The sequence below is a fragment of the Polynucleobacter necessarius genome (genome assembly GCF_900096755.1).
Classification (GTDB): Bacteria; Pseudomonadota; Gammaproteobacteria; order Burkholderiales; family Burkholderiaceae; genus Polynucleobacter; species Polynucleobacter necessarius_K.
Genome location: NZ_LT615227.1, coordinates 851,001 through 1,078,191, shown reverse-complemented (window position 1 = coordinate 1,078,191; position 227,191 = coordinate 851,001). Strand labels below are relative to the sequence as shown.

The 227,191-nt window shown below is 45.2% G+C and carries 242 protein-coding genes, 2 tRNA genes and 25 pseudogenes (2 of these 269 only partly in view); 87 read left to right on the top strand and 182 right to left on the bottom strand.

Annotated elements, in window-relative coordinates:
- The 5 genes from DXE27_RS05700 to clpB form a co-directional block, all read right to left on the bottom strand.
- Positions 1–392, bottom strand: the 5' portion of a protein-coding gene (locus DXE27_RS05700; protein ID WP_128113249.1) for an HIT family protein. The gene continues 49 nt to the left of window position 1, outside the view; only the first 392 of its 441 coding nucleotides appear in the window; the start codon lies at positions 390–392; its stop codon lies beyond the left edge, outside the window.
- 115 nt (positions 393–507) lie between these two features.
- On the bottom strand, positions 508–1,800 hold the full coding sequence (gene aceA, locus DXE27_RS05695; protein ID WP_128113248.1) for an isocitrate lyase: 1,293 nt from the start codon (positions 1,798–1,800) through the stop codon (positions 508–510).
- Positions 1,801–2,099: 299 nt separating this feature from the next.
- Entirely contained in the window at positions 2,100–2,522 is a 423-nt protein-coding gene (locus DXE27_RS09180; protein ID WP_197712324.1) for an MFS transporter, read from the bottom strand.
- A 108-nt stretch (positions 2,523–2,630) separates the two neighbouring features.
- Complete coding sequence (locus tag DXE27_RS09175; RefSeq protein ID WP_231969681.1) at positions 2,631–3,188, bottom strand: MFS transporter; 558 nt, start codon at positions 3,186–3,188, stop codon at positions 2,631–2,633.
- Positions 3,189–3,389: 201 nt separating this feature from the next.
- On the bottom strand, positions 3,390–5,993 hold the full coding sequence (clpB, locus tag DXE27_RS05685; RefSeq protein ID WP_128113247.1) for an ATP-dependent chaperone ClpB: 2,604 nt from the start codon (positions 5,991–5,993) through the stop codon (positions 3,390–3,392).
- A gap of 141 nt (positions 5,994–6,134) precedes the next feature.
- On the opposite strand from clpB, the gene DXE27_RS09685 reads away from it, so the two are divergent.
- A complete protein-coding gene (locus DXE27_RS09685; RefSeq protein ID WP_231969680.1) occupies positions 6,135–6,251 on the top strand; it encodes a GIY-YIG nuclease family protein in 117 nt (38 codons plus the stop codon).
- Between the two features lie 96 nt (positions 6,252–6,347).
- On the opposite strand, the gene moaE is transcribed toward DXE27_RS09685, so the two are convergent.
- From moaE to DXE27_RS05650, 6 genes and pseudogenes are all read right to left on the bottom strand, one after another.
- Positions 6,348–6,803, bottom strand: coding sequence for a molybdopterin synthase catalytic subunit MoaE (gene moaE / locus DXE27_RS05675; RefSeq protein ID WP_128113246.1), 456 nt, complete (start codon positions 6,801–6,803; stop codon positions 6,348–6,350).
- 4 nt (positions 6,804–6,807) lie between these two features.
- Positions 6,808–7,069, bottom strand: a pseudogene (moaD, locus tag DXE27_RS05670) (molybdopterin converting factor subunit 1).
- A gap of 18 nt (positions 7,070–7,087) precedes the next feature.
- Positions 7,088–8,313: pseudogene (locus tag DXE27_RS05665) on the bottom strand (molybdopterin molybdotransferase MoeA).
- Positions 8,314–8,366: 53 nt separating this feature from the next.
- Positions 8,367–9,809, bottom strand: coding sequence for a threonine synthase (gene thrC, locus DXE27_RS05660; RefSeq protein WP_128113245.1), 1,443 nt, complete (start codon positions 9,807–9,809; stop codon positions 8,367–8,369).
- A gap of 19 nt (positions 9,810–9,828) precedes the next feature.
- Positions 9,829–11,139: a homoserine dehydrogenase gene (locus tag DXE27_RS05655; protein WP_128113244.1), complete on the bottom strand. Its 1,311-nt coding sequence runs from the start codon at positions 11,137–11,139 to the stop codon at positions 9,829–9,831.
- Positions 11,136–12,392 (bottom strand): pyridoxal phosphate-dependent aminotransferase, encoded by a 1,257-nt coding sequence (locus tag DXE27_RS05650; RefSeq protein WP_128113243.1) that lies wholly within the window; start codon positions 12,390–12,392, stop codon positions 11,136–11,138. The genes DXE27_RS05655 and DXE27_RS05650 overlap by 4 nt, the downstream gene beginning before the upstream one ends.
- 78 nt (positions 12,393–12,470) lie before the next feature.
- Here DXE27_RS05650 and DXE27_RS05645 point away from each other — a divergent pair, with 78 nt between their 5' ends.
- From DXE27_RS05645 to DXE27_RS05600, 10 genes and pseudogenes are all read left to right on the top strand, one after another.
- The gene (locus DXE27_RS05645) at positions 12,471–12,848 is read left to right on the top strand and encodes an Mth938-like domain-containing protein (RefSeq protein WP_128113242.1); all 378 of its coding nucleotides are present in this window, start codon (positions 12,471–12,473) and stop codon (positions 12,846–12,848) included.
- The gene (locus tag DXE27_RS05640) at positions 12,848–14,539 is read left to right on the top strand and encodes an ArnT family glycosyltransferase (RefSeq protein WP_128113241.1); all 1,692 of its coding nucleotides are present in this window, start codon (positions 12,848–12,850) and stop codon (positions 14,537–14,539) included. The genes DXE27_RS05645 and DXE27_RS05640 overlap by 1 nt, the downstream gene beginning before the upstream one ends.
- An 11-nt stretch (positions 14,540–14,550) precedes the next feature.
- Positions 14,551–15,717, top strand: coding sequence for a DegT/DnrJ/EryC1/StrS family aminotransferase (locus tag DXE27_RS05635; protein ID WP_128113240.1), 1,167 nt, complete (start codon positions 14,551–14,553; stop codon positions 15,715–15,717).
- Positions 15,718–15,758: 41 nt separating this feature from the next.
- On the top strand, positions 15,759–16,721 hold the full coding sequence (locus DXE27_RS05630; RefSeq protein ID WP_128113239.1) for a glycosyltransferase: 963 nt from the start codon (positions 15,759–15,761) through the stop codon (positions 16,719–16,721).
- Positions 16,722–17,591 carry a formyltransferase gene (locus DXE27_RS05625; RefSeq protein ID WP_128113238.1) on the top strand — a complete coding sequence of 290 codons (870 nt, stop codon included), beginning with the start codon at positions 16,722–16,724 and terminating at the stop codon, positions 17,589–17,591.
- 25 nt (positions 17,592–17,616) lie between these two features.
- Positions 17,617–18,663, top strand: coding sequence for a bifunctional UDP-4-keto-pentose/UDP-xylose synthase (locus DXE27_RS05620; protein WP_128113237.1), 1,047 nt, complete (start codon positions 17,617–17,619; stop codon positions 18,661–18,663).
- Positions 18,664–18,685: 22 nt separating this feature from the next.
- Complete coding sequence (locus DXE27_RS05615; protein ID WP_128113236.1) at positions 18,686–19,606, top strand: polysaccharide deacetylase family protein; 921 nt, start codon at positions 18,686–18,688, stop codon at positions 19,604–19,606.
- Positions 19,607–19,647: 41 nt separating this feature from the next.
- Positions 19,648–20,115: a peroxiredoxin gene (locus DXE27_RS05610; RefSeq protein ID WP_128113235.1), complete on the top strand. Its 468-nt coding sequence runs from the start codon at positions 19,648–19,650 to the stop codon at positions 20,113–20,115.
- A 232-nt stretch (positions 20,116–20,347) separates the two neighbouring features.
- A pseudogene (locus DXE27_RS05605) lies at positions 20,348–22,001 on the top strand (PhoH family protein).
- A gap of 90 nt (positions 22,002–22,091) precedes the next feature.
- Positions 22,092–22,508 (top strand): annotated as a pseudogene (locus DXE27_RS05600) (C40 family peptidase); the annotation flags it as partial.
- An 11-nt stretch (positions 22,509–22,519) separates the two neighbouring features.
- Here DXE27_RS05600 and DXE27_RS05595 read toward each other — a convergent pair.
- Positions 22,520–24,412: an autotransporter domain-containing protein gene (locus DXE27_RS05595; RefSeq protein ID WP_128113233.1), complete on the bottom strand. Its 1,893-nt coding sequence runs from the start codon at positions 24,410–24,412 to the stop codon at positions 22,520–22,522.
- Between the two features lie 427 nt (positions 24,413–24,839).
- On the opposite strand from DXE27_RS05595, the gene DXE27_RS08935 reads away from it, so the two are divergent.
- Positions 24,840–25,004 carry a hypothetical protein gene (locus tag DXE27_RS08935; RefSeq protein WP_172457113.1) on the top strand — a complete coding sequence of 55 codons (165 nt, stop codon included), beginning with the start codon at positions 24,840–24,842 and terminating at the stop codon, positions 25,002–25,004.
- Between the two features lie 80 nt (positions 25,005–25,084).
- Here the strand turns inward: DXE27_RS08935 and dnaB are convergent, their stop codons facing one another.
- From dnaB to DXE27_RS10050, 8 genes are all read right to left on the bottom strand, one after another.
- The gene (gene dnaB / locus DXE27_RS05590) at positions 25,085–26,482 is read right to left on the bottom strand and encodes a replicative DNA helicase (protein ID WP_128113719.1); all 1,398 of its coding nucleotides are present in this window, start codon (positions 26,480–26,482) and stop codon (positions 25,085–25,087) included.
- A 66-nt stretch (positions 26,483–26,548) separates the two neighbouring features.
- Positions 26,549–27,001, bottom strand: a complete 453-nt coding sequence (rplI, locus tag DXE27_RS05585) for a 50S ribosomal protein L9 (RefSeq protein ID WP_128113232.1) — start codon at positions 26,999–27,001, stop codon at positions 26,549–26,551.
- A 13-nt stretch (positions 27,002–27,014) separates the two neighbouring features.
- A complete protein-coding gene (rpsR, locus tag DXE27_RS05580) occupies positions 27,015–27,287 on the bottom strand; it encodes a 30S ribosomal protein S18 (RefSeq protein WP_011902267.1) in 273 nt (90 codons plus the stop codon).
- Positions 27,288–27,300: 13 nt separating this feature from the next.
- Complete coding sequence (gene priB / locus DXE27_RS05575) at positions 27,301–27,594, bottom strand: primosomal replication protein N (protein ID WP_128113231.1); 294 nt, start codon at positions 27,592–27,594, stop codon at positions 27,301–27,303.
- A gap of 61 nt (positions 27,595–27,655) precedes the next feature.
- Complete coding sequence (gene rpsF / locus DXE27_RS05570; RefSeq protein ID WP_128113230.1) at positions 27,656–28,030, bottom strand: 30S ribosomal protein S6; 375 nt, start codon at positions 28,028–28,030, stop codon at positions 27,656–27,658.
- 128 nt (positions 28,031–28,158) lie between these two features.
- Positions 28,159–28,527: an L-asparaginase family protein gene (locus DXE27_RS09170; protein WP_197712322.1), complete on the bottom strand. Its 369-nt coding sequence runs from the start codon at positions 28,525–28,527 to the stop codon at positions 28,159–28,161.
- The gene (locus DXE27_RS09165) at positions 28,524–28,940 is read right to left on the bottom strand and encodes an asparaginase domain-containing protein (RefSeq protein ID WP_197712321.1); all 417 of its coding nucleotides are present in this window, start codon (positions 28,938–28,940) and stop codon (positions 28,524–28,526) included. The genes DXE27_RS09170 and DXE27_RS09165 overlap by 4 nt, the downstream gene beginning before the upstream one ends.
- On the bottom strand, positions 28,940–29,158 hold the full coding sequence (locus DXE27_RS10050; RefSeq protein ID WP_197712320.1) for a hypothetical protein: 219 nt from the start codon (positions 29,156–29,158) through the stop codon (positions 28,940–28,942). Before DXE27_RS10050 ends, DXE27_RS09165 begins: the two co-directional genes overlap by 1 nt.
- Positions 29,159–29,293: 135 nt before the next feature.
- Here DXE27_RS10050 and lexA point away from each other — a divergent pair, with 135 nt between their 5' ends.
- Positions 29,294–29,974 carry a transcriptional repressor LexA gene (lexA, locus tag DXE27_RS05560; protein ID WP_128113229.1) on the top strand — a complete coding sequence of 227 codons (681 nt, stop codon included), beginning with the start codon at positions 29,294–29,296 and terminating at the stop codon, positions 29,972–29,974.
- Between the two features lie 69 nt (positions 29,975–30,043).
- Here lexA and DXE27_RS05555 read toward each other — a convergent pair whose 3' ends face one another.
- The 5 genes from DXE27_RS05555 to uvrC form a co-directional block, all read right to left on the bottom strand.
- A complete protein-coding gene (locus tag DXE27_RS05555) occupies positions 30,044–30,505 on the bottom strand; it encodes a hypothetical protein (protein ID WP_128113228.1) in 462 nt (153 codons plus the stop codon).
- Positions 30,506–30,590: 85 nt separating this feature from the next.
- Positions 30,591–30,664: transfer RNA gene (locus DXE27_RS05550), tRNA-Cys, on the bottom strand.
- Positions 30,665–30,713: 49 nt separating this feature from the next.
- A tRNA-Gly gene (locus tag DXE27_RS05545) sits at positions 30,714–30,789 on the bottom strand.
- A 118-nt stretch (positions 30,790–30,907) separates the two neighbouring features.
- Entirely contained in the window at positions 30,908–31,483 is a 576-nt protein-coding gene (gene pgsA, locus DXE27_RS05540; RefSeq protein WP_128113227.1) for a CDP-diacylglycerol--glycerol-3-phosphate 3-phosphatidyltransferase, read from the bottom strand.
- A 34-nt stretch (positions 31,484–31,517) separates the two neighbouring features.
- The gene (gene uvrC, locus DXE27_RS05535) at positions 31,518–33,428 is read right to left on the bottom strand and encodes an excinuclease ABC subunit UvrC (protein ID WP_128113226.1); all 1,911 of its coding nucleotides are present in this window, start codon (positions 33,426–33,428) and stop codon (positions 31,518–31,520) included.
- On the opposite strand from uvrC, the gene earP reads away from it, so the two are divergent.
- Positions 33,427–34,497 (top strand): elongation factor P maturation arginine rhamnosyltransferase EarP, encoded by a 1,071-nt coding sequence (gene earP / locus DXE27_RS05530; protein WP_128113225.1) that lies wholly within the window; start codon positions 33,427–33,429, stop codon positions 34,495–34,497. The two genes, uvrC and earP, sit on opposite strands and share 2 nt — an antisense overlap.
- 87 nt (positions 34,498–34,584) lie before the next feature.
- Complete coding sequence (efp, locus tag DXE27_RS05525) at positions 34,585–35,145, top strand: elongation factor P (RefSeq protein ID WP_128113224.1); 561 nt, start codon at positions 34,585–34,587, stop codon at positions 35,143–35,145.
- A 64-nt stretch (positions 35,146–35,209) separates the two neighbouring features.
- On the opposite strand, the gene nagZ is transcribed toward efp, so the two are convergent.
- From nagZ to DXE27_RS05440, 17 genes are all read right to left on the bottom strand, one after another.
- Positions 35,210–36,286, bottom strand: coding sequence for a beta-N-acetylhexosaminidase (gene nagZ / locus DXE27_RS05520; RefSeq protein ID WP_128113223.1), 1,077 nt, complete (start codon positions 36,284–36,286; stop codon positions 35,210–35,212).
- Between the two features lie 9 nt (positions 36,287–36,295).
- A complete protein-coding gene (gene acpS / locus DXE27_RS05515; RefSeq protein WP_128113222.1) occupies positions 36,296–36,688 on the bottom strand; it encodes a holo-ACP synthase in 393 nt (130 codons plus the stop codon).
- 22 nt (positions 36,689–36,710) lie between these two features.
- Entirely contained in the window at positions 36,711–37,454 is a 744-nt protein-coding gene (gene pdxJ / locus DXE27_RS05510; RefSeq protein ID WP_128113221.1) for a pyridoxine 5'-phosphate synthase, read from the bottom strand.
- Positions 37,455–37,466: 12 nt separating this feature from the next.
- Positions 37,467–38,180 carry a DNA repair protein RecO gene (gene recO / locus DXE27_RS05505; RefSeq protein WP_128113220.1) on the bottom strand — a complete coding sequence of 238 codons (714 nt, stop codon included), beginning with the start codon at positions 38,178–38,180 and terminating at the stop codon, positions 37,467–37,469.
- A gap of 5 nt (positions 38,181–38,185) precedes the next feature.
- Positions 38,186–39,079 carry a GTPase Era gene (gene era, locus DXE27_RS05500; protein ID WP_231969794.1) on the bottom strand — a complete coding sequence of 298 codons (894 nt, stop codon included), beginning with the start codon at positions 39,077–39,079 and terminating at the stop codon, positions 38,186–38,188.
- A 44-nt stretch (positions 39,080–39,123) separates the two neighbouring features.
- Positions 39,124–39,915 carry a ribonuclease III gene (gene rnc, locus DXE27_RS05495; protein ID WP_128113218.1) on the bottom strand — a complete coding sequence of 264 codons (792 nt, stop codon included), beginning with the start codon at positions 39,913–39,915 and terminating at the stop codon, positions 39,124–39,126.
- 5 nt (positions 39,916–39,920) lie between these two features.
- Positions 39,921–40,727, bottom strand: coding sequence for a signal peptidase I (gene lepB, locus DXE27_RS05490; protein ID WP_128113217.1), 807 nt, complete (start codon positions 40,725–40,727; stop codon positions 39,921–39,923).
- Positions 40,727–42,532: a translation elongation factor 4 gene (gene lepA / locus DXE27_RS05485; RefSeq protein WP_128113216.1), complete on the bottom strand. Its 1,806-nt coding sequence runs from the start codon at positions 42,530–42,532 to the stop codon at positions 40,727–40,729. The genes lepB and lepA overlap by 1 nt, the downstream gene beginning before the upstream one ends.
- A gap of 136 nt (positions 42,533–42,668) precedes the next feature.
- Complete coding sequence (locus DXE27_RS05480; RefSeq protein WP_128113215.1) at positions 42,669–44,117, bottom strand: DegQ family serine endoprotease; 1,449 nt, start codon at positions 44,115–44,117, stop codon at positions 42,669–42,671.
- 50 nt (positions 44,118–44,167) lie between these two features.
- Positions 44,168–45,415: a beta-ketoacyl-ACP synthase II gene (fabF, locus tag DXE27_RS05475; protein WP_128113214.1), complete on the bottom strand. Its 1,248-nt coding sequence runs from the start codon at positions 45,413–45,415 to the stop codon at positions 44,168–44,170.
- 21 nt (positions 45,416–45,436) lie between these two features.
- Entirely contained in the window at positions 45,437–45,676 is a 240-nt protein-coding gene (acpP, locus tag DXE27_RS05470; protein WP_128113213.1) for an acyl carrier protein, read from the bottom strand.
- A gap of 102 nt (positions 45,677–45,778) precedes the next feature.
- Positions 45,779–46,522, bottom strand: coding sequence for a 3-oxoacyl-ACP reductase FabG (fabG, locus tag DXE27_RS05465; protein ID WP_128113212.1), 744 nt, complete (start codon positions 46,520–46,522; stop codon positions 45,779–45,781).
- 50 nt (positions 46,523–46,572) lie between these two features.
- Positions 46,573–47,508 (bottom strand): ACP S-malonyltransferase, encoded by a 936-nt coding sequence (gene fabD / locus DXE27_RS05460; RefSeq protein WP_128113211.1) that lies wholly within the window; start codon positions 47,506–47,508, stop codon positions 46,573–46,575.
- 56 nt (positions 47,509–47,564) lie between these two features.
- Positions 47,565–48,551 (bottom strand): beta-ketoacyl-ACP synthase III, encoded by a 987-nt coding sequence (locus tag DXE27_RS05455; protein WP_128113210.1) that lies wholly within the window; start codon positions 48,549–48,551, stop codon positions 47,565–47,567.
- A complete protein-coding gene (gene plsX / locus DXE27_RS05450) occupies positions 48,548–49,564 on the bottom strand; it encodes a phosphate acyltransferase PlsX (protein WP_128113718.1) in 1,017 nt (338 codons plus the stop codon). The genes DXE27_RS05455 and plsX overlap by 4 nt, the downstream gene beginning before the upstream one ends.
- An 83-nt stretch (positions 49,565–49,647) precedes the next feature.
- Positions 49,648–49,827 carry a 50S ribosomal protein L32 gene (gene rpmF, locus DXE27_RS05445; protein WP_011902241.1) on the bottom strand — a complete coding sequence of 60 codons (180 nt, stop codon included), beginning with the start codon at positions 49,825–49,827 and terminating at the stop codon, positions 49,648–49,650.
- A gap of 105 nt (positions 49,828–49,932) precedes the next feature.
- On the bottom strand, positions 49,933–50,508 hold the full coding sequence (locus DXE27_RS05440; RefSeq protein ID WP_128113209.1) for a YceD family protein: 576 nt from the start codon (positions 50,506–50,508) through the stop codon (positions 49,933–49,935).
- Between the two features lie 43 nt (positions 50,509–50,551).
- Here DXE27_RS05440 and DXE27_RS05435 point away from each other — a divergent pair, with 43 nt between their 5' ends.
- Both DXE27_RS05435 and DXE27_RS05430 read left to right on the top strand, forming a co-directional pair.
- The gene (locus tag DXE27_RS05435) at positions 50,552–51,169 is read left to right on the top strand and encodes a Maf family nucleotide pyrophosphatase (RefSeq protein ID WP_128113208.1); all 618 of its coding nucleotides are present in this window, start codon (positions 50,552–50,554) and stop codon (positions 51,167–51,169) included.
- Between the two features lie 29 nt (positions 51,170–51,198).
- Positions 51,199–51,486: an SAM-dependent methyltransferase gene (locus DXE27_RS05430; RefSeq protein WP_231969679.1), complete on the top strand. Its 288-nt coding sequence runs from the start codon at positions 51,199–51,201 to the stop codon at positions 51,484–51,486.
- Between the two features lie 97 nt (positions 51,487–51,583).
- Here the strand turns inward: DXE27_RS05430 and DXE27_RS05425 are convergent, their stop codons facing one another.
- The 3 genes from DXE27_RS05425 to DXE27_RS05415 are packed head-to-tail and all read right to left on the bottom strand — an operon-like array spanning position 51,584 to position 54,311.
- Positions 51,584–52,573: a S49 family peptidase gene (locus DXE27_RS05425; RefSeq protein WP_128113717.1), complete on the bottom strand. Its 990-nt coding sequence runs from the start codon at positions 52,571–52,573 to the stop codon at positions 51,584–51,586.
- A 48-nt stretch (positions 52,574–52,621) separates the two neighbouring features.
- Complete coding sequence (locus DXE27_RS05420) at positions 52,622–53,287, bottom strand: HAD-IA family hydrolase (protein ID WP_415064445.1); 666 nt, start codon at positions 53,285–53,287, stop codon at positions 52,622–52,624.
- Complete coding sequence (locus tag DXE27_RS05415) at positions 53,280–54,311, bottom strand: RluA family pseudouridine synthase (RefSeq protein WP_128113206.1); 1,032 nt, start codon at positions 54,309–54,311, stop codon at positions 53,280–53,282. Before DXE27_RS05415 ends, DXE27_RS05420 begins: the two co-directional genes overlap by 8 nt.
- A 708-nt stretch (positions 54,312–55,019) precedes the next feature.
- Here DXE27_RS05415 and DXE27_RS09680 point away from each other — a divergent pair.
- From DXE27_RS09680 to DXE27_RS05390, 5 pseudogenes are all read left to right on the top strand, one after another.
- A pseudogene (locus DXE27_RS09680) lies at positions 55,020–55,481 on the top strand (S1 RNA-binding domain-containing protein); the annotation flags it as partial.
- Positions 55,481–56,119: pseudogene (locus tag DXE27_RS05405) on the top strand (ribonuclease E/G); the annotation flags it as partial. The pseudogenes DXE27_RS09680 and DXE27_RS05405, both read left to right, overlap by 1 nt.
- A 1-nt stretch (position 56,120) precedes the next feature.
- Positions 56,121–56,693, top strand: a pseudogene (locus tag DXE27_RS05400) (ribonuclease E/G); the annotation flags it as partial.
- Between the two features lie 8 nt (positions 56,694–56,701).
- A pseudogene (locus tag DXE27_RS10495) lies at positions 56,702–57,811 on the top strand (ribonuclease E/G); the annotation flags it as partial.
- A gap of 900 nt (positions 57,812–58,711) precedes the next feature.
- Positions 58,712–59,170: pseudogene (locus DXE27_RS05390) on the top strand (radical SAM protein); the annotation flags it as partial.
- A gap of 74 nt (positions 59,171–59,244) precedes the next feature.
- Here the strand turns inward: DXE27_RS05390 and DXE27_RS05380 are convergent.
- A pseudogene (locus DXE27_RS05380) lies at positions 59,245–59,924 on the bottom strand (GTP 3',8-cyclase MoaA); the annotation flags it as partial.
- A 24-nt stretch (positions 59,925–59,948) separates the two neighbouring features.
- On the opposite strand from DXE27_RS05380, the gene DXE27_RS05375 reads away from it, so the two are divergent.
- From DXE27_RS05375 to DXE27_RS05365, 3 genes are all read left to right on the top strand, one after another.
- Entirely contained in the window at positions 59,949–60,380 is a 432-nt protein-coding gene (locus tag DXE27_RS05375) for an NTP transferase domain-containing protein (protein ID WP_128113204.1), read from the top strand.
- 101 nt (positions 60,381–60,481) lie between these two features.
- Positions 60,482–61,747: a molybdopterin molybdotransferase MoeA gene (moeA, locus tag DXE27_RS05370; RefSeq protein WP_128113203.1), complete on the top strand. Its 1,266-nt coding sequence runs from the start codon at positions 60,482–60,484 to the stop codon at positions 61,745–61,747.
- Positions 61,748–61,759: 12 nt separating this feature from the next.
- Positions 61,760–62,053, top strand: coding sequence for a hypothetical protein (locus DXE27_RS05365; RefSeq protein ID WP_128113202.1), 294 nt, complete (start codon positions 61,760–61,762; stop codon positions 62,051–62,053).
- Positions 62,054–62,122: 69 nt separating this feature from the next.
- Here DXE27_RS05365 and DXE27_RS05360 read toward each other — a convergent pair.
- A pseudogene (locus tag DXE27_RS05360) lies at positions 62,123–62,949 on the bottom strand (2-hydroxyacid dehydrogenase).
- A 119-nt stretch (positions 62,950–63,068) separates the two neighbouring features.
- On the opposite strand from DXE27_RS05360, the gene fdxA reads away from it, so the two are divergent.
- The 3 genes from fdxA (at position 63,069) to DXE27_RS05345 (ending at position 64,789) form a co-directional block, all read left to right on the top strand.
- The gene (gene fdxA / locus DXE27_RS05355; RefSeq protein ID WP_128113201.1) at positions 63,069–63,392 is read left to right on the top strand and encodes a ferredoxin FdxA; all 324 of its coding nucleotides are present in this window, start codon (positions 63,069–63,071) and stop codon (positions 63,390–63,392) included.
- A 100-nt stretch (positions 63,393–63,492) separates the two neighbouring features.
- Positions 63,493–64,287 carry a thymidylate synthase gene (locus DXE27_RS05350; protein ID WP_128113200.1) on the top strand — a complete coding sequence of 265 codons (795 nt, stop codon included), beginning with the start codon at positions 63,493–63,495 and terminating at the stop codon, positions 64,285–64,287.
- Positions 64,288–64,297: 10 nt separating this feature from the next.
- Positions 64,298–64,789 carry a dihydrofolate reductase gene (locus DXE27_RS05345; protein ID WP_128113199.1) on the top strand — a complete coding sequence of 164 codons (492 nt, stop codon included), beginning with the start codon at positions 64,298–64,300 and terminating at the stop codon, positions 64,787–64,789.
- A gap of 66 nt (positions 64,790–64,855) precedes the next feature.
- Here the strand turns inward: DXE27_RS05345 and DXE27_RS05340 are convergent, their stop codons facing one another.
- Both DXE27_RS05340 and DXE27_RS10045 read right to left on the bottom strand, forming a co-directional pair.
- Positions 64,856–65,521, bottom strand: coding sequence for a peptidylprolyl isomerase (locus tag DXE27_RS05340; RefSeq protein ID WP_231969678.1), 666 nt, complete (start codon positions 65,519–65,521; stop codon positions 64,856–64,858).
- A 44-nt stretch (positions 65,522–65,565) separates the two neighbouring features.
- Positions 65,566–65,700, bottom strand: a complete 135-nt coding sequence (locus tag DXE27_RS10045) for a hypothetical protein (protein ID WP_269459803.1) — start codon at positions 65,698–65,700, stop codon at positions 65,566–65,568.
- 81 nt (positions 65,701–65,781) lie between these two features.
- Here DXE27_RS10045 and DXE27_RS10435 point away from each other — a divergent pair.
- Positions 65,782–66,283 (top strand): annotated as a pseudogene (locus DXE27_RS10435) (SOS response-associated peptidase family protein).
- Positions 66,284–66,395: 112 nt separating this feature from the next.
- Here DXE27_RS10435 and DXE27_RS05325 read toward each other — a convergent pair.
- On the bottom strand, positions 66,396–66,719 hold the full coding sequence (locus DXE27_RS05325; RefSeq protein ID WP_231969677.1) for a hypothetical protein: 324 nt from the start codon (positions 66,717–66,719) through the stop codon (positions 66,396–66,398).
- A gap of 208 nt (positions 66,720–66,927) precedes the next feature.
- Here DXE27_RS05325 and DXE27_RS05320 point away from each other — a divergent pair, with 208 nt between their 5' ends.
- Positions 66,928–67,773 (top strand): transporter, encoded by an 846-nt coding sequence (locus tag DXE27_RS05320; RefSeq protein ID WP_172457112.1) that lies wholly within the window; start codon positions 66,928–66,930, stop codon positions 67,771–67,773.
- On the opposite strand, the gene DXE27_RS09675 is transcribed toward DXE27_RS05320, so the two are convergent.
- The 4 genes from DXE27_RS09675 to DXE27_RS05305 form a co-directional block, all read right to left on the bottom strand.
- Positions 67,730–68,050 (bottom strand): ferric reductase-like transmembrane domain-containing protein, encoded by a 321-nt coding sequence (locus DXE27_RS09675; RefSeq protein ID WP_231969676.1) that lies wholly within the window; start codon positions 68,048–68,050, stop codon positions 67,730–67,732. The two genes, DXE27_RS05320 and DXE27_RS09675, sit on opposite strands and share 44 nt — an antisense overlap.
- A 363-nt stretch (positions 68,051–68,413) precedes the next feature.
- Positions 68,414–68,896, bottom strand: a complete 483-nt coding sequence (locus DXE27_RS09155) for a molybdopterin cofactor-binding domain-containing protein (protein WP_197712319.1) — start codon at positions 68,894–68,896, stop codon at positions 68,414–68,416.
- On the bottom strand, positions 68,854–70,233 hold the full coding sequence (locus DXE27_RS05310) for a molybdopterin cofactor-binding domain-containing protein (RefSeq protein ID WP_197712318.1): 1,380 nt from the start codon (positions 70,231–70,233) through the stop codon (positions 68,854–68,856). Before DXE27_RS05310 ends, DXE27_RS09155 begins: the two co-directional genes overlap by 43 nt.
- Before the next feature lie 62 nt (positions 70,234–70,295).
- A complete protein-coding gene (locus tag DXE27_RS05305) occupies positions 70,296–70,793 on the bottom strand; it encodes a (2Fe-2S)-binding protein (protein WP_128113195.1) in 498 nt (165 codons plus the stop codon).
- Between the two features lie 196 nt (positions 70,794–70,989).
- Between DXE27_RS05305 and DXE27_RS05300 the strand changes: the two genes are divergently transcribed.
- Positions 70,990–71,205 carry a hypothetical protein gene (locus DXE27_RS05300; protein WP_128113194.1) on the top strand — a complete coding sequence of 72 codons (216 nt, stop codon included), beginning with the start codon at positions 70,990–70,992 and terminating at the stop codon, positions 71,203–71,205.
- A 3-nt stretch (positions 71,206–71,208) separates the two neighbouring features.
- On the opposite strand, the gene DXE27_RS05295 is transcribed toward DXE27_RS05300, so the two are convergent.
- Positions 71,209–71,508, bottom strand: a complete 300-nt coding sequence (locus tag DXE27_RS05295) for a 4a-hydroxytetrahydrobiopterin dehydratase (RefSeq protein ID WP_128113193.1) — start codon at positions 71,506–71,508, stop codon at positions 71,209–71,211.
- Positions 71,509–72,234, bottom strand: coding sequence for a pseudouridine synthase (locus tag DXE27_RS05290; protein WP_128113192.1), 726 nt, complete (start codon positions 72,232–72,234; stop codon positions 71,509–71,511).
- Between the two features lie 59 nt (positions 72,235–72,293).
- Between DXE27_RS05290 and DXE27_RS10240 the strand changes: the two genes are divergently transcribed.
- Positions 72,294–72,623, top strand: coding sequence for a DUF2889 domain-containing protein (locus DXE27_RS10240; protein ID WP_331852058.1), 330 nt, complete (start codon positions 72,294–72,296; stop codon positions 72,621–72,623).
- Positions 72,604–72,864, top strand: a complete 261-nt coding sequence (locus DXE27_RS10235; protein WP_331852057.1) for a DUF2889 domain-containing protein — start codon at positions 72,604–72,606, stop codon at positions 72,862–72,864. Before DXE27_RS10240 ends, DXE27_RS10235 begins: the two co-directional genes overlap by 20 nt.
- Here DXE27_RS10235 and DXE27_RS05280 read toward each other — a convergent pair.
- The 6 genes and pseudogenes from DXE27_RS05280 to DXE27_RS05255 form a co-directional block, all read right to left on the bottom strand.
- On the bottom strand, positions 72,861–73,607 hold the full coding sequence (locus DXE27_RS05280) for an SDR family NAD(P)-dependent oxidoreductase (protein ID WP_128113191.1): 747 nt from the start codon (positions 73,605–73,607) through the stop codon (positions 72,861–72,863). The genes DXE27_RS10235 and DXE27_RS05280 overlap by 4 nt on opposite strands.
- Positions 73,523–74,458 carry an MBL fold metallo-hydrolase gene (locus DXE27_RS05275; RefSeq protein ID WP_231969675.1) on the bottom strand — a complete coding sequence of 312 codons (936 nt, stop codon included), beginning with the start codon at positions 74,456–74,458 and terminating at the stop codon, positions 73,523–73,525. The genes DXE27_RS05280 and DXE27_RS05275 overlap by 85 nt, the downstream gene beginning before the upstream one ends.
- Before the next feature lie 16 nt (positions 74,459–74,474).
- A pseudogene (locus DXE27_RS05270) lies at positions 74,475–75,032 on the bottom strand (lipocalin family protein).
- A gap of 13 nt (positions 75,033–75,045) precedes the next feature.
- The gene (gene msrP, locus DXE27_RS05265) at positions 75,046–76,008 is read right to left on the bottom strand and encodes a protein-methionine-sulfoxide reductase catalytic subunit MsrP (RefSeq protein WP_128113189.1); all 963 of its coding nucleotides are present in this window, start codon (positions 76,006–76,008) and stop codon (positions 75,046–75,048) included.
- 104 nt (positions 76,009–76,112) lie between these two features.
- Positions 76,113–76,490, bottom strand: coding sequence for a BLUF domain-containing protein (locus tag DXE27_RS05260; RefSeq protein WP_231969674.1), 378 nt, complete (start codon positions 76,488–76,490; stop codon positions 76,113–76,115).
- A gap of 122 nt (positions 76,491–76,612) precedes the next feature.
- A complete protein-coding gene (locus tag DXE27_RS05255) occupies positions 76,613–78,847 on the bottom strand; it encodes an NADP-dependent isocitrate dehydrogenase (RefSeq protein ID WP_128113188.1) in 2,235 nt (744 codons plus the stop codon).
- A gap of 248 nt (positions 78,848–79,095) precedes the next feature.
- On the opposite strand from DXE27_RS05255, the pseudogene DXE27_RS05250 reads away from it, so the two are divergent.
- Positions 79,096–80,293: pseudogene (locus DXE27_RS05250) on the top strand (MFS transporter).
- A 14-nt stretch (positions 80,294–80,307) separates the two neighbouring features.
- Here the strand turns inward: DXE27_RS05250 and DXE27_RS09150 are convergent.
- Positions 80,308–81,176 (bottom strand): annotated as a pseudogene (locus DXE27_RS09150) (DUF6352 family protein).
- Between the two features lie 235 nt (positions 81,177–81,411).
- Here DXE27_RS09150 and DXE27_RS05240 point away from each other — a divergent pair.
- Positions 81,412–81,763, top strand: a pseudogene (locus DXE27_RS05240) (FKBP-type peptidyl-prolyl cis-trans isomerase).
- Positions 81,764–81,845: 82 nt separating this feature from the next.
- Here DXE27_RS05240 and DXE27_RS05235 read toward each other — a convergent pair.
- Positions 81,846–82,838: a transglycosylase SLT domain-containing protein gene (locus tag DXE27_RS05235; protein ID WP_128113187.1), complete on the bottom strand. Its 993-nt coding sequence runs from the start codon at positions 82,836–82,838 to the stop codon at positions 81,846–81,848.
- A 509-nt stretch (positions 82,839–83,347) separates the two neighbouring features.
- On the opposite strand from DXE27_RS05235, the gene DXE27_RS05230 reads away from it, so the two are divergent.
- Positions 83,348–84,145 carry a DNA/RNA non-specific endonuclease gene (locus DXE27_RS05230; protein WP_231969673.1) on the top strand — a complete coding sequence of 266 codons (798 nt, stop codon included), beginning with the start codon at positions 83,348–83,350 and terminating at the stop codon, positions 84,143–84,145.
- Positions 84,114–84,374 (top strand): hypothetical protein, encoded by a 261-nt coding sequence (locus DXE27_RS09670; RefSeq protein ID WP_231969672.1) that lies wholly within the window; start codon positions 84,114–84,116, stop codon positions 84,372–84,374. Before DXE27_RS05230 ends, DXE27_RS09670 begins: the two co-directional genes overlap by 32 nt.
- A 3-nt stretch (positions 84,375–84,377) precedes the next feature.
- On the opposite strand, the gene DXE27_RS05225 is transcribed toward DXE27_RS09670, so the two are convergent.
- Complete coding sequence (locus DXE27_RS05225; protein WP_128113186.1) at positions 84,378–84,620, bottom strand: DUF3820 family protein; 243 nt, start codon at positions 84,618–84,620, stop codon at positions 84,378–84,380.
- 306 nt (positions 84,621–84,926) lie between these two features.
- Here DXE27_RS05225 and DXE27_RS09665 point away from each other — a divergent pair, with 306 nt between their 5' ends.
- Genes DXE27_RS09665 through DXE27_RS05210 form a run of 4 tightly spaced genes read left to right on the top strand, consistent with a single transcriptional unit; the run spans position 84,927 to position 86,246 of the window.
- A complete protein-coding gene (locus DXE27_RS09665; RefSeq protein WP_231969671.1) occupies positions 84,927–85,316 on the top strand; it encodes a hypothetical protein in 390 nt (129 codons plus the stop codon).
- A complete protein-coding gene (locus tag DXE27_RS09660) occupies positions 85,313–85,564 on the top strand; it encodes a hypothetical protein (RefSeq protein WP_231969670.1) in 252 nt (83 codons plus the stop codon). The genes DXE27_RS09665 and DXE27_RS09660 overlap by 4 nt, the downstream gene beginning before the upstream one ends.
- A complete protein-coding gene (locus DXE27_RS05215) occupies positions 85,510–85,809 on the top strand; it encodes an FAD:protein FMN transferase (protein ID WP_128113185.1) in 300 nt (99 codons plus the stop codon). Before DXE27_RS09660 ends, DXE27_RS05215 begins: the two co-directional genes overlap by 55 nt.
- Positions 85,806–86,246: a hypothetical protein gene (locus DXE27_RS05210; protein WP_128113184.1), complete on the top strand. Its 441-nt coding sequence runs from the start codon at positions 85,806–85,808 to the stop codon at positions 86,244–86,246. The genes DXE27_RS05215 and DXE27_RS05210 overlap by 4 nt, the downstream gene beginning before the upstream one ends.
- Here the strand turns inward: DXE27_RS05210 and DXE27_RS05205 are convergent.
- The 4 genes from DXE27_RS05205 to DXE27_RS05190 all read right to left on the bottom strand — a co-directional run bounded on the left by DXE27_RS05205 (position 86,243) and on the right by DXE27_RS05190 (position 88,277).
- Positions 86,243–86,761 (bottom strand): DUF6803 family protein, encoded by a 519-nt coding sequence (locus DXE27_RS05205; protein ID WP_128113183.1) that lies wholly within the window; start codon positions 86,759–86,761, stop codon positions 86,243–86,245. The two genes, DXE27_RS05210 and DXE27_RS05205, sit on opposite strands and share 4 nt — an antisense overlap.
- 72 nt (positions 86,762–86,833) lie before the next feature.
- Positions 86,834–87,046, bottom strand: a complete 213-nt coding sequence (locus tag DXE27_RS05200) for a YgaP family membrane protein (protein ID WP_128113715.1) — start codon at positions 87,044–87,046, stop codon at positions 86,834–86,836.
- Positions 87,047–87,091: 45 nt separating this feature from the next.
- Entirely contained in the window at positions 87,092–87,373 is a 282-nt protein-coding gene (locus DXE27_RS05195; protein ID WP_231969669.1) for an ArsR/SmtB family transcription factor, read from the bottom strand.
- 31 nt (positions 87,374–87,404) lie between these two features.
- Positions 87,405–88,277, bottom strand: a complete 873-nt coding sequence (locus tag DXE27_RS05190; RefSeq protein ID WP_128113181.1) for an MBL fold metallo-hydrolase — start codon at positions 88,275–88,277, stop codon at positions 87,405–87,407.
- A 91-nt stretch (positions 88,278–88,368) separates the two neighbouring features.
- Here DXE27_RS05190 and DXE27_RS05185 point away from each other — a divergent pair.
- A pseudogene (locus tag DXE27_RS05185) lies at positions 88,369–89,191 on the top strand (sulfite exporter TauE/SafE family protein).
- A gap of 153 nt (positions 89,192–89,344) precedes the next feature.
- The gene (locus DXE27_RS05180; protein ID WP_231969668.1) at positions 89,345–89,752 is read left to right on the top strand and encodes a hypothetical protein; all 408 of its coding nucleotides are present in this window, start codon (positions 89,345–89,347) and stop codon (positions 89,750–89,752) included.
- Between the two features lie 70 nt (positions 89,753–89,822).
- Here the strand turns inward: DXE27_RS05180 and DXE27_RS05175 are convergent.
- The 5 genes and pseudogenes from DXE27_RS05175 to DXE27_RS05155 all read right to left on the bottom strand — a co-directional run.
- Positions 89,823–90,416: pseudogene (locus DXE27_RS05175) on the bottom strand (ABC transporter ATP-binding protein); the annotation flags it as partial.
- A 31-nt stretch (positions 90,417–90,447) separates the two neighbouring features.
- Entirely contained in the window at positions 90,448–92,376 is a 1,929-nt protein-coding gene (locus DXE27_RS05170; RefSeq protein ID WP_128113179.1) for a branched-chain amino acid ABC transporter ATP-binding protein/permease, read from the bottom strand.
- Positions 92,376–93,255, bottom strand: a pseudogene (locus DXE27_RS05165) (branched-chain amino acid ABC transporter permease). The gene DXE27_RS05170 and the pseudogene DXE27_RS05165 overlap by 1 nt, the downstream one beginning before the upstream one ends.
- Positions 93,256–93,398: 143 nt before the next feature.
- A pseudogene (locus DXE27_RS05160) lies at positions 93,399–93,692 on the bottom strand (ABC transporter substrate-binding protein); the annotation flags it as partial.
- Between the two features lie 51 nt (positions 93,693–93,743).
- Positions 93,744–95,369 (bottom strand): annotated as a pseudogene (locus tag DXE27_RS05155) (GMC family oxidoreductase).
- Between the two features lie 115 nt (positions 95,370–95,484).
- On the opposite strand from DXE27_RS05155, the gene yjgA reads away from it, so the two are divergent.
- Complete coding sequence (gene yjgA, locus DXE27_RS10040; RefSeq protein ID WP_269459802.1) at positions 95,485–95,883, top strand: ribosome biogenesis factor YjgA; 399 nt, start codon at positions 95,485–95,487, stop codon at positions 95,881–95,883.
- Positions 95,880–96,017, top strand: a complete 138-nt coding sequence (locus DXE27_RS10035) for a dual-action ribosomal maturation protein DarP (RefSeq protein WP_269459801.1) — start codon at positions 95,880–95,882, stop codon at positions 96,015–96,017. The genes yjgA and DXE27_RS10035 overlap by 4 nt, the downstream gene beginning before the upstream one ends.
- A gap of 54 nt (positions 96,018–96,071) precedes the next feature.
- On the opposite strand, the gene DXE27_RS09140 is transcribed toward DXE27_RS10035, so the two are convergent.
- From DXE27_RS09140 to DXE27_RS09130, 5 genes are all read right to left on the bottom strand, one after another.
- Positions 96,072–96,419 carry a hypothetical protein gene (locus DXE27_RS09140; protein ID WP_231969667.1) on the bottom strand — a complete coding sequence of 116 codons (348 nt, stop codon included), beginning with the start codon at positions 96,417–96,419 and terminating at the stop codon, positions 96,072–96,074.
- Positions 96,383–97,102 carry an acyltransferase family protein gene (locus DXE27_RS05145; protein ID WP_197712314.1) on the bottom strand — a complete coding sequence of 240 codons (720 nt, stop codon included), beginning with the start codon at positions 97,100–97,102 and terminating at the stop codon, positions 96,383–96,385. The genes DXE27_RS09140 and DXE27_RS05145 overlap by 37 nt, the downstream gene beginning before the upstream one ends.
- Before the next feature lie 15 nt (positions 97,103–97,117).
- A complete protein-coding gene (locus tag DXE27_RS05140; protein ID WP_128113178.1) occupies positions 97,118–97,297 on the bottom strand; it encodes a hypothetical protein in 180 nt (59 codons plus the stop codon).
- A 62-nt stretch (positions 97,298–97,359) separates the two neighbouring features.
- Complete coding sequence (locus tag DXE27_RS09135; protein WP_415064464.1) at positions 97,360–97,734, bottom strand: HdeD family acid-resistance protein; 375 nt, start codon at positions 97,732–97,734, stop codon at positions 97,360–97,362.
- Complete coding sequence (locus DXE27_RS09130; protein WP_197712312.1) at positions 97,686–97,919, bottom strand: hypothetical protein; 234 nt, start codon at positions 97,917–97,919, stop codon at positions 97,686–97,688. Before DXE27_RS09130 ends, DXE27_RS09135 begins: the two co-directional genes overlap by 49 nt.
- Positions 97,920–98,098: 179 nt before the next feature.
- Here DXE27_RS09130 and DXE27_RS05130 point away from each other — a divergent pair, with 179 nt between their 5' ends.
- The 5 genes from DXE27_RS05130 (at position 98,099) to cobA (ending at position 102,092) form a co-directional block, all read left to right on the top strand.
- Entirely contained in the window at positions 98,099–98,323 is a 225-nt protein-coding gene (locus tag DXE27_RS05130; RefSeq protein ID WP_128113177.1) for a hypothetical protein, read from the top strand.
- 14 nt (positions 98,324–98,337) lie between these two features.
- Positions 98,338–98,709, top strand: coding sequence for a hypothetical protein (locus tag DXE27_RS05125; RefSeq protein WP_128113176.1), 372 nt, complete (start codon positions 98,338–98,340; stop codon positions 98,707–98,709).
- A gap of 173 nt (positions 98,710–98,882) precedes the next feature.
- Entirely contained in the window at positions 98,883–100,601 is a 1,719-nt protein-coding gene (locus DXE27_RS05120; protein WP_128113175.1) for a nitrite/sulfite reductase, read from the top strand.
- Complete coding sequence (locus tag DXE27_RS05115) at positions 100,598–101,212, top strand: DUF934 domain-containing protein (RefSeq protein ID WP_128113174.1); 615 nt, start codon at positions 100,598–100,600, stop codon at positions 101,210–101,212. The genes DXE27_RS05120 and DXE27_RS05115 overlap by 4 nt, the downstream gene beginning before the upstream one ends.
- A gap of 13 nt (positions 101,213–101,225) precedes the next feature.
- Positions 101,226–102,092 (top strand): uroporphyrinogen-III C-methyltransferase, encoded by an 867-nt coding sequence (cobA, locus tag DXE27_RS05110; protein ID WP_128113173.1) that lies wholly within the window; start codon positions 101,226–101,228, stop codon positions 102,090–102,092.
- On the opposite strand, the gene DXE27_RS05105 is transcribed toward cobA, so the two are convergent.
- Entirely contained in the window at positions 102,015–102,377 is a 363-nt protein-coding gene (locus DXE27_RS05105) for a sirohydrochlorin chelatase (RefSeq protein WP_128113172.1), read from the bottom strand. The genes cobA and DXE27_RS05105 overlap by 78 nt on opposite strands.
- A gap of 130 nt (positions 102,378–102,507) precedes the next feature.
- Between DXE27_RS05105 and DXE27_RS10030 the strand changes: the two genes are divergently transcribed.
- The 4 genes from DXE27_RS10030 to DXE27_RS10430 are packed head-to-tail and all read left to right on the top strand — an operon-like array spanning position 102,508 to position 103,547.
- Positions 102,508–102,765, top strand: a complete 258-nt coding sequence (locus tag DXE27_RS10030) for a calcium:cation antiporter (RefSeq protein ID WP_197712311.1) — start codon at positions 102,508–102,510, stop codon at positions 102,763–102,765.
- Complete coding sequence (locus tag DXE27_RS10025) at positions 102,762–103,082, top strand: calcium:cation antiporter (RefSeq protein WP_197712310.1); 321 nt, start codon at positions 102,762–102,764, stop codon at positions 103,080–103,082. The genes DXE27_RS10030 and DXE27_RS10025 overlap by 4 nt, the downstream gene beginning before the upstream one ends.
- On the top strand, positions 103,069–103,308 hold the full coding sequence (locus DXE27_RS09115; RefSeq protein ID WP_197712309.1) for a hypothetical protein: 240 nt from the start codon (positions 103,069–103,071) through the stop codon (positions 103,306–103,308). The genes DXE27_RS10025 and DXE27_RS09115 overlap by 14 nt, the downstream gene beginning before the upstream one ends.
- Entirely contained in the window at positions 103,245–103,547 is a 303-nt protein-coding gene (locus DXE27_RS10430; protein WP_197712308.1) for a calcium:cation antiporter, read from the top strand. Before DXE27_RS09115 ends, DXE27_RS10430 begins: the two co-directional genes overlap by 64 nt.
- A gap of 18 nt (positions 103,548–103,565) precedes the next feature.
- Here DXE27_RS10430 and DXE27_RS05095 read toward each other — a convergent pair whose 3' ends face one another.
- From DXE27_RS05095 to DXE27_RS04950, 32 genes are all read right to left on the bottom strand, one after another.
- A complete protein-coding gene (locus tag DXE27_RS05095; protein ID WP_128113171.1) occupies positions 103,566–105,479 on the bottom strand; it encodes a polysaccharide biosynthesis protein in 1,914 nt (637 codons plus the stop codon).
- A gap of 490 nt (positions 105,480–105,969) precedes the next feature.
- Entirely contained in the window at positions 105,970–106,716 is a 747-nt protein-coding gene (locus tag DXE27_RS05090; RefSeq protein ID WP_128113170.1) for a sugar transferase, read from the bottom strand.
- Between the two features lie 2 nt (positions 106,717–106,718).
- A complete protein-coding gene (locus DXE27_RS05085; RefSeq protein ID WP_128113169.1) occupies positions 106,719–107,705 on the bottom strand; it encodes an alpha-ketoacid dehydrogenase subunit beta in 987 nt (328 codons plus the stop codon).
- Positions 107,702–108,754: a thiamine pyrophosphate-dependent dehydrogenase E1 component subunit alpha gene (locus DXE27_RS05080; RefSeq protein WP_128113168.1), complete on the bottom strand. Its 1,053-nt coding sequence runs from the start codon at positions 108,752–108,754 to the stop codon at positions 107,702–107,704. The genes DXE27_RS05085 and DXE27_RS05080 overlap by 4 nt, the downstream gene beginning before the upstream one ends.
- A 3-nt stretch (positions 108,755–108,757) precedes the next feature.
- The gene (locus tag DXE27_RS05075; RefSeq protein ID WP_231969666.1) at positions 108,758–109,864 is read right to left on the bottom strand and encodes a DegT/DnrJ/EryC1/StrS family aminotransferase; all 1,107 of its coding nucleotides are present in this window, start codon (positions 109,862–109,864) and stop codon (positions 108,758–108,760) included.
- Positions 109,865–109,932: 68 nt separating this feature from the next.
- A complete protein-coding gene (locus DXE27_RS05070; RefSeq protein ID WP_231969792.1) occupies positions 109,933–110,712 on the bottom strand; it encodes a class I SAM-dependent methyltransferase in 780 nt (259 codons plus the stop codon).
- Between the two features lie 74 nt (positions 110,713–110,786).
- Positions 110,787–112,097, bottom strand: coding sequence for a nucleotide sugar dehydrogenase (locus tag DXE27_RS05065; RefSeq protein ID WP_128113165.1), 1,311 nt, complete (start codon positions 112,095–112,097; stop codon positions 110,787–110,789).
- A gap of 91 nt (positions 112,098–112,188) precedes the next feature.
- Positions 112,189–113,475 carry a glycosyltransferase family 4 protein gene (locus DXE27_RS05060; RefSeq protein WP_128113164.1) on the bottom strand — a complete coding sequence of 429 codons (1,287 nt, stop codon included), beginning with the start codon at positions 113,473–113,475 and terminating at the stop codon, positions 112,189–112,191.
- A gap of 80 nt (positions 113,476–113,555) precedes the next feature.
- Positions 113,556–114,392, bottom strand: coding sequence for a hypothetical protein (locus DXE27_RS05055; RefSeq protein WP_128113163.1), 837 nt, complete (start codon positions 114,390–114,392; stop codon positions 113,556–113,558).
- A gap of 489 nt (positions 114,393–114,881) precedes the next feature.
- Positions 114,882–115,112 carry an SGNH hydrolase domain-containing protein gene (locus tag DXE27_RS10425; protein WP_415064463.1) on the bottom strand — a complete coding sequence of 77 codons (231 nt, stop codon included), beginning with the start codon at positions 115,110–115,112 and terminating at the stop codon, positions 114,882–114,884.
- A complete protein-coding gene (locus DXE27_RS05050; RefSeq protein WP_145980546.1) occupies positions 115,103–115,441 on the bottom strand; it encodes an SGNH hydrolase domain-containing protein in 339 nt (112 codons plus the stop codon). The genes DXE27_RS10425 and DXE27_RS05050 overlap by 10 nt, the downstream gene beginning before the upstream one ends.
- Positions 115,410–116,072 carry an acyltransferase family protein gene (locus DXE27_RS05045; RefSeq protein ID WP_145980545.1) on the bottom strand — a complete coding sequence of 221 codons (663 nt, stop codon included), beginning with the start codon at positions 116,070–116,072 and terminating at the stop codon, positions 115,410–115,412. The genes DXE27_RS05050 and DXE27_RS05045 overlap by 32 nt, the downstream gene beginning before the upstream one ends.
- A gap of 14 nt (positions 116,073–116,086) precedes the next feature.
- Entirely contained in the window at positions 116,087–116,578 is a 492-nt protein-coding gene (locus tag DXE27_RS05040) for an acyltransferase family protein (protein WP_331852075.1), read from the bottom strand.
- Complete coding sequence (locus DXE27_RS10420) at positions 116,530–116,721, bottom strand: hypothetical protein (RefSeq protein ID WP_415064462.1); 192 nt, start codon at positions 116,719–116,721, stop codon at positions 116,530–116,532. Before DXE27_RS10420 ends, DXE27_RS05040 begins: the two co-directional genes overlap by 49 nt.
- Positions 116,722–117,062: 341 nt before the next feature.
- The gene (locus DXE27_RS05035; protein WP_128113159.1) at positions 117,063–117,971 is read right to left on the bottom strand and encodes an FkbM family methyltransferase; all 909 of its coding nucleotides are present in this window, start codon (positions 117,969–117,971) and stop codon (positions 117,063–117,065) included.
- Between the two features lie 2 nt (positions 117,972–117,973).
- Complete coding sequence (locus DXE27_RS05030) at positions 117,974–118,897, bottom strand: NAD-dependent epimerase/dehydratase family protein (RefSeq protein WP_128113158.1); 924 nt, start codon at positions 118,895–118,897, stop codon at positions 117,974–117,976.
- The gene (locus DXE27_RS05025; protein ID WP_128113157.1) at positions 118,894–120,015 is read right to left on the bottom strand and encodes a glycosyltransferase; all 1,122 of its coding nucleotides are present in this window, start codon (positions 120,013–120,015) and stop codon (positions 118,894–118,896) included. The genes DXE27_RS05030 and DXE27_RS05025 overlap by 4 nt, the downstream gene beginning before the upstream one ends.
- Positions 120,012–121,229, bottom strand: coding sequence for a lipopolysaccharide biosynthesis protein (locus tag DXE27_RS05020; protein ID WP_128113156.1), 1,218 nt, complete (start codon positions 121,227–121,229; stop codon positions 120,012–120,014). The genes DXE27_RS05025 and DXE27_RS05020 overlap by 4 nt, the downstream gene beginning before the upstream one ends.
- Positions 121,226–122,302 (bottom strand): polysialyltransferase family glycosyltransferase, encoded by a 1,077-nt coding sequence (locus tag DXE27_RS05015; protein ID WP_128113155.1) that lies wholly within the window; start codon positions 122,300–122,302, stop codon positions 121,226–121,228. Before DXE27_RS05015 ends, DXE27_RS05020 begins: the two co-directional genes overlap by 4 nt.
- On the bottom strand, positions 122,281–123,225 hold the full coding sequence (locus DXE27_RS05010) for a Gfo/Idh/MocA family oxidoreductase (RefSeq protein ID WP_197712307.1): 945 nt from the start codon (positions 123,223–123,225) through the stop codon (positions 122,281–122,283). Before DXE27_RS05010 ends, DXE27_RS05015 begins: the two co-directional genes overlap by 22 nt.
- Before the next feature lie 21 nt (positions 123,226–123,246).
- Positions 123,247–124,224, bottom strand: coding sequence for a Gfo/Idh/MocA family oxidoreductase (locus DXE27_RS05005; RefSeq protein WP_128113154.1), 978 nt, complete (start codon positions 124,222–124,224; stop codon positions 123,247–123,249).
- Positions 124,225–124,285: 61 nt separating this feature from the next.
- Entirely contained in the window at positions 124,286–125,053 is a 768-nt protein-coding gene (locus DXE27_RS05000; RefSeq protein ID WP_128113153.1) for an oxidoreductase, read from the bottom strand.
- Positions 125,054–125,086: 33 nt separating this feature from the next.
- Complete coding sequence (locus DXE27_RS04995; protein ID WP_128113152.1) at positions 125,087–126,445, bottom strand: glutamate-1-semialdehyde 2,1-aminomutase; 1,359 nt, start codon at positions 126,443–126,445, stop codon at positions 125,087–125,089.
- 2 nt (positions 126,446–126,447) lie between these two features.
- The gene (locus DXE27_RS04990) at positions 126,448–127,443 is read right to left on the bottom strand and encodes a Gfo/Idh/MocA family protein (protein WP_172457154.1); all 996 of its coding nucleotides are present in this window, start codon (positions 127,441–127,443) and stop codon (positions 126,448–126,450) included.
- Complete coding sequence (locus DXE27_RS04985) at positions 127,440–128,156, bottom strand: acylneuraminate cytidylyltransferase family protein (RefSeq protein WP_128113713.1); 717 nt, start codon at positions 128,154–128,156, stop codon at positions 127,440–127,442. Before DXE27_RS04985 ends, DXE27_RS04990 begins: the two co-directional genes overlap by 4 nt.
- Positions 128,156–129,214, bottom strand: coding sequence for a nucleotidyltransferase family protein (locus tag DXE27_RS04980; RefSeq protein ID WP_128113150.1), 1,059 nt, complete (start codon positions 129,212–129,214; stop codon positions 128,156–128,158). The genes DXE27_RS04985 and DXE27_RS04980 overlap by 1 nt, the downstream gene beginning before the upstream one ends.
- Before the next feature lie 133 nt (positions 129,215–129,347).
- Complete coding sequence (gene neuC, locus DXE27_RS04975; protein ID WP_197712306.1) at positions 129,348–130,508, bottom strand: UDP-N-acetylglucosamine 2-epimerase; 1,161 nt, start codon at positions 130,506–130,508, stop codon at positions 129,348–129,350.
- Positions 130,505–131,509, bottom strand: coding sequence for an N-acetylneuraminate synthase (neuB, locus tag DXE27_RS04970; RefSeq protein ID WP_128113148.1), 1,005 nt, complete (start codon positions 131,507–131,509; stop codon positions 130,505–130,507). Before neuB ends, neuC begins: the two co-directional genes overlap by 4 nt.
- A complete protein-coding gene (locus DXE27_RS04965) occupies positions 131,502–132,095 on the bottom strand; it encodes a NeuD/PglB/VioB family sugar acetyltransferase (RefSeq protein ID WP_128113147.1) in 594 nt (197 codons plus the stop codon). The genes neuB and DXE27_RS04965 overlap by 8 nt, the downstream gene beginning before the upstream one ends.
- A complete protein-coding gene (locus DXE27_RS04960; RefSeq protein WP_128113146.1) occupies positions 132,092–133,264 on the bottom strand; it encodes a LegC family aminotransferase in 1,173 nt (390 codons plus the stop codon). The genes DXE27_RS04965 and DXE27_RS04960 overlap by 4 nt, the downstream gene beginning before the upstream one ends.
- Positions 133,251–134,441, bottom strand: coding sequence for a UDP-N-acetylglucosamine 4,6-dehydratase (locus DXE27_RS04955; protein WP_128113145.1), 1,191 nt, complete (start codon positions 134,439–134,441; stop codon positions 133,251–133,253). The genes DXE27_RS04960 and DXE27_RS04955 overlap by 14 nt, the downstream gene beginning before the upstream one ends.
- A gap of 39 nt (positions 134,442–134,480) precedes the next feature.
- On the bottom strand, positions 134,481–135,332 hold the full coding sequence (locus tag DXE27_RS04950) for a Wzz/FepE/Etk N-terminal domain-containing protein (protein WP_128113144.1): 852 nt from the start codon (positions 135,330–135,332) through the stop codon (positions 134,481–134,483).
- A 189-nt stretch (positions 135,333–135,521) separates the two neighbouring features.
- On the opposite strand from DXE27_RS04950, the gene DXE27_RS04945 reads away from it, so the two are divergent.
- Together DXE27_RS04945 and DXE27_RS04940 are read left to right on the top strand one after the other, a co-directional pair.
- Positions 135,522–136,796, top strand: coding sequence for a hypothetical protein (locus DXE27_RS04945; RefSeq protein ID WP_128113143.1), 1,275 nt, complete (start codon positions 135,522–135,524; stop codon positions 136,794–136,796).
- 63 nt (positions 136,797–136,859) lie between these two features.
- Positions 136,860–138,227, top strand: a complete 1,368-nt coding sequence (locus DXE27_RS04940; protein WP_128113142.1) for an undecaprenyl-phosphate glucose phosphotransferase — start codon at positions 136,860–136,862, stop codon at positions 138,225–138,227.
- Between the two features lie 15 nt (positions 138,228–138,242).
- Here the strand turns inward: DXE27_RS04940 and DXE27_RS04935 are convergent, their stop codons facing one another.
- Positions 138,243–139,124, bottom strand: coding sequence for a hypothetical protein (locus DXE27_RS04935; protein ID WP_128113141.1), 882 nt, complete (start codon positions 139,122–139,124; stop codon positions 138,243–138,245).
- Positions 139,125–139,317: 193 nt separating this feature from the next.
- Between DXE27_RS04935 and DXE27_RS04930 the strand changes: the two genes are divergently transcribed.
- Positions 139,318–140,094, top strand: a complete 777-nt coding sequence (locus tag DXE27_RS04930; protein ID WP_128113140.1) for a WecB/TagA/CpsF family glycosyltransferase — start codon at positions 139,318–139,320, stop codon at positions 140,092–140,094.
- Positions 140,095–140,181: 87 nt separating this feature from the next.
- Here the strand turns inward: DXE27_RS04930 and DXE27_RS04925 are convergent, their stop codons facing one another.
- From DXE27_RS04925 to DXE27_RS04890, 8 genes are all read right to left on the bottom strand, one after another.
- Positions 140,182–141,090, bottom strand: coding sequence for a glycosyltransferase family 2 protein (locus DXE27_RS04925; RefSeq protein WP_128113139.1), 909 nt, complete (start codon positions 141,088–141,090; stop codon positions 140,182–140,184).
- A 2-nt stretch (positions 141,091–141,092) separates the two neighbouring features.
- Positions 141,093–142,433 (bottom strand): flippase, encoded by a 1,341-nt coding sequence (locus tag DXE27_RS04920; protein ID WP_128113138.1) that lies wholly within the window; start codon positions 142,431–142,433, stop codon positions 141,093–141,095.
- A gap of 32 nt (positions 142,434–142,465) precedes the next feature.
- Complete coding sequence (locus DXE27_RS04915; RefSeq protein WP_128113137.1) at positions 142,466–143,848, bottom strand: hypothetical protein; 1,383 nt, start codon at positions 143,846–143,848, stop codon at positions 142,466–142,468.
- 12 nt (positions 143,849–143,860) lie between these two features.
- Positions 143,861–144,175: a hypothetical protein gene (locus DXE27_RS04910; protein WP_128113136.1), complete on the bottom strand. Its 315-nt coding sequence runs from the start codon at positions 144,173–144,175 to the stop codon at positions 143,861–143,863.
- 20 nt (positions 144,176–144,195) lie between these two features.
- A complete protein-coding gene (locus DXE27_RS04905; protein ID WP_172457110.1) occupies positions 144,196–144,777 on the bottom strand; it encodes a hypothetical protein in 582 nt (193 codons plus the stop codon).
- A gap of 159 nt (positions 144,778–144,936) precedes the next feature.
- Positions 144,937–145,917 carry a GDP-L-fucose synthase gene (fcl, locus tag DXE27_RS04900; RefSeq protein WP_128113134.1) on the bottom strand — a complete coding sequence of 327 codons (981 nt, stop codon included), beginning with the start codon at positions 145,915–145,917 and terminating at the stop codon, positions 144,937–144,939.
- A gap of 30 nt (positions 145,918–145,947) precedes the next feature.
- Complete coding sequence (gmd, locus tag DXE27_RS04895; RefSeq protein WP_128113133.1) at positions 145,948–147,075, bottom strand: GDP-mannose 4,6-dehydratase; 1,128 nt, start codon at positions 147,073–147,075, stop codon at positions 145,948–145,950.
- A 53-nt stretch (positions 147,076–147,128) separates the two neighbouring features.
- Positions 147,129–148,598, bottom strand: coding sequence for a mannose-1-phosphate guanylyltransferase/mannose-6-phosphate isomerase (locus DXE27_RS04890; protein WP_128113132.1), 1,470 nt, complete (start codon positions 148,596–148,598; stop codon positions 147,129–147,131).
- Between the two features lie 174 nt (positions 148,599–148,772).
- On the opposite strand from DXE27_RS04890, the gene DXE27_RS08930 reads away from it, so the two are divergent.
- Entirely contained in the window at positions 148,773–148,919 is a 147-nt protein-coding gene (locus DXE27_RS08930) for a hypothetical protein (RefSeq protein ID WP_172457109.1), read from the top strand.
- Positions 148,920–149,013: 94 nt separating this feature from the next.
- Here DXE27_RS08930 and DXE27_RS09105 read toward each other — a convergent pair whose 3' ends face one another.
- The 9 genes and pseudogenes from DXE27_RS09105 to DXE27_RS04850 form a co-directional block, all read right to left on the bottom strand.
- A complete protein-coding gene (locus tag DXE27_RS09105; RefSeq protein WP_197712305.1) occupies positions 149,014–149,322 on the bottom strand; it encodes an HPP family protein in 309 nt (102 codons plus the stop codon).
- A gap of 4 nt (positions 149,323–149,326) precedes the next feature.
- Positions 149,327–149,554: an HPP family protein gene (locus DXE27_RS09100; RefSeq protein ID WP_197712304.1), complete on the bottom strand. Its 228-nt coding sequence runs from the start codon at positions 149,552–149,554 to the stop codon at positions 149,327–149,329.
- A gap of 222 nt (positions 149,555–149,776) precedes the next feature.
- On the bottom strand, positions 149,777–150,097 hold the full coding sequence (locus DXE27_RS04880) for a high-potential iron-sulfur protein (RefSeq protein WP_128113131.1): 321 nt from the start codon (positions 150,095–150,097) through the stop codon (positions 149,777–149,779).
- Positions 150,098–150,267: 170 nt separating this feature from the next.
- The gene (locus DXE27_RS04875; protein ID WP_128113130.1) at positions 150,268–150,474 is read right to left on the bottom strand and encodes a hypothetical protein; all 207 of its coding nucleotides are present in this window, start codon (positions 150,472–150,474) and stop codon (positions 150,268–150,270) included.
- 119 nt (positions 150,475–150,593) lie between these two features.
- Positions 150,594–151,271: pseudogene (folE, locus tag DXE27_RS04870) on the bottom strand (GTP cyclohydrolase I).
- Between the two features lie 172 nt (positions 151,272–151,443).
- Positions 151,444–151,815 (bottom strand): MAPEG family protein, encoded by a 372-nt coding sequence (locus tag DXE27_RS04865; RefSeq protein ID WP_128113129.1) that lies wholly within the window; start codon positions 151,813–151,815, stop codon positions 151,444–151,446.
- Between the two features lie 27 nt (positions 151,816–151,842).
- Complete coding sequence (gene plsY / locus DXE27_RS04860) at positions 151,843–152,475, bottom strand: glycerol-3-phosphate 1-O-acyltransferase PlsY (RefSeq protein WP_128113128.1); 633 nt, start codon at positions 152,473–152,475, stop codon at positions 151,843–151,845.
- 49 nt (positions 152,476–152,524) lie between these two features.
- Positions 152,525–153,460 carry a site-specific tyrosine recombinase XerD gene (gene xerD, locus DXE27_RS04855; RefSeq protein WP_128113127.1) on the bottom strand — a complete coding sequence of 312 codons (936 nt, stop codon included), beginning with the start codon at positions 153,458–153,460 and terminating at the stop codon, positions 152,525–152,527.
- Entirely contained in the window at positions 153,453–153,938 is a 486-nt protein-coding gene (locus tag DXE27_RS04850) for a YajQ family cyclic di-GMP-binding protein (protein WP_128113126.1), read from the bottom strand. The genes xerD and DXE27_RS04850 overlap by 8 nt, the downstream gene beginning before the upstream one ends.
- A 77-nt stretch (positions 153,939–154,015) precedes the next feature.
- On the opposite strand from DXE27_RS04850, the gene murB reads away from it, so the two are divergent.
- Positions 154,016–155,053 carry a UDP-N-acetylmuramate dehydrogenase gene (gene murB, locus DXE27_RS04845; protein WP_128113125.1) on the top strand — a complete coding sequence of 346 codons (1,038 nt, stop codon included), beginning with the start codon at positions 154,016–154,018 and terminating at the stop codon, positions 155,051–155,053.
- A gap of 28 nt (positions 155,054–155,081) precedes the next feature.
- Here the strand turns inward: murB and xseA are convergent.
- A pseudogene (gene xseA, locus DXE27_RS04840) lies at positions 155,082–156,298 on the bottom strand (exodeoxyribonuclease VII large subunit).
- A 314-nt stretch (positions 156,299–156,612) separates the two neighbouring features.
- Between xseA and DXE27_RS04835 the strand changes: the two are divergent.
- From DXE27_RS04835 to DXE27_RS04805, 7 genes are all read left to right on the top strand, one after another.
- Positions 156,613–157,254 (top strand): MotA/TolQ/ExbB proton channel family protein, encoded by a 642-nt coding sequence (locus tag DXE27_RS04835; protein WP_128113124.1) that lies wholly within the window; start codon positions 156,613–156,615, stop codon positions 157,252–157,254.
- Positions 157,251–157,718: an ExbD/TolR family protein gene (locus DXE27_RS04830; RefSeq protein ID WP_128113123.1), complete on the top strand. Its 468-nt coding sequence runs from the start codon at positions 157,251–157,253 to the stop codon at positions 157,716–157,718. The genes DXE27_RS04835 and DXE27_RS04830 overlap by 4 nt, the downstream gene beginning before the upstream one ends.
- An 11-nt stretch (positions 157,719–157,729) precedes the next feature.
- Positions 157,730–158,827, top strand: coding sequence for a tetraacyldisaccharide 4'-kinase (lpxK, locus tag DXE27_RS04825; protein WP_128113122.1), 1,098 nt, complete (start codon positions 157,730–157,732; stop codon positions 158,825–158,827).
- 86 nt (positions 158,828–158,913) lie between these two features.
- On the top strand, positions 158,914–159,093 hold the full coding sequence (locus DXE27_RS04820) for a Trm112 family protein (RefSeq protein ID WP_128113121.1): 180 nt from the start codon (positions 158,914–158,916) through the stop codon (positions 159,091–159,093).
- 11 nt (positions 159,094–159,104) lie between these two features.
- On the top strand, positions 159,105–159,869 hold the full coding sequence (gene kdsB / locus DXE27_RS04815) for a 3-deoxy-manno-octulosonate cytidylyltransferase (protein ID WP_128113120.1): 765 nt from the start codon (positions 159,105–159,107) through the stop codon (positions 159,867–159,869).
- A gap of 113 nt (positions 159,870–159,982) precedes the next feature.
- Positions 159,983–160,648 carry an adenylate kinase gene (gene adk / locus DXE27_RS04810; protein ID WP_128113119.1) on the top strand — a complete coding sequence of 222 codons (666 nt, stop codon included), beginning with the start codon at positions 159,983–159,985 and terminating at the stop codon, positions 160,646–160,648.
- 10 nt (positions 160,649–160,658) lie between these two features.
- Complete coding sequence (locus tag DXE27_RS04805; protein ID WP_128113118.1) at positions 160,659–161,633, top strand: GDP-mannose 4,6-dehydratase; 975 nt, start codon at positions 160,659–160,661, stop codon at positions 161,631–161,633.
- 51 nt (positions 161,634–161,684) lie between these two features.
- On the opposite strand, the gene nrdR is transcribed toward DXE27_RS04805, so the two are convergent.
- Together nrdR and glyA are read right to left on the bottom strand one after the other, a co-directional pair.
- On the bottom strand, positions 161,685–162,131 hold the full coding sequence (gene nrdR / locus DXE27_RS04800; protein ID WP_128113117.1) for a transcriptional regulator NrdR: 447 nt from the start codon (positions 162,129–162,131) through the stop codon (positions 161,685–161,687).
- A gap of 25 nt (positions 162,132–162,156) precedes the next feature.
- Positions 162,157–163,401, bottom strand: coding sequence for a serine hydroxymethyltransferase (gene glyA, locus DXE27_RS04795; RefSeq protein WP_128113116.1), 1,245 nt, complete (start codon positions 163,399–163,401; stop codon positions 162,157–162,159).
- Between the two features lie 78 nt (positions 163,402–163,479).
- On the opposite strand from glyA, the gene tolQ reads away from it, so the two are divergent.
- The 7 genes and pseudogenes from tolQ (at position 163,480) to queC (ending at position 168,897) form a co-directional block, all read left to right on the top strand.
- The gene (gene tolQ / locus DXE27_RS04790; protein WP_128113115.1) at positions 163,480–164,136 is read left to right on the top strand and encodes a protein TolQ; all 657 of its coding nucleotides are present in this window, start codon (positions 163,480–163,482) and stop codon (positions 164,134–164,136) included.
- A gap of 11 nt (positions 164,137–164,147) precedes the next feature.
- Positions 164,148–164,567, top strand: coding sequence for an ExbD/TolR family protein (locus DXE27_RS04785; RefSeq protein WP_128113114.1), 420 nt, complete (start codon positions 164,148–164,150; stop codon positions 164,565–164,567).
- Positions 164,568–164,603: 36 nt separating this feature from the next.
- The gene (gene tolA / locus DXE27_RS04780; protein ID WP_128113113.1) at positions 164,604–165,428 is read left to right on the top strand and encodes a cell envelope integrity protein TolA; all 825 of its coding nucleotides are present in this window, start codon (positions 164,604–164,606) and stop codon (positions 165,426–165,428) included.
- 3 nt (positions 165,429–165,431) lie between these two features.
- Positions 165,432–166,754, top strand: a complete 1,323-nt coding sequence (gene tolB / locus DXE27_RS04775; protein WP_128113112.1) for a Tol-Pal system beta propeller repeat protein TolB — start codon at positions 165,432–165,434, stop codon at positions 166,752–166,754.
- Between the two features lie 165 nt (positions 166,755–166,919).
- The gene (pal, locus tag DXE27_RS04770) at positions 166,920–167,420 is read left to right on the top strand and encodes a peptidoglycan-associated lipoprotein Pal (RefSeq protein WP_128113111.1); all 501 of its coding nucleotides are present in this window, start codon (positions 166,920–166,922) and stop codon (positions 167,418–167,420) included.
- Between the two features lie 6 nt (positions 167,421–167,426).
- Positions 167,427–168,152: a tol-pal system protein YbgF gene (gene ybgF / locus DXE27_RS04765; RefSeq protein ID WP_231969664.1), complete on the top strand. Its 726-nt coding sequence runs from the start codon at positions 167,427–167,429 to the stop codon at positions 168,150–168,152.
- A gap of 2 nt (positions 168,153–168,154) precedes the next feature.
- Positions 168,155–168,897, top strand: a pseudogene (gene queC, locus DXE27_RS04760) (7-cyano-7-deazaguanine synthase QueC).
- A 73-nt stretch (positions 168,898–168,970) separates the two neighbouring features.
- Here the strand turns inward: queC and DXE27_RS04755 are convergent.
- Genes DXE27_RS04755 through DXE27_RS04735 form a run of 5 tightly spaced genes read right to left on the bottom strand, consistent with a single transcriptional unit; the run spans position 168,971 to position 172,259 of the window.
- Positions 168,971–169,573, bottom strand: coding sequence for a riboflavin synthase (locus DXE27_RS04755; RefSeq protein WP_128113109.1), 603 nt, complete (start codon positions 169,571–169,573; stop codon positions 168,971–168,973).
- Positions 169,574–169,582: 9 nt separating this feature from the next.
- On the bottom strand, positions 169,583–170,698 hold the full coding sequence (gene ribD, locus DXE27_RS04750) for a bifunctional diaminohydroxyphosphoribosylaminopyrimidine deaminase/5-amino-6-(5-phosphoribosylamino)uracil reductase RibD (protein WP_128113108.1): 1,116 nt from the start codon (positions 170,696–170,698) through the stop codon (positions 169,583–169,585).
- A 16-nt stretch (positions 170,699–170,714) separates the two neighbouring features.
- Entirely contained in the window at positions 170,715–171,287 is a 573-nt protein-coding gene (locus DXE27_RS04745; RefSeq protein WP_128113107.1) for a pilus assembly FimT family protein, read from the bottom strand.
- Positions 171,280–171,609 carry a hypothetical protein gene (locus DXE27_RS04740; protein ID WP_128113106.1) on the bottom strand — a complete coding sequence of 110 codons (330 nt, stop codon included), beginning with the start codon at positions 171,607–171,609 and terminating at the stop codon, positions 171,280–171,282. Before DXE27_RS04740 ends, DXE27_RS04745 begins: the two co-directional genes overlap by 8 nt.
- Positions 171,606–172,259, bottom strand: a complete 654-nt coding sequence (locus DXE27_RS04735; protein WP_128113105.1) for a hypothetical protein — start codon at positions 172,257–172,259, stop codon at positions 171,606–171,608. The genes DXE27_RS04740 and DXE27_RS04735 overlap by 4 nt, the downstream gene beginning before the upstream one ends.
- A 352-nt stretch (positions 172,260–172,611) precedes the next feature.
- Between DXE27_RS04735 and ribBA the strand changes: the two genes are divergently transcribed.
- From ribBA to DXE27_RS04715, 4 genes are all read left to right on the top strand, one after another.
- Complete coding sequence (gene ribBA / locus DXE27_RS04730; protein WP_128113104.1) at positions 172,612–173,745, top strand: bifunctional 3,4-dihydroxy-2-butanone-4-phosphate synthase/GTP cyclohydrolase II; 1,134 nt, start codon at positions 172,612–172,614, stop codon at positions 173,743–173,745.
- A gap of 16 nt (positions 173,746–173,761) precedes the next feature.
- A complete protein-coding gene (ribH, locus tag DXE27_RS04725) occupies positions 173,762–174,274 on the top strand; it encodes a 6,7-dimethyl-8-ribityllumazine synthase (protein WP_128113103.1) in 513 nt (170 codons plus the stop codon).
- Positions 174,275–174,282: 8 nt separating this feature from the next.
- Positions 174,283–174,795: a transcription antitermination factor NusB gene (gene nusB / locus DXE27_RS04720; protein ID WP_415064461.1), complete on the top strand. Its 513-nt coding sequence runs from the start codon at positions 174,283–174,285 to the stop codon at positions 174,793–174,795.
- Between the two features lie 136 nt (positions 174,796–174,931).
- Positions 174,932–176,401: an NAD-dependent succinate-semialdehyde dehydrogenase gene (locus DXE27_RS04715; protein WP_128113101.1), complete on the top strand. Its 1,470-nt coding sequence runs from the start codon at positions 174,932–174,934 to the stop codon at positions 176,399–176,401.
- Positions 176,402–176,435: 34 nt separating this feature from the next.
- On the opposite strand, the gene trmB is transcribed toward DXE27_RS04715, so the two are convergent.
- The 4 genes from trmB to DXE27_RS04695 form a co-directional block, all read right to left on the bottom strand.
- The gene (gene trmB / locus DXE27_RS04710) at positions 176,436–177,251 is read right to left on the bottom strand and encodes a tRNA (guanosine(46)-N7)-methyltransferase TrmB (protein WP_415064444.1); all 816 of its coding nucleotides are present in this window, start codon (positions 177,249–177,251) and stop codon (positions 176,436–176,438) included.
- Positions 177,244–178,179, bottom strand: coding sequence for a UDP-glucuronic acid decarboxylase family protein (locus DXE27_RS04705; RefSeq protein WP_128113100.1), 936 nt, complete (start codon positions 178,177–178,179; stop codon positions 177,244–177,246). The genes trmB and DXE27_RS04705 overlap by 8 nt, the downstream gene beginning before the upstream one ends.
- Before the next feature lie 48 nt (positions 178,180–178,227).
- A complete protein-coding gene (locus tag DXE27_RS04700) occupies positions 178,228–178,605 on the bottom strand; it encodes a DUF2721 domain-containing protein (protein ID WP_231969663.1) in 378 nt (125 codons plus the stop codon).
- A gap of 113 nt (positions 178,606–178,718) precedes the next feature.
- Positions 178,719–179,564 (bottom strand): undecaprenyl-diphosphate phosphatase, encoded by an 846-nt coding sequence (locus tag DXE27_RS04695; protein WP_128113099.1) that lies wholly within the window; start codon positions 179,562–179,564, stop codon positions 178,719–178,721.
- A 119-nt stretch (positions 179,565–179,683) separates the two neighbouring features.
- Here DXE27_RS04695 and DXE27_RS09095 point away from each other — a divergent pair, with 119 nt between their 5' ends.
- Both DXE27_RS09095 and DXE27_RS09090 read left to right on the top strand, forming a co-directional pair.
- Positions 179,684–180,232 (top strand): hypothetical protein, encoded by a 549-nt coding sequence (locus DXE27_RS09095; RefSeq protein ID WP_197712303.1) that lies wholly within the window; start codon positions 179,684–179,686, stop codon positions 180,230–180,232.
- Between the two features lie 41 nt (positions 180,233–180,273).
- Complete coding sequence (locus DXE27_RS09090; RefSeq protein WP_197712302.1) at positions 180,274–181,311, top strand: TolC family protein; 1,038 nt, start codon at positions 180,274–180,276, stop codon at positions 181,309–181,311.
- 13 nt (positions 181,312–181,324) lie between these two features.
- Here the strand turns inward: DXE27_RS09090 and waaC are convergent, their stop codons facing one another.
- From waaC to DXE27_RS04655, 7 genes are all read right to left on the bottom strand, one after another.
- Complete coding sequence (gene waaC, locus DXE27_RS04685) at positions 181,325–182,359, bottom strand: lipopolysaccharide heptosyltransferase I (protein WP_128113098.1); 1,035 nt, start codon at positions 182,357–182,359, stop codon at positions 181,325–181,327.
- On the bottom strand, positions 182,359–182,937 hold the full coding sequence (gene rfbC / locus DXE27_RS04680) for a dTDP-4-dehydrorhamnose 3,5-epimerase (RefSeq protein WP_415064443.1): 579 nt from the start codon (positions 182,935–182,937) through the stop codon (positions 182,359–182,361). The genes waaC and rfbC overlap by 1 nt, the downstream gene beginning before the upstream one ends.
- Positions 182,934–183,860, bottom strand: coding sequence for a glucose-1-phosphate thymidylyltransferase RfbA (gene rfbA / locus DXE27_RS04675; protein WP_128113097.1), 927 nt, complete (start codon positions 183,858–183,860; stop codon positions 182,934–182,936). Before rfbA ends, rfbC begins: the two co-directional genes overlap by 4 nt.
- A 35-nt stretch (positions 183,861–183,895) precedes the next feature.
- Complete coding sequence (rfbD, locus tag DXE27_RS04670) at positions 183,896–184,828, bottom strand: dTDP-4-dehydrorhamnose reductase (RefSeq protein ID WP_128113096.1); 933 nt, start codon at positions 184,826–184,828, stop codon at positions 183,896–183,898.
- A gap of 13 nt (positions 184,829–184,841) precedes the next feature.
- Positions 184,842–185,903 carry a dTDP-glucose 4,6-dehydratase gene (rfbB, locus tag DXE27_RS04665; protein ID WP_128113095.1) on the bottom strand — a complete coding sequence of 354 codons (1,062 nt, stop codon included), beginning with the start codon at positions 185,901–185,903 and terminating at the stop codon, positions 184,842–184,844.
- Between the two features lie 29 nt (positions 185,904–185,932).
- Entirely contained in the window at positions 185,933–186,754 is an 822-nt protein-coding gene (locus DXE27_RS04660) for a hypothetical protein (RefSeq protein WP_145980542.1), read from the bottom strand.
- Between the two features lie 164 nt (positions 186,755–186,918).
- Positions 186,919–187,989, bottom strand: a complete 1,071-nt coding sequence (locus tag DXE27_RS04655; RefSeq protein ID WP_128113093.1) for a glycosyltransferase family 10 domain-containing protein — start codon at positions 187,987–187,989, stop codon at positions 186,919–186,921.
- Between the two features lie 75 nt (positions 187,990–188,064).
- Between DXE27_RS04655 and DXE27_RS04650 the strand changes: the two genes are divergently transcribed.
- Positions 188,065–188,946 carry an alpha-1,2-fucosyltransferase gene (locus DXE27_RS04650; protein ID WP_128113092.1) on the top strand — a complete coding sequence of 294 codons (882 nt, stop codon included), beginning with the start codon at positions 188,065–188,067 and terminating at the stop codon, positions 188,944–188,946.
- Here DXE27_RS04650 and DXE27_RS04645 read toward each other — a convergent pair.
- The 9 genes from DXE27_RS04645 to DXE27_RS09085 all read right to left on the bottom strand — a co-directional run bounded on the left by DXE27_RS04645 (position 188,943) and on the right by DXE27_RS09085 (position 195,412).
- Complete coding sequence (locus DXE27_RS04645; protein WP_128113091.1) at positions 188,943–189,884, bottom strand: glycosyltransferase family 2 protein; 942 nt, start codon at positions 189,882–189,884, stop codon at positions 188,943–188,945. The genes DXE27_RS04650 and DXE27_RS04645 overlap by 4 nt on opposite strands.
- 8 nt (positions 189,885–189,892) lie before the next feature.
- Positions 189,893–190,795 carry a DUF6492 family protein gene (locus tag DXE27_RS04640; protein ID WP_128113090.1) on the bottom strand — a complete coding sequence of 301 codons (903 nt, stop codon included), beginning with the start codon at positions 190,793–190,795 and terminating at the stop codon, positions 189,893–189,895.
- Positions 190,796–190,810: 15 nt separating this feature from the next.
- Complete coding sequence (locus DXE27_RS04635) at positions 190,811–192,166, bottom strand: glycosyltransferase family protein (RefSeq protein WP_231969662.1); 1,356 nt, start codon at positions 192,164–192,166, stop codon at positions 190,811–190,813.
- A gap of 20 nt (positions 192,167–192,186) precedes the next feature.
- Entirely contained in the window at positions 192,187–193,134 is a 948-nt protein-coding gene (locus DXE27_RS04630; RefSeq protein WP_128113089.1) for an aspartate carbamoyltransferase catalytic subunit, read from the bottom strand.
- Positions 193,134–193,634 (bottom strand): bifunctional pyr operon transcriptional regulator/uracil phosphoribosyltransferase PyrR, encoded by a 501-nt coding sequence (pyrR, locus tag DXE27_RS04625; protein ID WP_128113088.1) that lies wholly within the window; start codon positions 193,632–193,634, stop codon positions 193,134–193,136. The genes DXE27_RS04630 and pyrR overlap by 1 nt, the downstream gene beginning before the upstream one ends.
- A 47-nt stretch (positions 193,635–193,681) precedes the next feature.
- Positions 193,682–194,074 carry a Holliday junction resolvase RuvX gene (gene ruvX, locus DXE27_RS04620; RefSeq protein WP_128113087.1) on the bottom strand — a complete coding sequence of 131 codons (393 nt, stop codon included), beginning with the start codon at positions 194,072–194,074 and terminating at the stop codon, positions 193,682–193,684.
- Between the two features lie 15 nt (positions 194,075–194,089).
- Positions 194,090–194,629, bottom strand: coding sequence for a YqgE/AlgH family protein (locus DXE27_RS04615; RefSeq protein ID WP_231969791.1), 540 nt, complete (start codon positions 194,627–194,629; stop codon positions 194,090–194,092).
- A gap of 127 nt (positions 194,630–194,756) precedes the next feature.
- A complete protein-coding gene (locus DXE27_RS04610; RefSeq protein ID WP_231969661.1) occupies positions 194,757–195,182 on the bottom strand; it encodes a YdcF family protein in 426 nt (141 codons plus the stop codon).
- Positions 195,183–195,259: 77 nt separating this feature from the next.
- Complete coding sequence (locus tag DXE27_RS09085; RefSeq protein WP_197712301.1) at positions 195,260–195,412, bottom strand: hypothetical protein; 153 nt, start codon at positions 195,410–195,412, stop codon at positions 195,260–195,262.
- Between the two features lie 231 nt (positions 195,413–195,643).
- On the opposite strand from DXE27_RS09085, the gene DXE27_RS04605 reads away from it, so the two are divergent.
- On the top strand, positions 195,644–197,119 hold the full coding sequence (locus tag DXE27_RS04605) for a cryptochrome/photolyase family protein (RefSeq protein ID WP_128113085.1): 1,476 nt from the start codon (positions 195,644–195,646) through the stop codon (positions 197,117–197,119).
- A gap of 51 nt (positions 197,120–197,170) precedes the next feature.
- Positions 197,171–198,010: a symmetrical bis(5'-nucleosyl)-tetraphosphatase gene (locus DXE27_RS04600; protein WP_128113084.1), complete on the top strand. Its 840-nt coding sequence runs from the start codon at positions 197,171–197,173 to the stop codon at positions 198,008–198,010.
- Between the two features lie 12 nt (positions 198,011–198,022).
- Here the strand turns inward: DXE27_RS04600 and hemL are convergent, their stop codons facing one another.
- From hemL to DXE27_RS04550, 10 genes are all read right to left on the bottom strand, one after another.
- Positions 198,023–199,324 carry a glutamate-1-semialdehyde 2,1-aminomutase gene (hemL, locus tag DXE27_RS04595; RefSeq protein ID WP_128113083.1) on the bottom strand — a complete coding sequence of 434 codons (1,302 nt, stop codon included), beginning with the start codon at positions 199,322–199,324 and terminating at the stop codon, positions 198,023–198,025.
- Positions 199,325–199,337: 13 nt separating this feature from the next.
- A complete protein-coding gene (locus DXE27_RS04590) occupies positions 199,338–199,508 on the bottom strand; it encodes a rubredoxin (protein WP_128113082.1) in 171 nt (56 codons plus the stop codon).
- Positions 199,509–199,585: 77 nt separating this feature from the next.
- Entirely contained in the window at positions 199,586–201,058 is a 1,473-nt protein-coding gene (locus DXE27_RS04585) for a THUMP domain-containing class I SAM-dependent RNA methyltransferase (RefSeq protein WP_128113081.1), read from the bottom strand.
- Positions 201,059–201,118: 60 nt separating this feature from the next.
- A complete protein-coding gene (locus tag DXE27_RS04580) occupies positions 201,119–201,544 on the bottom strand; it encodes a CopD family protein (protein WP_128113080.1) in 426 nt (141 codons plus the stop codon).
- Positions 201,545–201,570: 26 nt separating this feature from the next.
- On the bottom strand, positions 201,571–202,848 hold the full coding sequence (locus DXE27_RS04575) for a glutamate-5-semialdehyde dehydrogenase (RefSeq protein WP_128113079.1): 1,278 nt from the start codon (positions 202,846–202,848) through the stop codon (positions 201,571–201,573).
- Between the two features lie 42 nt (positions 202,849–202,890).
- Positions 202,891–203,952, bottom strand: a complete 1,062-nt coding sequence (holA, locus tag DXE27_RS04570) for a DNA polymerase III subunit delta (protein WP_128113078.1) — start codon at positions 203,950–203,952, stop codon at positions 202,891–202,893.
- Between the two features lie 13 nt (positions 203,953–203,965).
- Positions 203,966–204,493 carry an LPS-assembly lipoprotein LptE gene (locus DXE27_RS04565; RefSeq protein ID WP_128113077.1) on the bottom strand — a complete coding sequence of 176 codons (528 nt, stop codon included), beginning with the start codon at positions 204,491–204,493 and terminating at the stop codon, positions 203,966–203,968.
- A gap of 20 nt (positions 204,494–204,513) precedes the next feature.
- Positions 204,514–207,186, bottom strand: coding sequence for a leucine--tRNA ligase (leuS, locus tag DXE27_RS04560; RefSeq protein WP_128113076.1), 2,673 nt, complete (start codon positions 207,184–207,186; stop codon positions 204,514–204,516).
- Between the two features lie 46 nt (positions 207,187–207,232).
- Positions 207,233–208,033, bottom strand: coding sequence for a 4-hydroxy-tetrahydrodipicolinate reductase (gene dapB, locus DXE27_RS04555; RefSeq protein WP_128113709.1), 801 nt, complete (start codon positions 208,031–208,033; stop codon positions 207,233–207,235).
- A 73-nt stretch (positions 208,034–208,106) separates the two neighbouring features.
- A complete protein-coding gene (locus DXE27_RS04550) occupies positions 208,107–208,772 on the bottom strand; it encodes an outer membrane protein assembly factor BamE (RefSeq protein WP_231969660.1) in 666 nt (221 codons plus the stop codon).
- 121 nt (positions 208,773–208,893) lie between these two features.
- Between DXE27_RS04550 and fur the strand changes: the two genes are divergently transcribed.
- The gene (gene fur, locus DXE27_RS04545) at positions 208,894–209,346 is read left to right on the top strand and encodes a ferric iron uptake transcriptional regulator (protein ID WP_128113074.1); all 453 of its coding nucleotides are present in this window, start codon (positions 208,894–208,896) and stop codon (positions 209,344–209,346) included.
- A gap of 165 nt (positions 209,347–209,511) precedes the next feature.
- Here fur and gap read toward each other — a convergent pair whose 3' ends face one another.
- Both gap and tkt read right to left on the bottom strand, forming a co-directional pair.
- On the bottom strand, positions 209,512–210,540 hold the full coding sequence (gap, locus tag DXE27_RS04540) for a type I glyceraldehyde-3-phosphate dehydrogenase (protein WP_128113073.1): 1,029 nt from the start codon (positions 210,538–210,540) through the stop codon (positions 209,512–209,514).
- An 84-nt stretch (positions 210,541–210,624) separates the two neighbouring features.
- A complete protein-coding gene (gene tkt, locus DXE27_RS04535; protein WP_128113708.1) occupies positions 210,625–212,619 on the bottom strand; it encodes a transketolase in 1,995 nt (664 codons plus the stop codon).
- A 44-nt stretch (positions 212,620–212,663) separates the two neighbouring features.
- On the opposite strand from tkt, the gene DXE27_RS04530 reads away from it, so the two are divergent.
- Positions 212,664–213,425, top strand: coding sequence for a 16S rRNA (uracil(1498)-N(3))-methyltransferase (locus DXE27_RS04530; protein WP_128113072.1), 762 nt, complete (start codon positions 212,664–212,666; stop codon positions 213,423–213,425).
- Between the two features lie 35 nt (positions 213,426–213,460).
- Here DXE27_RS04530 and DXE27_RS04525 read toward each other — a convergent pair whose 3' ends face one another.
- Entirely contained in the window at positions 213,461–214,081 is a 621-nt protein-coding gene (locus tag DXE27_RS04525; protein ID WP_128113071.1) for a barstar family protein, read from the bottom strand.
- Between the two features lie 92 nt (positions 214,082–214,173).
- A pseudogene (locus tag DXE27_RS04520) lies at positions 214,174–216,481 on the bottom strand (NADP-dependent malic enzyme).
- An 80-nt stretch (positions 216,482–216,561) separates the two neighbouring features.
- On the opposite strand from DXE27_RS04520, the gene thiL reads away from it, so the two are divergent.
- Together thiL and DXE27_RS04505 are read left to right on the top strand one after the other, a co-directional pair.
- The gene (thiL, locus tag DXE27_RS09650) at positions 216,562–218,142 is read left to right on the top strand and encodes a thiamine-phosphate kinase (protein ID WP_231969659.1); all 1,581 of its coding nucleotides are present in this window, start codon (positions 216,562–216,564) and stop codon (positions 218,140–218,142) included.
- Between the two features lie 14 nt (positions 218,143–218,156).
- A complete protein-coding gene (locus tag DXE27_RS04505; protein ID WP_128113070.1) occupies positions 218,157–218,651 on the top strand; it encodes a CinA family protein in 495 nt (164 codons plus the stop codon).
- Positions 218,652–218,666: 15 nt separating this feature from the next.
- Here DXE27_RS04505 and corA read toward each other — a convergent pair whose 3' ends face one another.
- On the bottom strand, positions 218,667–219,632 hold the full coding sequence (corA, locus tag DXE27_RS04500) for a magnesium/cobalt transporter CorA (RefSeq protein ID WP_128113069.1): 966 nt from the start codon (positions 219,630–219,632) through the stop codon (positions 218,667–218,669).
- A 73-nt stretch (positions 219,633–219,705) separates the two neighbouring features.
- On the opposite strand from corA, the gene pyrF reads away from it, so the two are divergent.
- Complete coding sequence (pyrF, locus tag DXE27_RS04495) at positions 219,706–220,551, top strand: orotidine-5'-phosphate decarboxylase (RefSeq protein ID WP_128113068.1); 846 nt, start codon at positions 219,706–219,708, stop codon at positions 220,549–220,551.
- Between the two features lie 20 nt (positions 220,552–220,571).
- Here pyrF and mtgA read toward each other — a convergent pair whose 3' ends face one another.
- The 9 genes from mtgA to mpl all read right to left on the bottom strand — a co-directional run.
- A complete protein-coding gene (mtgA, locus tag DXE27_RS04490; protein WP_128113067.1) occupies positions 220,572–221,327 on the bottom strand; it encodes a monofunctional biosynthetic peptidoglycan transglycosylase in 756 nt (251 codons plus the stop codon).
- Positions 221,328–221,336: 9 nt separating this feature from the next.
- Positions 221,337–222,242 (bottom strand): shikimate dehydrogenase, encoded by a 906-nt coding sequence (aroE, locus tag DXE27_RS04485; protein ID WP_128113066.1) that lies wholly within the window; start codon positions 222,240–222,242, stop codon positions 221,337–221,339.
- A gap of 27 nt (positions 222,243–222,269) precedes the next feature.
- Positions 222,270–222,572: an energy transducer TonB gene (locus tag DXE27_RS09645; protein ID WP_231969658.1), complete on the bottom strand. Its 303-nt coding sequence runs from the start codon at positions 222,570–222,572 to the stop codon at positions 222,270–222,272.
- Between the two features lie 79 nt (positions 222,573–222,651).
- Entirely contained in the window at positions 222,652–223,203 is a 552-nt protein-coding gene (locus DXE27_RS09640; RefSeq protein ID WP_231969657.1) for a hypothetical protein, read from the bottom strand.
- Positions 223,145–224,647: a ribonuclease catalytic domain-containing protein gene (locus DXE27_RS04475; RefSeq protein WP_231969656.1), complete on the bottom strand. Its 1,503-nt coding sequence runs from the start codon at positions 224,645–224,647 to the stop codon at positions 223,145–223,147. The genes DXE27_RS09640 and DXE27_RS04475 overlap by 59 nt, the downstream gene beginning before the upstream one ends.
- Positions 224,648–224,711: 64 nt before the next feature.
- Positions 224,712–225,032, bottom strand: coding sequence for a hypothetical protein (locus tag DXE27_RS09635; RefSeq protein ID WP_231969655.1), 321 nt, complete (start codon positions 225,030–225,032; stop codon positions 224,712–224,714).
- The gene (locus DXE27_RS09630) at positions 225,032–225,202 is read right to left on the bottom strand and encodes a hypothetical protein (RefSeq protein WP_231969654.1); all 171 of its coding nucleotides are present in this window, start codon (positions 225,200–225,202) and stop codon (positions 225,032–225,034) included. Before DXE27_RS09630 ends, DXE27_RS09635 begins: the two co-directional genes overlap by 1 nt.
- Positions 225,203–225,204: 2 nt before the next feature.
- A complete protein-coding gene (gene fabG, locus DXE27_RS04470; RefSeq protein WP_128113065.1) occupies positions 225,205–225,942 on the bottom strand; it encodes a 3-oxoacyl-ACP reductase FabG in 738 nt (245 codons plus the stop codon).
- A gap of 48 nt (positions 225,943–225,990) precedes the next feature.
- On the bottom strand, positions 225,991–227,191 hold the 3' portion of the coding sequence (gene mpl, locus DXE27_RS04465; protein ID WP_128113064.1) for a UDP-N-acetylmuramate:L-alanyl-gamma-D-glutamyl-meso-diaminopimelate ligase. Its footprint extends 197 nt past the window's final position; the window shows 1,201 of its 1,398 coding nt (coding positions 198–1,398); its start codon lies beyond the right edge, outside the window — the gene reads right to left on this strand; the stop codon is at positions 225,991–225,993.

Below are 227,191 nucleotides of genomic sequence, written 5' to 3'. Positions count from 1 at the left end.
GCTTTTTGTTTTCTAGACTCCAGAATTGATTTGGAAGTTTCTTGAGTCTTGTTGGACCAGGCCGATCCAGGAAAGAAAGCATCATCTTTAAATCTTGGAATGACATGCCAATGGATATGAGGAACCATATTACCCAAGGCGGCAATGTTGACCTTGTCTGGATGCATTACGTGGCGCACAGCCTCTTCAACCGCGAACACTAAGGTCATTAAGTGATCGCGCTCACCATAAGTGAGATCGGTCATCTCAGCCACATGACGATTCCAAATCACCCTACAAAAGCCAGGCAGATCCGGGTCGTTGATAAGGGTAACGCGGCAGTCATCTCCGCGCCAGATGATTTGCCCCCCTTCGGGCTTGAGTTCGTCTTTACAGAGTACGCAATTGGTCATGGCAAGAATGTAAACGAAAACGGCACCTAAGTCACCCTTGTGGGGTCATTTAGGTGCCGCGGCAGTATTGGCGCATTATTACTGCGCTGCTTACTACGTACTACTTAGGGATTTCTTAGTGGAACTGCTCTTCTTCAGTAGAACCAGTCAACGCTGTTACGGAAGACTTACCACCTTGAATAACAGTAGTTACATCATCGAAGTAACCTGTGCCAACCTCTTGTTGATGTGAAACGAATGTGTAACCACGGTCACGAGCAGCAAATTCTGGCTCTTGTACTTTCTCGATGTACGCAGCCATACCGCGCTGCATGTAGTCTTGCGCCAAGTCAAACATGTTGTACCACATAGAGTGAATACCAGCCAATGTGATGAATTGATACTTGTAACCCATTGCACCCAATTCACGTTGGAACTTAGCAATTGTTGCGTCATCCAAGTTTTTCTTCCAGTTGAAAGATGGTGAGCAGTTGTAAGCCAACATCTTGCCTGGGAACTTCGCACGAATTGCTTCAGCAAACTGACGAGCAAACTCAAGGTCAGGAGTACCCGTTTCACACCAAACCATGTCAGCGTATGCCAAACCACGTGAAATCGCTTGATCCAAGCCTTTACGTGTTTTGTAGAAGCCTTCCGCTGTACGCTCACCAGTCAAGAATGGCTTATCATTTGCGTCGTAGTCAGAAGTCAACAAGTCAGCAACTTCAGCGTCAGTACGTGCCAAGATGATAGTTGGAACACCCATAACGTCAGCAACTAAACGCGCAGAGATCAGTTTTTGTACAGATTCAGTTGTAGGCAACAATACCTTGCCACCCAAGTGACCACACTTCTTAACAGAAGACAATTGGTCTTCAAAGTGAACGCCAGCAGCACCTTGCTTGATCAATGCTTTGCTCAATTCAAATGCATTCAATACACCACCAAAACCAGCTTCAGCGTCAGCAACGATTGGAGCGAAGTACTCAATGTAACCTGCATCACCCTTGTTGATACCTTTAGCAGTTTGGATTTCGTCAGCACGTTGGAATGAGTTGTTGATACGCTCAACCATCTTAGGAACTGAATCTACTGGATATAAAGATTGGTCTGGATACATTGCTGCGTATGAGTTTCCGTCAGCAGCAACCTGCCAACCTGACAAGTAAATTGCTTGAACACCAGCTTTAACCTGTTGTATAGCCTGACCACCAGTCAAAGCACCTAAACAGTTAACGTAAGCTTCGTTATTAACCAAGTCCCAGAGACGCTCTGCGCCATGCTTAGCCAATGTGTGCTCAATCTTCTTCAATGAACCACGGAGACGGATTACGTCCTCAGCCGTGTAGCCACGTGTAATACCTTTCCAGCGTGGATTGGTATCCCAGTCTTTTTGTAGTGCTGCGATTTCTGCTTTGCGATCTGCCATGTTTTTCTCCCTAAGTTAAACAAGTAATTCAAAAATTTTGAGGACCTTTAAGACCACTTCAAGTCTTATATCTTATATCTTATATCTTATATCTTATATAAGAGTTTAGACAGTTCAAAAAAGCAATCAAGCAAAATATGTATGGGTGATTTATAAAAATATTTAGTTATTTAAATTCAATAACTTAAGTTTATATTTTTACTATGTGGAATGTATAACCACTGCTTGGAATGAAATGAGGCGCTACTTTTTGCACCGCATTTTACGCAGTGTAATGACATTTCACATTATGAAAATATTTACCCGCTCTTTGCAGCAGTCAGAGTGGAAACCTTAAAGCCAGTCAAAATGATCATCAACTGAAGCAAGGCGACACCTACGAACAACAGCTTTGGAAAACCGCCATCCAAGAAGATGCCAAAGATCAATGGGCTCAGTGCGGCACCTAGATCTATTCCCGAGCAAACAATCCCATACACGCGGCCAGATGACCCTGAAGGTGTAGCAGAGCGAACCATTAAATCGCGCGAAGGCGCTGCAATTCCTAGACCAAGTCCAATCACAATAAAAGCCAGCACGATAATCTCTTTGGGGACAAGTCCTGTAGCCAGAAGAAGACCCATCACGATATTGATAGTGAAACACATCGTGATAATTCTTTCGGGCACCTTTAAGCGTGTTGCAAGGTAGCCGCCTAATAACATTCCACCAGCACCACCCATTGCATTGAAAGAAGTGTGAGGTAATAATTTCCTGAGCTAACGGATATTTCATAGATTTGAAATAGTGCGGTAGGTGCAAATGATTGCAAGCCAGTAGTGGCCGCCATACTAAAGAAAAAGAAAATCCAGCACAGCCAAACAGCAGGCAGCTTTAGAAAGCCAAAAGTACTTAAGGGTGCAGCCTGCAGCCCCAGGATTGCTTGCAGCATGGCTGGCTTGAGATTCATCTCTTCTTGCTTGCACATCATCTACCAAACGTTCACGACTTAGCCACAAGACTAATAAGATCAAGGCCTCGAGCGTTGCTGCCGTTAGAAACGCAATACGCCAATCAAATAATGTGGTCATGCCAACCATCAATGCTGGTGCTGCAGCCCATCCCAAATATCCAGTGACTCCATGAACTGAATAAGCATAAGGAAGATTTGGTGGGGAAACTTTATGGTTAATTAGCGTGTAATCAACCGGGTGAAATACGCCATTGCCACATCCCGCAATTACTACACCAAGAACCAACATCGCACAACCATTACTCTGCGAGTAAGTTAGTGCTGCGAGTGATAACAAGCCCACCCCAGCAAATAAAACAGGGCGAGCCCCTATACGATCAACTAAAAAACCTGAGCTTGCTTGAACAATGCAAGAAACCACACAAAAGATGGTCATCAGCAAACCCAGTTCGGCATAGTTAAAGCCAAACTCCTCCTTCAACCATGGAAGGAAGAATTAAGTGAAAAAAGTGGGAGCTGCCGTGAGCTAGGCTAATGAGACCAATAACCCGGACATCACTGGCACGCCTACTAAGCGCAACAGTCATGTACCGAGTTTACTGGCGCAGGGAAAATCCTGCAGAACTACATTTTGTTACTAGTGAACCTGACGGCTAAAACTAAAGTCGCCGGCCTTATCGACATCCACTGGCACTACATCTTTAGGACCGAACTTACCCTCCAAGATCATCTTGGAAACCGGGTTCTCAATATGCTGCTGGATAGCACGCTTCAATGGTCTTGCTCCAAAGACTGGATCAAAGCCCACTTCAGCAATCTTATTCAGAGCAGCATCACTGACCTCAAGCTGCATATCGACTTTTGCCAAACGATCCGACAAGTTCTTTAACAAGATCTTCGCGATATTGGCAATATTGCCCTTGTCTAATCCATGGAATACCACGATCTCATCAATACGATTCAGGAACTCGGGGCGGAAATGGTTCTTCAGCTCTTCAAATACCGCGTCCTTAATTTCAGATTGCTTCTTATCAGCCATTGACTGAATCAAATGCGAGCCAATATTACTGGTCATCACAATCACTGTGTTCTTAAAGTCTACGGTGCGGCCCTGCCCATCAGTCAAGCGGCCATCGTCCAATACCTGCAGAAGCACATTAAAGACATCGGGGTGAGCCTTCTCGATTTCATCAAACAAGATCACGCTGTAAGGATGGCGACGAACTTGCTCGGTTAAATAACCACCCTCTTCGTAGCCGACATAGCCTGGAGGCGCGCCGATTAAACGCGCAACACTGTGCTTCTCCATGAACTCACTCATATCGATACGAATGAGGTGATCTTCGCTATCAAATAAGAAGCCAGCCAGCGCTTTACAAAGCTCTGTCTTACCAACACCAGTTGGTCCGAGGAACAAGAATGATCCATACGGACGATTCTCTTCAGCCAAACCAGCACGGGAACGACGGATGGCATCCGATACCGCACGAATAGCCTCTTCTTGACCAACCACGCGCTTATGTAACAACTCTTCCATCTTCAGCAACTTATCGCGCTCACCCTGCATCATCTTCGACACAGGAATGCCAGTGGCTCGAGAAACTACTTCCGCAATCTCTTCTGCGCCAACTTGAGTGCGTAATAACTTATTCTTAACTACGCCATCTTTTTCGCCCTTTGCTTCAGCAGCGGCGGCAGATTTGAGCTTAGCCTCTAGCTCTGGTAGCTTGCCGTATTGCAACTCGGCAACCTGCTCCAACTTGCCATCGCGTTGTAACTTAGCAATATCAGCTTTGACCTTCTCAATTTCTTCCTTCAAATTAGCGGCGCCAAGCACAGCGCCCTTTTCTGCTTTCCAGATTTCTTCTAAATCAGCATACTCAGCTCCAAGACGCTGAATCTCTTCTTCGATGAGGCCCAATCGTTTTTGAGAGGCCTCGTCTTTCTCTTTCTTAACTGCCTCACGCTCAATCTTGAGCTGAATGAGTCGGCGTTCAAGCTTATCCATGACCTCAGGCTTAGAGTCGATCTCCATACGAATGCGCGAACCAGCCTCATCAATCAAATCGATAGCCTTATCCGGCAAGAATCGATCGGTAATGTAGCGATGTGATAACTCTGCAGCAGCAACAATTGCTGGGTCGGTAATCTCGATACCATGGTGAAGCTCATAGCGCTCTTGCAAACCGCGCAAAATCGCAATAGTTGCTGCAACACTAGGCTCTTCGACCATCACCTTTTGGAAACGACGCTCAAGCGCAGGGTCTTTCTCAATGTACTTGCGATACTCATCTAAAGTTGTTGCACCGATGCAATGCAATTCGCCACGCGCTAAGGCAGGCTTAAGCATATTGCCAGCATCCATCGCGCCATCACCCTTGCCAGCACCAACCATCGTATGAATCTCATCGATAAAGATAATGGTTTGACCTTCATCTTTAGCAACGTCGCTAAGCACAGCCTTTAAACGCTCTTCGAACTCGCCGCGATACTTTGCGCCAGCCAACAACAAAGCCATATCCAATACCAATACGCGCTTATTCTTTAGCGTCTCAGGCACTTCGCCATTGACGATGCGCTGCGCCAAACCCTCAACGATGGCAGTTTTACCTACGCCAGGCTCACCAATGAGCACAGGGTTGTTCTTACCGCGACGTTGCAAAATCTGAATGGTGCGACGAATCTCATCATCGCGACCAATCACTGGATCAAGCTTACCCATACGAGCACGCTCGGTTAAATCTACCGTGTATTTTTTGAGGGCTTCACGTTGACCTTCAGCATCTGCACTATTCACTGATTCTCCTCCGCGTACTAAATCAATAGCTGCTTCTAACGATTTACGGTTTAAGCCATTTTCACGAGCGACTTTTCCAAGCTCACCCTTGTCATCAGCCACTACTAGCAAGAACAACTCGCCAGCAATAAATTGATCATTGCGCTTATTGGCTTCCTTTTCACACAAGTTCAACCAATTACTTAAATCACGACCAACCTGTACTTCGCCGCTGGTGCCCTGAACTTCCGGTAAATTACCAATAATCTTTTCCAAGCCCTTTTCGAGACCGGGCACATTGACGCCAGCTCGAGTCAATAGACTTTTTGCACCACCATCAGAATCACGCAGCATTGCTAGCAATACGTGTGCTGGTTCGATGTATTGGTTATCCTTGGCTAAAGCGATACCCTGGGCCTCACTCAAGGCCTCTTGAAATTTGGTTGTTAATTTATCTATTCTCATTTTTATATCCCATCAACTCCATGTATATCTATCTATAGAATATAAGGGTATTACAGCCCTTTTTGAACCTAATTTCCTCTTATTTTGACCTGGCTTGTTTACCTTCTTGAATGCGCTGACGGCACCTACTATGCTGGTATTATGAACCGTCTTGAACATCGCTTAGAAGCCCGTAATTCAGGGCAAGGCGCTCGGTATACAAGGTCTCGTCGAACCGGTCATCCTTTTGGCTACTCAAGAGCACCGGGATCGATCTGAGGCATCTAAGGCAGAGATTAAATTAAAACAACCCCCCCCCAGAAGCGGGAAATTGGCATTTTTTAAGGCGGGGTAAAACTGGGGTGATTGCTTAGATTACTTCTTTTGCCAACGAGCCATTGCAGCTTCGTCAGTTACGCGGGCATCTACCCAACGCGCACCCTCAGGAGTGTCTTCTTTTTTCCAAAACGGGGCGGCTGTTTTCAAGTAATCCATGATGAACTCACAAGCAGAGAAGGCTTCACCACGATGCGCACTGGTCACGGCCACCAACACAATTTGATCTTCGGGTAACAAGGGGCCAACGCGATGAATCACCAGGATGTTATAGATATCCCAGCGCGCTTTAGCTTGATCAAGAATCTCTTCCAAAGCCTTTTCGGTCATGCCGGGATAATGCTCAAGTGTCATACCCTTTACTTGAGCACCATCATTCATATCTCGCACAGTACCCAAAAAGGTAACCACCGCTCCAACACGAGGATCACCCTTGCGAAGCGCTGCTAACTCAGTACTGACATCAAAATCACTTTCTTGAATCTTGATCAGCACATTATTAGCCTCCGGTGACTGGCGGGAAGAACGCTACCTCAGCACCATCTTGCAACGCAGTACTGGCATCAACCATATGTTGATTGAGAGCGCAGCGCAATACTTTACCGTCAGCCAATACCTCACTCAGACCAAGGATTACCACGCTGGGCCAGATAAGCCCTGAGTTCAGCAATTGTTTTTACGCTATCAGGAGTGATAACGCTCTCTTGCGAGACGCCAAGAGCTTCACGCAATGAGGCAAAGAATCGTAATTCAAGTTTCATACGCTAATCGTAAACCGATTATTTGAGGAGCGCATCAAAGGGGATGCACTTCACAAGATCACCAGCTTTGATCGCTTGATTGGGGGGCAATCTACTAAGCCATCACCCCATGAGGCACTAGTGAGCACACCAGAGCTTTGGTTGGGGAATAAATCGAGGCTGCCCCGCTCATTAATCCTGACGCGCAAGAATTCATTGCGTCGATCAGCTTTTAACCAATCGAAGTCTGCTCGCATCAAATAAGACTGAGCTTGCTTTGCTTCACGCCCTTGCAGCTTCAAAATAAAGGGGCGTACAAATAATAAGAATGTCACAAAGCTAGACACTGGATTGCCAGGTAAGCCAATAAACCAAGCCTCTCCATCTTTCGGCTCGCTCGATTTACGAACTGCGCCAAATGCCAATGGTTTCCCAGGCTTAATTGCGATTTGCCACAGATCCAATCTACCCTCAGTAGTCACAGCCGGCTTGATGTGATCCTCCTCACCAACTGAAACATCACCAGAGGTAATAATCAAATCGTGATCTTTGCTGGCTTTGCGTAGAGCCTCACGAGTAGCGTCTAAACGATCTGGAACAATACCTAAATCGGTTGCATCACAACCTAAAGATCTGAGACATGCCAACAAGGTATCGCGGTTGGAGTTATAAATGCCGCCTAGTTTTAGTGGCTCACCCGGAAGTGCCAGCTCATCACCCGTAAAGAACGCAGCGACCTTCACGCGACGCTTTACATTTAGATGCGTCAGTCCAGCTGAAGCGGCGACACCCAACTCTTGAGGACGCAAAAATGTACCAGCAGTCAAACAAGTCTTACCCGCAGTTAAATCTTCACCCCCCCTACGACGAATCCACTGACCCGATGTTGGAGCAATATTGATTGCTACCTGGTCAGATTGACTTTCAACTGTGCCATCCTCCTGCATGATCACAGCATCAGCGCCCGGAGGCACAGGGGCGCCGGTAAAAATTCTGGCAGCAGTACCTGGTTCTAATTGGGTGCCAATGGAGCCGGCTGGAATGCGCTGAGCAATTCTTAATACTTTTTCTGGTGCAGTGATATCAGCACAACGAACGGCATAACCATCCATTGAGGTGTTATCTAACGGAGGGACATCTACCAGGCTATTTACATTTTCAGCAAGAACGCGACCTAATGCCGCTTGCATTGCAACCTTCTCACTCTCGCCAACAGGCTGAGCGTGAGAAAGCAAATGGTCTAAAGCCTGCTGCGCAGTCAACATTGGTGGCTTAGTCATGGGATGATTGGTATTGCTTGAATTTTCTAGATTAAAAATTAATCTAGATGTGTTGTGATGAAAGTTTTAACCTGATTCACATCAGCATCAATATTTTCTACACGCTGCGGCTTGGACTTGATATCCCTGAATGCAGGCGGGCATTCAGCAGGGCGGCCCAACGCCACTTCAATCGTTTCTTCAAACTTAATTGGTAGCGCTGTCTCCAGAACAATCATTGGAATGCCTGCTTGCAAGTGCTCACGAGCTACTTTCATGCCATCGGCAGTATGAGTATCAATCATGACGCCGTAACGTTGATCAACATCACGAATGGTTTCTAGGCGATTCTGGTGGGTACTGCGACCAGATTGGAAGCCGTACTGTCCAAGCCCCTTAAAGACCGCATCTTTAGAAATATCAAAACCACCAGCCTCATCAACCTGCTTAAACATACCAGCAGTAGCTTTGCCATCACGCCCCATGAAATCAAATACAAAGCGCTCAAAGTTGCTCGCTTTTGAGATATCCATGGATGGGCTTGAGGTATGCAATGTTTCGGCAGACTTGCGCGCACGATAAACGCCAGTGCGGAAGAACTCATCTAACACGTCATTTTCATTAGTAGCAACAATAAGGTGTTCGATAGGTAAGCCCATCATGCGAGCGATATGACCAGCGCAAACGTTTCCAAAATTGCCAGAGGGCACCGTGAAAGATACTTTTTCAGAACTCGATTTTGTTGCTAACAAATAACCTTGGAAGTAATAAACCACTTGTGCGACTACGCGACCCCAATTAATGGAGTTTACGGTACCGATTTGGTTCTTCGCTTTAAATGCATGGTCATTACTAACCACCTTAACAATATCCTGGCAATCATCAAAGACACCGGCTACTGCTAAGTTAAAAATATTGGGGTCTTGCAAGGAATACATTTGCGCAGACTGAAATGCACTCATCTTGCCGCGCGGTGAAAGCATAAATACTTTGACGCCTTCTTTACCTCGCATTGCGTATTCGGCAGCGCTACCAGTATCACCAGAGGTGGCTCCTAAAATATTGAGCTGCTGACCTTTTTTCTTGAGAGCGTATTCAAAGAGATTACCGAGCAATTGCATCGCCATATCTTTAAATGCCAAAGTTGGACCGTTAGACAGGCTCAATAAGCCGATACGAGTCCCCTGTTCTTCGCCCAGCCAATGCAATGGTGTAATGTCTTTAGCGTTATCTTGCGGACGACCATTACAGTACACCTGTTCCGTGTATGTTTTACGCAAGAGTGCACGTAAGTCCCCTTCGGGAATATCGTCGCAATACAGACTCAATACTTCATAAGCCAAATCAGCGTAAGACAAGCCGCGCCAAGCATCTAACTGCGCTGCAGTAACTTGCGGATACTGGGTAGGCAAATACAAGCCACCATCAGGCGCCAATCCACCCAACAAAATTTCTAGGAAGGTTTGTTGTGGACTATTGCCACGAGTAGATTGGTAACGCATGTATTTTGCTGAATTTTACTTAGGGCAGATTTTCTAAACGGATCTTTACTACCTCGCCAGCAACCGTCTTGAGATCTTGGATCTCTTTGATTGCAGCAAGCATGTTCTTTTCTTTGGTTTCGTGAGTCAAGGCAACTAAGTCGGTTTGACTCTCACCCTCATCAGCCTCTTTTTGCAAGAGCGCATCGATAGATACGCCATGCGAAGCGAGGATACGAGTGATATCGGCCAGTACGCCAGCTTGATCAGCAACACGTAGACGCAGATAGTAGCTTGTAGTGATCTCGCCAATAGGCAATACCGGCGTATCTTGCACTGAATCAGGCTGGAAGGCCAAGTAAGGAACGCGATGCTCAGCATCAGCACTCAACAAACGAGTAATGTCGACTAAATCCGCAATCACCGCAGAGGCTGTTGGCTCAGAACCAGCGCCCTTACCGTAATACAAAGTAGTACCAACAGCATCGCCAAATACTTGAACAGCATTCATAGCGCCTTCAACATTGGCAATCAAACGCTTAGAAGGAATTAAGGTTGGGTGAACGCGCAACTCCACACCTGTTGGCGTCTTTTTGGCGATACCAAGTAACTTGATTCGATAACCCAGTTGCTCTGCATAACGAATATCAATCGCAGCAAGCTTAGTAATGCCTTCAATATGCGCTTTTTCAAACTGCATTGGAATACCAAATGCAATCGCGCTCATGATGGTCGCTTTATGGGCAGCATCAACACCTTCGATATCGAAAGTAGGATCAGCTTCTGCGTAGCCTAAACGTTGAGCTTCTTTAAGTACTGTTGCGAAATCTAATCCCTTGTCGCGCATCTCAGACAAGATGAAATTGGTTGTGCCATTAATGATGCCGGCAATCCACTCAATGCGGTTGGCAGTTAAACCTTCGCGCAAAGCTTTAATAATTGGAATTCCACCAGCAACAGCAGCTTCAAATGCAACCATGACGCCTTTGGCATGGGCAGCTTTAAAAATCTCGTTACCGTGAACAGCGATTAATGCTTTATTAGCTGTTACAACGTGCTTACCGGCGGCGATTGCCTCAAGAACCAAGTCCTTAGCAATGCCGTAACCACCAATGAGCTCAACAACAATATCGATCTCAGGATTATTAATAACCGCACGAGCATCGCTCACCACTTGGGCGCGATCTTTAACCAATTCTTTGACGCGTTCTACATTTAAATCAGCAACGGTATTAATACGAATACCGCGCCCTGCACGACGCTGAATCTCATCTTGGTTACGTTCGAGAACAGTGAATACGCCACCACCAACAGTGCCAATACCTAATAGACCTACTTGAATCGGTTTCATGATGCCTTTGCTGCAGTTGAAGAAGCCTTGCGGCTGTGCTTATTACGATAACGCTCCAGAAAACGTGCAAGGCGGCCAATAGCTTCCTTAAGAACATCTTCATGAGGCAAGAACACTACGCGGAAGTGGTCAGGTTTGCCCCAGTTAAAACCAGAGCCCTGCACTAACAATACTTTTTCTTCTTTTAAAAGATCGACAACAAATTGCTGGTCATCTTCAATTGGATAAACCTCTGGGTCTAACCTTGGGAATAAATACAAAGCTGATTTTGGCTTGACGCAAGTAACACCCGGAATATCAGTAATGAGTTTCCACGCAAGATCACGCTGCTTGGCAAGACGACCACCCTCACCAACCAAGTCATTAATGCTTTGGTATCCGCCGAGCGCAGTTTGAATCGCATACTGACCTGGTACGTTTGCGCATAGGCGCATCGAGGCCAACATATTTAAGCCCTCGATGTAATCACGAACCATTTCTTTATCGCCTGAAACGATCATCCATCCAGCACGGTAACCACATGAACGGTAATTCTTAGAAAGGCCGTTAAAGGTAATGGTAACTACGTCGGTCGATAAAGACGCGAGAGAGATATGTTTCTCACCGTCATACAGCATCTTGTCGTAAATCTCATCAGCAAACAAAATCAAACCATGTTCGCGAGCAATCTGAGTTAACTCAAGCAAGACTTCTTTTGAATAAATTGCACCGGTAGGATTGCTTGGGTTAATCACCACAATCGCTTTTGTGCGTGGCGTAATTTTTTTACGCAGATCATTTAAGTCTGGAGCCCAATCTTTTGATTCGTCACAAAGATAGTGAACAGGTGTGCTGCTTGACAAACTCACCGCCGCAGTCCACAGCGGATAATCTGGTGTTGGCACCAATACTTCATCGCCATCATTTAAGAGCGCATTCATCGAAAGAACGATGAGTTCAGAAACGCCATTGCCGGTATAGATATCATCCAAAGTCACGCCTTGAATGCCTTTTTCTTGGCAATACTGCATGATGGCCTTGCGAGCAGAAAAGATTCCTTTGGAATCAGAATAAGCCGAGGCATTACTTAAATTGCGAATCATGTCCAACTGAATCTCTTCAGGAGGATCAAAACCGAAAACCCCTACGTTTCCGATGTTTAATTTGATAATTTTGTGACCCTCTTCCTCCATGCGCTGAGCAAGCTCGAGCACCGGCCCACGTATGTCATAACAGACGTTATCGAGCTTTTGGGACTTTCGGATCGGTTTCACAATAAATTAAAGGGTAAGTCCTTGAAATATGAGAAAAACAGCTAGCTATAATCCACATAATTATGACAGAGAGTCCACTTGAAGCTTCAATCTGACCCCCATTCCGGAGCGAATACGATCACCGGCTACGGCAATGGCTACGTAGAGATCAATAAGACTCCTTACGCCCATGCTGTTGTCCTCAGCTCGGATGGCGCTATCTCAAATTGGCCAGTTCAGAATTTTGATGGCTTAGAGGGAAGTCATTTATCGCAACTCGTTGATTTAAAACCAGAATTAATCCTAATTGGCACGGGAAAACGTCAGCGCTTTCCGAAGCCTGAGCTCCTCAAAACCCTCATTCAAGCCAAAATTGGCTTTGAAATCATGGACTCCCAAGCAGCCTGCCGCACTTACAACATTTTGGTAGGCGAAGGCCGCCAAGTCCTGCTAGCCCTGATGGTGGAGCCCGTTTAATGCAATTTGGCCAAATTCGGCAGTCGTCAGCCCTGCACCCAGGCAAGATTTTGCTATTGGTCATTATTTACGGCCTGCTGTGGTTTGGCACGCTCAATTACCGCCACCTTATTCCATCTGATGAGGGGCGTTATGCAGAGATCGCCCGTGAAATGTTAGTAACCGGTGACTGGGTTACTCCACGTTACAACGGTTACAAGTATTTTGAAAAACCGCCATTGCAAGCTTGGGCAACTGCTGCAGCATTTCAAGTGTTTGGCATTGGTGAATGGCAAGCGCGTCTCTGGACTGCACCCACTGGTTTCTTAACCATTCTTTTAGTTGGGTTTACTGGCGCACGCATTTATAACGCGAGAGCAGGATGGTTGGCTGCCGTGGTATTGGCGTCGAGTCCGATGTGGGTCATTAGCGGGCACTTTAATTCGCTAGACATGGGCCTCTCTTCTTTTTTAGTAGCAGCACTGTGCAGCTTATTAATCGCTCAAACTTCTCAGAACAAAAGTAGTTGTCGCAACTGGATGTGGGCTTGCTGGATTTTTATGGCATTCGCTACTTTGTCTAAGGGCGTCATTGGCGCTGCGATTCCTGCGATGGTATTTATCGCTTACTCCGTTAGCACTTGGGATTGGAAAATTTGGACTCGCTTGCGTTTATTTAGCGGAACCATTTTGTTCTTGGCGATCACTGCCCCCTGGTTCGTATTGGTTGCACAGCGCAATCCAGAGTTCTTAGAATTCTTCTTTATTCACGAGCATCTACAGCGCTTTACGCAAGATGCACACAGCAGGACTGGGCCAATTTATTACTTTGTACCCCTGCTATTAATTGGTCTGCTTCCATGGGTCCTACAAATTCCTGGTGCTATTGCACAAGCCTGGAGCGAACGTCGCCGCGAGTTTTCTGCCGGCTGGTTATTGGTTTGCTGGTTTGTGGTGATCTTTGCATTCTTTAGCGTCTCACGCTCTAAGTTGCCCGGCTACATCATTCCTATTTTTCCTGCGCTTGCATTAATTATTGGGAATCGCCTTGACCGCTTGCTTGGGCATACCAACACCATGGCTGCGCCATGGAAATTGCAGGTGCTTGGATTTGCATTACTTGGATGTGCTGGATTTTTCTTTCTAGATGCAATTGGCAAAAAAGCGAGGCCCGATGAGATTGAAGCCTATGCACAATATGTTTACTGGGTGATCGCTGCTTTGGCGGCTCTAATAACATTTAGCACCTACGCAGCCTGGCAAAGTAAACGCAATGGCATGCAAAGCATTGTGAGTTTTGCGTGTGGATTTTTTCTCTGCGCGATTATTGCGGGAACCGGTCACGAAACTTTAGGGCGCGCAGTGTCTGGCATTGATCTTGTGGAAAGCGTTAAAGCATCTATTCCAGAAAAAGTAAATTTCTATTCTGTTCGCCTTCTTGACCACACGGTACCCTTCTATTTAGGCAGAACCATGATCATGGTGGAGTCTCCTGACGAACTTGAGTTTGGCGTCAACCAAGAGCCCGCACTCTGGATACCAAGCCTCGATGCCTTCATTGCCCGCTGGAAAGAAGACCAAACCGCTTATGCCTTAATGGTTCCAGAGCAGTTTGAGGCACTACAAGCAATAAACCTGCCCATGCAAGAAGTTGGCCGAGATTCTCGCAGAGTCATTGTTAAACACCCAGATGCCTCGAACGTGACGCAGTAATATAGATCATCATGTCAGACACCAATTCCACCTTCATTCCTTTCACGCGCCCAAGTTTCAATCAAGAAACTATCGATGCAGTTTCAGAAGTCTTGCGTTCCGGATGGGTGACATCTGGGCCTAAGCTTGCAGAGTTTGAGGCAACCCTAAGTAATTATTTCGGTGGACGTCCTGTACGTTGCTTTGCAAATGGCACGGCGACCATGAAAATCGCTTTACAAGTTGCAGGTATTGGTCCTGGGGATGAGGTGATCACTACTCCAATCTCTTGGGTCGCAACATCAAACGTAATCTTGAGTGTTGGCGCAAAACCTGTGTTTGCTGATATTGATCCAGTGACACGTAATATTGATCTCGCTAAAGTTGCGAGCGCCATTACGCCAAAAACCCGCGCCATCATGCCAGTCTATTTGGCTGGCCTACCAGTCAACATGGACCAACTCTACGCATTGGCCAAGCAACATAATCTACGCGTCATTGAAGATGCGGCACAAGCCTTTGGATCCCAGTGGCAGGGTAAGAAGATTGGTAGCTTTGGTGACTTAGTAAGTTTTAGTTTCCAGGCAAACAAAAATCTGACTACCGTTGAAGGTGGCTGTCTTGTTTTAAACAATGTTGATGAAGCAAGGCTTGCTGAGAAATTCCGTCTTCAAGGATTAACCCGTCAAGGTATGGACGGAATGGATGTTGACGTATTGGGTGGAAAAGATAATTTGACAGATGTCAATGCAGCTATCGGGCTTGAGCAACTCAAGCAGCTGCCTGCATATCAAGCACGTCGTATTGCATTGGCGCGCCAATACTTTGATGTCATGCGCGCTGAATTAAAAGCTGCTTCATTAGATGATTTGAAATTAGAACTTCCAGTTGAAAACTTTACTGATAGCAACTGGCACATGTTCCAAGTAGTTTTGCCGCTTGATCAATTAAATACAGATCGCGCCCAAATCATGGCCGAGTTAAAGGATCTTGGTATTGGTACCGGCGTTCATTACCCTGCTATCACTAGCTTTACGCTTTATAAAAACCAGGGTTACAAAACCTCTGACACGCCAATCGCCGAACGCATTGGTAAATCCATCCTGACGCTCCCTTTGTTTCCTGCAATGGCGGATGAGGATATTGGCCGTATAGCCAAGGGATTAGTCGGAATTTTGCAGAAATACCGCAAAAACTAGTGTTCTTAGGCTAGGCCCACAGAATCAGGCAAAATTGCGGCATGACTGCAAATCTAGTTGCCAACCCAACACTCAGCATTGTTATCCCTGTTTATAACGAGGAAGATGGTCTCCAAGCGCTCTTTGATCGTCTCTACCCAGCGCTTGATGCGCTCGCAGCTAAACGCAAAATTACCTACGAAATCGTTTTCATTAATGACGGTAGCAAGGATCGCTCCGCAGGCATTCTCTCCAAGCAAGTTGAATTACGACCCGATGTCACTCGTGCTGTTTTATTTCATAGCAACTTTGGTCAGCATATGGCGATCATGGCTGGCTTTGAATATTCCAAAGGCGAATACATCATCACATTGGATGCAGACTTACAAAATCCACCTGAAGAGATTGATGTGCTCACAGAGCAACTTTTAAAAGGTCATGACTACGTCGGTACGATTCGCGCCGATCGTCAGGACAGCTTCTTTAGAAAATTTGCATCACGCGCCATGAATCGATTGCGCGAAAACATTACTCGCATCACGATGACCGACCAAGGCTGCATGTTACGTGGCTATAGCCGTCGCATTGTTGACTTGGTTCGTCAGTGCGATGAAAGCAATACATTTATTCCGGCATTGGCTTATACCTTTTCAGCAAATCCAGTGGAAATTTCTGTTAAGCATGAAGAGCGCTTTGCTGGTGAGTCCAAGTACACCCTGTACCAATTAATTCGCCTCAACTTTGACTTGGTTACCGGCTTCTCAATCATGCCGCTGCAGATCTTTTCGATCCTCGGCATGCTTCTATCCCTTGCTGCTGGCAGCCTGTTTGCCTACCTACTGGTACGCCGCTTTGTTTTGGGCGCTGAGGTTGAGGGAGTATTCACCCTCTTCGCACTCACCTTCTTCCTGATTGGTGTCATGCTCTTTGGACTAGGTCTTTTAGGTGAATATATTGGTCGCATCTATCAACAGATTCGTAAGCGCCCGCGTTATGTTGTGCAAACTGTTTTAGAGAAAAAATAATTGCACGCAGTCGTCTTTGCTTATCACGATGTAGGCGTTAATTGCCTCAAGGCACTTCTAGATGCCGGCATTCAAGTTAATCTTGTTATTACCCATCAAGATGATCCCAATGAAAATGTGTGGTTTGGTAGCATAGCTAAACTCTGCACTGAGAAAAATATTCCGTACATCACACCCAATGCCAAAGAGCTTGTGAATTTAATTCCAAAGCTCCAGGCAATTGCGCCTGATTACATTTTTTCTTTCTACTATCGCTTCATGATTCCAGAGCAGATTTTGGCATGCGCCAAGATTGCCGCACTCAATATGCATGGCTCGTTGCTCCCCAAGTATCGCGGACGCGCACCAGTAAATTGGGCCATCCTCCACGGTGAAACTGAAACTGGTGCCACCTTGCACATCATGGAAGCAAAACCTGATGCCGGAGATATTGTTGGCCAAGCAGCGGTAAGTATCGGCCCCGACGAAACAGCCACCGATGTATTTGGCAAAGTAAGTCAGGCTGCCGTAAGCGTCATTCGCCAGGTTTTGCCAAACTTGATCGAGGGAAAGGTTCCCCGCAAACCCAATGAACTCGAAAATGGCAGCTATTTTGGGGGCAGAAAGCCTGCGGATGGCCAAATTCTCTGGAATCAGACAGCTAAACAGGTTCATGACCTGGTTAGAGCTGTTGCACCCCCATATCCAGGCGCATTTACTGACCATGAGGGCAAGGTCATGATTGTAGCCACTACAAGCCTAAAAGGGCCATTTCCAGCCAATCTCGATCTTGGGGTTTGCGGCATCCAAGTGGTTGATAATCGGGTATTCGGCATTTGCGGTGACCATCAAGCTGTTGAAGTTTTGGAATGGTTTCCAGCAAGCAAATAAATTAGATTAAAACGAGGCAGTAACGATGAAAAAAGTACTCATTCTTGGTGTTAACGGTTTTATTGGCCACCACCTTTCTAAACGCATTCTTGAGACAACCGACTGGGATGTCTATGGAATGGATATGCAAAATGATCGTCTTGGTGACTTGGTTAATCATCCTCGCATGCACTTCTTTGAAGGTGATATCACCATTAACAAAGAATGGGTTGAATACCACATCCGCAAATGCGGTGTCATCTTGCCTTTAGTTGCGATTGCAACCCCAGCAACTTATGTGCAGCAACCACTCAAAGTATTTGAACTCGACTTTGAAGCAAACCTTCCAATCGTACGTTCCGCAGTGAAATACAAAAAGCATTTGGTGTTTCCATCAACTTCCGAAGTGTACGGAATGTGTGAAGACAGTGAATTTGATCCCGCTAAATCTAATATGGTTTATGGCCCAATCAACAAACCACGTTGGATCTACGCTTGCTCCAAGCAGTTAATGGACCGTGTGATCTGGGGCTATGGCATGGAAGGCTTGCGCTTCACCCTCTTCCGCCCATTTAACTGGATTGGCCCTGGCTTAGATAGTATCTACACACCAAAAGAAGGTTCTTCACGCGTGGTCACTCAGTTCTTGGGGCACATTGTTCGCGGCGAACCTATTAACGTTGTCGATGGTGGCGCCCAGAAACGCGCCTTTACCTATGTTGACGATGGTATCGATGCGTTAATGCGCATCATTGATAACAAGGATGGTGTTGCTAACGGCAAAATCTACAACATTGGCAACCCAAAGAACAATCACTCAATTCGCGAACTCGCCAATCAGATGCTAGAAATTGCTCGCAGCATTCCCGAGTATGCGAAGACTGCCAATGAAGTGAAGATTGTTGAAACTACTTCCGGCGCTTATTACGGCGAAGGCTACCAAGACGTGCAAAATCGTGTTCCAGCAATTGATAACACGATGAGCGAACTAGGTTGGAAGCCAACTACTACGATGTCCGATGCGCTCAAGAATATTTTTGAAGCCTATCGCGAAGATGTAGAAAATGCGCGTCATCTAGTCGACAAAGAATAAGTACAAGCAAACTCAAAGGTACATGGCTAAGATAGCTCTCAAGGTTGACGTTGATACCTTACGCGGCACAAAAGAGGGCGTACCAAATCTGGCGCGCACTCTCGAGCGCTTTGGCCTAAAAGCCACCTTTCTCTTTAGCTTGGGGCCCGACCATACTGGCTGGGCATTAAAGCGAGTCTTCCGCCCAGGCTTCCTGAAAAAAGTGAGTCGCACCTCAGTTGTCGAACACTACGGCATCAAAACATTACTCTATGGCGTACTGATTCCAGGTCCCGATATTGGCAAGAAAGCTGCCGCAGAAATGCGGGCTATTGATCAAGCTGGTCACGAGACTGGCATCCATACTTGGGACCATGTTGCCTGGCAAGATGCAGTACGCACTAAAGATGCATCATGGACCAAAGCAATGATGCAAAAAAGTTGGGATCGTTTCGTAGAAATTTTTGGCCATACCCCGGTGACTTATGGTGCCGCCGGTTGGCAGATGAATGAAACCGCATTTGAGCAGCTCGATCAATGGGGTATTACCCACTCCTCAGATGGTAGAGCTGAACCTAATTTAATGCCATATCGCCTTGCCTTGCCATCAGGCAAAGCTAAGCATGTGCAGTACCCAACGACATTACCCACCTTTGATGAACTGATTGGCATTATTGATGGCGCTGATGAGTTTGGCGCAGTTAAAAAGCTGCTGGAAATCACCCAAAGTAATCCCAATGATCAGGTCTTTACCTTGCATGCCGAGCTTGAAGGCCAAAAGCTTCTGCCGGCATTTGAGCAGCTATTAGCCGGATGGCTAAATCAAGGCCATGATTTGGTCACGATGGGTGAGCTTCATAAATCCTGGGAAGCTACCAAGCAACTCGATAAAATAGCCGTACTACCACTTACTTGGGGCGAAATCCCTAATCGCAGCGGTGACCTGATTATTCAGAATAATTAATCCAATAAGACTAGAGACAAAATAACTAAAGAAGGATCATCATGACAGTAGCAATTGGTAAACCGATGCCACAGTGCGCCATTCCAGCAACTTCTGGATTAACGTTTTCACCAGCATCTGCAAAAGGCAAAAAACTGGTTCTCTATTTTTACCCTAAAGATATGACGCCAGGTTGCACTGCTGAGTCAGGTGAATTCAGAGACAACATTGAAGCCTTCACAAAAGCCAATACCTTGGTGGTAGGGGTTTCCCGAGATAGCCTGAAGTCACACGATAACTTCCGCAGCAAACTACAGCTCCCTTTTGAGCTGGTGGCCGACACCGAAGAAAAGCTCTGCCAACTCTTTGGCGTCATGAAGATGAAGAATATGTACGGTAAACAAGTCCGTGGCGTAGAGCGCAGCACCTTCTTATTTGACTCATCTGGCAAGCTTGCTAAAGAGTGGCGTGGGCTCAAGGTGGCAGGCCATGTGACAGAAGTATTACAAGCAGCCCAAGCCACTAAATAATTTTTACAACAATTTGTTCTGAGGTGCTTGCAAACCCCAAAATTTGGGGTAAAGTGATTCATATGCACCGTAAACGACGGGAAAGTCTGGCAATCCGTTTGAATCAGAAACCTGAATATTTCAGAACAGGTTTGGAGAGCAACCCCCGCCGTTTTTTGAACATCGCTGCAACTAGTTTCGTAATAAACCGTCAATGCACTCCACTTGGCGGTTTTTTCTTTTAGGAGGGTCCATGCCCCTGCCACCCATCCCCACTCAAATTGCTGATCAAGTCAAACTCAGCCGCAAAGACACTCCTGATTTAAAGAAACGTCCTGCTCCAGCAAAACCAGTGGTAGTGGAAGCCTCCGATTGGACCAATGAAGCCGAGGAAGATTTATCAGCGGCAGAAGTTGCTCTCGAAAAAATTAAAGCCGATCGCAGTCCAGTTCGCAATGAACAAATAGCAACTGCTCCAGCAAAGCCAAAACGTGTGATTCGAACTGGGCCACCTAGCCTATTTGTTTTAGACACCAATGTATTGATGCATGATCCTAGCTCCTTGTTCCGCTTCTCAGAGCATGATCTATACCTCCCAATGACCACTCTTGAGGAACTTGATAACCACAAGAAGGGTATGACTGAGGTAGCCCGCAATGCCCGCACCGTAAGCAGATCTTTAGATCAACTCATCGCGGGTACTAGTGGCACGCTAGACGAAGGCATCCCACTTAATAAACTCGGCAACACAGATGTCACTGGTCGCCTGTTTTTTCAAACTAAATTAGCAATTCAAGCTTTGCCAGAAGGCCTACCCGAAGGCAAAGGTGACAACCTGATTTTGGCAGTAGTTAGCGAATTACAAAAAACTCGTAAAGGTCAAGAGGTGGTATTGGTATCCAAAGATATCAATATGCGTATTAAAGCGCGTGCCTTAGGCTTGCCTGCAGAAGATTATTTCAACGACCAAGTATTAGAAGATCGTGACTTAATGTATGCCGGTGTTATGCAACTGAATGCAGACTTCTGGCCTAAGCATGGCAAAGACATGGAAAGCTGGGCAGACTCTAAGTCTGGCACGATATTCTATAGAGTCACCGGCCCTGCAGTTCAAAGCATGCTGGTTAACCAGTTTGTCTACCAAGAAAATCCTGATGGCTCAACACCCTTTTACGCACAAGCAAGAGAGATCAACGGCAAGACTGCCCTCCTACAGACATTAAGAGACTTCTCCCACCAGAAGAACAATGTATGGAGTGTTACCCGCCCGCAACCGCGAGCAAAACTTTGCCATGAACCTGCTGATGAACCCCGATGTTGATTTTGTAACCCTGCTAGGTCAAGCTGGCACCGGAAAGACCTTGCTCGCTTTGGCCGCTGGTCTTAAGCAAGTATTGGATAGCAAACGCTACAACGAGATCATTATTACCCGCGCCACCGTACCGGTTGGCGAAGATATTGGCTTCCTACCGGGCACTGAAGAGGAAAAAATGCAGCCATGGATGGGTGCGTTTGATGACAATCTTGAGGTACTCCAGCGCAATGAAGATGGCGGAGCCGGTGAATGGGGTCGCGCCGCCACTCAAGAACTCATTCGCTCACGCATTAAAGTAAAGAGCATGAACTTCATGCGCGGCAGAACTTTTGTGAGTAAGTTTGTGATTATTGATGAAGCGCAAAACTTAACTCCAAAACAAATGAAGACTTTGGTAACTCGTGCGGGCCCAGGAACCAAAATTGTCTGCTTAGGTAATATTGCCCAGATTGATACACCTTACTTAACCGAAGGTTCTTCTGGCCTCACTTATGTAGTGGATCGCTTCAAAGGCTGGCGTCATGGTGGTCATGTGACTCTGGCTCGTGGTGAGCGCTCACGTCTTGCGGATCATGCTGCTGACGCACTCTAAAAAACCTCTTCATGCCGCACTCTTCTGGGGTGCGGCATTTTTATTTGTACTCTACTCGTCTTGAGTGGTTGCAGCACGCTTGGAAGTAAATTGCCCAGCCTAAAACTCGCGCAATTTAAACAAGACACTAGTGTAGGGACTGAGGACATTTCGATTGCGGCAGTGGGATTGGTAGATGTGCCTTACCGATATGGTGGCAACACTCCAAAGGGCGGCTTTGATTGCAGCGGACTCATTGTTTATGTTTACAACAAGGCAGCGGGTATTAAGCTGCCAAGAACAATTCAACAGATGAGTGGCCAAGGTAGAAGCATTGACGGTCAACCGCTAGCGCCTGGAGACTTGGTGTTCTTTAATACCACCGGTGAAAAATATTCACATGCTGGCATCTATGTTGGACATGGCAGATTTGTACATGCACCTAGTGCCGGCGGTACCGTACGCCTGGATTACATCACGACACCCTACTGGGCGGCAAAGTTTACCGAGGCGCGACGCTTCACGCCCCAGTAGAGCGGCTAGAGACCTACTGTGTAAGTTGCTAACACTGTAGTTGATGTCACAGCTTGATAAGACTCTTGGCGATAGATGCCGTTTAAGCCCAATCTCTCACGAGGGCTGAGATCGTAAAAAACACCCAAACTAGCCGTAGGTCTTAGCGTACGGAAATTGTTATTCATTGCAATATTGAATTCACCATTACCGGAAGTAATGAGGTTGCCAACACTTGCGTTCACATCTTTTTCAGCGCCAGCACTTGCAACAATATTGGTTTTTTCGTCTAAACGATGACTACCCATCAATCCTGCAAGCGTAGTGGTTGTGTAGTTACTGATTGAATTGTAGGTAAGTGGATTAGACACTGTTGATGATTGCGCTTCAGCATATCCATTCATACCGCCCAATACATAGCGCATACCTGCATATGGGGAAACAATCGTTTTATTTCCTAAACCAAAGCCATACTTAAGGACCCCGAGAGCACCTTGTGAAGTCAAAGCCGTTGATCCAGAACCTGGCTCGGACACGCCAACAACAGGTCGTGTCAGTGTGGCATTTTTGCTCGCATAACCAGCAGCCAGCTTAGCTTCTAAGCCAGTCCCGTCAGTAGCTTGATTCCATACCCCAAACACTCCTACCATTGGAGTACCGTTATTCAATTGCGCAACGCCGCCAGGAGTGCTTTGAGAAAGGCTTTGATCTAAGTAACCACCAAGGCGCAAGTTTTCTGAAAAGCGATAAGCGCCGATCACTAAGGCGCTGGTAGTGTTATCAGGATACCCACTGACATTGGTATAGCGACCGCCAGCAGAAACGCAGATATTGCGATTGCCGAATAATGGGCAGTCATAAGTCATGCCGTTAATGACTCCTGCAGACTGCATTGCGAATAAGCCTTGTAATGCAGTCCCGAAAGAAGCTAAAGCAGCCTGAGTATCGTAATTAGTAGGCGCAATAATGTATGAGTCTGCCGCCAAAGCAGCTTTAAGATCCGCAAGAATTGCTGCAGGTGCTGCAGCATTAGCAGCCTGCGGAAGAGGCTTAATTACCAAATCGGTTTGGTTTGCTGGGCCGCCAACACGGTGCACTAATGCCCAAGCGTAAGCATTATTGCCCGAGGTAAAGGTTCCATATGAATTACCAAGATTATTAATCTTGAAGCCATTTAAGACAGTTGCATAAGTAGTGTTGTAAGCAAGAGCAGAGTTGCTAGCAATATTAAAGTTCATCACTCCCGTTACTGTTCCGCCACTTACATCTAATTTCCCATAATTAGATGCATCGGTCACCTTTGAAAAATAGTTCAAAGGAAGAACTCCAGAGTAAGTCAAAGGATTTGAACCACCCTGAGAGTTGGTCAGGCTAATAATATTTCCGGTGTTGTAGATACCAAAGGGGTTGGCGCCTGAAGTATTAATTATTCCGCTATTGATCAGATCAACTGCACCCACTCCTGAAACTTGCACGCCATATGAGGCGGCACCTGAAGTGGTAATTGTTCCGCTATTAGTAATTGTGTTGACGACGCTACTATTAGTCGCTCCAGAGTTGAGTCGCATACCTGCAGAGTTCGAACCAGAAGTGGTAATCGTGCCAGCATTGGTTAGGGTATTGGCGGCAGAACCTGCATTTGTGGCGCTAACATAAATGCCAGCTGCATTTCCGCCAGCAGTAATAATCGTGCCGCCCGATAAGTTATTCAAACTATTGCCACCAGCTTGTGATCGGCCATTAGCTCCCGCTGAAATTCCGTAGCCGTTATAAAATGAACTGGTATTTAATGTGCCCGAGTTATTAACAGTTGCGCCGCTACCAAGTCCAATCGTTGACCCAACAACGGTATACACTGTACTGGCAGCAACGATGACTCTCACACCATTTCCATCAGTAGTATTGGTAGCAGATATCACGCCCCCACTAGCAACTGTTTCGCCACCATTAATCGGCTTACATGTAATGTTTGCATTATTAGCTGGAGCATAGTTAAGGTCCCCATTAGGCGGGTTTTGCCCGATCTGATCTGAACCCGTATTGATACATTTGGCGTTTGTGCAAGCGCAATACCTGAACCCATCATTAAGAAAAGTGCTACAAGCACTGAAATGAAGCAATTGCTTCGCGCTATCATTTTTGAATTAATCATTTTCATTAGATGAGGTTCGGTTGGCTCTTGATGGCCCCAGCAATTCTAGGGTTTTATATAAGAGAATCATAATTTCCCATGGAGTTAATATCTATTAACCCTTAGGCTAATATCAACCTATCGATTGTTCATAAATAATCGTTTTAAGAGTTATAAATAGATATAGTTAAGTCATTCAACCAAGGAGAATTCAGATGAAAAAAATCATTATTGCTTTAGGTCTTGCTCTTAGCTTTACAGCTCCAGCATTTGCACTCTCCCAGGCAGAATGCGAAGCAAAGGCAGTTAGCAAAGATGGCAAGCCTTTATATGGCGCAGCAAAAGCCGCATCTATCAAAAAGTGTGAAGGCGAGAAATAAACTTAATAGATTAAATTTATTTACAGCATTAAAAAGCCTCGCATTGCGAGGCTTTTTGTTTAGCTGTTTTCTCTGATCTTTTAGAACGGCTCATAGCCACCAGAAGAGTATCCGATGGATCCCATCGCTAAGTTATCAAACTTGGTATACGGACCTTGCCAGCTTAAGCGAACTGTACCGATTGGACCGTTACGTTGCTTGCCAATAATAATTTCTGCAACGCCTTTATCAGTAGTGGTATCTGGGTGATAAACCTCATCACGATAGATAAACATGATTAAGTCGGCATCTTGCTCAATAGCGCCAGATTCACGTAAGTCAGACATGATCGGGCGTTTGTTAGGACGTTGCTCAAGGCCACGGTTTAACTGAGAGAGCGCAACTACTGGGCACTGTAATTCTTTTGCAAGTGACTTGAGCGAGCGTGAGATTTCAGAAATCTCCGTTGCGCGGTTCTCAGAACCAGAGCCACTCATCAACTGCAAGTAGTCGATTACTACGAGCCCAAGTGTGCCGCCAAAGTTTCTGGCAATACGGCGTGCTCGTGCTCGCAACTCAAGACTGGAAAGAGAGCCAGTCTCGTCAATCAAAATTTGAGTATTACTCAAACGGGCAATTGCATCAGTAACGCGTGGCCATTCATCGTCCTGTAACTTACCAGTACGCATGCGACCCTGGTCTACGCGCCCTACTGAACCCAATAAACGGGCAGCCAATTGCTCGCCTGACATCTCCATAGAGAAGACTACGACCGGCAATCCTTCTGCCAACGCAACGTTTTCCGCAATGTTTAATGCAAATGCCGTTTTACCCATGGAAGGGCGGCCTGCAACGATCACCAAGTCGCCTTTTTGTAGGCCGCTTGTTTGTTTATCTAAATCTAAAAATCCAGTTGCGATACCTGTAATGTCGCTACCGCCTTGACGGTTGTATAGCTCATCAATACGAGCAACCACAGAACGAAGCAAAGGCTCAATCTCAAGATAGTCTGCCTTACGACTACCTTCTTCGCCGATTTGCAAAATACGTGACTCAGCTTCATCCAACAGCGTTCTGACTGTTCGGCCCTCAGGCACAAACGCAGAACTAACAATACTGTCAGACACCTCAATCAAGCGACGCAAAATACTACGGTCACGAACAATGTCGGCGTAGCCTTTAATGTTTGCAGCGCTTGGGGTGTTTTGAGCTAAGGAGTTGAGGTAATCAATGCTGACCAAATCACCACCCTGCTCAGATTTAACGGCATCGTAAACAGTGATGACGTCAGCAGGATGATTGTCACCAACCAAACGAGCGATGACCTTGTAGATCAAAGCATGTTCAGGACGGTAGAAATCTTTATCGTTTAATACTCCGCCAAGGTTATCCCATGAGGAGTTATCGATTAGTAGACCGCCGAGCAAAGATTGCTCGGCTTCTACAGAATGCGGCGGAACTTTTAAAGCCTGCACGACTGCATCCCCAGAACCCATCATGCCGGGATTCAGCGTAACGGAACGTGAACGGGATTCAGCCATGTGGCTTATTTACAGTTCTAAAACTTAAGCTTGCTCGCCAACTACGCGAATAGTGATGTCTGCAACTACGTCGGTATGAACAGCAACCGCTACAGGGTGATCACCAACCATTTTCAATGGGCCAGTAGGCAAACGAACTGAAGACTTCTCAATTGTGAAGCCTTTAGCTTTCAACGCATCAGCGATGTCATGGTTGGTTACAGAACCAAACAAACGACCGTCAACACCAGCTTTTTGACCGATTTCGAGAACCAAATCTTTGAGCTTGATGCCAACTGCTTCAGCGGCAGCCAATTTCTCAGCAGCCAATTTCTCCAACTCAGCACGACGAACTGCAAAGTTAGCGATAGCTGCTTCAGTTGCACGACGAGCTTTACGTTGTGGGATTAAGAAGTTACGAGCGAAACCGTCTTTAACGCGAACGATGTCGCCGAGGTTGCCCAGGTTTGTTACTTTTTCTAAAAGAATGATTTGCATTGAGGGCTCCTAATTATTTCTTGTGTTGATCGGAGAATGGCAACAAAGCCAAGTAACGAGCACGTTTGATAGCAGTGTCTAACTGACGCTGATATTTAGCTTTTGTGCCTGTCAAACGAGCAGGAGTGATCTTAGCGTTTTCGCCAATGAAGTCCTTCAATGTATCTACATCTTTGTAGTCAATCTGTTCTACGCCAGCAACAGTGAAACGGCAATAACGCTTACGCTTGAACAATGGGTTCTGAGCTGGTTTCTTTTTGAAATCGGGTTTCTTTCCAAACGCCATGATGATTTCCTCTTTAATTTTTCAATTGAATATAGGTAATATGGAAAACAAGTCTTTGATTACGTAGAGTCTTGGGTGCCAAAAATCCTTCAAACACTGCTTCAGTTCCTAAATCCATTCGCTCTAAATCCTTTTGTATCGGACCGATCGTGATGGCTTCAACGTTCATCTGAATTTTCCTTGCCACCCCTACCTCGTTTGCTTGACCGCTATGTTCTAGCTGGCAATGCATCACCGGTATTCCTGCTGGTGTAAATCGAATCGCGTCTTTAGATACCAAGATTGCAGTTAGGGTGAAATGATTCAACGCCGCTCCGCTTCTCTGATACGTTTTCTAGTCTGTGTGAATTCCTCTTCAAATTTCTAACTTAGGCTGCCGCTACAGGAGCGTCAGATTGAGCTGATTTGCGCGCTTCTTCACGTTGCACTTCTTTCATCATGATGGAAGGCTCTGTTTCAGCTTTCTTAGTCTTGATGATGAGGTGACGCAAAACAGCATCGTTAAATTTGAACGCATGCTCAAGCTCTTCCAGAGTTTTCTGGTCGCACTCAATGTTCATGCAAACGTAGTGGGCTTTAGCAAGTTTGTCGATCATGTAAGCCATCTGACGACGACCCCAGTCTTCCATACGATGAATTTTTCCGCCCGCAGCTGCTAATGTAGCTTTGTAACGATCGCTCATCGCTGGTACTTGCTCGCTTTGGTCCGGATGGACGATAAAGACGATTTCATAATGACGCATCAAACACTCCTTAAGGATAAAGTCACCTGGGCGTCTTGCTAACAACTTTCGATGGTTTATTAAAGTTAGCGCCAGTGTGACAAGGTAGTAACAAATTGTAGGTACTGCTCACAACACTTTTACAGCTCTCACCTGATTACAGGCAAGACCGCTATTCTAGCAAAAAAATCCTGCCAAGTCAGAGATTTACCAGCGCTTTGAGCCTGTTTTTCAGCATTCAAGGCTAATTGCAGTGCAATCCGAGCTCTTGGAGCAGAAAGGCTGCCCGAGGCCAGGCAGCCAGAAATGTCTTTTTCTGGCAAATGGGCTTGCGTCTCCCCTGCCCCGGTTCTGCTGGTTCTAACCAGTGCAATCCCATGTTTTACAGCCGCAATCAAGGAATCACGCCAAGCATCATGCAGACTGCCCATACCCGTTCCTGCCAGAACCAAACCCTTTACTTTGGAGTTCAGCCAATGCGTAATGGTCTCTGGTCGCGCGCCCGCATGGCTAGTCAAAATCTCTCCACCCAGGGCCATTCACCCTCCTTTGGGATGGGCCAATCCTCCGTCCAGAGGGCTTGAACCGCCTTGACCCCGGATAACCAAGAAGGATTAATCAAACCCACTGAACTGCTAGGCGAGCTTTGAATAGGCGCATTGAGCGCACTGCCGTGTCGTTTTGATAAATCCATGGCCATGCCTCGACCGTCCATGACCGCATAGATGCCACCAGGGCAGTTATCAATTGGGGTTGAGGCCCAGCGAATAGCATCCAACAAATTGGAGGGTCCATCAGCCTTAGGCGCATTGGCCGGCAACATGGCGCCAGTCAAGATTACTCTTTTGCCTAAATTTTCAGCATATTTGCCACAGGTCAACTGCAAGAAGACACCAGTCTCCTCAATTGTGTCGGTTCCGTGAGTGAGCACTACGCCTGAACCAAGGTATTAGCAAGCGCTTCTCTGACGGCCTCTCCCAGCTGGGTGAGCAATGCCTCCGTTAGGTTGCAGCTATTGATGTTCGCCAATTGCCTGGAAACCAGCTGAATACCCTCAGGCACTGCAGAGTGAATATGGGACAGCAAAGAACCCACCTCAACTTGTCCCGCCAAATACTCCAAAGGCTTATCTTCCGGGCTAGAAGCCAAACCAGCAATTGTGCCCCCATACCTAAGACCAGGATGTGAGGTGAATTTTCAGAGGTGTGTTCTTGTGAGCTCATACCCCATTATCCCCCCCTTAAATAGCTTGAATTATCAAAAACTGCTGTATACAATCCCAGTATGGACATAAATACAGTTAATTTTCCGGAGGAGCTGACTGCCCTCCCCAAGCTCACTCCACGTCAGAATGAGATTTTGGAGTTGATCACTAAGGCCATCGATGAGAGCGGTTTACCACCGACTCGTGCGGAGATTGCCACGCAACTGGGATTTGCCTCTGCCAATGCTGCTGAAGAACATCTTCGCGCACTAGCAAAAAAGGGTTATATCGAATTAACGCCAGGTACGTCACGCGGCATTCGCATTCCACAACGATTTAATCAAACTCATCACAGCAATAAATATCGTCAGATGTCTTTACCATCTGGCGCGCTACAACAACTCACACTGCCATTAATTGGACGAGTTGCTGCTGGCTCACCCATCATGGCTGTTGAGCATATTGAAAAACAAGTTCCGATTGATCCAAGCTTATTTAGCAAAGGCGCGGATTACTTACTAAAAGTAAAAGGTATGAGCATGCGCGATGCTGGAATCTTGGATGGTGATTATTTAGCTGTTAGAAAAACAACTGAAGTGCGCAATGGCGATATCGTGGTTGCGCGCCTCGACGATGAAGTCATGGTCATTGAGTTGCAAGCAGAAAACCCTGACTTCAAAAACATCTTGGTAGATAGCCGTCAACCGAACTTTGCCATTGAAGGTCAAGCCGTCGGCTTGATAAGGGCTGAAGGGCTGTAAGCCATACCCCCCCGAAAGCAAAAGACCTCCGTGAAGAGGCTTTTTTTGTTTCCTGCTGCAGCAACTACATTATTTACGAGCAGGCGCTAGTACGTTTGCATTTTTAGGTGACGATGTAATCACAGTGACTGACTTGGGGCCGCCAAATGAACCATCGACTATTTCAATCGTTGCAGTTCTATCGCCCTTTGTGAAAACCAGGATACTTGTTTTTGCTTTCACAGCAGTCACTGTTGTCCAACCATTCTTAGGATATTCAGATTGGAAGAACGCATAAACATCTGTAGAGCCTTGCAATGCATTCACAATTGCTCTGCCAACCCATTCATTGCCACGACCAATAATGATTGAATCCGTTCCGTTTAAGCGCGCACCTTGTGGCAACAACATATCGCCCAATAACTGCGATTGAACTTCCTGAACTTCTTGCGGAGAGTCGGAAGGAGAATCACCCGAACTAGCGCAAGCGCCCAGCAAGACAGATAAGAACAATGCTAATGCACTGACTTTAAGGGAATTGGTATTAATCATTTTTTGCTTTAGGTGATTGACGAAATTTACTTAGCTTATTTAAAAGCATTTTAGGTGATGCGCCCATTTCGTCAAGGCAAATTACTGGAGGCGCGTGAGGGAATCGAACCCCCGTACGAAGCTTTGCAGGCTCCTGCCTAACCACTCGGCCAACGCGCCAGATACTTAAATCAAAAATGGGAAGCTTTTGAGGGCTTCCCATCGAACTTGGAGCGGGAAAGGAGGTTCGAACTCCCGACCTATACCTTGGCAAGGTATTGCTCTACCAGCTGAGCTATTCCCGCATAACAGGGCAGTAGTTTAACAAACAATCTGGAAGAAAGCATTATTTCCTCTCGAAAGCATCAAACCACGGCATTGCTAAAAGGCGTTTAACCGCGCCCAGCTTAGGTTTTAGGGTGTTTAATCCACTTTACCGACAAGTTGCGGCAATGCTTTCTTGAGGTAATAAAACATCGACCAAAGCGTTAAAAAGGAGGCAATCCAAATTAACCAGGTTCCAATTCTCGCGCAATCTAACCAGCCAAATAAGGTGTCATTCAACAATAAAAATGGAATGGCGATGAGTTGAGCCGTAGTCTTGAGCTTGCCAACCATATGCACTGCCACGCTTTTGCCGGCCCCTAACAAAGCCATCCATTCACGCAAAGCAGAAATGGTGATTTCGCGACCAATGATAATCAGCGCTACCCAGACCTGAACGCGGTCCATATTCAGTAATACCAATAAAGCTGCAGCAACAATTAATTTATCTGCCACTGGATCTAAGAATTGTCCAAATGCAGACTCTTGTTTTAAGCGGCGCGCCAAAAATCCATCTAACCAGTCCGTTACTGCAGCAAGCGTAACAATCAACGCTGCGATGAAATTTTTCTCAAATGGAGTGAGCCATTGGCCAGGGAGATAAAAAACTACTACCAGCAACGGAATCGCTGCTACACGTAACCAGGTTAAGGCGATTGGTAGATTAAATGGCATTTGCTAAGCATAAACCAAATACCTTGCTTGCTGACTAATGCAATTGACGATAAATCTGCTCTGCGAGGGTAAGGGATACCCCTTCCACACTGGCAATCTCCTCAATACTGGCGTTAGCAACCCCTTTTAAACCTCCAAACCGCGCCAATAATTTCTGCCGGCGCTTGGCGCCAATGCCTTCAATCTCTTCTAACCTTGAAACTACTCTTACCTTAGCGCGCTTTGCACGCATGCCTGTAATGGCAAAGCGATGCGCCTCATCACGAATCTGCGCAACCAGCAATAGTGCCGCACTATCAATACCAAGTTCAAGCGCCTTGCGGCCATCTGCAAAGATTAAAGTCTCTAGGCCAACCTTGCGGCCCTCTCCTTTTGCAACGCCCACAATGAGACCAATATCCATACCAAATTCAGATAGCACCTGCCTTGCCATTTCGACCTGACCTTTACCGCCATCAATCAAAATCACTTGCGGTATTTTTTCTACAGGCAGTTCCTGAAAGTTTGCATAACGCCTTTGCAGTACCTGGCGCATAGCTGCGTAATCATCACCTGGAGTGATGTCATTGATATTGAAACGACGATACTCGCTCGATTGCATTGCATTCTTGGCATACACAACACAAGAGGCTTGAGTTGCTACTCCCGACGTATGACTGATGTCAAAACATTCGATTCGCAACTGCTCAAGACTTTCCAACTCAAGACCCAAAATATCAGCTAACGCACGCGCTCTAGCCAATTGCCCAGCAGTCTCCACCAGGCGCTTTGTCAAAGCAATCTTGGCGTTGCCTTCAGCCATAGCTAGCCAGTGACGCCTTTGACCTTGCGGCTGATGAAGGAAGGTTATTTTTCTGCCGGCCTGCGCATTGAGCAATTCATGCAAATCTTCAGGTGGCGACTCGCTTAACTTAGTCACATCATCACTGGCGGATTGCAAAGCGTGATTCAAAACCAATACCGGCGGTATTAAATTAGTCGTAGCGTCTTCAGCGTTTTCCTCTAAGTAGTGCTGAGCAATAAAAGCCTCTAATATTTCTGCTGGGGATGGCAACTCACCAGAAGTTGTGCGCAATCCTTTGAGGAAGTAGGCCCTATCACCCAAGTGACGGCCGCCACGCACCATGGCCAGGTTCACGCAAACCATTCCCTCCATCTGAGCGACCGCAATAATATCGACATCGCCTTCACCCTCAGCAACTGTATCCATTGCCTGTTGCTGCAAGACGCTCGAAAGATCAGCAATGCGATCGCGTAGTACTGTGGCCATTTCAAATTCCATGGCTTCGCTATGGGCATGCATTTCTTTTTCAAGCTCAGATAAAACGCGGCTGTGATCACCTTCTAAAAAACGGGTGGCCTGAGCTACATCTTGCCCATACTGCTCTACGCGGAGACGACCTACGCATGGGGCACTGCAGCGATGAATTTGATGCAAGAGACAAGGGCGACTGCGATTCTTAAATACCGAGTCCTCACAGGTGCGCAGGCGGAAAACCTTCTGCAGAATTTGCACGCTATTACGTACAGCCCAGCTATTAGGGAATGGGCCAAAATAATGGTTACGCTTATCAACCTTGCCTCGATATGAAGCCAATCGAGGAAACTGGTGCCCAGTAAGCATGACATACGGATATGACTTATCGTCTCTAAAGAGAATATTGAATGGCGGTGCCAACTCTTTAATGAGATTGTTCTCCAGAATAAGCGCTTCAGTCTCGGTCCGTGTTACTGTTGTTTCATAGCGGGCAATTTTGCCCACCATCAATTCAATACGTGGTGACAACTGGGTGCGCTGAAAATAACTAGACGCCCGTTTTTTGAGGTTACGTGCTTTGCCTACATACAGAATATGCCCCGCCTCATCAAAGAAGCGATATACCCCCGGCAATCCGGGTAGCCGTTTAACATCCTGCTGAAGGGTTTCAAAAAGCGAATTGCTCATGCGTTGGGATATTTTCTGCCAAATCGTCGATAACTATGGTGATGCCGGTGTTTGCTGGCGTCTAGCCCGAAGCTTATCAAGTATTCATGGTCAAGAGGTCCGTATTTTTTGCGATGATCTGCCAACCCTTAATTTACTCGCTTCTGGAGTAGATCCATCCGTTAAGCAAAAAATTGAATTCCTTCCCTGGGAGGCAAGCTATAGCAACGCACGTCACCCCGTTGAGACTCCTGATGTAGTCATTGAGGCATTTGGCTGCGACTTACCAGAGCGCTACCTTGCAGGCTTATTTATTGCTCCTATTAAACCCATCATCATCAACTTAGAGTATTTGAGTGCCGAGCCCTGGGTGATTGAGTTTCACGGCAAAGCCTCCCCCCAATCTCACGGCATTCCAAAGTACTTTTTCTTTCCAGGATTTCAGGATGAGGTAGGCGGGCTATTGCTTGATCCCATCCCGCCAGAGGGTCAATTGGTCAAAGACAATATCCCGAGCGATCTACAATCAGTGTGGTCGCAACTGCGGCCTGGAGCTAAACGCATCAGTGTTTTTTGCTACCCTGGCGCCCCTCTAAAAAAATGGCTGGAAAGTCTAGGCGGTCTAGATGAAGAAGTTGACATCTTGCTGGCACATGGCCACGCTGAACAATTAAATCTATATGGTGAGCAGCCGATCTCGCTACCAGACAATCTGCAATTACTATCGATGTCCTTTGTTTCACAGGATGAATATGACTGGATGCTCTCTCAATGTGACTTCAATATCGTTCGCGGAGAGGATTCTTTCATACGAGCACAGCTAGCTGGAAAACCATTCATCTGGCACATTTACCCACAAGAAGATCGAGCGCATGAGGTGAAGTTAGCAGCTTTTCTGGATCTATATCTGGAGGAGGCTAATCAAGCGCTACGTCTGGCCACCATCGGCGCAATGACCTGGGCAATGCCTAGCGAATGGTTTGGCGATTTAGAGGTCTGGAATGATCATGCCAAGCTCTGGCGCACCCAATTACTCAAAAAACAGGGGGATGGAGGCCTGCCAGCACGTCTGCTGAGCTTCGCCACCTAATCCCAAGCAATAAAGGCTTGCGGGCGGTTACAATCTTGTTTTTGATAAAAACCGCAGAAAAATAGCTCTGCCCCCAGGAACAGCAAGATGAAAACAGCACAAGAACTCCGCGTTGGTAACGTAGTGATGATCGGCACCGATGCCCAGGTCGTTTTAAAAGCCGAATACAGCCGCTCTGGCCGCAACTCTTCAGTTGTAAAAATGAAATTCAAGAACTTGTTAACTGACGCACCAAACGAAGGTGTTTACAAGGCCGATGACAAGTTTGATGTGGTGATTCTCGACAAGAAAGAATGTACTTATTCTTACTTCGCAGACCCAATGTATGTATTTATGGATGGTGACTACAACCAATACGAAGTTGAAGCCGAGTTCATGGGTGATGCATTGAACTACCTCGAAGAAAGCATGCCATGTGAAGTAGTATTCTACGAAGGTAAAGCACTTTCAGTAGCTATGCCTAACTCATTAGTTCGTGAAATCATTTACACAGAACCAGCAGTTAAAGGTGATACTAGCTCAGGTAAAGTATTGAAGAACGCAAAATTGGCAACTGGCTATGAATTGCAAGTTCCATTGTTCTGCAACACTGGTGACAAGATCGAAATCGATACTCGCACCGGTGAATACCGTAGCCGCGCTAACTAATTAGCACACTACAGTAGTTAAAAAGCCCGGCATGCCGGGCTTTTTTTATTGTCACAGTATTTGCTTAGGCAATCAGCTTTAACTGCTGCAGCAAACCCTTTGCATGTTGATACTCAACTTCACCCTGAAGGTCTTGCCAGTTAAGGGCCGATGCAGTGGGCATCAAACGGTTTAGGCGCGTTGCAGACTCGCTTAATTTTGCTTTGGATACCTTTAGCTTAGAGAGCAACTGATCAGCTAAGTCAGGGCGATTGCAAATTAATACTGCATCACAACCTGCCTCTAAAGCCATCTCAGCACCCTTCACTACTGAGCCCGCTACGCTAGCGCCCTCCATCGAAAGGTCATCACTAAAGATTACACCCTCAAATCCCAACTCTTGACGCAGAATGGAATGCAACCAGATCTTCGAAAAGCCCGCTGGGTTCTTATCCACTTTAGGGTAGATCACATGGGCTGGCATCACTGACGCCAAACTAAGATCTAGCCACTCATATGGCTTGGCATCATCATTCAAAATTTCTTGCAAAGAGCGTTCATCGACTGGTATTGCCACATGAGAATCTGCCTCCGCCCATCCATGCCCCGGAAAATGTTTTCCACAATTAGCTATGCCAGCCAAACGCAAACCTTCATTCAGACTCTTAGCTAATGCAAATACCATTTGTGGATCGCGACTAAAAGAACGATCGCCAATTACACCGCTTCGGCCAAAATCGAGATCAAGTACTGGCGTGAAGCTAAAGTCAACGCCGCAAGCACGCAATTCAGCTGCAAGCACATAACCACAGGCCGTCGCCGCTGCCATTGCCAATGCAGCAGATTCGGCGGCATGAGTGGATTTGGTTTTAGATAACCAGAGTTCTCCAAGTTTGCGCATGGCCGGTAGATGGGTAAAGCCGTCTGTCTTAGCACGCTGTACGCGCCCACCCTCATGATCAATCGAAATCAATACATCGGGACGTAGTTTCTTGATATCAGCCGTTAACTTTGTAAGCTGTTTACGATTGGCAAAATTTCTACCGAACAAGATAACTCCGCCAGTGAACGGATGCAAGATCCGACGACGATCTTCGGCATTAAGCTCATGACCAACCACATCTAAGGTAACTGGGCCTGGGGCCATCTTTAACTTACTCATCTCTTCCTCTTATTTTTGCGTAACAATGACGTGCGCAATTACCATATCCCGCTCATCACTCACTGTGACATGAGCTTCCCAATCTTTTTCCTGCATGAAGTCGGCTAAAGCACCCAGGTACGAAGTAACTGGTTTACCGCTGGGTTCATTTAAGGTTTGAAGGGAGCGCCAAGTCATCGGCATTCTCATTCCTAGGCCAATTGCTTTTGAAAATGCTTCTTTGGCAGCAAAACGGGTTGCCAAAAAGGCGATACCCCGTTTGTGATTTCTAGCAAGGCGATGCTTGAACACCAACATCTCATCAGGCCCTAGAATCTTTTCAGCAAGACGGCCATTGGTGCGATCGTAGGCGGCTTGTAAGCGCTCAATCTGCAGAATGTCTGTGCCAATACCGATGATCATTTTTTTTAGCTATTTAGCGTTCTTAAGAGCTTGCTCTGCCCTGAGCCATCAGGGCTTTCATGTCAACAATCGCTTTTTGCCAGCCTTTAAATAAAGCTTCAGCAACAATGGCGTGACCAATATTGAGCTCAGATAATTCAGCAATGGCAGCAATAGGCTTTACATTACCCTCATGAAAACCATGGCCAGCATTCACTCTCATGCCAATACTTTTTCCAAATATTGCCGCCTTACGAATGCGCTCAAGCTCCTTGGTCTGATCAGCGCCAGATAAATCTGCATAACGCCCGGTATGCAACTCCACTACGGTTGCACCTACATCTTTCGCGGCCTGGATTTGCTTCTCTTCGGGATCGATAAATAAGGACACCCGAATTCCTGCGTCTACTAATTTTTTAGTAGCGGCTTTGACCGCCTCGAAATGACTCAAGACATCAAGGCCACCCTCAGTTGTCACTTCCTCGCGCTTCTCCGGCACCAGGCAGACGTCATGGGGCTTTACTTGGCATGCGATATCAATCATCTCAGGGGTGACCGCGCATTCAAGATTCATACGGGTTTTAATGAGCGGTCGTAAAGCCAATAAATCGGCATCTTTGATATGGCGACGATCTTCTCGCAAATGGAGTGTAATCAGATCTGCGCCAGCTTCCTCAGCCAATTTAGCGGCCTTCAATGGATCAGGGTAAATAGTGCCCCTTGCATTACGTAAGGTAGCGACGTGATCGATATTGATACCAAGTTCTAAAGCGTGTGCGGATGTCATCTGTGTAGATTACTAGATTTTCTTCAAATCAATCAAAATTTGACGGGTAGTCAATACCTGATCCTGCAAATGCAGGCCGAGGAGAAAGCGCATCAATTGCTTGCTCTCAGAGAGCGTCTCGGCATTAGAAAAATCACCAGCAGCAATGGCAAGCAACGACTTTCCAGTTAATACAGGCCAATGCCCTGGGTCATCCACTTGTACAGGACGCACGCCACGTTCAGGCTGATAGACGTATTGCTGCTGTGCTTCCGGAGCTTCATTGGTCTCAACACAGCGGTCCAAGGCAGCGGCATAACCCGTCTCTTGCAATAAAGATAGCTCAAATGGCCGTAGAATTTCTTCTAAACCCTTAGATTCAAATTCCAGATTGGATAAAGAATTAATTGTTTCTGCATAGCGATCGTAGAGTTTTTCATAATCATCTTCGCGCGCCAAAAACTTGACCAATAACTCATTGAGATAAAAGCCGCATAGAAGTGCATCACCCACCCATTCGGATTTTGTTAATGTACGCAGTTCAGATTTGCCACTCCAAGAAACTAGCAACGGCTGAAAGCGCTGGAGAACTGGGCGTAATGTGGAGTGTGGACGCTTTGCACCCTTAGCAATTAAAGCCATACGGCCATATTGCCGAGTAAAGACATCCAGAATTAAGCTGGTCTCTTTATAGGGAATGCTATGCAATACAAAAGCAGGTTCGTCAGCAACACGAATCGAGGCCATTGAATTTATTCCAGACCCTGAGCCCGCAATTCAGCGCGATCATCTGCCCAGCCACGCTTCACTTTGACCCAAGTCTCTAAAAAGACTTTTCCATTAAAGAGTTTTTCCATATCAATACGCGCATCCGTGGAGATCTTCTTTAATCGCTCACCTTTTTGACCAATGATCATGGCTTTGTGACTATCGCGATCCACCAAAATCGTTGCCGCAATGCGACGCATCTTGCCATCCATCTTGAACTGATCAATCACTACCGTGCTGGTGTAAGGCAACTCTTCACCGGTAAAGCGGAATACTTTTTCACGCAGAATTTCAGCCGCCAAGAAGCGTTCGCTACGGTCGGTAATGGTGTCGCCATCGTATACAGCTGGCGCCTCAGGGAGATAGCCCTCAAGCACATCTAGCAATCTCTCGATATCGCCAGGACTCTTTGCACTCATCGGCACGATTTCAGCAAACTCACATTTTTGATCTTCGTGGCCACCTAATTCACACCAAGGACGAGCCATATCTTTAATAAAGTTCAACAAAGCTTGGTCACGCTCTGATGGAGTCTGAAAACGGCTATTAAATAAGTCCAGCTTATTGAGCACCAGCACAACAGGCAAGTCGTCTGGGAGTAGCTTCAATACTTTTTTATCATCTTCACCGAAGTAACCAGCCTCAACCACAAAGCACGCCACATTCACATCTTGCAAAGCAGTAGTTACGGTACGGTTCAACGCTTTATTGAGCGTATTCATTAAACGCGTCTGAATGCCAGGTGTATCAATAAAGATGAACTGGGCTTCTTCACGATTCTGAATACCCAAAATACGGTGACGGGTAGTTTGCGCCTTGCGAGAAGTAATGCTGATCTTCTGGCCAACCAACGCATTTAAGAGTGTTGATTTACCCATATTAGGACGCCCAACAATGGCGATAGTGCCGCATCTAAACACGATTAGCCCTTCAGCTTAAGATTGAACTGCTCTTCGGTTACTTCTTTTTTAGCCGCTTTCTTTTTGGCTGACCGAGTCTTCTTGGGTTTACGAGATTCTTGTGGCAATGCTTTTAGCATGGCAATCAAAGCCAGCTTTGCTGCTGCTTGCTCTGCAGCGCGGCGTGAGGCACCCTCACCCTTTACAGCCACTTTGTAACTGGGAATCAAACACTCCACTTCAAACTGCTGATTGTGTGCGGCTCCAGTGGTGCCGGTAACGTTATAAGCCGGCAGCGGCAATTGATAACTTTGCAAACACTCTTGCAATAGCGTTTTGTCATCTTTACCCAAAGTCTTAGGGTCAACATTTGCCAAAATAATTGAATACAGCTTGCGCAAACAAATCTTGGCAGCCTCAAAGCCACCATCCATAAAGATCGCGCCAGTAACAGCCTCTAAGGTATCAGCCAAAATCGAAGGGCGACGAAAGCCACCGCTCTTGAGCTCACCTTCGCCTAAGCGTAGGTAATCCGATAAAGATAAGGTTTGAGCGATTTCATATAGAGCTTGCTGCTTTACCAAATTAGCGCGCACCCTGGACAGGTCGCCCTCATCCAAATCTGAGTAACGCTCGTAGAGCATTTCAGCAACAACGCAATTCAAAATAGAGTCACCTAAAAACTCAAGGCGTTCATTATTCTTTTTGCTGTGACTGCGATGGGTTAGCGCCTGATTAAGCAACTCTGGCTTTTTAAGCACATAGCCAAGACGCTCTTGTAATGGTGCGGTATCGATGACAGCGCGCGCGATCATGATCTTTACTCGAATCCACCAATGCGACGCAAATTACCCAGGTTCAGCCATACAAAGAAGGCTTTACCAACAATGTTCTTGTCGGGCACAAAGCCCCAATAACGCGAGTCTGCACTGTTATCCCGGTTATCACCCATGGCAAAGTAATGCCCAGCAGGAACCTTGCAGGTTAATCCGGATGGCTGGTACTGACAGAACTCAGCCCCTGGAAAACGCTCAGTTGGAAACACGGTAGCTGGGCGATCTGGATCATTCAAAATCTCATGGCGATTGCCACCCAAGTCCGCAGGGAAAGTTTCAGTGAAGCGCTTGGCATAGCGCATATTTTCCGGGTCGAGGTAAGGCTCTCCACCGCTATATTGCAAGGCCCGCCCATTGATAGTGAGACGCTTATTTTCATATGTGATTTCATCGCCAGGCAAAGCGACTACACGCTTAATGTAATCAACGGACTCATCACGCGGGTAGCGAAAAACAACAACATCACCGCGTTTGGGCGAACCAAGATCGACCACCTTTTGATTAATCACTGGCAAACGAATGCCATAAGTGAATTTATTCACCAGAATAAAGTCGCCAATTTGCAATGTCGGAATCATTGAGCCAGATGGAATCTTGAACGGCTCCACGATAAAAGAGCGCAATACAAATATCGCGCAAATAACCGGAAAGAAGCCAGCGGTATATTCCAGCCATAAAGGCGTGCGATCGATACCAGCCAAACGTCTTTTAGGCGCAAAGACTAGCTTGTCAGCAATCCAAGCAATACCAGAAAGAATTACCAGAATAAAAAGAATGAGGGCGAAGTTCATTAATCCTCCACCTGCAAAATAGCCAAGAAGGCTTCTTGTGGAATCTCCACGTTACCAACCTGCTTCATGCGCTTTTTGCCTTCTTTTTGCTTCTCTAGCAATTTACGCTTACGGGAGATATCGCCACCGTAACACTTGGCCAAGACGTTTTTACGTAAAGCCTTCACGTTTTCTCGTGCAACGATATTGCTGCCGATAGCTGCCTGAATAGCCACATCAAACATTTGACGAGGAATAATGCCGCGCATCTTAGCAACGACCTCACGACCACGATGCTGGCTATTGCTCCTATGCACGATCACTGAGAGGGCATCAACCCGCTCACTATTGATGAGGATATCAACCTTCACTACGTCTGCCGGACGATATTCTTTGAACTCGTAATCCATTGAGGCATAACCGCGTGAGATGGATTTCATCTTGTCAAAGAAGTCCAAAACAATCTCCGCCATCGGTAACGCATAAGTGAGTTTGACCTGACGACCGAGGTAATTCATATCCATCTGAATGCCTCGCTTACCCACACACAAGGTAATGATTGCACCCACATACTCTTGAGGTATATACAAATTGACCGTCACGATAGGCTCAAGAATCGTATTAATCTTGCTGGCCTCTGGCATCTTTGACGGATTGTCGACGGACACAATCGTGCCATCGGATTGCTCTACTTGGTACACCACCGTTGGCGCGGTAGTGATAAGATTCATGCCGTACTGACGCTCTAAGCGCTCTTGCACAATCTCCATGTGCAGCAAACCCAAGAAACCGCAGCGGAATCCAAAGCCAAGAGCCTGCGACACCTCTGGCTCATATAGGAGCGAAGCATCGTTTAACTGAAGCTTCTCTAAAGATTCACGCAGCTGATCGTACTCACTCGACTCCACTGGATATAAACCAGCAAAAACTTGAGGCTTTACTTCTTTAAAACCAGGTAACGGCTCAGCGGCGGGTACTCGGCCTTGCTGTCCAGGAGAATGCGTAACCGTATCGCCAACTTTGGCAGCTTTTAATTCTTTAATACCGGCAATCACAAAGCCTACTTGACCGGCAGATAACTCTGGACGATCCACCGACTTCGGACTAAACACACCGACGTGCTCGACTAAATGGCTTGAACCATTTGCCATTAAGGTAATTTTTTCCTTTGGCTTTAAGGTGCCATTAACTACCCGTATAAGCATGACAACGCCAACGTAGTTGTCAAACCAGGAATCAATAATCAACGCTTGCAATGGATCTGTCGCGCTGCCTTTTGGCGGCGGCACCTTAGCAATCATTTCTTCGATGACATCCTCAACACCCAAGCCAGTTTTGGCTGAGCAGGTTACCGCTTCAGAGGCATCAATGCCGATCACATCTTCAATTTCTTTTTTGGCGCGATCAGGGTCAGCTTGCGGCAAGTCAATCTTATTGAGGACCGGCACAACTTCGACGCCGAGCTCAAGCGCCATATAACAGTTAGCAACAGTTTGAGCTTCGACACCTTGACTTGCATCCACCACCAGCAATGCGCTCTCACAAGCAGACAAAGAGCGACTTACCTCATAGGAAAAGTCGACGTGCCCCGGGGTATCAATCAGATTAATGTTGTAAATCTTGCCGTCTTTAGCTTTGTAATTTAAAGCTGCAGTCTGCGCCTTAATGGTGATGCCACGCTCACGCTCAATATCCATTGAGTCAAGAACTTGAGCTTCCATTTCGCGATCAGAAAGACCGCCACAAAGTTGAATAATGCGATCAGCAAGCGTCGATTTGCCGTGATCGATATGGGCGATGATAGAAAAATTGCGGATTAAATCCATAGCGTCTTAATAGGTCATTCAAAAAACGCCTTGTCAGAACGCACCACAATGATGCGCTGCAAAAAGCCGTCTTAAAGTGATTGTAATGGGTGGCGCCCAAAAGGCGCCTAACCCCATTTTTAAGCCAAAATTAGGGTTATTTTGGCTTAACTGGGATGACCAAGGTGCTATCAGCGCGGCGGATAAAGACCGGAACGGCCTTATTGGCGTCCAACCCCTTCACCAGGGACTCAAACTGCTTCACGCCCGTAATATCGGCATCCGCAATCCGAATAATGACGTCCCCAGGACGGATGCCGGCCCTAGCCAAAGGCCCATCGCCCAAACCAGTGACCTCAACCCCGCCCTTGATATTCAAATCCTTCTTTTTGGCGTCCGAGACATCGCTCACCGCCACTCCAAAAGCATTGGCGCTAGCGCCATTACTTGGGGATGCATCTGGTTTTTTACTGGCTGATGCAGAAGCATCTGTATCGATGACCGTCACCGATAAATCACGAGTCGAACCTTTACGCCAAATTTGAACGTTGGCAGTTGTGCCTGGCTTAGTCTCTCCAACCACCCGAGGCAAATCAGTTGACTTAGAAATATCGCGCCCGTTAAAATTCAAAATGACATCACCAGACTCAATGCCACCTAAGGCAGCAGGACCACCTGGTTCAACATTGCGAACATAGGCGCCGCGAGGTTTACCCAAACCCAAACTTTCGGCCACTTCTTTTGTCATTTCACCTAAAGCAACACCAATGCGACCACGGGCCATCTTTCCGTTAGTACGCAATTGATCTGCAACTCGCATTGCCTCATCAATTGGAATCGCAAATGAAATTCCCATGTAGCCACCAGAGCGACTAAAGATTTGCGAGTTGATGCCAATGACTTGACCTGCGGTATTTAACAGCGGGCCTCCAGAGTTTCCTGGGTTAACCGCAACGTCAGTTTGTATGAAGGGTAAGTAGTCGCCTGTGTCGCGGCTCTTTGCAGAGACAATGCCTGCAGTCACTGTATTCTCAAGGCCAAATGGAGAGCCAATCGCAAGGACCCATTCACCAACACGCACTCTAGAAGAATCTCCCAGCGGCAATCTTGGTAAATCGCGTGCTTCAATTTTGAGAACTGCCACGTCAGTGCGCTTATCCATACCCAACAACTTTGCTTTAAATTCGCGCTTGTCCGTTAAGGTCACATAGATAGTAGTAGCACTTTCAACTACGTGTGCATTCGTCAAAATCAAACCATTCGATTCGATAATGAAACCTGAGCCTACGCCACGATCCGCTTCTTGTGGTTTGCCTGGGCTTGGTTGCGCTTGCTTTGGTCCATTTGGAATTCCTGGAATCGGCACACCGAAGAAACGACGAAAGAATTCCGCTTGGTCTTCAGGCATTCCTGGAATGCCGCCTTGAGTCTGCTGTACTGCGACTTTTTCAGTGGTCCGAATATTTACTACTGCTGGACTGGCGCGCTCAACCAAATCCGCAAAATCAGGAATCGTTACCCGAGGATTTTGTGCGGATGCATTTGGAATAAATGCGACTTGCCCCAGACTCAAAATAGCCAAGAGCGCAATAAAGTGCTTTTTCATAATGCTATAGACCTACTTGGTGAAAACCAACGATGAAGATAAAGAGAATATTAGGTCAATTTGCCGAAAATCAAGGTACCGTTAGTACCCCCAAAGCCAAAATTGTTTTTGACTGCATGGTCAATCTTCACATCCCTAGCGGTATTGGCGCAGTAGTCCAAGTCGCACTCAGGGTCTTGATTGAAGATGTTGATCGTAGGTGGTGATTTCTGGTTATGAAGAGCCAGAATTGTGAAAACAGACTCCAAGCCGCCAGCGCCGCCCAAAAGGTGGCCCGTCATGGACTTAGTGGAGTTGATTAAGGCCTTTTTAGCGTGATCGCCCAAAGCTGCTTTGATTGCTTCGGTTTCATTCTTATCACCAAGCGGTGTAGAAGTTCCGTGAGCGTTCAAATACTGAATTTGGTCTGGATTCAATTTAGCGTCACGCATGGCGTTAACCATACAACGGCGTGGGCCATCCATATTTGGCGCAGTCATGTGATACGCATCGCCACTCATGCCAAAGCCAAGCAGTTCGCAATAAATTTTTGCGCCACGTGCCTTTGCATGCTCATACTCTTCGAGCACGACTACACCAGCACCTTCACCAAGAACAAAACCATCGCGGTCTTTATCCCAAGGACGTGATGCAGTTGCAGGATCATCATTACGTGTTGATAGCGCTCTTGCGGAAGCAAAGCCGCCAACACCTAAGGCAGAAATGGTTGATTCAGCGCCACCAGCAACCATGACGTCAGCATCACCATACTGAATTAAACGAGCAGCCAATCCGATGCTGTGTAAACCAGTAGTACAGGCGGTCACTGCAGCTACGTTTGGACCTTTAAGACCAAACAAAATACTGAGGTGCCCAGAAATCATATTAATGATTGAGCCCGGAACAAAGAATGGCGAGATGCGACGAGGGCCACAAGCTAAAAGCTCTGCACCGGTCTCCTCAATCATTGGCAAGCCGCCAATGCCAGAGCCAACCATTACGCCAACGCGCTCGGCGTTTTGTTCTGTAATCTCTAGACCGCTGTCGCGAATAGCTTGCGTACCAGCAGCAATACCGTAATGGATAAAGGTACCCATATGGCGCACTTCTTTAGCAGAAACATATTCTTCGACATTGAAATCTTTCACTTCTCCAGCGAAATGAACGCTAAGCGGAGTGTAGTCAAACTTCGTGATGGTAGCGATGCCTGATTTGCCCGCGAGCAAATTAGACCAAGCTACATCAACTGAATTACCAACAGGTGAGATGAGACCTAGGCCGGTAACTACTACCCGGCGTCGGCCATTTGATGCTGACACAGTAATACCTAAGCTAGGGAATTAACCCTGAGCTTTTGATTTAGCGAAGTCGATCGCGAGCTGAACTGTGGTGATCTTTTCAGCTTCCTCATCAGGAATTTCGATGCCGAATTCATCTTCCAAAACCATAACCAGCTCAACAGTGTCAAGAGAGTCAGCGCCCAAGTCGTTCACAAAAGAAGATTCATTTTTGATCTCTGCTTCTGCGACGCCTAATTGCTCAGCGACGATTTTCTTAACGCGTTGTTCGATGTTGTCCATTAATTTCCCCAGGGGTTGTAAAAAACGATGAAAAGGATTTTATCAGTTTGGCGGACCGAATTAGCAAATTCGCCTAAAAATGATCAAATTCTTGCTTTGCCGTTAGGCCAAATAGAGTCCGCCATTGACGTGTAGGGTATTCCCCGTAATGTATCCGGCGGCTGGAGAGGCCAAAAATGCCACTGCCTGGGCCACATCCTCAGGACTACCCAGTCTAGCTAACGGAATGTTCACTTTTAGGGCGTTTTGCTGCTCTTCGCTCAGGGCGCGTGTCATATCGGTATCAATAAATCCAGGGGCAACGCAGTTCACGGTGATATTCCGACTGCCAATTTCACGAGCTAAAGCACGGGTCATACCAGAAACACCCGCTTTTGCAGCGGCATAGTTCGCTTGGCCAGGGTTACCCATATGACCAACAATAGAAGTGATATTGATAATGCGGCCACCACGAGCCTTCATCATTGGACGCATAACCGCCTGCGACAGACGGAAAACTGAACTTAAGTTGGTGTCAATCACATCGGTCCACTCGCCACCCTTCATACGCATTGCTAAGTTATCGCGAGTGATGCCAGCGTTATTAACCAAAATATTGATGCCGCCATACTCTTTAACGATCAAATCAATAATTTCTTCGCAAGCGTTCGGCGCAGTCACATTCAATACTTTACCGGCACCGCCCGATGCTTTTAAGCGCTCATCAATTGCTTTTGCTCCACTTTCGGAGGTAGCAGTACCAATCACTTTTGCGCCGCACTTTACTAACTCATCCGCAATCGCCTGGCCAATACCACGTGAGGCGCCAGTTACTAAAGCAATTTGTCCGTTTAAGTCGAGATTCATATTTGTCTTCCGCTGTTTTTTTGTTTCTTTAGATTTCTTTTATCTAGATTTTATTTAAGACTTACTAGAACTTCAATCAAGCTAGCTTCATCAAATACTGGCACACCGGTAACTTGATCATTAATACGCTTAGTCAGGCCAGCCAATACTTTGCCAGGACCACACTCCACTACTTGAGTGATGCCTTGACTAGCCATTGCCTGAATAGTTTCTTGCCAGCGCACTGGCTTCGCAGCTTGGCGCACCAATACATCTTTAATCGCAGCAGGATCATTCAAGATTTCTACATCTACGTTATTGATCACAGGAATAGTTGGAGCTTTAAATTCGATATTTGCCAAGTAGCCTTTGAGTTTTTCAGAGGCTGGTTGCAATAGGGATGAATGGAACGGCGCAGAAACTGGCAAAGGTAAGGCTCGCTTAGCGCCAGCAGCTTTTAATAACTCGCACGCTTTAGCAACAGCATCACTAGCACCTGCAATCACCACTTGTCCTGGTGCATTGAAATTTACCGCCTCTACAACACCACCAGAGGCAGCACTAGCTTCAGCACAAACTTTAATGACGGTTGCATCATCTAAACCCAGAATGGCAGCCATGCCGCCAGTACCAACAGGCACTGCAGTTTGCATTGCCTCAGCACGAAAACGCACCAATGGCACTGCATCTTTAAATGAAATTACGCCTGATGCTACTAATGCTGAGTACTCACCAAGACTATGACCAGCCATGACCTTAGGGGCAGAACCACCAGCAGCTAACCAAGCACGATAAAACGCTACAGCAGCAGTCAACATGACTGGCTGAGTATTGGTAGTCAAGGACAAAGCCTCCGCAGGGCCTTCGGCAATTAATTTGGCAACGTCTTCACCCAAAGCTTCAGAAGCTTCTTGTAATGTTGCGCGTACTTCTGGGCGCTCAGAAATCGAATTGAGCATGCCCACTGATTGGGAACCTTGGCCTGGGAATACAAATGCAAATGTCATGAGATTAATTCGCTAAATAAGAAACTAATAAATGAATAAAAAGAAATAATAAGTTCTTAATACTTGAGAGCTACAGCACCCCAAGCAAATCCGCCGCCAACACCCTCTAATAAGAGATGTTGGCCACGTTGAATTTGGCCAGAACGCACACCGCTATCTAAGGCCAATGATATGGATGCCGCAGAAGTGTTGCCATGCTCATGGACTGTCACAATGACTTTATCCATGGACATACCCATCTTCTTGGCAGTTCCTTCCATGATGCGGATATTGGCTTGGTGTGGCACCAACCAATCGATTTGCTCTGGCTTAAGGTTGGCCTTCTCGAGCGCTTCATGCGCCACTTGCTCCAATACCTTCACAGCCAATTTAAATACCGCTTGACCATCCATGGTCATGAATGGGGAACCATGTACCTTGCCATTGCCAGATCGTCCTGGGACACACAAAATGTCGCGCTGGCTTCCATCAGCATGCAAGGCAGTAGAGAGAATGCCTGGTTCTTTCGAAGCCTCAAGCACTACTGCGCCTGCACCGTCACCAAATAAAACACAGGTGCCACGATCTTGGAAGTCTAGGATGCGCGAAAAAGTCTCCGCACCAATCACCAATACTTTTTTATAGGTTGCAGAACGAATAAACGCATCAGCAATAGCGAGCGCATAAGTGAAGCCAGCACATACTGCCTGGACATCAAAAGCAGCACAAGAAGTGTGTGCACCTAACTTATCTTGCACTACACAAGCGGTACTTGGAAAGCCGCCCAAATGATCTGGCGTAGAAGTGGCCAAAATAATGAGATCTAAATCCTCAGAAGTAATGCCGGCGCTCGCTAAAGCAGCTTGAGAAGCTTTCACTGCGAGATCGCTAGTGAGTTCATTTTCAGCGGCAAAGTGACGCGCAGAAATACCACTGCGAGTGGTAATCCATTCATCACTGGTTTCCAAACCTGTTTTAGCTAAGCGCTCAACCAAATCCTGGTTTGTTAAACGCATTTCCGGAAGATAGCTTCCGGTTCCGGCGATTCTTGCAAAGATGCTCATACTTTTGTCTCTACCACAAAGGCTGCAGCAATACGTTCTACCATGCGATTTTTAGCCGCCTCATAAGCGCGATCTAAGGCAAAGCCAAACGCAAAGCGATCAGCAGCTCCATGGCTCTTAATGACGCAGCCACGTAAACCCAACAATACCGCACCGTTATAACGACGATGATCAACACGCTTGCGCACTCTAAGCAAAGGCACCATTGCGCAAATAGCCATCAATTTAGTTAGCAACGAACGATTAAATTCTTCACGAATCATGCCGCTCATCATTTTTGCTAAACCTTCGCTTGCCTTGAGAACCACGTTACCAACAAATCCATCGCAGACAACAATATCGGCCGTGCCCTTAAAAATATCGTTGCCCTCTACGTTGCCGTAAAAGTTTAAATTGGTTTGACGTAGAAGTTCACTAGTTTGCTTAACAACTTCATTGCCCTTAATGACTTCTTCGCCAATATTCAGGAGGCCAATTGAAGGGTTTTGTTTGCCATCAACAACCTGCACCATAACGTTCGCCATTTGAGCAAATTGAACCAAGTGCATTGGCTCACAGTCTGCATTTGCACCGAGATCCAACATAGTGGTACCGCGCCCCAACTCATTAGGAATGGCAGTAGCAATGGCTGGACGGTCAACGCCCTCAAGGGTTTTCAGGATGTAGCGAGAAATCGCCATCAACGCACCGGTATTGCCGGAAGAGATCACTGCATCAGCAGCACCCTCTTTCACTTGCTCAATCGCAACGCGCATTGAAGAATTTTTTTTACGACGCAAAGCCACCTCGATGGGATCATCCATCAACACAACTTCACTCGCGGGAATAATTTGAATTCGCTCCATCGGAGCTTTTGGGGATTTACTCAAGACTTGCTTGATTAAATCTGGATCACCCACCAAGGCAATCTTCACATCAGAAGAATGTTTTTCTAAAAAATCGCAGGCAGCTGGAACCGTCACGACGACTCCATGATCTCCGCCCATGGCATCAATAGCAAGAGTAACGCTCATAAACTCATTGATTGCTGCAAGTGATTTATCCAAGAAAAAAGCGGCTTTTACTGGAGCCGCTTCTATCTGTTTTGACTAAAAAATTAGTCGTTTTTGGTTTTAACAACTTTACGACCACGATAGTAGCCGTTTGGTGAAATGTGGTGGCGCAAATGAGCCTCACCAGTTGTGGCTTCAACAGCCGTAGCAGGTGCGGTCAAAAAGTCGTGCGCACGATGCATGCCACGTTTGGAAGGTGATTTTTTGTTTTGTTGAACGGCCATATTGAACTCCTAAGCAAGGCGACATTCTAGCATGGAAAAGCATGTAAATGCTTGATTTATCGACAAACCGCACTCAAAACAACAGCTAAAACAGAACCCCTGATTTCAGTTTTTCTTCATATTTTTCAAAATGTTAAAGGGATTTTCACGCTCATTTGAAGCTTCTTCCACCCCCTCATCGCCAAAGGTTGAGGCGTGAGGCTCACAAAATCCCTCTGGGTGCTTAGGAATCAAGGGTAAAGACAGCAAAATCTCATCTTCTATAGTTTCTAGGAGGTTGAAATGCTGGCTAACGACCAGTGGCTCTTGCTCCTCATCCTCCAGAGGGTGGGAATCAGCCTCCTCTTCTGTAGACACCAGGATAAATCGACGACTTTCGTCAAAATCTACCGCGCAATCTTGTAAACAGCGCTGGCAAACCAGGTGTAGATGGCCTTTTAGACCTAAATCCAAAATTTGGCGTGGCTCGCTACCTGGAGAATCTTCAAAATGGGTTCTTACAGACCAATCAAAGCCATCCCCAGGATTGATGACAGAAGCCCCCTCAGCCACCCTTGGCAAGTCTGGGATGCTTAAAAAACCAGACCCTTTATAGGATTGTGGGGCGCAAAAATCCACCTTTTTTAAAGCGCTGGGCTCGGCAGATAGTTCGACTTGAGGTAAAACTTGATTACGATTCATAGCATCAGTCTAAATGAAGGCGCACTAGAAAGCACAGCTAAACATGAGTACCTCCACCAATGCGTCCCAAAATCCAAGCCTCATCTTGGCTTCTACATCCAAATATCGTCGCGAACTTTTAGAGCGTCTGCGCATTCCATTTGAAGTGATTTCACCAAAGGTAGATGAGACACCGCTCACCGGCGAAAGCACTCTTGATTTAGCGCTTCGTCTCGCACACGCTAAAGCAGCGGCTGTTGCAAAAGATTATCCCGATGCCTGGGTGATTGGCTCCGATCAAGTTGCTGATCTTTGTGGTGCCGCTATTGGTAAGCCAGGTGATTTTGAAAGAGCATTAGCCCAACTACAACTCATGCGCGGTCAATCGGTGATTTTTCAAACGGCACTATGCTTAATGAAGGGGAATACGCAAACTACATTGTGTGTTCCTACTGAAGTAACTTTTCGCAAACTTCCCGATAGCGTTTTGGAATCCTACTTGCTTGCAGAAGAACCTTATGATTGCGCAGGTAGCGCCAAGTCAGAAGGCCTTGGAATCAGCCTGCTCGAATCTATTAAGAGTGATGACCCCACTGCGCTAATTGGCTTACCGCTTATTGCTTTAACCGGCTTATTGCGTGATGCAGGTTTTGCAATCCCGCCAAAAAATACTCAGCAGTAAAAAGAAGCAATCAACAGAAAACATCATTCATGACAAAGCTTGGCACTCTTTATTTAGTTCCCAACACCCTAGGTGATGATGCTCGTGTCGAGCAATTACCATGGGTGCTTCCTAGCGAAACTATTGCGCAATCGGCCAAACTAAAATACTGGATTGTGGAAGACACAAAAACAGCGCGTGCTTTATTAAAATCGATTGACAGCGTTTCTCCATTGGCCTGCTCAATTCAAGAAATTACTGCGATGCTGATGGCCTGTTTAAATTCTTTAGCGCCACAAAGCTTGCTTTGTCTTGGCGTAGATCTGAGTCTGAAATGATTACAACGCTGTCGATTGCGGACTGGCGCAAGCGCTATCCGAATGAAGCTGCATGCGCCTCATTACAAAATAGGCCAACTGTATTTCTACTGTTGGCCTAACTTGATAAGCTCTGTTGAGCCCTGATTTTTGCTGACTTACTGAGGTCTGGCGTTTTTACTAAAGCCTTACCAGCAGCGGCACCAGCCTCGGCACCAAAGCGCTTAGCAACACACTCCGCAAAGTTTTCTTTCATGGTGTAGTCAAGCACATCTGGCGCCTTGAAAACATCACGCGCCACTGTATCCACTGTGCCGTAGCCATCCACCAAACCAATCTTCACAGCTTGCTCGCCGTTCCAAATGCGGCCAGAGAATAAATCAGTAGATTCTTTTAAGCGAGCACCACGTCCTTCTTTAACTGCTGCAATAAATTGCTGATGAATTTCATCAATCATGGTTTTCACCATTTCAACTTGCTTAGGATCTTCTTTGCTAAATAATGGATCCATCATGCCCTTGTTGGAGCCCGCGGTAATCATGCGACGTGTGACGCCCAACTTATCCATTAAACCGGTAAAGCCCTCCATGATGACGCCGATAGATCCAACCAGGCTCGCTTTATCCACCAAGATTTGATCGGCAGCAACGTAATAACCACCCGAGGCGCAAATATCTTCAACTACGACATAGAACGGCTTATTGGGATACAACTTACGCAAGCGGTGAACTTCATCATTGATCATTCCAGCCTGAACTGGAGAGCCGCCAGGGCTATTGATTCTCATGACAACACCAGCACTATTTTCATTCTCAAATGCAGCTGCCAATGAGGAATTGATGCCCATGGCATTAGCCATTGAACTAGATGAAATCTCACCCTCTAGCGTTACCAAAGCGGTATGCTTTTCCATATCCATATCCATATTCATGCCACGACCTGGCAAATGAAAATCAAATACAGATAGTAAGGCCGCAATAATCACTAGCAAGGTGAGGATGCGCAATACCACCCTCCAGCGACGCGCTTTGCGTGTCTCTTTTAAATTCTCTAATAACAAATGCTCAAGAGCCTGACGCTCCCAATTCGGATTTGAGTTGTTTTCCATCATTTAATTCCTTTGCTTGCCTGCTTACTTGCTAATTCAATTACTACATTACAAATTCTGTTTAAGCCATTGCGCAAGTTCAGCAACATCATTGACGTGCGCCAATGACTGCGAGGTCTTGAGCGTTTCAGGTGGATGCGCCCCATAGGTAACCGCTACCGCATCGACACCAGCATTGGCCGCCATATCCAAGTCATGAGTCGTATCTCCAATCATGAGCATGCGCCGAGTAGGCACTTGAGTGACATCCGATAGCTCCAACAACATCCCTGGATGCGGTTTAGAAAAGGATTCATCTGCCGTGCGCGTTTCATGGAAAAGATGCCCAATTTGATGATGCTTTAAAGAGCGATCTAGCCCCACGCGAGATTTGCCAGTTGCCACCCCCAATAAGTACTGATCATCGCGGAGCTTTTCTAGTAATTCACGAATACCAACAAAGAGGTCTAACTCATGATCTTTTGCAAGGTAGTGATAGCGAAAACGATCGGTGAGCTTTTGAAAATGAATCGGCTCAATCCGCGGCACCGCTCTTCGCAAAGAATCCTGAATACCCAAACCAATCACCGAACTCGCCAAAGTATCGTCCGGCGCCTTGAACCCTAAATCACGGCAAGCTTGCTGAATGCAATACACAATGGTTGGCGTGGAATCCATAATGGTTCCATCCCAGTCCCACACAATCAGGTCATAACGGCGATCTGCTTTATTCACTGGAGACATCTTGAGTTAATGGTGGGAAGTTTTTCATCATGGCAGCAAACTCTGATGGCAACGGTGACTCTATGCGCATCTTTTCACCAGTGCGTGGATGAGTAAAGCCGGCAAGATGGGCATGCAGATACAAACGTTTTGATTTAATCAGTTTGTCTAAGTCTTCAAAGCCGTATTTATCGTCACCCAAAATGGCGTGCCCTAACTTTTGTAGATGCACCCTAATCTGATGGGTACGACCAGTCTTTAATTGCGCCTCAGCCAATGTAATAGCTGCATCTTCTCGCTTCATGGACTTGATGACGCGCAAAGCAGTATGACTTGGCAACCCATCTGGGTCGACACGAACACGGCGCTCTCCATTGGGCAGCAGATATTTATGCAATGGATATTTGAGTTGCATGACCTGCGCACCTTGCACAATTTCACCATGTGCAAGCAAGTAATAGCGCTTATCTGTTTGACCTTCACGAATTTGGCGATGCAACTCCACCAAGGCGCTACGCTTTTTTGCCAACAACAAAACACCTGAGGTATCTCGGTCTAAGCGATGCACTAACTCCAAGAACTTAAGCTCAGGACGGGTAATCCGTAAGGTTTCAATAACGCCCAGCGCAATTCCGGAACCGCCATGCACGGCTAATCCGGCAGGTTTATCCACTATTAAGAGCGCCTCGTCCCCAAAAAGGATGGGCATTTTGTCTGAATAGCCTCGCGCCCGAGATTTGGTTTGGGCGGTATTAACAGCCGCCATTTGGGATGGCTCAGCAATCCGGACTGGGGGTAAACGGACCACATCACCCTCAATGAGGCGAGTTGTGGGTTCTGCCCGTTTTTTATTCACCCGCACCTCGCCAGACCGAATAATTCGGTAAACATGGCTTTTAGGGACCCCTTTGGCCCAACGCAATAGATAGTTGTCTAAGCGCTGGCCAGCCTCTTCCGGGCCAATAGTCTGCAAATGGACTGCGGCTGGGGCTTTAGTTTGGGCTGCTTTTGGCTTGGATACTGGGTCGGGTTTCATGATTTATCTCTCTGGCCACCTCGACAGAGGATAACAAGGGACTCAACGATACCCCATTGTCATTCAACTTGTGCCATATAATCAACGCTCTAGCCAATTTATTGGCCCAAGACCAACCTAAAGTCAGGTTTAAATCGTGGAGCTTGGAGTCGCCCTTTAATATAGACTCCCGGGGTTGCCCCTCCCCCGTTGTAATGAGGCGCAGGGTTGGTGTGCCGTATGCCGCGACCCGCGATTAGAAGACAGTTTTCAGGCGCGCGCCTGCATTGATGACCTAAAGGAAGGAGGTCTCTGCGGCGATCGTCAAGTGTGGCACCGAATTAACCAAGCGTTAACTTGGTGAACTAAGCAAAAAATGAGATTTGCATGAACCACACTCTTAAACCGCACAAGGCTCAGTCCTTAGCGGTACTTAACGCCCCTCCCCCGTTGTAATGAGGCGCAGGGTTGGTGTGCCGTATGCCGCGACCCGCGATTAGAAGACAGTTTTCAGGCGCGCGCCTGCATTGATGACCTAAAGGAAGGAGGTCTCTGCGGCGATCGTCAAGTGTGGCACCGAATTAACCAAGCGTTAACTTGGTGAACTAAGCAAAAAATGAGATTTGCATGAACCACACTCTTAAACCGCACAAGGCTCAGTCCTTAGCGGTACTTAACTTGTCCCCTAACGCTAGCGCGCAACGACGCCCTCCCCCATAGGAGAGTGTTATGAAACGCATGTTGTTTAATGCAACTCAACAAGAAGAGTTGCGAGTTGCCATCGTTGATGGTCAAAAACTCATTGATATCGATATCGAAGCTGCCGGTCGTGAACAACGCAAAGGCAATATCTACAAAGGTGTTATTACCCGCATTGAACCCTCCCTGGAGGCTTGCTTTGTCAATTACGGTGAAGAACGCCACGGCTTTTTACCATTCAAGGAAGTTGCCCGTAGTTACTTTAAAGAGGGTATCGACGTCCGCAATGCATCCATTAAGGATGCCTTGCGCGAAGGTCAAGAAATCATTGTTCAGGTAGAAAAAGAAGAGCGTGGCCAAAAAGGCGCCGCCCTCACCTCCTTTATCTCCCTGGCAGGCCGTTATTTGGTATTGATGCCAAATAACCCACGCGGAGGCGGTGTATCCCGTCGCATTGAAGGCGAAGACCGTCAAGAGTTGCGTGAAGCCATGGTGTTATTACCCGCATTGAACCCTCCCTGGAGGCTTGCTTTGTCAATTACGGTGAAGAACGCCACGGCTTTTTACCATTCAAGGAAGTTGCCCGTAGTTACTTTAAAGAGGGTATCGACGTCCGCAATGCATCCATTAAGGATGCCTTGCGCGAAGGTCAAGAAATCATTGTTCAGGTAGAAAAAGAAGAGCGTGGCCAAAAAGGCGCCGCCCTCACCTCCTTTATCTCCCTGGCAGGCCGTTATTTGGTATTGATGCCAAATAACCCACGCGGAGGCGGTGTATCCCGTCGCATTGAAGGCGAAGACCGTCAAGAGTTGCGTGAAGCCATGACTCAATTAGAAGTAGCAGACGGCATGAGCATCATTGCTCGTACCGCTGGCATTGGTCGCGACGCGACAGAATTGCAGTGGGACTTAAGTTACCTCATGCAGTTATGGAAAGCGATTGATGAAGCTGCCAAAGGTAACTCAGCACCGCTATTGATCTACCTCGAATCTAGCTTAGTGATTCGCGCTATTCGCGATTACTTCCAGCCAGATATTGGCGAGATCCTCATCGATACCGATGACATCTACGAACAAGCTGCAGCATTTATGTCTGTGGTGATGCCTGACAATTTGCCAAGAGTAAAGCGGGGACTTAAGTTACCTCATGCAGTTATGGAAAGCGATTGATGAAGCTGCCAAAGGTAACTCAGCACCGCTATTGATCTACCTCGAATCTAGCTTAGTGATTCGCGCTATTCGCGATTACTTCCAGCCAGATATTGGCGAGATCCTCATCGATACCGATGACATCTACGAACAAGCTGCAGCATTTATGTCTGTGGTGATGCCTGACAATTTGCCAAGAGTAAAGCGCTATCAAGATGATGTGCCTTTGTTCTCACGCTTCCAAATTGAGCATCAAATTGAAACTGCGTACTCACGCACTGTGCCATTGCCATCTGGCGGCGCAATCGTGATCGACCACACTGAAGCTTTGGTTTCTGTGGACGTTAACTCTGCACGCGCAACTCGTGGCTCCGATATTGAAGAGACTGCAACTCGCACGAACTTAGAGGCTGCCGATGAAATCGCTCGTCAAGCACGTTTACGTGACCTGGGCGGCTTGATCGTGATCGACTTCATTGATATGGAATCGAGCAAAGCACAGAAAGATGTTGAGAATCGTTTGCGCGATGCGCTGCGCCATGACCGTGCACGCGTATTGAAGAGACTGCAACTCGCACGAACTTAGAGGCTGCCGATGAAATCGCTCGTCAAGCACGTTTACGTGACCTGGGCGGCTTGATCGTGATCGACTTCATTGATATGGAATCGAGCAAAGCACAGAAAGATGTTGAGAATCGTTTGCGCGATGCGCTGCGCCATGACCGTGCACGCGTTCAGATGGGCAAGATCTCCAAATTTGGTTTGATGGAAATGTCCCGCCAACGTTTGCGCCCAGCCTTGTCTGAAGGCAGCCATGTAACCTGCCCACGTTGTAACGGCACTGGCCACATCCGTGATACCGAATCCTCTGCATTGCAAGTTCTGCGCATCATCCAAGAAGAGGCAATGAAAGAGAACACAGCAGCTATTCATACTCAGGTTCCAGTCGAAGTGGCTGCGTTCCTCTTGAATGAAAAACGTGCTGAAGTTATCAAGATCGAGACTCGCTTCAAAGTGAACGTCTTGATGGTTCCAAACAAGCACCTAGAAACACCACATTACAAGTTAGAGCGTTTACGTCACGATGACCCACGTCTGGATGACCAAAAGGCCAGCTATGTAATGGCTGAAGAAGCAGCTCGTGAACTCGAGACAGACACAACAGTGAGCAAAAAGGATGCTGACGTTAAAGTACGTCCTGAAGCTACTGTAAAAGGTATTACGCCAACTCAGCCTGCGCCAATTAGTCAGCCACGCCCTGTGCGCGCTGAAAAAGCGGCGACCGAAAGCTCTGGTGGTTTCTTTGGCTTCATTAAGAAGCTCTTCTCCTCATCTCCAGCGGCAGAAGAGAAACCAGCGCCAAGCAATAATCGTGGCCGCAATCAAGGCCGTAATGGCGGTGACCGTAACCGTGGCCGCAATCGTCGCGGTGATCGCAATGGTGATCGCAATGGTGATCGCAATGGTGATCGCGCTGAGCGTCCGGCAGCAAATGCAGCCAAAGGTGCAGCTACTGAAGGCGGTAACAACAACCGTAACGGCACTCGCAACCAAGCTAACCCAGCCGCTGTAACTCCAGCTACTGAAGCAGCTCCAGGCAGCGAAGCAACTCCTGGCGCCGAAGGCGAAGAGCGTCGTGGTCGTGGACAACGTGGTGAGCGCACTGAGAATGGCGAAGCAAATAACAATGTAGCGCCTACATCAGTCAACACTTCAACAGCTGTATCAGCTAGCCCATTTTCAGGCCCTCCTATTGGTATGGCTGGCGCATCTGCCTCGATGCCGATTCAGAACATCGCCAACAGTTTTGGCAATGCAAAACCTGCTGCAGAAAAACAAGAGCGACAAGAGCGTGCGCCGCGTGCGCCGCGTGCGCCGCGTGCGCCGCGTCAATCTAATCGCCCTGCACAAGGATCTGCTCCTGCTGCATCAACCTCTCCAGCAGCATCAACTCCAGCACCAGTTGCTGCAGTTGTAGCTCCGGCTCCTATTGGTATGGCTGGCGCATCTGCCTCGATGCCGATTCAGAACATCGCCAACAGTTTTGGCAATGCAAAACCTGCTGCAGAAAAACAAGAGCGACAAGAGCGTGCGCCGCGTGCGCCGCGTGCGCCGCGTGCGCCGCGTCAATCTAATCGCCCTGCACAAGGATCTGCTCCTGCTGCATCAACCTCTCCAGCAGCATCAACTCCAGCACCAGTTGCTGCAGTTGTAGCTCCGGTAGAAGTCATTGCTAAACCTGCACCCGAACTTCCTAAAGTTGCCTTCCAGGCACTTGAAGAAACGCCTTTGCATAGCGTTGTCCAGTCTGCCGGAATGATCTGGGTAGCTACTGATTCATCAAAGCATGCAGAAGCACAAAGTCAAATCCAGGCAGAGCCTGCTGCTCACAACTTAGGCAGAGCGCCCAAGCCTGCAGCTAGCCTTCCTGATGGCCCTATGGTTTTAGTTGAAACCGGCGGCCAAGAAAAAACGGTTTAAGCCATCTAAAGCTTTTTCTCCAGACCGTCATTTATCCCACAAGGATATTTGGCGGTTTGGCAGAAACCCCGTTTCACAGCCATAATTGAGAACATGGTTGAAAAAGCAATTCCAAAAGTAATCCCTATTCGCATTGATGAAGGCAAAGGACTTGTGCCGCCGTCTATTGGCACTGAGCTTGTCAAGCCTCATGGCCGGACAACAGATACTCGCGGCAGGGTTTTACGTGACCTACGCATCTCCGTAACGGACCGCTGCAATTTCCGCTGCACGTACTGCATGCCTAAAGAAGTATTTGATCAAAATTACCCATACCTCTCTCACAAAGAATTGCTCAGCTTCGAAGAAATTACTAGACTGACTTCAATTTTTGCCACATTAGGCATTGAAAAAATTCGCCTTACTGGTGGAGAGCCACTACTTCGTAAAAACCTAGAGATTCTGATTAAGATGTTAGCCAAGGTTCGCTCTTTAGAAAACAAACCACTAGATCTCACCTTAACTACGAATGGCAGCATCTTGCGCAAGAAGGCTGCTGCGCTAAAAGCAGCCTTTATCAATGCCGCCCATTCTTTGGGCGCGACCGCCCGCCAAAATAAGACCGGTAATGTGCTCAGCCAGAATCATTAGCCACCAATGTAAGACATTTCGACCTTGCGATTACCGGTCGATGGGTTTGCTTTCTGCGATCCTCGGATCTCTGAGTAGTGATCATTACGCTGTGCCCAAGTATTCATGACAGCAATAGCAATTTCTAAATCACTTTTTCCTGAGCGCAGTAAGGTTTTGAAATCAAATCCTTCGTTCGCAAATAAGCAGAGATACATTTGGCCATCAGTGGAAATACGAGCGCGTGTGCATTCGTGACAGAAGGTTTGAGTCACGCTAGAGATCACGCCAACCTCACCGGAGCCATCCACATAGCACCAGCGTTGAGCAACTTCACCTGTGTAATTGGCTTCAATGGGTTCTAGCGGAAAGTGCTCATGAATTCTGGCAATCACTTCCTTAGAGGGAAGTACCTGTTCCATATTCCAGCCGTTAGAACTGCCAACATCCATGAATTCAATGAAGCGCAGAATGACGCCGCTAGCCTTAACTTAAAGTGCTTGGCCATAGCAACGATCTCGTGATCATTAGTGCCTTTTTTGACGACCATGTTTACTTTGATATTTTTAAAACCAACTTCTTGGGCGGCTTTAATTCCATCTAACACATCGTTGACTGGAAAATCGACATCATTCATTTTTTTGAAGATATCATCATTTAGACCATCAAGACTGACTGTTAATCTTTGTAGAAAGGCTTAATCCCTTTCTTATAAAAGCCTTTGATTGAATCCACGATTACTCGACTCAAACCTCAAGTTGGCCCCATTGTCATTAATGCTAATCGCAATATCACGAAGTACGCAGCCTATGGCTACGCCGTGATCATGGATGAGACACCCGACTTTTCAGGGCCATTAGCCGGCTTCTCGGTAGGTCTCAAAGCATGCAAAACCCGCTACCTCCTCACAACACCTTGTGATTCGCCACTGCTCCCAAAAGATCTGGCGGCCAAACTAACTCAGGAGATGGAGCAAGGCGACTTTCAAATTGTTTACGCATCTACGACAGAATCGGATGGCAAGGTATGGGCGCAGCCCGTGTTTTGCTTGATGCGCGCCGATGTATTGTATTGCCCTCACTGGAAGCCTTCCTTGCAAAAGGGGATCTTAAAATTGATCATTGGTTTAAAGAGTTACGCAACAGCACAGTAATGTTTGAGGATGCTAGCGCTTTTGCAAATATCAATACGCCAGAGGAGTTAAAGCATTTGGAGGAAACCTTCGTATGAGTCTTTCACCAAACAAACGATCCTATTCTCCTAACCTCATCACTACATGTTGATGAAGCACGAAAAGCGATTGCCAAGCTCGTCGATGAGCTCATCAAGACATCAGCATCCAATGATGGCGTTTCTGAGATTGAAACAGTCTCTTTAGATCAAGCAATCAATCGCATTCTGGCTACAGACCTACTTTCGCCGATAGACGTTCCTGCAGCAGATAACTCTGCCATGGACGGCTTTGCATTTAATGGCAAGTGCCTTGAAACAAAAGACAGTGGAATCGCCCTGGCGGGTAAGCCTTATGAAGGCAGCATCGGCCCTGGTGAATGCCTCAAAATCATGACTGGCGCCCTCATGCCAGCTGGTTGCGATACCGTCATTCCTCAGGAGCTCGTCAGCACACAAGACCAGCACAGTATTACATTTCAGCAAAACCAATTAAAGCCGGGCAATAACCGTCGCTTGCGTGGCGAAGATCTACAAAAGGGAAAGCCCGCGATTGCTGCGGGTCGTTTATTGCGTCCCTCTGATATTGGTTTAGCAGCATCATTGGGAATTGCAACACTGCCAGTAAAACGCAAACTCAGGGTTGTCATCCTGTCATCAGGAGATGAGCTTTGTGCCCTCGGTCAACCTTTGGTGTCTGGCAGTATTTATGACAGCAATCGCTATAGCCTCACCGGACTGCTCAACCGTCTCAATATGGAGATTGTGGATTGCGGCATCGTGCGTGATGACCCTTCCTCGCTGAAAGCAGCATTTATTGATGCCTCAACTAAAGCAGATGTATTGATTTCTTCTGGCGGCGTGTCTGTCGGAGAAGCCGACTTCACCAAGCAAATCATGCAAGAACTAGGAGACGTAGGCTTCTGGAAGATTGCGATGCGTCCAGGACGGCCCATGGCCTTTGGGACACTCAAAGCAGTGCCTGGAAAATCCTGCTCAACTTTATTCTTTGGCTTGCCGGGTAACCCGGTTGCCGTAATGGTCACCTTCTATCAATTTGTGCGCGCCGCCCTTTTGCAACTCAACGGGGCCAGCCAAACAGAGCCCACTCTAATGCAGGCCATCTCGGTAGAGCCTATTCGGAAAAAAGCTGGGCGTACAGAGTTTCAGCGCGCCATCTTGGGGCGCAATGCGGAAGGCAGGCCAACGGTCAAAATTACTGGCAGCCAAGGAGCGGGCATTTTGCGCTCAATGAGTGAGGCGAACTGCTTTGTCATTCTGGGCCATGACCAAGAAAATATTGCCGCTGGAGACTGGGTGGATATAGCGCTTTTTGATGGACTGCTTTAAGATTGCGTCATTATGAAACTTAGCAAAAAAGAACTTGTATTTCTAGATCCAGCACACACTGCCAAAACCTTAGTATTGGTTTACCTCTGCTTCTCCGTTCCAATCGTTTTATTGGCGCTGTTTGTTGCCTTTATTCGTGACGGTGCAATCCCTGGCTTTACAGTGCTCTCCGCTTTAATTCTGAATGCCTTACTAGGTTTTGGCCTGTTGTGGATTGCTTGCGAGGTTTACAACTGGGTAGCCGGGAAATTCGGTGGCATTGAATTAGCCCTGCGCGATCTCCCCGAAGAAATCGACGCTGAGTAAATTCGCAAACTTCAATCAATAAAGCCGAGCATGACTCGGCTTTATTTTTTATCTGTCGAACTAACTTGATTAAGTCTTTAGCGCTTCAGCATTGATTAAGCTCGGCGGCTTTTTGCCATCTAATGCAGCACGTAAGTTTTCTATAGCCAAATCCACCATAGATAGCCCTACGAGTCTTTTCTGTTGCGCTAGCAATATGTGGAGCCAGAACAACATTGCTCAATTGGAGCAATTCCGGATGAACCGAAGGCTCACCTTCAAATACATCGAGACCAGCAGCAAAAATCTTCTTTTCTTTCAGTGCTTGCGCCAAAGCCGCATCATCCACAATACCCCCGCGAGCAATGTTTATGAGGGTTGCAGTGGGTTTCATAAGTGCGATTTCTGCTGCACCAATGGTGTGATGACTCTGTGCTGTGTATGGCAGAACCAAAACGACATGATCAGCAGTACGCAGCAACTCTTCCTTGGAAACATACATTGCGCCACAAGCATTTTCATCAGCATCTGATAGATGGCTACGGTTGTGATAAATCACATTCATGCCAATGATGCCAACAGTGATGCAAATCCATACCCAATGGGTTGTTCACAATCGACCACTTATCCCATTTGCCCGCCCTTACCCAATGCTCAGACTCTGTAATGCGGCGCGCAGTAGCCATTAGCAATGCAAAACCAAAGTCAGCAGTTGTGTCGGTCAATACGTCTGGCGTATTGGTTGCCATCACACCAGCTGCGGTAATGGCAGGTACATCAAAATTGTTATAGCCCACAGAGATATTGGCCACCACCTTTAAATCTTTTGCATTGGCCAAAGCCTCAGGGAAAATAGCCCTAGCTACAAGAATTTTGGGCTTTTGGCTGCCAGTTTGCGGGGTAACTTGTGTATTCATAAGGGGAACTTTACCTCAAGTAAATTAACCCTTTAGCCTGAAAATTAGGCTAATTCGGCTAAAATTGAGGTTTTACAACTTAGCAAGCTCGAATTTAGGGTCCTTAAAATAAAACCGCTATGACTTACGTTGTTACCGAATCCTGCATCCGCTGCAAATACACTGACTGCGTTGACGTTTGCCCAGTTGACTGCTTCCGCGAAGGCCCTAACTTTCTCGTAATCGATCCAGACGAATGTATTGATTGTGCAGTTTGCGTTCCAGAGTGCCCGGTAAATGCAATTTATGCAGAAGATGATGTTCCTGGCGATCAACAGGCATTTATCAAGCTCAATGCTGATCTATCGCCTTCTTGGAAGTCCATCACCAAATCTAAATCCGCTCTACCTGAAGCCGAAGAATGGAAAGACGTTAAAAATAAACTGGATCAGTTAGTAAAGTAAGAGCCTTTATCAGTCGATGCAAGACCTATTGCATCGATCTTAATAGCCCCGTTAAAGTTTTGAACTAGGTCTTTAGAAATCTAAATAAGCCAATACATCTATGCGCCAATATCACGATCTCATGAAAGAAGTCCTAGCTAAGGGCGTCAATAAATCCGATAGAACTGGTACTGGTACCGTCTCAGTGTTTGGCCATCAAATGCGCTTTAACTTGGCAGATGGTTTCCCGATGGTGACGACCAAGAAGCTACACCTTAAATCGATCATTTACGAATTACTCTGGTTTCTCAAAGGCAGCACTGATAACAACTGGCTTAAAGATCGCGGCGTATCCATTTGGAATGAATGGGCTGCCCCAGACGGCGATTTAGGCCCAATCTATGGCTATCAATGGCGCTCTTGGCCAGCCCCAAACGGGAAGCACATCGACCAAATCTCCGAAGTCGTTGAGACCATCAAGAAAAATCCAGACTCACGTCGCATCATTGTTTCCGCCTGGAACGTTGCTGATATAACTCGCATGGCTTTGGCTCCATGCCACGCCTTCTTTCAGTTTTATGTGGCTGATGGCAAATTGTCATGCCAGCTCTATCAGCGTAGTGCTGATATTTTCTTGGGCGTTCCTTTTAATATCGCTAGCTATGCATTGCTTACCCATATGATGGCGCAACAGTGCAACTTAGAGGTGGGCGATTTTATTTGGACCGGTGGTGATTGCCACTTGTATAGCAACCATCTCGAACAAATCGATCTCCAGCTTTCTAGAGACTTCTTCCCGTTGCCTAAGTTGAATATTTTGCGTAAGCCTGACTCGATTTTTGACTATGAGTTCGAAGATTTTGAGATTGTTGGCTATGAATCACATCCCCACATCAAGGCTCCTGTAGCCATTTAAGAACAACGCCATGACTCAGCCTGCCATCTCCATGATCGTTGCGCGTTCGCGCAATCACGTAATCGGTCGTGATAACCAGATGCCCTGGAAGATCTCAGCGGATTTGCAATTCTTTAAGCGCGTTACGATGGGCCACCCTGTCATCATGGGCCGCAAGACTTGGGAATCCATTGGCCGCCCTTTGCCAGGACGTCGCAATATCGTCGTAACTCGCAATAAAGATCTTGAGCTTACAGGCGCTGAGGTTGTGCACTCTCTAGATGAAGCTCTCAACTCTCTAAATGAATTTCCACGTGTATTCGTGATTGGCGGAGAGCAGCTTTTTAAACAAACCTTTGATAAAGCCGATCGCCTCTACATCACTGAAATTGATATGGATGTCGATGGTGGTGACACCTTCTTTGAGGTTCCAAATGAATCAGAGTGGAAGGCCGTTGAACGCACCCCAGGATCAGAAGGCGACATTACTTTTAACTTTGTAACGCTAGAAGAGCGAAAATAAAGTACCGCATAAGATTCAACTGAAATGTTGAATCAATGAATAAGGGCTCCTAGGAGCCCTTATTTTTTACTGCACAATAATCTTGGAGTCTTTTGCAATTTGAGATAAAAACTCGAGCTGCTTTCTTTGCGTCATACCAGCACGAATCGCTGGTTTAGCCTGCTCAAAGGTTGGCGGCTTACTAGATTTTTTATCTTCCAGCTTGATCAAATACCAAGCCTGTTGAACCTGAATAGGGGCTTGTGATACCTGACCTTTAGCTAGATTCATCAATACCGCACCGATTTGCGGGCCGACCTGTCCAGGCTGAACCCAACCAACTGCTCCACCCTGAGCTTTATTAGGGGTCAAAGAAGCACTCTTAGCGACCTTATCAAAAGCTTCGCCCTTTTTAATTCTGTTTAAAGCAGCTTGGGCATCCGCCTCGCTTGCTACAGCAATATCACTGATCTTGTATTCCACAATCGCGCCCTGTGGCCCAAGCGAAGCAATTTCTTTGTTGTATTCAGCTTGTACATCGGCATCGGAAATTGGATTCTTGGCCATGTATGTAGAAAGCTCAAGATCGGCCAAATAATTTTGACGAATGAGTGCCAACTGACTGTTTGCCTTTTCCGAATTCGCTAAGCCATCCTTTTCAGCCTGCTGGGACAAGAGGAATACTTCGATAAATTTTTGCACTACAGCCTTGTGCAGCTCAGGAGAATCTTTCTGACCCTGAGATAGCGCCATCTTAATTCCCTGCTCCACCATGTTATTAGTAATGATGGCTCCATTTACGGATGCGGCCGCATTAAGCGGCAAACCACTTTGCTGTGCATAGAGGGGGCGGCAGTAAATGCGCCCGACAAAATCGCTCCAGCAAGCATGCTGATCATTTTTGGCTTAAGGAAGGAAATCAAGGGTTTCATGAATAAAGTCTTTCTAAAAAGTAGACCCAATAGTAACAGGAGAGGGTCGTCAGCAAGCCCTAGCCACAGTAGAATAAAAACATGTGTGTTCAATACCTCACCACGGCCAACATTGATTGGGTCAAAAATCATTTTGACCTTGATCTTCCCGTTGCCGCCGCTCACGATGTATTTCCAACCTATCCTGGGGCCATTGTGCTGAAGAGCCACAATACTGGCCGTACTGCTATCGGCCTGGCTCGATTTGGCTTAATTCCATCCTGGGCAAAAGACGAAGAGTTTGGTCGAAAAACCTTCTTATAGAAACGCATGGTCAAAGCGTCATTACGCTCTGACTTTAGCCGATACGTTTTATGAACCCAACTATGAAACAGGTAAAGCGGTACGAACGGGAATCAAACAATCGAATGGTGAACCTATGGCGATTGCATCCATATGGGACACCTGGACAGAACCCGAAACCGGTGAATTGATCGTGTCATTTTCAATGTTAACTATTGATGCTAGCGAACATCCGATCATGAAACGTTTTCATAAACTAGAAGACGAAAAGCGCACCATACATAGTGCCAATGAGGCCTGAGTTATTTAGCGATTGGTTAAACGCAAGCCCAGATACCGCTCATTCCTTACTGCAGCTCAGTTCGATTCCAGATCTCGAAATTGCTTAAGTCAGCTTTATATAAGCTCTCGACTTAAAAACTGATAGCAGGGCTCGAAGGCTGATAGGGTTCCGCTGACTCAGTCTCGAGTGCCTCAGCCTCATCCTCACCTTCAGGGTTGTTGTAAAACTTAGAATCTAAAGTGGGTTTTTGTCTTAAGTTCATCTCCTGGGCATTTGGCGCAACTGGACCAAAAGGGCCTTCTACCGGCGATATCAGCTGATGATTAAACTCATTAATTTGCTGCGCTGAATACGGAGAAAAGGTCTGCATGCCTTGATTTACTGGGGTTTGAGCCAGCACTGAAGCACTCAACAAGAAAGGGGCGCTACACAAACTTAAATAGAGTGATTTCATCAATTCATTGTAGGTGAATATTGAAACAGAGCTCAATACCAATGCATTACCGTCTATTCAGCATGTAATTTTTATATTAATTACAATATTCACATGAAATTTTTTAGATCACTTGCTTTTGCCTCGATGGCCCTGCCGTTTACTGCGCTGGCAATTGATTTACAACCGAATGATATCGTATGCCCCCATACCAGGTAAAAATCATGCAATGATCAGTTATCTCAATACTGATAACAGCACGTTCTACAGAAATGGCTCAGTAGTCTCAACAGGCCCCTACAAGAGCCCAGATATCAGCACTCAAAGTGCAATTCTGCGTTTGCTCACATACTATTCTGTGAGCGACCTACCAGCAGTATCGTATTTACAACTGCCTTATGGAACTATCAAACCAGCAGGCTCTCTTGCCGGATACCCAACAGATACCGGCATTGGTGATTTAACTTTTGCTACAGCCATCTGGCCATACTCTGATCGAGTTAATCGTAGATATTTGGGTATTGCCGGTTACCTTACCGCACCAACCGGAAGCTATAACAGCCAACAACCCTTCAATACCGGAGAAAATCGCTATAAATCTGATATTCAGATGGGCTATCAACAGCCCATTATTGGAAGCTTAGATGGCATGATTGCGGTCGATACGATGTGGTTCGGCGGCAATAGTCAGTGCGCTGCAGCCTGCCTCTCTGCAACCAACACCTCTCTTACACAAAAATCGCTGACAACTACGCAACTTGGCCCCATCTACAAGTTCAACCAGACATACACCGTTGGCGCATCGTATTTCTATGTAGCTGGTGGCGCTACAACGATTGGCAATACCTATCAAAATAATGTAGTTCAATACTCAAAGATTTTTATTGAGCGCGTTGGCCTACTACCCCTTTGGCCGTATCAGCCTTCAATACGGTCGCGATATGGAAATCAAAAATGGTTTTGTAGAAACACGTCGCTTCATCATGCGCTACACCACAGAGTTTTAAATCTTAAAACTCAAAACTCAAAACTCAAAACCTACTTTTTACGACTTCGGTTTTATTCTGTTTTGTAGAAACGCTTTGATCATTGGCAAACGATAAAGCAGCAATACCAAAATCACTGCACCATAAAATCATCACAACACCCTCATCATTCTTTCCGGCCTTATGCCACCGGTAGTGAACAATGGCAGTACAAGCAATGAGATAAATGAGTTTATGTAATAAAGCCCAGCGCCTCCCCAATAGACGAACCGCCCACTGATTGGAGGTGAGATCCAGCGGAATAAGCAGAACAAACGACAAAAAACCCATAGTAATAAAGGGGCGCTTAATAACGTCTGCCCACATCGCACTACACTAATGTCTAGATCCTGATCAAGCCAAAACCAAATTGAAAAATGAATACAGGCATAGAAGAAGCTAAATAGTCCCAGCATCCGTCGCACCTTAATCCAAGATGTCGATCCACTGAACACTCGCAGCGGTGTCATTGCCAAGGTAATGCACAAAAATACTAAAGCCCATGTTCCAGTAGAGCGCGTAATGAATTCGATAGGATTGGCGCCAAGACCATCATTCGTGCCAAACCAAAATAGACGCATTAGCGGTATCAGGCCAGCAACAAAAATAGCGCTCTTAAACAATTTCATAAGCCATATTAGATGATCAAAACAATCTCAAAGCAATAAAAAAGCCGCATCAGCGGCCTTTTTATTTTTCCAAGTAAAGCCTTGGCAAAACTTTCGCTAAAGTTAAACCCTCCTTACTTAGCGGGAAGTTTCGAACTGGCCTTCCAATCGCAGCAGAAACCGCATTTGCCACAGCAAGACCCACAACGCAGATAGTAGGCTCACCTACCCCGCCCCAGAAGTCATAGGTAGGCACCAGAACAGTTTCAATTCTAGGGGTTGCTGAAAGCTTGAGGAGTGGATAAGTATCCAGATTCTGCTGCCTGATGCGGCCTTTTTCGACTGAAATCTCAGGCAAGAAAATAGCGCCCAAAGCCATTGCAACAGAGCCTTCAATTTGTTCACGCGTTAAGTATGGATTAACGACATGTCCAGAATTGAGGGCGAATACTAAACGGGTGACTTTTTCATAGAAGCCTTGAAGCTGACGCTCATCCTTGCCATCTTTAATGTTCTGTGGCGCTAATGTGGCATTAATCGATTGGCCCGCAACTTTAATATGCATACCTGTGTTAGATTGCCTGAACCATCTATACCGGCAGTCATTTTCGCCATCGCAATCGGGTGATAGTAATCATGAGTCATGTCTTCCTCACGACTCCAGATAGCCTTCACAGGAACTCCCGGAAATTTTTGCGCCACTTTGGCAGCAAAAGTCGTGAAGTCTTGTGTTGATCCGCGACGCCCTAATCCGCAACCAGAATCTAATTTGTAAACTTCACAATTGGCTAGCGGGAACCCAGTGGCTTCTGATAGCGCTGCAAGTGAGCCCTCGCCATTTTGAGTTGGTACCCAAGCTTCTGCGCGATCACCAGTGATCTTTACGGCGGCATTCATCGGCTCCATCGTGACGTGTGCGCGATATGGCGTGTAATAAATGGCCTCGACCTTTTTGGCAGAACTATTAATTGCCTGAGGTGCATCGCCGACTTTGCGTTGCCAAAAGTCTCCTTGCTCATCTAAGCCTTCACGCAACATCTTATCGATACCATCTTGCGAGACGCCAGCAGCTTTACCTTCATCCCAAACAATTGGTAAAGCCTTTAATGCGTTATTGGCATGCCACCAGGTATCAGCCACGACAGCTAGAGTGCTGTCATTAATTTTGACAACCCCCTTAACTCCGCGCATATTTTGGATCTTGGCTTCGTCATAACTCACCAGTTTGCCGCCAAATACAGGGCATGCCTTTATAGATGCACAAACCATTCCAGGGAGCTGTAGATCCAAGCCGTATACCTTAGCACCATTTACCTTATTGGCAGTATCAAGACGTGCGTAAGGCTGCCCAGCAACCTTCCAATCTCGAGGATTGCGTAAGGTAATCGACTTAGGATCAGGCGGCGTTAAGGTGGATGCCAATTCAGCAACTTTGCCGTATGTAGTTTTACGCCCTGTTGGAATATGTGTGATAACGCCCTTATCCACTTTTAGCTCACCTACAGAGACCTTCCACTGATCGGCAGCCGCTTGAAGCAACATGATGCGAGCAGCGGCAGCACCGCGACGCACATAGTCCTCGGAGATTCGAATGCCACGGCTACCGCCTGTGCCATGCTCACCCCAAACACGTTTACGCGCCAAACTTTGCCCAGGGGTTGCAGACTGAGTTTTGACTTTTTTCCAGTTGCACTCAAGCTCTTCAGTCACTAGCTGAGCTAAACCGGTACGAGTGCCCTGACCCATCTCTGAACACGCTATACGGATATATACCGTGTTATCCGGCTTAATGCTGACCCAAGCATTGACTTCGGCCTCACCATATTGAGTTGGAGTATTCGGATCGTATGCAACGCCGGCTTGCGCAAGCGCATCTGGTATAGCGCCAATGCCCAATACCAAGCATCGTGCCTTTGATAATAAATTCGCGGCGGGAAGTATTTTCTAATGTCATATTCTTCTCCTTATCCGCGAGTCGCTAGACTTGCGTCGTATTGCGCCAGAACATCTGCCAATTTCTTTTGACCGGATGCAACACGAATGCCATCCCGAATCTTTTGATATGTACCGCAGCGACAAAGATTGCCCATAGCGCTATCAATATCCGCATCAGTTGGTTTAGGATTTCTCTTTAGGAGTGCAGCAGCTGCCATTACTTGTCCTGACTGGCAATATCCACACTGAGGAACATCCAGCGCAATCCAAGCTTGCTGTACAGGATGCGTATTATTTTTAGAGAGCGCTTCAATCGTTGTGATTTTTGCATTTGCGACGGCTGATACCGGAATGGAGCATGAACGCACTGGTTCGCCATTCAAATAAACAGTACAAGCGCCGCATTGAGCAACACCACAACCGTACTTAGTACCCGTTAAGCCAACCACCTCACGTATTGCCCACAACAAGGGCATATCCGGCTCCACATCAATATCGTGGACTTTTCCATTTACATTGAGTTTCATACTGTCTCCTATAGTTTTATTTTCAAATCACTATAAATCATTATTGGCTTTTTGCAGGCGCACATTTTTTCACCCTGCTTTTGATCCCTTGAGCCCAATGGACCAGTATCTAGCTAAGGCGGTCCGGGCGGGAATCATTTATTCCTATCGAATTTGGTCGTAATTTGCTATTCTGAAGCCTCAATTAAGGATATATATGACCGAAGAGAATCAAACCCAAAACGACGAAGATTTTGACTATGGGTGTGAATGTGCAATGACCTTGCTCAATGAGCCCACTGAAGATCGTTTGAATGACTTAATTGATGAGCTTGATGAAGATGGCATGATTTCTACTGAAGTAGTCTACGGTCTATTAGCCACGATCCTCATGAGCATGAACGAGGAAGATCACGAAGGTGACGAGCACTAATTACTAATAATTGACTTGCTCGACAAATTGATTCATTGCCTGAGCCATCTCAATATCAAGCTGAGTCAGTCCGCCAGCAGAATGCGTTGTTAAGCGCACCATCACCCGACTCCAAGAATTTGACCAGTCGGGATGATGGTCAATCTCTTGGGCATATTGGGCGCTAAGCGTCATGAATTGAAAAGCCTGGTCAAAGTCTTTAAATACAAACTCGCGCTGGATAATCTTGCGCTCAACATCCTGCACCCATAAAAGTGCGCCGCCCACAAAATCAAAATCGACAGGCAACGAAGCGTTATTCATTTAAGCGGCAACACTTTGAGATGGTTGCTTTAAATCTTCTGGGTATAGCCAGCGCCACTGGCCCTCAGCCAAATCTGCAGGCATGATGTAAGCACCAATTTCAACTCGATGTAATTTGGCAACATGATTACCCACGGCAGCCATCATGCGCTTGACCTGATGATAGCGACCTTCAACGATGCTCATCGCCAATACGTTCTCAGAAATCAACTTACAAGCAGTGGCGTAGCAAGGCTTAGGATCATCGTCCAACACTACTCCGTTGAGTAGGTGGTCTATTTGGCCTTGAGTGATTGGATCAGGTGTAGTGATTTCATAAACCTTACCGATATTTTTCTTTGGGGTAGTCATCTTATGAATGAACTGACCATCATCAGAAATTAATAATAGACCGGTAGTGTCATAGTCTAGACGTCCAACGCATTGCAGCCCTCGCTCTACAAAAGGACTGGGTAAGAGGCTATAGACGCTAGGATGATGTGTAGTCTTATGCGAGCACTCATAGTTAGGCGGCTTATTAAAGGCAATGTAAGCCTTTTCGTGATATTCCCAATCCTTACCCTCAACATTTAGCATTAAACCTTCAGTAGGAATGCGCTGCTCAGGATCCTCCGCCTGCACCCCGTTCACTTTAACGAGGTCAGCGTATACCAAACCACTGCAATAGCGACGTGTACCAAAGCCTTGGCTAAAGAGGATTTTTTCTAAAGAAATGGGGTTTGCCATATGCTGCAGAGAATACTACAGGGCACCCCCGATTTTCTAGCAGTTGATATCATTAGATATTGCCCTCACACCTATCTATTGACATGCTTTCAGCCCCACAACCCCGCTCACCACTTCATACAAGAGAAATTACCTTTCAGGGGTATGCAAGGGAGGATGGACTTTGGGATATTGAAGGTCATCTAAAAGACTTCAAATCAAACCCCTTTGTTACGAGCGCTAAAACCTGGCAGCCTGGTGAGGCGTTTCATGACATGTGGGTGCGCGTCACAGTAAATAGCGATCTGGTTGTACAAGACATTGAAGCAGTCATGGATGGACACCCACATGCCGAATGCACCGCCGCCGTTCCCCCTATGAAATCTCTCATTGATTGGTGCAAAGCTTGAAAAAGGCTGGCGAAAAACGATTGATATGAATTTAGGTGGAATCAAAGGCTGCACTCACTTGCGAGAACTTCTCAACAGTCTAGCGACAGCAGCCTTTCAATCCATTCCAGGCGCATTCTTTGACCCAGAAGGCAAAGAGCCTCCTAAATATTTGGGCACCTGCAAATCTTGGGACTTTGATGGACCCGTTGTGATGCGAGTCTATCCCCAGTTTTATCAATGGAAAAAGCCTGGAGTTTAAAACTCTCCGCGATGCACGTTAAATGCATTGAATGCTTGCTGCACTGGCATCACCTCAAGCACATTGATATTCATACGGCTCGGCAAAGTAGCTGACCAATAGATTGTTTCTGCAACATCGTCAGCACTCAAAGCCTTCACACCGGTATAAACCTTCTCCGCTTTCTCATCATCACCCTTAAAGCGAACGTTTGAGAACTCTGTTCCAGCGCACATACCAGGCTCAATACAAGTGACTCGCACTGAAGTCCCAATCAAGTCAGCGCGTAAATTCAAACTAAACTGCTTTACAAATGCCTTAGTACCACCATAGACATTTCCACCTGGGTAGGGGTAATTTGCAGCCACAGATCCCAAATTAATCACGTGCCCACATTTGCGCTCAACCATTCCCGGTAAAAAAGCGCGGCTCATGTGTACCAAGCCTTTGATATTGGTATCAATCATTTGATCCCAATCACTCAAGTACGCTTTATGCGCAGGCTCTAAGCCTAATGCCAGGCCAGCATTATTCACGAGCACAGTAACCTTCGAAAACTCAGCGGGCAAAGCGGCAGCCAGAGCGTCCACCTTGGCGCTATCACAAACATCTACCACCATGGTGAGGAGTTTTTTCTGTTGATCAGCAGGCAATGAGTTTTTCAATGCCTCTAAGCGCTCTAATCTTCTGCCAACAGCAATGACTTTATGACCATTAGCCAAAAAACGTCTTGCGGTTGCTTCACCAAAGCTCTTGGCAACCATTCGGCAAACTCTTCAATACTCATATTTAGAATTTTGGCCGAACTAATTAATGCAGGCGTCTGAGCAATCCACTCATTGATTAATGATAATTCTTGATTGCGCCACTCCAATAGCCGGTATTTCAATAAAACCTTTGCACCATGCCTAGCGTTACGATCAAGATCTGAGGCCAAATAATCCAATCGAGAGCGCGCTGTAGATAAAGATTTTTCAACATCCGCAAAAGGTTTGCCATGACCAGGAATCACCAGATTGATCGACAGCGATTCAATTAAGTCTAGAGTTTGCGCCACTTCTTCAAATCCAGGCTCACCCCACAGCTCCGGGAAAATGACACCAAATCCTTCTTCCCATAAGGCATCAGCTGAAATCAAGATCTCATGCTCTGGCTGGTAAAACATCACCGAATGCGGGTCATGACCAGGGGCCGCCAAGATATCCCATCGATATCGACCCAACTGTATCTGCTGCCCTGGGACCAATACATTGTGATGCGCAAACCGGGGACACTCTTGCCCAAGGTTTTCATAGCTGAGTAAATTCATATCCCATGTCTTGACAGCCAAGGCTTCGGCAGCCGGAATATAGATCTCACAATCAAACGCTTTTTCTAGAGCAGCATTACCACCACAGTGATCTGAATGGAGATGAGTGTTAACTACTTTATTTAGCTGACCTAACCCATTTTTTTCTAATGCATGTCTAACTAAAGATAAAGTAAGATTCTGATGAGCATGAAAACCGCTGTCCACCAAAGACACATCAGCGTCACCATAATGCAGGATGTTATTAGCTGATAGCCAGCCTCTCTCAAAAACTTCAATACCTGGCGGCAATAGATGTGCAGTCACGATTTTCTTATTTCTGTTATTTCGATACAGCTTGAGTGGTCATCTCTAGTTTGCGCACGTCAAACTGCTGCGCCTGCAAACGTTGCAGCAAATCGTCATAGACTTTCTTGTCCAACTGAGGGGTTCTAGATAGAGCCCATAAATATTCTCGGCGTGGATCGCTGACGGCGGCAACTTGATACTGCGGGTCCAGGTCAATCACTCAGTAATCCCCCCACACCATGGGCAAGAAAGAAAGCCATGCGGGTGCAAAGCGTACCTCCAACTTAGGGGAGTCTTTTGCGCCAAGCTGGCGTGCTGTACCTTCAGCATCAGACATGCTGCCATCGGCCGTTTTACAGCTATTGAGCACTTTCAGATTTCCATCCGGCCTAACTGAATACACGGCCTTTATATTCCCGACGCACTTTTTCTGAAACCAGTTCGGAAACTTGGCTATTTCATACCACGTACCTAAATATCGTGGAACATCCAAAGATGAAATGGTTTTAACTGCTTCATCTGACTGGCCATAGGCAGTCAAAGAAATAAAGCAGAAAATGCCGGCAAATACTGCGGAATAAAGTTTGGTCATCACTCAATCATACTTAATAGTATTTCTTGAGATCCATTCCCGCATACATGCCTGCTACTTGGTCGGCATACCCATTAAACATTTGGGTTTTGATCTTGGGTGCAAATACGCCCTTACCATCACCAATCCGACGTTCCGATGCCTGGCTCCAGCGCGGATGATCAACCTGGGGGTTTACGTTGGAATAAAAGCCATATTCCCGTGCATCAAATTGACTCCAACTCGTTTTAGGCATCTCTTCAGTAAATCGGATTTTGACAATCGATTTAGCACTCTTAAAGCCATACTTCCATGGCACCACAATACGCACCGGGGCTCCGTTTTGTTTTGGTAGGGTTTCACCATACATACCAAATGTCAGTAGAGTCAAAGGATTCATAGCCTCGTCCATTCGCAAGCCCTCACGATAAGGCCAATCAATAATATTGCTCTTTACCCCCGGCATTTGTTTACGATCTGCCAAGGAAATAAATTCGACGAACTTTGCAGATCCCAACGGCTCGACTTTATTGATCAGCTTCGATAAAGAAAATCCATCCCAAGGAATGACCATCGACCAACCCTCAACACAACGCATTCTGTAAATGCGCTCTTCCATTGGCGCTAGCTTGAGCAATGCGTCCATATCAAGAGTGACAGGCTTCTTTACTAAGCCCTCAATTGAAATAGACCATGGCTTTATTTGTAGGGTGTGTGCATTTGCAGCGGGGTCTGCTTTATCCGTTCCAAACTCATAAAAGTTGTTATACGTGGTGGCGTATTTATAGGGGGTAGTTTCATCTGCGGCGGAATACGTAGCATTGAGTTGTACATTCAGCTTTTCAGGATTAGCCGCAAGCGCCTCTCTAGAAAACCAAGGCGCCAGGGCCCTACCAAAGCTACCTGCAGCGGCAGCCTTAATCAAGGAGCGGCGATTTTCAAAAACTGCTTGAGGGGTAATATCACTCGGAAGGATGGTTCTATCAATAAAACGCATATCTCACCTCAATGAATGTAATGAGGCTATTTTGCTACTGATACTGTTTTATTGCTGAAGACGCCTAAAGAAGTATTAGCGCTCGGTTTCGCGCATCTTATTCATCAGGGCCATACTATGCTTATCCATGCCCCCACCATTTGCGCTAGTGCTGGATAGTCTCGAGTCAGCGTTTCGCCACCATAAAAACGCAATAGCCACTCAGGATAACTGCGCTCTGCAATCTCACGAATTTCTAAGAGCTCAACGCGATGATGACGTTTATCGTCCTGAATACGTTTCCAGACCTTCATGATGCTGGCGCGCTCGCCTTCGATGATTTGACCAAACTGCTGGTTGTCATACAGAAGGATGCCGGTAATACCATTTTTCTGATTGAAAGCACGCGCCAACTCTAGAAGTCGCATCAAACCTAGAAAAGACATATCCGAGACTGCTTCGCTCAGATAACTCAATTCAACCAGGTCTTTTGGCTTTGGCATAACTCAAGAATGGGTAATAGAGAAACGATTAATAAGAATTACAAATTAAAAAGGCAAACCCGAAAGTTTGCCTTTGAATTTTAGGACTAATTTAGAAAATTAGTACTTATGGGTTCTACCTATTAAGCACGCATCGCCTTCAAAGCTGCATTAAAGGTAGCGCTTGGACGCATCACCGCTTTGCACTTTTCTGGGTCAGCAACAAAGTAACCACCGATATCCGCCGGCTTGCCTTGAACTGCTTTTAATTCGGCGGTAATTTTCGCCTCATTTTCAGCTAAAGATTTAGCTAAAGGCGCAAAGTAGGCCTGGAGCTCTTTATCTTCAGTTTGCGCTGCCAATGCTTCAGCCCAGTACATGGCCAAGTAGAACTGACTACCGCGGTTATCCAACTCACCAGTACGTGGAGAAGGTGACTTATTGTTATCCAACAATTTGCCAGTAGCCTCATCGAGAGTACGTGCCAAGATCTTCACTTTAGGATTGCCAGTCTTATCACCAATATCTTCTAGAGATACAGCTAAAGCCAAGAACTCACCGAGTGAATCCCAACGCAAGTGGTTTTCTTCCACTAACTGTTGAACGTGCTTAGGAGCAGAACCGCCAGCACCAGTTTCAAAGAGGCCGCCACCAGCCATCAAAGGCACGATGGAAAGCATCTTAGCGCTAGTACCTAATTCCATAATTGGGAACAAGTCCGTGAGGTAATCACGCAAGATGTTGCCAGTAACAGAAATTGTGTCCTTACCGCGAATAACGCGCTCTAATGTGTAACGCATTGCACGAGTCTGAGACATGATCTGAATGTCTACACCCTTGAGATCGTAGTCTTTGAGGTAAGTATTTACCTTCTTGATCAATTCAGCTTCGTGTGGACGGTGCTCGTCTAACCAGAATACTGCTGGAGTATTGGAGAGGCGTGCACGATTCACGGCCAATTTCACCCAGTCACGAATCGGGGCATCTTTACATTGGCACATACGCCAGATATCACCCTCTTCTACATTTTGCTCGATCAATACAGTGCCGTCGTCAGCAACGATACGTGCCACGCCAGCTTCTGGGATCTCGAATGTCTTGTCATGTGAGCCGTACTCTTCAGCCTGTTGAGCCATCAAACCCACGTTAGGCACTGTGCCCATCGTTGTTGGATCAAAGTTGCCATGTGTCTTACAGAAATTAATCATTTCTTGATAGATGCGGGCAAAAGTACTTTCTGGAATCACAGCTTTGGTGTCGTGCAAACGACCATCCGCACCCCACATCTTGCCACCGACACGAATCATTGCTGGCATAGAAGCATCAATGATCACATCGCTTGGAGAATGCAAGTTGGTAATACCTTTAGCAGAGTCAACCATTGCCAAAGCCGGACGATGCTCATGACATGCGTGCAGATCTTGAATGATTTCTTCGCGCTTAGATTCTGGCAAAGTCTTGATCTTTTCGTATAGGCTGCTCATACCGTTATTGGCATTCACACCCAACTCTTCAAACAACTTAGCATGCTTTGCAAAAGCGTCTTTGTAGAAAATCTTTACAGCATGACCAAACACGATTGGGTGAGATACCTTCATCATGGTTGCCTTCACGTGCAAGGACAACATCATGCCAGTCTTATAAGCATCTTCGATTTCTTTTTCATAGAACTCGCAAAGTGCCTTTTTGCTCATGTACATGCTGTCGATAATTTCGCCAGCCAACAGAGGGGTCTTTGCCTTGAGAACAATAGTCTTACCGCTTTTGGTTACCAAGTCCATGGCCACATTACACGCCTTAGTCATGGTTATTGACTTCTCGCTAGAGTAGAAGTCGCCGCCATGCATGTGGGATACGTGCGTACGGGAAGCTTGGCTCCACTCACCCATAGAGTGAGGATTTTTGCGAGCGTAACGCTTAACAGCGGGCGGTGCACGACGGTCAGAGTTACCTTCGCGCAATACTGGGTTTACAGAGCTACCTAGGCACTTGGAATAACGAGTGCGGATCGATTTTTCTTCGTCTGTTTTTGGATCTTCTGGGAAATTCGGGATCTTGTAGCCCTTAGATTGCAACTCTTTAATAGCTGCAAGCAATTGAGGGACGGAGGCACTAATGTTCGGCAACTTAATAATGTTGGTATCAGGCAATAAAGTCATCTTGCCAAGTTCAGCCAAGTTATCGGGAACTTTTTGCTCTGCAGTGAGGCAGTCAGCGAATTCAGCCAAGATACGAGCAGCAACAGAAATGTCGCTCTTCACAATCTCTACTCCAGCAGGTGCTGTGAAAGTGCGGATAATCGGCAGAAAAGCACAAGTCGCCAAAAGTGGCGCTTCATCTGTCAGCGTGTAGATAATCTTTGATTTCTCTGAAGCCATTAAAGTTTCCTCAATATTGATAAATTTTCAGAGTCAGGTTTTTACCCAACTCTCTCATATTCCACATTTCGCAAGCCGCTTTTAGCGGGCACTTTCACTTTCACTTTGCCAACGAGGCGAGTCCTACATTTTAAATCATCGGCATTGGCAAAAATGGGGCTTTGCACCTCAAACTGCCCCATAAAGCCTCAATTTAAGGGAATCCACCGAGGCAACCAAAAGAGTAAATACACCTTAAACTGGGTTCCATGCCCAGCAGACACCCCCTACTTAACCGAAACCTCGTTTTACTCATTATTTGCCAGGGCTTATTCCTCACCAATAACGTCACTTTTATTGCAATTAATGGGCTTGTTGGGTTCAGTCTCGCCCCCGTAGGGTGGATGGCAACCCTGCCCGTCATGGGATATGTCATTGGGGGAGCCTTTTCAACCTCGATTGTTGTCAAATCTCAAAATCGCTTTGGTCGCAAGATCTCCTTTCAACTCGGTCTACTGGTGGCCATGCTGTCCGCCCTCTTCTGCGCCTATGCCGCCATTAGCAGGAACTTTTGGCTCCTGGTGATGGGCCGCTTTTATTGCGGGCTACTACAGCGCCAATGGGCAGCTGTACCGCTTTGCTGCCGCAGAACTTACCGAGGTAAGCCAGCGTGACAAAGCAGTGTCCTGGGTTCTTGCTGGAGGAATATTGGGAGCAGTCATTGGGCCCAACCTAGCCTCCTGGACCAAAGATTTGTTTGACACCGCATTCTTAGGGGCCTATCTCACGCTATCAATTGCCGGCTTCATGGGTATCTTCGTGATGCAGTGCATTCACTTCCCAGAAGAATTCAAAACCCAGCACGCCCTTTCAGATGGTCGCCCACTCAAAACCATCTTGAGGCAACCCGTCTTTATGGTTGCAGTGATTGGAGCTGCCCTTGGATACGGAGTAATGAACTTGCTGATGGCAGCCACTCCTCTAGCGATGCAAATTTGCGGACTACCCTTTTCTGATACCGCCCTCGTTTTAGAGTGGCATGTGATTGGCATGTTTGCTCCAGGATTTTTTACGGGCTCCTTAATTCAGCGCTTTGGCACACTCAAAATTATGGGTGTAGGAGTCGCCCTAAACTTTCTTTGCATCTTGATTGTGCTTACCGGCACAGATCTCCATCAATTTTTCATTGCACTGTTTTTACTAGGCGTTGGTTGGAACTTTTTATTTACAGGTTCAACATCGCTAGCAATGACAGCATACAAACCCAATGAGCGCGATAAGGCCCAGGCGGCCATCAACTTTTTTGTCTTTGGCACGGATGGCGCCTTTACCTCTTTTAGTTCCGGCGCCCTGATCACCTCACAGGGATGGAACATCCTCAATTTGGGATCTATAGCGCCCGTCATAGTTACCGCATTAGCCTTAATTTGGCTTTCTGGAAAAACCAAACAACAGCATTCTCACTAACTGGCAATGGCGGGTCAGGAAGCCTTTGCCGGCGGCAAATTAAATAAGAGGTTTTGGGGCTTTAACTTCAACAGCTTTTGCTCATTCATCGCAATCGCCATATAGACAGGCTTACCCTCCTGAAACTTGGCTACAGCAGCCTGATCCACAAAGTCGAGACGAAATAAGCAAATAATCTTTTCCAGCTCATCAGCCTCTACAGTCTCTTTGTTATAAAGCTTGTTCAATATTTCTGTTGCCACTACATCCAAGCCTACATGCCAAGACCATTTAGGGTCGGTAATTTGCTGCATTGGGGTAATGCGCACGGCAATCCCCAAAAAATGTTTTAACCATTTCTCAAGGACACGACAAAAATGATTAATGGGTTCATGTCCAAAATTGAGTTGCACCGCAAACTCGAAGTCTTCGTTGCGCGCCCAATACTCATCGGCATTATCTTCATGAAGGACATCTAGATCAGCGGAGCGCATCGCCATCGATTTACCCTTAAGTAAATCCATAATGTTTCCAGTATCCCCAGTCTGCGCATTGCGTGTGACAGTCTCATCGTCTGCAGCCATCACAATACCCTCTTCAATCACGCTAATCTTTTGTGATCTAAAAAAGATCTCCCCCATACGAACATCCATTGGGTGTGCTTCATCCCCAAGAATATGTCTTACGAAGATTTGGGCCAGCTGCGCTACAAATAAGGGGGCACATCAACACCATCACCCTTAAATAGGCTCATATAAAAACCTTCCAATGAGCTTGCAGCAAGCAGGCGCGCCCTGTAACGGAACCAAATTCGATAATTCTCCCGAATATCCTCATCTGCCATGGCGTCAATTACACCTTCGGTGATATCGGCACGAGGATCATCCAGTAAGCGCTGATGCAAGGCTCGCTCAGCATCGCAAGATTCAGCAACCAACTCTATAGCTCCGGCCTATGCAAGTAGGTGCGCAAAAAGTCATCTGTAACCAACAATTGGTTGTCTGGACTGGTATTTAAGGTTTTATACGCAGAATTGGGCCAGTAATTTGTCATGCACGCCCCTAAGTAAAGCTCACCTGATGAATTAATAAGGCTCAGAATATACTAGCCAGTCAATTTGTGTGAAATAGAAAAACATCATGAGTGAACTCAAAAAAATCGATACCGTTGTTGGTGAAGGCAAAGAAGCTGCTGCAGGAAATCACGTGGACGTTCATTACACGGGTTGGCTCTTTGACGAGAATGCCTCTGATAACAAGGGTCAAAAATTTGACAGCTCATTAGATCGCGGTCAACTCTTTAGCTTTCCTTTGGGCGCTGGACATGTGATCAAAGGCTGGGATGAAGGTGTGGCTGGTATGAAAATCGGCGGTAAACAAACGCACTCTCATCATTCCATCCGAAATGGGCTATGGTCCGCGTGGCGCTGGTGGCGTTATCCCTCCAAATGCAACTCTGGTATTTGATGTGGAATTACACGGCGTAAACTAATCTCATCAACTGAGTTAGCCGCCACAGTAAACAAAAGGCCACCCTAGGGTGGCCTTTGCTTTATGCAGCTCGATAGATTAGATTATGAGCGCAAATCTTTGCCGTTCAAAGTCAAACGATTGGGTGAGCGATTTTGGCATAAGCTGATCAAACGATTTCTTTCGGCCATCACCTTATCAGCGTAGCCGCCATCATCCTCGGCATTTGCAGCACCAACGTAATACTTCAAGCCATTGCGCAAAGAACCAGCTGTTGCAATGAGGTATTTCAAGATATAGGCGCCAACACGAATATTGACCTCTGGTTTAGATGCCTCTGATGTTCCGCCAAAAAGAGCGTACTTGTCTTTATGCGCTGAAGTCATAACCTGCATGAGGCCTTCAGCACCAGCATGACTCTTGGTGTTTGGATTGAAGTTTGACTCCACTGAAATCACCGCCAACAACAGCACTGGATCAATATTCACTTCTTTGGCAATCAAGATTGTGTTGGAAACATATTCTTCAATCTTGGCGCGATCTAAGCTGTATTTCTTTTCGAAGAAGTCGGCAACTGCGCGTTGATTCTGAATTGAGCCCATCAAGTTGCTATCCAAAGCCTGGGGATCAATCTTCGAAGAAGGAATGCGATCAGACAAATGGGAAATTGATTTGACTTGTAGCTGCGCTACGGAAGGCATTAGCAAGGCTACTGTTTGCTGTTTAGCGCTGACAAAGCCAGAGTTGCCTGCAGTCTTGGACTTGCTATAGATCACCGCTGCGATTTCAGTATCGGAAACTTGCGCTGCAGAAACCTCAGTTGAATCTCTATATTGGTTGAGCATGCCAAAGCCATTGCTCCACACCATGTGACGAGCTTCATCAGGAACTAGGATGCGCGCCAAATCAAAAGCGCCGGCATTCGCACCGTTACCTGAAAGCCAAAGCCCAACAACCATAAATACGGTGACAACGAGTAAGCCATTAATAACTCGGTAGACCGGAGCCATGGCATGCGCTAGCTGCTCTTTCGCAGCCAAGATGCTTGGTTGCGTATTCTGCTGATCACTCAAATTGTTAGATAAACATTTACTCATTCATTTTTTGCGAGACCCCATTAAAAAACCGATAAGCTGATTTATGCTGCATCGCAATATGTAAAAAACATGGGTCATCCTAAAAAGGTTTTTATATCAAGTCAAGAATAAAGAACCTACTTTCGATAACTTATTGATCTAGAAATACAGGATATCCCGAATGACTGTTCTCATATATCGATTAAATATAATTAAATCAGTGACTTATAGAAGTTAGGAGGCGCTAATTTCATACTATAAAAAATTGTCTGAATTCAGACTTTTTTTCAATTTAGGGGAAAAATCGCACCCAAAAACCATACGTCTAGTGTTTCTGGACAGCCCATTTTCTACCGGTAGTACACGGCCAGGTTTTGCTGCAAGGCATTATTTAACAGAGAATTTCCTGAAAACACCTCACCGATTAGCCGGATCAGAGATCAGAATTTGCCTCAACATCACTAGCTCCGGAGCTAATCAAGAACGTAAAGTCCGGCAATCAACGACAACACACCCTACACTTAGAACCCATGAAATTCCTTCGCAGCCTTTTTACCGTTTTAGTTCTTTCGGCGCCTTTAACCTCCTTAAGCGCGCAGGCTGCCTTTGAGGACTGCAAAGACCTCTTCCCAGACCAGAAGGTTCCAGTTGCCACCCAAGTAGGGCGAGACTTGTGTTTTGATAGCTTTGCAATCTACTACTCGCCTCTAGATAAGAAGCCTATCTATACCGTGGAGAAGTTAAACAAAGAACAGCTTTCTGCACCACACCCTCGCAGAAGCAACCAGTTTTACGAAGAAGCTAGACTTCCCTTCTCCGAAAGAGCCTTGCTCGCAGACTACCGTGGCAGCGGCTACGATCGCGGCCACAATGCTCCTGCAGGCGATATGAGTAATGAGCGTTCCATGGCTCAATCATTCTCATTGGCCAACATGATGCCTCAGGCAAGACAAAACAATCAGGGCATCTGGGCAAAGAATGTTGAGGCGCCAACGAGAGCCTATGTCAAAAGAGCGCCTGGCGATATCTATATCTTTACCGGGTCAACCGGAAATAGCGGAAGCATTGGAAAGGGTCGAGTCACCATCCCAAGCTATTTATATAAATTGGTCTATGACCCTAGCAAGAAAACAGCATGGGCTTACTGGATAGAAAATACAAATGAAGCCAGAATGACTCCGCCAATTACATATCAAGAGCTTGTGCAAAAAACGGGTATCGATTTTCAACTACTCATTACTGGGCGACGCTCACCCTATCAACCTAGAAATCACGCCAGTAAAGGCTCAGAAGGCATTGGTAGGCGGATGGTATCCAGTATTTTTTGATGATTACTCACCCAGCAAGCTCAATGAAATCGTTGCTCGCATCAAGGAAGGTAAAGTGGCGAGCATTCAAATTCAATATGATCGCAATAGCGAGTTGGCCAAAAAGCTAGCAGCGCAGATAGAAACCCAAACCAGCATGTCTGCCAGCCTGCTGCAAAGCAGCCCTCCAGACTCAACAACTGTGAGTTACGAACGAAACCAGGTCACGGCGATCATTCGCTCAAAATAACGCTCAAAGTAATTTTGATTTAGCTTGCAGTCCGTGCGCCCTTTGAATGGGCGCCAAAAGTCCACGCAAGCCATTGTGATCTAGCGTGTGCATCAACTCCAACAACTGACCTAGCTCGCTTTTTGGAAACCCCTCGCGCGCAAACCACGCTAAATAATTTCCCGGCAAATCAGCCAACGCACGTCCAGCGCGCTTGCCAAACGGCATCTTCATAAGTACGAGTTTTTCGAGGGCTTCTGCATTCATCTAGCGGAAATCTTACAAGCAAAGTTAGTAAACCTTACAAATTCCGCCATTTATAGGGCAATGGGCATTTTCACAAATGAGAATGGTTCTCATTTCATATGCTATATTGAGAACCATTCTCAATTAGACATTTTTATAACCCACTACCCCACCAATATGAAAATCACCATTAAAAGACTTTTCGCCTTCAGCCTTTTTCTTATTACCGCCCTTCACTTTTCTTTCGCCCATGCTGGCGAAGGTGCTTTTGGGTGGATCTACACGCTAGACCTTCAACCAAAGGGCAAGCTGGAATTTGAGCAACGATTGCAACTCAATCAACAACAGGCCTCAGGTACCTATAACGCCTGGACCTCAAGAACAGAGCTGGAGTATGGCCTGACGAATGATTTGCAAATCGCTGGCTATATCAACTCTTACTACACCGATGCCAGTCAAAACTACACCAACCCCGAAGCGTGCGGCGACTCCGCAACGTGCACTGGCGGATATGGGGTACCGTCATCCCATGATCCATCTACACCGTACAGAAAGAGCGGGATAGAGGGTGGGTCTTTAGAAGCAATCTATCGAATAAGCAACCCGGTCACTTCGCCGGTAGGCGTTGGACTCTATCTCGAGCCAACCTGGGGACGAAACAAAGATGAGTTAGAGGCTCCCTACTTCTGCAGTCGAACTTCATTGATGATCGTTTGATCCTTGCAGGAAACGTTGTCGTTGCAAATGAACGCTTGAAGTTTATTGAGAATGGTAATGTCCCGGAATCCATGCTCGATTTCTTAGTGGGGGCTAGCTATCGCTTTGCACCCAAATGGTCTGCAGGTGTAGAGGCTCGCTTTCATAACGACTATTCAGAGCTGAATTTACGTAATCAAGTGCAACGCGCCACATTCAGATTCGAAACCCACTATCGCCACAGGAGCTTATTCAAATTGGCTCTCTAGAAAACGGCGCAATCGCTACTAGCGGCTTGTACTTCGCCAAACGGGATCAACAAGAAAGTTACCTCATTAATCCATTAGCCAAAACTTCATCCGAGATCCATGCAGAAGCTACTGGCTCATTCTCCATCTTTGCAAAAGAATGTGTTTATGCAGACGCACTAACCAAAGTATTGGCTCTATCCAATGATGACCAGCATCCCTGCTTTGCTAAATTCTCAGCGCAAGCTATCAGGATTGCAGCATGAGTCGACTTGGAAAGATGCCTAGCTGGCAAAGATCCTTTGTTATCGGGGGGATGCTCGCCTGCTCCAGCACAGGCATTGCTTACTTAATGGGGCATGAATTCCAGATCCAGCGAGCAGCCTTTGGCTCACACAGCATCCTGGCTGCCCATGGCATTGCAGCCATGTTTGCGACCTTAGCACTAGGATCAGTTTTGCCCTTTCACATCAAGGCTGGCTACAAATCTAAGCGCAAATGGCTAAGTGGCTTTAGTCAACTTGCCTTCTTACTTGTGCTGTTAGCTTCTGGAGCGCTTCTAAATTACGGCCCTGAAGAGATTCGTGATGGCGTAATTAAGACCCATTGGATAGTCGGTCTACTATTTTTTAGCATCTTTTTATTGCATGCCTGCTCAAGACTAAAACCTCAAAATACAAGCAAAGACTTGAGCTCAAATTAATGCGCGTGAGCAGCCGGCATAGGTGCGTCCATAGAATGCACTGAACCCTGGTAGCCAAGCAATACTGGGTCAAGCATACCGCTAATCATGGCGATATGTCCAAAGACCAAAAAGAGGGCTACGCAAATTGCATGAACCTTTAGCTTGCCCTCCTGGGTAAGACTTTTATTCACCAAGCCAAATTCTTGAAAAGCAATCCAGATTAGCGGCAAACCACCAATCAAGTAAGAGCCAACCGCCACCATGTCAATGACTGTTCTCCACTCGCCAGCCTTGGTAATCGGAATGACAGCCGTAGCCAGGAGATAGGCGATGATGCCAATGAAATAAACACCAACCGCAGCACCAGCAATGCGGTTCAGCAGCCACACAAAGCCATGCAGCTTTCTAGTGAAGAGAATATAAAGCTCGGTGATTGCCAAAGTCTCTGCAAGCACCACAGGTATTGCCATAAAGATCAACAAATTCCATGGTTGATTATCTGCTAGCAGCTGCATGTAATGGGTCATATTCATACTTGAATCCTAGTGTAGCCAGAAATTGAGGGTATATGTCTTAAGCATATACCCCTTCAATCCAATTTGAGATTACTTACAGCAAGAGTCTTTACCGGAAGAGATTGCGCATGAATTGATTCCCAACAAGGGATAAGCAGGACAAAAACGGAATAAGCCTGTTGCAAGAGGAATAAAGCCGAGCCAACCCCACCATCCTATAACTCCATTTGCAGCAAGACCAACTAATAAGGCCCCTACAGCAATTCTGATAATTCGATCAATACCACCGACATTGCATTTAATGAACTCCTTCTTTGTAAAAAATTAATTACTTGTATATTTTTAAAACTATCTTTTGCAATAGTGCTTATAGAGCAAGCCCATAACAGCTACAGCAACCTCACTAGCTAGGGAGTAGTAAATTTGCTTGCCTTCTCTACGCGTCTTAACCAACTTCTCTTTGCGCAACACTGTTAATTGCTGAGATAGCGTGGGCTGATGCAGATCTAACGCAGCCTCTAGTTCGCCGACACATTTTTCACCTTGACCAATTTCACATAACAACATCATGCGATCGCTATTGGATAAGACTTTCATTAACTTGCAAGCATCGGCTGCTGACGCTTGCATTTTCTTAAGCTCGGATTTAGTAATGGCCATATTAAAGAGCATTCAAAGGAATTTTTAAGTACGATTTGCCGTTAGCCTCCGGTTCAGGCAGGTGGCCTGCGCGAATATTGACCTGTATCGATGGCAATATGAGATTAGGCATATCTAAAGTGGCATCCCTTTTGTTGCACATCTGCACAAATTCAGCTTCACTCACGCCATCATGCACATGAATATTAGATTTCTTCTCTTCGCCCACGGTTGTGCAATACGCCACGGGTCGATCTGTAGGTGGATAGTCGTGGCACATATATAACTTTGTCTCGTCAGGGTAGGACAATACTTTTTGAATTGACTGATACAAAGTTTGAGCACTACCCCCGGGGAAGTCACACCTGGCCGTACCAACATCAGGCATAAAGATGGTGTCGCCTACAAAGAGTGCATTACCGATTTCATAAGCCATACAAGCTGGCGTATGGCCGGGGACATAAAGCGCCTTTAATGAGAGTGCTCCGGATGGCAATGATTCGCCGTCTTTTAATAATTGATCAAACTGGGATCCATCAACGGCAAATCGCTCATCAAGATTAAATACGCCCTTAAAGACGTTTTGCACATTAACGATGTGATCTCCGATCACGATCTTGCCGCCCAACTTCTCTTGTATATATGGTGCCGCAGTCAGATGATCGGCATGCGCATGGGTTTCTAAGATCCAAGTCAGCTGTAATTGCCCGCTTTGTATAAAGCCAATGACCTCATCAGCAGACTGCGTAGAGGTTCTGCCAGACTTAGAGTCATAGTTCAATACGGAGTCTATGACTATACATGGGCTCGCTTTGCCCGCATAAACCACATAAGTGAAAGTCCAGGTTTCTGGATCAAAAAACGCCTTAACATCTGCAAGTGGATTTGGTTTCATGGCAATTTTCCTGACAATGCTGCATTTACTACTGAAGTGAGTAAATAATATATATATTTATATATATTATCTTAATATAAAATTAATTGCAATGGACTACACAACTTTCATCGCCCCAGGCTTAGGCCTTATCGTTGGCCTACTTATGGGCCTTACCGGCGCTGGAGGCGGCATCCTATCCGTTCCTTTATTGGTATTCGTGCTGCATCTACCGATTACCGAAGCGGCGCCAGTCTCCCTATCGGCCATTGCACTCTCTGCAGGAGTTGGCGCACTACTAGGGCTAAAAAATAAAATTTTGCGTTACAAGGCGGCCGGCTTCATGGCTATATTTGGCCTCCTCTTATCCCCGCTTGGCCTTTGGGTTGCACAAAGAATTCCCAATGCGCCACTATTGATCCTCTTTAGCCTCATCCTCTTCTATGTTTCTATTCGCCTATATCGCCAGGCACATAAAGAAATGAGGGGCATGCCTGATTTTGAGGGTAAGCCTCCGCCACCATGCTTATTGGATACCTCCAGAGGCAAATTGGCATGGAATATTCCTTGCGCTAGAGCCCTGATGTCTTCAGGTGGATTAGCAGGCTTTCTTTCTGGGTTACTGGGTGTAGGTGGGTAGCTTTGTGATTGTGCCGGCATTAAAGCGCTATACCGACCTACCGGTGCAATCAATTGTTGCCACCTCATTAGGAGTCCTGGCAATTATCTCTAGTGGTGGGGTAGTCTTTTCCGCAATATCCGGCAATCTAGATTTGGCGCTTGCAGCACCTTTCTCTCTAGGCGCTTTAGGCGGCCTTCTGATTGGCCGAATGGCGGGCAACAAATTGAGTGGCCCTAGGCTTCAGCAAATTTTTTCCATGTTCACATTTGTAGTGGCAGTTAGCTTGATAGCCAAGGGCATTAATGCTTTATGAGAAGACCAATTCAATCGCTTCTATTTATACTTGTATTCAGCCTTTTGGGGATTCTGCTAATGTCAGCCATTAAACCGAGTCGTTTTTTTATCTAGCTCTATTAGCGCCATTTCTGGAACTGTCAGTAACCTCAATAATGAGTTACTGGAATATGTGAACCCAGAAAAACCTACGCATGATCACTCATCGCAGTACTACAAACGATTTTTTGTCTCCAAATTCAATCTAGGGGATCAGGCAATACAGGCGAAGTTTTCTTCACCAATGATAATTACTGAAGGTGATCAGATTACCGTTTCTGGATATCAAAAGGATGGCGCCTTTCAGGTTCTTGCTTATAACAATCAAACGCAGCAAGTAAGCAGTAATGGAAATTGGCTCATGCTGGCCTTAGGGGCCCTATTCTTCCTGGCTGTAGCTATCGGCCTACTGAATAGCCAGCTGGTCATTGAAGGGGCGTTAATTCCCAAACTCTTTTTGTTCGGATTTACGTTGGTAGCAATCTATATAGGATACCGTGCACTCTTGATACGCGAAGCGATTAAGCTGATATCAAACTGAGCTAGCTCAGAAAAAGAAAAAGCCCTTATTGCTAAGGGCTTTTTTATTGCAACTATAAGCACTACTTAGTGGCCACCTGCTCCACCAACAACATCGTCACGCCTTGTGACTTGAGATTGGAGATGATCTTAAATACCTCTTCAACCAAGATTGGTGCCAGACCCATCGATGGCTCATCCAAGAGAATAATCTCTGGATTTAACATCACTGCACGAGCCATTGCCAACATTTGCTGCTCACCACCAGATAGCGTTCCAGCTAACTGATTGCGACGCTCTTTGAGGCGTGGGAACATTTCCAGAGACTTCTCAAGATCGTTCTTGATATCACCCTTAGGGCGGCTACCAGTAAAGCGTGGGAATGCGCCTAGCAACAAATTGTCAGTTACTGACATGGTCGTAAACACGCGACGGCCTTCAGGACTGTGGGCCAAACCTAAGCGGGCGATTTTATGAGAGTCGTAACCGTCAATTTTTTCGCCGCCCAAAGTGACTTCACCAGCTGTTGGCTTGATCATGCCAGTAATGGCACGCATCGTAGTTGTTTTGCCGGCACCGTTAGAGCCAATCAAAGTAATAGCTTGCCCCTTAGGAACATCAATATTGATGCCGTGCAGAACTTTTACTTTGCCGTAGCCTGCTTCAAGATTCTTAATAGATAACATGGTATTTACCGATTCAATATTGTTCTAGTGATTAAGTACCCAAGTAGGCATGAATCACCTTCTCGTCTGCCCGAACTTCAGCTGGCCTACCTTCTGCAATCTTCTGACCGAAGTCCAATACAGAAACGGTATCGCAAACTGACATAACCACATCCATGTGATGCTCAATCAGGATGAAGGTAATACCGCTATCGCGAATCTTGCGAATAATGCGCAAGAGTTCTTTGATGTCTGGAGCTGTCAAGCCTGCAGCTGGCTCATCCAAGAGGAGTAACTCAGGATCGAGAGCCAATGCACGTGCAATTTCTAGCAAACGTTGCTTACCGTATGGTAAGTTACGAGCCTCTTCGTTAGCCAAATCATCCAGGCCAACGAATTTAAGGAGGGCCATTGCGCGAGCGTGAGCTTCAGCTTCTTCTTTCTTGTAACGTGGCAGATGCAAAGCAATTTCTACCATGTTGGATTTGAAGGTGTGATGCAAGCCAACCAAAATGTTTTGGATTGCTGTCATTTCACCGAAGAGTTGAACGTTTTGGAAGGTACGAGCAATACCTGACAAGGCAATGTCAGATGAAGTCTTACCAACGACGCTTTCACCGGCATACAACACGTTACCGGCAGTAGGAATGTAAATACCTGTGAGCACGTTCATCATGGTGCTCTTACCGGAGCCGTTTGGACCGATCAAGCCATGAATGGTGCCGCGCTTGATGCTCAAATCAACATTGTTCAGCGCTTTCAAGCCACCGAACTGCATCAATACAGAATCAACCTTCAAGAGCTCAGCGCCAGTATTGGTATTTGAAACGGCGCTAATAAAGCTAATGGAGTCATCCACCACTTCAGCATCGCCACCGCGGGTAGTTTTAGCTTTACCAACAATTGACTGATAGAAGCTCTTCGCAAAGCCAACGATACCGTTTTGCAAGTAGTACACCACCAACAAAATCATGAAGCCGAAAATACTCAAGCGCCAGTCAGAGATGCTATTGAGCCAGAATGAGAATGCAGCCAAACCAACCACAACAGCGATAGGTACCGCTACACGGCGTGGAGTAGTGACTTTCTTAGACAAGGCCATTGCAGCACCGGCTACTACTACGATCGCGATGATCGAAGCAACAATACGGAACAAGAAAATGTCATCCAAGAGTTTAGGCAATAACACGATGATGACAGCGCCAATCACTGCACCTAAGCGTGACTTACGTCCACCCATGATGATGCCGAGCAAGAACAACACAGCCAGTTCGTTGTTATAGGTATTTGGTGAGATGTATTGCTCTGAGTAAGCGTACAAGCAACCAGCCAAACCAGCAAAGCCGGCACTGATCACGAACGCGATCACTTTAAAGCGATAAACGGATACACCCATACAGTCACAAGCAATAGGACTGTCGCGTAACGCTTCAAAAGCACGGCCGATTTGTGATTTAACAAAATGATCCACCACGATCAAAGATAGGATCAAGATGATGCCCACCATCCAGAAATACTCGGCCTTGGTCATCGGCACACCCATTAAATCAGGCTTAGGAATCTTGATACCCAATGGGCCTTCAGTCATCCAAGTCATCTCGTTAATGAGGATCTGTGCAATCGTTCCGAAAGCCAAGGTCACCATCGCCAAATAAGGTCCGATTACCTTTAATGCGGGAAGAGCCAAGATACCGCCGAAGATCGCAGTCACTACGATAGACGCAGGCAATGTTCCCCAGATAGTCCAACCAAAGTGGAAGTACAAGACACCCGCAGTGTATGAACCAATACCGAATAGAGCGGCATGCCCTAAAGAAACCTGACCAACATAACCCACCACGATATCTAAACCAAATAACAAGATGGTGTAGATCAGGATGGTTTCAACTAAGTGAATGTAATAAGGATTGTGAACAAACAACGGCAGCGCGAAGAGTGCTGCGATTGCAATTAATAGAGGTATTAGAGACTTCTTCATCATTAATCTTTCTTAATTGCAGATTTACCAAAGAGACCAGATGGTTTGTATGCAAGTACAAGCAATAACAAAATCAAACCTGGAACATCTTTATAGCCAGTAGAGATATAAAAACCGGTATCTGTTTCTACAATGCCCAAGATCAAACCACCCACAATGATGCCCATGCCGCTAGATAAGCCGCCAATAATCGCCACTGCGAATGCCTTCAAACCTAATGCGCCACCCATGGTTGCGCCAGTCAGCGTTAACGGCGCAACCAACACACCAGCAAATGCTGCAGTTAAAGAAGAAAGCGCATAAGAGAAGGTAATAACTACGCTAGTGTTAAATGCCCATCAAGCCAGCGGCATCACGATCGTTAGCAGTGGCAACCACTGCCTTACCGTGAATTGTTTTACGGTTAAAGAACTCAACTAACAACATCATTACAAGCGCGCCAACTACCACCAAAATTTCCATTGGCAAAATACTTGCGCCCAAGAAATTCATTGGCTCCATTGGCAATGGTGATGGGAATGGCAATGCATCGCGACCCCAGATGTTTTCAGCGACGTTCTTGAAAATAATACCGAGAGCGATGGTGGACATAATCCAACCAAACTCGGATTTAATTTTGATTGCAGGGCGTACGCCGATTAACTCAACGAAGCCACCTTGCACCATGCCGAACAAACACACCACTGGAATCATGACCCAGTAGTTCATGCCAAAGGTATCCACACAAGTCAAACCGACTAGTGCGCCCAACATCAGGGCTTCACCTTGACCGAAGTTTAATGTGCCAGATGTGGCAAAAGTGAGCTGGAATCCGAAAGCGATGACCGCGTAGATCATCCCTACCGCGATACCGCTCGAAAGGATTTGTGCAAGCATTTCCATGGTATTGGCCTAAAAGATACTTAAAACTGTCTTATTAACGAATCCGCCATTGTAAGCAAAACGCCGCTTTTTGGGCGGCGCTTTGTTTTATCCAATGCTGCAGTGCTAAATAAATATTTAGATTGCCTGCTTAATGGGTTGAATTACTTCTTCTTAGGAGTTGCATCCTCAGCGTTCAAGAACTCAACACGACCATTCTCAACCACACCCATCACAACGTCTTTCATCTTGATAGCGTCGTGATCAGCTGCAGTAAATGGCTTGTTGTAAGTAATCACAACGCCATCAACTAGAGCCTTCAGATCTTGCAATGCTGCAACAATCTTTGGCCCTTCTGTGCTGTTTGCTTGCTTGATCGCAGCTGCCAAGAGGTAAACAGAGTCATATCCTTGTGCAGCAGAAACTGGAGATGCAATGTTGTTGTTCTTACTACGATAGCCAAAGCCAATAACAGATGGCTTGCCGGCATTTGCTGATGCCGAGAAGAGTTATTCACCAGTAAGTAGTTCCACTGCGCGCTGCGCAATCATCATGGTCGGCGCCGCAGTGTTGCCAGAGGTAATGGTTGGCATTGCTGAAGCATCCACTACACGCAAGTGTCCAATGCCTCTGACGCGCAACTAAGAATCCAGTACAGCCATCGGATCATCTGTGCGCCCCATCTTGCAAGTACCCACTGGATGGAAGATGGCTGTACCAATATCACCTGCAGCCTTCACCAACTCTTCATCCGATTGGTATTGCATCCCGGGCTTGTACTCTTCTGGTGCATATGGTGCGAGTGCAGATTGCTCAACAATGTTGCGCGTTAAACGCAGTGACTCTGCTGCTACTTTACGGTCTTCATCTGTCGACAAATAATTTGGGTGAATGGCTGGCGGCGCTTCTGGATCAGTAGAGGTGATATGCACACTGCCGCGAGATGTTGGACGCAAGTTACAAACGCTCGCAGTAAACGCATTAAATGAATGCAAATCTTCACCAAACTTTTCTAGCGACAAAGGTTGCACGTGATACTCCACGTTTGCACTCTTTTGCTGAGGAGAGCTATAGGCAAAAGCACCCAACTGAGAAGGGGCCATAGACATAGGGCCTGAGCGCTTCAATACATACTCCAAGCCAATCATCATCTTGCCAAGCCAAGAGTTGGCTTTGGTATTTAAAGTCTTAATGCCATTTACTTTGTAGACCATGCGTAACTGCAAGTGGTCCTGCAGGTTCTTACCGACACTGGGTAAATCGACAACCACCGGAATACCCAAAGCATTTAAATGTGCTGCAGCACCAATACCAGAGCGCTCCAAAATTTGCACGCTGCCAATAGCGCCTGCACTTAATATGACTTCGCCACCACGATCAATTGCGCACAATGCTTCTGCCGCAACACCGTTCTTGAGATATTCAACACCGTAACAATTTTTTGTCGTTGGATCAATTTTGAGTTTGCTCACTACCGCTTCGGTAATTACCGTGAGATTGCTGCGCTTGGCGGCATCTTTTAAGAAAGCCTTGAATGTATTTAATCTCCATCCTGCGCGCTGACTGACGTCAAAGTAACCTACGCCAAAGTTATCGCCACGATTGAAGTCATCTGATGCAGGAACGCCAGCCTGGACTGCAGCCTCTTTGAGCTTATCCATGATGGGCCAACGCAGACGTTGCTTTGATACCGTCCACTCGCCACCTTTGCCGTGCCACTCGTTTGCAGCGCCGTGCTAATCCTCAAACGATTTATAGCGGCGCAAAGCATTTCCCCAGGACCAAGAGTCATCGCCCGTAGCCTACACCCAAGACTGGTAATCACCCGCTTGGCCGCGCATATAAATCATGCCGTTAATTGACGAACAACCACCAAGCACTCGACCACGGGGATATAACAATGAACGACCGTTGAGGCCTTTTTCAGCGACCGTCTTAAAACGCCAATCCGCACGAGGATTATCAATACAGTACAGATAGCCAACCGGAATATGAATCCAAATATAGTTATCGTTTTTGCCGGCTTCAATTAACAAAACCTTTTTGGCGGGGTTCTCCGTCAAGCGCTTAGCCAACATACAGCCGGCGCTGCCCGCCCCAATAATGATGTAGTCGTAGGTATTTGCTTGAGTCATGGCTTTAAATATCGAATTGAACCATATTTAGTCTGATTGATCGCTCTATTATTTACCAAACTCCAAATTTGAGCATTGATCCAGTTGGGTCCCAATACCCGTCTAAAATAGCCAAATGCATATTAATGAGAAGAATCGCACGCCCAAATTGGTTGAAGCCGATGAAGGCCCTAGCAAATCAGAGCTAAAGCGCCAAATGACCGAACGCCAAAAATTGGCGGAAGTCTTGGCTGCCCTGAGTAGCGATGCCCTCAAATCGATTCCACTAGATGAAGCCATCAAGGCAGCAATCGCAGAAACCAACAAGATTAAAAGTTTTGAGGCTATCAGACGTCACAAACAATATCTTGGCAAGCTCATGCGATTCTTGGATGACGAAGAGCTAGATGCCATTCAGAAAAGACTAGATGCGATTCAAGGTGTAAGTAAAGCCGAAACCGCTAAATTGCATTTTTTAGAAAGCTATCCTATCGTGATCGCCTCATTGCCAATGATGAAGCATTCACCAAAATGATTGAGCAATATCCAGATATGGATATTCAGAATATGCGCACCCTGATTCGCAATGCGCGTAGAGAGAAAGAACAAAATAAGCCTCCTAAGGCTTATCGCGAAATCTTCCGAGTCCTAAAAGATATGGGGCTCTAAATCGTCTAGAGTAATTGCTAGACCTTAAGTCTCATCGATGGCAGCTCCAATCCATCAGTATAAATAATTTGCAGCAAGCACACTACTGGCAACTACTGCCACCATCAAAGCAATTGCTAATACTCCACTCTCGTATATGTGTAAGCCAAGGGCAATGTAAAGCGTGTTCGCAAGCAAGATAAAGGCAAAGTGAATCAAGAAAGCGCAATAAGAGCGTTTGCTACCCCAAGAGATTGCCTTCAGAAATAAAGCCTTGCCGTGCGCATGAGCTGGGTAAGTCGCACTGCCCCAGAACAACAAGGCGATTGCCACAAACCAGGCCAAGAAATTACGTAACCATACCTGTTGAAACGAAGAAATCACAATCACGATGCCAATAAGTACAAGACTAATTCTGGCCAAACGATTGACGCCCTCTGATTCTGAAAATCTCTAGCCAAATAGGCTAGAACACCCAAACCATAAGAGCCGATGAAGTAAATAAAATAGGCTTCATAGCTAGCCGAGCAATTAAAGATCAGCAATGAAGCAACGGCCAGGATGCTGATAACCCAGATCACTGATTGATACGTAGAAAATGAAATCAACAAAATAGCTAGCACTGAATACAACTGCCAATCAATGGCGATATACCAAGCGCCAGCAGAAATAGAATCCAAACCCAAAATACCTTGAATGAAAAATAGGTGCGCCAAAAATTGGGAAAGGGTTTCAGATTCGCCAACGAATTCATCATTTACCCAAAAGCGAGCGACATACGCACAGACAATCGTAAAGACTAGTGCTGCAGCATATGGGGCAAACAATCGTAGATAACGATTGAGAATAATTTTGAGCAAACCCTGCGCGCTAAATTTGTCATCGGCATAACGACTCAACGATTGCGCCGCTAAATACCCTGCCATGACCAAAAATATTTGCACCGCATAACGACCATATTCAAACAGCCAGGTCATCACGCCAGGCAATACGGTGCGAGCATCTTCAGCAATTTGCCCATAGCTAGACAAATGATGAAGAATAATTAAAAGGGCTGCAAAGACCTTCAGAAAATCAATAAGCAATAAGGGTGCGGCTTTTTTCAAAAGAACAGTGAATCCTTACTTGGATTTGTCTTTACCCATGAGAGAAGCTAGCAGCGGATTTGCCTTTGCTAGCTCCTTCTTACTTTTAGCCTTTTCTTCGGCCGTGCCGAGCTTAGGGGCTTTGGCAGCATTCTTCATACGCTGAGCAGTAGTCAGAGCAAGACTCTTATAAAGATCTGTTTTCTTCATCGCCATATGAATGCGCCTTAAGCCTCTAAATAAATATCACTAGTGTGATTCGTTAATTACTTACTGATTTACTTCGTAAGTGAGCGCGCTGCCAGACCCATGAAGAACAATGACCAGCCCTGCAACAGTAATTCCACGGCGATTAACAAGCCTGGCAAGCATAAGCTAGCTGCTGGGAAGTTATTCATGATGAGCACGCCCATCAAAATAGAAATTACGGCAGATAAAGCCAGCCAGAACCATTCAGCAAAATGACGATGCTGAAATGCAGAGATCAAACGCAAGAAACCGGTAATAAAGAAAATTGCCGCTAGCCACAGAGTGATTGCCTCAAGCGCTGGAATTGGGAATGCCCATACATAGATTGCCGCTGCAATATACAAAATAGCAAAAATCAGTTGTACGCCAACACTTTTCCATCCTGTTGATTTAAATGCATGAATACCTTGCAGTAAACCGCCAGCAAACAGAAAAATACCAAAGAAAACAATACCTGGCCCGCCACTCCAATCATGCCCAATACGATGAACAAAATACCAAGCCCAATGAGTGCGCCAGGAACCTTACCTGCAGCTCCTAAAACTTTCGTACGGATTTCGTTTAACTGAGCTGTGCTTAATTCGGCCATGTGTTTACTTTCTAAGTGGTAATTGCCAAAAATGGCATAAGGCCTCTACTGTATCAATAAACCCTGATATTGAATAAATATGGCTATGTGCTAGTGCCAAATGCCAGTCCATCAGAGTCCCTCAAGAAAACAGGTATTCTTTAGCCTTTCAAACACCCTTATGCAGAAAGGCGTCCGCGATGGATACCACTCTCACCGTCATTTTAGGCATCGTTGCCATGCTTTTGCCATTGGTAGTTGGCCGCTTAGTCTGGAAACGCTTTGATCAATGGTTTGGTCGTAACGATGAAGCCTATATGGATAGCTTGGAATACTTTCTGAAAAAGATTGGCTTTACCGTACTCGTAGCGTTTGTATTGCTATGGCTTGGTATTAGCTTGGTGTTCAACGGCAACGGCGCTTAAGCAAACGAACTCTTATGAGCGATCAACTCAAAGCCATCCTCACCAAAGCAAAGCTTAACTTTGCGATCTTGGCACTGATTCTGATTATTGCAGTACTGGGCAAGGTCATTAATCCAGAGTTTACGAATACGGTTTTTGTAACAGCCGATCAACTCGTCTCTGATCTTTACATCGTGTTTATTGCGATTACTCTGGGTGCCTTCATCCCCAACTTCAAGCTGGTGGCTTTTGGCTCCATTGCCACCTTTATTGCGGCAGTAGCGCTCGTTCACTTTGGAGTCTTTACCTACCTCACGGTCGACTACCTATTTGCGGTGCTTATCGTGATTCTGGGATTTACTTCTATTGCAAACCTGTACAGGCACTATCGAGAATATGGCCTATAAGGCAACGTAAATACCAAGAAGCACCCCATTAAAAGCCCCTGGAATGGGGCTTTTTTACGCTTATTCAACTTACCCCCCCGCCTACAGAGATTAAATCTATATATCTACAAGTTATATAAGACCGATTTTTGAGTATTTGCAGGAATATTGAAAATCCCCGACAATCGTGGCCTATGTATAAATATGACCACATTGACCAAACCCTTTTAGATCAACGGGTTGCACAATTTCGAGATCAAGTTGCAAGACGCCTCAATGGCACTTTGGCTGAAGAAGAGTTCCGTCCACTGCGTTTGCAGAATGGTCTCTACCATCAACGCCATGCTTACATGCTGCGCGTAGCTATCCCTTATGGCTTGTTTAATTCCAAACAGCTCAGAACCTTGGCGAATATTTCTGAAAAATATGATCGCGGATATGGTCACTTCACTACGCGTCAGAACATTCAGTACAACTGGGTAACGCTAGAAGACACACCAGATATTTTGGCTGACTTAGCCAAAGTAGAAATGCATGCCATCCAAACTTCAGGCAACTGTATTCGCAATATTACGAGCGATGCGTTTGCTGGTGTGGCTGGTGATGAGTATGTTGATACCCGCCCGATTTGCGAACTGCTTCGTCAGTGGTCAACACTTCACCCAGAATTTGCACACTTGCCACGCAAATTTAAGTTTGCTGTTAATGGCGCTAAAGAAGATCGCACAGTATTGCTCTGCCACGACGTTGGCATTGAGCTTAAGAAAAATGCAAAAGGTGATCTCATTGCTGACATCTATGCTGGCGGTGGCATGGGTCGCACGCCAATCTTGGGATCACTCATTAAGCAAGAACTACCATGGCAACTATTGCCTAGCTATCTAACTGCCCTCTTGCGTGTTTACAACCGCTTTGGTCGCAGAGATAACCTCTATAAGGCTCGCATCAAGATCTTAGTAAAAGCGCTTGGCCCTGAAGAGTTTGCTCGTCAAGTAGAAGACGAATGGCTCTATAACAAAGAGGGTGATGATAATTTCACCCAAGCAGAATGGGATCGCGTTGCAAAACACTTTACCAAGCCTGCTTATAAGAGCTTGTCAGCCTTAAGCACTGAAGCAGTAATTAATCAGGCACAAGAGTCTGAGAAAGCTGCATTTACGCGCTGGTTAGAGCGTAATGTGAAACCACATCAAGTGCCTGGTTATGCCAGCGTAATTTTGTCACTCAAGCCGCACGGCACTGTTGCGCCCGGTGATGCTACGACTGCACAAATGAATGCCATTGCGGACTTGGCTGATCAATATAGTTTTGGTGAATTGCGCGCTACCCATGAACAAAACTTGGTTCTAGCTGATGTTGAGCAAGCCAAGCTCTACGAACTCTGGCAAGAGGCGAAAAAGCAAAAAGTGGCATTGCCTAACATAGGACTGTTAACAGACATCATTGCCTGCCCAGGTGGTGACTTCTGCTCTTTAGCTAATGCCAAGTCTTTGCCAATTGTTAAAGCGATTCAAGAACGTTTTGATGACTTAGATTATCTATTTGATCTCGGTGATATCAGCCTGAATATCTCTGGCTGCATTAACTCTTGCGGCCATCATCACGTGGGCAATATTGGTGTCTTGGGCGTCGATAAAGACGGTGAAGAGTGGTATCAAATTACTTTAGGCGGCGAGCAAGGCAATGACGCTGCCATTGGTAAGGTGATTGGACCTTCTTTCTACGCCGATGAAATCCCCGACGTCATGAGCAACATCATTAATACCTATGTTGCACAACGCAATGAAGGCGAGGCCTTTATTGATGCGTACCGCCGCCTTGGAGTGACTCCATTCAAAGAGGCTGCATATAAAGATAAGCTCGAGAACGCCAAGAAAAAAGATGAAGCCAAAGCAACAGGAAGTGCATCATGAGCCAAGCCAATAGCCAAACCAACAACAACGTCATAGCAGCCCACGATCAAATCGTGCATTTTCCAAAGGGGCAACAACCCAGCTTGGGCCCTAATGAATGGCTTATCTGGAGCGGCAGTCAGGATGAAGGTGGCCTGCCTGATTTAGAGCACGGCAAAAGCAAGGTGCTAGTACCGTTTTCTTGGTGGATCACTCACCACCATGAAGCAAATATTCAGAGTAAAGCCAAAGCCGGCCAAATCGGTGTTTGGTTTGCAACGAATGATGACATCCTTAAGCATGCTGACGTGATTGAGCATAGCAAGACTGTGTGGCCACTGGTGGCAGCACACTTCCCCATCTTTAGAGATGGCAGAAGCTTTAGTACTGCGGCACTATTGCGCGATCGATTCCAGTGGACTGGTGAGATTCGTGCCATTGGCGATGTACTCATTGATCAACTATTGCAAGGAGCTCGAGTTGGTTTTAATAGTTTTGCATTGCGTCCAGATCAAAGTTTAGATGTTGCGCTTAAGCAATTTGATTTGTTCTCCGTTACGACTCAAAACAGCTGGCGCGGTCAAAGAACCATGCGCGCGACATTAGGCGCCCAATTCAGTGAAGCCCAATAACAGCAAGCCAACAATGACTACGTCAACTATTTCCGGCAAATTCAATGCGCCCGGAAAAGTGTATTTGGTAGGCGCAGGTCCTGGTGCGGCAGATCTCATCACGGTTCGTGGTGCCAAGCTACTAGCTCAGGCTGATATTGTTTTTCATGATGCCTTGGTTGATCCAGAGATGCTATTGCTTTGCTCTCAAGCTGAACTAGTAGCAGTAGGTAAGCGTTGCGGTAAGCTTTCTTCTGCACAGCAATTTATTAATAAGCGTCTAGTAGACGCTGCTCATAAACACCAAGTCATTGTTCGCCTTAAAGGTGGCGATCCCATGCTCTTTGGTAGAGCTGATGAAGAAATCCAATCCCTTAAGGCAGCAGGCATTGCGGTTGAAGTAGTCCCCGGCATCACTACGGCGCTTGCAGGGGCAGCCAGTATTCAGCAATCATTGACACTGAGAGGCATTAGCCGAAGCGTTGCCTTTATTACGCTTGCGCAAGGCAATGAGAATGTTGCTCCAGGACAGCCAATTGTCAATCCTAACGCAGACACTCTGGTGTATTACATGGGTCGTAAAGATGCTGCCAATATTGCAAAGCAGCTCATTGAGAAAAGCAAGAACCATCACAAAGAGACACCGGTTCACATATTAGAAGCCGTATCGACTGCACGTGAACGTTTGTGGACTAGCACTTTAGAAGCATTAGCAGCAGGTAAAGCAGATGATTGGTTTGATAGCAACTCGCCAGCACTGATTATGGTTGGCGAAGCATTAAGAAATCACAATGAAGGTCAGAGCGAAAGCTCTGAAGAGAATTTAGAGCGCTCTAGCGGAGAAATCGACAATAGCTTGCAAGACGGCGAGATCCTCCCCAACAGCATTCGTCGCGCTTAAGGCAATTTGCGGGAACTTGGCTTGGCAAGCCTCTAGCAATACCGGGAAATCATTACGCAAATGGCCACCCTGGCCAAAGAAGACAGGCACTACGGTGATTTGGGTGGCGCCCTGAGCTCTTAAGGTAGATACAGCATCTTCTAGTGATGGGGTCATCATTTCCAGGAAAGCGAGCTGCACTGGTGTGCCTGGATGCTGCGCACGCCATAAATCGGCTAGGCGATCAAAGGGCTCGCGCCAACGGGCGTCACGGGCACCGTGCCCAAATAGAATGACTGCTTTCATTTTCTATATATTTTCCAGAAATACCTCTAAATCACACCAATCATTGGATAATTGAGACATCTTAATAGTATTTACCAATCTTCGTTATACCTAACGCATTTAATACGCATTTATTATTTAATTAATCCTTATGGCAAATCTGATTCATGAACTCGCTGGTCAAACTTGGTTTATTGCCATTATGGCAATCATCTTGATTGGAGGCGTGCTTTCAGCAGTACATCATGCTGAAGTCATTGCGCATAAAACAGGCGAGCCTTATGGCGCCCTAGTACTGGCGATTAGCGTAACGATTATTGAAGTCTCCCTCATCATCTCCATGATGCTCTCTGGACATGATGGATCTCAATTCATCGCTCGTGATGTGCCGTATTTGCCACAGTCATGATTGTGATTAACGGCGTGATTGGTTTGTGTATTTTTATTGGCGGCCTACATCACCATGAGATGAGCTTTCGTAATGAGGGTACGAACTCTGCATTGGCTGTGCTGACTGCTTTAGCAACATTCATTCTGGTAATGCCAATTGTCACCACCAGCACACCAGGCCCTGACTTCACTAAGAGCCAATTGGCTTTTGCTGGGATTGCCTCTTTTGCACTCTATGCAGCATTTTTATTCTTCCAAACAGTGAGTCATCGCGACTACTACCTGCCCAAAGCAGAGGATAAGAAAACCGATATCAACTTTCATGCACTTAATTAAGCCAAGCAATCTCAAAACTGCAGTTAGCGTTGTGCTACTGATCATTTCTTTGATTGTGGTGGTAGTTCTTGCAGAACTGCTCAGCCCAGCAATTGAGGCTGGGGTGAAAGCTGCTGGAGCACCGAAAACGATTGTGGGTATCGCGATTGCAATGCTTGTACTGTGCTGCCAGAAGCTTATGCCGCAGTCAGAGCCGCTAGAGCAAATCGCTTACAAAGCAGCTTAAACCTCGCTCTAGGCTCCGCATTAGCGAGTATTGGACTTTCCATCCCTACTATTGCAGCAATTGCCATTTTCTTCAATTTGCCACTGAGTCTAGGCATCAGCAGTCTCAATATCACCTTGATGTATCTAACCTTCTTTATTGGGGCATTAACGCTAGCCATAGGCAGAACTACCCCACTACAGGGTGTTGTGCACCTCATTATATTTTTTGAATATCTGTTCTTGAGTTTGGTGCCCTAGGATTTATCCACCAAAGCATCACATCCCCAATGGTTGATAGCCGGGCACCAATTCCTTGAGTATGAGCTTAATAGCATTGAAATCACCTTGATCTAACGCTAGATTAAGCATATTGAGTGATTTTTGTAAATCAGCCCAAGTCAAAAATTCCTCATGTGCCATCATAATTTTAGGGTGGGCTGTTGGCTGGGGATTATCGCCAATCAGGAGCTCCTCGTAGAGCTTTTCTCCAGGGCGCAAACCAGTGACTTCAATTTCAATATCGCCATGAGGATGAGCGCCATCTTTTAGCAATAAACCAGATAAATAAATCATCTTGACAGCCAAATCATAAATACGCACTGGCTCACCCATATCCAATACAAATACATCGCCGCCTTTAGCCATTGCACTAGCTTGAATAACCAACTGCGCCGCCTCAGGTATAGTCATGAAATATCGCGTCACCTCAGGATGCGTCAGTGTTATGGGGCCTCCAGCAGCAATTTGGGCACTAAAAAGCGGCGCAACAGACCCTGATGATCCAAGCACATTACCGAATCGCACCATAGAAAAATTTGTTGAGTGGCCGCCCCTCACCGCAGAATCTGCCATTGCCTGTAAAATCATTTCAGAAATACGTTTGCTACAGCCCATGACATTCGTTGGTCTTACGGCCTTATCAGTACTAACCAAGATGAATTGAGAGACGGCGCAATCTAGGCTCACCTGGGCACAGATTAAGGTTCCATATACATTGTTCCGAATACCCTCTTCAGGATTTTGCTCAACCAATGGAACATGCTTATAAGCGGCCGCATGGAAAACTGTAGCAGGCTTGTATTCTTTAAATATCTTAAGCAGCAAACTTCTATCTCGCACCGAGACTAGACATGGCAGCAACTGTATTGTTGATCTTGAATAAATATTCTCTGATAAAAGGATATTCTTTAACTCTTCATAAATCAAATATAGGGAATGTTCACTACTATCTACCAGAATTAATGATTTTGGCGAAAATTTAATAATTTGACGACATAACTCGCTACCAATTGAGCCGCCCGCCCCGGTTACCAAAACCACTTGATTTAAAATATTTTTTTTTAACAACTCAACCCGGGGAGGAACAACCTCCCTACCAAGCAAATCATTCATATCTAAATCATGTAAATCCGATACTCTTAATCGGCCTGAGGCTATATCTATCAGCCCTGGCAATGTTCGAACGCGAACCCCAAGCCCGTTTAATGAGGCGATAATTTCAGTTCTTCGCTCTTGTTTAGCAGAAGGAATCGCCAAAAGCACATCCGTAATGTCCTGTTTACTGATGATCTCCTGCAAGCCATTTCTAGGATAAACGGAAATTCCATTAATAGTACTTCCATGCAAGCGATAATCATCATCAATAAAACCTTTGACTAAAATTTCTTTATTGCTTGATAAGCCTAATGCTAATTGACGGCCCGCCGAACCAGCTCCATAAATTAATGCGATAGGTTGAACCCGGCGAAATGAATTTTGAACATAATTGATGCTGCCCAACCAATGACGCACAATATACCTACTTATTCCAATTCCCACAAACAATAAGAGTGGCTGAATGACGCCGATTGATCTCGGTACACCATCCACCCCGAGAAGTGTAAAAATACAGAAAATAATAGAGCTATAGATAACAAAAACTTTTGCTATGGACATAAAGGCGGCCGAGCCTACATATCTAAAAATAGCTCGATATAGTCCAAAATGAATAAAGAGAGGTATAGCAAGCCCAATAGTTGCAACAAGCACTAGCGGTTGCTTCCCATCAAAATTACGCCACAGATCTAAGCGAAGTCCAAATGCAAGCCAAACACTCAACACGCAAATTAAAATATCGCAAGTTATTACTACACCCCGCTTAACCGATCGAGGTAAATTTAAAAGCGACTGTTTGGTTGCATTAATTGGCACAAGATTGATTATAAATAATATGACCAGGATTTGAGGAAATTACCTTCAATATTCAATATTTAAAGGGAATTTAACTAAATGCACTACCCACTAGAATGCATTTGGTGACTTCGGGAAAGTCATTTAGCTTGATGCCATCTAGACCCAACCGAAATACAGTCTACTGCCCAGCACCATGCCGAAACAGACAAAAAATAATTAATAAAACCGAGATGTTTGATTACNAATCATGAATGATGCTTTTATATAAAACATTACTTAAGGTAAAAATTTCCTCTTGCATTGCAGTATAAAGTTCTTTGATAAAAGAATAATCCTGGAAGCAATGTCGTATAAAATCATCGGAAGAATTGGGCAAGCATGATCCACTTAAATAGGAGTTACATTAACCACCAACTTGAGACAAGATTCGCACAATACAAGTTACGCGGCACCTGAAAATTTTTTACATCATACTAAAAAATGGATTTTTCCATGACGCCATAATAATCTATATGGCTGGATTTCCATCTCTAGATGTAACAATTCTTACGCTCCCAGGGGGAGGTCTTGGGACTAGAGGCTGCCTCCTCAAGGCCATTTGAACTATATCATCCGGAGCGTGAACCCCCTGCAAAATTTTCTGCACGCCAATCAAAGCCTTGTTACGCGAAAAAATGGCTATTACAGTGAGAAGGCATAAACGAATGTCAAGCAAAATTGACTGGTTTTTAATATAAATCAAGCCCAATATGCTTTTCCCAGGTCGAATCAATTGGTTATAGGCAATATCAGGATCCGCTTGATCCTTAAGAATATCGCCTTCATCCGAAAAAACAATTGACGCGATATCCGTGATACCAGGCTTAACCTCCAACAACCCTCTCTCAACTGGGGTGTATAAATCAGTTTCGCGCTTAACATTTGGCCTCGGCCCAACCAAACTCATATCCCCATTGAGAACATTCCAAAGTTGCGTTAATTCATCAAATTTATAACGTCGAATAAATCCCCCAACCGCAGTGATTCTAGCGTCATTTGCACCTGTTGAATCAACCCCCGATTTATCCGCATTAATTACCATTGAGCGTAACTTGACCATCCTGAAAGATCGATCATCCCTACCAACACGGTCGGCAATATAAAAAGGTGAATGCTTATCGTGCCACCATACTAAAAATATAACAGGCAGCAATATAGGGGCAACCAGAACAAGCCCAACTCCAGAGGCGGTAATATCAAATATTCTTTTCAACATACTTAATCCATTAATTTTTTAACTTGTGAAACTATTGTATCTACTGTTGGATAATATATTTCTTCCAAAAGACTGGCTGTTGGCGCAGGAGCGAAAGGAAGAGTGATGCGTTGTGGAGATTTTTTGAATACCTTTGGTGATACATTTTCAATCACACTAGCAATCACCTCTCCAGCCATGCCGCAAGGGGACCAGCCCCCGTCAATAGCCAGAAGTCGTCCTGTTTTTTTGACTGAATTAATAATAATGGTTGGGTCGAGAGGATTAATAACCCTTAAATCAATTACCTCTGCAGAAATTCCCAGCTGGTTTAAAGCTTTTAATGAGTCCAAAGCTAATCTCGTAGAGTAGCTAGAGGCCACCAGGGTAATGTCAACGCCTTGTTGAATGCAGCGCGGCCCCTCTAAAGATAAGGCGCGCTCGATCACTGGAGGCAAATCATCTTCCAAATCATAAAGCCATCGGTCATCAATAAATATTACAGGGTCAGGGCATAACACGGATGCAATCAAGAGATCTCGCGCATCGGCAACGCTAGCGGGCATAACAACTCTTAAACCCGGCACATGGGCAAACCAAGACTGCAAAGCTTGTGAATGTTGCGCACCTTGCTCTCCACCTCTGTTAATAATGCTTCGAACGGTTAATGCGGGGGCTGCCTGACCGCCCACCATATGCGACCACTTTGCAGCCTGATTCACTATGGCATCCATCGCGTACAACATAAAATCCATTCTCGGATGAACAATGATTGGCTTCATACCTGCTAGAGCTGCACCCACAGCAGCGCCAGTACACGCGGACTCTGAAACTGGCGTATCAATCACTCGATGCGCTCCAAACATTTTATCCAGATCAGTCATGGAATTGCCTACATACCAGGGGCTCCACAAACCCTGACCTATGACGAATACTTCTGGGTATGTTTCCAGCAGATAGTCAAATCCTGCCAACATAGCTGTTCCGTAGTTATGATGGGTTTTGCTCATTGACGAATTCCGGAGCTTGAAAATACCAAAGATGTTAAAGCCGATGGCGGAGGATATGAATCATCTAAGGCTTGAGTCCACGCTGCCAGGACTTCACTTGAAATTTCGGCTTCGATCTCATTTAATTGCTGTAGGTCTAAGAGTTTTTCGTTCATAAGGCCTGACACCAATCGTGCGATTGGATCTCGCTTTCGCCATGCATCAACATCTATCTCGCTACGATTAACCCCTACATCAATATCTTCGCGCCAGTCTACATGACCATACCAGCGGTAAGTAACAGCCTCTAGAAACCCTGGACCACCGCCTGATCGCGCACGCTTAATTAGGCGACTTGCAGCAGCCTGAACATCTACTACATTATTGCCGTCAACGATTTCATAAGGAATGTCATTTGCAGCAGCAAATCTTGCGGTTGCAACTTTTGGTTGACGCAGCGAAATATGCATGTGACTTGCGAATAAGTTATTCTCAACCACAAACAATGTCGGTGCATTCAACATCCTCGCAAGATTAAGGGATTCGTGTACAACACCCTCCTCTATTGCACCATCACCTAGATAAGCAACTCCAATATCTTTAGTCCCTTGCATTTTTGCAGCTAAAGAAGCTCCAACAGCAAGTGGTACCGTACCTGAAACAATGGGTACAGACCCATAAAATCCGTTTGGCTGGTCCCAAAGATGCATTGACCCCCCCATTCCATTGGAAAGACCGGTTTTCTTGCCAAGAATTTCAGCAAATAATCTATGCATACTTGAACCCATTGAAAGAACATGGGAATGAGATCGGTGGGCCCCAAATACTCTATCCGTCTTACACAATTCAGAGGCCACCCCAACTGCTACTGCCTCTTGCCCGACTCCCAAATGAACGGGGCCGCCAATCAAATGGTCGCGACGTCCATCAGCAATCCTTCTCTCAGCCAACCGGATACAAAGCATCGTTTTCAACTGATTTAGCAGAAGAGATGGGTCACACCCTAAAACATTGATTGGCTCTTGATGCTGATATGGATCACACAGGGATCCTAGAGACCAGTCTTCCATGACTTATTTGCCGTAAAAATTACGAATCGCTTTAACGATGTAATCTACTTCATCATCAGTTACAGCCGAGTTCATTGGAAGCATTAGGCAGCGGGAGAAAAATGCATCTGTTTTGGGCAGGCTATCTGTAAATCCCAACTCCTTAAATTGGTGCACGGGAGTACCCGCCCACTGAATAATAGTTTTAACGCCCTTTTGATCTAGATATGCACGCAACTCGTCACGACGATCAGCCTGAAGCTCATAATTTTGATATACATCGTAGTGGCGAGAATCTGCATCAGGTCCCGGAGGTAAATTAAGCTCTGTCAAATTACCAAGGCCCAACTGATAACGGGCGGCTACTGAACGACGACGATCTATCTCTTTTGGATAAGACTTGAGCTTGTAATCAAGCACTGCAGCTTGCAGATTATCTAAGCGCGAGTTGTAACCCCAGGCAACAACACGTCCATCAGTGTCCCTTCCATGGTCTTTAAGTAGTGCGATGCGATAAGCTAATTCATCATCATTTGTAACGATGGCTCCACCATCACCAAAGCATCCCAACAACTTTGCCGGATAAAAACTAATAGTTCCAAATTTTCCAAATGTTCCAGCACATTGACCCTTGAACTTCGAGCCCAACCCCTGCGCAGCATCCTCGACAATCATAATCCCGTGCTTATCAGCAACTGCACGCAATGCATCCATATCACAAGTTCTACCATTGACCTGAACTGGCATGATTGCTTTTGTTTTTGGCGTAATACGTTTCTCTACATCTGCCGCATCAAGCATATGATCAGGGCCACATTCGGCCAAAACTGGAGTTGCACCTACCAAATGCACTGAAGCTGCGGTAGCGATATAGGTGTGGGAAGGAAGAATTACCTCATCACCAGGGCCTATACCCACAGCTTTTAATCCAATGATGATGGCATCCGTTCCATTTGCAACTCCAAATGCATGCTTAACACCCATGAACTTAGCAAGATTTACATCAAAATCTCTGCACTCTTGTTGCTGAATGTAGGCACCACGGCGACAAACTCCCATCATAATTTCTGTAAGAGCTGCTTCATCTCGTTTAAATAAGTCGGCGTATGGAAAAAATGGGATAGTTTGCATAATTTTGAGAGTTAAATAAGTTAATAAAAAAATTATTTAGTAATTAAGCAGGAAACAAATGCAAATTACTAGCTTGCACGATAAGCATGACTAAAAATAACCTTGTGAGAACGCTCGGCCAATCCAGGGCGTAATTTTGTAGGGGCAATGGGCTGACTAGTCATAGCATCTATTTCCGCAGGCATTGGCACTAGATTTCCAAAAATAAATCGCTTTAATAATTTTTTTGCAGTCATAGATTTTGGAATTAAACCGAACTTAGAAGCAAAAGCCTTTGCAGGTCGCAAAATACGCTGCTTAAGAGATACCGCAGCTAAAGGTGTATCGCCAAAACACTGGATATTATTAAAACCATGCGAACTTAAATCCCGCTCAAGCTCTAAGACTCCATGGTATACATGACTATGAGGGCTTGGATTAAAGTCGTACAGATCCTTATTAGCATTTGATATTAATAAAACTCCACCCTGACGAAGAATACGTCTGCACTCAGCAAAAAAGCGTGATGGGTCTGGAATATAGTAAAGAGCTTCGAATATTAATACAACGTCAAATGAAGAATCGGCAAATGGAATGGACTGAGCATCAAATCTCTCAAATTTAAAGCGGCTGCCGTAGTGTCTTCGAGCAATATCAATAATTGGTTCCGAATAATCTCCAGCAACCATTGATTTTGAAACGGATGCGAGATAACCCACTCCCTGACCCGATCCGCATGCCACCTCAAGAACATCTTTATCTTTGCAGTAGTCTGCAGCCCAATAATAACGACGTGCAATTCTATCGACCTGCTCCTGAGAGACCATATCCCCTGAAATCTCTGTTAACTCAACAAAATCAGTGGACATCACCAGCTACTCCCATGTTTAAATTTGATGTGGCGCTGGGTAAATTACTCTATTCCAGCTAAAACCCAATTATATCAGGCTTTAACAACATTATTAGATGGGTTTAAATATACTCCACGGGTATCAATAATTAACTTTGCATGCTTTTTGATTAAGTCGTAATCAAAAGCGTCGTGATTAGTTGCCAATAAAACAAAATCATAATTGCCAATGGTATCTGATGTCAGCTGCACACTTTTTAGATTGAATTTGTGTTTACGCATCTTAGGGAAAACTGGCACGTGGGGATCTGAATAAGAAATGATTGCCCCCTTCTGCTGCAATATCTCCATTAACTCAACGGATGGGGACTCTCGCATATCGTCAACATTTTTTTTGTACGCAATGCCCAATACCAAGGCATTACTCCCCTTAATGGATTTACTGCGATCATTTAAAGAATCGACAACTTTCGAAATCACCCACTCAGGCATACTTCGATTGATTTCACCTGCCAGCTCAATGAAGCGAGTATTAACACCATACTCACGAGCCTTCCAAGTTAAGTAAAAAGGGTCAATAGGAATACAGTGCCCCCCAAGACCCGGGCCAGGATAATAGGGTACAAAACCAAAAGGCTTGGTTGCTGCCGCACGAATTACTTCATGAATATCAACCCCCATTCTATCGGCAACAATTTTCATTTCGTTAACAAGGCCGATATTTACGGCGCGGTGAATATTTTCAAGAAGTTTGGTCATTTCTGCAGTACGCGTAGAACTGACTGGCACCACTTGATTGATTACCTGACCATATAAACTCAAACCCACTTCGAGGCATTGAGGGGTATCGCCACCGCAAACCTTGGGAATCGTATGCGTTTCAAAGTCGGGATTACCAGGGTCCTCTCGCTCCGGAGAAAAGACTAAGTAAATGTCTTTACCAACTCGCAAGCCATTGGATTCTATTCGTGGCTTTAACTCCTCATCCGTAGTTCCAGGGTAGGTTGTGCTTTCCAGCGACACTACCTGCCCACTCCGCAAAAAGGGCGCGAGAGCATCAGTTGTATTCAACACAAAACTAAGATCTGGCTCACGGTACTTATTAAGCGGGGTAGGCACGCAAAGAATTAATGCATCAGCTTTGGCCCCATATGAAAAATCAGAAGTTGCTTCAAATCTACCGGATTTCACAGCCTTAGTAATTTTTTCAGATGAAATATGCTCAATGTAACTTCGCCCCTGATTGAGTTGCGATACCTTAGCCTCATCAATATCAATTCCCAATACCTTGTAACCCACATCGACGAAGCGCAACATTAAAGGAAGCCCAACATATCCCAGGCCCACAATACCAATAACGGCAGTTTTGTTATTTAACTTTTCAATCAATACTTCATGCGTCATACAGCACCTTATATTCAAATTCCGCAAAGCAAATTACAATAATTTCAAACTAGACTCAGGCTTTTTATTGACAGCCAGAGCAATACTAAAACTATTCCTCTTGAAATACTTGCTTCCCGGTATGCATTGCAACAACATTTTTTAAATATGCAATCATTCCTTCGTAAACAATTTCAGCGGAAAAATGTTCAGCAAAAAGTTTTTGCGCACTTGCAGACATTGCAGAGATCCGCTCCCTGTTAGCCACCAAACCCTTAATGGCATCGCGAAGTGCCAGCGGATCGCTAAGCTCATAGTTTAAACCACACTCATTTATTTCTAGCAATTCCTCAAGGTACCCATGTAGCCCAGACAAGACGGGTAAGCCTCCAGCCATATATTCAATGGGCTTATTGGGCAAATTTCCTAAAAATCCAATATGGTTCTTATATGGGGCAATGCCAATATCTGAGAGCGCCATAAGCGACCATATCTCTGCACGCCCAACCCACCCAGGGAAAACAATAGACGGACTGCCTTTAGCTCTTATTTTTAGAGCGCCCAAGTTTTCACCAGTTCCGCAAAGCACAAACCTTACATCAACACCCTCCGCCTCAAGAATTAGTGCGGCATCAACTACGGTCTCCAAATCAAACTGATTACTAAAAGCACCAAAAAAACATATAGTTAACTTACCATCCCCGCCAGCTAAGCCATAATTCGCCCAGAATTGTGATGCACTCTTTTGCTCATCTTTAGACAATTTTGGCGTTTCGTAGCCAAATGGAAAATGTCGATCCAGGCTAGTGGGCGCTCGATTAGCACGCTCAAGACCCCATTCAACAAAACCTGGTGCATTCCCAGTAATGGCATGGGCATTTTTGCAGGCAAAATTTGCCTGCAACCACATGGGCGCAAGCCCTAAGTTAAAAAATGGTCGAAGCCAGGTTGGGGCAATCTCAAGAAAAATATCAGGCCACAGATCTCGCACATCAATGATGACGGGTACGTTATGAGATCTTCCATAAGCCGTAGCAACTACCGGTAATTCAAGGGACGGAAGAGAGCAAAGAATAACGTCTGGTAACTCCATCTTTGCGGCCTGGCGTCTAAATTTCCAGGCCAAAATGGCATGATCAATGAGCCTCTTAATGGAAATGTTTTTCTTATACCCGCAGCCATGTATTAGCTTAAGCAAAACCCCCGACTCTAGGGAAATAGAAGTATCAGTTAGAAATCGTTGACGCTTGCGAACGTGATCAAAAGTTGAGGTCCACCAAACAACCTCAACCCCACTTTTAGCCAACATCCCAGCAAGAATACCCGCACGATAAAGTCGCTCGCCACCACTTCCATCAATAGGCAGGGGCTCGCCAATAGTAATCAACCAAACACGCATTATTTTGACCTAATCATGCAATATATATGAAATTATACTGGGAAGGCGTCTCTTAGATTAAATCAATCGATATTAAATGCTTATTTCAGATTCTTATTTTTAATTTTAATTTTAATTTTAATAGCTTGAGTAAGTAAAATAAAAATTAGCATATAGATAATAATACCATCATCAGAAAAATAGTCAGCTGTAATTATGCCTTTTAAATACAATAAATTATGTATAAGCCAAATTAATATGGCTAATAACTTTATTAGCTTTAATTGTTTGGCAGTAAACGAAGGGCAATATGCTAATGCGTCTTTTACAACACCCAATGGTTTATTGGAATTTAATTCGTCTTGATTGGCGTTTGATGACAAAGCAATTTTCATCATTTTAGATACTGCATAAATGTAGTACAGAACGCCAAATATTGAAAATTCATAAAGCACCACGGCCATTCCTGAATGCGGAGGATATAAGGCCCTAGCCCCTATGAAACTTAGGCCTGACAAATCAAATTGTTTTAAAGAAGACCCGAATCCCTGTGGCAAAATAAACCAAAAAGACTCTGCCGCCATAAAAATGAAAATATGAAATCTCTCTAAAAGAGAAGTTAATCTATTTTCAAATTGAAATGTTGAAGCTATTTCACCAAAGAAAACGATAAATATAGTTGTTATCACAATTAATATAAAATAATACAGATTTTTAGTAAAGTTTATTGCAACCAAAAAATATATCATTAAGATAATGACAACCATACCCAATGGGATAAATTGAAGTCGCAATGAATTATTTCCTACCTCGATCATAATGCCGTGAGCGACAGTTAGGATATAGATAAATAAAACTGGGGATAGAKATAAAGCAAGTTTTTTATTAAAGATATAGACCACTAAAAAACCCAATAAAAAAAGTGGGAATTGAATCATCCCTAATGTATAAAGTGAGTTTCCATTAAATAGTAAATTAAAATAGTTTAAAAATATATAAATTACGGCAGATACTAATATTAAATTTTTTAGTAGGTAGGAATTATATTTTATATTTTTTGTCGACAAAAATAATAATATATGCAAGTATGTAAAAGCTAGAAAAAATACATAAATTGAATCATAAGGTCTTTTCCCAATATATATTCCCAATGGAGTTAATATTAATGATAAAAATAAAACCCTATAATAATATTTAGATATATTAATTGATTTAATATAATMAAATGATACAAAATATGAAAAAGTCCAAAAAAATAAAAAAATAAGTTTTATAACTAACCTTTGAGTCTCATCGAAATTGTGCTCTGCGTAAGAGGAGATAAGATAAGATAAGATACTTACTTGAGAGATAAGAAGTATAAAAATATTATGCAATTTAATCATATGAGAGAATTATAAAGCTCTCTAGGAATTTAAAATGGAATCTCACTTTTTAATTATCGGCCATAATTTATTAATTACTAGTGTGGTGGAGCCCGCAGGATTTAGGTGATCTCTGTCCCTGTATAACAATATTCCGTCCTTGATTGCATGACAAACACCATCCCAACAGAGGGCATCTCGTAAATTTACAACCTTGATTCCCATTTTATTGGCTACATCATAAGTATAAGTAACGTATCCAGAGTCTTCTCTAGAAACTTCCTCTAAATGAATCTGACAAGATTTTTTTCTAAGAATATTGAATTGAATGGCCTATCATATCCAATGCATATTTTTGGATCATAAGGATAATCTGGCACATCAATAAATAGAATTACTTTTTTACCATTTTCAATAAAGCGCTGAATGGTTTTTTGTAAGCTCACCTCATAAATTTTGATTCTATCTCTATTTTTTGGGTTATTAACATCGCTAATATTTACGACCACTTCTTCAGGCCTATCTGAATTTGTACCCTGAAGGTAATAGCGCCCGTAAAATGCCAAGAGAACAGTTTTAATTTTTTTATCGTTAAGAATGTAATCCAGTTCTGGGCCTACCAAGCCATAACAAATCAGTTGGTGACTTGACTAAAGTTGTCTGAACATCGTATAAGGGTAGACAGCCAGCCTCACCAATCTGCAATAGATTTTCATTTACACCCTTGTAAAGTCTTGAGAGAGGCTCAAATAATCTGTTTGCATGGCTATCGCCTAGCAAGACTACACTGGCAGGTTTTTCATCATCACCGATTCGACAGTATCGATTTGATATTGGATAGAGTTTTTTGCAGCCCTCATCAACCTCTTTAACGTAATTAATTAAATCAATGCTTTCACGGTGATCTGGATAACCTTGATTAAAATAAGTGATGTAGCCAAAAATCCCACATGCTGCTAATGCAAATGAAAGTAAGACTGTTTTCGCTATTCTGGAGCCACCAAATCTAATTGGATTTTCAATATAAACATATGTTAGCCATGAAAAAATGATTGCAATTATTATGGCGATAATTTTAGGTAAAGCAGTTGGCTCCACACCAACCATCACCCTCAAAAAGGACAATAAAGTCCAATGCCATAGATATAAAGGGTAGCTGATCACTCCAAAAAATATAATTAGCTTGTTTGATAAGACAAATTTGTTAACAATTGCATCTTTACCCGCCCCAATCAAAAGTAACGCGCCTAACACTGGAACTAGAGCATTTATGCCAGGAAAAATAGTATTTCTGTTGAAAAAAATACCCCATAAAGCAACAGGACAGCGCCAATACAAGAACACAAATTGTTAATTGACTTGCTAGCAAGACTATAAGATGAAAACAGATTATTAGATTGCGTTAAATTTCCTTTGGATTTTTGTAAGAAGGTATAGGCTAACAAACCACCCAATAGTAACTCCCACATTCTCGCCCATGGAGTATAGAAAGCATCCATTGGATTTTGACTAATTTCACGCAAATTAAATCCAAAAGACAATGCTATCAATATAAGCAATAGAATGGAAATTTTTATCCTTAGACTATTGTTGGATAGCAAAATTATTAAGGGCCAAAATAGATAAAATTGCTCCTCAATGCCAAGAGACCATAAATGAACTAACGGCTTTAGTTCAGTATTTTTATCAAAATAACCAGCATCGCCCAATGCTACAAAATTATCAATGAAAAATGCCCCCCAGAAATATACTTGCCCAATAGTGCAAATTCTTCAGGAAGCAATGCCAACCACCCAATCAACAAACAGAACAAAAGAACTGCAATTAAGGAAGGGAAAATACGCAGAATTCTTCTTATATAAAAATCAGAATAGCTAAACGTATTCTTTTCAACCCCATTGATAATGATAAAAGAAATTAAATAGCCAGAAATAATAAAAAAACATCCACTCCAATAAATCCACCAGGTACGAACTTAGGAAACGCATGAAAAAGAACGACTGGAATAATTGCTAGCGCACGCAATCCATCTATATCTGGCCTATAAATACCCTCCACATGCTCTTGAATAGAGAGATTTGTAGTGTTAATTTCCATTGATGATCAAAGTCGTCCAATTAATACCCATTAAGTATTAACTGGCCAGCCTACAGTAGGGACTGCCTTTAAAGCAAGAAAATATAAAGCAGCACATTTTTAAAAGTTAGAGTGCTTTATGCTGGAAGGTCACGCATGGTGCAACCGTCAAACCCGAGATTGAGTTGGATGAATATAAAAAGTCTCTGAGGATTGAATTTTTTTCTTAACTAGCTCAAGGTCTCGGATAAACAAAGTATTTTGTCTGCTCGACTTATAGCCTGATGTTGGAGTCAGAGTTTGATTATCCGCCAAATAATCGTATGGCTTAAATCCGAAAGAGATGAGCTTATTTGCAATTCCTAAATCAGAGTGCCCATAACGCGTTCCACTATCATTCAATTCAATTAGTATCACATTCAAAGACTCAGCAGATAAGACTTTACTGGCGCCCTCTAATACAAAGTATTCATATCCCTCAACATCAATTTTCAAGACTGTAGGGTTTATAGCGTAGCGCTCAATCTCATCATCCAGCGTTGAAACAAGAACCTTGACAAATCCATCTACTTCTTCCTGATTACTGCATACATGATTAGTTGCATCATGCGCGGTTGTAAAAGATAACTCGCCACTACTACTGGATAAGCCTTTATTGATACAAATCACTGAATCAGACAATGCATTAAGCTGAATGTTGCTTATCAATCTTTCATAAGTTCGAGGAACTGGCTCAAAAGCAAGTACGCTTGCTTTTTTTACTTTCGCAGCAAGAACAGAAAAAACACCAGAATTAGCTCCAATATCAACCAAGGTATCAGTTGAATTTAAATATCGCATCAGAAACACCATGTCATCGTATTCGTACAGACCAGTGTAATAGTTATGAGTAACCATGGCTTCACCAAGACTCATAAACAACTTCGCATCCTCAACCCATGGAAGGATCATTGTTAATCTGGTCAGGCGCGCAGAAATCTGCCATTTGATATATCTAATGACAGATCTAATTTTTCCCTTTTTGTTTCCAGGATGGTTTGCAATTGAGAGACATGCTTGAATAGGGTTATAGGTCATAATTAATTTTTCGCACTAACTTCTTTAAGGTAGGATGAAATAGTATCCCGAAGGCCAATATCTAGATCTATTTCTGGAGACCATCCCAACTTGCTTGTGCCGGTTGCTCCATCAATTGTCTTTATTGGCGCACCATCAGGCTTGGTAAGATCAAAGAAAATCTCACAATCTACATCTACTATTTCGCGAATTTTATAAGCTAAGTCTTTTATTGAAATGCCTTCTCCACGCCCTATGTTGATAGGATCTTGGCCAAGCTCTATTGGAATAGAACGAATTAAGGCTTGCGCACCATCCAAGACATTTAGCCATTCTCTAACTGGGGTACCAGTACCCCACACAATCACCTGAGAATTACCCTCAACTTTTGCCTTTACAAATTTTGTAATGAGCGCCCCTAAGGCATGCGCTCTCAGCTCGTCTTTGTGGTCGCCAATTCCATACATATTAGGCAAGATAATATTATTTGAAATAATTCCAAATTCTGCTTTATATGCTTGCGATGCTACCCAAAGGGCCTTTTTGGTAAATCCATATATGAGGACAGAATCATGCATTGGCCCATCCCACCATTCATCAACTTTAAATAAGCTAGCACTTCCAGGGTAAGTGCAGTTGCTAATGGGATTGATTATCTTTGGAATTGAATGCTTTTCCAGTGCCTGATAAATGTTCAAGGCCATTTTTAAGTTATTAGTAAATAACTCCGTTGGGTGCGCTAGTCCAAACTGCAACCCCCCAACATAAGAGGCGCAGTTAATCACTACGCTTGGTTTTATTGCACCAAATAATTCATCAACATCAACATGTTTACGCAGGTCAACACCAGTTGATAATGAAGCCCCCGCATACTCTACGCCATTTTTATCTAATAACTGGCAAACATTGGACCCTAAAAAACCGGTTGATCCCAAAACAAGTATCATAAATTTCCCCACAATAAACTAATCTTACTAACGATCGAATTTAGACTATAGTTCTGAGCATTGGCATTTGCAATAATCCTCAATTGATCCAGATCCCCAGGGGAATCAACTAACTTTGTAATAATCCGACAGAGATCCTCTGCATCATGAAACTTGATAGTTGAAGACTCATATTCATCATCGACCCCAAAATCACTATTAACAATTAAAGGGAGGCTATTTGATATAGCATGTGCATCAACGCCGGACCCCCTAGTTAGGCCATAGGTTTCGGAAAAATGAGCGCACCTATGCTCAACCTTAAATGCACAAACTACAACATCACATTCAGCCATTCTCTCAGAAAAATCTCGGACGGAAACAAAGGATGAAAAATAAGTAAAGCTAGCCCCCCCAAGAAGCTGCTTCCACTCACGACATTTAGCCTCCTCAACCGGACCCTTAGTCCTCCCGAGCAAAGTTAGGCAGACCTTTTCCCGCACATCTGTCTCAAGCAATTTGAAGGAATCAACTACGACATCAATTTTTTTTCTACTAAAGTCAATTAAGCCGGGAATGATAAATTGAATTTTTTGATTCAATTTTTTTGTGTAAGCAGAATCATTCAAGAATTTAAAAGGTACTACCTCAACACGGGTGACAGATTGACTGATTAAATAATTTTTAATTCTCCCGTTCTCAACAAGCACCATACTTGAACGGGATAGCATTATTTTTTTGAAAAAAGTACTTATATTACGGGTAAATAAATCAACAATTGAAGTGAAGTGCCATGAGTATTTAAGCCAAGAATTTGCATTGCGAATATAGTAGACATTCGCCCCCCTGCCCATAGATGTGAAAAAAGTAAATAAACTATTTCTAACGCTAATAGTGTTATAGATAACTACATCATCATGCATTCTAAAATTCAGCACCTGACAAATGGCGAAATATTTTTTTAGATAATGAACTTCATCGACCAATTCCCCCAGACCTAATTCTTTAACCCTTCCAGCATTTCCATCTCCAATCAGGAGAGCCACATAAGAACTCTTGGCCTTCAAAACTTTCACCAAGGAAACAATACCCTCCTCATGCGGAGAGCTAGAATTCTCAATTATTAAGTATCTTTTCATTGTCGAATCCCTGTAAAGGAATTTGCCAATAGCAGGGCTCCGCAGAATAAAAATATATTACCCACAAGCACCGATAATGCAACTGCAGTAATGCCACCCATATCCACAAAGGAAATCATCAATATGAATGCAAATAAAGAGGCGGAAATTGTAAGTATAGTTTTGTGCAAGTTTTTCTTATAAAAATCAGTAATACTTATTACCAACCTATATGCCCCATTAAATATCACTGAAATAATTAATATAATAGCGATTTCAACACTTCCTTCATATTCAACATTAATCTTAGGAATAGCAAAACTCATAACCAAGTAAGCTAAAGGCATTAATAATCCAGCTATCGATAAAAAAAGCAATAAAAATCGACCATACTTAATGCTATGTGGAGAATTTTCAGCAAGCTTGTTGTAAATTTCAGGCATCTTCACGTTCATAATTGCACTATTAATAATGCTGAATGATTGAGCCAAAGTCAATGCGAAAGAGTAGACAGCAACAGATGTCATGCCCTCATTTTTACCTATTACAATTCTATCTAATCCATTAAAAGACCAACCAAAAAATAATAATGGCAATAGAGTTAACCCATAGAGCATTATTTCTTTAGAGGCTTTTCTAATCTCGATTATAGTGCAATTAATCCTCTCAAAAAAACGTAAATTTCCTCTATAGGATCTATAAATTATTGAAATAGCCTCACCAACTGTTAGGCCAAAGAAGTAAGAAATTAAGCTATCGCATCCCAAGCGAATGAGCACATAAATACAAGCCATTCCTACGCCTCTAGCAAGCATTTGAGAAAATCCAAAAACTATAGGCTTGCCATCTTGAATCAAAATAGCTGAACTGTAATCAGTTACTGCTATGCAAAAAATATAGGCTGGCAGAATAAAGGTAAGATATCCAACTGAGTCGTAATAAACAGAAATAGCTACCGATGCAATCAAGATTACAGCAGTTCCAATATATATAAATTTTCTATATGCAGTTTTAAAGACATGAAATTGACTTTCATTCAATACCGCTCTTTTTATCCCTACAATTCCAAGAGCATTAAATGAAATGAGCGGAATAATTATCGCCAAATATGACAATGCAAAGTTTATCTTTCCATAACTTGAAGGGTCAATCATCCTCACAAGCAGAATATTTGTTAGAAATAGAAGTGTGGCATTGGCGCCGCCAAAAATGCCATAGATTGCCGCAAGCTTCACTTTGAAATTTGTCCGACCGGTAAAGGATGCGTAGTTAGTCTAAGCTGTTCAATTGGCTTAAATTGAATTTCTGAACCTTGCACGTCCTTTAAATACTTTTTAAAGGTTTCTTTAACATCATTATTTACAAATTCAAAGCTGTCAATAACAGAAACTAAATTTGAATGTCGTGTCTCCTTAAGTGCAGCACTCTCGATTCCAACAATCATCGAAAAGTCTTTTAGATTAATCATGACCGCTGGAGTAGATTTATCCAAAACCTTTAGATGATCATCGCACTTTAAAAACCTTGAAACACCATGCGTTGGATGCGGTTTTATGTATACAGTTCCTAATAATCTCAATTTACTTAATAACTCAGTCAAATTATTTTGATAGTTTGAAAAATATCCTGCACCCTCGCCTCTGGACTCAAAAAGCAGTATGTTCTTAGACAAGCCTCCCGAAACCGAAACCCCAAATTGCTCGTATATCTCTTGCTTAACTTCGATTTCTAAAGTTGGAATCGATGCGCTATTTTTGTAGCTAAAAAAATATCTTCCACTTAACATCACGAAATTAATTTCAACGCCAATAATCCAACGAATTAACCTTACTACAATAGCCTCTACTATCTTTCCGAAAATACTTATTGGAATTGCATATTGATGAAGATTATCCAAACCCGTGCTAATTCTAAAGACCTTAATATTTTTTTTCTGGCATTCAGTCAGAATAGACATTGTGTACAAATCTTGATAAATACTAGTGAAATAAACCAAATCATATTCTTTGCATAACTGATCTATTGCAACTTTTTGAGCCCTTAACCTACTCAAATATTTCATCTTATTCTGGGAATAGGCGACAGGCTGTATGAAGATAACCTCACACTTCAGGTTTAACTTAAGGAGGTATTCATAAACACCTCTTGATCCAATACAGGCTATTGATACAGCATTGTTATCGATGTTATTGACGTACAGTTGTAGGATTGATGCAATTCCAATTGGGCTTTGCACGATTAAAAGAACTCTAGTCGCCATTTGATTACTCATCATTGGATCAATTGCTAATAATTTGCCATCTTGCAATAAATATCCCATAACTGAGATTGGCTTTCAAGAGCGCATAATCCATCATCCTGACCCCTCAGAAACCTCTTAACCATTTCGTTTAAGCCAGGCTTAAATTGTTTATCCATTTCATCATTTAGAGGAACTTCCTCAATATTTATTGAACCCTTTTTCATGATTTTTAAAGACTCCATTGGTCTAAATATCAGACGATAGTTTGAAGTTAGAGTCTCTACCCCCCATCTGCCAGGCGCACCCCAGTTAGCTTGATAAGAAAATATTGCCCCCGTATTTGTTTTTCCAGCACCAGAAAATACCGATGCGGCAGGATGCCAGTCAAGACTACCCGCAGTGAATGTAGTCATCTCAGTAGGAATACCCCCCAAATAAAAAGCTAAATCAGCCACATGAGTTGAGTTTGCTAAAAACCAAGCATCTTTGACACCGGGTGCTTTTTTCAAACCTTGAATTTCATGACCCCATTCCGTAAACTCGAAGTTAAATGATTTCACACCCCCATCCTCAGCAATCAACTCCAATGCGCGCAATGTAGAGGCGTAAAAGCGGCGATTGTAGGCTACAAATACGCGTACTGAGTTTTTCTTAGCCAAAAGTAAGGCACTGACTATTTCCTCTTTTGTTAATGCCCCAGGTTTTTCCACTAGGATATTAGGAACCCCATACTCAATCAGGCTTTTCATTGTCTCTGACAACGCCTCTACACCCACGGCAATGATTGCTTTTGAAGGCAATTTTGGCTTTGTATGGAGGTAAGAAGTCAGACCGCCTTCCACAACATCCATCCCAGACATTTTTGTAAATGCAATAGCCGACTCATGCCCACGCCCAATGACAGTAAAGGCAATATGATGGGCCTGCAATACTTTTGCATATTCCAACGCCATGCCGCCAGATCCTATAAGCCACAAATCATTATCCAAAATCTCTCCAATAAAAATTCATTAAGTAATTAGGCAAATATTTTCATTGCCATCATGAAATTTTGAAGCAAAATTTGCCATCGACTTAATAAAAGTTAAATGGTATTTTGCAGACTCTTTAAAAGTAGGCAGTGGACTTGTTTCCGTTTGAAGCATTTCTCCAACCAGGCTTGTAATTAACTCACTCAAATATGGCGCCCTAAAATCTTTTCTCTCCCATTGCGCTGCATTTATCGTGTCCAAGAAGAAACCGACTCCCGCAGTCTCATCCACGATACATGTACGATTTTCTGATCGCAATGTTATTAACAAACGAGCTAATGAACCCTGCAGGGAGGTCATCTCCACATTCATGCCGCCTGAGTAAATGCCACGCAAAGCTCCGGTGAACTCGATAAATCCTTTGCGCTTACTTGAAATTACTTTTTTATCTAAACATTCTGTATTAAGACTTTGTAATTGCTGGCCACTAATTGCTCGAAAGAGGTCTATAAAGTGGATTCCGTTGCAACCAAGCCCCCAATCTCCCCCGATGGCTTGAGCACAAATCAACTTTTCCCCATGAAAAAATTCAGATATTTCTGAATAAATTGGGTAAGCGCCTCTTGGACAATTAACCCAAGCCTTGACCCCGTGGTGCCTAATTAACTCATCTGCCTTTGCATAATCCTCAATACGCTGAAATAATACTTTTTCTAGCAGTAAAAGTTTAACTTTCGAGTTCTGCAGCAATCTCTCGAGACAAATAAGACGAACATCTGCTGAGGTTGAAATTACAACATAGTCCAACTGCTTTGGTAGAGAAGTGACTTCGGAGTGATATCGAACGCAATGAACCGCCTTATTACCTGGCATCTCCTCGAATCGCTGGCGAGCAATTTCTAGCGAGGCTGAAGATGGGTCAATAACATCAATTTCACAATCCACAGGAAGCTGAGATAGTCCTTGTAAATGGCGACTACCTAATTGACCGGCCCCGATAATGGCTAGTCTAAACATTAAATTTTTCTTTATAAAAGATGATTTTAAGAAGATTGCAGTCTGCAGTTATATCTGTTGATCAAAGAGAAAAACCATCATCAACAACAAAATTCTGTCCGGTAATATGCTTAGAGGAGTCTGAGAGCAAGAAAACTAAAGGTCCGATCACATCTTCAGAACTCAACATTCCTTTTGGCCCACAGTTTGCGTTATAGGCCTTTAAAAAACTAGCTGGCTGCTTATCCAAAATACCACCAGGGCTCAAAGTATTCACTCGGACTCCGCTGGCTAAAAAGTATTTTGCAAAATATTTAGATAGCTGAATAACACCGGATTTTATTGCTGCATACTCTATGGGCATAGTCATAGTAGTATCCTTATATATTTCAAATCGAGGCGCCATTACTCCGTAAATTGAGGCCATATTTATAATATTTCCGCCTCCTTGCTCTTTAAATAGCAACCCAAATTGCTGCGCAACTAAGAAATACCCGCCAAGATGAAGGCCAACATTTTCACAAAAATCCTCATAAGTCACGTCCTCAAGCTTACGGCCATATTGACTGTTACGCGGATATGCATTGTTCACGACAGCATCTATTCGACCAAACCTTGCTTTTAATCTATCGATCAACTGAAGTACTGAATTCTTATCCGTAATATCCAAAAATTCAGCAACTGCACAATCGGGATACTTATTTAAAACGTCATTTGTCGCACTCTCGGCCGCTTCAGCATCCCGATCAGCAATAACAGCGATACCGCCATTTGCAGCGATTGACATGCAGAATTGACGCCCTAAAAGTCCTGCGCCGCCCGTTACCACTATGACTTTTTGCTTAAGCATCCGCTACTTTTTTTACTGATATTTTTGTGCACTTCAATTAAATTTTCTAAACACTGGCTTAATTACCTCTCCAACAAGATATTTCTCTACACCTTCGTCCAATGCTCGACGATACACTTTAAATGCTTGGTCAATTGCACGCTCAGTAACGGCAAGCTCTTCTTTGCCATGACGATATGACAAAGCTATCCATGGCATAAGAACGCCTTGGCGAATCATTTCCTGAGAAAATAATGTCCGTAGTTCTAGAGAATTATTTCCAGATTGATCAAGCGTGGAATAATAGGGAGAACAAGCGACGCCACCAGCCTTGAAATTCTCTTCGATTCCATGCGTGGTGGCTAAATCATTAATAAGATTTATCAATTGATTTCCATAGTTCCATAAATGAGATATGACATTATTCTTTTGCATAAATTTCATTGTTTCTACAAAAGCCCCCAAACCACACATTTCAGCTCCATGAGTCGTGGATAGTAAAAAAACTCTCTCCCGACCAAGAAACTCTGTAGACCCTAATTCCATAATTTCTCTTTTGCCAGCTACACATGCTACGGAAAATCCATTGGCCATCGCTTTGCCAAATGTAGAAATATCAGGGTTGACGCCATAAAGATGCTGTGCACCCTTCATGTCCCAGCGAAAGCCAGTAATCATCTCATCAAGAATGAACACAATTCCATGTTTCTTACAAAGCTTCTCAACCTGTTGTAAAAAATTCTCAGACGAATTTTGGTAGGGTCTAGTGCATACCGCTTGGTTACAGCAGCCAGATTTGAAATCTTCTACGCTAGGACATTCGGTTGCAGCAGCCTCCAGTACAACACAAGCAATTTGCCCGGGAAATTCAGAAATCAGTCTCTCCAAAGACAAAATATCGTTATAGCCAAACATCTTTGTTTTTTCGATGGTCTCTTGTGGAATACCCTTAACAATTGGTGTTGATCCAATAAACCAATCATCAAATGAGAAAAAAGGTTGGTCCGAACATCTTGCTACCAAATCTCTGCCTGTATAAGCTCTCGCTAATTTAACCGCTGCAGAAACCGCAGTTGAGCCATTTTTAGTGAACTTAACCATATCTACCGAATCAATTAATTCAACTAGAAGTTCAGCAGCCTCTAGCTCAACCATAGACGGCCGGGTTAAATTATTTCCATACCTAATTTGAGCAATTGCAGCATTATCAATTTTATCCTCTGCATAACCAATATTCACAGCACGTAAGGCCATTCCATAATCAAGATACTTATTAGCATCTGAATCAAATATGTATGAGCCTTTACCATGAGTCAAAATTTGTGGTGCATTCGCTGGATACTGATCAAAACCTCGTGAATAAGTATGAGCGCCACCGGGTATGGCATTTAGTAATCTTTTTTGGTAGTTCAAAGCTAGGCTCCTGTCATTTTTTCAAGGGCTTCTAAAGTTTGTAGAATTTTGTAATCATCCTTCAAGGAATTCGGAAATAAAGTTTGATCTTTTGCCGCTACAGCCGATATAAAGTCTCTGATTTCTGCAATATAAGGCTCTTCTGGATTGATATAGTGGTCTTCAACCCTTCCCGCGCCAAGGTCAAAACTTATCCAATCATCCATGGAAGTATTTATATATCTCACGCTATTTGAATCGGCGCTATATATAATCTCACCCTCGCTACCTAAGATTCGCATATCTCGTGTAGCCTTTGGCCTTGACACCACTTCAACTGTAATATTGGCAAGCACCTTGCCATCATAACGAATTAGGCAGTGATAAATATCATCAATATCTGCGTTTATTTCAGTAAGCTTAGTTTTTACACAAGCTAAGGCTTGGGGCACTCCAAAAAGATCATTCAGCCAAGTGAGTTCAAACGGTACAATTTCTCGCGCACCTCCAGTCTCACGCTTTGATACGTAAAATTCCTCAATCTTTTCCCATGGATGCCAATCAGGCAAATATTGACCAGTCTGATAATTGACATTCAAAATTTTTCCAATTGCATTAGAACGAATTAGCTCCTTGATCTTTTTGGGACCAGAAAAATAGCGCATCGTACATGAGGGCGCCATGACAATTTTCTTATCTTCAATTTTTTTAGAAAGCAGGTCAATCTTGTCAGCCTCAACAACTGATGCCTCAATAAAGCAACTAATACCCTTCTCAAGTGCAAAGAAAGCGTATTGCATATGAAGATCGGGCGAGGTCGAGATTATAAAAACTTCTGGTTCATAGACCATCATTGCCAGGTCTAGACTTTCAAAAACTTGAATTCCATATTTATCTTGTGCTTCTTGACGTCTATCAGCACGCACATCAAATCCCGCAATATTTACCACACCTAATGCTTGAAGATTTCGAACTCGTCTCTTACCCATTGAACCCAAGCCAATGACTAGGAATTTCATTTTTGCCCCCATTCAAATTTCATAATATTTTCAATGGCAAGAAAATCATAAATGTCGTCAATTTCATAGCATTGATATCGCTTAATCAGGTGATAAGTTGTTCTTTTTGGATAAAAAACTTTCTCATCAAGTAGTGTGTCTCTCTTGATAATGTATGCAACTCCATATGGAAAATAAGCAGCATCATTATCTTGCCTTCGCGTTGTAGTTGTTAAGTCTTTGTTGTATTGCACAATTTCATTGCCTGAAATTTTCTTCATGATTGAAGGATGTTCATGCACCTCTCCAAGACTTACTATTGCATCATATTCACCATCGTTTGATACTAATTTCTCAAGCATTCGATCTAGATCGTCTTTTTCTCGTAGCGGAGATGTTGGCTCTAGTAAGACAATATAGTCAAACTTCTTATGCATTTTTTGAGCATAAAAATCAATCACATGTTTTACAGCATCAAATGTTGTTGCGGTATCGCCTGCAAGCTCCGGAGGCCTAAGAAAAGGAATGGAAGCACCAAATTTTTTTGCAATATGAGAGATATCTTCACCGTCAGTAGTCACCATCACCTCATCAATATACCGACTAGCTAAGCCCGCCTCTACACTCCATGCGATGAGTGGTTTCCCGCACAACGGCTTGATATTTTTTCCCAATAATCCTTTTGAGCCAGCGCGCGCTGGAATTATGGCAATAACGGTTTTTCCATTTATCATCAATCAACACCTTCGGTATGCTCGCTATTTGCCAAATGAAGATCCAATGGCCTACCCACATCAAGCCACGGCTCATGCATTGGATATGCTACGGTACGCAAATCTTTAGACTGCAAGCGCTCAAATAAGGTTGGCATATCGCAGTGTTCATTTGACAAAAGATTTAATGCTGCTGGATCTAATGCATAAACACCGGCATTAATATGGCTTCGGGTTATTGGTTTTTCTTCAAAACCAATAATTTCAACGCCTTGGGTTTGCACAACCCCGAATGGATGATGCCATTCGTGTACACGTACAGCCATAGTTCCAGCAGCACCATGCCGAATATGAAAATCGAGCAACTCCCCATATCGAATGTCGGTAATAACATCGCCATTAGTCACCACAAAAGGATCATTTGATGAGGGGCGAAGCAATCCCAAGGCTCCGGCAGTGCCCAAGGGTGATTCTTCGCGCAAATAATCAATTCGTACACCTAAGCGATCTCCGCTCCCAAAATACTCCTCAATCATATGACCAAGATAGTGAATAGAAAGGACAAAATGATTAAAACCTTCCGCTTTAGAGCGCTCAATAATGTGCTCCAACATTGGTTTGCCAGCTACAGGCAATAATGGTTTTGGACAATTTTCTGTATGAGGACGCAATCTCGTACCCTTACCGCCGGCCATAATCACCATTAAATTTGGGCGGTTAGGGGGAGCAGTAATTTCACTCCATAGATGTAAGCCAATGATGCGATGCTGATCATCCACCACAGGAATCTGCTGAATCTTGTTAGCCGTCATTAACTGCATCACCAATTCCCGACCAAGCTCAGGTGGAACCACTACTGCATTTCGATGAATAATGCTGGTAACAGGACTACTCATATCCAAACCATCAAGCAAACCACGGCGCACATCACCATCCGAAATGGTGCCAGCTAAAACGCCTAACTCATCAACAACTAAAACTATTTTGATCGCAACCTGATCTAAATTTTTAATTGCGTCACCTATTGTGGCATTAATGGGCAAAATCGCCTGCCGCCATATTTCTTTAGGTATTTCCATAACTAGATTCCTTTTGAATTCAGCCTGAAATCTAACTCAAGCCTCATCACTAAATATTTTTTCCACAACATAGATACAGAACAAGCGGTCCTGTGTAACATCGAAATATAGGACACCATCGTTGCAGCCATACCTATATATTTTTTATGTCAAAAAAATTCTTTTTTACAATATCATCCAATGAAGCAGTTTTAACAATAGAAACAATCGCGTCACTCGCACCGCCTTCACCATAAATATTTTTAACGCGCTTCAGGTTTGACTGGAACTGGTCAGAATATAGACGTCTTAAGGCAGCAGAGATACTTTCTCTCTCTGGCTCGCAATTAATCACACTTTCAGAGTGTAATCTTCCTCGTTGGCGATCTCCAATATTAACGGTGCCCTTCCGGAAGCTAGGAGCCTCCAGCAGGCCGCTAGAAGAGTTGCCGACTACACCATCAACCTGCGCTAGGCATGATAGATAGCGAAGTTGTCCTAGCGAGTTATACGACTTTGCATTTGAGTGTCTGGAAACAAAATTCTCTACCAACTTTATCAATTCACGCCCGTCAGTATCAGCATTAGGCATCGTGAAAATTAATTGGGTATCTTTCAATAGCGCAAGAGATGCAAGCAACTCCTCGAATTGATCCCCAGCCGTAGCTTTCTCTAAAGTAACTGGATGAAAAGTTATCAATAAGCTTTTCGATCCCAACTTAAAACCCAACGACTCTTCTAGTTGCGCCCTATCGAGAAGTTTTAATCTTTTGATACCATCAATTCCCGGGGCCCCAACCAAGTGAGTTCTTTCAGGCCGCTCCCCTAGCTGTATTACGCGCCGACGGTATTCTTCAGCAGATACAAAATGCAAATGCGACATTTTTGTTATTGAATGACGTATTGATTCATCAATCACCCCTTCTGTGCTTTCACCGCCATGTATATGGGCTACCGGTATTCTCGCCAAAAGAGCTGCAGATACTGCTGAAAATATTTCAAATCGATCACCAAGAACAACAATCAAATCAGGGTCCAGCTCATTTAAGGCATCCGCAAATCCAACCATCCCTAAGCCCATAGACTTGGTGATTCCAACGGGCGTATCTGAGCTAGTTAGCATTTCTACTTTGCGGTCAATATGAAATCCATCCTCCTCAATTGATTTGTAGGTTAACCCAAATTCAGGGGATAAATGCATACCTGTAGCAATAATCTGCAATCTTAGTTCAGGGTCGTCTTTAATGCCTTGCATGATCCAACGTAACAATCCGTATTCAGCACGCGTGCCAGTAATGACGCAAATTTTTCTCATAATTCGATTAGCTCATCCAAAAGAAAATCTCTACAAGCCCGTTTCCCAATTACCTCATCCCATCGCATTGGAGAAATCCCTGTACCAGGTCTTTTTGCTCCTATATTTTCAGCACTAAAAAACTCTCCCGCTTTAATTTCACGACTGGCAACCAAAGATTTGCGAACAACTAATTTATTCTTAATTTCACTAGTCATTGGGCGCTTAATACCGTCTCCCAATGCCTGTTCAATATTTCGTATTGCCTTTACCATTTCATTTAACTCATCAGGCTCCAGGCTTGCCTTATGATCGGGCCCATCCATAGATTTATCCAGCGTAAAGTGCTTCTCTATTACACGAGCACCCAATGCAACCGCAGCTATTGGAACCTCAATACCAGGCGTATGGTCAGAATATCCCACCCTAACACCAAATGCCTTCTGAATTGTGAGCATTGCATTGAGGTTCACCTCCTCAATTGGGCAGGGATATTCCGTTGTAGCATGAAGAACTGCAATGCTTGATCTAGGGGCACCTTCACGCTCTAAAACATCCAATGCATTGCCAATCTCATCAAGGCTAGACATACCCGTAGAGAGAATAATCTCTTTTCCTAATCGACCAACATGCCTTAAATAAGGGAGGTTTGTAATTTCTCCGCTGGGTATCTTATATATAGGCATTCCCAAGCTCTTGAGCATATCAATACTTTCTGCATCAAAGGGAGTTGACAGAAACATAATTTTTTTATTTCTGCAATGCTCAATAATCGATTGATGTGCAAGCTCATTGAGCTCAAGCCTTTCAAGCATGGCATGCTGAGTCTCAACTGCCCCTGTTGTTTTCTTTTGATAATCAGCTTTTTGAGCAGATTTGCTGACTAAATTAGATGCCTTAAAAGTTTGAAACTTAACTGCATCAGCTCCAGCGTGGGCTGCAGCATCTACCAATGCTTTTGCAATTTCTAAAGACCCGTTGTGATTAACTCCAGCCTCAGCAATTATAAAAACTCTACTCATTTTCATCTCCGGAAAATAAATCAGCGGCTCTTATAAAAAAATTATCGCTAATCTGTACGGAATGCTTTACTACAGCATTGCTGCCAATAAATACCCCATTGCCAACCACTACACCACCATTAACAATAGCTCCAGTTGATATATGGCAATGACTGCCAATTTTTGAGTCGTGCTCAATTAATGCTTTGGTGTTAATAATGCAATTGCTTCCAACACTCGTGTGAGCGTTAATCAATGCGTCATGCATAATAATTGATCCATCGAGAATGACTGCATGCTTAGAAACATAAGCTCTTGGAGAAATAATGGTGGGCAAACTAAAGCCCAGCAGAGATAATTGTTGATATAGCTTAATTCTAATTGCAGATGTCTGAATCTGCCCTACAGTCACAAGTGCATACTCATATGATTTTCGCAAACCAGCAAGATCCTTATCGTCCCCCAAAACTGGATACCCCAACAAGTGTTCGCCATATTTTTGTGTATCAACCACGCCAGCTATTTGGAATTTATTCTCTTGCTCAATCACATCAATACATGATGTACAGTGCCCACCGCCGCCTACAAGGATAATTTTTGGCTTCATGGAATTCTTGAGCTACTGGGGATATTGACAACGCGGTCCTCAAGCCACTCCGCATTTGATAAATCCGCCTTTTGGCAATTACTAAACATTTTTAGATTATTCATAAGACGCCAAATAGGCCTGCACATCACGCCTGCATCATTAAGATCCTTTAAAAAAGAGTCTCTTTGCATTCGACCTTCCAGAATAATAGCGTTTAGCCAATAATTTGAGTGACTGCCATCAATCTCTTCTGCAAAATTTATATTTTTCTCTAGAAAATAATTTTCGTACTCTGAGGCTAACTCTCGTTTACCCCTCAAGATGGAGAGTAGAGATTCCATCTGAGCACATCCAAGGGCCGCATTAATATTGGGCAATCTGTAGTTATAACCCACTTCATCATGAATGAATTCATATGGATGGGGTAGCTTAGCGGTAGTTGTAATATGTTTTGCGCGCCTCGCCAAAGATGGATCATTGGTAATAATCATACCGCCACCGCCAGTGGTAATTGTTTTATTGCCGTTAAAGCTTAGGGCACCAATCCGCCCAAAAGTACCCGTATGCCTGCCATTCACATAGCTCCCCAAACTTTCGGCAGCATCCTCTACTAAAGGGATATTAAATTCTTTGCAAATTTCTTCAATTTCTTCAATTCTGCATGGCAAGCCAAATGTATGCATAGGGACGACAGCGGCAATTTTTTTACCGGTTGCAATGTTGACACATACACCAAGATTTTGACGGGTATTTGCACTTAAGAAATTCCGCAAACTCTTGGGGCTCATACCCATAGAATCAACATCTACATCCACAAAAATCGGCTTCGCATTGCAGTAACTAATTGCATTACAAGTGGCAATAAAAGAAAGAGGCTGTGTAATTACCTCATCTCCAGCATCAACGCCAACTAATTTAAGCGCCACATGCAATGCGGCCGTACCATTAACGGTAGCTATAGCATGCCGAGCCCCTGTAAAATCAAATATCATCGACTCAAATTGGTCAACAAACTTTCCGACACTAGAAACAAAAGTAGAGTCTATGCACTCTAAAAGATATTTTTTTTCATTTCCTGCTAATCTCGGTTCATGTAAGGGTATAAACCCTTCGGTTTTATATAAGCCTCGAATAAATTCGATGATATCTTGATTGGATTGGGAGTGCTCATTCTTACATTTTTCCATCAAGATATTTACCAACCTCTTTGTGATTAAATTCGGGGATTAATTCACGAAATAAAGCTACGAGATCTTCCTTCCCCCATTTTTTAGAAGTCTTTAATTCGCTAATTTTTGAAAGGAAGCGTTCTAATATTTTTTGATTGAAAACTGGCGCATTCTTTATCACCCCAATATGTTCATAAGAATCCAAACCTAAAATTTCATTTTCAGTAAAAAATTCCTCAAAATCTTTTTCACCCGTTGTATCGCTATCAGAAAAAAGACATGGCCATTTTCCAATTTTAGGAAGCGATAAAGTCAATTCCCGCGCCTGATCCTCAGAGTCACACGGGTATGGCTCATATCCAATCTGTCGAAGATATTTAGCAGCAATTTCAGCAAAGGTTATCAGATGTAGTTCCTCGCTTAATTTGGGGTAAAAAATATCACGATTCTCTCCATAGATACACGACATCAAGCATAACTCGCCAGACTCTTGAGGCGTAACGAAGTATCTTTTGACATCCTTAGGGGCAACAACAGGCTGATTCTTTTGAATTCGCTGATTAAACCCATGTAGCAATGAACCATCAGAAAATGCAACATTGGCAAATCTTGCTGTAGATACATCAATCTCAAGACTGCGTCGCATTAAAAACATCTCCATGATGCGCTTTGAGGCGCCCATCATGTTTACTGGATTGGTGGCTTTATCGGTTGATACGCAAAAATATTTCTTTGCCCCTTTAGCAATTGATTGTAGAAGTGTTTTTTCTGTATTGAGGACATTAACTGAAATCATACGCATAAGTGTATAAGGATCCTTCTCGCTACGGACATGTTTTAGCGCAGAAAGATTGAGAACATATTCATATTTGCCATCTGCAGATATAAAGGAATCATACTCAACCGAGCCAATGTCAAGTGCAAAAGTTTGAAAATCACCGTCAATATATCCGTGCGAACTCCTAAGATCCCTTACCAGCTCAACCATATTGTTCTCGCTAACATCAACGACATGCAACTTTAATGGATTTCTTTTAAATATCTCCTTGGTCACGGCCTGTCCAATTGTTCCAGCACCACCCAACACGAGAAAGCTTGAACTTGAAATAATCTTTTGAAGGTCGGCCTCACACTTACCAACATCGTCAATAAATAATTCTTTTTCCCTACCGATAAGAGGCAAAATTGATTTCATCTAAATTTTAATTTTTAGAATTTATAAGACATCGCAAGCCTATTGCAATTTCGTTATGTCGCGGTCGGACACAAATTGTCGCCACATTGCCAACAATAGTCCGAAAAATACCCCTCCTATTAATCCTATCAGCATAATCCAGGATTTCTTAGGTGCGACAGGGATATCGCTCGCATAGATAGGGGCAACTAAGCTAGTCTCTCCCGATCTGTTAATAGCTGCCAACATTTCAAATTCAGCAATCTTACCCAATAAGAACTGTATCTCATCCCGCGTAGCTAGGTATGTCACGCCAATTTGTGGTTGAGATGCTTCCACCCTAGAAATGAGAGCTTTCGCCTTTTTTAGGCGCTCCTTATAGTCCTCTAACTCGACGTTGACCTCTTCTATATATAAGGCTGCAATTTGAGCCTGCGTGAATTTAATGAGATCAAATACGGCCGTCGCACAATCAAGAGCCAAATCAGGCGACCTGGCAAATACTTTAAGCTCAACCATATTGCTGGCGTATTTAGACTGACTCAATTTAATTGATCTAGCAACGCTCGCCAAGTTACCTCCCTCAACATTCAAGCCGCATGAGCTTAAAACACGCGGCGTAAGGCTAGCTGGCGTGTTTAATAAGCGAAAGATGAGAACTGAGGGCTCCTCAATATTGATGGCGGAGGAATTGGGGTTTGCGCCCTTAGGGGTGCTAATTTTGGCCATAGCAATTTGTGCAACTGCTTCGTACTGCTTGGGAGCGAGCATTAAATAGGCTACCGCGATTGCAAAACCCACGGCGCACGAAGCAAAAATGATTTTGTAGCTTCGACTGAGAAAAAAGAGGATTACCCCAAGCGAGACTTCGGAATTAGCGCTTGAAACTTTTTGGCCATCAATATCCTCCATTCACCCCCCCCTTTTTTTTATTAATCCGATATTATTTTACCCATAAAAACTTATGTAGTCAAAATTAATATTTACCGTAATTATATAGATAACTTATAATAAAAAGTTATCTACGTTAGTTATTTTGAGGATATTTATGCGCGATTTATATTCTCATATCAGTACAAGCCAAATACCAATACCCAACCTTTGAAGATCTCAAAAATTAAAAGCGAGTTGAGCCGCAAGATCGGATTCTGGTCAATTCCCATTGGCCTCGGATTTGGAGTCCCCCCGCTAATTGTCGCGATACTCGTTGCAACACATCTCTTTTCATATTTTTCAGGATTAAAGTCATTACTCGGGAACTTTAAATACCTCTTTTATGGGTGCGGTTTTATAATGCTGCTCTCTTTAACTGGAGTGTTCTTACTCTGCTATTGGGGTCTGCATACTCCATATCACCCAAACATATTAAAAATGTCTTGGGCTTATTACCCCGCACTAACGACCCTCTGTGCAATAACAATCTTATCGATTACCTTCCTCTCTAAAGATTCAGAGCTCATTACTTTTATTTGGCTGTTTTGTATTGGCTCTTTGATTTTTTGTTTGCTTACAGTCGGAATAACTTTACTTATAGAAAATCGCGGACTAAAACTATATGGCAATGTTACTGATATTCGGCATCTTTTAACTGGAAATAAAAAAAGTATTAATACCCCGGGAATTGCAAACTTGCTGTGTTTATTTCCCGCGACATTTCTTGCTGGACTCATCCTAAAGCCAAGCCAAAGGCCACGAGGGTTTTGGTTAACTGGAATAGCCGGATCATTAAGCTCTTTAGCTGCCGCCCTAGTCATTGGCCAGCGCTCCTACTTTGCTATCACATTAATCATCTCGCCCTTGAGTGTTGCATTTTTTTTATTAATCCTAAGGCAATGGCGACCTTGCTTCTCTATAATCCTTGTGCTCGTCACCTATCCCACCTTATTAAAACTTGACGCGTTACTCGGGATAGCCTATTTAAATCGACGACCAGTCGATTTAAATATAGTAAAAGATGCTCGATTTGAGATGTTTCAATTTTGGGCTGATCATTTAATAGCAAATCCGCTTCAAAGGATTGAGGTTGGGCCACCTCCATGGGATTCCCTGCAATGGTTCCACAACTTCTTTGCTGATATTCACAGACTATCTGGATTTTGGGCGCTTCTAACTGCTGTAATTTTAGTTGCCTACATATTCTATAGAGTGCTGTGCGTAATCTCAAAGGAGCGAAGGATTGGACTCTTTCTAATGGCTGTTGCTATCCCAAACTTTTTAATCATGAATACCTCTGTCGTTCCCGAGGGGGAAAGACAGCCATTTTTGTTATTACTGGCAATCGGTGCAATTTCTGAGGTCATACTTGCCAACATAAAGCTTGCTTCAAGCTCTGAACCCCATCATGAACGCCCAAGCTCCAGCCCAAAGATAAGCTAGGCCCTTCACTTAGGCTGTCATATATGTGGTGTAGCCATAAGATATTTGTGATAATTGGTTACTATGAGCACATCATCCGGTCAGCCAGGGCATATTCGTCAATTTAGCAGCGAGCTCTCCTCGCTTAATCGCATCCTGGATGCCGCGCTTATCTGGCTTAGTCTTAAAGTTTTATGCCACATCTACCCTATTGATTCTTCGCAAGAAGATTTATATCAATACCTTTCTGCAATTAGTGCCGCCTTATTTTTACTGGTCGCTGAATTTCGATCCGTATATCGCTCGGCACGTTTGGAGAGTTATTTTCAGATAGCAGGAAAAATTATTGGGGCATGGCTTATTGTTGCATTCCTACTGATTGCTCTGGCATTCCTAACAAAGTCATCAAGCGTTTTTTCTCGAGTCATTATTGCTAGCTGGCTAATAATGGCGCCCATTCTATTAATCACAGAACGTCTTGTAATTTATTTAGGCTTACGCGTAATGCGCGCCCAGGGAGCCAACGCCAGAACGTACATTATTTACGGCAATTCTGAAAATGGTCGTTTGCTTCAGCAAAAAATCAACCAAACACCCTGGACTGGGCTAGCACACACTGGAACTACTGAAAGCTATGAAGAACTACTAGAACGCATCAATCAAAAACACATTGATTATGTATTCATTACAAACGCAGAAAAAAATCCAGGGGCCACCCGCAAAGTGATTAGTGGCTTGTCAGACTCCACCGCATCTGCCTATATCGTTCCCCAACTATTTTTATATAACGCCTTTGATGCTGGCTGGGTAACACTGGGTAATACCCCCATGATCACAGTCAATGATCATCCGTTCTATGGGAGCTACTGGCTCTTAAAAAAACTAGAGGATATTATTCTCGGTAGTATTATTTTTTTGATGGCTTTGCCGCTAATGCTACTGATTGCAATCGCGGTTAAGCTAAGCTCCAAGGGGCCTGTATTGTTTAGGCAACGTAGGTATGGTCTAAATGGCGAAGTCATACAGGTGCTCAAATTTAGAACAATGAAAAGCATGGATGATGGCGCAGTAGTAATTCAAGCATCTAAAGATGATCCGCGCATCACCCCATTGGGTCGCATTTTAAGAAAAACCTCATTAGACGAATTGCCTCAATTTTGGAACGTGCTCCAGGGAACGATGTCAATAGTTGGACCCAGACCTCATGCGATTGCTCACAATGAAGAGTATCGACAGTTAATTGAAGGTTACATGCTTAGACACAAAGTCAAACCCGGGATCACAGGTTGGGCACAGGTCAATGGCTTACGCGGCGAAACAGAAACCCTAGATAAAATGAAATCTAGGATTGATTACGATCTTTACTACATTAATCATTGGTCCATCTGGCTTGATCTTAAGATCATTTTTATGACGGTCTTTAACGGCTTTACCGCTAAGACCGCGTACTAAATTACGCAAACTACCTTAGCGTCGCATTAATTTTTTTAAACGGTCTGGTCCATTTTTGCCAAATAAAAAAAGCGCTGCAATATTTTTCAATGCCTTATTAATGTGCTCTGAACGACGTGTATTAATAAGGCGCGGATTAAGAAAAATACTAAAGCCTGCTTTTTTAATACCCTCGCTCAATACAACATGCTCACAAATTTCTACGCCAGCCTCTGTTATACCTGCGTATCTCGAAGCAATAATCGCCTCTCTTTTGTAGATTGCAAGGCCGCCAAAGGCTGCATCCACCTCAATCCACTCCGCATTCTTAGGGATGATTACCATTCGAGAGTAAACCGCGTCATAGTAAGCTACAAAAGCCCTTACCTTAAGGCTCAACATATAGCGATATTGTTCGTAACAATCATTGGGTGACCAAAATGGGTGTCGTATAGTCCACACATCGTAATAAGGCCCATCTTGATTGGCGGTACAAACATCCCAATCATCACGTTCCCAACAGCTATCAATTGAAGCAGGGGTAAGGTGCGTGTTCATTCCATCAAAATCCGAGACCAAGACATAGTCAATATTGCGATACTTTTCTTGCGAGCGAATCGCCTCTAAAAAAGTATTGCGACAATATGCAAGCCGATCGGTCCTTATTGGCATCTGATCGCGCAAAGTACCTACGGTCATAAAGTCGAAATTGGCAATTTCATTTTTTAGGTCTTTTAATACCCCTACGGTCTGATCATCACTATCAGACTCAATCAATAGCCAACTCACATTGCGAACACCTACCAACGCATCTTGAATTTTTTTTACGTCACTTTTGACGTGATTTGCACAATTTCTAACTACGCCAGCCACCAAAAAATTGCTATCTGATTTTTGCTTATGGGCCAATAGATTCACCTTGTTCGCCGAGATTTGCGCCGTAAATATAGCGCCGCACTTTTGAATATTTTACTTTCTAACAAGAACTCTCCATAAAAGCTCTGACAAAGGGGCTAATTCAAATAATATCTGCATTTTTGAACCGAATTTAAAGGCATTTGGTAATCCAAATGGCGCCGTGTACACTTATTAACCTAGCGTAATCAACCATATGATGCCCAACTTCCACACCACAAACCGTCAAACTATCCCGGTAATAGGCCTAAATGTTGATATTGGCAATATGAGCAATTTAAGTCGCGTCATCCTTAACATCAGCAAAAGACCCATGTCCCATTCTTATGTATGTGTCGCTAATGCGCATATGCTGACCTTAGCAAGACAAACGAGCGATTTTAAAAAAGTACTTAACAATGCGTCTCTAGTTGTTCCAGATGGAATGCCCTTAGTTTGGTCTCAGAAGTTAAAAGGGTACAAAAATGCTGAACGCGTTTGCGGCCCAGATCTAATGCTGGAGTTATGCAAGCAAGTTTCATTGCATGGTGGATCAATATATTTACTAGGGGGCAACTCTCGTACGTTAAGCCTGCTTTCCGAGAAACTTGTGAACTTATTTCCTGGCTTACAAATTGCCGGCATGCATGCCCCAACAGCGTTACCCGAAAAGCCAACCGTTGATGAAGAATTAACAAAGCAGATTAATCATTCTGGCGCAAACATTTTATTTGTTGGTCTAGGCTGCCCAAAGCAAGAATATTGGTGTGCTACGCACGCCCCATATCTTCGACCGATTGCAATTGGTGTTGGTGCAGCATTTGATTTTCATACGGGCACAAAAAAACGTCCCCCTGCTTTCATTCAAGGCTTAGGGCTCGAGTGGTTATACCGCCTAATATCTGAGCCTAGAAGACTCTGGAAGCGCTATCTCACTACCAATACAGCCTTTATCTACTACTCACTTCTAGATTTTATAAAACATAAAAATTGAGTGCTAGACCCTGCCTAAGCATTTTCTTTTAATAGAAATTGTGTATTAAGAATCCTTGCAGTGCTTTGCCCTAGAGGACTAACATACCTAAGCTTTAAAACCCAGAATCCCCCGAAGCTTGCGAATTACACGTCGAACAATTGAATTGGTAAATAGATTTTTTGACGAATATAAATCAGCCTCTTTATTGGCCTCCAATAAAGATGGGTGAGTTAAGGGAAACTCTAGTTTTCCGGTCCTCATATTTGAATAAATGCTCTTCCCAACTGTATGGGTAGCATGATCCCCGAATCCTATATTGCTTATGAGATTCACATTGGGCGCAATTGACAACATGTTTTCTAACCAGCAAGTCATAACCCATTGATAATCCCAAGTGTTTCGCTGATTTCCGTGAACCCTATCAAAAGCCTTTATCCAATGGGCTTTTTCTGCACCCTGAAATCCAAGCGAGCCCAACCAGTCATTAGCCCTCAACTGCGGCCACTGAATAATCTTTGAATCATATTTTTTCCATGCTCTCGCCCAAGTGGCCCACCCCCAAATATGACAAAAGCGGCTGAAATAATAATCCCCATCTCCACGCCAAACACCGCCCTGGAAGTTGTCACCAGAAATCATTCCCACCCGCTCATCGTCACGATACTTTTCAAGCAATTCATCGCAATAGACGAAAAAATCAGGGTTTGGCAAACAGTCATCCTCAAGAATAATTCCCTCTGATTCATGAGAAAAAAACCAATCAATTGCACCAGTAACCGCCTCTTTGCAACCCAAATTTTCTTGTCGAATAAGCTTACTTACCTCACATGGCCAATCCACCTGCGAAATGATTTCTTGAACAGCCTTGCAGAGCTCCGCCTCACCAGCCCTATTTTTTCGCGGAGCATCGGCAGCAAGATAAAGCCTTGACGGCTGAGTCTGACGAATAACATCAAATACCCTCTTTGTTACATCGGGTCGGTTAAAAACCAAGAGTAAGACCGGGCTACGCATATTTATCCCTTAACTTGTGGACTGCAAAAACCTAATTGCATCATAAATAGTGGTCTAGCGAATATGCCATTAATTAAAAAGCAGGAGCTTACCTGAGACAGAATTGCAGCAAACGCTGCCCCACTCACACCCCATAACGGCAGAAATATAAAATTAGTTACTACACACACAAGTGCTCCGGTAATCGTTTGCAAAAGAAAAATATTGGACTTCTTCTCATTTAGCAACCACAAATTCTGCCCAACCCCCATAAACACGGGAATACAACTTAATACATAAATATTTAATACGTCAGCAGTTTTATTAAATGCATGTCCATACATTAAGTGCACTAGAGAGGATGATAGCAACCATATCACAACAATAATCATGATGCAGATTGCCCAAAAAATTCTAAACATTTTTACTAGAGCCCTCTCATAAGCCTCATTGCCTTGCAATTTTTTGCGTGCAATGAATGGCGCAATACTTGCGCAAATCGCCATTGGAATCATATTCCATAGATTAGATATTGGAATGGCAGCTGAAAAAATACCTAGCTCAAAGTCTCCCAGCATGCTCTTGATCATGACCTGATCAATGCGCATATATAACATGATTGATAAACCCGAAATTAGATAGGGCCAGGATTCCTTCAATAGATTTCTTGCTTCAGGATGATTTTTTTTCCAAAGATGAGGAGTTGGGAATTGCCTATAAGAAATATATAAAGCTGATGCAGTTAAAGCGCCCTCGACTGCAATCACCCCTGCAAAAGCAATTAACGGAGCCTCGATAAGAACTAAGCACACCCTTATTGCATTAGATAAAAGATATGCCGAAGCCTTAGCAAAGACCGTTCTCTTGCTTTGGCTATTGCCCTGGAACCAGAGGTCTACAGTATCGGCCACCTGAAAGATCATTCCGGCGCCCACTAAGCCAATAATCCAGATTCCTTCACCATAAAAGCTGTTGGTTACTCCATAAATTACCAGGGCAAGAATCCAAGAAAAAATACCCATCAATAGGCGCAGTTGAAACGTAGTCCCCAACACAACATTAGCTCGATTGGGATGATTGGCGACCTCACGAACAACAATTCCGTCCAACCCCAGATTAGTCATGGATTGAAAAATTGCTATAAAGGCAATGCAATATGCAAGCTCGCCAAATTGGGTTGGGCCAAGATAGCGAGCAACCCATGCGCCAACCAAGAGACCCAGAAGAGCGCGCAAGATTTTGTCAAAAAATATCCAACCGCTGTTATGAATTGCTGCTAATAAGCTGGTTCTACCCTCTAGCAAATTTCGCAGAATCTTTGGAAGAAATCTTATCCAGAGTGGATCTTGATTATTGGCGGTCATTGATAAAAGTTTTCTTGATCAATTAAGCCATTTTAAGTAGAGCTGACATCGTTACTTTTCTGGGCAATCTGTGTGCCAGCTATCAAAGCATACAAATAAAACACCATCTCCAAGCTATGGCCATTACTTAGCTCGCCAACCAAGAAGAGAGTAAAAATCGTAATCGATAAGGTGATCATGCTGTATTTGAGGGGAGACTTTTGCCTCATCGCAAAATAAAGAACGGCGATATTAGTCACTAACAGCAAGCCAAGCATGGGCAAGCCAAATGAAAGTGTTAAATCCACCCATCCACTATGGGTTGAGATTGGTGTCACCCCAGGAAACAACTCTTTAGCAGCCAAACCAAGAGGTAAAAGTAGGACACCTACACCATACGGGTGATTGGGAATGGATTTAATTCCAGCGGTTGCCCAGGCCATCCGTTCATAGGTATTAAAGGTGACCACCTTGCCGCTTTCAGTCTTCGGAAATCCATACTGATTAACGTCCTGCCAATGCGGATATTTTTCAACTTGATAACCAATTTGGATATCCTCGACCAGCTGCTGCCAGCCTGAATCTCTTTGAATTTGGTGTTTCGCAAAAATTCCAATAAGCACTAAAGCAATCACTAAAACAAAAATTGCTTTACTGGCACTGGATGATGCCAAGGAGGTCAAATGATTTCTGTTGCGCAATACTAAAAATGCCCCATATAAGCACCAAGCAAAGACCACTAGGGACCCGAGTAATATTCCAGAGCGTGTATTGATGATGAATGCAAATGAGTACATGGCAACGAACAAACATAGCAACCAAAAAATACATGCTTTTCTTGTCCAGTCTTTTTCGCCAAAATTTAATGCGTCGAGCAGTAAGCCAGTAGAGCCGGCAATTAGCAGCACACCCATATACATCGGGTTAATTTTCCCAATGTATATATAACGCCTAAAGTCCTCTACATTTAAAGGAACAATGATGTTTTGTGACTGCCATGCCAACGGTAAATATTGAGCACACAATACTAGGAAGCTAATTAAGATAGCTGCCCAAAATATTCCAATAGAGCGAGGTTGCCTAATGAGCGCTATTCCCGTTGCTAAACCAAAAATACTAGCAAGCGCGGACCTCAACCAAATAGAAGTGAGCTCTTTAAGCTGCACAGCCGGAGAAATAGATAAGAAAAAGTAGTGCGCTATAACCCACAACAGCGCAAGCGTGATACAGATGATTGGCAGCCAATTGATGCCATTTGCTTTGACGCTCTTAGTGCGAAAAAATTGATATAGAAAAGCTATGGCGCACAGGGCACCCAAAACCAACAAGATGTTGCGCAATGCAATGGTGTCCTTGGTTGCCCAAATTCCGAGGAGTAAGCTACTCATCAGAATTAATGCCAAACCCAAGGCATTGCCGTTCTTGCGAGCCATCATTGCGTTGATACCCTATTCAACCGACAAGAACTTCTCAATGACTACATTTGGGATCTTCATCAAACGAGTTACCCTATCGCCTACAGCATACGAAGTCACAACACCGTCTTGCTGGGCCACATTACCCGCAGCAAATTCAACGCCATGATGCTCAATAAAGAACGGTCTGCCAATTTCTGCTAACTGAAGATCTTTATTAAATAGTACAAAGTGGTGTGTATATAAACGAGCGCCTCGGTATTCCATGGGGGCTGAATGCACTAAAGCGATATCCCGAGCCATAAGGAATGAGAGTCGAGCCACCGCGGAAAGGATGATCGCCATCATCAGCTTGAATATTGTCAGCCTTAAAGATTACCCATTGGTGAATCCATAACCATCACCTGAAATGGATCAAAGCTATAGATCAACTTCAATTTGCCATCACCAGGAACCGGAATCCAATTCTTTTCGACACTTAAACCTACTGGTGATGTGAGCACCTGATACTCAACAATCGCATCGCCTTGAATTTTGCATAGAGCTTGCTCAATCTTGCGGGCACCTCGAGCATGAATAGCACCAATCGCCCACACTTCATCACCCCAAGAAAAGAGGCGAATATCCTCTATTGGCGGGGTCCAGGTGGATCCATCCCGTACAAAGATGCTTTCGTCCAAAACAACTTTTTTGGTGACCTGGAATTGCTCATTGAAATAAATGAGGTAGTTCACATCCACAGGTGCATTGGGGTTGTGAATAAAAATCTGATCATTAAAGCAATTAGATGCACGTGCACGGCTACGTACCGTCATCAAATACCCATCACTTAATTTCAGCAATCCTGGGTTAAACGGGAAATTGGGTAACTCTAAATTGAGTTTAGTTCTAGTAACGCCATCATAGTCACTGATGAACGGGGTACCTGAGACCCTAATCTGGGTATGCAAGGCTTTTGCGTCTACCTTCGATGCCCAGACCTTTTCCCTCCAGCGTCTGCCAAAGATTAAATGCAAAAAGGCATGATCAATTCGAAAAGAGCGCTTCACAATTTTCCCAGGCTAATTTTTGAATGCAAAAATGCAATATTGATCATGAATACGCCGGGATTATCCCCGAACGTCACCTTGCAAAAATTCTTGATAAGCAACGGCCAGACCTTGCTCTAGATTGACCTTCGGATTCCAACCCATACGATTTAAGCGTGATGAGTTCATTAACTTTCTTGGAGAGCCATCAGGCTTGCTAGGATCAAAACCAATCTTGCCTTGATACCCTGTTACCTTAGCAACCGCAGCAGCCAATTGCGCAATCGACACATCATCACCAAAACCTACATTGATATGACTTTGCATTGGTTCAGTTTTCGCATCGTATTGCGCTTTTTCCAGCTGCATTACAAAGATCGAAGCGGCAGCCATATCGTCAACAAATAGGAACTCACGCTTTGGCGTACCCGTGCCCCAAATTAACACTTCTGGAGCATTGGCCAACTTTGCCTCATGAAATCTTCTAATGAGCGCTGGAATAACGTGGCTATTTTCAGGGTGGTAGTTATCACCAGGACCATAAAGATTAGTCGGCATGACCGAACGGTAATCAATGCCCTGGGAAGCACCATATTGACGGTTATAACTCTCGCACATCTTGATGCCGGCAATCTTCGCAATCGCATAAGGCTCATTGGTTGGCTCTAGCTTGCCAGTCAGCAATGCGTCCTCGCCCATCGGCTGAGGAGCCAAGCGAGGATAGATGCAACTAGATCCCAAAAAGAGTAATCGCTTAACGCCATTTAAAAAAGCCTGATGGATCACATTATTTTGGACCATCAAATTGTCATAAATGAACTCTGCTGGAAAAGTATTGTTTGCATGAATACCGCCGACCTTCGCAGCGGCCATATAAACCTGATCCGGCTTTTCTGTTTCGAAGAAGGCTTGAACAGCAGCTTGATTGGTTAAATCTAATTGAGCATGGGTGCGCTCAATAATATTTTTATAACCTTGAGCCTTCAAATTGCGCACAATGGCTGAACCCACCATACCGCGGTGACCAGCTACATAGATCTTTTGATTTAAATCAGTTGGCATTAATTTTGAGTTTTCGAATGACGTTACGAATTAATTTTCCTTACTAACTGATACCGAGAATCCATGTTTGCTTAACAATGCATGTTGCTTGGCTTTATCCAAATCACTTGCCACCATCTCAACAATCATTTCATCCAGGGTAATTTCTGGAACCCAGCCAAGCTTTTCTTTAGCTTTGGTTGGATCGCCCAGGAGAGTTTCTACTTCCGTTGGGCGGTAGTAGCGTGGGTCGATTTGAACAACAACATCGCCCACTTTGAGTGCCGGCGCTTTATCGCCCTCAATAGAAGCAACAATAGCCTTTTCGTTCTCAGCAGAACCTTCAAACTTCAAGGTAATGCCCAATTGCTTTGCGCTGCGGATAATAAATTCACGAACAGTGAACTGCACACCAGTTGCAATCACAAAATCTTCCGGCTTATCTTGCTGAAGCATCAACCACTGCATACGTACGTAGTCTTTTGCATGACCCCAGTCACGCAAGGCATCGATATTACCCATGTAGAGGCACTTCTCAAGACCTTGAGCAATATTTGCTAAACCGCGAGTCACCTTGCGTGTTACGAAAGTCTCGCCACGACGCTTGGATTCGTGGTTAAACAAAATGCCGTTACAAGCATAAATACCATAAGCTTCACGATAGTTGACTGTGATCCAGTAGGCATACATCTTTGCTACTGCGTATGGGCTTCTTGGGTAGAAAGGAGTGGTTTCCTTTTGTGGAATCTCTTGTACCAAACCATAAAGCTCTGATGTTGATGCTTGATAGAAACGGGTTTTCTTTTCTAAACCCAAAATACGAATGGCTTCTAGCATGCGCAATGGGCCCATTGCATCAACATCCGCCGTGTATTCAGGAGACTCAAATGAGACAGCAACGTGACTCTGCGCGCCCAAGTTGTAAATCTCATCAGGTTGGCACAACTTAATAATGCGCACCAAATTACTGGTATCCGTTAAATCACCGTAGTGAAGAATTAAATCCGGATGATTAATGTGCGGGTCTTGATAAATGTGATCAATACGCTCGGTATTAAAAGAAGAGGCGCGGCGCTTAATGCCATGAACGATGTAGCCTTTTTCCAATAAGAACTCGGCAAGGTATGAACCATCTTGACCAGTAATACCAGTGATTAACGCGACTTTTTGCTTACTCATATATTGACTCTTCTTTGTTTACTTAATTTGCTTAATGTATTAACTGCTTTTACTTAACTTCTACCGTAGGTATCTTCAAAACGCACAATATCGTCTTCACCCAAATAACTTCCGGACTGCACTTCAATAATCTCTAGTGGTGTCTTGCCTGGGTTGGCCAGACGATGGGTTTGCCCCTGGGGAATATAAGTGCTCTGGTTCTCAGTCAGCAGCAATACTTGATCGCCATTGGTAATCTCAGCGGTACCCTTCACCACAATCCAATGCTCGGCACGGTGATGATGCATTTGCAGAGACAAACTAGCACCAGGCTTAACCTGAATACGCTTTACCTTAAAGCGCTCACCCTCATCGACACTGTCATACCAACCCCAAGGACGAGAAACCTTGCGGTGCAAGCTCTTCTCTTCACGCTTTTGTGACTCAAGCTTGCTAACAATATTTTTGACGTCTTGGCTATTTTTACGATCGGCAACAAGTACAGCATCTGCAGTTTCAACAATGATGAGGTTTTCAACTCCAACCGCGCTCACCAAACGACTACTTGCATGAATGAGTGAGTTCTTCGAATTACTCACCAAGGCATCGCCGCTAGTGACGTTACCTTGCGCATCCTGTTTGCCTGCTTGCCACACAGCATCCCATGCGCCTAAATCATTCCAACCGGCATCCAACTCCACCATCTTGATGGGCAGCTTACCAGGGCATTTTTCGATAACAGCATAGTCCACTGACTCGCTTGGTATGGCGTTAAATAATTCTTTTGCAGGGCGAATGAACTGCGCGTCACCCGATGCATCAACCGCCTTATCTTTCCAGGCTTTTTCAGTAGCAGACAGGATGTCCGGACGAAACTCCTTAAGAGCGGCAAGCCAAACACTGGCTTTGAGCACAAACATGCCGCCATTCCAAAAGTAACCGCCCTCTGCCAGATACTGCTTAGCCGTAGCTTCATTCGGTTTTTCTACAAAGCGCTCCACAACCAGTCCGCTATCAGAGCTACCGTTTTGCACTTTGATGTAACCGTATCCAGTTTCTGGTGCAGAAGGTGTAATACCTAAAATCGCAATCGCACCCGTTTGCGCAATCGCAATACTGTCAGCCAATGCCTTAGTAAATGCCGCCGGATTGGTAACGGTTTGATCTGCTGGAGTTACCACCAAAATAGGATCCTGGCCTTGCTCTTGCGCAAAGAGTGCGGCAAGCGTTAATGCGGGCGCTGTATTTCTGCCAGATGGTTCGAGCAATAAAGTGGCATCGACGTTGTGTAGTGTATTTTTTAATTCGCGTAATTGATCGAGCGCTAAGAAACGATGCTCTTCATTGGTAACGATCACTGTCTTACCTAATGAAACTTCTTTGCTTGCAACTGAATGAATGCGGCCAATAGCCTGCTGAAACAAACTTTGATTAGAGCCGTCACCCGACAACACTAAAAATTGCTTTGGAAACCCAGAGCGGGAAAGGGGCCAAAGACGAGTTCCAGACCCCCCACAGAGAATTATGGGCAAAACTTGCGTCATAAGCAAATAGCTAACCTTTTGAATGTATTGTGCAATTTTACGGTTTTTGTGCAATTAACCCTAGATTTTATCGCTTTATACGCAGCCAAAATCTTTTATAAAATAGGCACTGAAGGGCTAAAGAGCGCAAGATAGCGCTGTATTCATCAACATAAGAAAGAAATAGGAGCCAATATGACCTCAGGTAATACCCCAAAAATCAATGTTCGTAACTCTGTGGTGGAATGCGCCCAGCCCCTTAAAAAGGAAAATACCACAATTACGGCATTAAAGACTGCATCGCCTCTATTGCAGCCACAAAGAGAAAATAACCTCATTTAAAGCAAATTAACGTTATTTAGATTTATTTATCGTTATTTAATGAAAAATTGGCCTAATATATAGGTTTTTAAGGGGTCAAAACCTGCTTAAAAACTTATTTAGGCCTATTTGGATAGGGCTTACCAGTCAAATTGCTATAAATTGCCCCCGCAAGCACCAATAAAACCGAATCAATCATCACCGGAAAGAGCGCGTAGCGGTAACTGGTTACATGACCCAAGATGGCAATCAGTGCCGCAGCAGCGGCAGGCGGATGCAAACAGCGCAACGCAAACATTCCCATAATCGAAAGACTTGCCGCAATTGGCATGGCCAATAAGGGCTGATCAATCAAGATTGCTGCAGCAATACCAACAAAGGCGGATAAGGTGTTGCCTGCAATCACCGCCCACGGCTGCGCCATTGGACTACCCGGTAAAGCAAAGACCAAGAGTGCAACTAGCACCTAGAGAAGCCATTAGCCACTCCTCAACACCACTGAACTCACCGAGCATCTTCGCCACAGTCAGCACTAATATCAGACCCACAAAAGCGCCAGCACAAGATCTCAAACGCTCAGCCCAACTCACTGCAGGCTGATCTCCGCCAAAGTAAAAGGCAGCACGATGCAATAAATATTTAGCGGTATGTTTCATAAGGGATGCAATTAGTCTCGTTCAGTTTTTTATATTTTGTAATTAATGCATCATAAACAACAAAAATGCGAGACTCCTGCATCTCACCAGCCCCCCTACCCCCACCCCTCTACAGCCCTACGATGGTGTTCTTTAAGGCAATATAAAAGACTGCTCAGCATTACTGGCAGTCTTTTATATTGGCCGATATCAATCGGCGCTTAATGCAAGGTTGTTGCTGTTTTACGCCTTTTTAGCGTAAGCAGAACACCAGCCTTTACCAGCAACTTGTTTGCCAGCAAATAATGAGCAACCACCAGCAGCAGAGCCAGTTTTACCTTGATACAAGGCACAGTTGTCGCACTGTTGACCAGCAGCATACTTAGCAAACTTCGCTTTATCTACTTTAGAGGCATCAGCCTTGTAACCCAATGCAGCAGCTTGTGGGTCTGTTTCAGCAACCATAGCTTGAGCTTGAGCTTGAGCTTGAACTTTACCGTTCAATGCCAAAGTACAGGCACCAGCAGCAGACAAAATCATAAATTGGCGACGACTATTTTTCATGGGTTCTCCAAAAAGTAAAACAGCAAATAATATGCAAGGGATATGCACCTATAAAACTAAACCCGATCATAGTGGAGATGTTTTTGGGTTGCTAGCGAAGCGCTAAGCCCATGATTTATATAACAATATAGTTGAGAATTATTCTCAGCAAGATGGCGCCTGATGCCGACCTATTTCCAACCCTTTAATCTCATGCAACCATCCCACTGTTTTAGGTGCACGCCTAATCCTGCTTCTGGATAAACATCTTTGCAATCCTTCAGGTCTTGACGATAGGTCACTGGATTATTTTTAGCGGGATCTTGATTTTGATCGGGGAAGCTAGTGCATGCGAGGAGCGCTAATGCAAACACGGCATATATAAAGGTATTAAACATAAATAGCGCTCTTGATCAAAGAATGAATAGTCTAAGTGTAGCGACTTTATAGACGAGTAACAAAGAAAAAGCCGTTCACAGGGAGCGGCTTTTTCGCAAATAAATCAAAGAGGCTCAAATCACTTACGATCAATTAACGCCAAGAACTCTCTTCTGAGATTGGAGTCCCTTAAGAATGCGAATGCGCCACGCATTACGCTATTAATCATCTTCGAGTCGCGATCCTTGACGCCGCGCCACTGCATACAGAAGTGATCGGCATCCATCACAACAGCAACACCGATAGGTTTGATTTTTTTCCAGTATGTCTGCTAGCTCCACAACCGCTTCTTCCTGAATTTGCGGCCTACACATGACCCACTCGGTTAGGCGGGAATACTTGGATAAACCAATCAATGCCGATTCCTTGCTTGGCAACACGCCAATCCAAATTCGGCCCATGATCGGGCAGAGGTGATGGGAGCATGCACTTCTTACGGTGATAGGCCCAATAATCATGAGTTCGTTTAAGCGACTCACGTTGGGGAACTTCGTTAAGGTTGGCTGATGAACATAGCGGCCGTTAAAAACCTCTTGCACATACATCTTGGCTACACGGCGACTAGTGTTCTGTGTGTTGTGATCATTTTGCGTATCAATCACCAAACTCTCGAGCACCTCTTGCATCTTTTGAGCAACCTCATCTACTAGACCCCCTCTAACTCGCCCGGTTTAATAAAAGCAGAAATATTGTCGTTGGCATGAAAGCGCGCCTTTTGCGCCTCGATGCGACGACGAATCACCACTGACAACGGCACGCCACAGCAGCGTCTTTCTTTGCTGTCTTCGTTGTTGTCTTTGTAGCTGCCTTAGTGGTTTTCTTGGCGACTGTCTTGCTAGGTATTTTTTTGTTGGCATAGGGTTGGTCTCAATAATTTTTTATATGTCTCGTATTGCTAATTAGTAGTTTTGCTTTTTAGTTGCTGGTTTCTAGATCTGAAAAAACATAGCCACCACACAAGCAATGCCTGCAAGCCAAACAATTGATCTGGTAGTTGGCCAATTGGCAACATAACAAACTAAATAGGCAATGCGTGCAACAACAAACCCGATGGCTAGAAGGTCGATCCTTACCTGGGGTGCATTTGCGATATGGGCAATGATGACCGCTGCAAAAAAGAAAGGTAAGGATTCAAAGAGGTTTGCTTGAGCTGCATTGGCACGCGCCCTAAATCCTGTTTGCTTAGCAAGCCATTGCCGCGGCATGCTGTTGTCGTAGCCTTCAAAGCCCTTCTTAGCAATGCCAGCAGCTACATAAGGGAATAGACCCATAAAGAGAATGCATGCATAGGCGATGGTCATATTGATTGTCTTTTTAAAAGGTAAAACTTATTTTGGATTCTTTTTAGAACCAATACGACTCTCTGTGCCATTCATCAAATTACGGATATTGCTGCGATGACGCCAGATTAAAAGGAAGCACACAATCAATAAGGCAATACCCATCGGCTGAAAGCCAAAGAGAAAGACAAAATAGATTGGATCAAATACAGCAGCTGCTAAAGCTGCCAAAGAGGAATAGCGCATAAAGGTTGCCACAATGATCCAGGTGCCTAGAGTTGCAGCGCCTAAGATCCAATTAACACCGAACAAAATTCCGCATGCAGTAGCAACGCCTTTGCCGCCTTTAAAGCCGTGAAATATTGGGAATAGGTGTCCCAAGAAAACTGCCAGGACTACACCACACAAAACCCATGAATCTAAAGTAGAGGTAAGTGACTGGTCTCCTAAAATCACTCTAGCCAACATCACTGCAAAGTAACCTTTTAGGGCGTCGCCAATTAAGGTAAGGACGGCCGCTAATTTATTGCCAGTACGTAATACGTTTGTCGCACCAGGATTACCTGATCCATAGGAATGGGGATCAGGCAAACGCATGCACTTGCTCACAACCACCGCAAACGAAATCGAGCCGATGAGGTAGGCAATAGGAATCAGTAATAGATCTAGGCTTAAGGTCATGCTGGTATCTTAATCACTTCTGCAAGTTTCGTATCGGTTTGGCAATGGCTTATGAGCCACGCGGATGGTGCTGTTGATGAATCGATTTGAGGCGCTCTCTAGCCACATGGGTATAAATCTGTGTTGTAGAGATATCTGCATGCCCCAAAAGAAGCTGCACCACCCGTAAATCAGCACCATGGTTGAGTAAATGGGTGGCAAACGCATGTCGCAAGGTGTGAGGAGATAAGGCCGCTGGAATATTGGCAATCGTTGCATAGCGCTTAATCAAAGCCCAAAATGCCTGCCTCGTTAAACCGGTACCAGTATGGCGCCCAACAAATACCGCATCAGTAGTCTTGCCTTCAAGAAGCGGTGTTCTGGCATCCGCCAAATATCTTCTTAACCACTGACCTGCTTCGCCACCAAATGGCACTAAACGCTCTTTACCACCCTTACCGTTGATCACTCGCACCACACCTTCGTTCAATCCGAGCGCAACAGTCTTGAGAGAAACAATTTCTGAAACGCGTAAGCCGCTGGCGTACATCAACTCCAACATCGTTCGATCGCGCAATCCTAAAGGGGTTTCAATATCAGGCGCATTAAGCAAAGCAGTCACCTGGTCTTCGCTCAATGTTTTAGGAAAGCGCATTGCTTGCTTAGCAGCGCGCAGACCTATACACGGATCACTCTTGACTAAATTGATGCGTAAGGCATGACGATAGAAGCGCTTAAAAACGGTTAGACGTCGATTGGCTGTTGTGGCTTTATCAGCGCGACGGTGCGCAATGTAAGCGGTGAGATCTTTCTCAGTCACCGCATACAGATCAGACTGATGATTTTTATAGAGCCATTGTGCGAGAAGCAATAAGTCTCTGCGGTAAGCGGCTAGGCTGTTTTGAGCCAGGCCGTCTTCTAGCCAGCAAGCATCACAAAAGCGTTCAATCGCTTCTTGGCTTGCTGGAGCTATAGCAACAGTTTCTTTGGCGGCAACATTAGTCACGGAAATTATTAAAGCTTAATGGAGCTTCTGTTACTTCCTTTTTGAGCAATGCCATGGTTTCTTGCAAGTCATCACGCTTACCGCCCGCAACACGTACTGCGTCACCCTGAATACTGGCTTGCACTTTAATCTTGCTATCTTTGATGATGCGCACTACTTTTTTAGATAACTCTGAAGTAATGCCTTTTTGGATCTTCATAGTTTGCTTGCGCTTATCACCACCAATGGTTTCTGTTTTGTCATCTTTGAGATAACGCACATCCACATTGCGCTTTGCCATTTTATTAATCAACACATCGCGCACTTGACCCAATTTGAAATCATCATCGCCGAACAAAATGAGCGCTTCGTCTTTTTGCTCTACACGGCTATCAGAACCCTTAAAGTCAAAGCGGTTGCTGATTTCTTTGTTGGACTGTTCAATCGCATTCTTAAGCTCAACCATATCCGGTTCGCATACAACGTCAAATGAGGGCATTTCTACTCCTTATTAATCTTCTGAGGTAATTTGGTAATTATCTGCGTATTTGGCGCACATTCGAATAAGATTGTGGCATGAACTCCCCTGCGCAGGCTTCCTCAACCCCTAAATTGACCCCTAATATGGGTCTTCGGGAGCGCAATACCTTTGGGTTTGATGCCCAGGCCGAGTTTGCCTATGAGATCACCAGCGCTGAACAAATCCCCGCGATCGTGACGCAAATTACCGAACAAAAAATGCCATGGCATGTATTAGGGGGTGGCAGTAATGTCATCCTGCCGCAATTACTCCAGGGTGCCACCCTACTGATGAATATTGCTGATCAGAAAATCGTTGCCTCCAATGATGATGAGACTCTGATCGCCGTGGGCGGCGGTGTGAATTGGCATCAGTTTGTTAGTTGGACTTTAGATCAGGACTTGCCTGGCCTTGAAAACCTCGCCCTCATTCCGGGTACGGTTGGCGCCGCACCCATTCAGAACATTGGTGCCTATGGCATTGAGGTAGGAGACTACATTGAATCGGTTGAAGCTTTTGATACAAAAAGCAATGCCTTTGTCACCCTCGAGAACAAGGCCTGCTTATTTGGTTATCGCGATAGCTACTTTAAGCAAAATCCCCATCGCTTTATTGTCACAAAGGTTGTTTTTAGAATTCCAAAAAAATGGCAAGCAAGAATCCATTACGCGGATTTAGCAAAGCAATTTGCTAGCAATATAAATCCTACTGCTGAAGAAATCTTTTTGGCAGTCTGCAAGATTCGTACTCATAAATTGCCTGATCCCAAAGTCATTGGTAATGCAGGTAGCTTCTTTCAGAACCCAATTGTTCCCAATGAACAATATGAAACGTTGCTACGGAAATTTCCAAACCTAGTCTCTTATCCAGATGCTCCCGGCAAACGGAAGCTTGCTGCAGGGTGGCTCATCGATGAATCCGGCTTTAAAGGACAGCGCATGGGTAAGGTCGGCGTTTATGAAAATCAAGCCTTGGTATTAGTGAACCATGGTGGCGGGACAGCGCAAGACATTATTGGTCTTGCTAAATGCATTCAAGATAAAGTGCGCACAGATTTTGGTGTGAGTTTAGAGATTGAGCCTAATATTCTTTAGAACTTAATTGCCCCATTCACAGCGCGACTTATTTTTGTTTCACCTCAGAAAACTCCACATCAACCTGACCTTCAGCCAGACGAATCTGGAAAGTATTCTCAGTATTGAGCTCTGCTGGATTGCGTACAGCCTGTAACGTCGCCTTGTCTTCTTTCAAAATCACTGCATATCCACGCTCTAAAGTTCTTTGAGGGTTGAGCATCTCCAATTGCGACTGGAAGTGAGATTGACTGCGCTTCCAATTCTCCATACGTACTGACCACGCTTGATTTAAGCGTTGTTGCCAGTTTGTGATTTGTTCCCGCATACGATCTGGATTAGGTAATGCATGACTTAAGCACAAGGCTAGTTGATCTAGGGTTTGTGCTTCACGCTCTACACGTTGATTGATGCGCGCTAACAGCGCTTGCATGATGGCATCCAACTCTTGCAACATTTGATCTCGACGTGGTGCTGCCAGTTCAGCAGCACCTGTTGGTGTTGGCGCCCTGAGATCAGAAACAAAATCAGCGATCGTGAAATCTGTTTCGTGACCAACGCCACTCACCACTGGAATGTCAGACTGAGCAATTGCATAAGCTAACTGCTCATCATTAAACGCCTAAAGATCTTCAATGCTGCCGCCGCCGCGCACCATCAAAATGACATCAACTGCATTTTCTTGATTGGCAGCCTTCAGCGCAGAGATGATTCCCGCAGGCGCATCTGGTCCTTGCACTAAGGTTGGATAAATTACAATCGGAATATGCGGCGCACGTCTTGCTATGCTAATGTACTCAACACATCTTTTAAAGCTACAGCCTGTGGTGATGTGATGATGCCGATCGATCTAGGGTGACTCGGAATATCTCGCTTGCGCTCTTCGTCAAATAAGCCTTCTTTAGCAAGTTTGGCTTTGAGCTTTAAAAACGCCTCATACAAGCCGCCCATACCTGCACGTCGCAAAGTTTGAATGGTGAGTTGAATGTCACCTCGCGGTACATACATTCCTAAACTGGCGCTGACCTCGACCAAATCACCGGATTGCGGCATGAAACCTACCTGCCCATTGCGACCTCGAAACATCACACAGCGGATTTGACCTTCTTCATCCTTGAGCGAGAAATACCAATGCCCACTGTCATAGGCCTTGAAGTTGGGAATCTCCCCGCTAACCCAAACAGTATGAAAGCGGTCTTCTAAAGAAGCTGCAATGGCGCGGTTTAGATCGCCAACACTAAGTATTTCCTTGGATATTTCCGACATTTTTTCTCGTTTTCTACAATTCCATTTGGCTTAGAGGCCAATAAATATCCACAGAAGCATATTCGCTCTTGGTTGAACGCCTAAAAGTAAGTAATTACTGACCCGAAACGTCTCATAAATCCAACAACTCAATATTAAGCCGTTGATTTATAAGGATATTTAACCGAACCACCCAGGGGAGATTTAGACCCCATCAACCCGCGCCCACCATCAATCAAGGACTTACGGCGAAACTGCTGAAAAGTTTTGCACAGAGTTATCTACAGGCTATCTTTCCGAAACAGGCTTTTTAATTCAGCTAAAGTACTGAGCTTATGTACTCCATCTTACTATCCGCTGGCTGGCCCATTTGGCCCCTTCTAATCATCCCCATCATTGGTCTAGCCATTGTTTCGGAGCGCAGCTGGTATCTACGGCAAATCCATATATTTCCTAAAGATAGCCTAGAAACTGATTTTTCCATTGCAAATCAAATACTTAAGCAAAATTCGCTACCTGAGCAGCAGATTAAAGAGTTTGCCCAGCTATCACCAGCAAGCCCCTTATTAGCCTGCCTGTTGAGCGAAAAAGCTGCTGGTAATAACTCTGAGTCTGCGTTGGAGGAGCTGCAAGCAAGCGCACAAAACACTTGGCTTAAATTAGACCGCTACTTAGGGGCGCTGGCTACGATTGCCACTGTTGTTGCACCTCTACTCGGCTTATTTGGCACAGTTGTGGGAATGATTGAAATTTTTGGCAGTCAAGGTGCAATTAGTGGTGCAGCTGGTAGCCCACAACAACTCGCTCACGGAATTTCTGTAGCGCTTTACAACACTGCATTTGGTTTATTAATTGCGATTCCTGCGTTAGCTAGCTGGCGTGGATTACGCGCACTTGCAAATCAACGTCAACGCGAGTGTGAAGAATTTACTCGCCAGTTATTTAAAAAACTTTATCCAGCTGAATCAACGCAATGAGTTGGTTAGATACACACCCAAAAGCAGGGAAGCGATTTTCCCTGGGGGCGGGATCCGTTTCTGCAGAACCTGAAATCAATCCCATTCCTTTTATTGATGTTCTGTTAGTAGTGCTGATTTTTTTGATGATCTCCACCACCTTCACACGCTATCAAGAACTTGCTATTACCTTACCAACTGCTAATGGCTCTGAAAGCCAAACTGAAGCTAAGCAAATTCATATTGCCGTGAGTCGTGATGGACGCTTTGCCATCAATGGCAAAGTCACTGATCGTTCACAACTTAGTAGCGCCCTCATGCAGTTAAGCAATGCAAGCAGCAGTAATAAAGGTGCAGCAAATAATCTTCAAGTCAATATTGATGCAGACGCCAGAGCGCCGCATCAAGCAGTTATGAGCGCTCTTGAGGCTGCCCGCGATGCCGACCTTGCAAACATTGTGTTTAGCAGTCAAACCAAGAAATAAAGATCGCCTTTATGTCTTTATTTTTCTTTCGTAAATCACCTCAGTTTTGGGAAAGGCGCGGCCCTACTAGTCTTTTTCTCTGGTCGCCCTCCTATATCTATGGACTAGTTTTGCGATTACGTAAGTTGATTCAAGACTTAGGATTAATTAAACATCGCCCTGCTCCTGTGCCGCTCATCATTGTGGGCAATATTCGGGTAGGCGGAACTGGTAAAACGCCAATTGTGATTGCACTTGCAGAGCAGCTATCACGACTCGGATGGAGGCCTGGGATTATTAGTCGAGGTTATGGATCGAATGCGCAAACAACGCCCGTGCAAGTTTTAGCAGATTCCGATCCAGCATTGGTTGGTGATGAACCAGTGCTGATTGCAAAACGCACTAACAACCAATTTCCACTTTGGATTTTTCCAAAACGCCAGAAAAGTATTCAAGCATTACTAACTCACTCTCCAGAAGTAAACGTGATCATTAGCGATGACGGTTTGCAGCATAGTGGCTTGCCTCGCCGGCCTGCCCGAGAAGGTGGTCGTGATATCGAATTTGTAGTTCGCGATGGACGTGGCGAAGGAAATCGCTTTCTGATCCCAGCAGGGCCATTGCGCGAACCCGCCTCGCGCGATCGCGATGCCACTTTGCTGACTGAAGTAAGTAATGAAAAAATGAATTCTCTGACCGGCGCTATTACCGATGAATACTTCATGGGTCGACGCGCTTTTCATTTGATGCCCGTCCTAGGCGCAGCCTATCAACTGATCAACCCAGCAAACACTCAAACGCTCTCGCAGATTGCCGACACCTATTTGCCTACCAAGATTACTGCCGTAGTTGCCTTAGGCAATCCACAGCGATTTTTTACCGCCCTCCTAAAAGAGGGTGTCGCAGGCAAAACTATCGCGCTTGCTGATCACGCTACCTATACAAACCAGTTTTTTACAAACATCCATGCCGAGCGCATTCTGATCACTGAAAAAGATGCCGTGAAATGCTCGGGTATTACGGATGATCGAATTTGGGTGGTACCGCTATCCCTCAGCCTGCCTGATAGCCTCATGGAATGGGTTCAATCTATTCTGCAAAGACCAGACCCAAATAGATACAACCTGTAAGACTATTCTGATAGCGCTACACTTACTGCTACAGAAACAGCTGCAGATACTCATAAAAGCAACTGCATTGATAACTATAGAAAATCATGGATAAACGTCTACTCGATATTTTGGTTTGCCCTTTGTGCAAAAGCCCACTGCATTTGGATGCTCAAAAACATGAGCTCGTTTGCAAAGCAGATCGCCTGGCCTACCCTATTCGCGATGATGTGCCTGTTATGCTAGTTGACGAAGCGCGCAGTCTTAGCGCTGACGAAGTTCTTTAACACTCCACTGCATGACCGCCACCTCCAAAGCTCCTGATTTTTTAGTTGTCATACCCGCAAGACTGGGTTCTACACGATTGCCGCGTAAGCCTCTTGCTGATATTGGCGGAAAGCCAATGGTGATCCGAGTTGCTGAGCGCGCCAAACAATCTCTTGCACAAAGCGTAGTGGTTGCAACAGACTCTCCAGAAATTCAGGCGGCATGCGATGAACATCGCATTGAGTGTTTATTGACTAGCCCCGATCACCCCACTGGAACCGATCGCATTGCTGAAGTGGCGCAACTATTGAAGTTACCTGCCAACGCATTGGTCGTGAATGTCCAGGGTGATGAGCCACTCATTCCACCGGAGTTAATTAATCAAGTTGCGCAAACATTAGCTGATCACTCGCAATGCGCCATCTCCACTGTTGCTGTACCAATCACAGATTTATCAGAGATCAATAATCCAAATGCGGTCAAAGTAGTTCTCAACCGCATGGGCGAGGCCTTGCATTTTTCCAGAGCACCCATTCCTTTTGTACGGGATGCAGATGCCCCACAAAATACAGAGCATCTCCGTCATTTGGGCATTTACGCCTATAGGGCCGATTTTTTACAAGCTTTCACACGCTTAGAGCCAGCACCCCCAGAACAAGCAGAGGCGCTAGAGCAGCTTCGCGCCCTCTGGAATGGCTACCGTATTGCGGTCCATATTGCCCCTAAAGCACCTCCAGCTGGAGTTGACACCCTCGAGGACCTCGAAAGGGTGAGGCAGTTACTGGCCAATTCCTAGAAAAAACACCCGATCCCCTGTGTAGCATGCATTCTCGGGGATAATCCTAGTCATTAAGTAATCAGGATCCCAACAAAATACGGGACAATGTCAGCTCTTCTAAGGGGAAAACAATGCGGTTGATTCTGCTCGGTGCACCAGGTGCTGGAAAAGGCACACAAGCTCAGTTTATTTGCGAAAAATTTGCGATTCCACAAATTTCGACAGGCGACATGTTGCGCGCTGCCGTCAAAGCAGGAACAGAGCTCGGTATTGCAGCCAAAAAAATTATGGATGCTGGCGGCTTAGTTTCTGACGACATCATTATTGGCTTGGTAAAAGATCGCTTAACTCAACCTGATTGCAGCAAGGGTTACTTATTCGATGGTTTCCCAAGAACCATTCCCCAAGCACAAGCCATGAAAGATGCTGGCGTGCCGATTGATTACGTTTTAGAAATCGATGTGCCATTTGATGCCATCATCGATCGCATGGGTGGACGTCGCGTTCATCCAGCTTCCGGTCGCACATACCATGTGAAATACAACCCACCAAAGGTTGAAGGCAAAGATGATGTCACTGGCGATCCATTGATTCAGCGCGATGACGACAAAGAAGAAACTGTACGCAAACGCTTGCAGGTATATGACGATCAGACTCGTCCATTGGTGGAGTACTACTCATCATGGGCCGCACAAGCGAATGCCGCTGACAAAGTAAAAGCGCCGGCTTACCGCAAAGTGACCGGTACTGGCAGCGTTGAAGACATTACCGCTTCTATTTTTGCAGCATTAAAGTAAGCCCGGTAAATTGGCAGCTAAAAAAGCATTAATTATCGGTATTACCGGCCAAGATGGTGCTTACCTAGCGAAGCATCTCTTATCCAAAGGGTATGAAGTGACAGGCTCATCACGTGATGTGATGGCCTCGTCATTCAACAACCTCAATACCGTAGGTGTTCGCTCTCAAGTTAAATTAATTTCCGTTTCTATTGACGACTTTAGAAGAAGCGTATTTAATGCCATCCAAACGGCTGCCCCTGATGAAATTTATAACCTTGCTGGTCAAACCTCAGTAGGGCTCTCATTTGATCAGCCGGTCGAAGCCATTGAAAGTATTGCCATTGGCACCCTGAATATTTTGGAAGTCATTCGCTTGTTAAATAAACCTGTGCGCTTCTATAACGCAGGCTCTAGCGAATGTTTTGGTGATACCGGCGATACGCCAGCAAACGAGCAAACTCCTTTTGCTCCACGTAGCCCTTACGCCGTCGCAAAATCTACCGCCAAATGGCTCATCAATAGTTATCGCGAATCTTATGGACTGTATGCCTGTACCGGCATTCTTTTTAACCATGAGTCTCCACTTCGCCCTGAGCGCTTTGTGACTCAAAAGATTATTACGGGTGCTGCCAAGATTAAAGCGGGTCAGCTCGATAAATTACAACTCGGTAATTTAGAAATTTCTCGTGACTGGGGCTGGGCACCAGAATACGTTGAAGCAATGTGGCTCATGATGCAACTCGAAAAGCCAGATGATTTTGTCATTGCTACCGGCAGAAAAGAATCCTTGAAATATTTTGTTGCCAAGTCTTTTGAGTATTTTGATTTGGATTGGCAAAAATATGTGGAAATTGAGCAGAGCTTCTTCCGCCCTAACGAGATCGTGTCTAGCGTAGGCAATCCTGAAAAAGCGATTAAAACTTTAGGCTGGAATAAGCCAACAGATATTGATGGCGTTATTAAGATGATGTGCGCTGAGCAAGCAAAGAAATATCAGCAGTAGTAGGTGCAAGCAGCAAGCAGAAACTCACTGCACCAGGGTTATTGAACTACTTTACTTTAGCTCTTTGAGAGCGCTCTCAAATGATTCAATGTCAGCAAAGCTTCGATAGACAGAAGCAAAACGAATATAAGCGACCTTATCTAGGCGCTTGAGCTCATGCATTACCAACTCACCAATGCGCTCGCTAGGAATCTCTTTCTCACCTAGGCTCAGGAGCTTTTCTTCAATACGGGCAATCGACTCATCGACAGAGTCCGATGAAACCGGGCGCTTTCTGAGGGCTAGCTTAAGCGAGCTGGCCAACTTGTCGTGACTGTAATCAACACGGCTGCCATTCTTCTTCACGATAGCTGGCAAGGCCAGCTCCACACGCTCATAAGTGGTAAACCGCTTATCGCAATTTACGCAACGACGGCGACGACGAATCGTATCGCCCTCGTCCGATACCCTGGTATCGAGAACCTGGGTATCGTCGTTATGACAAAAAGGGCAGCGCAATGCGGCTCTTCTTCTACTTTAAGAGTTAACCGTAAACAGGGAAGCGTTTAGTGAGCTCAGCAACTTGAGCGCGCACCTTGACAATGTTCTCTGCATCATTTGGATTATCCAAAACATCAGCAATAAAGTTACCTACTTGTCTTGCTTCAGCTTCTTTAAATCCACGAGTAGTCATTGCTGGCGAACCCAAACGAATACCACTGGTGACCATTGGTTTTTCTGGGTCATTAGGAATACCGTTTTTGTTGCAAGTAATGTGTGCTTCGCCCAATACACGCTCAGCTTCTTTACCAGTCATTTTCTTGGCGCGCAAATCCACCAACATCACATGTGAATCTGTACCACCAGACACAATGCGTAGGCCACGTGCAATTAATGTTTCAGCCAATGCTTTTGCATTAGCAACTACTTGTTTTTGATAATCCTTAAAGCCTGGCTCTGCAGCCTCTTTAAATGCGACAGCTTTAGCAGCAATGACGTGCATCAAAGGACCGCCCTGTAAGCCTGGGAACACTGCAGAGTTAATTGCCTTCTCATGCTCCGCTTTCATCAAGATGATCCCGCCACGTGGGCCGCGCAAGCTCTTGTGTGTAGTCGAAGTAACGATGTCAGCATGCGGTACTGGGTTTGGATAAACACCAGCAGCAACCAAGCCTGCATAGTGAGCCATGTCGACCATGAAAATCGCGCCGACTTCTTTAGCCAACTTACCGATGCGCTCAAAATCAATTTTCTTAGAGTAAGCAGATGCACCAGCAATAATTAATTTAGGTTTGTGCTCACGAGCCAAACGCTCCATTTGCTCGTAATCAATTTCTTCACTTTTGTCTAATCCGTAAGCAATCGGATTGAACCACTTACCGCTCATATTGAGTGCCATACCGTGAGTCAAGTGTCCGCCCTCAGCAAGACTCATACCCATGAACATATCACCAGGTTTTAAGAATGCGAGGAATACTGCTTGGTTAGCTGACGCACCACAATGAGGTTGCACGTTAGCAGCTTCAGCACCAAACAAAGCTTTTACACGATCGATAGCCAATTGCTCAGCTACGTCCACGAATTCACAACCACCGTAATAACGCTTACCTGGATATCCTTCAGCGTACTTATTCGTCAACTGGGAGCCCTGAGCAGCCATCACCGCTGGTGAGGTGTAGTTCTCGGAAGCAATCAGCTCAATATGGTCTTCCTGACGCTTATTCTCGTTCTGAATGGCTTCCCACAATTGCGGGTCGGTTTTGGCTAAAGTGTTCTGACGGTCAAACATGGTGATAATCCTAATGAAGTTGGATTACTAAGTTTTCATTAACTTAGTAAAATCAACCTACATCATACAAAATCCACCATGACCTCTACACAAGACCTCTCATTCCTCTCCCTAGTCCTTAATGCCAGCCTATTAGTACAGTTGGTAATGTTGTTATTACTAGGGATGTCCGTTGCCTCCTGGACCATTATTTTCAAGAAAACCGCCGTATTACGGGGGGTTAGGCAAGATACAGAGCGCTTTGAGCGTGCCTTTTGGTCTGGCGGAGACCTCAAAACCCTGATGGCCGCCGCCCAGCGCAATACCCGCAGCGATGCGGTTCTGGAGCATATCTTTGAGGCCGGAATGCAGGAATTCATGAAAGTTCGTGAAATCGACGCTGCCCGCCGTGCCATGAAAGCCACTTACCAGCGTGAAATGGACGCTCTAGAGGCGAATTTGCCCTTCCTGGCATCCGTTGGCTCAGTCTCCCCTTATATCGGCCTATTTGGCACCGTCTGGGGCATCATGCACTCATTCCGTGGCTTGGCCAACGTTCAGAACACGACCCTTTCTGCGGTTGCCCCTGGTATTGCTGAGGCCTTGATTGCAACCGCCATTGGTTTGTTTGCGACTATCCCTGCGGTAGTTGCCTACAACCGAGCGGCTACCGATGTCGATCGCCTCTCGATTCGTTTTGAAACCTTCATCGAAGAATTCACCAACATCTTGCAACGTCAAACTTCGGGACGCTAAGCGAATACGTCATGGCCGGATCTTCATTGCGAAAAAATAAACGTCGGGCAATGGCTGACATCAACGTCGTTCCTTACATCGACGTCATGTTGGTTTTGCTCGTGATCTTCATGGTCACTGCACCCATGGTCAATCCAGGCGTCGTGAACTTACCTACCGTTGGCGGCGCCAAGGTCCAATCATTACCCCCTATCTTTTTAACAATCGATGCCAACGAGAATGTCATTGTTCGCAAAGATGGTGATCCCGTACAAACACTCAATAAATTTGAACTCGGCGCCTTTGCAAGAACGCAAGCAGAAAAATCAGTCGATCAACCGATGGTGATTGCTGCCGATAAATCCATTAAGTATGAAACCGCGATGGATGTCATGTCCAAACTCAAAGAGAATGGCGTCAAACGGGTTGGCCTTGCGGTCAAGGCCCAGTAAGGCCCAGTAAGGCCCTAAGGCTTGCTTTAACTGTCAATGTCTAGCGCACAAACTTATCAATCACCACTCTCTCCGTTCAAACGGGGACGCGCCACGAAACAAGAAAGCACTAAACGTGCCTTTACTTTTTCTTTAGTAGCGCATTTAGGTTTGCTCGCGTTTTTAATGATTGGTATTAGCTGGAATAACAGCACCCCTTCTGGAGTTGAGGTTGAGCTCTGGGATGCGTCCCAGCAAGTAGAAACACCTCCAGAGCCACAACTCAAAACAGAAATGGAAGAAGAGGCTGCCGATATTGCAGTCAAGAAAAAGCAAGTTGAAAAAGAGCCTCCTAAAATAGAAGTTCTAAAAGAAACGCCGAAAGCTGTTAAACCTCCTCCGAAAGAAAAAGAGAAGGTCAAGGAAAAAGAAACAGAAAAGCCAAAGAAAGTGGAAGCTCCTAAAGCCGCTTCTCCGGCAGAAACCAAAGCCAATGCTGCAGCAGAAAAAGTACGCGCAGATCAACTCGCTCGCTTGCGCGCAGCAGCAGGCGCTGAAGGTGGCAGCGGTGGCACAGTAGGAAGCGGAGTTGGTGGGGGTGGCAATGCGCCTCCAGGTTGGACTGATAAGGTTATTAAAAAAGTAAAACCGCTCATCGTCTTTAATCCAGAATCTGTGAGCGGCAATCCAGCAGCAGTCATCCAAGTAAGCCTGGCCCCAGATGGAGCCATCTTGAGCACCAGCATCCTGAGCTCTAGCGGCAATGCAAGCTGGGATCGCGCAGTTTTATTAGCCCTATCTCGTGCAGAAAGCCTGCCGAAAGATGACAATAGCAAAATTCCACAGCGCGAAGTAAAGCTGACCTTTAAACCCAAGGACTAAAGCATGTTGCAATTAGCAATTTATTTGATTGGCAAATTTCATTCCAAAGTCTGCGCTTTATCTGCAGTGGTATTAGCACTGACTATCAGTATTGCAACGCCAGCACTTGCGCAGATGAATATCGAAATCACTGGTGTAGGTCAATCACTGTATCCAATCGCAGTCATGCGCTTTAAAGATGAGAACAAACTGCCTACTAGTGTTACTGAAATTATTCGCCAAGACTTAGCACGTAGCGGTTACTTTAAAAATACTGAAAATGGCAATACTGCTGAAAATGATGAAGGTACGCCTAATTACAAATCCTGGGCAGCACGCGGAGCTGATGCTTTAGTAGTAGGCTCAGTCGTACAAACAGCCGGATCTCAGTTTGAGATTCATTACAAGCTATTTGATGTTCGTAAATCCCAAAGTTTAGGCGGCTTAAACCTCAATTCGAGCGCAGATAATTTGCGTGCCGCAGCTCACAAAATTGCTGATGACGTCATCTTTAAATTATTAGGTGAGCGTGGCGCCTTCTCGACCCACCTATCCTATGTTATTAAGGATGGTAAGCGCTATCGCCTCGTGATCTCAGACGCCGATAGTCAGAACATTCGCAATGCAATGAATAGTGGTGAGCCGATTATTTCGCCATCATGGTCTCCAGATGGCAAGAAAGTAGCTTATGTTTCTTTTGAAGATCGTAAGCCGGTAATTTATGTTCATGAGTTAGCAACCGGTCGTCGCATCTCCCTATCCAATCAAAAGGGAAATAACAGTGCACCAGCTTGGTCGCCTGATGGCAGAAAACTGGCTATCTCACTCTCTAAGGATGGCAACACCCAGATCTACGGCATCAATGCAGACGGCACAGGCTTGCATCGCCTAACGCGCGGCAACACGATTGATACAGAGCCACAGTATTCGGCTGATGGTCGCTATATTTATTTCACAAGCGATCGTGGTGGCAATCCACAGATCTATCGCATGAGCGCCGAAGGCGAACAAGTTGAAGGTGCAAAGCGTATTACCTTCAAGCAAGGGTTTGTCACTTCCCCAAGAATTTCTCCAGATGGAAAATACTTAGCCTATATCGCCAATATTGGTGGCGCCTATCGCCTCTACATTCTGAATTTAGCTACAGGTGATGCGCAAGCCCTAACTGATGGCACTAGCGATGAATCGCCTTCCTTTGCAGCCAACGGTCGTTATGTTCTCTACTCCACTAAAGTGGGTGGAAAACGTGTGCTGGCAGCAGTATCCGTGGATGGCAATTCCAAGCAAGTGTTGAGCATTCCAGGATCTGACGTCCGTCAGCCATCCTGGGGTCCATTTATGGACTAAGTAGGTCCAGCAACACCAAGCCCCAAAAACCCTCCACAACACCCCTATTTGGGGGTGAAATACTCACTTTTGGCATTCTTGGGGGCATAATATTAGCTATCAGCTCCTTTGGAGCGAGTTTGCTAATTCATTGATTATTTGGCTTGTAGGAAAAAAGGGAAATTCATGAAGATTTCTATCGCACGTCGCGCAGCGACATTTGCCCTTATCGGTGCCACAGCATTTTTGATGGCTGCATGCTCTAGCGTTAAGTTAGATGATACTGATGGTGCTAATGGCAGCGGCAGTGGTAGGTTTGGTTCACAGCCATGGAATGATCCTAGTAGCCCACTGTTTGAAAAAAGCGTTTACTTTGGTTTTGATGAGTACACCGTTCAAACTAAATACCAAAAAATGTTGTCTGCTCATGCGGGTTACTTAAAAGCAAATCCAAAACAGAAGATCATTATTCAAGGCAACACTGATGAACGCGGCACTGCTGAGTACAACTTGGCATTAGGCCAACGTCGTTCAGATGCAGTTCGCAAATCTTTAAACCTAATGGGCGTTTCTGATGACCAAATAGAAGCAGTGAGCTTTGGCAAAGAAAAACCTAAAGCTGAAGGCGACAATGAAGCAGCTTGGGCAGAAAACCGCCGCGCTGACATTGTGTACATCACGAGCTAAATGAAGATGTTTTCACACTCTGCAAAACAAACGCTCTCACGAGCGTTTTGTTTAAGTACTGCCGTAATATGCTTAGGCGCATCCAATAGCGCCTGGGCACTCTTCTCAGATGATGAGGCCCGTAAGGCTATCTTAGAGATCCGCAAGACTTTGGCAACCACCCAACTGGAGTTGCAAGGCCAGATCGATAAACTCAAATCAGAAAATTCAGAACTGCGCGGCAAAATCGAAGAGCTGGAAAAACAAGGTGAAGACATCACCAGCAGTCAGAAAACGTATTACCAAGATCTGGATACACGCCTTGGTAATTTTGAGCCTCGTACGGTAACTATTGAAGGTGTCTCAGGCACAGTGCAACCTGGCGAGAAAAAAGCGTATGACGATGCCTTAAAAGCTTTTCAAGCCGGCAGCCTGAAAAAAGCAGATGATGGATTTTCTGCATTTGCAAATAAATACTCTAAGAGCCCATATTTGCCTTTAGCACTCTATTGGGGTGGCAATAGCAAATACGCCAACAAAGACTATGCTGGCGCGATTAACCAACTTCAAAGCTTGATTAAAAAATATCCTAATCACCCCCGTATTCCGGGAGCTATGGTGACATTAGGTAACTCACAATTGGAGAGCGGTAATAAAACTGCGGCCAAGAAAACATTTAACGAAGTCATTTCTAAATATCCTGATACCGAAGCAGCAAAAGACGCACAGCAACTGCTTTCTGCCATCAAGTAAATATGTCTAAGCTGTCTGCTGCATTTCAGAATCTTGCGCCATGCAAACCGGGTGCGCCTGCCGTTATCTTATTTTCCGGGGGTCTAGACTCCACTACGGTCTTAGCTCTAGCCAAAGACTTGGGCTACTCGCCGTATGCCCTATCAGTCGGTTATGGGCAGCGCCACTCTTCTGAGTTGGCAGCAGCAAAACACATCGCTAAACAAATTGGCGTCATTCGTCACGAAGTGGTCAATTTAGACCTTACTCGCTTTGGTGGATCCGCTTTAACAGATTCTTCTATTGCCATTCCGGTTACGCCTGGCAAAGACCAAGAGATCCCCATTACTTATGTACCAGCGCGCAATACGATTTTGTTATCACTTGCTTTGGGATGGGCGGAATCACTTGGTGGCCTGGATGTTTTTTATGGCGCGAATGCAGTGGACTATTCAGGCTATCCAGACTGTCGCCCTGAGTATGTCGCCTCGTTTGAACATATGGCCAACCTTGCAACAAAAGCAGGTGTAGAAGCTATCAATGATGAAAATCGCTTAGGGTACACGCGCCCATCATCAGCTTAACTAAAGCAGAAATTATTCAATTGGGTAGCACCATGGGGGTCGATTACTCCCAAACGGTTTCTTGCTACCAAGCCAATGATTTGGGTGAGGCTTGCGGAGAATGTGAATCCTGCCGCCTAAGACAAGCAGGCTTTATGCAAGCCAATGTGAGCGACCCTACTCGCTATCAGAAAAACAAATAAAGAACTGCCGCTTGCTTCTAGTGATTTGATTATTTAATTTTTAGAATCAAATTTTTTAATGCTGAACTTGCGTTTACAGCATACGCGCAACATAGCGCGCAATAAAATCAATCTCGAGATTTACAGCATCGCCCGGCTGCAACTCACCTAAGGTAGTGCTTTGCAAGGTATGGGGAATGAGATTAATGTCCACGACACAGGCGTTTGGACTATCTTCTGTTTTGTTTACCGTTAGCGATACGCCATTCACAACGATAGAGCCCTTATAGGCCAAGAATGGCGCTAATTCTTTTGGAGCTTCAATGCGAAGCAACCAAGAACCATATGCATCCTGTGCGACTTGAGAAAAGTGCGCCACTTTACCAATACCATCTACGTGACCGCTTACCAAATGACCACCTAAACGATCACTTAAACGCATAGCTTTTTCTAAATTGACTGGTCCAACCTTATCTAGACCAACAGTTTTATTGAGTGACTCGCGAGAAATATCTAAGGCAAATGTATTGCCCTCAAATTGAGTGGCAGTCATACATGCGCCCTGAATGGCAATACTGTCGCCAAGCGCAACATCATCCAAGTACCCTGCTGGGACTTCAACGATTAAATGCAGACCATCGCCCTTCGCTTGAGCGCTTTGAATTTGACCGACAGCAGTAATGATTCCTGTAAACATGGCTAGATTTTAGTTCTTAATGTATCTCAAGCGCAGATCAGGCCCAAACAGGCACTGATCAATCATCCGCCAATCCTGACGCAGATCTAATGATGGAGTCGACACATTGGCCATACCAATACCCTCACCCATGAAGAATGGGGCGTAATACAGCAAGAGCTCATCTACACAGTCTTCTCTAAGCATGGAACCATTTAATTTAAAGCCCGACTCAATATGAACCTCGTTCATACCGCGCTCTTTAGCAAGATAAGAGAAAAGCTTTGGTAAATCGACTTTGCCAAATGCATTAGCCATTGCGACTACTTCAATGCCACGCTCTTGAAATGCTTTGGCTTTTTCTTGGATACCAGGGTTATTCAAACTGGCACACACAATGATGACACCCGATGAAGCGGTCACATTATTCAATATCTTGGCAGCTAGCGGGGTCTCTAATTTAGAGTCGACAATGACGCGCCAAGGTTGACGCTGAGTAAGCACATCCCTCACATTGAGCGAGGGATCATCTTCTTTAACGGTTCCAACGCCGGTCACAATAGCGCAAACCTGAGCGCGCCAGTGATGACCATCAGCCCTAGCTAATGGTCCGGTAATCCATTGACTTCGCCCGTCGGGTAATGCCGTTTTTCCATCGAGACTTGCGGCAATCTTCATGCGAACCCACGGTAGGCCCCGCGTCATTCTAGAAATAAATCCACGATTCAATGTTTGTGCTTCAGACTCCATTAGTCCGCACTGCACTTCAATACCAACGGCCTGCAATTTTTCCAATCCGCTACCCGACACCAAGGGATTAGGGTCGAGCATGGCAGCAATAACTTTTACAGGCTTGGCCGCAACCAAAGCATCTACACAAGGTGGTGTTCGACCAGTGTGGCTACAGGGCTCCAATGTGACATAGATAGTTGCACCTGCAGGATCATTGCCCTGCGACTTTGCATCAGCTAAAGCCTGAATTTCTGCATGAGGGCCGCCAACTTGCTGCGTAAATCCACGCCCAATAATCTTGCCGTCCTTGACAATGACGCAACCCACCCTTGGGTTAGGGTTTGATAGATAAAGTGCATTTTGAGCCTCGGCCAATGCCTCGCTCATAAATTGATAGTCAACTGCGCTGTACATGGGTCTATTAAACCATTCAATGACAGCGCTTTGCATCCCGCGCCGGGTCACAGATACGCCAACGCCCACCACTACCTAAAATCAGGTGTCTCTCCAGGCCGTTATGGCTCGTCGAATGACCCAAGATGAGGCGGTTGGCCACAAAACCGCCCTGAGCCGTTTTTGCTGCGCCTGCTGCATTAAACAGAATGCCTCTCTTGCCAGAGTGGGGATCAATAAATTGTTTACCGCCAAGCTTGAAATAGACAGGATCAATATGACCATGGGACAACCATCGCTTTGCCGAGCATTGGGCTAGAGGCTTTCTGGCAACACGTCCACGTTGACTCACCCAACCCCCTTCCCAACCATGATCTTCAAGCGGGGATAGCGTAACTGATTCACCAAGATATAAAGCGAGCTGACGAGAAAAATGTGCGTGCGCAATGAAGCGCCTCGCTATGGAATCGATTTCTCGAGCGGCAACTTGCGCTTGCAACAGTGGCATAGTAATTACAGCCATCATGGCAATCATCAACACCACCGCCATGAGTTCAAGTAAAGTAAATCCGGCTTCTGGATTAGGGGCCCACTGATAATACTTATTCAAATACTTGTCGCCAATTGAGGCGTTTAGTTAAACCTGATTTTTCATCTACCCGAACATGAATTTGGACCGATGGTTTTTCTTTACTAGTAATACGCCAAAGATTTTTTCCTACAGGTTCTATGAAGCAGTGATTTTCTTCAAGTGTCGATAAATTTGAAATAGATTTTTCGCATTGCAAGACAGCTTTTTCTGCGGCGACGAAATTCGCATGCGCAACCTTTATGCTATTTACTTCAACGATACGCAAAGTTGCCAGTCGCTCCAATTGATTGACCAAAGCAGAACCCAAGAGCAATGGAGAAATAACCCAAGCCAAAATCACAAGAAATTTCGGGTAGCAAAAACCCGCTCAAGCTGAATGTTTACTTGGGCCCCATCGGTCATGAGTAATGAAACTTTGAATAAACTCTGATCCGGCGAAAACTTGCCCGAAGCAGAGCTTATCTCTTGTATCCACAGGCCATCAACGCCATTCATGAGGGTTGTGTTTTGTAGACGGCCCTGACGATCTAATGATTGGCAGATCAATGATCCTCCATTAGCTTTTGTACCCTTAGGCAGCGATGCCCGTCGGTTTACTAAAAAACCTTGCAGAGCCAGATGACTTTTGGTGCGCTCTTGCGTAAGCGTATTTCCAATGCAATCAAAATCGATGCCATCCGATAATTCGTGGCGAATAAACAATGCATCAGAGCCGCGATAGCCAGCTCTTTTTTGCACTTCTATATATTGAACTTTCTTGAAATTTTCCCTCTTCGGTTTTTTCTGTTGATCACGGGTTTTACTATTTTGATAACCCGCCATCCGAATTGCCCGCCCAATTAATTCAAATGCGCGATCAGCCTCAGCGATCAGCGCTTGCGTTTTTTCATACTGAATTTGCTTGGCAACTAAATCAGCGCTGGATTTGAGTAGCGGGTTTAGTAGAAGCGTACACAAAGTGAGTCCGACCAGAAATTCCAATAGGCTCATTGCTTAAGCTCTTAACCATGAGGCCGCTTTCAAAAACATCCTGCTCCTTTCTAATGAGTGCTCTTTGCTTCTCTTGTTGCATTAATTTCAAACCCAAGACCTGGTAGCTTTGAATCAAGTTCATCCATGCACCCAAAATTAAGCTCATCGCTACTAAAACCTCGATCAAAATAAAGCCATTCCCGGGGTGATCTGGAAAGTGGGGGGGATTTGTCGGTGGACTGAGCACCCCCTCATTTTCCCAATGCCTGCTGGCCATGAAAACAGCCGGCCAAGGCTCTTGCCGTCAGAAAGCGAGGATATTGCTGTAAGCACCAACAAAGAGGGGCTCCTCAGCTTAAAATAGAGGGCCATGCCAAATACCCTTGCCTCCACAGAAGAAATCATTGCCGACCTCCGTGCCGGCAAGATGGTCATTCTGGTTGATGAAGAAGATCGCGAAAATGAAGGCGATCTCGTATTGGCCGCTGACCATGTCACAGCAGAAGCAGTCAATTTCATGGCCAAACATGGTCGCGGACTCATTTGCCTAACCCTCACTCGTGAGCGTTGCCAACAACTCAATCTTCCTTTGATGGTGCGCGACAACGGCACTTCGATGGGTACCAATTTCACAGTCTCCATTGAAGCTGCTACCGGCGTTACAACCGGCATCTCAGCAGCAGATCGTGCTCTGACAATTAAAACGGCAGTTGCACCCAATGCCAAGCCAAGCGATTTAGTTCAGCCTGGTCATATCTTCCCTTTGATGGCGCAACCTGGTGGCGTATTAATTCGCTCAGGCCATACCGAAGCAGGTTGCGATCTTGCCGCCATGGCAGGTTGCTCACCCACATCCGTGATTTGCGAAATCATGAAAGATGATGGCAGCATGGCTCGTCTACCAGACTTGTTGGAATTTGCCAAAGAACATCAACTCAAGATTGGCAGTATTGCCGATCTCATTCAATATCGCAGCCAACACGAAAGCATTGTGGTGCGCGAAGGCACTCGCGAATTCATCACACCTTGGGGCAAGTTCGATGGTATTGTTTATCGCGACACTCCAAGCTCATGCATGCATATCGCCTTAGTTCATGGCAAACCTTCTGAAGCGCAAGAGACGCTCGTGCGCGTTCATGAGCCAGTGACAGTATTGGATTTCTTAGATTCTCAAATCAGCACACACTCTTGGCCGCTAGCCCAAGCCCTGCAAAAGATTGCTGCCTCATCTTCTGGTGTTGCCGTCTTACTCAATGCAGCTGGTATTGCCGCACCCAATAATGAAGATTGGCTTGCTCAATTTCAAAAGCTCAACCAATCTCAAGGTGATGCACAAATGCCTTTGGCTCGCAAGACAGACTTCAGAAGCTATGGCATTGGCGCTCAGATTCTGAAGGACATCGGCGTCGGCAAAATGCGTTTACTTGCTAATAACCCTAGCCCCGTTCCAAGTCTTTCAGGCTATAAGCTTGAAGTGACTGGCTATACCCCTTATCAACCTTAATTCTTAAAAAAATATCATGACTAATTCAAATAATGACTTTGTTGGCGTACTAGAAGCAGATCTGAATGGCCAAGATTTACGTATTGCTATCGTGCAAGCTCGATTTAATGAAGGCCATTGCGTAGCTTTAACTACTGCCTGCATTCATGAACTCATCAATTTAGGTGTTTCACAATCAGACATCAAATTAGTTACCGTTCCTGGCGCACTGGAAATTCCTATTGCATTACAAAAACTTGCTGAGACTGGTGAGTTTGATGGTTTAGTAGCTTTAGGCGCAGTGATTCGTGGTGAGACGCATCACTTTGAGTTGGTGTCCAATGAGTCTGCTGCCGGCATCACGCGCATCTCGATTGAATCTGGTCTTCCAATTGCCAATGGCGTTTTAACTTGTGATACCGATGAGCAAGCCCAAGTTCGCGTCAATGTAAAAGGCGCTGACTGCGCTAAAGCGGTAGTTGAGATGGCCAATCTCGCATTAGCCCTCACACCAGATATCGATATTGAAATTAACCCTAGCGAAGCGTAATGACTGACATGCCTAAACCTCCTCTTACGCCTCCAAACACCCAAGCGGCAAAAGATGCGCAGCCAGCAGCACCAAAGCGCTCTCTGACGCCTCGTCGTCGCGCCCGGGAATACGCTCTACAAGGTGTTTATCAAAGTTTGGTAATGCGTCGTGCGGGCAGCTTGCCCAATAGCGCTGCAATCGCGAAGCAACTTTCTGAAGATCCAGCTTTCCGTCGCTGCCAGTTAGAACTCTTTCAAGGCATTTTCGACGGCGTTTTAAATCGCACTGATGAATTAGAAGCGATCATTACCCCAGCTTTAGATCGCCCTATCAATGAACTCTCCCCAGTAGAGCATGCAGCCCTTCTGATTGGCACTTATGAGCTAGCGGCGGATCTCTCGGCACCCTACAAAGTGGCTATCAACGAAGCGGTTGAACTAGCCAAAACTTTTGGCGGCACTGATGGTCATAAATACGTTAACGGTGTTTTAGACCTGTTGGCCCAAAAGTTACGTAGCGCTGAAACTAAAGCAAACTAAAACGGCGTTCACCAGCAGTAAACCTAGCCTCCTGGCCCTCGGCTCGGAGGCTTTTTCTTTTGTTCAGGACTAGAATAAGCATATTATTTATTGACCCGTTTTTACTCGTCACCGACCTTTTATTGGCAAGCTCACCATGCAAAAAATCGATATTCGTACGCTTCTTAAAGACTCCAGCCTGTTTAAAGAAGAGACCTATATCAATGGCAAATGGATTAAAGCATCTAGTGGCGACACTTTTGCCGTCACCAATCCAGCGACCGATGAATTGATTGCACAAGTTACTAATCTCAGCAGCGGGGATTCCGAGTTAGCGATTAGCGCTGCTGAACATGCGCTTCCAGCGTGGCGCGCAAAGACCGGCAAAGAACGTGCGCAGATCATGCGCAAATGGTTTGATCTCATCATCGCCAATACAAGCGATCTTGCGACGCTGATGACCATCGAACAAGGTAAGCCGCTGACTGAAGCTGCTGGCGAAGTTGCTTATGGCGCTTCGTTTGTGGAATGGTTTGCCGAAGAAGCAAAACGAGTATCCGGTGCAATCCCCAGCACCACCTGGAGCGATAAACGCCTGATGGTCTTAAAGCAACCGATTGGCGTTTGTGTTGCAATCACCCCTTGGAACTTTCCGATTGCGGTGATTACTCGCAAAATTGCACCTGCACTAGCGGCTGGTTGCACGATTGTGATTAAACCTGCAGAGCCAACCCCTTTGTCCGCCTTAGAGCTGGCAGAACGTGCTGGCATTCCTCATGGTGTGATTAATATTCTGACTGCTGATGCAAATCAATCCATTGCAATTGGCAAAACCTTATGTGCCTCACCTACTGTTCGTCATCTCTCCTTTACGGGATCTACAGAGGTGGGTCGAATTCTGATGGAACAATGTGCACCCACCGTTAAAAAATTAGCGCTTGAGTTAGGTGGTCACGCACCCTTTATTGTTTTTGAAGATGCTGACATTGACGCAGCCGTTAGTGGCGCCATGAGTTCGAAATTTAGGAATTCTGGTCAGACGTGCGTGTGTGCCAATCGCTTCTACGTTCATAAAAAAGTGCAAGACACCTTCGTAGAAAAATTTGCCAAAGCGATTGCCTCCATTAAGGTAGGTAATGGCATGGAGTCTGGCGTGACACAAGGCCCGCTCATTGAGACTGCCGCGCTGAAGAAGGTAGAGAAGCACGTTGCAGATGCCATCAGTAAAGGCGCCAAATTAGTCACAGGTGGCAAAGCCTCTATACCAGGCAAGAACTATTACGAACCCACTATCTTGGCGAATGTAACAAATGCAATGCTCATCACTACAGAGGAAACCTTTGGTCCTGTAGCGCCAGTCATCCCCTTTGAGTCCGATGAGGAGGTGATCAAATTAGCCAATAACAGTCAATTCGGTTTGGCGTCTTACTTCTACAGCCGTGACATTGGTCGCATCTGGAAAGTAGCTGAGGCTCTCGAATATGGCATCGTCGGCGTCAACACTGGCCTTATCTCCAATGAAGTTGCGCCATTTGGCGGTATCAAGCAATCAGGGCTCGGACGCGAAGGCAGCGTCTACGGCATGGATGAATACTTGGAAATGAAATATGTTTGCGTCGGCTTATAAGGGGACGCATTACTTCCCTGAAATCTGCTGCTGATTATTTTTTTCTGTAAACCAAGTCCCAAACGCCGTGACCCAGCTTGATGCCGCGGTTCTCAAATTTGGTTAACGGCCGATACACTGGTCTCTCAACGTAACCCGGATGCATTGCATCCAACTGCTCGTGAGTCGGCTTAAATTCATTCGACTCTTTATCAGCTAATGCGACATCCTCCCCGGTAAAAGTTTCTACTTTTACTGACTCGGTTGAGGTGTTCACTAAAACAGGCTCGGCATTCAACACTAAGAGCATTTGCTCGGCATAGTTATGCCAATCTGTTGCTAGATGCAAATAGCCACCCGGCTTTAAACGTGACACCAAGAGCTTTACAAACTCCGCCTGAATCAAGCGACGCTTGTGATGGCGCTTCTTGTGCCATGGATCGGCAAAATAAATATGAATGCCATCAAGCGATTCTGGGGCGAGCATTTTCTCGAGAACTTCGACAGCATCATGGCGCATCAACCTCAGATTGGTGAGATTATTTTCACCAATTAATTTCAGGAGCGCGCCTACTCCTGGTGGATGCACTTCGATTGCTAAAAAATCATCTTGAGTTCTGAGGGCTGCGATCTTGGCGGTAGTCTCGCCCATCCCAAAACCAATCTCTAGGATCTTGGGGTTTTTAGAGCCGCCAAAGGCAGCGTCTAAGTTCAGCACCTGATCTTGAAATGGAATTAAAAACTCTGGGCCTAGCTCATCAATGGCGCGCTGTTGCCCAGCGGTCGTTCTACCTGCCCTTAAAACAAATGATCGAATGCGATCAAATCGCTTATCTAAATTTTTTGAATGCTCTACCGTCAACTTAAGCAACTACCTTCTTGAAGTAGGCAATCGTCTCTTTCAAGCCATCTTCTAAATGCACCTTAGGCTGCCAACCCAGCTTTGCCTTAGCTAACTCGATATTCGGTTGACGTTGCTTTGGATCATCAGAAGGTAATGGTTGATGAATGATCTTGGATTTGCTGCCAGAGAGCTTGAGAATCGTTTCAGCCAACTGAAGCATTGTGAACTCACCAGGATTGCCGATATTGACTGGTCCTGTAAACCCTTCTTCAGAGTTCATCATTTTGACCATGGCATCAATCAAGTCATCGACATAGCAAAAACTTCGAGTTTGTTGGCCATCACCATAAATTGTGATGTCTTCGCCTTGTAAGGCTTGCACAATAAAGTTACTCACTACGCGCCCATCGTTAGGATGCATACGTGGGCCGTAGGTATTAAAGATGCGTACGACTTTGATATCAAGGTTGTGTTGGCGGTTGTAGTCAAAAAAGAGGGTTTCTGCACAACGCTTACCTTCGTCATAGCAAGAACGAATACCGATTGGGTTTACTTTGCCCCAATAGGCTTCAGGCTGAGGATGCACTTCTGGGTCGCCATAAACTTCGCTCGTAGAAGCTTGCAAAATGCGAGCTCTTGTTCTTTTAGCAAGGCCAAGCATATTAATAGCGCCATGCACGCTGGTCTTGGTAGTTTGCACTGGATCATATTGATAGTGCACCGGAGATGCTGGACAGGCTAAGTTATAAATCTGATTGGTTTCTACATAGAGTGGAAAGGTCACATCGTGACGCATGAGCTCTAAGCGGGGGTTAGGCAACAAATGGGCCAAGTTCTCCTTGGAGCCCGTGAAGTAGTTATCCACTACCAAGACATCATTGCCTTCTTTGAGTAGTTTCTCGGTAAGGTGGGAACCTAAAAAGCCAGCGCCACCAGTGATGAGGATTTTATTCATGGTTATTCTTATTTGTACGTAGAGTGAATATTAAAAGTAAAAATTGGATTAATAGTGTCTTGGAGGGTTCCAGCCAGCAGATCTGTAGGCATAAACCACCTCAGCCAAAACAATAGATAGGGATGTCATAAAGGATATCAGGTCCAAAACAAAGGTCCAAATGACATAGCTTGTTTGCAAAGAGCGCACCGCCCCTGCCTGAAAGAAGAATAGCTCTAATACGGTGAGGGAAATAAATACACCACTGAGCACGTCAAAGAAGATAGCTGCTGTGCAGAGACGACCTCTAACCTTTGCTTCATCCGCCTCTTTGCGCATATGCTCGAGCACTGCCACATCCTTAACCTCACCCATCTGGATTGCTCTCTGAATAGTGCGCATACGATCCACTGATCTAGCGAGGCGGCCTGAGATCGCATTAATCAAGGTTGCAACAGCGGTTAGCAAAAAACAGGCGCTAAAGCTAACTGAATATTATTGGTGATCGCATCAATTGATACATCCATAGGAAATCCGGTTTTCTGTAAAAAATTGATAAGTTAGTGAGACCAGGCAACTAAGCCGCTGTACGCGCTGATTAATACCAGCGCACCAAAGACAATGCGGTACCAAGCAAACGGCACAAAATTATGATGTGCCACATAATGAATTAACCAGCGTACGCAAATAAAAGCAGAAATGAAAGCAGCAACAAATCCAACCAAGATGGCAAACCCATACTCGCCTGAAATAGCCACTGGATTTTTCCAAAGCTTGAGCAACTCGTAAGCTGTTGCCCCACCAATCACTGAAATAGCCAGGAAGAAAGAAAACTCCGTTGCCACTGCGCGCGGTATACCAAACAGCATGCCGCCAATAATGGTTGCACCCGAACGCGATGTACCAGGAATTAATGCGGCGCATTGAGCAAGCCCCACTTTGAATGCATCGAGGTGAGTCAGGTCATCTACCGTCTGAATATATGACTTAGTAACGGATATAGATTGCTGACGACGCTCTGCCCAGAAAATAACCAATGCGCCAACAATGAAAGCGCTAGCTACCGGGATAGGAGAGAACAGAACCGCCTTAATATGCTTGCTAAACAAAAGACCTAGGCTCATGGCCGGGAAGGATGCAATGAATAGATTGAGCACAAAGCGGCGCGATAACGCGCTGGAAGTAATCGACATTACTACCTTCAATAACTTTGCGCGGAACTCCCAGCAGACCGCCAAAATAGCGCCAAACTGAATAATGACTTCAAAAGCCTTACCCTGTTCATCATTAAAGTTGAGTAGGTCGCCCACCAATATGAGGTGGCCGGTACTGGAGATAGGCAAAAACTCTGTTAAGCCCTCCACTACCCCCAAAATAACCGCCTTACCAAGCAAAATTAGATCCATGGCCCAAATTTTATAGGTATCTGAAACTTCTAGACTTATTTGGCAAAATTGAGCCAAAACCAGCATTTAGAGCGAATTGGCCTTAAACTTCATTGCACATTAAAAAGTACCCGAATTAGATGACCCCAGCACGCTTCAGACTTTCTAGACTTACCGCCTTTGGTTTGATCCTAGGTCACGCGCTCGGCCTCAATTCATGGTCAAGCAGCGCATTTGCCCAAAGCCCTAACGCTGCCGCCAGACCGGCCTTACCAACCCCGATGAGCGCTTCTACGCTCATAGGCCTAGAGCAGCCCCCTCAGATTGCGCCACCGCCTAGTAAACCAGCCTTTCCTGCCGTGTCGACCCCCTCAAACATCAATGGCGCCAAAGCCAACGACATCAAGGGTCAGTTGAACGACTTGATACAGCTTTATCAAGAGGCGGCGTTTAGTGATCCCGTGCTGAATGCGGCCCGCTTTAACTACCAGGCGAGCAAAGAGCTCTTCTGGCAAGGCTTCTCTTTATTGATGCCTCAAGCCAATGCCACTCCTGGTGGCACTCGTTACTATCAGCACGGCGCAAGCAATACTGTGGTTTCAAACACTTCCGGCAACTCTCGGGTGTTTGATCAAAAAAGTTACGCCGTCACCTTAACTCAGCCCGTATTTAATGTTGCCCCGCCCTAGAATTATTTAAACAAGGTGACCTGAATACCAAATTAGCAGATATGCGCTTTTACTTAGCGCAACAAGATCTAATCCTACGTGTTTCTCAGGCGTATTTTGATGCGCTGACAAGTCAAGATAATGTGGCGCTTTATCAAAATAAAAAGTCTCTGATCAAACAACAGCTAGAGGTAGCGCAAGCAAAGTTTGATGCTGGCTTAGCCACCATTGTGGATGTGAATACTGCACAAGCAGCCCTCGATTTAGCGAATTCTCAAGAGATCGCAGCGCAGGCTGATTTAATTGTGAAACGCGGCGCTTTAGAGCAGCTAGTTGGCCGCCCAGTTGGTGCAATCAAGCCGCTTATTAAAGACGCCAAGATTGAAGGCGTTCTCAAAGACCCTCGCAGCAAACCAAAAGACAGTAAGGGCAACCCAATTGCCGATAGCGTCAATCCGCATCTGCCTCCTGGTCAAACATTAGATGACTGGATTAATCAGGCGGAGTCAGCCAACTTTAATGTTCTAGCGGGGCAACTCTCCGTTAGTCTTGCCGAGAGCACCTATCGTGGCGCGCAAGCATTAAATTACCCAACCGTGAATTTAGTGGGCACTTCGGGCTACAACACCTCAAATGGCACACCGAATAGTTATACGCCTTCTAATACGAACGTATATAACAATACCGTGGCATTACAAATGACTATTCCACTGGTCTCTGGTGGGTTTAATAGTTCGGTGATTCGTCAAAACGCCACTCTCATAGATGCGGCAAAAGCAAACTACGATAACTATCGCCGCACTGCCGCTCAAAATACTCGCGCAGCCTTTACTGGTTTTTATGGTGGCTTAGCAAGCGTGAAAGCCTATGAAGCAGCAGAGCGCTCTAGTTCTTCAGCGCTCGAATCTAGCAAGCTAGGATTTGAGGTTGGCACTTTAATTAATATCGATGTATTGATTGCATTAGATACGCTTATAAACACAAGATCTTTATTGCATCAAGCGAGGTATAGCACCATCCTGAATGCAATTAAGTTGAAAGCACATGCTGCCGCTTTAACGGATGAAGAATTAATCGCGATTAATTCTTTGCTGCGCTAAACAGCATTTAGAGTTACTTCAATAATTCCAAAGAAGCCTCTATAACCTCTGCCACACTTGGCGGTGAGCGCATATCTCCCAGATTGCGGGTGCGATCTGACCAATATCCATGTGTTTTCCATTGCGGTGAATCGCAATAAATTTCTACAGTAGGTTTACCCAGCACCGCAGCCAAATGAGTTAAGCCAGTATCAACGCCAACAGTCAGCGCAGCACCAGCAATAACAGCAAATGCCTGCTCAATTGAAAATGCTGGCGGCACTACAGCACCTGTTATTTGGCCAGCAAGCTCTTGACTAATCAACTTCTCAGCAGCATTGCCCCACGGAAATACTACCTGGTAGCCCTTGCCGGACAGCGCATTACCTAGTGCAATCCAATCGCTATTAGACCAACGCTTGGCCTCACGAGCAGTCGAATGAAAACAAAGCACATAAGGCTTTTGCAAATCTGAGGTAGCAGTTTTTGCCAAGGATTCCGTAAATGCTGCCGGATAGAACTGTGGTCGATCCGAGCGCTCCAATAAAGGCCAATCCAATGCAGAACACATGACCCAACGAGAACGATCAACCGCATGACATTGGAATGGCACTTGGACGCATTGGTTGTAAAACGATCTGACAATGGGTTCGTACCCCGAATATTCTGTTGCATTGGCTAAGCCGGCAACTACAGCATCTGAAGACTTATTTGCTAACGCACATACCAAACCAGACTTCAATAAACCTTGGGTTTCAATAACGTAGTCGTATCGCACAGCTTGTAACTGGTGTTTGAATGCAAAAAATTGTTTCCAAGTACTTGCTTTAAAAAGATGCTTTTTCCAACGACGCAGACCAAACGGAATAATTCGGTCAATACCTTTAAAGCCTGGCTTAGTGAGCAAGGGTTGTAATAAATGAACATAGCCCTCTTCCACAACCCAATCAATTTGCGCATCAGGTAAACGTGCTCGCAAATCCCAAACGATTGGCAAGTTATGCAGCACATCCCCTAATGAGGAAAGCTTCACCAATAAAATTTTTGGAGTTGGTCTAGGGGTGCTCATTAAAACTTAGGAGCCTGATCCCATGTCAGGCCTGCGGTATCTTTGGCATTCAGATTAGGAATAGTCCCGGTGGGTAAAGGCCACTGAATTCCAACGCTAGGGTCATTCCAGGCTAAGCAAACTTCACTTTGCGGGTGATAGTAATCGGTCGTTTTATACAAGAACTCGGCAGCTTCTGAAAGCACCAAAAAGCCATGGGCAAATCCAGGTGGAATCCACAATTGCCGATGATTTTGAGCGCTTAGCTCTACCCCATCCCACTTACCAAATGTTGGAGACCCTTTACGTAAATCAACAGCAACATCAAAAACACTGCCTGACACTACTCGAACAAGCTTGCCTTGAGTCTTTTCCAACTGGTAATGCAATCCACGTAAAGTTCCCTTACGAGAAAAAGAATGGTTGTCTTGTAAAAAATTTACATCAAGGCCAGTGACGTCAGAAAAGTCTTGAGCATTAAAGGATTCTGTAAACCAGCCGCGCTCATCACCAAAAACTTTTGGCTGAATAATTAATACATCCGCTAGAGATGTTTGGGTTGATGAAACCTTCCCCTGCTTATCCGATGAAGTCATCATTTAATTTTTTTATGTGCCAAAGAAATTAACTGGGTACCACTATTAATCTCATTGAGCACTTTAGTTAAATATTGGCCGTAACTATTTTTACTGAGTTGCGCAGTCACTTTTTCAATCATTTCTGCACCAATCCAACCTTGGCGATAGGCAATCTCCTCTGGGCAAGTCACCATGAGACCTTGGCGTTTTTGCAGTGTTGCAATAAAGCCTGCTGCATCCAATAAAGAATCGTGCGTACCGATATCTAGCCAAGCAAAACCACGGCCCATAATTTCAACACTTAATTGATCTTTTTCTAGGTAGACTCGATTTACGTCAGTGATCTCTAGCTCGCCACGCGCGCTAGGCTTAATGGAGCTCGCAATATCGCATACCTGATTATCGTAAAAATAGAGCCCTGTTACTGCATAACTACTTTTTGGCTTTAGAGGCTTCTCTTCAATTGAAACTGCTTTATGCTGTTTATCAAACTCAACCACGCCATAACGCTCTGGATCAGTAACGTGATATGCAAAAACTGTTGCGCCTTGTTCACGCTCGTCAGCACTTTCTAGGTTTGATACCAATTCATGGCCATAAAAAATATTATCGCCTAACACCAATGCACTGGGATGATTATTGATAAAGTTTTTTCCCAGCGTGAATGCTTGGGCCAAACCATCTGGTGATGGCTGCACACAATACTGAATATTTAGACCCCACTGAGAACCATCACCAAGCAGCTCTGTAAAGCGCGGTGTGTCATGAGGCGTTGAAATCAACAAAATATCACGAATCCCTGCCAACATTAAAGTGGTTAGCGGGTAGTACACCATCGGCTTGTCGTAGGCCGGCATCAACTGCTTTGATGCCGCCTGGGTAACTGGGTACAAGCGAGTACCAGACCCACCAGCCAAGATAATGCCTTTGCGATTTTTTACCATTTGCACCCTAAAACCTTCATTTGAATTCTTTGTTTTTAATCTGCTAATAGCTGCCGTACATAAGCAGTCACTTGCTTATCCCACGGCGTATTCCAATGAGGCAATTTTGACACAAGATCTAAGCGCTCCAACTCACTCTGCAGCTTGTTCGTGGCCAAACGAGAATTCATTGGCCTTGGGGCCGGCAAAGGGTATTGGGAGGCTGGAATGGGGCTAATGGCACCAGACGATGCCTTCAAGGTTGCACCAGCCTCAATCGCTGATTGCACAGCCAATTGAGCCAATCCATACCAATTGATTTCCCCAACTGGTACAGCGTGATAAATACCCGAAGCAAATTGTTTATTAGCAAGACTCGATGCTAATTGCGAGCCAAGCTCTGCCAACCACTGCGCGCTAGTTGGAATACCAAATTGATCATCAATCACTCGCAGCTCAGCACGCTCTTTTGCTAAACGCAAGATAGTGCGAATAAAGTTTGCGCCATTTCCATAAACCCAGCTGGTTCGCAAAATGGCATATTGGCCAGCGCCCTTAACAAAGGCCTGCACAATAGCGCGCTCGCCTGCTTCTTTGGATTTGCCGTAGACGCCCAATGGATTGGCTTGATCCAACTCTGTGTAGGAGCCCTGCTTTGTGCCATCAAATACATAGTCCGTTGAGAAATGCAGCAGTGTTACATCTTGACTAGCTGCATAGCTTGCCATTGTCTCTGGCGCTTTTGCGTTAATCGCAAATGCCAACTCAGATTCTGACTCCGCTTTATCTACTGCCGTATAAGCGGCGGCATTGATAATGACTTGAGGCTGAAAAGACTGCAATAAATCGCTGACATGCTGGGTATTAGCTAGATCACAATCGGCGCGCCCCACAAAGCGGATTGTGTCCTGATTAAATTGCCCGGCCTTGAGCTGCTCAGCAAAGGCTTTACCTAGCTGACCATCTTTTCCAAAAACCAGAATATTCATTGTGAGTTATTTATTAGCTCTGATACTGCTTATCGAGCCACTCTCGATATGAGCCAGTGACCACACCATCAACCCATACAGGATTATCTAAATACCACTGCACCGTCTTACGAATACCTGTATCAAAAGTTTCGGCTGGACGCCAGCCAAGCTCCTTCTCAACCTTGCTGGCATCAATCGCATAGCGACGATCATGACCAGGACGGTCTTTAACAAAGGTAATTTGCTCTGCATAAGATTTGCCATCAGCACGCGGCCTTAATTCATCTAAGATTTTGCAGATGGTGTTAACAACTTCTAAGTTGGCTTTTTCATTCCAGCCGCCAATGTTGTAAGTCTCACCTAATGTGCCTTTAGCCAATACTTCGCGGATTGCAGAACAGTGATCGCCGACATAGAGCCAGTCGCGAATCTGCTGACCATCGCCATAAACTGGCAATAGCTTGCCATTTAAGGCATTGAGAATTACCAATGGAATTAACTTCTCAGGGAAATGATATGGACCGTAGTTATTTGAACAATTGGTGGTCACAACTGGAAAGCCGTAGGTATGGAACCAGGCGCGCACCAGGTGATCTGAGGCTGCCTTTGATGCTGAATACGGGCTATTTGGTTCGTATGGATTGGTTTCGCTAAAGGCTGGGTCAGTCGCAGAGAGTGATCCATATACTTCATCGGTTGAGACATGATGAAAGCGAAATTGCGCTTTTTCTTCCCCTTCCAATCTCCCCCAATATTCGCGGGCGCACTCTAATAAATTAAAAGTGCCGACAATATTAGTTTGAATAAATTCAGCAGGCCCGTGAATCGAGCGATCTACATGGCTCTCGGCAGCAAAATTCACAATAGCGCGTGGACGATGTTCTGCAAGTAGTTTTGATACAAGGGCTTTATCGCCAATATCCCCATGAATAAAGACATGCCTAGAATCTTTTTGGAGTGATTGCAGATTTGCGAGATTACCTGCGTAGGTCAACTTATCTAAATTCACGACGCCTTCAGCATTGGGTGATGCAAGCCAATCTAAAACAAAATTTGCCCCAATAAATCCAGCACCACCAGTTACTAAAATCATGTAATTAATCTTTCAATCTTGAAATGACATTAAGACTGCATCATCTTCAAATGTCTATTAAAGCGTTTCTTACCAAATGTCAAAATGCCCAGTTTCTTAACCAGCTTTAGGGCGCCCCTCGGTTTAGGTAATTGAACCTCTTCAACAGCACCCCCTGGTGTCTTGTCGCAATTGACTAAAGCGGGGTTAATAAAAATACGGAAGCCTTTGTTACGCAAATCTCTGTGGAATGGAATATGGTCCGCTACATCAATGCCGCCAGCCTGATCATCGGTGCCGGCATATCTGCCAGATATAAACGCTTTTCGACTATAGATGCCAAGACCACCAAAAGCAGAATCTACTTCAATTAAATCAGCGCGCGGATCGATCGGGGATTGCTTGCAACCAATTGCGATATCGAGCGCACTTTGATGCCCCAAAATATCCTCAAGTCGATGCTTTTGCTCCCAACAATCCATTGGGTTCCAGTAGGGATGGCTTAAAGCCCAAGTGTCATAGTATTCGCCCAATTGATTGGCGGTAACTACATCCCATGGCTCATCCACTTCCCAGCACTGCGCAATCTTTTCACGTGTAATAAGGCCATTCATACCATCCATATCAGCCATGGCAATGAAATCCACCTCTTGATATTTGGGGTCATTTGCCACTGCATCAACAATGACATTGCGGCAATAGGCAATTCGGTCTGTTCTTTTGTGGAGTTTTTTACTTAACTCTCCAACAGTAATAAATGAAAAATTGGGTACCTTCTTGGAAAGCATTTCTAGCTTCACAAGAGTATCGTCACTTGAATCACTCTCTACAGCCAGACACATGACATTCTTGAATTGATCAAGGCTGGCCATTAACTTTTCCACTTCATTCTCAATCTGAGCGGAAACATTGCGAACAGGCCCAGCCAACAAAATTGTTGATTGAGCAATTGGCTTTCTAGGATTTTTTATTATATTTATTATATTAGAGACATAGGCTTATTTTACATGGGGCTTATGGTTATATTTCGGCAAAACTATGCAAAATCTTGAGCAATTTTGCCAATAATCGTCTTAGCAAAGTGTTGAGAGCTAAATGGCATGAATGGTGAACTGGTCAAAAATTGTCTTGCCGCTTGTTGATAACTCAAAAATTGCTCAGGAGTCATCGACTCCATAAATTTATACAAGGCCTCATAAGACGAAAACTGACGGAAATCGATAAAGCATTCTGCCGGGATAAATTGCGAAATATTGGCATCACCCCAGTAAATTGGAACGCAGCCAGCAAAGAGGCAGTCAAATATTTTTTCAGTGATATATCCAGAAATATCTCTTGCGTTTTCAAAGCAAATGCAAAACTTGGTGTTACTTAAAACAGCATATTTTGTTTTTGCAGGTCCTTGGTAGCTTGGAAATACTGGCTTGCCAGAAAGCCAAGGAATAATTTTTTCCAATCGATAGCGCACCTTGCCCAGCCTACCAAATCGCCTTGGTGGAACCTTCCAGCCATTGCCATAGAGCTTGAGCCTGCCGGGGGCAAACTTCTCAAACCAACGAACCGCCTTAACTCTCTGTGAATAGAGCTCACGCTCATCAACACAATTGGCGTGACGATTACTACCAATCAAGCATACAAAATTTTGGCGCTGCTCAAACGAAGCGCTCTGAAAATCCGCTCCACATTCTTTTGGAATCGGATTGGGAGTCTGAATTTGAATAAAACGAGCATGGGAGGTGAAGTTACCAGCTTGATCTCGCAAACCATTTTTCAGCAAGAGATGGTCCCAGGTGAAAATGGCATCAAACTGATTTAAATAATTGCAGTTGGCGTTTCTAGGAACTGTTAATGGTGTTTCAAAAAGGATGAGGTAGTTCTTACTGGCTGAGCCTGGAACAAAATCAATCGATTCGACATATATTGAGAAATCGGGTTTGATGCCATTGCGCTCATTGAGATCTGCGGTGTGCAGGCTAATGCCGCTTTGCTTGGCGAATGCATCCAGGACACGCATGGGCTCCAAGCAGTTATCGCGATTACGTGGGCTGTGAGGATTAAAAATATCGTCCTCGCCATTCTCCCATCCATAAATACTGCCTGTGAGCATAAATTACCTATAAATTTGAAGGCCGTAATGCAATTAGGGCATCTACAACCAATCTAATGCTTTAATTATAGGGATATGAACATTACTACCCAAATCCAAGGTGGCCTTGGGAACCAACTTTTCCAATATGCCACTGCAAAGGCTCTCAGCAAGCGATTGCAGGGTCAATTGCGCCTGGATATTGAGTGGTTTAACCACGGCTGGGAAGATGTCACGCCAAGGCACTTTTTATTGCCAGATCTTCGAGTTCAAGCCCAATTCATTCAAATTCAGCCACCGAATACGCCTCCAAAAAAATGGCGCCGAATTTTGCAGTCGCTTCTACCGATTAGCCCCTACATTCTCAAAGATAGACCCTATCGATTTAATTCACTGATCAATCGATTTAAGCCCTACTCCAATCAAGACATTTATCTCACAGGATACTGGCAGTCATTTCATTATTTTGATTCTACTCGCGCTGAACTATTAGATGAAATCCAACCTCGCGATGGTTTGTCAGCTCACTATCAAGCCTATTTAGAAAAAATTCAGGCAAGCCCTTCGGCGATGGTGCATATTCGTCGTGGTGATTATGTTCATCTCCCAGTTGCTGCAAAGGTACATGGATTTCTGGGGTTAGATTATTACCTCGAGGGAATAAAACTACTTCTGGCAAAAAATCCAGATATACATTTCTTTGTTTTCTCTGACGACCAAGAGTGGGCAAGAAATAATCTACCTCATCAAGAAAAAATTACCTTTATCGAAAGCTCAGAAGATAAAGCTGCCCCAGTTGAAGAGCTCTACCTGATGTCTCAATGCAAAATGCATTTGATTGCCAACAGCTCACTCAGCTGGTGGGGTGCATGGCTCTGCAGTAACAAAAATGCTTATGTGATTGCACCCAAAAAATGGACCAATGATCAGAACAAAAGCTGGGATGATTTATTGCCTAGGCAGTGGCAAAGGATCTAACGCTGGGACTCGCCGAGCTTTCCTAGAAGAGTAGCGAGCAGCGTCACAACCAATCGCTCTAAGCGAGTAAATGGAGTCCAGACACCATTGCCGCGATATTGAAAGCGAGCATAGATCTGATAGTTTGCCGAAAAAGAAATGCCTTTAATGCGGCGATTCATAGCAAACAAGAATTGAGGCGCCTTGATGATTCTCTCTGCTGCAGGCATTTTTTGAGGGCAGAGTTCCGGATCAATTCCCAAGCCACGAATGTAGTCAGCCCTACAGCGATCAAAGATGATAGCAGCGCTAGCATTGGCTACACGACTGATTTGCTTAGGGTGCAATCTATACGTAATTAACTTGTCTTTTAAGTTAGCCAATCGATAACCCGCCAAGGCAACCTCTTGCCACATAGAATAATCTTCAGCATGATCATTGCCCGGTTTGTAGCGGAACTTTTTAAACACTTCAGCCCGACCCATCACAGCAGGATTGCATAAGGGGCAATACACGCTGATTAATGCCTTGATATCAGCGTCTGTATAGCGTTCTTTAGACTTGCGGCGCTTGCCAGTTTCTTCGTTGTAGGTTTCGTATGCGCCACTACAAAGATCGGCCTTACCGGCCTCTAGAAAAGCAAGCTGCTTTTCTAATCTATCCGGAAAAGCGATGTCATCATCATCTAAGTAGGCTATATATTGACCGCGCGCCATTTCGATTAACGCGTTTCTAGTGGATACTAACCCGCGATTCTCAGAATGATTGACCTTAACAATCCTGGGATCATCAAATTGATCAATCACTGCCGCAGTATTGTCTGTTGAGCCGTCATTAATAATGCACAACTCAAAGTTTGAATGCGTCTGATTCAGAATGCTTTGTATTGCCTGCGCAATATATTTATCTGAATTGTAGGCAGGCATTAAAACACTGACCAAAGGGCTTTGCTGACTCATCAGATTACCTATAGATGATAACTTTGTAGGTATCGGCCAAAACGCTTTAAGCGCTTTAGCAACCTAGAGGGCGCAGATTTCTGTGATTGACCTAAGTTGAGCTCAGATTCCCAGGCGGACTGGTAGATGATGCCTAAGTAATTTTGCGCAAGCTTTTCTTCAGTCTCACCTAAACGCTTCATTAAGAAATATTGCCAGTCATAGTGATAAGCGCGAAATAGTGGCTCAATCGCGATGATGGGAATAGCGCGGTATTTGAGCAGTGCCTCACCATAAATCAAAGTCTCAGGTAGCTCCGGGCTAATGAAGTCCCACAAGCTGATGCCCTTGGGTTGCAAGTATTGCTCGTCAAGAGATTGCCACACCTTTGCAGACCAAATAAATGGGGCTGGTGCGCAATAAAAATTAGGGCCCTTCCGATCAAATGCTGCCTTGACGCGCTCCGCCTCAAGTCGCAGCTCTCGCTCCACCTTCTCTTGACCACGATTAGTAGAAATCTGAAAAAGCTCTTTGTTTTGATGTAGCACTGTGTACGGCACACCATCATTCGCCAGGAAATCCGCCTTATAAAACTTGCGAATAAAAACGCAATCCGAATCTAAACATAAATAATTTTCTGCAAACCCAAGGCGCCAAAATTCAGACTTAATAATTTGCTGCGATAAACCGCCGGGCATCGCCTGGTATTTTGCAAAGTTAGCGCCAGGATTTGAAGCAACGATATCTTCATCTGCTACCCAAATATAGCCGCTTGTTCCAAGCACTTGTTCCAGTAATGCTTTTTCGGCTTTCGGTGTTGAGATATAGAAGTCGAGGCGATCGGCATTAAATTGCTGAACCGATTCCAAGAGGCGCTTGAGGCGCAGAAAATCCCTTGAATAAGATTTGCAATAGAGAACGAAGTCTTTCAAACGAGCTTCCTATAATTATTTTGTGCGGCTTTGGACTTGGGTCAAGATAGTCTTTACTGCTTGATCTACGCCAATTGGCCTCCAAATCGGCTCAATTAACTGCTTTGACTGCCAGTCTAACCAAATTCTTTCAAGCGCCATCGAAATTCCAGCTGAATCACCCTCTGCGCTTAAGTAGGTACCCCTATCCAACAGCATCTGGTCTAACTGGGGGTTGCGATGGGTAATGCCCCAGATAGGTCGACCAGTCCAGAGGTAGTCATAAAATTTTGATGGAATGTACTCTGCACACCACTCGTCATTACCGTGCAACAAAATTAGCACATCAGCTTCTTGCATTTTTTCAGCTACGCGCTGACGCCCAGACTTTCCAGTTGCGGGATCAACTTCAAGGCGACCATGCGCCAGCAAAACATCTTCAAAACCATATTTTTGAATGGCTTCAATCGACAAAGAGTCTAAGAGGGCGCCATAGGCATGTACGCGAATCAAATCCCGTGCTTGCGGGTATTTTTCAAATAGAGGCAGCAACGCTTTTAAGATGGTTGAAAGAGATCGATCATTTGCCAAAGAACCAAAGTGGCATAGATTGAGTTGATTGGTGTATTGATGGGTTTGATTTGCAGCGAGGCTTCCAGGGGGTTGAGCTCCTGGCGTCACCACAAAGCCATGGGCATTGCGTGGAGTATTGAGATTGGGATTGCGCACTTTAGCGTAATGCAAGGCGCCATCTGTAAACCACCATACCTTGTCAGAAAATCGCGTTAGTTGATTTTCTAAATAATGGCGAAAACCTGCATCACGGTTCTTGGGCCTCTCAAAGCCTTGATCATTGGGGTCTTTACGAATTACCAGGGGATCATGAACCTCTGAGATCAACTCAATACCGGTGGCCCTCTTCAGCCAGACACCAGCCAAGTGAGCGGACCATGCGCTACCAACTGAAAGCACTACATCTACCTTACCAGCACGAATTAATCTATATGCATGCAAGAAGGCAGGAAGTGACCAAGACCATTGACTCGAATAACCAAGGCATAGTTTTTCAATTGCAATCAAGGGTGCCAACAAAATGGATATGGTTCCAGTGCTCAGCTTATAAATTAAGCCACGGCCGAATTTATTAGCGACCCAATGGCGAAAATCAAAACGAAAGCCTGAAGGCCCCCAGGCAATAAATTGATAATGCGGAAAACGTTGATCTTTAATTCCGGTGATAGCGCTAAAGACGATTGGCTCTATACCAGCCTCTAGAAAATAGGGGATTTTGTCTGTAATGGTTAGGCTTGCAGCGCGACCATCCATATTAAAAGCATGCGACAAAATGAGCCAACGCTTTTTATCAGTCACCAATGGAAGTTCGACAGTCACCCTGTATTCCTGCTGAGCAATTAATTTCCGGCAACGATCGACATCACAGCCATACGCACTGCGATACCGAAGGTCACTTGATTGAGGATGACGGACTGCGGTCCATCGGCTACCGCAGAGTCAATTTCAACACCACGATTCATGGGGCCTGGGTGCATCACGATCGCATCAGATTTAGCGAGTGCTAAACGTGTAGGCGTTAAGCCATACTGTTTGAAGAAGGCATCGCCTTCTGGAACCTGACCCGCTTCCATACGTTCTTTTTGAATACGCAAAGTCATTACAACATCAACATCCTTTAAGCTTTCTTCCATCGAATGGAAAACTTTCACACCGAGCATATTCAAATCGCTCGGCAACAAACTCTCTGGGCCGATTGCGCGGATATCTTCACAACCCAAAGTAGTTAGCGCATGGATATTGGATTTAGCAACTCGGCTATGCACAATGTCACCCACAATCGCCACCTTTAAGCCTTTGAAATTCTGCTTAAAGTGGCGCATCGTATACATATCCAGTAAACCCTGGGTTGGATGCTGATGACTGCTGTCTCCAGCGTTCACCACGTGCACATGAGAAGGTACATGGTTCGCAATTTCAATTGGCGCTTTAGAGACGCTATGGCGCACGACAAAAATATCCGCCTGCATTGCCACGAGATTATCAATCGTATCCAGCAAGCTCTCACCCTTGGCAGTGGAAGAGGTGGAGATGTTTAAATTAATAACATCCGCAGATAAACGTTTTGCAGCGATCTCAAAAGTCGTACGAGTACGAGTGGAGTTTTCAAAGAACAAATTAAAAACGCTCTTTCCACGCAATAAAGGAACTTTTTTTACTTCACGAGAAGGATCTGTCACACTTACAAACTGCTGGGCAGTATCTAAAATATGCAGGATCTGCTCTTTTGGCAGGCCTTCCAATGTGAGAAGGTGGGTTAATTCACCGGCAGCATTAAATTGGTTCATTAAACTCGCTCCTCTAACTGAAAGCTGAAATTGCCAGCCGCATCTTTTTCCAAAACTAAAATTTGTTGCTCAGGGACTTGAACGTGCTCAGCCACAAAATCTGCACTGACAGGAAGCTCGCGCTTACCGCGATCAGCTAACACCATGAGCTCAACTTGGGCTGGGCGACCAAAATCAAATAATTCATTGAGTGCTGCCCGAAGCGTTCTGCCGGTTAATAAAACATCATCAATCAAAATGACGCTGGCGCCGTTGACATCGAATGGTAAGTGAGTAGGCATAGTGCTAGCTGTACGCAATGCAGTCATACCCTTTTCAGCATAATCATCGCGATGGAAAGCAACATTAATAACACCAAAGTGTGGCAAACCCAAATCTTTTGCCAGGCGTTCTGCGATCCATGCTCCACCCATTGCTAAGCCGACTAACTCAAAAGGACCGTGCTGCGCCCTCTTGCGTAAATTTTCTAATAGCTTTTTATATAACGGTTCAGCGTTCATTCTTCAGTTCCAACACTATGTATTAACCAATCAAAACTTCTCAAGCCTTAACCCGCAAAATATTGCTCCAGAATCAGGGCGGCGGACTGCGCATCTAGATTGTCCCGCATCTCGGGTTTGCCCTCTAAAACTGCTGATGTATAACGCTCATCCACCCAAGCTACAGGCAGGCTAAAGCGTCCATTTAACTGATTCCCAAACCGCTTCGCTTTAGCAGTCATCTCGTGTGCGGTGCCATCAGGATGCATAGGAAGACCAACAACCAGTTGATTCGGTCTCCACTCCTTCAGAAGACCTTCAATTTCACGGAACAGTTCATCAATATTGGGAGTGGCTATCGTTTTTAATGCCTGACCGCTTCTACTCACTGAATTGCCTACTGCAACACCAACGCGACGAGTGCCGTAGTCAAAAGCCATGACTGTAGTTAACTCACTCATTAGTAGAGAACTCGATTAAGCATGACCCGCCTCACCAGATAGGTCTGATAAATCAAACCCCAGATGACTCATGGCTTTTTGATAGCGCTGACTAAATGGCGTATTAAAAATTACCTCACTCATTTGTTCGCGCGAAACTGGAACATTGATCCAGCCGTTTGCAGTAATCTCTTCCTCAAGCTGTCCCGCACCCCAACCTGCATAGCCTAAGGTCATTAAGAACTTTCTGGGACCATTACCAATTGCCACTGCCTCTAGAACATCCTTAGATGCAGTCATCGTGAGACCGCCCGGGATTACTAAGGAAGAGCTGTAAGAAAGATCGGGGTTGGGTTCGTGCAGAACAAAGCCGCGTTCGATTTGCACAGGACCGCCAAAATAAACAGGTTGATCTAATAAGGGTGCAATTTCTAATTTAAGCTCGATCTTGTCAAATAGCGTTGCCAGATCGACTTCGGTCGGTCTATTCACCACCAGGCCCATGGCGCCCCTCTCGGTGTGCTCGAAAAGATAAATTACGGAACCTGCAAAATTGGGATCTACCATGCCTGGCATGGCAACCAATAATTGATTAGCCAAATGATCGGCTGAAAAGGAAGTTGATGACTCTGGCGAAGGCGCTATATCTGAAGCAGAGGGTGCTTTTTTAGCAGAGGTCATATGGGTTTATTTTACCGAATATCTAAATTTTCCCGGTAGCCCAATATGCCAATAACCCAATTACCTCATGGACCAGCTTATTCCAGTTTTGGGCCCCATCCCCCAAATCAAATGTGCCCCAAGGAAGTCGTTTGGCCGTCTGGTAGTCCACTGGAACGGGAATGACTGAAACGCCCTGATTCTCAAATATCTTAACTGACCGGTACATATGACTTGCTGAGGTAATTAATAACCAAGGCTTCACTTCACCAGCATCGCCTTTAATCCCAAATTCAGCAATCATGGGCTTCATATACAAGATATTTTCATAGGTATTACGAGACTGGTTCTCGTAATGGGCATTGGACTCGCTTAAACCCTGCTCCTGAATGAGCTGCTTGAATGCATCAGCCTCAGATGGGCCTACAGGTGAAAGTCTTCCTGAATATCCACTAAAAATGTATAGCAAATTTGGGTATTTACGAATCAGCTCAAACGCTTTAGTGACTCGCTCGGCAGAGGAGTAAATCGAAATTTCACCGCGATCTAAGGCGATTTGACCGCCCTCAATTGCTCCACTAAAACAATGATGCCGCCAAGATCTTTCCCCGATAACTCTGAAATACTGGTTTTTGGTACAGCATCCTCAAGCGCCCTCAAGAAAACCTCAGATGCAGGCAACCAACCAACAAGCAACAAATCGGCGCAATTGCTAGCAATAAGAAGCGCTTACAAAGGGCCGGCTTTCTGAGGCTTAAGAAAAGTAAACTTAGCGGTATAAAAATTAAGAGCCAGTTCAAGGGCTCAATACAAAATTGCACCACTTTCGAGAGAATAAAAAAGATCGTATCCATAATTACCATCGATCTTAACCCGTCTTAATCAGACCGCCCTCAGCGCTTTGGCTTAACTAGCCCTAATATAGGGGCTATGCAAAAAGCTCTTGTTTGGCTCCGCCGTGATCTTCGTCTTTATGACAATGCCGCCCTCCACCATGCACTCAAGGAGAGCAAGCAAGTCTGGCTGACCTTTATCTTTGATACCGAAATCCTAAAACCACTTCTCAAGGGTGATTTAGACGACAAAGGCTTAAAGCATGACCGTCGAGTAGATTTTATTTGGCAAGGATTACAACAAATTGATGAAGCACTACGTAAGCAAGGTGGTGGCCTAATTGTTCAATTTGGTAAGCCTACAGAATGCATCCCTCAAATTGCTAAAGAGCTAGGGGTTGAGGCTGTATTTGTGAATCACGATTACGAACCCTTGGCCATCGCTAGAGATGCTAGCGTCAAAGCCACACTTGAAAAATCTAATATTCAATTTGAAGACTTTAAAGATCAGGTCATCTTTGAGAAAAAAGAAATTCTGACCAACTCGAATACTGTCTTTTCAATTTTTACGCCATACAAAAATAATTGGCTTAAAACGCTGCAAGAAAAAGATTTAGCAGCATATGAATGCTCCCCCGCTAAGGGCCAATATGCGGCTATTCCCAAAAAACTGGATGCGCCAATGCCTTCATTGGAATCAATGGGCTTTTGTCCAACTGGCATCCAAACCTATTTACCGCCTGGCTCAGAGGGTGGCCAAGACTTTCTTGAGGACTTTCTTCCTCGGATTGATCAATATCAAATTGGCAGAGACTTTCCTGCAATTAAAGGTGTGAGTTATCTCTCAATGCATTTGCGTTTTGGCATGCTCTCGATTCGAGGCCTAGTGCGCGAAGCTCATCGACGTATGTTAGCCGGCAGCATGGGCGCAACGATTTGGTTGAGCGAACTCATTTGGCGTGATTTTTATTTCATGATTTTGGCCAACCATCCTCGCTTAGCCGATGGCGCTTCATTTAAGCCAGACTATGACAATATCGTCTGGGAAAGTGGAACTCATGTCAAGAAACTATTCACCGCCTGGTGTGAAGGAAAAACGGGTTATCCCTTGGTGGATGCCGCCATGCATCAACTGAATCAAAGTGGCTATATGCACAATCGCCTGCGTATGGTTGTCGCAAGCTTCCTCACTAAAGACCTGGGAATTGATTGGCGCTGGGGTGAGGCATACTTTGCCGAGCATCTCAATGATTTTGAGTTCTCCTCAAACAACGGCGGATGGCAGTGGGCCTCCTCATCTGGCTGCGATGCGCAACCCTACTTCCGCATCTTTAACCCCATCACCCAATCTGAGAAATTTGATCCAGAAGGTAAATTTATCCGCCGTTATCTGCCGCAACTGGAGAAACTTTCTAAAAAATCAATCCATGCACCATGGAAGGCCGGACATATTGAGCTAGAAGCTGCTGGGGTTGTACTGGGACGCGACTATCCGCAGCCAGTAGTGGACCATGATGAAGCACGCAAGAAAACACTGGTTCGTTACAGTGTGGTCAAAAAAATCAGTGAATAGTAAATAAGGTCAGCGCTTTACCCATTTGCTCTTTAAGCTTTAAGATAAGGTATGAGCAAGATCTACGCTATAGGGGACGTACAAGGATGTGCGCCCTCTCTCAAAGCCCTCGTTAAGAAACTTCCCAAGAAATCGAAAATGATTTTCTTGGGAGATTTAGTTAATCGCGGCCCTGATTCGCTAGGTGCGCTTAGGCAACTCAAATCCCTTCAAGAGTCGGGCCGTGCCGAATGCATTCTTGGCAATCATGATTTGCATCTTCTGGCAATTGATGCAGGCCTACGCAATACCAAGGGCTTAGATACCGTTGATAGCATCCTCAAAGCACCTGATCGCGCTGAGCTCATCGAATGGATTCGCCATCGGCCGATGGCTTTAAGTAATGGCAACGTATTAACCGTTCATGCCGGCGCTCTGCCTCAATGGGATCTCCAACAAACAATTGAATGCGCACAAGAAGTAGAAAAGGCGCTGCGCAGCAAGTCTTATAAGGATTTTCTGAATAATATGTATGGCAACACTCCCAATAAGTGGAGCAGCACCCTAAGGGAGTATGAGCGTTTGCGCGTGATCACCAATGCCTTAACAAGAATGCGCTTTTGCACCCCCAGCGGCCAAATGGAGTTTGAAAGTTCAGAAGGCCTAGAAAATGGACCTAAGGGTTATCTGCCATGGTTCCAGGCACCCAAAAGAAAAACTGCTGACACACTGATTTACTTTGGCCATTGGTCCACGCTAGGTCTACTAAGACATGACAATGTCATCGGTTTAGATACCGGTTGCGTGTGGGGCGGGAAACTCACTGCAATGGAAATTTCAGACTCGAATCGAGATCAGAAAAAGCTAGAGATCATTCAAGTGGATGGCTATGACCACCCACTCAGAATGTAATTGACGTATTGCTTACAGTTTCTTAAAAGAAGTTTGTGCGGCAGCAATGATGGCGTTGACTACATCATTGTCATGCGCAATCGAAGTAAAACCTGCCTCATAGGCTGACGGCGCCAGATACACACCTTCATCCAACATGAGATGAAAGAACTTCTTAAAAGCTTCAATATCGGTTTTGGTAACCGCTTCAGAAGTGCTTGGCACTTCCTTGGCAAAATAGAATCCAAACATGCCGCCGACACTATCAACCGCAAAAGGGACGCCCGCTTGATCAGCCGCCTGCTTTAGGCCGGTCATGAGCTTTTCTGTTTGACCGGCTAAGCAATCATAAAACCCTTCACGCGTAATAATCTCCAAAGTCTTTAATCCTGAGGCTACTGCAACTGGATTACCAGACAAGGTACCCGCTTGATAGACGCCACCTAATGGCGCGAGCTTGGACATGATTTCTTTTTTGCCACCAAAAGCAGCCATGGGCATACCGCCGCCCATCACCTTACCCAAACATGTCAGGTCAGGCGTAATACCTTGTAGGGATTGAGCTCCACCTAAGGCTACCCTGAACCCAGTCATTACTTCGTCATAAATTAAGACGCTACCGTACTGATGGGTTAGATTCCGAATAGCTGCCAAGAATGCTTTAGATGGCTGAATCAAATTCATATTGCCGGCAATCGGCTCCAAGATCACCGCAGCAATATGATCGCCTTGTTTTTTAAATACCTCTTCAATAGCAGCGACATCGTTATAAGGCAGCACTAGAGTGTGCTTCACAACATCTTGAGGTACGCCACTTGATGACGGTGCATTCTGAGTTGAATCAGCAAAAGTTAAAAGTCCAGAGCCAGCTTTTACTAGCAGGCTATCAGCATGACCGTGATAACAACCTTCAAACTTAATAATCAGATCGCGGCCGGTATAACCACGAGCCAAACGCAAAGCACTCATCGTTGCTTCGGTGCCGCTAGAAACCATGCGCACTTGCTCAACGCTAGGCATGAGAGCGCAGATACGCTCTGCCAACTCAATCTCGCCTTCAGTAGGAGCGCCATAACTAAAGCTAGTCTCAGCAGCCTTCTGTACAGCCTCGACTACTTCGGGATTGGCATGACCCACAATCATTGGGCCCCATGACATGATTAAGTCAATATAGCGTTTGTCTTCAGCATCCCAAAAATAAGCACCCTTGGCTCTAGAAACAAAACGGGGCGTACCACCCACCTGACGAAAAGCTCTTACTGGAGAATTCACACCCCCAGGAATCGTCCTTTGTGCACGCTCAAATAAAACGTCGTTTTTATTTACTTTTGCCACAGTTGCATCCCAATTAAATAGCCATCATTTCAAAATCTTCTTTGCGAGCGCCGCACTCAGGGCATGTCCAATTCATTGGTACATCATTCCAAAGGGTTCCCGGAGCAATGCCTTCATCCGGTAATCCAGCCGCTTCGTCGTAGACCCAGCCACAGATCAAACACATATAAGTTTTAAATTCCATTCTGTAGTTCTCCGCTTTTCTCTAGCAATCGAATAATTAATTTTTATTTATTTTAAAACGCTTAGATTCATTTAGCCTTATGCCTCAGACCCATCAGATGACTTAAGCTCGGGGCGCTTGAGATGCATCTCAAATTTAAACAAACGGCATTCAAGGGGTCCATTAATTAATGGGGTGCGCTTTGACTCTTTGATGCGCAATTGCCCTGGCAAAGCCATATCAGCAGTTAATACAAAAATATTCCAACCACCAAATGCATCCTTCAGATGTTGACCAAACTGACGCAAGAACTCGACAAACTTTGGATCTTGCTCTTCTTGCGCCTGCAACTTTTTCAAGGACTCGCGGCTTGAACGCTTTGCACTCTGACGACCCGTTTCTAAATTAAGCTCAAAACGATTCTCTGGCTCCTCGGCATCGTAAGCTGCATCACGTGAATCTTGGGCCGCGCGATCTTGACCGCGTCCACCTTTAATCACCAGGCGCTCACCATACGGAGGATTCAGCAGCATGACACCCTCATGAGTGTTTCCTGGCGGTTTAGCAGACAATGCATCTATCTGGCGCATTACTGGTTGATCAGGCAACTGAGCTCTTTGCCAATTACCTTTGTACATAGCGACTAATTTTTCATTAATATCGCCACCGCTAATTTTGAGTGATTCAACAGTAGGAAATAGCTTTCGCTTGTCCATCACCTGCGCTAGTGAAGCCTCTTTTAAATCAACCCAGCGCTTTTGCTCAGCTGACTCATTAAAAGGCTTAAGTCTCTGAAAACCAAAACCCTCTGCAGAAGTAATGAGCGGGCGATAGGCGAGGCGACTTGGCTTTGCATCGTTGCCATACATACCCGCCCGAATAGCTCCCGGGGGAATGGCTAACGCTTTCTGGGCAGCCTCAATTAGAAATGTGCCACTACCGCACATCGGATCAAATAAGGACTGACCAGGTTGCCATCCAGTAATTGACAAAATACCTGCAGCTAAATTTTCCTTTAAAGGAGCGTCGCCTTTTTCATCACGCCAGCCACGCTTAAATAAAGCTTCGCCTGAAGTGTCTAGATAAATCGTGATCTGCGTTGCAGTTAAATGCGCCTGTACTCTGACGTCTGGAAAGGCAGTATCAATACTTGGGCGATCGCCTGTGACATCGCGCAAACGATCTACGATGGCATCCTTAATCTTGAGTGTTGCAAAGTTCAAGCTTTTCAGTGGCGAACGATGTGCGGTCACATCAACACGCAATGTTTGCTTGGAGGTAAACCAGTCTTCCCAGGCCAAACCACTTGCAAGCTTATATAAGTCCTCTTCTTGCCTATATGGCGCCTGCGCCATCTGCAATAGCACGCGACTAGCAATACGAGAATGTAAGTTGAGCGCCATCGCCGCTGAAATTGGCGCTGCTAAGCCAACTCCACCCGTAGGACTGGTGGGCGTTGGGTCGATTACCCAAGCGCCAAGCGCCTTGCAATCTGGGCGACTGGCAATCTCTGCAAGCTCCTGTGCAAGCGGTATTTCTAAACCACCTGGGCAAACAACAAAAAATCTCATGGGGCTAACAGTCTAAGTAAAGGTACAAATTAAAAATATAAGAGGCTTAATGCTTAGGACTTAAGGCTTAAAAAGCACCAAGGCCACAATCACCACCAACAAAATCACCGGAACTTCATTGAACCAGCGATACCAAACACCAGATTTGGTATTTAGGTCTGCGCGAAACTTTTTCAAGAGGCTCCAGCATGCATGGTGATAACCAATCACCAAAACCACAAAGAACAACTTCACGTGCATCCAGACATCACCAACGCCAATTCCAAAGTAAAGCCAGAGCGTTAAGCCCAACAAAACCGCTGGAACCGCCAGAATAGTCATAAACTGGAAGAGTCTATCGGCCATTCCGAGCAGTCTTGTATTTGCTTCGGCATTCTTTTCATCGGCCAAATTTACAAAGATCCTAGGAAGGTAAAAAAGCCCGGCAAACCATGAAGTGATAAACACAATATGAAATGTTTTGACCCAAAGGTAAGCGTTAGCCACGTCTCATTCGTCCTAATGGATATGCTTTAAGTGCGAATCTCGCCATGACCCATGACGACATACTTCAGCGAAGTTAAGCCGTCTAGACCAACAGGGCCGCGGGCGTGTAGCTTGTCATTCGAAATTCCAATCTCAGCGCCCAAGCCGTATTCAAAACCATCAGCAAAGCGCGTACTGGCATTCACCATCACACTAGCACTATCTACCTCGCGCAGAAAACGATTTGCTTTTTCTTTATTGTTGGTAATGATGGCATCGGTATGCTTGCTACCAAAACGCTCAATGTGATCCATCGCTTCATCCATATCAGCCACAGTCTTAATAGATAGAATTGGCGCTAAATACTCGGTCTGCCAATCTTCTTCAGTGGCATCAACTAAGCCTTTGAACCCAGAAGCCTCCAAGGCTTTACGCGTTAAACCATCTACCCGCAACTCCACACCTTTATCTTGGTAGATTTTGCAAAGGATTGGTAAAACTTGTTCTGCGATGCTTTGATTCACCAGCAAGGTTTCCATTGCATTACATGGTGCATAGCGTTGAGTCTTCGCGTTATCGCAAACCTTCACCGCCATCGCAACATCTGCATCAGCATCAATATAGGTATGACAAATACCATCCAAATGCTTAATCATGGGTACGCGTGCCTCGGCCATGAGACGCGCAATCAAACTCTTACCACCACGTGGGACGATAACGTCAATGTACCGAGTCATCGTAATCATTTCACCAACGGCAGCGCGATCGGTTGTCGTCACTACCTGGACAGCATCCTTAGGTAGGCCTGCAGCAGCCAAGCCTTCTTGAATGATTTGCGCCAAAAGGGTATTCGAGTCAATCGCCTCTGAGCCACCGCGCAGTATTACTGCATTGCCAGATTTCAAACAAAGCGCTGCCGCATCAATCGTCACATTTGGACGAGATTCATAAATGATGCCGATCACTCCGAGCGGAACACGCATTTGACCAAGTTCAATACCAGATGCCTGCTTTTGTAATGGCGTAATTTTCCCGATAGGGTCTTCTAAAGAAACAATTTGCTCTAAACCTAAGGCCATTGTTTCAATAGTTTTAGGCGTCATAGTTAAACGATCCACAAAAGCTGGATCCTGACCATTTGCATTTGCGCGGTCAACATCTACTTGGTTTATTTTCTGAATCTCACCAGCTTTTTGACGAACCACTTTAGCAATATGCAATAAAGCCTGATTCTTTTGCTCGCTTGATGCACGTGCCATTGCACGTGAAGCGCTACGTGCCCGCTTGCCAATGTCCTGCATCATGTTGTGAATCGATGAACTCATTTCTAACTTTCTAAATCACTTATCTTTTAGGTGCAATTCTGCTTACCGCAATAAATTTCCAACTAAACGCAAACCGTCCCATGGATCTGCCGGCAAATCTGCCGCATACAGGCCCTTTGATTGACGATCCAATCCTGCTGCCACCTGCATCGCTTTGCGCAATTTAAGTGGCTGTACACGCCTTAGAGCGGCTGGGTATAAACGTTCTTTATTTCCCCAAATTCGATTCGCTCGCATCAACTGCTGAACAGACTCACCTGCATCGCTCGCAGCCTTTAATTTAGATAGTATCCGAAGCTCTTCCGTTACGCTCCAGAGAATCAAAACGAGAGGCTCGCCCTCCCCTTTTAGGCCATCGAGCATACGATTTAATCTTGCCAAATCACCAGCCAACATCGCTTCAGTTAATTCAAAAACGTTATAGCGGGCTACTTTTAATATTGAGGAACGAACTTGCTCTTCAGTTAGCTTTCCTGTGGGATACAGCAATCCTAGCTTCAATATTTCTTGATGGGCCGCAATTAAATTGCCTTCTACTTGATCAGCAATAAACTCCAAAGCACGTTGACCTTCTGGACCCGCCTCAACCTCTTGGCTTTGCTTTTTCAGTCTTCCGGCAATCCAGTGCGGCAGATGGCTGCGATCCAAAGAATCAATCTGAATAGCCATGCCCGCATCCTCTAGAGCGCTAAACCATGCAGAAGTTTTTGTCTTACCATCTAAGCGAGGCAAAACGATACAAACCAAAGTGTCAGGACCATCCGGGCCATTTGATTGAGAAGCAATTTGCGCAGCGAACTGCTTTAAAGCATCAGCGCCATCTCGCCCAGGTTTGCCCGTCGGAATGCGTAACTCTACCCAACGCTTATCCCCGAACAAAGACATAGTTTGACCAGCGCTCATTAACGCACTCCAATCAAACCCACGCTCTTGAAGCATCACTTCGCGCTCAGTAAAACCTAACTTCTTAGCCGCTAAACGCAATGCATCCACTGCCTCCATCATTAAAAGCGGCTCGTCACCACTGAAAATATATAAAGGCAGAATTGCAGCCCCCGAGCCCAGTGACTTGAGGTGTGCTTGCAGGGCGTCGACTTTAACCATGCAATTTATTTGCTTAAAACGCTTTGGTTTGCGGTGCCTTTGCGGCAGCAGCAACACGACGCAAAATCTGAACGGATAAATCTTTACGCATCAAGGCTAAAAATTGTTGCTGCTGAACGTCGGTCGCCAAAACCATAGGGTTCGAGAAGTCCATATCGCGTGTCATATAGATTTCGCTATCGGGAATAATTTCTGCGCCGCTCATGTCGTACGCTCTAAAGCCCACTCGAATATTGAGACGGTAAGCCGATATCTGGCCGTTAGAGTTATAGGCCAAAATCTCACGCCCACTAACATCGTTGGTAATCTCCAGGATCAAATCTGCATCCTTTGGATTAATAGTAATCTTTACATCGGTACCAGTCAATATCGCAGTTTGCAAATCGGCGCGCATTGGAGGAGATGGACTTCCAGTAATAGCAATAACTTTAAAAGGCAAATCCACCATGCCGCGCAAACGATAGCCACAAGCAACTAAGCCACTGACAGGCGCAGTGGCGAATAAGCCTATTAGTGCACGTCGAAGATGATTTACGCTCATGTCTATAGACTCTTTAGAGGTTAGGCAACAATATTCACTAAGCGACCTGGTACCACGATCACCTTTTTCGGTGCAGCACCATTTAAAGCTTTTGTTGCTGGTTCACTTCGCAAGGCCAATGTCTCAACCTGCTCTTTACTAGCATCCGCCGGAACACGAATATCCCCGCGTAACTTGCCATTAATTTGGAGCATTAAGGTGATTTCAGTTTGAACCAATGCAGCCTCATCTACGGTAGGCCACGGAGCATCCAATAAAGGTCCAAATGACTTGGCATAACCCATATCCCTCCAAAGTACATGGGTTAAGTGCGGAACCACAGGATAAAGAACGCGTAACAAGATGCTTAAGCATTCCCGCAGCACTGTGGCGCTGATATTACTGCCCTGATCTAACTTAATCGGCTCAAGCACATTGAGCATCTTCATCGCAGCCGAAACTACAGTGTTGTACTGACGACGCTGATAGTCAAAATTCGCTTGCTTCAGAATGGTGTGTACTTCACGACGCAATTCCTTTTCGGCGTCATTTAAGTTGCTTGGCATGTTATCGGCGGCATCACGTAAAGCATTCGCTTGACTACTGGAATACATCCATACGCGACGTAAGAAACGAGAGGCGCCATCTACACCAGCCCCAGACCACTCGAGCTGCTGCTCTGGAGGTGCCGCAAACATCACAAATAAACGTGCAGTATCAGCACCGTACTCATCAATTAATGCCTGAGGATCCACGCCATTATTCTTGCTCTTTGACATCTTCTCAACACCACCAACAATGACTGGTGTATTTGATGTATCCCCGATGAGCTTAGCGCCTTTCGGGCGACCTTTTTCATCTAGGTCTAACTCGACATCTAATGGATTGAGCCAAGTTTTTTTGCCTGATGCATCTTCAGAGTAATAAGTCTCATTAAGCACCATGCCTTGAGTCAGCAAATTCTGGAACGGCTCATCAAAGGTAATCAGGTTTAAATCGCGCATCACCTTAGTCCAGAAGCGCGCGTAGAGCAAATGCAAAATCGCATGCTCAATACCGCCAATGTATTGGTCCATTGGCATCCAATACTCGTTGCGCCCATCTACCATTGAAGTCGCATTCGGTCCGGTATAGCGCATGAAGTACCAAGAGGAATCCACAAAGGTATCCATCGTGTCTGTTTCACGACGCGCAGGCTTGCCACACTTAGGGCAGCTCACATTCAAGAAATCAGCGCGCTTGTTCAGTGGATTACCGCTTCCATCTGGCACGCAATCTTCCGGCAGCACCACTGGTAAATCCGCTTCTGGAACCGGTACGGCGCCGCAACCAGGAGTGGCTTCATCACCGCAATGAATAATTGGGATAGGTGTGCCCCAGTAGCGCTGGCGAGAAATACCCCAGTCGCGCAAGCGATAGGTTGTCTTGATTTCACCAACACCCATCTTTTCTAAATCTTTTGCAACGGCGTCAACAGCCTCTTCATGTGACAGGCCATCGTAGTTCCCACTGTTAAAGCAGACTACGCCATCTTTTTGGGCATACCAATCTTGCCAATGGCTTGTATTGAACATGGGTGATTCAGCCTTGAGCGCAATCACTTGTTTAATTGGAAGCTCATACTTCAACGCAAATGCAAAGTCACGCTCATCATGTGCAGGCACGCCCATCACCGCGCCATCACCATATGACATGAGTACGTAGTTGCCCACCCAAACTGGCACAGGCTCATTTGTAAATGGATGCGTCACATACAAACCGGTAAACATGCCCTCTTTTTCTTGAGTGGCCAAGTCCGCCTCGATCACGCTACCGGTTTTACATTTCTCAATAAACGCCGCAAGCGCAGGATTATTTTCTGCAGCCTTAGTGGCCAAAGGATGTTCGGCAGCTACTGCGCAGAAAGTAACGCCCATGATGGTGTCAGCGCGAGTCGTAAACACATACAGAAGACCATCTTGAATAAAGTTGCCATGATCATCAGCAATCTCATGCTTAAAGGCAAAGCGCACTCCACGGCTCTTGCCAATCCAGTTTTGTTGCATGGTCTTGACACGTTCAGGCCAACCTAAATCATCCAAACCAGAAAGGAGTTGTTCTGCATAAGCAGTAATGTTGAAGTAGTAACCAGGAATCTCGCGCTTCTCTACCAATGCACCAGAGCGCCACCCACGACCATCAATCACTTGCTCATTCGCAAGAACGGTTTGATCAATTGGATCCCAATTGACTACTTGGGTTTTGCGATAAGCAATACCCTTCTCCAGCATTTTCAAAAATAACCACTGATTCCAACGGCAGTAATCAGGCCTACAAGTGGCAACCTCACGTGACCAGTCGATAGCCAATCCCATCGCAGTCATCTGCTTTTTCATATAAGCAATGTTGTCGTAAGTCCACTTTGCTGGAGGTACTTTATTCTGAATAGCCGCATTTTCTGCCGGCATTCCAAAGGCATCCCAGCCCATTGGCATTAATACGTTGTAACCCTGCATACGCAGTTGGCGCACCATTACATCATTGATGGTGTAGTTGCGTACATGCCCCATATGCAATTTGCCTGATGGGTAGGGCAACATAGAGCAAGCATAGTATTTTGGTTTTTTCTTACCGGCTGCATCAACTGCATTCTCGGTTACTCGATAGACTTGCGCGCCTTCCCAATCAGCTTGCGCTGCCGCTTCAATACTGCGGTAGTCATAATCCTTACTCATTCAAGACAACTCTTTTCTTCTATTTTTTAATTGATTTAGTTACACATCATTTGCGCAGACCAAGAACATCTTGCATGTCATACAAGCCAGAGCTTTGGTTCTGCAAAAAACGTGCGGCGCGCAATGATCCTTGTGCATAGGATTGGCGACTAGAGGACTTGTGGCTAATTTCGATACGCTCGCCATCACCTGCAAAGAGCACAGTGTGGTCGCCTACGATATCGCCACCGCGAATCGTTGCAAAACCAATCGATCCCTCTTTGCGTTCACCGGTATGGCCTTCACGCGCATAGACTGCAACATCATCTAACTTTTCACCCAAGGCGTCAGCAATCACTTCGCCCATTTTGAGTGCGGTGCCTGATGGAGCATCCACCTTATGCTTGTGGTGCGCTTCAATGATTTCAATGTCGTAACCCTGATTGAGCATCTTCGCTGCGATTTCCAATAACTTAAAGGTAGCGTTCACACCTACGCTCATGTTTGGCGCAAAAACAATGGCTAATTTCGATGATGCTTTTTTAAGAGGCTCGATTTGGTCTGCGCTTAAACCGGTTGTACCAATAATCATCTTGGTGCCAGTCTTTTCGGCAACAGCCAAATGCGCCATCGTGCCCTCAGGTCTTGTGAAATCAATTAAGAATTGCGCATTAGCCAATACCTGTGCAATATCAGCAGAAATCAGAACACCCGTTTTCTTACCTAAAAATGCACCGGCATCCTCACCCAACTGAGGACATGCAGAATGATCGAGCGCACCAACAAGCTGCGTATCTGCAGTATTTAGAACGGCTTCGATCAACATCTTTCCCATGCGACCGGTAGCTCCAGCAATTGCAATCTTCATCATTTATTTCATCACTTCTTATTAAAGTTGTGGGCAGCTGCTTACGTCAGCATCAATACAAAAGAATTACCCTTTATTTCGCTACAGGAGCTGCTGGAATATTGGCAGCTCCCGGGCCCAGCGCTTCTGACTGTGCCGTTCCCGACTTATTCGAAAAGCTAAAGAAGTCCCAGAACGAATCGCCGCTAACCGCATCAGCTTTCGGTGCTGGAGTAGAAGTAGCGGTAGCTGCATCAGCACCAGCCGGCAAGTTATTAGTAGGGCTTGGCACCAAACGCTCCGGCTGCTGAAGCGGCGGCGTAACTGGTGGCTTATTAGAGCCAGTGACAACATCCCAAAATGATCTTTTTGATTTGGCGTAGTTATCAATTTCAGCAACCAACTCCACTTCGGTAGGCAAAGCATCGCCCTCAAATTTGACAACCTTGTCGCCATCAAAAAATACCGTTACATGACGCTCTTTACCCACAATCTGACCAGAGCGCTTAAATTCAAAAATGTAGTCCCAACGATTTGCGTGGAAGTAACTCGCCAATAATGGTGTGCCCATCAATTGACGGACCTGCTCACGACTCATGCCAACTTGCAGCTTTGCGTATTGCTCACTGGAAATGAAGTTACCTTGAACCACATCTGGTACATAAGGCCTAAAAATTTTGTTTACCCAATTTCGCTGAGTTTCATCAACCGCAGAGGTGCAGCCTCCGACCCCCAATAAACCAACTAAGGCAACAGCCATAAACCCTGTCCGCGCAGGGGTAACCCCCTTAAAAAGTGGGTTCAAAAAGCGATTAAAAAGTTCAAGGCAATTTTGCATAGCAGGCTGTATCATTAAGACATTGATTTTAGCTCCCAATGCCATGAATACGATCCAAAACCCTACTCCTGCAGATTTAAGAGATATCGGCCTAAAAGCAACTGGCCCAAGGATGAAAATTCTGGATTTTTTTCATCAGAATGGCGGCACCCACTTTAGCGCTGAAGACGTCTTTATGGCCCTTAAAGAGGATCAGGAAATTGGCTTAGCTACCGTTTATCGCGTTCTTACCCAGTTTGAACAGGCAGGCCTCTTATTGCGCAGTCACTTCGAGTCCAGCAAGGGAGATGGCCGGGCTATCTATGAACTCAATGAAGGCAACCACCACGATCACCTAGTTTGCCTAGACTGTGGGCATGTTGAAGAGTTTGTGGATGAGGCAATTGAGAAAAGGCAGCGTGATATCGCTAAAAACCTCGGATTTAAGCTAGAGGAGCACTCTTTGGCAATGTATGGCCATTGCCAGAAGAAAAATTGCCGAAATAAGCACTTTTAAGAGCAAATAAGCATTTTTAAGAGCAAATAAGCATTTTTAAATGCTTTAGATACAAAAAAGGCTTCACTTGGAGGTCTTTTTTGATTACAGCTTCATCGGCTAGCGAAGTCAACCCTTCACATATCCGAAATTTAGCAACTTTTAACAATAGTTAACGAAAGATGCTTACTTTACAGCCATTAAAGCTTCAGCAGCATTCAACATCTGGACTGAATAACCCCACTCGTTGTCATACCAAGCCAGTACTTTGACCAATTTACCGTCTGCAGAGACGCGGGTTTGAGATGCGTCATAAATACTTGGGCGTGGATCATGGTTAAAGTCGATGGAGGCCAATGGAAGAGTATTGAACCCTAGGATTCCCTTGAGTTCGCCTTCGCTTGCAGTCTTAAGGATGGCATTCACTTCGTCCACGCTGGTAGCGCGGCTGGCTGCAAATGTTAAATCCACTACAGATACGTTGATCACAGGAACGCGCATAGCGAATCCGTCAAAGCGACCTGCCAAAGCTGGCAAAACCAAACCGACTGCTTTTGCAGCGCCAGTCTTGGTTGGAATCATGCTGGTCACTGCTGAACGCGCACGACGCATATCCTTGTGATACACATCAGTTAACACTTGATCATTTGTGAAAGCATGAATGGTAGTCATCAAACCAGATTCAATGCCAATCTTTTCGAGTAAGGGCTTAACCAATGGTGCCAAACAGTTTGTTGTGCAACTTGCATTAGAGACAACCACATCGCTTGGCTTTAATACATTTTGGTTTACGCCATAAACAATCGTAGCGTCCACATCTTTTTCACCAGGAGCAGAAATCAATACTTTCTTTGCGCCTTGCTCGATGTGAATCATGGCTTTTTCTTTAGAGGTAAATTTACCTGTGCACTCTAGAACAAGATCAACGCCCAATTCACCCCATGGAGTTTCTGCTGGATTACGAGTACAGAACATCTTGATGCGATCACCGTTCACAACCATGCAATCGCCGTCCACTGAAACCTCTGCTGGGAAGCGGCCGTGGGCAGAGTCATACTGGGTCAGATGGGCATTGATTGCAATATCGCCCATCGCGTTAATTGCGACGATCTTAATATCACGACGCGGCTTACCATTGACTTGATCTTCATACAGGGCACGCAACACCATGCGACCGATACGTCCATAACCATTAATTGCGACACGAATTGTCATTTATTTCCCCTTGCTAATATTGAATTTATTTCCCCTTGCTAATATTGAATTTATTTCCCCTTGCTAATATTGAATTTATTTCGCTTATTTCTTTGAGACACATTGCTTAACAGTCTTTGCAATTTGATCCACTGTTAAACCAAAATATTCGTACAACACTGGCGCAGGCGCTGACTCGCCGAATGTATCTACGCCGTGAACTGCAGCGCAGCCATACTTCCACCAGAAATCACTAACCCCCGCCTCAACTGCAATGCGCGGAATATTTGCTGGCAATACTTTTGCTTTATACGCAGCATCTTGTTGATCGAAGACGGTAGTTGAAGGTATCGAAACAATACGAATGCCAAAACCTTCTTTCTCAAGACGTTCAGCAGTCTGTAGTGCCAGAGCAATTTCAGAACCAGTCGCAATAATGACCGCATCAATCTTTCCGGATTTCGGATCGCGCAACACATAGCCGCCACGAGCAATATCTTTAATTTGTGCAGGAGTGCGAGATACAAATGGGCAATTCTGGCGACTAAAGATTAAGGCGCTAGGGCCATTCTTACGCTCAATTGCCGCGCCCCAAGCTACCGCGCTCTCGGTGGTGTCACAAGGGCGCCAAACCATGAGGTTAGGAATCAGGCGCAAACTAGCCACGTGCTCTACCGATTGATGGGTTGGGCCATCTTCACCCAAGCCAATCGAGTCATGAGTAAAGACAAAAATACTGCGCAACTTCATCAAAGCAGCCATACGCAGGGCGTTGCGGCTGTAGTCCGAGAAGGTTAAGAAGGTACCTCCAAACGGAATGTAGCCACCATGCAGGGCAATACCATTCATGATGGCGCTCATACCAAATTCGCGCACACCGTAATTAATATGGTTGCCCCACTGATCAGCGCGCACCGGTTTGCAGCTAGACCAATTCGTGAGATTTGATCCTGTGAGGTCAGCGGAGCCGCCCATAAATTCTGGCAAAGCTGGTGCTAAAGCTTCAATCGCATTTTGACTTGCCTTGCGAATTGCAATCGTCTCTGCTTTTGATTGGCAGGTTTTTAAGTACGCATTGAGAGTGGATGAGAAATCTTTCGATAGCTCACCTTCCATACGGCGTTGTAATTCAGAAGCGAGTTCTGGAAATTTATTTTTATATTTTTGGAATTCTTTATTCCACTCATGCTCAGCAGCTTGACCACGCTTTTTAAAATCCCATGCAGCATAAATATCTTTTGGAATTTCAAATGGTGCGTAAGGCCAATTCAGTGCGACACGAGTCGCTGCAATTTCAGCTGCACCCAAAGGCGAGCCATGCGCCTTGTCGCTGCCAGCCATATTCGGCGAGCCTTGACCAATAGCAGTCTTGCAGCAAATTAGGGTTGGTTTATCACTCTTTTTGGCCTTTACAATGGCAGCTGACACTGCCTCAGCGTCGTGGCCATCCACGGCACGAATCACATTCCAGCCATAAGCTTCAAAGCGCTTCGGGGTATCTTCGTTAAACCAAGAAACCACTTTGCCATCAATCGAGATGCCATTGTCATCCCACAATGCAATCAGCTTATTTAACTTGAGCGTGCCAGCCAATGAACACACTTCATGGCTGATGCCTTCCATCAAACAACCATCGCCCAAAAATACATAGGTGTAGTGATCTACAATGTCGTGACCAGGACGATTAAATTCCTCAGCCAATAATTTTTCGGCTAATGCCATACCTACTGCATTTGAAATTCCTTGACCGAGGGGTCCAGTAGTTGTTTCAACTCCTGGTGTAATTCCATATTCAGGATGGCCTGGAGTTTTGCTGTGTAATTGGCGGAAGTTTTTTAACTCTTCAATTGGTAAGTCGTAGCCAGAAAGATGTAAGAGCGAATACAACAACATTGATCCATGGCCATTCGACAAAACAAAACGATCGCGATCAATCCAATGTGGATCAGTCGGGTTGTGTTTTAAATGCTCGCTCCAAAGACCGACAGCAATATCTGCCATACCCATCGGCATACCAGGGTGGCCTGAATTTGCCTGCTGAACTGCATCCATGGATAAGGCGCGAATGGCATTGGCCATGCGAATTTGAAGGTTTGACATCGTAAAAGTGGTCTCGAGGAAAATAAATTGGCTATATTTCAGTAATGCCTCAATTTTATCTTCCCGGGCCATGGGAATCCCAAAAGCCAACCACCCTCACCCCTGAGGTTGCCCACCATTTGCGCGTTCGCCGTATTCAAACAGGGGAATTCCTCCCTGTTTTTGATGGGAAAGGCCAAATAGCTAAGGGAGAGCTCCTTTCCTTGAGTGGAAAAACAGGGCAAGTTCAGCTCACTGAGATCCGCATAGATACCCATCGCGAGACCCCTTACGCCATTACCCTGGCTCAAGGCTTGGCTGGCGGCGACAAAATGGACTGGATTGTTGAAAAAGCTGTCGAAACTGGGGTCCAGGTGATTGCTCCCATGCAATGTGAGCGCTCTATTCTTAGGCTTACCCGCACTAGCGACCAGGAGCGCGCCCAAAAGCGCCTGGCGCACTGGGAAGGAATTATTCAGGCGGCGTGCGAACAATGCGACCGCACTGTATTTGCCAGCCTAGAACCGATTCAAACATTTGAGGCGTATTTAAAGGCAACTCAAAAACCCAAGCTCACGCTATTACTAAGTCCTGATGCCACCAAAAGCATGTATTCAGTGCTAATTGAAAATACACCTCAAGATATCGTCTTAATGATCGGGCCTGAGGGTGGTCATTCCCCAGAAGAAGAGGCTCAGGCAGAGGCTGCTGGCTATCAATTAGTTTCCTTGGGTGAGCGGGTACTCAGAACTGAAACAGCTGGTGTAGTGGCTATTACAGCCGTTCACAGCGTATGGAACCCTGAAATACAAAATCGCCTCAAATAGAGGCGATTCGGGGGCTACTACAAAGACTTTCGCGATTAAGCGAAAGAGTAGAAGACGCGATACGGTGTGCGGCGCTCAGCCCAAAAATCAACTGCATCACGGAACACATCTAACAATGTCTCACGCGCTTCTTTGTCAAATTTTTGAGTGCAAGGCAAGCCTTCGAGGACCACTACAAATCCAGGTTGTGGGCCAGACTTATCAACCGTCGTTGTCAAAGCATCTAACAAAGGATCAAAGTTTTTAGCTTGCTGCTTAGTAAATGAGTAGGCAATCGCAATGGACTCCAAAACTTCACCCTTAGTCATTGCATTTGCGCAATTTGCGTAAACGAAATGTTGGCCAAGCTCAGTAGCCGCTTCCTGCAAATCTGGAGTACGGAAAGCGCGAATGGATTGCACAATATTAGAGCGCACACTGCGCAACATCGCCGGCGGTCCGGCATCACGAACGGCCAAAGCGGCACGCCAAGAAGCTGTCACTTTCTTCCCCGAAACTTGATTTGCTGCATAGGTTTGTAAACGAGATAAACCGCCCTGGGCATAAACATTGGCAGCTGACGATTCGGTTTCAAGTCGATCATTGCTGTCCCAACTTTCAGCGCGGCTATGTTCTTCGAAGCTGGCTGTATTGGTGTTTTCAGAGCGATTATTCATGATGGGTGCTAGGTTACCCGTAACACGCCATCAAATCAAGCCCAAATACAGTGCATTTTATGTAAGTTATCGCTAACTTACATAAATTAAACTTAGGTAATGCCTCTCGCGTTGCTGGCTGCCTCAACAACCGCCAAAGTGGTCACATTCACAACTCGGCGAACAGTGGCTGCCGGAGTCAGGATATGAATCGGCTTAGCAACACCCAATAACAGCGGGCCAATTGCAATTCCGTTGCCCGCCGCTGTTTTTAGCAAGTTGTAAGAAATGTTTGCAGCGTCAATATTTGGCAAAACCAATAAGTTGGCATCGCCTTTTAATGGTGATGAGGTTACGGTGCCAGCACGAATCGTTTCGTCTAAAGCGCTATCTCCATGCATCTCGCCATCCACTTCCAATGTTGGGTCCGCTTTTTGAAGCAAGGCCAACACTTCACGCATTTTGACTGCGGATGGGGCATTGCTTGAACCAAAATTCGAATGGGACAGCAATGCGACCTTAGGTGCGAGTCCTAATTTGCGCATTTCACTAGCAGCCATCAAAGTGAGCTCAGCTAATTCACAAGCTGTTGGATCAATATTGATATGTGTGTCCACCAAGAATACTTGGCGACCCGGCAAAATCAAACCTGACATTGCGCCGTACACATTAGCGCCAGGCTCCTGCCCAATCACTTCATCCATATATTTCAAATGAGTAGCGATATTACCAACCGTACCTGAAATCATGCCGTCGGCCATACCCTTTTTAATCAAAAGACTTCCGATCAAGCTATTACGGCGGCGCACTTCTAATTTCGCAAACGATTGTGTGACGCCCTTACGCTCAGTGAGCGCGAGGTAGGTTTGCCAGAAATCACGGAAGCGTGAATCATTCTCTGGATTCACGACTTCAAAATCTTCCCCGGACTTCATGCGCAAGCCAAACTTCTCAATACGGTGCTCGATCACAGCGGGGCGACCAATCAGAATAGGCGTAGCAAGATGCTCATCAATAATGATTTGTACTGCACGCAATACGCGCTCATCTTCGCCTTCAGCAAACACAATCCGTTTTTGATTTGCTGGTACACGCTTCGCAATACTAAAGAGTGGCTTCATCAAAGTACCAGAGTGGTACACGAATTGCTGCAACTGATTACGGTAAGCGTCAAAATCTTTAATCGGACGAGAAGCTACGCCATCATCCATTGCAGCTTTAGCAACTGCAGGAGCAATTACTGTAATGAGGCGCGGATCAAATGGTTTTGGAATTAAATACTCTGGACCAAAAGAGAGGTTCTCGATGCCATAAACAGAAGCTACAACTTCGCTCTGCTCTGCTGCAGCCTTTACCGCTGCGACTTCCATACCACGAGTAATTGTTGTGGCGCCCACGTCCAACGCACCGCGGAAGAAGAATGGGAAGCACAAAACGTTATTTACTTGATTTGGGTAATCAGTACGACCCGTTGCCATCACTGCGTCTGGGCGAACTGCTTTTACTTCTTCAGGCAGAATTTCTGGGGTTGGGTTTGCCAAGGCATAAACCAATGGCTTCGGCGCCATCTTCTTCACCATGTCTTGCTTCAATACACCGCCAGCAGAAAGGCCTAAGAAAATATCGGCACCTTCAATTGCTTGATCGAGCGTACGAAGATCAGTGTCTTGGCAGAATGGCTCCTTCTCTGGATCCATCAACTCCTTGCGGCCCTTGTAAGCAACGCCCGCTAAATCGGTTACCCAAATATTTTTACGTTGAATACCCAAGTCAACCAACAAATCCAAACAGGCCAATGCCGCTGCGCCTGCACCAGACGTAACCAACTTAACCTCTTCAACCTTTTTACCAACCACCTTGAGTCCATTGAGGATGGCGGCTGCGACCACAATGGCAGTGCCATGTTGGTCATCATGAAAGACCGGAATCTTCATGCGTGCTTGTAACTTACGCTCGACTACGAAACAGTCAGGCGCCTTAATGTCTTCTAAGTTAATCCCGCCAAAAGTTGGCTCTAACGCAGCAATGATTTCTACTAATTTATCAGGATCGTTTTCATTAACTTCGATGTCAAATACATCGATGCCTGCAAATTTCTTGAAGAGTACAGCCTTACCTTCCATCACAGGCTTACTAGCCAGCGGTCCGATATTTCCTAAACCGAGTACAGCGGTACCGTTGGTAATCACACCAACCAAATTTCCACGCGCCGTGTATTTGAAAGCATTCGCTGGATCTTTAACGATCTCCTCACAAGGTGCAGCTACACCAGGCGTATATGCCAGTGCGAGATCTCGTTGATTGGTAAGTTGCTTAGTGGGGGGTAATTTCAATCTTGCCCGGAGTTGGAAACTCGTGGTACTGAAGGGCAGCTTCTCTTAGGGCTGCGATTTGTTGCTCTTTATTATTTTCTTTGCTCATTTCCCGACTCAGTAAGGCCAATTAAGACTTCAATTCTATTCCTGTCGGAAGCTCAAGTCCCAACAGCCATAAAATGAGACATGCATTCTGAATCCAAGCCGCCTTTAGGTGAATTTGACCTGATCCAACGTTTTTTTAAAACGGGTGCTGATGCTATGGGCTCAAATCATGCTCAAACAATTGCACTAGGCATTGGAGATGATTGCGCCCTAATCAAACCGGCAGCAGGTGAAGAAATTGCTATTACCAGCGATATGCTGGTTGCAGGCAGGCACTTTTTTGCAGATACCGATCCAGAGCAAATAGCCCGCAAAGCCTTATCAGTCAACCTTTCAGACCTAGCAGCTATGGGCGCAACCCCTTTGGGATTCACGCTCTCAATTGCATTACCAAAAATTGACTCTGCCTGGCTTGAGGCTTTTTCTAGAGGTCTTTTTCAGGTCGCGCAACAGTATTCCTGCGCTTTAATTGGGGGTGACACCACTGCGGGACCACTCACCATTTCCATCACTGCATTTGGCAGCATCCCCACCGGAAAAGCCATTCGTCGATCAGGGGCAAGACCCGGCGATGATATTTGGGTATCAAGCACAGTCGGTGATGCCAGACTCACTCTTGCTGCACTGCGTCATGAAATCGATTTACCGACTGACGACTTAAAACAAGTCGAGTCTCGCATGCATCAACCAAGCCCCCGCATCGAACTGGGAACAAAATTAAGGGGGCTAGCTAGCGCAGCACTGGACGTATCAGATGGCTTGCTGGGCGACCTCAAGCACATCCTTGGTCAATCTCAAGTGGACGCTGAGATCTACTTGAAAGACTTACCAAAGTCTGCGACTTTGCAAAAGCAAAGCATCCATATTCAAAATCAATTTGCGGCATGTGGCGGCGATGATTACGAAATTTGCTTTACAGCAGCAACAGAACAACGTGATGCCATTCTTCAACTCAGCAAAACAATAAATCTTCCACTTACCCTAATTGGGAAAATTCTCCCCAAAGAAAATGCCGAGGCAAAAATTCATGTCATTGGTAACGATGGAAAATTATTAAACCTCGAAGAGACTGCATCACTTCTAAAATCCTTTGATCAACTTTGCGCTATGACCAATATAGAAACAGCTCCAGTGAAGCCTGGTTTTAAATGGGTCTTCCAAACCGCAAGCCGAACGATTGCCTTTGGCTTTGGGAGCGGCTTAAGCCCCGTTGCGCCTGGAACTGCCGGTACTCTGTGGGCGTGGGCCGCCTTTCTGGTGGGCGAATATTTTCTATCTACCGAAGACTTTCTTTGGATTATTGGCGGCGGGATTTTGCTTGGCTGCTGGGTTTGCGGTCAGGTTAGCGAAGAGCTGGGTAAAAAAGATTTTGGTGGAATTGTTTGGGATGAGATTGTTGCTTTTTGGTTGGTGCTGATATTTATCATGCCAACCAATATTTGGATGCAAGTAATTGCATTTGGATTATTCCGATTCTTTGATGCTGTAAAGCCAGGCCCAATTGGAATGATTGATCGGCACTTTAAAGATTTAGAAGACAACAATCACACATCCAACTTACCTCAAATTGTTTGGCGTGGATTTGGCATTGTGATTGATGATTTAGCAGCAGCCCTTTTTACGCTCTTGATCATTGCATTGATACAAGCCTTTATTCAGTAAAGCGCAAAATACTCATGAACTCTACCGATTCCACCAAAACTTTAGCCAGCATGTTGCTGGCTAAGAGCTGGAAAATTGCACTTGCTGAATCCTGTACGGGTGGATTGGTAGCTGCAACACTAACCGATTTAGCAGGCTCTAGTAAATGGTTTGAGCGTGGCTTCGTTACCTACAGCAATGACGCTAAGACCGAGTGCTTAGGCGTTCCATCCGAACTGATTGACACCTTTGGAGCTGTAAGCGAGCAAGTGGCAAAGGCCATGGCAGAAGGTGCTTTGCAAGCCTCAGGGGCTAATGTGGCTATTTCGATTACCGGTATTGCCGGTCCATCTGGTGGATCAGCAGAAAAACCCGTTGGTACAGTTTGTTTTGGATGGGCTATTCAAAGTAGCTCTACTGAAAATCGCGTGATCAGCAAAACAATGCATTTTGATGGCGATCGCACGGCCATTCGAGAACAAGCGAAAGATTACGCGCTTGCAGAATTCATCGCGCTTCTCAGAAACTAAGCGCCGCAACCACAATTACTTCATCCAACCTTTGTGATAGAAATAAAACAAAGGAATAATCGCTGAAACAATCATCGCGCCAATAGCCATTGGGTAGCCCCAAGTCGCATCTAGCTCTGGCATATGTTTGTAGTTCATACCCCAAACACTTGCGAGCAATGTAGGCGGCATTAAGGCAACAGATACCACCGAGAAGATCTTAATAATCTTGGATTGGTTCAAATTAATAAAACCGACGGTAGCATCCATCAAGAAGTTAATCTTGTCGAATAAGAATGCAGTATGGTTTTCTAAAGAGTCGATGTCGCGCAAAATCTGACGCGCTTCCTCTTGCTGCTCATCGGACAGTAACTTGCTGCGCATCAGGAAAGATAAGGCTCTGCGGGTATCCATGACATTGCGACGAATACGTCCGTTGGTATCTTCTTCTTTTGCGATGGTTTCGAGAACTTGTTCTGCATCCGCATCATTAATGTCGTCTTGTAGAACACGCTTGCCAGCTTGCTCAAGATTCTCGTAGACTTCCTCCAAGGCATCTGCAGAGTACTCGGCATCAGTTGAATACAAGTCGAGCAAAACATCTTTTGCATTGCTAACTGAGCCAGGGCGCAGACGCGCACGCAAACGTACCAAGCGGAACACTGGCAGATCTTCATCATGAATGGAAAACAAAACTTGCTTGGTGAGAACAAACGCTACCCGCACGTTGCGAGAGGTTTCTTCTTCATCCAACAAGAAATCGGTACGAATGTGGAGGTGGCCATCATCCGCTTCAAAGTAACGGGCTGATGCCTCTAAGTCACCCAAGTCATCCAACTCAGGCAAAAGCACCCCAAAAGCCTCTTTAATCCAAATGAGCTCTTCTTCCTCTGGATCAACTACGTCGATCCAGACAGGATTGGCATATTGCAACAATTCATTGCGATCTTCGACTTGCTCTTGAGAGAGGCGGCCATTTTGCAGGACGAACAAGTTGATCATGGTGAACTCCTAAGGAATGTGCGCTAGTTTATCCTATAGAACATGACAGTTTCACTAAAATAAGCCAAATCCAATGAACTCTCACTCAAATACCTTTAACCAGCAACTCCAGTCTGCATGGGCTTCCCAAGGCAGCATGCTGTGCGTTGGTTTTGACCCCGATCCAAAGCGTTTACCCCCACCCCTCCAAGGGAAACCAGAGGGGATCTATGAGTTCTGCCGCGAAATCGCTGATGCCACCGCGGATTTGGTTTGTGCCTTTAAGCCTCAGTTCGCTTACTTTGCCTCCCAAAGGGCAGAGGCCCAGCTTGAAAAGCTCATCAAACATCTCAAAGATCAGTACCCACATATTCCGGTCATATTGGATTCCAAACGCGGAGATATCGGCAGTACAGCCGACCATTACGCCTTAGAGGCCTTTGAGCGCTATGGCGCCGATGCCGTCACCGTGAATCCCTATATGGGATTTGACACGATTGAGCCCTATTTAAAGCGCACTGGTAAAGGTGTCATTGTGCTTTGCCGCACCTCCAACCCGGGCGGGTCTGATTTGCAGTTCCTAAACATTGCCCCAAATAGCGAGCCCCTGTATTTACATGTGGCAAAACTAGCGGCCGAGCAATGGAACAGTTCAGGCCAAATTAGTCTGGTGGTGGGTGCAACCTTCCCCGAGGAAATTGCTAAGGTGCGTGCTATTGTTGGTGAGATGCCCTTATTGATTCCGGGTATCGGCGCTCAAGGCGGTGACATTGATGCGACCGTCAAAGCAGGCACCATCGCCGGAAAACCTGGAACAGGCATGATCATTAACTCTTCAAGAGCGATTTTGTACGCAAGCTCAGGAAATGATTTTGCTCAAGCTGCAAAAGCTGTTGCCCAGAGCACACGAGATTCCTTGCGGGCCGCTGCAAGCAAGTAATCCCAGAGAACACTTTGTCTTTACTTGCCTGAGCCGGGCTTGGGATAAGGCGCTAATGCGACTTCTTCCATATTCTCCATAATAAATTCTTGGCGAGCGGAATAATTAATACTCCCTCGGCGGCAATACTGCTGCTTATCAAAACACTTCGGGGCCGGCAAGGCAGAAGCTAGTGCTGCGGCTTGTTCGCGATCCAACGAGCCCGGTGTAGTGGCGTAATAGTGTTGAGTGGCGGCACCAATACCAAAAATACCTTCGCCCCACTCTACCGAGTTGAGATAAATTTCATATAGTCGCTGTTTAGAGAGAGTCAACTCCAGAAGACCAGTGATAACCAACTCCTGGGCCTTGCGAAAATAATTTTGCTCAGACGATAAAAATAAATTTTTTGCCAATTGCTGTGTGATGGTTGAACCCCCTCGCAATGCCACTTTGGGCTGCCTACCCGATTGAGTGTTTTGCTGATTCTGCTGTTGATTCCTCTGCCAGGCCTTTTGCATATCCTCAAACCGCACGCCCTTATGCTGAAAAAAGATATCGTCCTCACTAACTAAGACAGCGCGCTTGAGATTATTAGAAATCTTGTCGTAGGGCACCCATTTCGATTGCACTGGACAAGACCAATGCCAGCTACATATACGCCAACGTTCAGCCCTCTGAAACGCTGTACTACTGGGGTCTAAAGAAATCCACAATGCAATCTGAATTGCAAAATAAGCCTGCATTGCCACAAAACCACAAAGAAGGCATTTGACTAAATAAGCAAGCCAACGCATAACAGGGCTTTAGCTACGCAGCTTGGCTAAGACGGCGCGCGGGTCAATAGCGGAAGCAAGATCGGATCCACGCCATAGCAAGAAAGCATCGGCAGCTTGTTCTACCAACATGCCCAAGCCATCGCTAACACGCGCAGCTCGCTGTAAAGCTTGCTGCATAAATGCCGTTGTTTTGCCATAAACCATGTCATAAGCAAACGAGCTTGGTACAAAAATATTAACTACCGCTTTAGCACTGAGAGGCGACTCGTCTGAAAGACCGGCAGCGGTAGCATTAATCACAAGATCAAATGGATACTGAGTGATGGTAGGGCTTTCTAAATCTGCTAATGCGCGAGACTCCAGCGCAACCTCATGCTTAGCCGCAATGTCGGCAAACAACTTTACCAACTCATCAGCTTTTGCATTTGAACGATTGGCAATCACCAAACATTTTGGCGATTGCTCCAAGAGAGGCCCAATGACGCCACGTGCAGCGCCACCAGCGCCCAACAAGAGTATGCGAGCGCTATGGAGTTCAATGCCTTGAGCCAATAGATCACGCACTAAGCCAGCGCCATCGGTGTTGTCTCCATAGATCTTGCCATCTTGAATCCATAGAGTATTTACCGCGCCCGCCAGTCTCGCGCGAGCAGTTAATACATCTGCAAGCGCTTGCGCATCCAACTTAAACGGCACAGTGACATTCATGCCTTTGCCACCCGCATCAAAAAATGTCTTAGCTGCTGTCGCAAAAGAATTGATTTCAGGCTGCAAACGTCCATAGTGCATCCGCTGCCCCACCTGCTCCGCAAAACGCTGATGAATTACAGGAGACTTACTGTGAGAGATTGGGTTGCCAGCGACTGCATACACATCCAAATCAGAAAATAGTCCTGGGTCAGTGTGTAAGTCGGTGGAATGAGGTGCAGTCATGATGACTAGAGAATAAGCGAATTTGGGTTAGTGGCGCAATTCAAGACGGTCAATTCCGTCCCGAGTGAATTCAAAAGTGGAAACCCAATCCAAGACATCAATTTGATTGCGCATCTCCGACGAAAATGGTCCAAAGAGAGCTGAGGCACGAACAATAGCGAGCGCCTGGCGATCTAACTCAGGGTTGCCAGAACTGCGGCCAATCAATCGAAAGGCCATCTTTACCCTGTGCATTGCTGGTGATGCGGCCTTGAGCATCCACGCTGACCACAATGACAAAACTGCCATATAAAGGTCGGCCGTTCGCTCGCGGAAAAAAGGCGCTGCCATAGGCCTCGATCTTTTGACGCATAGCATCGTAATAGTGCGCAAAGCTTACGGCTTTTGTATTGGCTCCCGTCAATATTTTTCAACGTGGCTCTCGACCATCCACTTGTAGACGCTTAGCCAACTCTGCTTCAAGAGAATTGAGTTGCTGCACCATTTTTTGCTCGTCACCACTCTTGCGACCACCGGAGCGAGCGCGTTGCTCATCTAGCTTAGCTAACATTTGCTTCTGCTGCTTTTCCAATACTTCCAAGCGGGCTTCTGCACCTAAGCGAGCGCGATGCAGTGCGCTCGCGTCTTGGCTTTCAGTCTTGCCGCCACCCTGCAAATCTGCTTGCGCTAATTTATTGGCTTTTTGTGGTGGTGTTTTATTGCTAGCGTTGACTAACACCACGCTTAAAGGTGTATTGAGTCTACGATTTTGAATTTCCCCAATACCCCAACGAAAGGAGAGGAAAACAATATGCAAGAGAAGTGAAACGCAAAGTGCAAACCAAAAAGGGTGGCGATGCCACGCAGCTCGCAAATAGGCTGCTGCACTCCGCAAGCCCTGTGGGCATGGCAGAGCTAAGGATTTAAGCAGCGCCAGCATCTTCTTCAGGATTGTTAAGGCCTTCATCATCTGCTTCTGCATTTTCTTTTGCTTCTTGTACTTCTTGTGCCGCTGATTCCTCTTGCTTGGCCTCGATTTCGAGAACCCTCACTGCAGCAGTCAATTGCAATAAATCCACATCGGCAATCACCACTTCTGCACGCGTCATGCGCGGATGATTTGCTAGCTCAGGAACTGGCAAATGCAGCGGAACCAATTCAACTCTAGACATACCCTCTTTTAAGTGGCGCACGTGAACAGTTTTTGATTCACCATCTTGCGCTACCCAACGCAAGCACCAGTACTTTTCTAACCTATTTTGGTATTCACCATAAGCCTGATAGCAAGACTCAAAATCCGCCGCAATGCCCATTAGGGTTGCATCGCGCGGTGGGAAGGGAGCTACCATTTTGGCCGTCACACCATGTTTCGCTAATGCAATCAACTGCCATTGATTTACTAAATCAGAATATCGGCGCAAAGGAGATGTGCACCAAGCGTAATAATCTAACCCTAATCCTTCATGTGGTCCTGGGGTAGTTTGCATACGGGTACGCAATGGGCCCCAGCCCTTCTGAGTTCTAAATAATCCTGGTAGACCATGGTCAGCCAAGAGTTGTCCCGAAGCGCTATTACAGAAAATCATCCACTCCGCAACAATCGTATCCAAAATAGATCCACGTTGACGAGGAATAATCTCTACACGCTGTATGCCATCAACATCTTTTATTTGAAAGTGAAAATCTCTCGCCAAAGCATTGGGGTCAATCAGACCCAACTGCTCAGCGCGCAGCCCATTAGCCACCCGCTTTTCTTGTCGACCTGCGTGCAAGTATTTTGCCGCCTTCCACAAGATCGATAGCTCTTGACGATAAGGATAGCTAGCGCCTGCATCAGCCAAACTTTCTTCACTCACAAGATGTTCGAGGTCTTCCAAGCGTAAATTCGCCGCCATCGGTACCAGCTCCGCACGCATTTGCAGAGTGCTTCTATCCACCAACCCATCAGCATTTATATCGACATAGATGGATAAGGCAGGACGAGGCACGCCCTCATCCAATGAAAACTGCTCAATCACCGAATCTGGCAACATCGTAATTTTGTCGCCCGGGAAATACACGGTAGACATACGGCTACGAGCAAGCTGATCCAAGGGGTCGTCTTTTGCAACCGCCAAACCGGGAGCGGCAATATGGACACCGATACGATGTCTACCTTCCGCTAATTCGGTAACCGACAAAGCGTCATCGATTTCGGTTGTTCCAGAGTCATCAATAGAAAAAGCTTGTACTTGCGCCAGCGGAAGTTCAGCCACTGCTGCGTCATAGGCCGCCTGATCAATCGCAACACCCTGACTATGTTGAGCGCCATTTGGAAAGTGTGCTTTCAAAAACATACCTTGGTGGTAGGCCAAAGGTGAATCAATAGCTCCGCAACGGATCATCAATTGAGCGGGAGATTCCCCGCTCTCGGTGCATGCAGCCATTAAGGCTTTTTATAGGCAGAGGTATTTTTGTCCGGTGAGAAGAGCAGCTGTTTTGCAGAAGGCCTCAACGCCTCAGGGAAGTGCCGGCGATTAATTCTTGTTGCCAAACAGACTGTTGCTCTAATTCTTTTTGTTTACGCTCTAGCGCAGCCAAGCCAGCTTGAAGTTGCTCAAGTGGCGCACGCTGAAAGCGGCCACGCTCCTTGCGGCGGAAAAATACAGGCGCTCCTTGCAGGGCAATAGCTAGGGACGCTTGTTGCGGAACGGTCGGTTGGGCGCCAAAGTACTCCAAACAAACATCCACCAAACCAAATTCTTCGTCCGGCGCGCAATCCCAAAGTAATTGCAAATCGATATCTTTTGACAAGGCGACCGCTTTGTCCATCACCCCTTGCGCATCAGGATTTTCAAAGCGGGGCCAAACCTCTTTCGCTTTGAGCTTGATTTTTTTCCTGAAAGACTAGTGGCCTGCCAAGACTCAGCATCACCAGTCCCGGTAGCTGACTGAACCGTGGCGATCTTAATGTCGCCACCCTCTTCGTATAAAAGGTTCATGCTTAGAGGGAGATCCCGCCGCTAGCCTCTAAAGCAACGCCATCATTGACGTAACTTGCCTCATCGCTTGCCAGAAATAAATATACATTTGCCATCTCTTCTGGCGTTCCTAAGCGCCCTAGCCAGCTACGCTTTTCTATATCGTTCAAAACATTTTCCGGCATGGCTTTCACCATCTCGGTAGCAATAAAGCCTGGGCATACCGCATTCACACGAATACCTTTCGGACCTAGCTCACGCGCCCATGTTTTCGTAAAACCAATGACGCCAAATTTAGTGGCCGAATAATTGGTTTGGCCAAAGTTTCCATATAAACCTACGACACTTGAAGCATTCACAATGGCGCCAACGCCCGCTTCGAGCATATGCGGCACGATCAATTGTGTGCAATTGAATACACCTTTTAAATTGACATCAATCACCGTATCAAATTGCGCTTCAGTCATTTTGATTAAACGCGCATCCTGAGTGATGCCAGCGTTATTAATCAAAATATCAATTCGTCCATGCTGCTGCATTACTCGATCTACCGCCGCCTGAATACTGGCCCGATCGGTTACATTCATTACACAGGCTTCAGAATGAGGAATCTGGGCTGCAGCTGCGTTAACAGCTTCAAGATTCATATCAGCAATGATTACTTTCGCACCCTCTTGCGCAAAGCGCTGAGCAGTTGCAAAACCTATGCCTTTTGCAGCGCCCGTAATGATTGCCACTTTGTCTTTTAATCTATCGCCCATGATTTACTTTCAGTATTTGTTATTTATTGTTATTACAAAGAATCAGCCTTAGACCGCAAGCGCTTTCAATATCTTCTGGTGCACCCCACCAAAACCACCATTACTCATTACCAAAATATGGTCGCCAGGGCGTGCCTCTTGAGCAACAGCTTTGGCCAACGCCTCAAGATCATCAAATGCGTGAGCCTTACCCTGCTCTTTTGTGTTTAACGGGGACAGCACCTCCGCCAGGTCCCAACCCAAGGATTCTTTACCGGCATTGGCACCGTAGGCAAAAACCTTATCGGCCTGCTCAAGACTGCCAGGTAGTTGCGCTTTCATAACACCCAGTTTCATTGTGTTTGAACGAGGCTCCAACACCGCCAAGATACGAGCCTTACCTACGCGACGACGCAAGCCATCGACGGTCGTAGTAATCGCAGTGGGATGATGCGCAAAATCATCATAAACAGTTACTTCATTAGCAATGCCAATCGTTTCAAGGCGTCGCTTCACATTCTTAAATTCCGCTAAAGCGCGCGCAGAATCTGCGGGAGAAATTCCGATGTGATTTGCTGATGCTATTGCTGCAAGCGCATTGAGTTGATTGTGCCTACCCATAACACCTGAATCAAATGCCCAATTTACGGTTGCAACCTCCTTGCCGGACTTGCGAACAATAAAACCATCGCCTTCTTGAGAAATCAACGACCATTCATTTGTTAGCTCTTGGCCAAAGCGCTCTACAGGTGCCCAGGCACCACGTGTAATCACGCGCTCTAGCGCTGGCTCTTCGCCATTAACCACTAGCAGGCCATCACCCGGAACGGCGCGCACTAAATGATGAAACTGCGTTTCGATCGCCGCTAGATCAGCAAATATATCGGCATGATCAAACTCTAGATTGTTTAATAAAGCGGTACGCGGCCTGTAGTGAACAAACTTACTGCGCTTATCAAAAAATGCTGTGTCGTATTCATCAGCCTCAATAACAAAATATTTACTCTCACCCAAGCGAGCCGAGACCGTGAAATTAAGCGGTACGCCACCGATTAAATATCCTGGCTTATAGCCATTGAATTCCAAAATCCAGGTGAGCATGGCCGATGTAGTTGTTTTGCCATGCGTACCTGCAACAGCGAGAACATGTCTACCGTATAAAACTTGTTCACCCAACCACTGTGGTCCAGAGATATATGGCAAACCTTGATTAAGAATGGCCTCCATAAGTGGATTGCCACGAGAAACCACATTGCCAATTACAAATAAA

Bases quoted from the DNA above. Each gene is read 5' to 3' on its own strand.
- aceA (WP_128113248.1), bottom strand. From the start codon at position 1,800: ATGGCAGATCGCAAAGCAGAAATCGCAGCACTACAAAAAGACTGGGAT.
- DXE27_RS09180 (WP_197712324.1), bottom strand. From the start codon at position 2,522: ATGGGTGGTGCTGGTGGAATGTTATTAGGCGGCTACCTTGCAACACGC.
- DXE27_RS09175 (WP_231969681.1), bottom strand. From the start codon at position 3,188: ATGACCATCTTTTGTGTGGTTTCTTGCATTGTTCAAGCAAGCTCAGGT.
- clpB (WP_128113247.1), bottom strand. From the start codon at position 5,993: ATGAGAATAGATAAATTAACAACCAAATTTCAAGAGGCCTTGAGTGAG.
- DXE27_RS09685 (WP_231969680.1), top strand. From the start codon at position 6,135: ATGAACCGTCTTGAACATCGCTTAGAAGCCCGTAATTCAGGGCAAGGC.
- thrC (WP_128113245.1), bottom strand. From the start codon at position 9,809: ATGCGTTACCAATCTACTCGTGGCAATAGTCCACAACAAACCTTCCTA.
- DXE27_RS05655 (WP_128113244.1), bottom strand. From the start codon at position 11,139: ATGAAACCGATTCAAGTAGGTCTATTAGGTATTGGCACTGTTGGTGGT.
- DXE27_RS05640 (WP_128113241.1), top strand. From the start codon at position 12,848: ATGCAATTTGGCCAAATTCGGCAGTCGTCAGCCCTGCACCCAGGCAAG.
- DXE27_RS05635 (WP_128113240.1), top strand. From the start codon at position 14,551: ATGTCAGACACCAATTCCACCTTCATTCCTTTCACGCGCCCAAGTTTC.
- DXE27_RS05630 (WP_128113239.1), top strand. From the start codon at position 15,759: ATGACTGCAAATCTAGTTGCCAACCCAACACTCAGCATTGTTATCCCT.
- DXE27_RS05620 (WP_128113237.1), top strand. From the start codon at position 17,617: ATGAAAAAAGTACTCATTCTTGGTGTTAACGGTTTTATTGGCCACCAC.
- DXE27_RS05615 (WP_128113236.1), top strand. From the start codon at position 18,686: ATGGCTAAGATAGCTCTCAAGGTTGACGTTGATACCTTACGCGGCACA.
- DXE27_RS05610 (WP_128113235.1), top strand. From the start codon at position 19,648: ATGACAGTAGCAATTGGTAAACCGATGCCACAGTGCGCCATTCCAGCA.
- DXE27_RS08935 (WP_172457113.1), top strand. From the start codon at position 24,840: ATGAAAAAAATCATTATTGCTTTAGGTCTTGCTCTTAGCTTTACAGCT.
- dnaB (WP_128113719.1), bottom strand. From the start codon at position 26,482: ATGATGGGTTCTGGGGATGCAGTCGTGCAGGCTTTAAAAGTTCCGCCG.
- rplI (WP_128113232.1), bottom strand. From the start codon at position 27,001: ATGCAAATCATTCTTTTAGAAAAAGTAACAAACCTGGGCAACCTCGGC.
- rpsR (WP_011902267.1), bottom strand. From the start codon at position 27,287: ATGGCGTTTGGAAAGAAACCCGATTTCAAAAAGAAACCAGCTCAGAAC.
- rpsF (WP_128113230.1), bottom strand. From the start codon at position 28,030: ATGCGTCATTATGAAATCGTCTTTATCGTCCATCCGGACCAAAGCGAG.
- lexA (WP_128113229.1), top strand. From the start codon at position 29,294: ATGGACATAAATACAGTTAATTTTCCGGAGGAGCTGACTGCCCTCCCC.
- DXE27_RS05555 (WP_128113228.1), bottom strand. From the start codon at position 30,505: ATGATTAATACCAATTCCCTTAAAGTCAGTGCATTAGCATTGTTCTTA.
- pgsA (WP_128113227.1), bottom strand. From the start codon at position 31,483: ATGCCATTTAATCTACCAATCGCCTTAACCTGGTTACGTGTAGCAGCG.
- earP (WP_128113225.1), top strand. From the start codon at position 33,427: ATGCGTTGGGATATTTTCTGCCAAATCGTCGATAACTATGGTGATGCC.
- uvrC (WP_128113226.1), bottom strand. From the start codon at position 33,428: ATGAGCAATTCGCTTTTTGAAACCCTTCAGCAGGATGTTAAACGGCTA.
- efp (WP_128113224.1), top strand. From the start codon at position 34,585: ATGAAAACAGCACAAGAACTCCGCGTTGGTAACGTAGTGATGATCGGC.
- nagZ (WP_128113223.1), bottom strand. From the start codon at position 36,286: ATGAGTAAGTTAAAGATGGCCCCAGGCCCAGTTACCTTAGATGTGGTT.
- acpS (WP_128113222.1), bottom strand. From the start codon at position 36,688: ATGATCATCGGTATTGGCACAGACATTCTGCAGATTGAGCGCTTACAA.
- pdxJ (WP_128113221.1), bottom strand. From the start codon at position 37,454: ATGACATCCGCACACGCTTTAGAACTTGGTATCAATATCGATCACGTC.
- recO (WP_128113220.1), bottom strand. From the start codon at position 38,180: ATGGCCTCGATTCGTGTTGCTGACGAACCTGCTTTTGTATTGCATAGC.
- era (WP_231969794.1), bottom strand. From the start codon at position 39,079: ATGGGTAAATCAACACTCTTAAATGCGTTGGTTGGCCAGAAGATCAGC.
- rnc (WP_128113218.1), bottom strand. From the start codon at position 39,915: ATGATCGCGCGCGCTGTCATCGATACCGCACCATTACAAGAGCGTCTT.
- lepB (WP_128113217.1), bottom strand. From the start codon at position 40,727: ATGAACTTCGCCCTCATTCTTTTTATTCTGGTAATTCTTTCTGGTATT.
- lepA (WP_128113216.1), bottom strand. From the start codon at position 42,532: ATGGATTTAATCCGCAATTTTTCTATCATCGCCCATATCGATCACGGC.
- DXE27_RS05480 (WP_128113215.1), bottom strand. From the start codon at position 44,117: ATGAAAAAGCACTTTATTGCGCTCTTGGCTATTTTGAGTCTGGGGCAA.
- acpP (WP_128113213.1), bottom strand. From the start codon at position 45,676: ATGGACAACATCGAACAACGCGTTAAGAAAATCGTCGCTGAGCAATTA.
- fabG (WP_128113212.1), bottom strand. From the start codon at position 46,522: ATGAATCTCGACTTAAACGGACAAATTGCTTTAGTAACTGGCGCCTCA.
- fabD (WP_128113211.1), bottom strand. From the start codon at position 47,508: ATGACATTTGCATTTGTATTCCCAGGCCAAGGTTCCCAATCAGTGGGC.
- DXE27_RS05455 (WP_128113210.1), bottom strand. From the start codon at position 48,551: ATGAGCATCTTTGCAAGAATCGCCGGAACCGGAAGCTATCTTCCGGAA.
- plsX (WP_128113718.1), bottom strand. From the start codon at position 49,564: ATGAGCGTTACTCTTGCTATTGATGCCATGGGCGGAGATCATGGAGTC.
- rpmF (WP_011902241.1), bottom strand. From the start codon at position 49,827: ATGGCCGTTCAACAAAACAAAAAATCACCTTCCAAACGTGGCATGCAT.
- DXE27_RS05440 (WP_128113209.1), bottom strand. From the start codon at position 50,508: ATGAATCGTAATCAAGTTTTACCTCAAGTCGAACTATCTGCCGAGCCC.
- DXE27_RS05435 (WP_128113208.1), top strand. From the start codon at position 50,552: ATGAGTACCTCCACCAATGCGTCCCAAAATCCAAGCCTCATCTTGGCT.
- DXE27_RS05430 (WP_231969679.1), top strand. From the start codon at position 51,199: ATGACAAAGCTTGGCACTCTTTATTTAGTTCCCAACACCCTAGGTGAT.
- DXE27_RS05425 (WP_128113717.1), bottom strand. From the start codon at position 52,573: ATGGAAAACAACTCAAATCCGAATTGGGAGCGTCAGGCTCTTGAGCAT.
- DXE27_RS05415 (WP_128113206.1), bottom strand. From the start codon at position 54,311: ATGAAACCCGACCCAGTATCCAAGCCAAAAGCAGCCCAAACTAAAGCC.
- DXE27_RS05365 (WP_128113202.1), top strand. From the start codon at position 61,760: ATGAAACTTAGCAAAAAAGAACTTGTATTTCTAGATCCAGCACACACT.
- fdxA (WP_128113201.1), top strand. From the start codon at position 63,069: ATGACTTACGTTGTTACCGAATCCTGCATCCGCTGCAAATACACTGAC.
- DXE27_RS05350 (WP_128113200.1), top strand. From the start codon at position 63,493: ATGCGCCAATATCACGATCTCATGAAAGAAGTCCTAGCTAAGGGCGTC.
- DXE27_RS05345 (WP_128113199.1), top strand. From the start codon at position 64,298: ATGACTCAGCCTGCCATCTCCATGATCGTTGCGCGTTCGCGCAATCAC.
- DXE27_RS05340 (WP_231969678.1), bottom strand. From the start codon at position 65,521: ATGGCGCTATCTCAGGGTCAGAAAGATTCTCCTGAGCTGCACAAGGCT.
- DXE27_RS10045 (WP_269459803.1), bottom strand. From the start codon at position 65,700: ATGAAACCCTTGATTTCCTTCCTTAAGCCAAAAATGATCAGCATGCTT.
- DXE27_RS05325 (WP_231969677.1), bottom strand. From the start codon at position 66,719: ATGAAATCACTCTATTTAAGTTTGTGTAGCGCCCCTTTCTTGTTGAGT.
- DXE27_RS05320 (WP_172457112.1), top strand. From the start codon at position 66,928: ATGATCAGTTATCTCAATACTGATAACAGCACGTTCTACAGAAATGGC.
- DXE27_RS09675 (WP_231969676.1), bottom strand. From the start codon at position 68,050: ATGTGGGCAGACGTTATTAAGCGCCCCTTTATTACTATGGGTTTTTTG.
- DXE27_RS09155 (WP_197712319.1), bottom strand. From the start codon at position 68,896: ATGCATATTAAAGTTGCGGGCCAATCGATTAATGCCACATTAGCGCCA.
- DXE27_RS05305 (WP_128113195.1), bottom strand. From the start codon at position 70,793: ATGAAACTCAATGTAAATGGAAAAGTCCACGATATTGATGTGGAGCCG.
- DXE27_RS05300 (WP_128113194.1), top strand. From the start codon at position 70,990: ATGACCGAAGAGAATCAAACCCAAAACGACGAAGATTTTGACTATGGG.
- DXE27_RS05295 (WP_128113193.1), bottom strand. From the start codon at position 71,508: ATGAATAACGCTTCGTTGCCTGTCGATTTTGATTTTGTGGGCGGCGCA.
- DXE27_RS05290 (WP_128113192.1), bottom strand. From the start codon at position 72,234: ATGGCAAACCCCATTTCTTTAGAAAAAATCCTCTTTAGCCAAGGCTTT.
- DXE27_RS05280 (WP_128113191.1), bottom strand. From the start codon at position 73,607: ATGGTTGCCAAGAGCTTTGGTGAAGCAACCGCAAGACGTTTTTTGGCT.
- msrP (WP_128113189.1), bottom strand. From the start codon at position 76,008: ATGCGTTTTATTGATAGAACCATCCTTCCGAGTGATATTACCCCTCAA.
- DXE27_RS05260 (WP_231969674.1), bottom strand. From the start codon at position 76,490: ATGCCAAAGCCAAAAGACCTGGTTGAATTGAGTTATCTGAGCGAAGCA.
- DXE27_RS05255 (WP_128113188.1), bottom strand. From the start codon at position 78,847: ATGGCTTCAGAGAAATCAAAGATTATCTACACGCTGACAGATGAAGCG.
- DXE27_RS05235 (WP_128113187.1), bottom strand. From the start codon at position 82,838: ATGAGTAAATGTTTATCTAACAATTTGAGTGATCAGCAGAATACGCAA.
- DXE27_RS05230 (WP_231969673.1), top strand. From the start codon at position 83,348: ATGAAATTCCTTCGCAGCCTTTTTACCGTTTTAGTTCTTTCGGCGCCT.
- DXE27_RS05225 (WP_128113186.1), bottom strand. From the start codon at position 84,620: ATGAATGCAGAAGCCCTCGAAAAACTCGTACTTATGAAGATGCCGTTT.
- DXE27_RS05210 (WP_128113184.1), top strand. From the start codon at position 85,806: ATGAGTCGACTTGGAAAGATGCCTAGCTGGCAAAGATCCTTTGTTATC.
- DXE27_RS05205 (WP_128113183.1), bottom strand. From the start codon at position 86,761: ATGAATATGACCCATTACATGCAGCTGCTAGCAGATAATCAACCATGG.
- DXE27_RS05195 (WP_231969669.1), bottom strand. From the start codon at position 87,373: ATGCAAGCGTCAGCAGCCGATGCTTGCAAGTTAATGAAAGTCTTATCC.
- DXE27_RS05190 (WP_128113181.1), bottom strand. From the start codon at position 88,277: ATGAAACCAAATCCACTTGCAGATGTTAAGGCGTTTTTTGATCCAGAA.
- DXE27_RS05170 (WP_128113179.1), bottom strand. From the start codon at position 92,376: ATGATGAAGAAGTCTCTAATACCTCTATTAATTGCAATCGCAGCACTC.
- yjgA (WP_269459802.1), top strand. From the start codon at position 95,485: ATGCATATTAATGAGAAGAATCGCACGCCCAAATTGGTTGAAGCCGAT.
- DXE27_RS10035 (WP_269459801.1), top strand. From the start codon at position 95,880: ATGATTGAGCAATATCCAGATATGGATATTCAGAATATGCGCACCCTG.
- DXE27_RS05140 (WP_128113178.1), bottom strand. From the start codon at position 97,297: ATGGCGATGAAGAAAACAGATCTTTATAAGAGTCTTGCTCTGACTACT.
- DXE27_RS09130 (WP_197712312.1), bottom strand. From the start codon at position 97,919: ATGGCCGAATTAAGCACAGCTCAGTTAAACGAAATCCGTACGAAAGTT.
- DXE27_RS05130 (WP_128113177.1), top strand. From the start codon at position 98,099: ATGGATACCACTCTCACCGTCATTTTAGGCATCGTTGCCATGCTTTTG.
- DXE27_RS05125 (WP_128113176.1), top strand. From the start codon at position 98,338: ATGAGCGATCAACTCAAAGCCATCCTCACCAAAGCAAAGCTTAACTTT.
- DXE27_RS05120 (WP_128113175.1), top strand. From the start codon at position 98,883: ATGTATAAATATGACCACATTGACCAAACCCTTTTAGATCAACGGGTT.
- DXE27_RS05115 (WP_128113174.1), top strand. From the start codon at position 100,598: ATGAGCCAAGCCAATAGCCAAACCAACAACAACGTCATAGCAGCCCAC.
- cobA (WP_128113173.1), top strand. From the start codon at position 101,226: ATGACTACGTCAACTATTTCCGGCAAATTCAATGCGCCCGGAAAAGTG.
- DXE27_RS05105 (WP_128113172.1), bottom strand. From the start codon at position 102,377: ATGAAAGCAGTCATTCTATTTGGGCACGGTGCCCGTGACGCCCGTTGG.
- DXE27_RS10030 (WP_197712311.1), top strand. From the start codon at position 102,508: ATGGCAAATCTGATTCATGAACTCGCTGGTCAAACTTGGTTTATTGCC.
- DXE27_RS10025 (WP_197712310.1), top strand. From the start codon at position 102,762: ATGATTGTGATTAACGGCGTGATTGGTTTGTGTATTTTTATTGGCGGC.
- DXE27_RS09115 (WP_197712309.1), top strand. From the start codon at position 103,069: ATGCACTTAATTAAGCCAAGCAATCTCAAAACTGCAGTTAGCGTTGTG.
- DXE27_RS05090 (WP_128113170.1), bottom strand. From the start codon at position 106,716: ATGTTGAAAAGAATATTTGATATTACCGCCTCTGGAGTTGGGCTTGTT.
- DXE27_RS05085 (WP_128113169.1), bottom strand. From the start codon at position 107,705: ATGAGCAAAACCCATCATAACTACGGAACAGCTATGTTGGCAGGATTT.
- DXE27_RS05080 (WP_128113168.1), bottom strand. From the start codon at position 108,754: ATGGAAGACTGGTCTCTAGGATCCCTGTGTGATCCATATCAGCATCAA.
- DXE27_RS05075 (WP_231969666.1), bottom strand. From the start codon at position 109,864: ATGCAAACTATCCCATTTTTTCCATACGCCGACTTATTTAAACGAGAT.
- DXE27_RS05070 (WP_231969792.1), bottom strand. From the start codon at position 110,712: ATGTCCACTGATTTTGTTGAGTTAACAGAGATTTCAGGGGATATGGTC.
- DXE27_RS05065 (WP_128113165.1), bottom strand. From the start codon at position 112,097: ATGACGCATGAAGTATTGATTGAAAAGTTAAATAACAAAACTGCCGTT.
- DXE27_RS05060 (WP_128113164.1), bottom strand. From the start codon at position 113,475: ATGCGTGTTTGGTTGATTACTATTGGCGAGCCCCTGCCTATTGATGGA.
- DXE27_RS05035 (WP_128113159.1), bottom strand. From the start codon at position 117,971: ATGACCTATAACCCTATTCAAGCATGTCTCTCAATTGCAAACCATCCT.
- DXE27_RS05030 (WP_128113158.1), bottom strand. From the start codon at position 118,897: ATGATACTTGTTTTGGGATCAACCGGTTTTTTAGGGTCCAATGTTTGC.
- DXE27_RS05025 (WP_128113157.1), bottom strand. From the start codon at position 120,015: ATGAAAAGATACTTAATAATTGAGAATTCTAGCTCTCCGCATGAGGAG.
- DXE27_RS05005 (WP_128113154.1), bottom strand. From the start codon at position 124,224: ATGTTTAGACTAGCCATTATCGGGGCCGGTCAATTAGGTAGTCGCCAT.
- DXE27_RS05000 (WP_128113153.1), bottom strand. From the start codon at position 125,053: ATGCTTAAGCAAAAAGTCATAGTGGTAACGGGCGGCGCAGGACTTTTA.
- DXE27_RS04990 (WP_172457154.1), bottom strand. From the start codon at position 127,443: ATGAAATTCCTAGTCATTGGCTTGGGTTCAATGGGTAAGAGACGAGTT.
- DXE27_RS04985 (WP_128113713.1), bottom strand. From the start codon at position 128,156: ATGATAAATGGAAAAACCGTTATTGCCATAATTCCAGCGCGCGCTGGC.
- DXE27_RS04980 (WP_128113150.1), bottom strand. From the start codon at position 129,214: ATGGAAATACCTAAAGAAATATGGCGGCAGGCGATTTTGCCCATTAAT.
- neuC (WP_197712306.1), bottom strand. From the start codon at position 130,508: ATGAGAAAAATTTGCGTCATTACTGGCACGCGTGCTGAATACGGATTG.
- neuB (WP_128113148.1), bottom strand. From the start codon at position 131,509: ATGAGTAGAGTTTTTATAATTGCTGAGGCTGGAGTTAATCACAACGGG.
- DXE27_RS04965 (WP_128113147.1), bottom strand. From the start codon at position 132,095: ATGAAGCCAAAAATTATCCTTGTAGGCGGCGGTGGGCACTGTACATCA.
- DXE27_RS04960 (WP_128113146.1), bottom strand. From the start codon at position 133,264: ATGGAAAAATGTAAGAATGAGCACTCCCAATCCAATCAAGATATCATC.
- DXE27_RS04955 (WP_128113145.1), bottom strand. From the start codon at position 134,441: ATGAAATCAATTTTGCCTCTTATCGGTAGGGAAAAAGAATTATTTATT.
- DXE27_RS04950 (WP_128113144.1), bottom strand. From the start codon at position 135,332: ATGGAGGATATTGATGGCCAAAAAGTTTCAAGCGCTAATTCCGAAGTC.
- DXE27_RS04940 (WP_128113142.1), top strand. From the start codon at position 136,860: ATGAGCACATCATCCGGTCAGCCAGGGCATATTCGTCAATTTAGCAGC.
- DXE27_RS04930 (WP_128113140.1), top strand. From the start codon at position 139,318: ATGATGCCCAACTTCCACACCACAAACCGTCAAACTATCCCGGTAATA.
- DXE27_RS04925 (WP_128113139.1), bottom strand. From the start codon at position 141,090: ATGCGTAGCCCGGTCTTACTCTTGGTTTTTAACCGACCCGATGTAACA.
- DXE27_RS04920 (WP_128113138.1), bottom strand. From the start codon at position 142,433: ATGACCGCCAATAATCAAGATCCACTCTGGATAAGATTTCTTCCAAAG.
- DXE27_RS04915 (WP_128113137.1), bottom strand. From the start codon at position 143,848: ATGATGGCTCGCAAGAACGGCAATGCCTTGGGTTTGGCATTAATTCTG.
- DXE27_RS04910 (WP_128113136.1), bottom strand. From the start codon at position 144,175: ATGATGGCGATCATCCTTTCCGCGGTGGCTCGACTCTCATTCCTTATG.
- fcl (WP_128113134.1), bottom strand. From the start codon at position 145,917: ATGCCAACTGATTTAAATCAAAAGATCTATGTAGCTGGTCACCGCGGT.
- gmd (WP_128113133.1), bottom strand. From the start codon at position 147,075: ATGAGTAAGCAAAAAGTCGCGTTAATCACTGGTATTACTGGTCAAGAT.
- DXE27_RS04890 (WP_128113132.1), bottom strand. From the start codon at position 148,598: ATGACGCAAGTTTTGCCCATAATTCTCTGTGGGGGGTCTGGAACTCGT.
- DXE27_RS08930 (WP_172457109.1), top strand. From the start codon at position 148,773: ATGACCTCAGGTAATACCCCAAAAATCAATGTTCGTAACTCTGTGGTG.
- DXE27_RS09105 (WP_197712305.1), bottom strand. From the start codon at position 149,322: ATGGCGCAGCCGTGGGCGGTGATTGCAGGCAACACCTTATCCGCCTTT.
- DXE27_RS09100 (WP_197712304.1), bottom strand. From the start codon at position 149,554: ATGAAACATACCGCTAAATATTTATTGCATCGTGCTGCCTTTTACTTT.
- DXE27_RS04880 (WP_128113131.1), bottom strand. From the start codon at position 150,097: ATGAAAAATAGTCGTCGCCAATTTATGATTTTGTCTGCTGCTGGTGCC.
- DXE27_RS04875 (WP_128113130.1), bottom strand. From the start codon at position 150,474: ATGTTTAATACCTTTATATATGCCGTGTTTGCATTAGCGCTCCTCGCA.
- DXE27_RS04865 (WP_128113129.1), bottom strand. From the start codon at position 151,815: ATGACCATCGCCTATGCATGCATTCTCTTTATGGGTCTATTCCCTTAT.
- plsY (WP_128113128.1), bottom strand. From the start codon at position 152,475: ATGACCTTAAGCCTAGATCTATTACTGATTCCTATTGCCTACCTCATC.
- DXE27_RS04850 (WP_128113126.1), bottom strand. From the start codon at position 153,938: ATGCCCTCATTTGACGTTGTATGCGAACCGGATATGGTTGAGCTTAAG.
- murB (WP_128113125.1), top strand. From the start codon at position 154,016: ATGAACTCCCCTGCGCAGGCTTCCTCAACCCCTAAATTGACCCCTAAT.
- DXE27_RS04835 (WP_128113124.1), top strand. From the start codon at position 156,613: ATGTACTCCATCTTACTATCCGCTGGCTGGCCCATTTGGCCCCTTCTA.
- DXE27_RS04830 (WP_128113123.1), top strand. From the start codon at position 157,251: ATGAGTTGGTTAGATACACACCCAAAAGCAGGGAAGCGATTTTCCCTG.
- lpxK (WP_128113122.1), top strand. From the start codon at position 157,730: ATGTCTTTATTTTTCTTTCGTAAATCACCTCAGTTTTGGGAAAGGCGC.
- DXE27_RS04820 (WP_128113121.1), top strand. From the start codon at position 158,914: ATGGATAAACGTCTACTCGATATTTTGGTTTGCCCTTTGTGCAAAAGC.
- kdsB (WP_128113120.1), top strand. From the start codon at position 159,105: ATGACCGCCACCTCCAAAGCTCCTGATTTTTTAGTTGTCATACCCGCA.
- adk (WP_128113119.1), top strand. From the start codon at position 159,983: ATGCGGTTGATTCTGCTCGGTGCACCAGGTGCTGGAAAAGGCACACAA.
- glyA (WP_128113116.1), bottom strand. From the start codon at position 163,401: ATGTTTGACCGTCAGAACACTTTAGCCAAAACCGACCCGCAATTGTGG.
- tolQ (WP_128113115.1), top strand. From the start codon at position 163,480: ATGACCTCTACACAAGACCTCTCATTCCTCTCCCTAGTCCTTAATGCC.
- DXE27_RS04785 (WP_128113114.1), top strand. From the start codon at position 164,148: ATGGCCGGATCTTCATTGCGAAAAAATAAACGTCGGGCAATGGCTGAC.
- tolA (WP_128113113.1), top strand. From the start codon at position 164,604: ATGTCTAGCGCACAAACTTATCAATCACCACTCTCTCCGTTCAAACGG.
- tolB (WP_128113112.1), top strand. From the start codon at position 165,432: ATGTTGCAATTAGCAATTTATTTGATTGGCAAATTTCATTCCAAAGTC.
- pal (WP_128113111.1), top strand. From the start codon at position 166,920: ATGAAGATTTCTATCGCACGTCGCGCAGCGACATTTGCCCTTATCGGT.
- ybgF (WP_231969664.1), top strand. From the start codon at position 167,427: ATGTTTTCACACTCTGCAAAACAAACGCTCTCACGAGCGTTTTGTTTA.
- DXE27_RS04755 (WP_128113109.1), bottom strand. From the start codon at position 169,573: ATGTTTACAGGAATCATTACTGCTGTCGGTCAAATTCAAAGCGCTCAA.
- ribD (WP_128113108.1), bottom strand. From the start codon at position 170,698: ATGTACAGCGCAGTTGACTATCAATTTATGAGCGAGGCATTGGCCGAG.
- DXE27_RS04735 (WP_128113105.1), bottom strand. From the start codon at position 172,259: ATGAGCCTATTGGAATTTCTGGTCGGACTCACTTTGTGTACGCTTCTA.
- ribBA (WP_128113104.1), top strand. From the start codon at position 172,612: ATGCCAAATACCCTTGCCTCCACAGAAGAAATCATTGCCGACCTCCGT.
- ribH (WP_128113103.1), top strand. From the start codon at position 173,762: ATGACTAATTCAAATAATGACTTTGTTGGCGTACTAGAAGCAGATCTG.
- nusB (WP_415064461.1), top strand. From the start codon at position 174,283: ATGCCTAAACCTCCTCTTACGCCTCCAAACACCCAAGCGGCAAAAGAT.
- DXE27_RS04715 (WP_128113101.1), top strand. From the start codon at position 174,932: ATGCAAAAAATCGATATTCGTACGCTTCTTAAAGACTCCAGCCTGTTT.
- DXE27_RS04705 (WP_128113100.1), bottom strand. From the start codon at position 178,179: ATGAATAAAATCCTCATCACTGGTGGCGCTGGCTTTTTAGGTTCCCAC.
- DXE27_RS04695 (WP_128113099.1), bottom strand. From the start codon at position 179,564: ATGGATCTAATTTTGCTTGGTAAGGCGGTTATTTTGGGGGTAGTGGAG.
- DXE27_RS09095 (WP_197712303.1), top strand. From the start codon at position 179,684: ATGACCCCAGCACGCTTCAGACTTTCTAGACTTACCGCCTTTGGTTTG.
- DXE27_RS09090 (WP_197712302.1), top strand. From the start codon at position 180,274: ATGCGCTTTTACTTAGCGCAACAAGATCTAATCCTACGTGTTTCTCAG.
- waaC (WP_128113098.1), bottom strand. From the start codon at position 182,359: ATGAGCACCCCTAGACCAACTCCAAAAATTTTATTGGTGAAGCTTTCC.
- rfbC (WP_415064443.1), bottom strand. From the start codon at position 182,937: ATGATGACTTCATCGGATAAGCAGGGGAAGGTTTCATCAACCCAAACA.
- rfbA (WP_128113097.1), bottom strand. From the start codon at position 183,860: ATGGTAAAAAATCGCAAAGGCATTATCTTGGCTGGTGGGTCTGGTACT.
- rfbD (WP_128113096.1), bottom strand. From the start codon at position 184,828: ATGAATATTCTGGTTTTTGGAAAAGATGGTCAGCTAGGTAAAGCCTTT.
- rfbB (WP_128113095.1), bottom strand. From the start codon at position 185,903: ATGATTTTAGTAACTGGTGGTGCTGGATTTATTGGGGCAAATTTTGTT.
- DXE27_RS04660 (WP_145980542.1), bottom strand. From the start codon at position 186,754: ATGGCCAGCCTTGATCAATTCAAGAATGTCATGTGTCTGGCTGTAGAG.
- DXE27_RS04655 (WP_128113093.1), bottom strand. From the start codon at position 187,989: ATGCTCACAGGCAGTATTTATGGATGGGAGAATGGCGAGGACGATATT.
- DXE27_RS04650 (WP_128113092.1), top strand. From the start codon at position 188,065: ATGAACATTACTACCCAAATCCAAGGTGGCCTTGGGAACCAACTTTTC.
- DXE27_RS04645 (WP_128113091.1), bottom strand. From the start codon at position 189,884: ATGAGTCAGCAAAGCCCTTTGGTCAGTGTTTTAATGCCTGCCTACAAT.
- DXE27_RS04630 (WP_128113089.1), bottom strand. From the start codon at position 193,134: ATGAACCAATTTAATGCTGCCGGTGAATTAACCCACCTTCTCACATTG.
- pyrR (WP_128113088.1), bottom strand. From the start codon at position 193,634: ATGAACGCTGAACCGTTATATAAAAAGCTATTAGAAAATTTACGCAAG.
- ruvX (WP_128113087.1), bottom strand. From the start codon at position 194,074: ATGAGTGAGTTAACTACAGTCATGGCTTTTGACTACGGCACTCGTCGC.
- DXE27_RS04615 (WP_231969791.1), bottom strand. From the start codon at position 194,629: ATGCCAGGCATGGTAGATCCCAATTTTGCAGGTTCCGTAATTTATCTT.
- DXE27_RS04605 (WP_128113085.1), top strand. From the start codon at position 195,644: ATGCAAAAAGCTCTTGTTTGGCTCCGCCGTGATCTTCGTCTTTATGAC.
- DXE27_RS04600 (WP_128113084.1), top strand. From the start codon at position 197,171: ATGAGCAAGATCTACGCTATAGGGGACGTACAAGGATGTGCGCCCTCT.
- DXE27_RS04590 (WP_128113082.1), bottom strand. From the start codon at position 199,508: ATGGAATTTAAAACTTATATGTGTTTGATCTGTGGCTGGGTCTACGAC.
- DXE27_RS04585 (WP_128113081.1), bottom strand. From the start codon at position 201,058: ATGAGATTTTTTGTTGTTTGCCCAGGTGGTTTAGAAATACCGCTTGCA.
- DXE27_RS04575 (WP_128113079.1), bottom strand. From the start codon at position 202,848: ATGAGTTCATCGATTCACAACATGATGCAGGACATTGGCAAGCGGGCA.
- holA (WP_128113078.1), bottom strand. From the start codon at position 203,952: ATGGTTAAAGTCGACGCCCTGCAAGCACACCTCAAGTCACTGGGCTCG.
- DXE27_RS04565 (WP_128113077.1), bottom strand. From the start codon at position 204,493: ATGAGCGTAAATCATCTTCGACGTGCACTAATAGGCTTATTCGCCACT.
- leuS (WP_128113076.1), bottom strand. From the start codon at position 207,186: ATGAGTAAGGATTATGACTACCGCAGTATTGAAGCGGCAGCGCAAGCT.
- dapB (WP_128113709.1), bottom strand. From the start codon at position 208,033: ATGAAGATTGCAATTGCTGGAGCTACCGGTCGCATGGGAAAGATGTTG.
- DXE27_RS04550 (WP_231969660.1), bottom strand. From the start codon at position 208,772: ATGGCTGTTGCCTTAGTTGGTTTATTGGGGGTCGGAGGCTGCACCTCT.
- fur (WP_128113074.1), top strand. From the start codon at position 208,894: ATGAATACGATCCAAAACCCTACTCCTGCAGATTTAAGAGATATCGGC.
- gap (WP_128113073.1), bottom strand. From the start codon at position 210,540: ATGACAATTCGTGTCGCAATTAATGGTTATGGACGTATCGGTCGCATG.
- tkt (WP_128113708.1), bottom strand. From the start codon at position 212,619: ATGTCAAACCTTCAAATTCGCATGGCCAATGCCATTCGCGCCTTATCC.
- DXE27_RS04530 (WP_128113072.1), top strand. From the start codon at position 212,664: ATGCCTCAATTTTATCTTCCCGGGCCATGGGAATCCCAAAAGCCAACC.
- DXE27_RS04525 (WP_128113071.1), bottom strand. From the start codon at position 214,081: ATGAATAATCGCTCTGAAAACACCAATACAGCCAGCTTCGAAGAACAT.
- thiL (WP_231969659.1), top strand. From the start codon at position 216,562: ATGCATTCTGAATCCAAGCCGCCTTTAGGTGAATTTGACCTGATCCAA.
- DXE27_RS04505 (WP_128113070.1), top strand. From the start codon at position 218,157: ATGAACTCTACCGATTCCACCAAAACTTTAGCCAGCATGTTGCTGGCT.
- corA (WP_128113069.1), bottom strand. From the start codon at position 219,632: ATGATCAACTTGTTCGTCCTGCAAAATGGCCGCCTCTCTCAAGAGCAA.
- pyrF (WP_128113068.1), top strand. From the start codon at position 219,706: ATGAACTCTCACTCAAATACCTTTAACCAGCAACTCCAGTCTGCATGG.
- mtgA (WP_128113067.1), bottom strand. From the start codon at position 221,327: ATGCGTTGGCTTGCTTATTTAGTCAAATGCCTTCTTTGTGGTTTTGTG.
- aroE (WP_128113066.1), bottom strand. From the start codon at position 222,242: ATGACTGCACCTCATTCCACCGACTTACACACTGACCCAGGACTATTT.
- DXE27_RS09645 (WP_231969658.1), bottom strand. From the start codon at position 222,572: ATGGCAGCGCCTTTTTTCCGCGAGCGAACGGCCGACCTTTATATGGCA.
- DXE27_RS09640 (WP_231969657.1), bottom strand. From the start codon at position 223,203: ATGCAGAAGCAGATGATGAAGGCCTTAACAATCCTGAAGAAGATGCTG.
- DXE27_RS04475 (WP_231969656.1), bottom strand. From the start codon at position 224,647: ATGGCTGCATGCACCGAGAGCGGGGAATCTCCCGCTCAATTGATGATC.
- DXE27_RS09635 (WP_231969655.1), bottom strand. From the start codon at position 225,032: ATGGACAAAGCGGTCGCCTTGTCAAAAGATATCGATTTGCAATTACTT.
- DXE27_RS09630 (WP_231969654.1), bottom strand. From the start codon at position 225,202: ATGAACCTTTTATACGAAGAGGGTGGCGACATTAAGATCGCCACGGTT.
- fabG (WP_128113065.1), bottom strand. From the start codon at position 225,942: ATGGGCGATAGATTAAAAGACAAAGTGGCAATCATTACGGGCGCTGCA.